The sequence below is a fragment of the Synechococcus sp. WH 8016 genome (assembly GCF_000230675.1).
In the GTDB taxonomy this organism is placed as follows: domain Bacteria; phylum Cyanobacteriota; class Cyanobacteriia; order PCC-6307; family Cyanobiaceae; genus Synechococcus_C.
Genome location: NZ_AGIK01000001.1, coordinates 219,049 through 444,186, shown reverse-complemented (window position 1 = coordinate 444,186; position 225,138 = coordinate 219,049). Strand labels below are relative to the sequence as shown.

The following is a 225,138-nucleotide window of genomic DNA, read 5'->3' as shown; positions in this document are numbered from 1 at the left end:
CGTGCAATCCCTAACTTCACCGTGATGGCACCCAAGGATGAAGCTGAGCTTCAGAGGATGTTGGTGACGTGTCTCAACCATGACGGCCCCACGGCTCTGAGAATTCCTCGCGGTCCCGGTGAAGGGGTACCCCTCATGGAAGAAGGCTGGGAAGCCCTTCCCATTGGTTGTGGTGAGGTCGTACGTGAAGGCCATGATGTTTTGGTGGTGGCCTATGGAGCCATGGTTCCGAAGGCAGTAGCCACCGCGAAATGCTTGTCCGCTGTAGGTGTTGAGGCTGCGGTCATCAACGCGCGTTATCTACGCCCGCTGGATGAAGCCCTCATTCATCCCATGGCCGAGAAGATTGGCAAAATCGTCACGATGGAAGAGGCTGCATTACCGGGCGGCTTTGGCTCAGCCGTTCTTGAATCTCTCCAGGAGAAGGGGTTAGCCATTCCCATGCTCCGCATTGGCATTCCTGACCAACTGGTGGATCATGCAACTCCCCAGCAGAGTTTCGAAGCCTTGGGTTTGACACCGGATCAAATGGCCGTCCGGATAAAACAGCATTTCCAGCTGCAAACAACGGGCTCGCTCAAGCTCGAAGAAAAAAAGCCAGCTGAAATGACGTCAGCTGGCTGAGGTGTGGTGAGCAAAGGCAGTAGAGCTGCCTTTGCTCACCACACCTCAGCCGAGACTTAAAGAACGCCTCGAGCGGCGAGTCCTTGGATGGCGCCGATGCCAATGATGTGCCCCAGGCTTGTGGTGGCCAGCATGCTGCCGTGACTCATACCCCCAAAGAAATTGGCGCCGGGCAGTTTGAGACCCACGTTTTGATGCTTAATCGTGGCTTTGCCAATCCCGATGGCGATGACATTGCAGACCACCATCACAAGGGCAACCTTGGGTGACCAGGAAACAGTGGCGGGAGCAATAGCCAGAAGAGGAGTGAACATGCAACGCAACAAGCGACACCTCATCTTCCGAGGTCATCGCCCCAAGATCTCCTCCTCGTAAGAGTTATTCACTGGCTGTTTCGATTTTGTGCGAAGCAAACCGGCAACAATGCAGGCATTACTCAACGTAAGGAAGGCTTCCGCACCACCATGAAGCCAATCCACAGCGACCAATTCAGAGTCGTAACGAACAAGCGCAAACACCGCCGCCGCAATCGTGACTGCAACGAACAACAGGGTGAGCTGAAAACCAAGAACGGTCAATTTTGGGAGTTGCTGGCTGCGCCCAAGGTGAAAAAGAAACACCAAATAAGGAAGCAGGGACAGGGCAAACAGGGGGGCTGGATCAAAGTTCGATGTCATCCCTTCACCTTCATATCAACCGGTGCGTCGCGTTGCAGATTCCAGGCAGCAATCGCCAGGGTGACGTTTCCAAGGAGGGTTGTACTGGCCTGCAACGTAACGAGCCAGCGAAGACTCTCAGCATTGTCATAGAGGTGCCAAGTGCATGCAGCCATGGCGCTGATCAGCGCCGGAATCATGGCTGCAGAGAGCCAGATCATGCTCATCTGAGAGCCGCGAGATCCACGCTGAGCGATCAACACCATCGCCAACAGCCACTCAAAGACAGAAGCCACATGAATCCACCATGTGCCAAACGAAAGGGCATGCATGCAGTACAACCGAGCGATTCACCAACGTAGGCGCCCTAAGCGCTGATAATGAGGGTAAGCATGGTGTTGTGCATGTCTGGGCTGGCTCCGTCTTTCTCGCCTAGGCGCATTCTCCTCTGTGGCTATTACGGAGAACACAACCTTGGAGATGACGCCCTGCTTGAGGTGTTGAACAAACAGTTGCCCGAGGGCTGGCAACCCTTGATTACAGCCCACGATGCATCGGCGGTTCAAACGCTTGTTCCGAATTCAGCTGTCGTAAACAGGAGGTCATTAAAAGACGTCTTGAAGAGCATTCAACACGTCCAGGTGGTGGTGCTGGGAGGTGGAAGCCTGCTCCAAGACAGCACAAGTTTTCGAAGCCTTCTTTATTACATCGTTTTGATTGTGGTGGCACGAGCAAAACGCAAGCCCGTCTTGCTATGGGGGCAAGGTCTCGGACCGCTCAAGCATCCATGCAGCCGCTTTCTCGTGGGCCTTGTTCTCAACGGTGCTGCCTCCATTACCTGGAGAGACACAGCATCCATACAACTGGCCAAGCAACTGGGAATCAAAACGACGATGTCAGTGGCTCCCGATCCGGTCTGGACCCATCAGATGACTGAACACAAAGGGGGAGGAAATATTGTGCTGTGTTGGCGACCAAGCCAATTGTTAACAGACGCTGGATGGTCAGTCCTACTGCAAGGAGTCGATTATTTGAGCAAAAGCAGCAATCGATCGGTCACATGGTTGGCCTTTCATGCCAATCAAGATGTCAACTTGTTGCAAACACTGACAGAGAAAGGGTTGGTACCCAATACCTTGGCGGCAAATTCAGAGACTGTTGTTGCAGAAAACATCGAGCATGCAAAACAGATATTTAGTGAGGCAAGTCTGGTGATAGCCATGCGATTGCATGCCTTAATTTTAGCGATTGTCAATCAATGTCCAACGGCAGGACTCAGCTATGACCCAAAAGTAGAAGCAGCAGCACGTACGGCTGATGTGCCTTGGTTTGATCTGTCACACCTACCAAGCCTAGAAATATTGCTGGAACAATGGCAAACATGCATGAAAAATCCTCCGTCCAAGAGCCATCTTCATAGCATCAGAACACAATCCTACGAACACGAAAAAGCACTCAGGTTATCCTTGAGCAGACTAGAAAATAATATCAATGTTTAGAAAGACGGCAGCCGCTCTCTTCATCAAAATGATGCTCATCTGAAGAGTTCCAAGAAACAAAAGGCGTCTCAGGAATTTCAACTGTCGTTGAGCAAGATAATCTCAACTGACCTTGAGGAGAGTCAAGGTAGAGAAGCTGAGAACTACCGAGCCATTCACGGGAAATTAATTTGCAGGGCAGACCCTCCTTGGCAAAGAAAAGAGCCTCAGGTCTCACAGCACACACAACCCCATTTTTTGGCAAAAGGCAATTGATTTGGGGACGACCAATAAATTTGGCAATGAACAAAGTTTCAGGACGATGATAAAGATCTGCAGGAGTGGCAACCTGTTGAATGCGCCCAGAGTGGAGAACAGCAATACGATCAGCAATCGCCATCGCTTCATGCTGATCATGCGTGACATGGATCACTGGTTTTTGACGGTTAAGAACGAGACGACGAAGTTCTGGCCGTAACTCTTCGCGCAGTTGAGCATCCAAATTGCTCATAGGCTCATCGAGCAGATACACATCTGGATCGCGTAACAAAGCCCTGGCTAACGCCACCCGTTGCCTTTGACCTCCAGACAACTGAGCAGGCAACACATCTGCATGCTGTTGCAGTTGAACAAGATCAAGCATGTCTTGAATCCGTTGCAACCGTTCAGCAGGACCGACCCCTCGTACGCGAAGACCTAGTTCTAGATTTGCCATCACACTCAAATGTGGAAGCAAGGCATAACTTTGAAAAACCATTCCCACAGCTCTCTGAGCAGCTGTGGCATGCGTAACGTTGGCTTGATCAAGAATGATCTCGCCTTCAGAAACAGGATCAAGGCCAGCAATGAGGCGCAGAGTTGTGCTTTTACCACACCCAGATGGACCAACTAAGGCAACACATTCACCGTTATCAACATGGAGATTGAGATGACGAACAATCCATTGTTGGCCAACACGACGTCCTAAATTTTGAATTTGAAGAGTCATCCTTTTACAGCTCCGCTAGTAAGACCAGAAACAATCGGTTTTTGAAAGATCAGAACGAGTAAGACCAAGGGGATGGAGCCGAGCACTGTTGCTGCTGCATAAGCACCATAAGGAACAGAATAAATGGAAGATCCTGCAATTCTGGCCATGGCAACGGGCAAAGTTAATTTATTAGAATCGCTAATCCAAGTTAAAGCAATAGGATACTCATTCCAAGAGAAAAGAAACACCAGAATGGCCGTACTCGCGGTCGCAGGGGAAATCAAAGGGATCAAGATCCAACGGAATCTTTGAAACAATGAAAGGCCTTCGAGCTTTGCCGCATCCTCTAATTCAGGTGGCAGATCACTGAACGCACTATTCAGTAGAAGAATGGCAAGAGGTTGAGAAAGTGCAGCGTAGGGGAGGCTTAACGCTAAGAGCTGGTTGCCCAGATTCAAAACACGCGCTAATTCAAGCAAGGCCAAGAACAACAGCACGTAAGGAAACAGAGCAGCACCGACAAGAGCCAATCGACTCAACATGGATACCTTTCTGGGAATCCGATTTAATGCATAGGCAGCAGGGAGAGCGAGCAGTAAACAAAGAAATGTACTAGATACGCCCACTATCAAACTGTTAACGAGATATCGCCAAAACGGTGGATTGGCCGTTAAAACATTCTGATAATGAACAAGAGTCCAGCGGTGGTCGATGGAAGCAAAGGGTTGTGTAAGAGCTTGATCACTACAAAGGGATGTGTAAACCTGCCAGAGCAAGGGACCTAACGACCAAAACAAAAGCAGTCCAACAAGAAAACGACGGTTCATGACTCAACGACCTCCTGTGACTTTGAATGCGTAGGAATAAGAATTTGCAAAACAATCCAAGCAAGAATACAAAGAAGGCTGATAAGTATAAAACTAGCCATTATAATCGTTGCGCTATAACCAAAGTCTAAAAATCTAAGGGCATTCCAATAAGCATATAAGGCAACACTTTCAGTACTACTCGCGGGTCCACCTCCTGTAAGAACTTGGATCAGATCAAACACACCAAAGGCTTGTGCAAGTCTAAAAAGTAAGGCAAGTAGGATGTACGGACGAAGCAAGGGAAGCGTGATACGTCGCAAGCAAATAAACGCATTGCCACCCTCGAGACGCACGGCTTCATAAAGGTCCACTGGAATCGTCTGCAATCCAGCCAACAAAATCAATGCAGCAAAGGGCGTTGTTTTCCAAACATCAGCCCATACGGTTGCCATCCATGTGAGTCTTGGGTCACCGAGAATATTCAGTGATCCCAATCCAACGATTCTGGTTAAGTGATCAACCGGTCCATAAGGGGTATTAAAAATCCAGCGCCACCCAAGTGCCATCACAGTGGTAGGGAGTGCCCAAGGAATCAGGGCAAGGGTTCTCACAACATCTCGTCCTCGCCAGCGCTGATCCAGTAGGAGAGCAACCATGAGGGCAAGAACGAGCTCAAGACCAACAGACACTCCGGAAAAACGCAGGGTTTGCCCAAGATCCTGCCAATAGCGTTGATCCTGAAGCAATCGCAGCCAATTCGCACCACCATTGGGGATCGCGATTAGCCCGGTAATAACAGAGTCGGCATGAAAACTAAGCCATGCATAACGCAGCAAGGGACCAACAAAGACAATAACAAGCAGCAGAAGTGCTGGAAGTAATAGAAAAGCGATCATGGTTGATCACCTGCTGAGATCAGGATTTGCCTGGTGTTATCTGTTGCCACATCCATCCCTGCCTTGGGTGTCTGTTCATGCGTAAGAATACTGCTGAGTTGGCGTTGCAAAACATCACTAATTTGAGCATACAGAGGAGTTTCTGGTCTTGGCTTAACAACTTTCAAGGCCTTCTGAAAATCTTCGAGTATTGGAGATTCGGTTAGCAATTGTGGGTCATCAAAAACAGCTTGTTGTGTTGGTGTATATCCATATTGGAGATACAGCTGCTTTTGAGCAGCATCAGTCGTTAAAAAACGGATCGCTTCAATCGAAGCATCCACATGTTTAGAACCTTTCAAAACCGTCAGTCCCCAGCTCCCAAGGGTTGAAGTGGCATGACCAGGCTTGGCCACCATCGTTGTGATGCCAACGTTCCCCTTCACAGCGCTATCGGATTTTTGCAGTTCAGCCCAGGCGTAGGGCCAATTCCGCATAAAAGCTGCATCACCAACTTTGAAACTCTGTAGAGCCTCAGGTTCCGCATAATTGGTAACGGCCTTTGGGCTAACGCCACGATCAATAAGCCCTTGCAACCAAGCTGCAGCTTCTACACCCGGTTTCAAATCTAAGCCAATTTGATTATCAGTAGGTTCCAACCAATCACCACCAAATCCATCAATCATTTCTAAATAGACACAACTAAGCCCCTCATATTGTCGGCCTTGCCAGACATAACCCCAATCAATTTTTTTATCTTTCTGAAGAGTTTGACTGATTAAGACCAATTCATCCGGTGTTTCTGGTGGTTTATCCATCAAATCCGTTCTGTAGTAAAGCAATCCCATATCTGAGGTCATAGGCCAGCGATAAAGATGACCGTCATAGGAGTTTCCCTCGCGAGCACCCATCGCTAATGAATCCAAATCATCTTGATTGAAAAACCCCTCAAGAGGTTCCATCCAGCCAGCTGCAGCATACTTAGGTAGCCAGGTCACATCCATGAGCAAGCCATCAAAAGGTGCTTTGCCTAAAAGCAAACTACTAATGGCTAAATCAGAAATAGCTTCTGTTTCTAACGGGCCACGAATAACCTTTAGATGAATGTCCCCTCGATGCTCCCTGTTGAATTGCATGACCAAATCCTGTGTCGCATCGGCGAAGGGAGCAGCCATCAAAAAAGAAACTGATTCAATCGATCTTGCTTGGACGAGCCCAATGCAGGCAGTACAAATCAATACAACAGAGAGAGAAACAAGAACCCTGCGCAGGAACATATTCAAATTCATCTTCAAATACCATTCTGACCTTCAAGAGCATTCATTTGCTCACTAACCCAGTCACTCACTGTAAAACTCTCGACAGCACTGCTCATTCTGCTCATACGTTTAATCTGTTCATCTTTTGGCATTTCTAGAGCGCGTTCAATCGTCTCGTCCATCTGTCGATGGGAATAGGGATTGGTTAAGATTGCTCCATCAAGAACAACAGAAGCACCCGTAAATTCTGACAGAACTAAGACACCGCCACGATCCTTACGTGCTGCCGCATATTCCTTTGCGACGAGATTTAAACCATCACGCAGAGGTGTAATCCAACAGATATCTGATCGCGTAAACCATGCAACCATTTCCTCATAGGGTATGCGCCTTGTGGAGAACCGGATAGGAACCCAATCAATCAAACTAAATCGACCATTGATGCGACCTGCCGTTTCTTCGATCGTACGTTGGGTATCTTCGTAGATTTTCATGCCGCTTGCAGCGGCAACACAGGCGAGCATGAGCACAACCTTCCCATGCCAATCAGGTCGCCGTTCCAGTAAACGTTCGAACGCAAGCAACAGCTCTTCATTGCCTTTGGTGTAGTCAACTCGGCTAGCAGAAAGAATGAGCTTTCTACCTTTTTTGGTGTCGTCATCAATTTTATCAGCCAATTCTTGAACATCATCACGACCTGCAAGCTCCTGAATAACATCCGGAGATGTTCCAACAGGAGAAGACAAGAGCTGAATCTTACGGCCCTTGTAATGTAAGCAAGGGGTCTCCGAGGGTTCGGTTAAAGCGGAGCCAGTTGAAACGAATCGAGGATTGACAGGTTGCTTCGCTCCCTTCTTGGCACCGAGTAAGCAGTTGGCCGCACGGGCAAAGTTTTCGGTATAACGGGGAATATGGAATCCCACCACATCACAACTTAGTAGGCTTTCAAGGATTTGCTCACGCCATGGCAAAATGGCAAAAACATCATTACCAGGGAACGGCGTATGATGGAAAAAAGCAATCTTTAAATCAGGCCTTAATTCTCTGATGTAGCCAGGAACAAGCCATAAATTGTAGTCATGAACCCATACAGTGGCTGATTCAGCTGCCTGCCGACAGGCAGCTTTAGCAAATCTCAGATTAACTTCTTCAAAAATACCCCAATCTGCATTGTTGACATTAAAATGAGTTGGGAATGTATGCAGAATTGGCCAAAAGGATTCTTTCGATGTGACGTGATAAAAGCTTGATATCTGATTCTCTTCTAGGGGAATTCTGCATAACGTAAAGGGGCTGGGATCCGACATCGAAATGCTTTCATCATTCGAATCTTCAACATTGTCAACCTTCCTCCAGGCGATCCAAGTGCCATTTTCTCTTGTGCGGAATAAATTCCTTAATGTAGGAATAATCCCATTGGGACTTTTCTGATCGCACCAAATTCTCTTGCCATTTTCATCTCTTCCTTCATCAAACGGCGTGCGATGGTACAGAAGAATGAAAGGACTTTGTCCCTTTGTGACCGCCATGCTTCACCTCTCGTTTTTGGCTCTATAGAGCCATGGTCAACCCTCCATCTCTAACACGCACAGATAACTCAACCAGTCTGTAACTCATTGAGACGCGTTAGCACCTCCTTGGCATGACCGACGGGACGGACTCCTGTCCATACAGCTCGAAGAACAGACTCAGGATCAATGAGAAACGTATGCCTCATCGAGTATGGGGCCATCCACGACCCATAGGCTTTGCTCACGAGGCCATCTGGATCGGAGAGCAACGGAAATTTCAACTCCTCAGAGCTACAAAACGACTCGTGATCGCTGACGGAGTCAGCACTGATCGCAACCACCTCTGCCCCTTTCTTTTGAAAGGCAGGCAACGCATCCTGAAAGCCATGAGCTTCGATGGTGCAACCAGAAGTGAAATCCCTTGGATAGAAGTAAACCACCAACCAACGTCCTTGGAGGTTGGTCAAACTCCAACGCGTTTGCTCTGGATGAACACTGCTGAAACCAGGAAGATCAAAATCGGGAGCTTTGATTCCGATCTCAGGAGCTTGACCGCCCAATGCACTGACTCGGCCGGGAGCCAATAAAAAAACCCCTGCCCCCAGAACTGCAGTCTGGAGGAGGGATCGTCTATTCATGAAACCGGTGTCAGTGACCGAATTCTAGAGAGATTCAGAGTTTTGCGAGGTTGATTCCCAGGGAGCGGGCGTAGGCACCCAAACCTTTTTTCTGGATGGTCTTAAGAGCTCTGGTGGTGATACGCAGGTTGATCCAACGTTTGCCCTCTGCCCACCAGAGACGACGCTGCTGCAGGTTTGCCTGTTGCAGCTTTTTGGTGCGTATATGCGAGTGGCTCACAGCCATGCCGTTGTTGGCGCGAGTACCTGTGAGCTGACACACCCGTGACATAACGGCGTCCTTGAGAAAGCGATGGCCAATGGCCGAATGGATACTTTAGCAAAGTGTCTGCTTAGAAACCTCGCTCCATCAGACGGGACATCAGCTGCAAATTTTTGGTTTGGAAATTTGCAAGCTCTTTCGGATCAAGTCCTCCTACAGACAGCTTGGCTGTTTCGTACAAGTGTTGGGCCAGATCACGGGCAAGCATTTCGCTAGGCGATTGACCGGCATCGCCAACAATGACACCGCCTGATTGAAGTTTAAGTAAGCCTTCAACAAGGGGATGTTTTTGATTGACGAGCAGAACGTGATAGTCGGGCAATCCCGGTAACCGCTGATCCATGAGCGCACCAATGTCGTTCATGCGGCGCATTTGCTCAGGAAGCAAAATCAAAGCGGCAGGCCCTTCAGACCCAGATTTAAGAGCTTGAACCTGGATCGTAACTTTATCGTTATCAAGGGCATCTTTGATTAATTTCCTCAAGCTTTCACTTTTCGTTTCTCCATCTCCATCACTCAGCTCTGGCGTATCCTCTTTAAGGGATGAATCCAACTCAGCATCAACGCGCTGGAATTTTAATTCTTCATGACGAGATTCAAGCCATGGAATAAACTGACTATCAATGATTGTATCTGCGAACAACACCTCACGATCCTGCGAAGTCCATAAGTTCAATGCTGCTGATTGTGAGACTTCGTCAGTACAATATAAAATGATTTTCTCATCGGCAGGCAACCTTCCGCGATAACCCTCAAGGGTGGTGAAGTTGCGTTCATTCCCTTTAATGGGGTCGCAATGTTCGCTTGAAGAAGCGGAGGTACTGGTAGCGAACATCACCAGTTCTTCTACCTGATCAGCAAACTTATCATCTTCCATCGCTCCAATTTTTACAAACGGTGCTAATGACTCCCAAGCTTCTGCATAGGCCTGCGGATCGTCTTTTTTAAGGCTGCGCAGTCGATCAGAAACCTTTTTGGCAACAAAATTACCAATGGAACGAACGCGACGATCGGTCTGCAGAGCACTTCTGCTCACATTTAAAGGAATGTCGGGAGAGTCAATAACACCCCTTAGCGGAAGAAGGTAACGAGGAACCACCTCTTTGATGGAATCGCTAACAAACACTTGGTTGCAGTAAAGCTTAATTTCTCCCTTCTCCCAGTCAGCTCTACCGGTTAGCTTGGGAAAAAATAGGATGCCCTGCAAATTGTATGGATAATCGGTATTTAGATGAACCCACAGCAAGGGGTCACCCTGGAATGGATAAAGGTAATTATAAAGGTCAATATAATCTTGATCAGAAAGCTCCCGAGCACTTTTACGCCAAGGTGCCACCATTTTATTAATCGTTTCTCCTTCAAGCTGTACTGGTACTGACATAAAGTCGCAGTACGTATTAATCAGCGTTTTTATTCTGGCTGGCTCTATATATTCCATTTCATCCTCCATGAGATGGAGGATGACATCAGTTCCAGCGTCGGATCGTTCAGCTGCGGTCAAATTAAAATTAGGAGAACCGTCGCAAGACCAACGCACGGCTTCTTGGTCAGGCTTTGCAGACTTCGTAAGCAGTTCAACCCGCTCTGCCACCATAAAGCTCGAGTAAAAACCCAAGCCAAAGTGACCAATGATCGCATCATCTTCCTGCTTGTATTTCTCTAGAAAATCTTCAGCGCTTGAAAAAGCAACTTGGTTGATATAGCGCTTCACCTCATCTGCCGTCATACCAATTCCGTTATCGGAAATGGTCAAGGTTTTGGCCTCACGGTCTACATGAATTTTTATCGCGCCATCATCCCCCTCGCTGCAATCCCCTGCCATTGCTGCCATTCGCCGTTTGCTGATCGCATCAACGCCGTTGCTGACAAGCTCGCGCAAAAACACCTCATGGCCGGAGTAAACCGCCTTTTTGATGATCGGGAAAATATTCTCGGTGTGGATCTGAATTTGACCCTGTTCGTCCATCACCGCCATACCAACAGCTTGTAAAACTGAAGTTTAGAGATGCACCCTGTCGAGGCACAACAGCTAGTAGAGGGGGGTTCTCCGAACCTCATAATCCAGGATGATCCTCAATGGGATAAAAAAGCCATCAACATTCTTCCAAAAAGGCTTTTTACAAAAACACTCCCACGCTCAACAAGACAATCAGGAATGGAGCATGTACGCCTCAGATTTGATCCAATGAGAGGATGAAATCAACCAGGTGTTTGTAGATCCGCTCGCTCCTCAGGAAGGATGGCATTGGCTACAGGGCAAACCTGCAGGCAAATGCCGCAATCAATACACGTATCAAAATCAATCCAGTAAAAATCTGTCCCTTTTTTATTTTTCCCAGCTCCTGGATTGATGCAGGCAACAGGACAAGCATCAACACAGTCAGCAACGCCCTCGCAGATATCGGTGACGATCGTGTGTGCCATAGCTGTTGGTTGTCTTGCCTGGGCAATCTAATCAGACAACCAGTCGATGGTGTTGCACCCCGAGGGTTGCAGACGCTGATCGGCTTCTTCACGATTTCGACAAGGTCTGAGATCACATTGGGCGACTTGTCCTTGGGCATGCCAGCTCGTCTGTTTCAACAGAGCCTTTTCAAGTGTTGAATCATCGCTCCAGCAAACTAAAATGCTGGATTGCCTCTTGACATGTTCGGGGCTAGAGCCAGGAAGATCACGAATATCGTCAAGGCAAAAACTGAAGCCCACTCCTCCAGCATTCAGCTCGCCTTCGCCACAACGTTGCACGAGGCCGTCATAGCGCCCGCCGCGGGCAATCACAACGGGAGCTGACACACCCTGGCAAACCAACTGAAACACCAAACCGTCATACAGCTCGTGATGCGGATGAAAGGTTGGGTCCAATTGAAGGGTCAACGATTGTTGTTCGGCGAGTGGACTGAGATGCAGAAACAATCGTTTCAAGTCATTGAGCACTGGCTGTGACCCGAAACTTTCTCCCAAAAGATCAAGAATGGTCTGGGGTGTACCACGACAGTCCAGTAAGTTCAGCAACCGTTTGAGATCCGACGCCTCCAGCCCCATGGCTTCGAGTCCGAGTCGGTCATATTGAATTAAGCAAGTGCGAATCTCTTCCCGTATCGGAGGTTCAAAAGGAGCCAACACCAATTCCATCAAGGACGTGTGACCAATCAAGAGTTGGGGTTGATGCTCACCAAGCAGCGAGAGAGCATTCATCGCTTCTAGAAGCAAGGTGAGAAGTTCGAGTTCTGCTGCCAGATCCTTAACGCCAAAGAGCTCCACACCACTGTGCAGTTTTTCCTCGATGCACAGTCCTCCCTCTTCAGCCGTCCGACTCTCGAAAATAGTTCCGCAAGCACAGAGACGTAGAGGTCTCGGTCGATCTTTGAGTCTTGTGCAGGCAGCTCTAGCAATGGAAGCTGTCATCTCTGGTCGAAGACCCAGGGGGTCATCGGCCACAAGTCGAACAACGTCATGACTGGCAATCGCACCCCCCGCCATCAGTGTGTCGAGCCGTTCCACCTGCGGGGGCGACACCTCGTCGTATCCCCAATGGCGATAGACCATCGCCAACTGTTCTCTCAAATGCTGATTCTGTTGGACCTGCTTCGGATTCAGATCTCGAGCGCCCGTGGCGGGTTGCAGGGCCATCCAGCTAGTCAACAAATCACGAACAGTGATCCTATGACTGCCGATCCTCAAGCTCCATAAAGCTTGGGTTCCAAGGCGGTCACCCGTGAGAGTTCTTGCTTGAGGGGGAGATGGAGCCCTGGTGATGTCGCAAGAATCCTGCCTTCCCGCACATCAAAGGCGGAATCTTTGTAATCACCAACACAACCACCAGCACAGGCCACCAATGCGGCACCTGCCGCAAGATCCCAGGGAGCCAAACCCCGCTCCCAATAGCCGTCCAGGCGTCCAGTTGCCACAAAAGCCAGGTCAACAGCAGCGGCACCACCCCGACGAACACCGCGACAACGATGGGTTAGCCAACAAAACTCGGCGTAATTGTTGTCGATTCGCTCATGCCTGTCGTAAGCGAATCCCGTGACAAGAAGACTGTCTTGCAAAGAGCTGCAGTCACTGACCTGAATCGGAGCATCGTTGACAAAGCTCCCTTGATTGGGAGAACACCAATAGGTTTCGTTGAGGAATGGAACGGCCACGGAACCCAGCAGGGGCTTCGCCTTCCAGATCAAGCCCACAGACGTGGCGAAGAATGGATAACCGTGGGCAAAGTTTGTCGTTCCATCGAGAGGATCCACGCACCAACACAACGATCCCGGCGTACCACTGGATCCCGATTCTTCCGCAAGGATCGAAATGGTGGGAGTGTGTTCTCTTAAGTAGTCGAGAACCACTTTTTCAGCAGCCACATCGGCGTTGGTGACCAAATCACCCACACGACCCTTGCTTTCGATGCTGCTGAGGCGTCCGTAATGCTGCATCAGCACCGCTGCTCCCAGGTTGGATGCAGAGCGGGCTACCTCAGCAAGCGTTTGCTGCGTGGAATCATCGAGTTCTGCATCGAGGGCAACCTGTCGGCAATCAAGCATGGGAGTCATCACTCATCCTCCAAAGGAAGGCCAGGGCGAACCTGACCACGTCCGAAATGACGTCCAAACTGAAGCTCATAGACCTCATCCTCATCTTGCGTGATCGCTTCAAGGGGACCCATGGCTCTTGCCACGCAAAGCAAGCCATATCCCTGTTGCCTGAGCTCTTTTGAGAGTCCCATGGCCTCTGTTTGATCCAGAGATCCCTTTTGCACCTTCACCGCGCAGGACGTACAGCAGCCATTCCGACACGAGAAAGGAAGCGGATCACCCTGCTGCTCGAAGCTTTGGAGGATGTACTCCCCCTCAGGAACCTGATGGGTAATCGTCCGTCCAGCCTGGGGCCAGTGAATTGTGACTGTGTGATTTGGTCTCATATCAGGCCCTCAGGAAACGCCCTGCTACATTCTCATCTCAGCCACTGGAGAGGTGGCCGAGTGGTCGAAGGCGCAGCACTGGAAATGCTGTATAGGGGCAACTCTATCGAGGGTTCGAATCCCTCCCTCTCCGTTCAAGCTCCTCACTCCCTTGCTTCGCAAGGGTTTTTTTATGGGAACTCCCTTCTGCAAAGGGGGACGTTCCACCAAGAAATGGTCATGAAGGACGTTTTATCAAGGAATGACCATGAAGGACGTGCCACCAAAACCGGCTTAAGACTGAGAAAACTAAAACAACAAAATCGAAGCATTCATTGTCGTCAACACATCCAAGGGCTAGGAATTACTTTCAGGCAAAAATAACAGCAACATACAGTCGGCAATCCATCATTTCAAGAACGAGAAAATATTTATTGAAAAATGTATAAAAAGTACTCACAACTTTACGCAAGACACGCAAATGCAAAAAACATAGAAATACAGGCATCAACTCACAAGATATTTATTTTTCCTAAGCAAATCAAGTACAACAATTAAACACCGTAAGATCACTTGCCCACGCACATCTACAGACTTGCAAAAGTCAAATTCTAGTTTTGAATTCTAGTTCAACGTGCACTGGGTAAGTACTCTTTTTCTCGCCTAAATCACTCATGCCAAATCACTCCTCTGGGCTACTTGTAAACGAAGCATCAAATAGGAAAACTCAAATTTCCTTTGCAAGCAATTCTGGCACCAAGAATGGGACGGCATTGACGAACGCAGAGTATAGAAAAAAACATTGCCTAAACATGAAGGTCAGCATCGGTCCTAGATCCCACGAAAATTGTCCATTTGGAGTGACATTTCAGGAATTCCATCCATCTAATCCTGAAGCACATGAAATAGCTATTGCAGCGACTTATAAGCAAATATTCGGGAATTTAGGACTTACACAATCACAAAGGATGCCAGAACTGGATGCGCAGCTATTGGATGGTCGCATCACTGTAAGAACGATGGTGAAGGCCTTAGCCAAAACAGAAGTCTACAAACAAGTTTATTTTTATCAAGTCTCACCATGGCGATCTATTGAACTGCTTTTTAAGCACCTCCTAGGGAGATCACCCATCTGCAGAGAAGAAGTTGCTACAAAAACAAAACATCTGCATGACTTCGGCTATGAGTCACTCGTGGACAGCTTTGTCGATTCCGCAGAATATATAGAAGTCTTTGGAGATTCGATTGTTCCTCACAAAAGGGCCTTCAAGTCAGAAGCTGGTATGAGAACGATTGTCTTTAAATCATCCTTAGAAATGCATAACCGAGAGGCATCAAGTGATAGCGCATTAGGAACAAGAGCCCTTACTCAGCCAATTTTGCTAAAAAGAAGCAATATCTCCCTATTCAAAGGATCGAATTTATCGATATCAAAGACCACAAGATTCTGGGAAGTGCCAACAACCAGCAAAAGAGTTTACTGGTAAGTAGTCGTTAATCAAAGGCCCTTCTCCGAAGGGCCACCAAATCATCATTAGACGCATCATCAACCAAAGCGTCCAGAAACATAATCTTGGGTGGCCTGCTGCGCTGGAGCATTAAAAATTTTGTCTGTATCATTGAATTCAACGAGATAGCCTACTTTCCCTGAGCCCCCTTCAAGAGCCTCAGCATTAAAGAACGCTGTCATATCACTCACACGAACAGCTTGCTGCATGTTGTGAGTCACAATCACAATCGTGAAACTCTTCTTGAGCTCATGGATGGTTTCCTCAATCTTCAAGGTTGAGATGGGATCAAGTGCAGAACAGGGCTCATCCATCAAAATAACTTCAGGCTCTATCGCGATGGTGCGTGCAATACAAAGACGCTGCTGTTGACCACCTGAAAGTGAATTTCCACTCTCTTTGAGCTTGTCCTTGCATTCATCCCATATGGCTGCTTGGCGTAATGATTTTTCTACTAATTCATCCATATTGCCGTTATATCCGTTAATACGTGCTCCAAAGGCTATGTTTTCATAAATGCTTTTCGGAAAAGGATTAGGTTGCTGAAAAACCATTCCGATTCGCCGCCGGACTTCCACAGGGTCAACATCTGGAGCGTACAAATCCGCTCCATCAAAAAGTATTCTTCCATGAAGAGAGCATCCCTCAATCAAGTCATTCATACGATTAAGGGCACGTAATAATGTCGACTTACCGCAACCTGAAGGTCCAATAAAGGCCGTTACTTGCCCTCTCGGGATATCACAAAATACATTCTTTAAGGCTTCAAAATCACCATAGCTAATGGTTGCATTCTGAATTGATATGCAAACATCAGAATTCGGATTGGGTAACTCTGGAGAAGATGAAGCGGTCATGAATGGAAAGAGCGTTGAGTCTGCAAGTGAGTTGCTAAAACGCCGTTGAGCGTGCGTTTCATTGATTGGCTATCCTCCCGAGCCAACGAGCCAGCAGGTTCAGTGCAAGTATGAACACCACAAGGATAAAGGAAGCAGCCCAAGCGAGTTGATTTTGAACATCGTAAGGCTGGGCTGAAAAATTATAAATTAAGACAGATAGAGTTGCAATTGGTTCGAAGATCCCATTCGGCCAAAAAGGTGAAAACAGCGCTGTAAAAATCAAAGGTGCTGTTTCACCAGCCGCTCTAGCAATCGACAACACCACTCCTGTTGCAATGGGGGTAAAAGCCTTGGGGAGAGTGATTTGGCTCACGGTCACGAAGTGGGATGCCCCGACGCCAAAAGCAGCACGCCTGAGGTCGTTAGAGACAAGTTTCAAGCCTTCATCCGTTGTTTTGACCACGGTGGGAAGCATCAGGACAGAAAGGGCTGCTCCTCCTGCAATTGCGCTGAAGGTATGGCCAAAAAGGATTCGTGTAGAAACAATCACTCCATAAATGAAAACACCGGCAATGATTGATGGCACCCCAGCGAGAACATTGGTGCCAAATCGAATAAATTGAGAAAATCCCTTGCCAGTGGAGTACTCAGCCAAGTAAATTCCACCTCCAACGCCAATGGGAATGGCGAGCATTGTGGCAATAGCTGTCACAACAATACTGCCAAGAATTGCATTGCCAACACCGCCACCTGATCCCCCTGGAGGCGGAGGAAGTTGGGTAAAAAGATCAATGTTTAAACTTGCCACTCCCTTGATCAGAATATAAATAAGAACGGCGATCAGGGGTAAGACAGCCAAACAAGCAAAAACTCCCGCCAAGAACGACAACAGTCGGCTACTGATATTGCGCTTTCTCCAGCTTTTGTAGCTCAGATCGGGAATGCCTTCAGCAGACCTTTCGATGGAGGAATATTTCATATTTTAATACTTAAGACTCAGACGTTTCACAAGCCATTGAGCCATAATGTTGACAATTAAAGTCATAACCATCAAGACGAAAGCTGCGTACATAAGGGAGGAGAGCTGTCCTACATCTGCTTCCCCAAACTGGTTCGCAAGCATGGCTGAAATGGTATTTCCGGGAGCCAACAATGACCAACTAAAAACATTGGAGTTTCCAATGATCATTGTGACGGCCATGGTTTCTCCCATGGCTCTGCCGAGAGCGAGCATCACTCCACCAACGATTCCTGATACAGCCGCAGGGAGTATCACGTTCAAAATCGCTCCCCATCGAGTCGCACCAACGCCATAGGCAGCTTGGCGCAGTCTCATCGGCACTTGATTTAATGAATCGCGAGCAATAGCTGTAATAATCGGTAAAATCATCACAACAAGAATCAAAATTGCTGGTGCAATACCTGGTCCCAATGGCTCCGTACTAAAGAAGGGAATCCAGCCGAAATCCTCATAGAGAAACATGAGAAATGGGTGAATAAATGGCTCTAAGATAAAGATCGCCCACAACCCCAAGACCACTGAAGGGATGGCCGCCAGGAGCTCAACCATTAAGCCAATAATATTTCTGATTTTAAGCGGAATAATATTTTCAGTAATAAATATTGCCGTGCCTACACCCAAAGGAACAGCAATCACTAGTGCCAAAAGAGAAGTAACGAGCGTTCCATAAATTGCCGTGAAAGCACCATATTCGTCATCAACAGGATTCCAGTTGGACGTGACCAAAAACGACAGTCCGTAGCGCCCCATCGACTCCAACGATCCCCAGAACACCACCACAAGGATGGAGATGAGGATCAGCGCAACCATGGAGGCCATGACGACGACGAGCTTCTTGAAACTGCCATCCACCAACTTTTCAGCCGGTGGTCTGCTTCGAAGCAGATATTGAGCCTTGAATTGGTTCACTCTGCTGGCAGACAGATTGCGGAACCGTACCCGCGCGCCGGCTGTTTTGCAGGTAAGCGAAAGAACACCACAGAATTCCTCCGCATAAGAGCTTGGTGATTGGAGTTTGGACCGTTAGCTTGGAGACACCAAATGCGCGGTTATGGGCCGGATCGTCGGAATCGACCTGGGAACCACGAATTCCGTCGTCGCCGTGCTTGAGGCGGGTCGACCGGTGGTGATTGCCAACGCGGAAGGCACGAGGACCACGCCATCGGTTGTTGGCTACACCAAAGAGGATGAGCTGCTGGTAGGGCAGCCCGCTAGGCGTCAACTCGTTCTCAATCCTCGCAACACTTTTTCCAATCTCAAGCGTTTTGTTGGACGCGCCTGGGATGAACTCGACGACAACACACTCACCGTTCCTTACACCGTTCGTGCCAACAACCAGGGCAACGTTCGTGTGGCCTGTCCTCAGACCGAACGGGAATATGCACCGGAAGAGCTTGTCTCGAGCATCTTGCGCAAGCTTGTTGACGATGCCAGCACGTACCTAGGCGAAACGGTTGACGCCGCCGTTCTCACCGTTCCGGCCTATTTCAATGATGCCCAGCGTCAGGCGACGCGGGATGCGGGACGCCTCGCCGGCTTATCGGTGGAACGGATTCTCAATGAGCCCACGGCTGCAGCCCTGGCCTATGGCTTTGATCGCAGTGCTGTTCGTCGTGTTCTTGTCTTCGACCTGGGTGGAGGGACCTTTGATGTGTCGCTGCTTCGGATCGCCAATGGTGTTTTCGATGTAAAGGCCACCAACGGCGACACCCAATTGGGTGGCAATGACTTTGATCAACTCATCGTTGATTGGCTTGCTGATGCCTTCCTCCAACAACATCAAATTGATCTGCGCAGGGATCGCCAAGCGCTTCAACGTCTCACTGAAGCGGCCGAAAAAGCCAAGCAGGAACTCTCAGGCGTTTCGACCACACCGATCTCCCTGCCCTTTATTGCCACCGGTCAGGAAGGCCCCCTTCATATCGAGACCACTCTCGATCGCAAAACGTTTGAAGGACTCTGTCCTGATCTGCTTGATCGACTGCTAACCCCCGTTCAGGCAGCGCTTCGAGACTCAGGCTGGCTCGCAGAAGACATTGATGACGTGGTGCTTGTGGGTGGCAGCACACGGATGCCCATGGTGATGCAGCTCGTGAGAACGTTGATCCCCCATGACCCCTGTCAGTCCGTCAACCCTGATGAGGTGGTTGCTGTGGGTGCCGCCGTTCAAGCCGGAATCATCACCGGTGAGCTGAGAGATCTGCTTCTCAACGACATCACACCTCTTTCCCTTGGATTGGAAACCGTGGGAGGACTCATGAAGGTCCTGATTCCTCGAAATACGCCAATTCCAGTGCGTCAATCCGACGTGTTCAGCACCTCTGGTGCCAATCAATCGTCTGTGGAAATTCATGTTTGGCAAGGTGAGCGTCAAATGGCGCAAGACAACAAGTCCTTAGGCCGTTTCCGCTTATCAGGGATTCCACCTGCCCCCCGTGGTGTCCCTCAGATCCAAGTTGCGTTTGACATCGATGCCAACGGAATTCTTCAAGTGAGTGCAACAGATCGCACCACGGGTCGAAAGCAATCCGTCACGATTCAAGGGGGCTCGAATCTCAATGAAGACGAATTGCAAGCACTCCTCGCCGAGGCGGAAGCTCGCTCCGATGAAGATCGCCGCAAGCGTGCTGCGATTGAGCGGCGCAATTCAGCCCTGACGTTGGTGGCGCAAGCAGAGCGACGTTTGCGTGATGCAGCCCTTGAGCTTGGTCCCTATGGCGCCGAACGGCAGCAGAGGAGCGTAGAAATGGCGATGCGTGATGTTCAGGATCTGCTCGAGCAGGATGATCCGCAACAGTTGGAAATGGGCGTGAGTGGCCTGCAAGAAGCCCTCTTCGGGTTAAACCGCCGTCTCTCTGCAGAACGAAGCAGCGAGGCGGGGCCTTTGCAGGGCATTCGCAGCACTCTCGGAACGCTCAAAGACGAACTCTTCGCAGACGATGATTGGGATGATGACCCTTGGTCCACGGGCAACACCCGTTCCGATGAACGCATGAGAAGTGGACGTCGCGGAATCGACCCCTGGGATGATGACTTCTATCGCTGAGCCCGATTATTGGGCCCTCCTTGGTCTTGATCCAGGCAGTGACGGAGACTCGCTGAAGAGAGCCTTCAGGCGCGAAGCAAGGCGTTGGCACCCGGATCTCAACGGGAACGATCGCCAGGCGGAAGAGCGCTTCAAACTCGTCAATGAGGCCTATGCCGTCCTCAGTGATCACGACAGGCGCGTCGCCTGGGAGCGTCAACGCAACGGTCGAAGTCCCAGCCAAGACCCATTTGCTTCAGGGTTTCCTGATTTCGAGGAGTATCTCGCCGTTGTTTTGGGCATCGGTGATCCTCCAGCGCCTGATCGTGTCGAATCCACACACAACGCTGATCAACAGCAAACGGAGCACAGACCAGCCCCATCTCCCCAACCTCCCCCACCTGTTCGCTCGCAGGACAATCTCGAAACAACGGTTGTGCTGACCCCTGACCAGGCCCTTCACGGCACTGCTGTGAACCTGGAGCTCTCCGACGGAACGGTGATCGAGGTGGATACACCTCCCTTTGCGGGGGATGGCTGGCGCCTCCGCTTAGAGGGAGTGGCACCGGGTGGACGGGATCATTTTTTGCAGTTGCAAGTGGTCACCGAGGAGGGCCTACGCATTGATGGATTGCGCGTGCTGTACCGCTTGGAACTGTTTCCACCGGATGCAGCCCTTGGATGCGCGGTGGATGTTCCAACGCTGTCCGGATCCGTGACCCTTCAAGTCCCTCCAGGTTCATCGAGCGGTCGCCTGCTGCGACTTCGCGAACGTGGCCTCGTCTGGAACGACCGCCAAGGAGATCAGCTGGTGGAGGTGGTCATCGTGATTCCTGCCCATCTGAACGATGACGAACAAGCCCTCTACCAGAGGCTTCAGGAACTGAGCTTGGATCAAGGGCGGATCTGATCCAGGACTTTCGATGAGAGACTGAAGGCGACCTCAATCAGCTCATGCTCGTTCACGTCCTTCTTTACGACGCCGGTCAGGACAGTGAGGGCATTCATTCCCTTGAGTTGTCTGGCCAGACCGTGGTTTTGATGTTTGAAAACTGCGACGATGCCGAACGCTATGCAGGCCTGCTAGAGGCCCAGGACTTCCCAACTCCCACGGTCGAAGCCCTCGATCAACACGAGGTGGAACTCTTCTGCACAGAGGCTGGGTATGAGGCGCGACTGGTCGAAACTGGCTTCGTACCCACATCGGACGATGAGCGCTTGATGCTGGCTCCTCCGAGCTCCAATCGAGACGTCAGTAATTGGCAATCTGAAGATCCATCTGTCGATTCATCTGTCGATCCATCCAGCGACAGCGTTCCGTCATCCAGCGCGAATGATGGACTGGATGATGTCCGCCGTCGTCTGGAGGGTTTGTTGTGAATCCTTCTGAAAATCGGGGTTATCTCACAACAGAGCAGTCGAACCCCCGCAGCACTGATTTGGACGTGTTGTCCACCAATGCGCTGGTCAAGCTGTTCATCGACGAAGATCGCAAACCTCAATTGGCGGTTGAAGGCGCGTCTGAAGCTCTCAGTGCTGCCGTCGATGCTGTGGCCATGCGCTTAAGCAAAGGCGGACGGCTGTTTTACCTCGGAGCAGGAACATCGGGCCGCCTTGGCGTGTTGGATGCCGCTGAATGTCCTCCCACCTTTTGCAGTCCACCCGAACTGGTACAGGGTGTTTTGGCGGGGGGTGCTCCGGCCCTTCTTCGTAGTTCAGAGGGCCTTGAGGATCTTGAAACAGCGGGGGTTGACGACCTCAAAAGCCATCAATTCGGATCGGATGACTGCCTGGTCGGCATTGCCGCTGGTGGCACCACGCCCTATGTCCGTGGTGCACTCCAATACGCCTTGGAGTTAGATGCGCTGGCCATTGCCATGGCCTGCGTTCCTGCAGAACAAGCACCCATGCCTTGCCACCTGGATATCCGCTTAATCACGGGACCAGAGCTGCTGACTGGATCAACGCGTTTGAAGGCGGGAACCGCCACAAAAATGGCACTCAACATCCTTTCCACCGGGGTGATGGTGAAGTTGGGAAAGGTGTATGGAAACCGCATGGTCGATGTCGCAGCGAGCAACAGCAAGCTGGTCGACCGCTCGCTCAGAATTTTGAGCGATCTCGGTGGTCTGTCGCGTGAGCAAGGGCTTCCCCTGCTGACGGAAGCCAAGGGATCGGTGAAACGAGCACTGGTCATGGCGGCTGGATCCATGGATCTTCAAGAGGCTGAAGCCCTGCTTGGTGATTACGACGGAAACCTGCGCAAGGCCCTTGGTTCAATCGGAATCACCCTGCAGTCCACGGCTCATTGAGCTTGAGCGCTTGCGGGCCCCCAATAGGCACTCGTAAACAAATCCAGACGGGTCCTGGTCGCGGCTGGAACGGCATCAGGAGGCGTCATCAAGGCATCTTTAAGGGCGTGATGGGCAGGGGAAGAAGGACGTTCACGGCCTAATTTCTCCATGAGAGCGAAGAGGATCGGCCCCGTCGCAGTGGCATTGGCCTTGAGGTTGTCAATGATCATTTCAACGGTCACTGCATCGTGCTCCGTATGCCAACAATCGAAATCGGTCACCATGCTGAGAGAGGCATAGGCAATTTCGGCTTCGCGTGCCAAACGGGCTTCGGTGTGGTTCGTCATGCCAATCACATCACAACCCCAATTGCGATAGAGCTCACTTTCTGCTTTGGTCGAGAAAGCCGGACCCTCCATGCACAGGTAGGTTCCACCGCGATGCAGCTTGTGTCCGGACGGCATCTCGTTCGTTGCTGCTGCTGCAAGCAGATCACTCAGGCGCTCACAAAAGGGTTGCGCCAGGCTGACGTGGGCCACACAGCCATCGCCAAAGAACGATTGCGGCCTCTGCCTCGTTCTGTCGATGAACTGATTGGGAACAACCATGTCGCGAGGGCGCAGATGCTCCTGAAGAGATCCCACGGCAGAGACCGAGATCAACCAACGCACCCCTAAGGAGCGCATCGCCCAGATATTGGCTCGGTAGGGAACTTCGCTGGGAAGCAGGTGATGCGAGCGCCCATGGCGGGCAAGAAAGACCACCTCAACGCCATTCAGTTGACCGACGCGCAAACAATCAGAAGGAACGCCGAATGGGGTGTCCAATGTGACCTCTTCAACCGATTCGAGCCCATCAATCGCATACAAACCACTGCCACCGATGACACCCACTCGAGCGTCTTGGAGGGAGGAATGGAGTGTGGACATGCTTTAGGGAAGGCGCACATTGTCACTCATCTTGCTCGCTTGCCTAAGATTCGTTTTTGCCTTTGGTGCCTTGACGACAGTCCTGATGAAAACGGATGCCGGCCAGATCAAGCTGGAAATGTTCGATCAAGATGCGCCGAACACCGTCGCCAATTTTGTGAAGCTCGCGCGCGAAGGTTTCTACGACGGTCTTGCCTTCCACCGCGTCATTGATGGTTTTATGGCCCAGGGTGGATGCCCCAATAGCCGTGAGGGAGCCAAAGGGATGCCTGGAACGGGTGGTCCTGGTTACACCATCAATTGCGAAATCAACAGCCGGAAGCATGCTCCAGGCATTCTTTCCATGGCCCACGCCGGTAAGAACACGGGCGGAAGTCAGTTCTTCATCGTCCATGAGGCACAGCCCCACCTCGACGGCGTTCACACCGTGTTTGGACAAACCGGAGACATGGATGTGGTTCTTGCCTTGAAAAACGGCAGTCGTATTGAAAGTGTGACGGTGACCGACTGATCCGTTAGGACCAATGAATCAGAATCGGCCGGTCAGAGGTCTCTGACCAGCCGATTTTTTTGTTGTTCCGCAACGAAGCCAAATCCATTTCTTCGCGATTGAGTTGCAAAGACGGATGGAGGCGCTGTTCGGCTTTGGCCGTTTTTAAGAGTCCGAGTCTCTTTGTTTCCGGCCAAGACGCCAAGGTATTCAGAAACTGCTCAATCGCCGATGTTTCGCCTGAAACAGCCCAAACGAATTGAGGGCGTTCCCAGAGCGCAAGCAACCTTGGTGTTTGTTCTGGGAGGAGGCTAAGGCTTAATTTTGAAGCTAATATCTCTGCCCTATGCAGAAGATCCGGCAACTCAGCGATCAGGTCTTCACCACAATCCCAGGCTAGAGTTACAACATTTGCCGCGTTTTTTTCATTAAATAGGTGCCCCAATTTGTCGCGCTTTGTGGCTAAATAATTCGCATTATGATCGCCCGGATTAATGATAAGAGGAATTCGACTGACCACTTCCAGCCCATAGCCACCAAGTCCTGCAATTTTTCGTGGATTGTTGGTCAGGAGCCTTAGGCGATGAATCCCCAGATCACCCAGAATTTGAGCACCCACTCCGTAATTGCGCAGATCTGCTCCAAATCCAAGCTTCTCGTTCGCTTCGACGGTGTCGAGACCTCCGTCTTGGAGGCTATAGGCCTTCAACTTATTGATCAGGCCAATCCCACGGCCTTCTTGCCTTAAATACACAACAACACCTTCACCTTCCTGCTCGATTTGCGATAACGCGGCCTCAAGTTGTGGTCTGCAGTCACAACGCAGAGAACCAAAGGCATCACCCGTGAGGCACTCCGAGTGCATGCGAACCAAAACAGGTTCTTGCAATTGCCCAGGCACTCCTTTCACCAGAGCAACATGCTCACTGTTGTCCAGTTCATTGCGAAATCCGATCGCCTGGAACTGTCCGAACTGACTGGGCATCACAGCCTGAGCATGTCGACGCACGAAACGTTCGTTCTGCAGCCTGTAGCTGATGAGGTCAGCAATGCTGATCAGCCGCAATCCAAATTGTTTGGCGTAGTCCTGAAGTTCTGGCAGACGGGCCATCGACCCATCGGAATTCTGAATTTCACAAATCACCCCCGATGGAATCAGTCCAGCGAGCTGGGCAAGATCAACAGCAGCTTCCGTATGTCCTGCCCGCTTAAGCACCCCTCCAGAACGGGCCCTCAGCGGAAACACATGACCTGGACGCCTGAGATCGGATGGTTTCGCATCAGCCCGAAGCACAACTTGAATCGTTCGAGAGCGGTCCTCCGCAGAAATTCCGGTCGAGACGCCATGCTCTGGCCCGGCATCGATACTCACCGTGAACGCCGTCTGATTTTCATCGGTGTTGCGATCGACCATTAAGGGGAGGTCGAGGGCATCAAGACGATCTCCTTCGATTGCGAGACAGATCAAGCCCCGAGCCTCTTTGGCCATGAAATTGATCTGCTCTGGCGTCGCAAACTGCGACGCACAAATCAAATCTCCTTCGTTTTCGCGGCGTTCGTCATCGACCACAACAACGCACTCGCCATTACGGATGGCGTTGAGGGCGTCAGGGATGGAGTCAAAGATCGGATCCATGCCCTCGGCAGCTTCGGCTGAATGGCTCAGCGTTCTAGGTATCCAACAAGCTCTCATCATGATCGACGCCAGTACGATCAGCCGATCAATCTGCTCCGTTCATGGCGATCAAACGAGTTGCGGTCATCGGAGCATCCGGTTATGGGGGCTTGCAAAGCCTGAGGCTGTTGCAGGGCCATCCTGATTTTGTCGTCGGCTTTCTTGGCGGAGAACGCAGTGCTGGCAAGCGTTGGAGCGAGCTTTGCCCGTTTTTGCCCTTGCCGGATGATCCCCTGGTGGAGACGCCTGAGCCCGCAAGAATTGCCGAACGTGCTGATGTGGCCTTGCTCAGCCTTCCCAATGGACTGGCAAGTGGCCTAGTCCCTGAGCTTCTGGAACGAGGCGTTCGGGTCGTGGATCTGTCCGCCGATTACCGCTACCGCTCGCTCGACCAGTGGTCGGAGGTCTACGCCCAGGAAGCTCGCTCTTGTAAGCGGACGGATAGCGACCTCTGTTCTGAGGCGGTGTACGGGTTGCCTGAGTGGAATGCCCCTGCCATTGCTTCAGCTCGATTGGTCGCAGCACCGGGCTGCTTTCCCACCACGAGCCTGCTTCCACTCCTGCCCTTCCTCAAACAAGGATTGATCGAACAGGACGGGGTGATCATTGATGCGAAAACAGGCACATCGGGTGGAGGACGCGCGGCAAAGGAACATCTGCTCCTGGCAGAAGCCTCTGAATCGATCTGTCCTTACGGCGTCGTCGGCCATCGCCACACCTCAGAAATTGAACAGATGGCCAGTGAGATTGCCGGATGTGCGATCCAGCTGCAGTTCACACCTCATCTCGTGCCGATGGTGCGAGGACTGCTCTCAACCGTCTATGCCCGATTACGCGATCCCGGACTGACGGCCGAAGACTGCACCACAGTTCTGGACAGTTTTTATCGCCATCACGCCTGTGTCACGGTGTTGCCAGTGGGAACGTACCCAGCAACGAAGTGGGCAAAACACACCAACTGTGCCTTTTTATCCGTGCAAGTAGACAACCGAACGGGACGACTTGTCCTGATGAGCGCTGTTGACAACTTGATGAAAGGACAAGCTGCGCAAGCGATTCAATGTCTCAACCTCATGGCAGGACTGCCTGAAGCGACAGGATTACCACTAACTCCCTTTTATCCCTGAGCTCTGGCGCCACTTCACTCCTGCAAGAGCGATCGCCCAGGGCAAAATGCGATGCTCCTGGGCTTGAATTCGCTTGGCCAAGGACTCCGGACTGTCGTCTGGAAGAACTGGAACGGCCGCCTGAGCGATCACGGGGCCCGTATCGACATCTGCCTGAACCAGATGGGCCGTGCAACCACTGATCCGCACCGACGCTTGAAGCGCCTGCCCAACCGCATCGAGGCCTTTAAAGCTGGGGAGAAGGGATGGGTGGATATTGAGCAATCTGTTGGGGAAGGCTTCAATCAGCACTGGCGTCACAATCCTCATCCATCCAGCCATCACAATCAATTCCACGTCTGCCTCAAGAAATGCCTTCACAAGGGCGTGATCAAGCCGTTCTCTTGTCTCAAACTGTCGGTGATCCCATAACTGGCATGGAATGTTGAGCCGTTGGGCTCTCTGTTCAGCGCCACAGCCTTGATTGTTGACCACTAAGAGGCGAATGTCGGCATGCAGAGCGTTGGCTGCGATCGACGCTTGAATCGCCTCAAAATTGCTGCCGTTACCCGATGCCATCACTCCGAGTCGGAGAGCTGGCTGAAACGTTGGCCATTCCTGAATCGAAGGGGAGTTCAACGCAAGACCTGAATCGAGTGAATCAGCCACACAGTGGCTAAGGTTCAAAGGCGCGGGCATCATGTGCTCATGTCCCATCTGACCATCCTGCCAACCGTCATCAAAGACCTCGAGCTTCTTGAGGAAACTCTGTTAGCGGAGCACTACCTCGTTCAGCGTCCCGGCTTGATCAAAGCGTTTGGACAAGACATCTATCCGGCTGAATTGGTCGCAACAGACAGCAGCGGCCTGCAAATGGGCTGGAGGTGGGAAGCCGATGGATCGTTGGCTTTGATGTTGGATCTTGGTCAAACCAAAGATTCCGTAGGACATAAAACCCATCTCAACACCATTTTGCGGGCCTACGCCCTGAGATCGGCCCTGCGCTCCGCAGAGGGAGTCGGCTTCGTTCCTTCCATAGAAACGACAGACCCAATCGGAGCAGAGCGAGCCATGGGCTGATGGGTGGTGTCAGGATTTCAATCGATCTCTGCGAGCCTGCCCGTCAGCAACTCAAGGTGAAACTCGAGTGGAAACCTCGGGGACGACATCAAACCTGGCTGATGCCGATATGGACTCCAGGGTCCTACACCGTTCGCGACCACGCACAGCATCTCCACAGTCTTCAGTTTCAACAATCAGGCCGTGCGGTTAGCACCAAGCGGGTGGCCCCTTCGCGCTGGACGGCAGAGCTCGAGACCCTTGACCCCGTTTGCTTGACCTACACGCTGGAAGCGCGTCAGCTCACGGTTCGCACCAATCACCTCGATCCAGATTTTGCATCCCTGTGCCTTCCTGCAGTGGTGATGCTGATTGATGGAGAGCGCTGGAATCCTCATCATCTCCAGCTGTCGTTGCCCAGCGGTTGGTTCGGCCATGTCCCCCTGGCAAAGGTTGACGATGGCTACGACGCAAACGATTTCGACCAGCTCGTCGATGCACCCGTGCACGCCGGCCCCTTTCATTCACGCCCATTCGAAGTCTGTGGGCATCCGCATGAATTGCTCACGATTGGAGAGCCACCGATGGGTTGGCCTTCGACCTTTAAAGCGGATATTGAGGCCGTCTGTGAAGCCGCCTGCACGTTGATGGGAACCCCACCACCGGCTGGGGATCGCTACCAATTAGTCATTCAGCTACTCGATCAAGGCTACGGAGGACTAGAGCACGATCATTCCTCAGTGTTGCAATTTTCCTGGGAAGCGTTAACCAAAAAGGATGGCTATCGACAACTCCTGCAACTCATTGGCCATGAATACTTTCACCAATGGAATGTTCGCAGACTTCGCCCAGGCGCCTATGTTCCCTATCGATACGACAAAGCTGAAATCAGCGATGGTCTTTGGTTTGCTGAAGGGATTACCAGTTATTTTGATCTCACACTGTCACTTTTAGCGGCTAAATCAGATCGACAGACCTTTCTCGATGATTTAGGAAAAGATATTTCTCATGTGCTCCTGAATCCGGGATGCAAGATTCAATCTTTGGCTGATAGTTCAAGAGAAGCATGGCTGAGGCTTTATAAGCAAACACCTGCAAACTCTCTGTCCCAAATTAGTTATTACCGCCTCGGAACTGTTCTCTCATTTTGCCTTGATGTTCAGCTAAGGCAATCGGGATCGGCTCTTGCCTACGTTCTTCGAGATCTGTGGCAGCGCTTCGGACGTCATGGCAAAGGCTATGAGCCAACAGACCTACTGGAGGCTGTAGAAGCCCATAACAAATCACTAGCCAAAGTTTTACCAACCTGGCTTGAAAAGACGATGGCCGTTCCAATTAACGACTGCCTGAACGCCCTGGGACTCCAGGCCGTTGCGATTCACTCGAAACATGCCGACGTCGGCATGCAACTTTCCAAACAAAAAGGTCGACTATTGATCAACAAAGTGAATCCCGATGGTCCTGCCGAACAAGCAGGGCTGGTGCCAGGCGACGAACTGATCGGAGCGCATGATTGGCGTTTAAGGGGGCTTGAGCATTGGCAAGCATTGCTTCAAGGTCCAGAACAGATCCCCGTTCTGTATGCACGTCGCGGACGTCTTAGCTCCACAATTCTGAAGAAAAAGGATCCAATCGTGGAGCGCTGGGAGATCAGCTGGGACTCTGGTGCTTCGTCATCACAAAAAGAATTGCGTGATCGATGGTTTGCAATCGTGTGACTGGAATCTGGAAGCGACTGCAGTCTCACCTCCAGCATCGTGGTGCGACTCTGATTGTTTGTAGCGGCACGCTGGTTCTTGGGATGGGTGCTCTGGCTTGGTTGAGCAATGATCAAAGTGGTGCCTTGAAAGCCAGCAGTCCGTCCCTTCTCGATCTTCTTGACGAAGTCGGCAGCGAGGCGAAACGAGAGCGAAAAAAATCTGAGCAAACAAGACAACCTCAACCTCCCAGGGCGATCTCCTGGTCTTCACCCTTAGCGAAACAATGTTCAGGTTTTGACTCCAAGGTCACAAACCGTCTACAAGCACAACAGCGCACACTCCAACAACGGCGGGTGTCCGTAGCAACAGATCCCACGAATTTCGGAGAACGTTTCAGGGTGAATCCGTGGGGAGTCGCTCTCAATCCAGATCCCCGCGTCGTTGTCCTCCATGAAACGGTGTACTCGCTGCAATCGGCTGTGAATACCTTTATGACCCCCCATCCCAGAGATGCAGATCAAGTGAGTTATCACACAGTGATTGGTCTTGATGGAAAAATTGTTGATCTCGTTGATCCACTCAAACGCGCCTATGGAGCGGGATATTCCGCATTTCTGGGCGAATGGGCCGTCACCAATGCAAAAATCAGAGGATCAGTGAATAACTTTGCGCTTCACCTAAGCTTAGAAACACCTCAAGATGGCAGAAATAGCCGGTCTAGCCATAGCGGATACTCCTCAGCTCAATATGACTCTCTAGCCCTTGTCCTGAAGGACTGGATCGATCGTTTTGGCTTTACTCCAGCAGCCATTACGACCCATCGCCATGTTGATCTTGGTGGTGAACGCGGCGATCCAAGGAGTTTTGATTGGCAGGAACTTCAAACTCGCCTAGCCGCATTGAAAGCTCTTTGCCCCTAGCACCGCAGAAAAAATGCAGAAGGAATGGAGCTTCATCGCCAAACGCAACACGCGATAAAAAGTAGCTGTAAATACAATTCCTAAATCAAAGGCTGAGTCGCCGGCCGCTGCTCCGAAAAGATCAGGCCGTGCAACTCAGGATCTTGCATGTAGCGCAACACACGCCTGGGATAATCAAGTTTTCCGTTATGGAGGTAGGCCAACGTGGCAATCGCCTTGGCATCAACATAGGAACGACTCGCAATTAAAACTTGATCAGGAGAAAGGCCTAGTTCTTTTTTCAGACGAGCTATTTTTGCTGCAAGCAATTCCACATTGGCTTCGGAATTCATTAATAAATTTCTAGCTTCAGCAATTTCTGCCTTGGATGGTTGCAAGGGAAGCCTACCTTGATGGATCAACTCACTGATTCCTAGTTGAGCAGGGCCGTGCGTTGACACAAAACCGGAATGCACAACGAAAGGCAGATCCTCTCCTGGCTTGGAATGCTGAATTTCATCAAACAAGATCGCCGTGACCAGCATCGGATTCACGCGATGGTGGCGGGATTCCCTCTTAATGACTGGCTTCAGTGCTTGAAGCCGGTTCACCGTTTGGGTGCGCAGAGGCTGGAATTGGTCCATGCCCCGCGTGAACAACTGAGCAAGCCGCGTCTGGGGGCCATGCACGCCAAAACGACGCTGCAACAGCAACAACTCTTCCGGGCTGAAGACAGTGGGATCTTCCTGCACGAACGGCGCCTGGATCTCAGCATCAACCAATGGCAGGCGCGCCGTGCTGCGAAGGTGAGCAATGGACAAACAGATGAAGCCCAGAACTCCCGCTATGGCAACAACCTGTCGTCCCAAAAGACTCACCAAACACCGTCAACAATTCTGACGAGAGAATAACCGCGATATTCCAATTCGTGGGCATCTCGGACAATCACGGATAGGTTCAGGGATGAAGGTTCTCCGCCAGAGATGAGCTTCCCGGATTTCAGCGCCATCGATAGCCAGACCCAATGGCAACGCTTTTGCGATTTGCTTTGGTATCACGACGATCTCGGCCTTTGGCTCGATGTCAGTCGGATGCATCTCAACAGTTCTGCTCTCGAGACGCTCACCCCCCGTCTGGAACAAGCCTTCAAGGCGATGGAGGAGTTGGAGGGAGGTGCGATTGCCAACGCCGATGAACAACGTCAGGTTGGCCACTATTGGTTACGTCAGCCGCAACTAGCGCCGGAACAACAGCTTGGCGAGAGCATCTCCGCTGAAATCGATGCCATCGATCAATTCGGCAAGTCGATCATTGCGGGATCCATTCAGGCCCCCAACGGCCAGCCTTTTACGGATGTCCTTTGGATCGGGATTGGCGGCAGTGCCCTCGGTCCTTTGCTCATGGTTCGTGCTCTTCAAGACCATGGCGTAGGCCTGCCGTTCCACTTTTTCGACAACGTGGATCCCAATGGCATGAGCAGGGTTCTGGCAGCGCTCGGTGAACGTCTCCGTACAACGCTGGTGATCACCGTCAGCAAGTCGGGGGGAACACCCGAACCCCACCTCGGTATGGAGCAGGCCAGACACCGTCTGGAAGCTCATGGTGGCAGTTGGCCAGGGCAAGCGGTTGTGGTCACCATGGCGGGCAGCAAGCTCGATCAGCAGGCGGAAAAAGAGAACTGGCTCAAGCGATTTGACATGTTCGACTGGATTGGTGGTCGCACAAGCATCACGAGTGCTGTTGGGTTACTTCCAGGCGCTCTGATCGGCTGCGACATCCGTGGTTTCTTGGCGGGTGCCGCCCAGATGGATGAAGCCACTCGCTGTCCAGACGTCCGCCGCAATCCAGCAGCTTTGATGGCAGCGGCCTGGTATGCCGCGGGCGAAGGCAAGGGCAAACGCGACATGGTCGTGCTCCCCTACCGAGATCGCTTAGAGGTTTTCAGCCGTTACCTGCAACAGCTGGTCATGGAATCGCTCGGCAAACGCCTTGATCGCGATGGCAAGGAAGTGCATCAGGGCATTGCCGTGTATGGAAATAAGGGTTCCACCGACCAGCATGCTTATGTGCAGCAACTACGGGATGGCATCGATAATTTTTTCGTGACCTTCATCGAAGTCCTGCGTGATGTGGATGACATCCCTTCGATCGAGGGGGAGCGTCCTGGAGATTTTCTCGATGGGTTCTTGCAAGGAACGCGTTCAGCACTCACGGAAGGAGGGCGGCAAAGCTTGAGCATCAGCATGCGGCGCTTTGACGCGCGCCGACTCGGAGCGCTGATCGCCTTGTTTGAGCGGGCCGTTGGTTTTTACGGAGAATTGGTGAATGTGAACGCATATCACCAGCCAGGAGTCGAAGCGGGCAAAAAAGCCGCAGCCGCCATTCTCAATTTGCAAAAGCAAGTGGAAGAGGTTCTCTCTGATGGAGTGTCGAGATCTGCCGTCGATATCCAAAAGGCGATTGGATCCGGCAGCGAAGAAGCCATTTTCTGGATCCTGCGTCATCTCACAGGAAACGATCGTGGATATGTGGCACAGGGAAGCTGGGACAGTCCTGCTTCCCTGCGCTTCAGCAAAGGCTGATCGCTGATCGGTTAAGCGCTTGGCACCAAATTAACCAGCTTTCCTGGCACCACAATCACGCGCCTTGGCGGCTTGCCTTCCAGCCAGCGTTGGGCAACATCGCTGGCAAGAGCCAGGCGCTCGAGTTCATCCTTGCTGCAATCAACGGCTACGGACATCGAGCCCCGTACCTTTCCTTTGACCTGGATCACCACTTCAATGGAATCCATGATCAAGGCCTCCGGGTCATGATCGGGCCAAGGCTGAAGGTGAACGCTGTCTTCACCGCCGAGTCGTTGCCAAAACTCCTCGGCCAGATGAGGTGCAAATGGCGCCAACAAACGAACGAGCGCTGACATTGCTTCTTGCCGCACTCCAGTAGAGGCTTGAGCCAAGCCAGAAGAGAGGGCATTGCTCAACTTCATCAGCTCCGAAATCGCTGTATTGAACTGAAAGTCCCCGCTGAGATCCTCGCCAACAGCCTTGATGGCCTGGTGCACAGCCCGACGCATGTCACTGTCTGATTCACCTGTTGCCGAGGAGGCTGCGTCGTGGTTGACCTCCGCATCCACAAGCCGCCAAAGACGCTGTAAGAAGCGAAATTGACCCTCGACATCAGCGTCATCCCATTCCAAATCCTTTTCAGGGGGCGCTTTGAAGAGAATGAACATCCGAGCCGTATCGGCGCCATAGCGATCGATCACAGCAGCAGGGTCCACCCCGTTGTGTTTCGACTTGGACATTTTTTCAAACAAGACCTCTAACGGTCCACCGTCATCCGGATCAAGGGGATTGGATTCGTCCTTCACAGCCGCCGGGGAGACATAGCGCCCTGTTCTTGGATTGCGGTAGGTGGTGCCCTGCACCATGCCTTGGGTTAGCAAGCGTTCGAAGGGTTCCTTTGTTTTTAATAAATCGCGATCATTGAGTGCCTTCGTAAAAAAGCGCGCATACAATAAATGAAGAATGGCATGCTCAATCCCCCCCACATACTGTTGAACGGGCAACCAGCGATTAACCGCGCTTGCATCAAATGGGAGGTCTTGATTATGCGGATCTGCAAAGCGCAAGTAATACCAGGACGAACACATGAATGTGTCCATAGTGTCGGTTTCACGCCGAGCTGGTTGTCCACATTTAGGACAGCTCACATTGACCCAATCGTCTACGCGAGCGAGAGGAGATCCTCCCGCGCCATTGAGATCAATTCCAGTTGGTAATTCCACAGGAAGCTGATCACGAGGGACCGGAACAGCACCACAATCATCACAGTGAATAATCGGAATGGGGCATCCCCAATACCTTTGGCGGGAAATCAACCAATCGCGAAGCCTGTATTGACGTTTCGCTCGCGCCCAACCGTTCTCAGATCCATGATTGGTGATCGCAGTTTTAGCCTCATCATTCGTTAAACCACTAAACCCAGCGCTATGAATCAGAGTGCCTGGACCTGTCCAAGCTTCACCGTCATTGACATGCTCATTCGTTCCTGAGACTTCAATCACCCGTTGAACGGGCAATTCATGTTGGCGAGCGAATGAAAAATCACGAACGTCATGGGCCGGTACACCCATCACAGCGCCCGTTCCGTAATCAGCCAGCACGTAATCGGCAATCCAAATAGGAATTGATTCACCATTAGCTGGATTAATGGCAACCGCACCGGTAGGAACACCGCGTTTTGGTTGATCATCAGACGTCCGCTCCTCCTGACTTAATTCGGCCATGAGATCCCGAAATGCCGTCACCGAGATGCGTTCATCGCTTGTGGTGAGTTGATCAACGAGAGCATGCTCAGGAGCCAAAACGAGATAGCTCACCCCAAACAGCGTGTCTGGTCGCGTTGTGAAAACGGTGATGGACGTCCCTGGATGGCCCTCCACTTGAAAATCGATCTCGGCCCCAATCGAACGGCCAATCCAATTGGCCTGCATGGTGCGGACGCGCTCAGGCCAACCCTGCAGTTGATCTAGATCATCAAGAAGGGCATCGGCGTACTCGGTGATGCGTAAAAACCATTGGCGCAAGTCACGCTTTTCCACCAGCGCACCGGACCGCCAGGAGCGACCATCCGCATCCACTTGCTCATTCGCGAGCACCGTTTGATCCACCGGATCCCAGTTGACAGTGGCATCCTTTTGATAGGCAAGTCCGCCCGCATGCAGTTCCAGGAACAGCCATTGCGTCCAGCGGTAGTAGTCGCTGTGGCAGGTTGCCAGCTCTCGATTCCAGTCAATCGACAAGCCCAGGCGTCCTAACTGGCCTCGCATCTGGGCGATGTTGCTGTCCGTCCAAACGCCGGGTTCGATCTGGCGTTCGATCGCTGCATTTTCAGCTGGTAAGCCAAAGGCATCCCACCCCATCGGATGAAGCACCGCATCCCCTCGCATGCGTTGCACCCGGGCAATCACATCCGTAATCACGTAATTACGGACATGTCCCATGTGAAGCGTTCCCGAGGGATAGGGAAACATCGACAACGCATAAAAAGCTCTCTGGCCAGGCTTCGGGTCCTGCGTTTCATAGAGACGCTTCTCCTTCCAAAGGGCTTGCCATCGCTCTTCGAGCGCAAGGGGTTGATACCGATCAGTAGCCGCAGAGGCTGTGCTGGCGGATGGGGACGAGGAAGCCGTCACGACAGGGGAACATTTGGACAGATCGTGACACAAATGCTGTTCCTTAAAGGCCCCGGGGCAGCGGACGGATCAGGAGCATCGCGGCACGACTGATCAAAACGGGATCATCAGAATCCGACGGCTGCAGGGCCAAACAATGTTGGTCTTGCCAGATCAGCACTCCAATCAGCCGACGTCCATCGCTGAGTTCAAGGCTGAGAATTTTTTGTTCACGAATCCATGTCTGCAGCAAGCGAATGCTGGGCAAGCTCGGATCGAAGGAACTTGGCTCCATAGGATCAGAGAGGGATCGGACATTTCATGCTGCAGTTCAGCAAGTATCAAGGTTTAGGCAATGACTTCGTGCTGTTGGAAGGCCGTGCTGGGCAACTTCCTCTCAACATCACCGAGCCAGATCCCCATTGGGTGCGCCAACTGTGTGATCGCCGATTTGGAATCGGAGGCGATGGCTTGATTTTGGCCCTGCCCCCACAGCATGGCGAAGAACTGCGGATGCGCATTTTCAATGCGGATGGAAGCGAGGCCGAGATGTGCGGCAACGGCATTCGCTGTCTAGCCCGTTTTCTTGCTGATAGCGATGGGGATCAGCCAGGACGGACGTGGAGAACCGAAACGATGGCCGGCGTCATCGTCCCCGAACTCTGTGAGGACGGACAGATCCGGGTCGATATGGGGCAACCATTTCTAGATCCCGGCGCCATTCCAACAACCCTCACAACAGGACCGTCTGGACTTCCGCAAGGGGAGATCGATCTCCAGGGCAGCAGCCTTCAACTCGCCGCTGTGGGAATGGGCAATCCCCACGTGGTCGTGCCCGTGCAAGACCTGCAAACCATCCCGTTCGACGCATGGGGATCGGCGCTGGAGGTCCATCCTTTGTTTCCAGCCAAAACCAATGTTCACTTCCTGGAAGTGATCGATCAGCACACCCTTGAGATCCGTGTGTGGGAGCGCGGAGCAGGTCCCACCCTTGCTTGTGGCACCGGAGCCTGCGCCACGCTCGTTGCCGCCACGCTGCTCGGCCTATCGAATTCAAAGGCCACGGTGAAACTTCCAGGGGGGCCACTTGAAATCAGCTGGCCTGATCCCCAAGGCTCCGTGTTTATGACTGGCCCCGCCGTCGCCGTGTTTGATGGTGTTCTGAATCCTGAATTGCTCCCACAGCCAGGCCAGGGTTCTCAACAGCAGCCAATCCCAGGGAAAGCCGTTGGACAACCAACACCATCGTCCAGGGATGCCTCCCCAGCATCAGCGCCCGTCTCGACCAGCTTGGACTGCGCGAATGATTGCAAAGACTCCTGCCAGCAACCGGACCACTGCCTCCGGGAGGAGGCGCAGGCGCGCGTTCAACAATTTTTGTCGTCCACCTCTCTCGACGCGATGATCAACCTCGCTGGAGATTCCCTCGAGGAACGAACCCTGTCCCGATTGAATCGCGATGACAGGCCCTGAAGGCCCCTACTTTTACCTGGATGGGTGTGCCACAGCTCCCCTGAGAGAGAGCGTGATCGCTTGCATGGGCAAGGTGCAACAGGAAAGCTGGGGCAATCCCTCGAGCCTGCATCGCATCGGCTGTGATGCGGCTGAGTCGCTGGAACGGGCGCGCCTTTCCATTGGAGAGAGCCTGGGGGCGGACCGGTCAGACATCCTGTTCAGCTCCGGGGCCACCGAGTCCGCCCATCTCGCCCTGCTTGGACTGGCCAAAACCGAATCACCAGGACGATTGGTGATCTCTGCTGTGGAACACCCGGCCGTTGCAGCTGCAGCGCAGCAATTGGCTGAGAGCGGATGGACGGTGGAGCGATGGCCGGTCGATGCCGATGGACAGATCGAGATGAAACATCTCGAGCGATTGCTCGAACCTCCAACCAAAATCGTGTCCTTGATCTGGGGTCAGAGTGAAGTGGGAACGCTTCAACCGATCCAGGCCGTGGGTGAAGCTTGTCGTTCGAAACACATTCCCTTTCATACCGATGCCACCCAAGTTCTGAGCCAGGGTTGCCCGAACTGGAACGAGCTTCCAGTTGATCTGTTAACGGCCTCAGCACACAAATGCGGAGGTCCGAGGGGGATCGGTTTATTGCTCTTAAGACCGGAGATCGCAGAACGGATCCAGCCCCTGTTGGCTGGAGGTCACCAAGAGAATGGGCTACGCGCTGGGACCGAATGCCCCGTCCTCGCTCAGGGCATGGCAGCAGCATTCCGTGAGATCGCTCCTTGTCAGGCCAATCAAGTCAAAACCTCGGGATCCGGGATCGCTCCAGTGCGCGATGCCTTGCTTGCCTTGCTTCGCCAGAACGATGCCATCCGTGTCAGTGGTCATCCCACGGATCGGCTGCCGCACCATCTCTCCGTGCTGGTCTCCGATCGCCACGGCCAGCCCATGTCGGGTCGTGCCTTGGTACGAGCCCTAGATCGCGAAGGAATCGCAGCGAGTAGTGGGAGTGCCTGTTCCTCCGGTCGCGAGAGTGACAGTCCCGTCCTGGAAGCGATGGGCGTGGATCCCCGATGGCGACGGTCGGGGCTTCGGCTCAGTCTTGGCTATTGGATTGACCCGGCAACATTGCCTGAAATCAACGATCGCATTCAAAACGCCATCGCGCGTATGAACCAACAAAGCGTCTGACGTCTAGGTACTCTCCGCCCACACCATCCATCGAGTTGAGTTTGTCCGTCACCCTTCCTGCCGATCTTGTCGAGGCCGAGGCGATGACCCTCGCTTCCCTCAAGCAAGCTCTGAGCGATCGTCAGCAACGTCGCTGGACCGTGACCTGGCGCTTCGAAGGACTCAGGCTCCTCAATCCAGCGTTGCGGCTAGCGCAGGCCTTGCAGGCTGAAGGACATGACGTGGTGTTGGGCTGGCCAGATGCGGGATCAGCAGCCCTAGCGCAACGGGATAGCCCAGAGCTCGCGTCGCACTGCCTTGCCCTCAAGGATCTGATGCTCTCCAGCGACCCCGAGCTCAAGGGCCGATTGCTCTTGGCCATTGGACCGCAGCCAAGTGATTACGACTTGGTTGAACAGATCTGCAACGGCTGGGAGGGAACAGTCGTTCTTCTCAACGGAAAACTTGAGGACGCCGGTGTGGGCATTGGCAGTGTTGCCAGGGGTAGACGCAAAGGGTTTCTCTCCATTTGGCGGTCTGCCTTCCACTTAGAGCCGCTCGCGGAAGGGGCACTCCTGCAAACCGAACAGGAGATGTGGCATCTGTTTAAAGCGGATCCTGATGGCTATCGGTTCCTAGCCACCATGCCCTCAAAACCAGACGCCGAGGCGATTGCCATGGCGCTAAACGGCGAGGATGTCAGTCTTGGACGTCAATTGGGAGCGGTCGACCGCTTCATCGAAGATCTGCGTAGTTGATGTTCCCAAAAATCGCTTTTACTGTGGCCAGGTGATCGGAATGGGAATGGCTTTAAAAGACCGATTGCGCGGAGTGCCAGCTCTGGATGCCACCGCTGGACTGATCGCACTCTTGGCGGTTGGCGGCGTGCTTTGGAGTCCAAAACTCTCCAACACGTTTGCCAAAGCCAACGGGTCGGTCAAACCCGTGCAAGTGATGGTCGACGTGCGTCGTGTGAGCGCAGCTGAACCCGAAGCGTTGGTGCAGGAAGCTCTTGCGGCTGGACGGACCAGCATCATCATTCGCAATCAACCCGCCGGAAGCGTCAAGCTCATTCGCGTTGAGGACATCAACCGCGTCCTGGTGGCGGTACAACCCGATGGATCCGTCGTGACAGCCCCCGATCCCAACCGGGCAAGCATTAACGATCTGAATGCTCGCTTTGTGTTGGAAGGCGATGCAACCGTCTCGAAATCTGGCGTGGTTCTTGCTGGTACCAAGTTGAAAGTCGGCACACCCGTAGAACTGGAAGGTGCGCTTTACCGCCTGAATGGGACCGTTAGCGGTGTCAAGGTGCAATGAAAGCAGCTCTCCTTTTCCTCACGCTGGCGGCGACCACAACAGCGTCGATGCCTGGTCGGGCCGAGCCTGCCCTGCTGACCCTTCCCGCACCACCCTCTGACCAGCCTCTTCCCGATCTTCAACAACAGGGGCGCTCCTGTGTTCCTCTGCAGCAAGCCTTGAATCGCTTGCTAGCCCCCGTTGCCAGGGCATGGAGCGTGTCAGTGGTCAACAGCAATGGAGATCTGCTGGGTGACGTGAATGGCGCGATGGCGCGCATTCCAGCCTCCAATCAAAAGCTGATCAGTACAGCCTTCGCTCTCGACCAGTTGGGTCCTGATTTCCGCCTGCGTACGCAACTCGTCCAACGTGCCGACGGCACCCTTGAACTCAAAGGTCAAGGGGATCCTGATCTTGGAATTGCAGGTCTACAGCGGTTTGCCATGGCAGCCATGGGCCAGGGAGGAGCGCGGGGAACCACCACCGGGCCCGTGAACTTGATGGTGCGAGAAGAACCCCGTCAGAACTGGTGGCCGAACGATTGGCACCCTGCAGATCGCGCCTATGCCTATGGAGCGCCGATTACGCGGTTGGCCCTTACCAGCAACGCCCTGGGAGGGGCCGTGAGCGATCCCTATCGACGCCTAGAAACCCTGTTCAAGAAAGAGGTGAAGCGTCGCGGTGGAAGCGTTCAGGTTCAACAAGCGCGACCGATCCGCAACACCGATCAACCACAACAAAGCGACGATCAGATCGTGCTGCATGAGGAAACCTCTGCTCCGATGCACGCTCTGCTCAGCCTTGCCAACACGGAAAGTCATAACTTCACAGCTGAAGTGCTGCTCCGACAAGCAGCCGACCAATGGGACGTGAGAGCGGCCTCAGCGGCCGCGCACCGCTGGATGCAACAACAAGGAATCCCTGTGCAGGGACTCAGGGTTGCCGATGGCAGTGGACTGTCGCGCAACAACCGCGTATCCAGTCAGACCATCGCTGCGTTATTAATGCGGATGGATCAACATCCCTACGCTTCCTACTACCAAGCGTCCATGGCGATTGCTGGACAGCGAGGGACGCTGCGCAATTACTTCATCGGCTCGCCCATTCAAGGCAAGTTTTGGGGAAAAACTGGCACCATCAGCGGTGTGCGCTCAATTTCTGGCATTCTCCAAACCGCGGACGGTCCGCGATACGTGAGCATGATTTCGAATGGTGCAAGCCGACCGAACGCAACGATCGGCCAAATTTTAAGAACCGTCTACAGCCTCAGCCCGTGCCCTTCATCGATCTGAGCCGGGAGGCGGCACGACGCGCCTTGTTCATCGAGACCGCTTTCCCCTGACGGGTTGGCGTGTCGGAACTTTCGGTCTCAGGCGCAGAGCTATCGGGACGGATCATCTGAATTTTCACGAGCTCTTGGCGACCAGCCAAAACCACCTGGGCCATCTCCTTGAGTCGTTGCTCGAGTTCTCCCAGCGTTTGCTCCGCGTAGCGGTTCGCTCCGTCCTGGACAGATGCAGCGTCATGACGTGTGCGCTGAATCAACGATTCACACTGTTGTTGGGTCTGCTGGCGGAACTGAAGAGCATCGTTGTGAATGCGCTCAGCTTCCGTTTGGGCCTCCTTCTGGAGCTTGACCCCTTCATTGCGAATCTGCTCTAGCTCCTGAGCGGACTGCTGGCGGCTGCGTTCGTGGTGCTCGGCCAATTGGCGTTTGAGCTCGAGCGCTTCCTGATCGAGTTGTTGACGACGTTGCAGAGCCTCCTGCTCCAACTGTTGCCGACGGGTGGCAAATTGCTGCTCCAACTGGACCTGCTTGGATTGCATCTCGTGCTCCATTTGAGCGGCCTGCTGGCGAGAGCTCTGGAGTAACTGTTCGCACTGCTGGCGAACCTGATCCCGCATCTCATTCACCTGGCGTTCCGCTTCCTGCCTAACCGCAGCCGCACTGACGAGCTGTTCACGTTGAAGCTGGGCTTTTTGAACAATTTCGTCGGCCTGATTGCGTGCCGAGGTAATGAATTCGTCCTTCTTTTGCAGCAACTGATCAGCCTGGGCAATCTGCCCAGGCAGCGACGCCCTAACGCCATCCATCAGCTCGACGGCGTCTTGCTCATTCACCAGCCTTCCACCACTAAAAGGAATGCGGCTACCTTCAAGAACAATTTCCTCGAGCTGGTCGAGCTGATCGAGCACGGAGAACTGGATCTCGCTCATCGAAACTGACTTATAAAGCCGAATTAAAGAACCTCTTGAGGTCCTCCGCCACCACCGCTGGAACCATGTGTTCAACACGACCTCCAAAACGGGCCACTTCCTTCACAACCGAACTACTCAAAAAGCTGTAGTGGGCTGCCGTACTGAGGAAAATGGTCTCAAATTCAGAATCCAAAGATCGGTTCGTATGAGCGATCTGAAGCTCATATTCGAAGTCGCTCATCGCGCGTAAGCCGCGCAAAATCAACTGGGCACCATGTTCGCGAGCGCAGGTCACCGTCAGGCCGTTAAAGCTGGTCACCGTGACCCCTTGCAGATGGGAGGTGGCCTGGGTGATTTGCTCCAGCCGTTGATCAAGGCTGAAAGCAGGGGATTTCCCTGGGTTCTGGAGAACAGCAACCACCACTTCCCCGAACAGAGAACAGCCACGCTCGATTAAATCGAGATGTCCAAGGGTGAGAGGATCAAAACTGCCCGGGTAGAGAGCGCGCATCAGCCATACAGGACTGATCGGATCCTATGCAGCGCAGGGTCTCTAGATTCGATGCATGCAGCGTCCTTTGCTTGAGCAACCGGAGCGCCTGGAACAGCGCCTGAAAGAGATCCCCCCTGAGCCGGGCTGCTATCTCATGCGCGATGCCGACGATCGCTTGCTGTACGTCGGAAAATCAAAAACCTTGCGTAGCAGGGTGCGTAGTTACTTTCGCAGCAGCCATGACCTGAGCCCACGCATCCGCTTGATGGTGCGGCAGATCTGCGAAATCGAGTTCATCGTCACGGACAGCGAGGCGGAAGCGCTCGCGCTGGAATCCAATCTCATCAAAAACCAGCAACCGCATTTCAATGTGCTGCTGAAGGACGATAAAAAATATCCCTATCTGTGCATTACGTGGAGCGAACCATACCCTCGCATTTTTATTACCCGACGTCGGAGATTTCGCAGCCCTCTTGATCGTTTTTACGGACCCTATGTGGATGTGGGCTTACTCAGAAGAACCCTCTTTCTCGTCAAACGAGTGTTTCCCCTACGCCAACGACCACGTCCTCTTTATCCAAATCGCACCTGCCTTAATTATTCGATTGGCCGTTGCCCAGGAGTGTGTCAAGAGAAGGTAAGTTCTGAAGATTATCACAAAATTTTACGCAAAGTTGCGATGGTCTTCCAAGGTCGAAGCGACGAACTTCGGCAACTCCTTAATCAGCAGATGGAACGCTATGCCGAGAGGCTTGATTTTGAATCTGCTGCCAGAATACGCGATCAACTTCAAGGAATTGATCAGTTAACTGCGGATCAAAAAATGAGCTTACCGGATGCATCCGTGAGCAGAGATGTGCTTGCCGTTGCCCAAGATGATCATTTTGCAGCGATTCAATTGTTTCAAATGCGTGCTGGAAAACTGGTTGGTCGTCTTGGTTTTGCAGCAGATGCAACAGACCTAGGGTCGGGATTAATCCTTCAGAGGGTCATTGAAGAGCACTACAGCCAGGTCGACGCCGTTGAAATACCTCCGGAAGTTTTAGTGCAGCATCAGCTTCCGCAACAGTCCTTGATTGCCGACTGGTTAAGCGAACAAAGAGAGCGCAAAGTTCAGGTGTTGCATCCTCAAAGACGCCAAAAGGCAGATCTGATTGATTTAGTGATGCGAAACGCTGAATTTGAATTAGGCCGGGCTCGCCAAAGCCAGGAACAGCAAGCCTTGGCAACGGAAGATCTGGCTCAACTTCTTGAATTAACCACACCTCCACGACGAATCGAGGGCTATGACATCAGTCATATTCAGGGCAGTGATGCCGTTGCCTCACAGGTGGTCTTCATCGACGGGCTTCCTGCCAAGCAGCATTACCGCCGCTACAAAATCCAAAGCAGCAGCATTCAGGCCGGTCACAGCGATGACTTCATGGCCATGGCAGAAATCATGCGCAGGCGCTTTCGCAAATGGGCCCGCGTGAAAGCTGAAGGAGCTGACCTGTCTGAAATCAGGCGCCAATCCAGCAGCAGCCTGAACATGGATGGACTCCATGACTGGCCAGATGTCGTGATGATTGACGGGGGCAAGGGTCAGCTATCCGCCGTGATGGAAGCCTTGCGCGAGTTGGATTTGCATGAGGATCTTGTGGTGTGTTCCCTGGCCAAACAACGGGAAGAGATTTTCCTCCCGGAAGCCAAGCAGCCCCTTGAAAGCGAGCCCGACCAACTTGGAGTGGCCTTGCTGCGACGCTTACGCGACGAGGCGCATCGCTTTGCCGTGACCTTCCATCGGCAGCAGAGAGGGCAGCGAATGAAACGCTCACGCCTGTCTGACATCCCCGGGCTGGGCCCCAAACGCGTGCGAGATCTTCTCGCCCACTTTCAATCGATTGACGCCATTCAACTCGCCAGCGTGGATCAGCTCCATCAAGCCCCCGGGGTAGGGCTCTCGCTGGCCAAGCAGATTCGCGCCTATTTTCATCCTCAGGAAGCTGAAGAGGACAACGTGGTGATGGCAGGCGAGGACACGGCATGAAGCGCTGCTTTCAAGCCACAAACCTGATCTTCATCGTTGTGATCGGGGTCGCTCTCACGCTGCTAACTCCCGTTCGAGCCTTCGCCGCACCCGGCCTGTGTACAGGAGTGGTGTGCGCCGATGAGATCACCCGCAGCGCCAAAAATCATTGGCAATTGCGCATGCGACTGGAAGATCAACAAGGGCATCGAGAGCGCGTGGTGATGGACTGCCGCAACCAACAGCTCAGCCCACGAGGCGGACTGGTGGATCGCATCCCCGCCACAGCTCTTGGACGGCGTGCCTGTCGCCTCGCGGGCGAGGCCGGTTAAGACGCTATGGAAATCACCCTTGTTTTTCCCCATCAGCTGTTCGCGCACCATCCGGGGATTCGTGCCAACAGAAGCATTGCCCTGATTGCTGACGGCTTAATTCTCGGTGGTGATCCTCAATGGCCACTCTCGATCCATCCCCGCAAGCGCCAGTTGCATCAACAATCGATGCTGGCCTACCAAAGGCGTCTGGAATCCCAAGGCCATCGCCTCATCACGCTGACGCCCAATGCCCAGCAACAGACGTCAGATCTTCTGAGCGAACTGATCGACTCTGGCTACCAAACGTTTTACCTCGCTGATCCAATCGATGATCTTTTAACCAAAAGAGTCAGAAACACGCTGCAACAACGTGGTTGTGTCTTAGAAATTCTGCCCACTCCGATGTTGCTTACGCCAACCGAAGTGATGGATGACCATTTCAATGGTCGACGCAAGCCAATGATGGCCAACTTCTATCAAATGCAGCGCAAGCGCTTAGGGGTCTTGATCGATGATCAAGGAGCTCCTGTGGGTGGACGTTGGAGTTATGACGCGGACAACCGTAAAAAACTTCCCAAGGGAATCACAGTTCCTGAGGCACCATCGATTGATTTGCCCGTTGATCACTTATCAGCAGAACATTGGTTAGACACCTTTCTGGAACAAAGATTGGCTGGTTTTGGCACCTATGAAGATGCCATCAGCTCCCATCACCGCGTGATGTGGCATAGCGTGCTGACGCCGATGCTCAACCTCGGACTGCTCACGCCCCAACAGGTTTTGAATAGAACCCTGGAGGCCGCAGACAGCGTTGAGATCCCCCTGAATTCTCTTGAAGGTTTTCTGAGACAGATCATTGGTTGGCGTGAATTCATGGCTGCCATGTACTTGCGCCATGGAGTCACGATGCGCAATAGCAATTTTTGGAATTTTGAAGATCGCCCTATTCCCGATGCTTTCTATCAAGGAACAACAGGAATCCCTCCGATTGATGATGCTATCAAACGCGCGATAGACACGGGCTATTGTCATCATATTGAGCGCTTAATGTTGCTTGGAAATATGATGCTTCTTTGCGGCTTTCACCCCACCCGTATCTACACCTGGTTCATGGAACTATTCGTGGATGCCTACGATTGGGTGATGGTCCCCAATGTCTATGGAATGAGTCAATTTGCTGACGGAGGAATCTTTACGAGTAAGCCTTATTTATCTGGATCAAATTATGTGCGCAAAATGTCTGACTACAAACCTGGAGATTGGTGCGGCATTTGGGACGGCTTGTTTTGGAGTTTCATTCACCGCCACGGAGAATTTTTCCGATCTCAACCCCGCCTGGCGATGATGGCTCGAAATCTTGATCGCATGGCGCCTGAGGTCATGGAAACGCATTACACCAAGGCACAACAATTTCTTGACTCGCTCAGCTAGCGGCTTTCTATTGTTCAGGTGAGATTGATGGGGTCATGACACTGACGCTTCCACCTGAGGCTTACCTGTGGTTCAAGACCCTTCACATTGTTGGAGTGGTGGTCTGGTTCGCCGGGCTGTTCTATCTCGTCAGGCTGTTCATCTATCACGTTGAAGCAGAGGAGGAAGAGTCGCCTGTACGCGAAGCCTTCAAGGCCCAGTACGCCGTGATGGAACGGCGCCTCGCCAACATCATCACCACACCTGGTTTGATCCTCACCGTGACGATGGCCGCGGGGCTCTTGATCGTGCAGCCGTCCTGGCTGCACCAAGGCTGGATGCACGCAAAGCTCGGTTTTGTGGGGCTGTTATTGGCCTATCACGTGTTCTGTTATCGACTGATGGGCCAACTTCAGGCTGGGGTCTGCCAATGGAGTGGTCGGCAACTCCGAGCTCTCAACGAACTGCCCACGCTGCTGTTGGTCTTGGTGGTGATGCTGGTGGTGTTTAAAACGCAATTCCCCACAGGGGCAGCAACCTGGTTAACCGTTGGTCTGGTGGTGTTCATGGCCGCAACGATTCAGTTTTATGCCCGCTGGCGTCGTCTTCGTGAAGCAGCGCTTGCGCAGGAGTCAGTTGGTGACGCCTGATCAGCACCCGTTGCGGGCTGTCCTCGAAACGATTGGACCAGAGAGCTGCCCTGGCTCGCTGAATTTTCATTGCCACACCGTTTGCAGTGACGGAAGCCTGGAACCCGTGGCTCTGATTGAACAAGCCACGGCTCGGAAGCTGAGTCACATCGCAGTCACGGATCACCATTCGATCGCTGCCTATGAACCGATGCTCGACTGGCTTGATCGCGCTCGCACTCGCGGCGTAAACACGCCGACGCTTTGGAGTGGGATGGAAATCAGCTGCATCCTGCAAGGTTGTTTGGTCCATGTCCTTGCCCTTGGCTTCACGCCAGGACATCCCGCACTTATGCCCTATTCCAGCGGCGATGCCGCTGTGGGCGCCCCTCTGAGGGCTGGTGAGGTTCGCAAAGCGATTCACAACGCTGGCGGCCTGGCAATCCTGGCCCATCCGGGGCGCTACAGATTGAGCTTCTCAGTGTTGATTGATGAAGCGGCTGAACTGGGTTTCGACGGGGGTGAAGCCTGGTACGACTACGACATGCAACAGCACTGGGCCTGCACGCCGTTGATCTGTGAATCGATCGACCAACAGTTGAAGAACCTTGGCCTTTTGCGTACCTGCGGCACCGATACCCACGGGTTGGACCTAAAAGGCCGCTAAATTCACTCAACGATCTGGAACACGGGAATGGGCCTCTTTGATCGGCTGCTGAATTCAAGCGCCAAGGATGACGGTCAACAGGACGTTCCCAAGGATCGTGCCAAGCCAAAAGCCGAAGCCTTCTATCTCGACTCCGACGCGTCATCGTCCTACGGAAACGTGGACTACATGCGCGAGGCCAAGACGATTCGTCGCACCTTCCCCGGAACCGCCGACAACCCTGGCAACAAGGAGTTGGTGACCAAGGTTGATGCGATGGACGTCACCGTTGGCACTCGATCCCAAGGCCTGGGCGAAGAAAAACCAAACGAAGAACCTTCAATTCCGTCCTTGCTCTCGGACGGAATTCCCAAGCCGGTGAAAAAGACCTTCGCCGAGACGATGACCCAGGAGCAGCTGGATCAAAAGCTCAAGGGGAATGCTTTGCGCACAGCTGGTGTCAACACACCAATGGCCCCTGATGCGGCTCCTGTGGGCCGCAAGGAAGAACTGAAATCCGAACCCGAGATTCAGCCAAGCAACCCATCGGCCAACCGCAGCCCATCGTCCAAGCCAGGATCTATCGATCCTTTCAAGGCCATGGTCCGCGACCTCAACAACTAAGACCTCCTTTCTCGACAGCCTCCTCCGCTTGGAGGACCAATCCCCTGATCTGCTCGAGCTGATCGGGGGACGGTTGAGCCCACAACCCTCGGTTGGCCGCTTCCAGCAATCGTTCGGCCATGTCTCTGAGGACCCAGGGATTGGATCGGCTCAAAAAGTCTTGTGTGTCCTTTTCCAGCAGCCACTGATCACAGATGGCCCCGTAGCACCAGTCAGGAACCGCTTCGGTTGAGGCGTCGTAGGCAAACAAGTAATCAAGGCTGGCTCCCATTTCGAACGCCCCCTTGTAGCCGTGCTGTTGCATTCCCTGAATCCAGCGAGGGTTTAACAACCGACTTCTCACCACCTTGTCGATTTCACGGCTGAGCGAATGAATGCGAAGCCGCTCTTGGCGAGAATGGTCCGCAAACCAGGGCTGCACAGAGGTTCCTCTTGAGCGCCGCACCGCTGCCGTCATGCCCCCATGGAACTGGTAATAGTCATCAGAGTCGAGTAAATCGTGCTCCCTGTTGTCCTGGTTATGCAGAACCACCTGCACATGCTGAAGAGCAGCTTCCAAACCAGAGCGATTGGCCTGGGCTTGAACGTCGCCGTCATAACTCCAGGAACTCCAGGCTAAGAAAGCCTCGCCAAGGTCGTCCTGGTTCTCCCATTGACCTGAATCGATCAAGGCCTGCAATCCAGCGCCATAGGCACCCGGTGCCGATCCAAAAATCCTGGCTTGAGGACCCTCCTGACGGGTGATCGCAGCAAGCGGATTTTCAGCGTCTGCTTCCTCGAGTGCCGAGACCAGGTGCACAGCACGATCCACCCAGCCCACAAGCTGAGGGAAGGCATCGCGAAACAGTCCAGACATCCGCAAGGTGACATCCACCCTGGGTCGAGCCAACAGGCTCAAAGGAATCACTTCCAAGTCCACCATGCGCCGTGTTGGCCCATCCCAGAGAGGACGAACGCCAAGCAGGGCAAACATTTGGGCGATGTCTTCACCGCCGTTGCGCATCGTGGCTGTACCCCAGACAGACAATGCGAGGTGCCGTAGATCCTCTCCTTCCTCAAGTCGGTAGAGGTCCAACAATTGCTCAGCGCTTCGCCGCCCTAAATCCCAAGCCGCTTCGGTAGGAAGACCACGCAGATCAACGGAATAGAAATTACGCCCCGTTGGCAACACATCTGGACGTCCTCGTGTTGGGGCGCCAGAGGGGCCGCTCGCGATCCTTCGCCCGTCTAAAGCAGCAAGGAAGGCCTTCTTTTCACTGGAAGCACAAGCCAATAAACGCGGTAACAGCTCGTCGCGCAAGCGCAGCAAAGCAGGCTCCTTGTTGTCGTAAAGCCACTGCTGCAGCAAAGGGCTCAATGGCTCTGAGGGCGCATCTGTGATCTGCTCCAACAAGCGGAGTGCTTGAGCATCGAGCCAACTCACAGCGGCCGAGACCCGTCTGGGCTGATCACAGCCCAACGTCTCAAGGGTTCTGCAGTCGTGGTCGCTCAGAGGCGCACCGTCTTCATCCGACCAGGGGTCGCATTCCAGTCCAACCACCTTGGCCATCGCCTGGGTGATGCCTTGGCAGCCACCCGACGGCGATCGCGCAATCGCCAGCAGGAGCTCCCGTTGAATCGAGGCTTCAGGCTGGCTGCCAAAACGATGCAGGCCCGTTCTGATTTGCGCCTCCTTCAACTCACAGAGATAGGTCTCCACCTGATCAAGACAGCGGGCCCAGGAGTCGTTGTTTGGATCAGCTGCGCTGGGTTGATCGTTCGCTGGATTCGAGAAGGAAGGCCAATCCAGGCTTTGAAGCAGCTGCTTGATTTGATGCTCGAGCACGTCACAACGCTCAGCAGCAACCTGACGCGCCTCCACGTACTCATCCAACAAGGCTTCGAGAGACAGCAAAGATCCGTGCAGCCCAGCCCGACCCAAGGGTGGGGTGAGGTGATCAAGAATCACGGCATGGCCCCGACGCTTGGCTTGGGATCCCTCGCCTGGATCATTCACGATGAACGGATACACATGCGGAATCGGAGCGAGCGCCAGGCCTGGCCCACAGGCTTCACTCAGTCCAACCGACTTACCCGGTAGCCATTCCGCGCTGCCATGTTTGCCCACATGGACCATCAGCTGGGTGCCATGCACCTCCTGAAGCCACAGATATTGGGCCAAATATCGATGCGGTGGAGGGAGATCAGGGGAGTGGAGATCGCTGATTTGATCGGGGTCATAGCCACGGCTGGGCTGAATCAACACGGCCACATGCCCAAACAGCACGCCATGCACCGCAAACCCCTTCTCCTCAAGATCCACGGCCTGTTCCGGTGAACCCCAACGACCCTCAATCAGGGATCGGGCTTGGGGTGTGAGCCGTCGCCACCAGCGCAAATAGTGATTGAGGGGCAGATAGGCAAGAGGCTGAAGGTGAAAACTCTCCGGATCGTTGCTGCGTCCCGACAACAATTGGGCCATGAGCGCTTGCGACTCATCAGGCCGCGGCTCACTCCCAAGCGCAACACCGGCTTCAGCGAGCCAGTTCAAGAGGTTCATGGTGCTGGCGGGTGTATCCAGACCAACCCCATTGGCCAAACGACCATTGCGAACGGGGTAATTCGCGAGCACCAATGCCACCCGCTTCTCTGCTGCCTCCGTCTGACGAAGATCCACCCAACAACGGGCATGATCGGCCAGCCAATTCAGCCCAGCAGCGTCGGGAACCAAACCTTTGACCGCCGTCGACAAACTGGATTCCGCATCCAGGACTTCGCGGAAGACTCCGATTCTTGTGGTGATGCGTCCATCCAACTCAGGAAGCACCACTTGAAGGGAGAGATCGATGGGATCGAGCCCCTGGGTGGTGGCTTCCCAGGCCTGCTTGGCTCGTCCGGAAGAAAGCAGCTGCAAGACCGGCAGATCAAGACCATCCCAAAGGGGAGTGCCCAGCCCTGCCTCCTGGAACTGGACCGATGCAAACGCTGTGGTGCTGACCACGAGCTGAACATCCTGTGCTTGAAACGCTCGTTGCACCCCCTGCTGAACCACGGGATCTCTCAAGCTGCTCACCCAGAGCGCACGCGGTGCGAGGCCACGGCTTCTCAGGGCCTTCAACAATTGATGACACCAGGCCGTGTCAGCCGCGCGGGCATGGGCCCGATACAGCAAAACACCAACCCTTGCCCCTGGTTCCTCACGCCAGTCAAACGGGGCTGGGTCCGCCATCCGTTCCGGCTCAAGATCCTTGGCGTCGTGAAGGGGATCTGGTTCGTTGCTGCTGGTGATGAAGGGATGAATCGCCTTCAAAACCTTAGTCATGTTGGGCATCCCCCCTTCGCGCAACAACAGAGCTAATTGTTGAGACAGCATCGAAGACACCGATCCAATCGGATGGAGTTCGTCGTTTTGATCGGCGGTCCCCGCCAAAACAAGCAAGGTTCGATGTTGCGCAGACGCCTGCCAACGGCGGCACTGTTCAAGCCCATAACTCCAGTGACCTCGACCACCCAGCAGGCGCACCACCAGCACCCGAGCCGAGCTCGCTGTTGCGGCCAGATAGTGATCAATTTGAGCGGGATGCCGAAGACAATCGAGGGGCAAAGCTCGCAATTGCTCCTTCCAGTGCTGCAGCTCTGGCTGCCGAAGGCAGGCTGAAAGGGTGCTGATATCGGTCGCTGCGCTCGTCAGGAAAAGAATCGGGGCAGGCGGTTGCTCAACAACGGTGAAAACCTCGTTGCTTTCGGCGCCCGGAAGACTGCTCAGTCGATGCATGTCTCCATTCTGGTCTGATCACATCCCACCAACCGCGCGAGGTGAGTGAGAAAATTTGAGCATCGATCAATGTGCGATGCATCAGTTCCTTCCCTACGCCTGGTTTGAAGGCCGCTGCATCCCGTTTGACCAGGCCAAAGTGTCGATCGCAACCCATGCCCTGCACTACGGCACCGGTGCGTTCGGAGGCATGCGCGCCATACCGGATCCGGAAAAACCGGGCGGCATGCTGTTGTTTCGACCGGATCGCCATGCGCGCCGCCTCTCACAAAGCGCCAAGCTCTTGCTCGCTGATCTGACGGAAGAGACGGTGATGGAGGCTCTGATCGCCGTGCTCAGGGCGAACAAACCCACGACGCCGATCTACCTCAGACCATTTGTTTACACCAGTGATTTAGGCATCGCACCACGGCTGCACAACATCGAGACTGATTTTCTGATTTACGGCTTAGAGCTCGGCGATTACCTCTCCCCCGATGGCGTGAGTTGCCGGATTAGTAGTTGGACCCGGCAGGAGGATCGCTCCCTACCCCTGCGCGGAAAAATCAGTGGTGCTTACATCACGAGTTCACTTGCCAAAACAGAAGCTGTCACCAGTGGCTTTGACGAAGCCCTGCTGATGAACACGCGGGGAAAGGTGAGCGAAGCCAGTGGGATGAATCTGTTTTTAGTACGCGATGGCGTCCTGATCACCCCTGGCGTTGATCAAGACATTCTTGAGGGAATCACCCGCTCCAGCGTGATTGAGCTGGCAAAGCACATGGGATTGCAGGTGATCGAACGACCCGTGGATAAAACTGAACTTTGCATCGCTGATGAAGTGTTCCTCACGGGAACGGCCGCGAAAATCACGCCGATTCGTCAACTCGAATCCACCGTCTTGCCGACCAACCGGCCGGTGATGGATGCCTTAAGAAAACGTCTGGTTGCGATTACGGAAGGAAAGGATCCGGAGTTCAGCCACTGGGTCACCAGGATCGAGCTCGAAGGCTAAGGATGGCTCTGGGAACAAGAGCAGTTCATAGGATGGGGTGAGAGAAGCGATTAAGCGATGCAGGCCGTGACTGAGACACCCACCCTCAACGCCTCTCGCTTTTTAAAACGTCTGCATGACCCGTCCAGGCCCGTGCTGGTCTTTGACGGAGCCACGGGCACCTCCCTGCAGCAAATGGACCTATCCGCCGATGATTTCGGCGGAGAAGCCCTGGAAGGTTGCAACGAAAACCTGGTGGTTACAAGGCCCGATGCCGTTCAAAGCGTGCATCGACAGTTTCTTGACGCCGGTTGCGATGTCATCGAAACCGATACGTTTGGCGCCGCGTCTGTGGTGCTGGCCGAGTACGGCCTAGAGGACAAAACCTTCGAGCTCAACAAGCGGGCTGCAGAGCTGGCCAAAGAAGTGGCCATGGAATACAGCACCGATGAGAAACCACGATTCGTGGCGGGATCGATGGGGCCCACCACGAAATTACCCACGCTCGGACATATCAGTTTCGATCTGCTTCGCGATTCCTATCAGGAGCAAGCGGAAGGACTGATTGCCGGGGATGTGGATTTACTGATCATCGAAACCTGTCAGGACGTTCTGCAGATCAAGGCAGCGCTCCAAGGCATTGAACAGGCCTTTGAAACCAGCGGTGAACGCCGCCCCTTGATGGTGTCCGTCACGATGGAAACCACAGGCACCATGCTGGTGGGTTCCGACATTGCAGCTGTTGTTGCCATTCTCGAACCCTTCCCCATTGATGTGCTCGGCCTGAACTGCGCAACAGGCCCTGAACAAATGAAAGAGCACATGCGCTACTTAACAGATAATGCTCCCTTCGTTGTGAGCTGCATCCCCAACGCAGGCTTGCCAGAAAATGTTGGAGGTGTGGCGCACTACCGCCTAACACCGGTGGAACTGAAGATGCAATTAATGCACTTCGTGGAGGATCTTGGCGTTCAAGTCATTGGTGGATGTTGCGGAACAACGCCGGCCCATATTGCGGCGCTCTCTGAAATTTCATCAGAACTGAGCGCCGCGCCCAGAAATGTGCGCTCTTACCACCATGAGAGAAAAGCTCTCAGCTATGAAGCCGCCGCATCATCCATTTATGGTGCAACACCCTATCTACAAGACAATTCCTTCTTAATCATTGGCGAGCGACTGAATGCCAGTGGCTCCAAGAAAGTGCGTGAGTTGCTGAATGAAGAAGACTGGGATGGGCTCGTCGCTGTTGCGCGAGGACAGGTGAAAGAGAATGCTCACATCTTGGATGTGAATGTCGACTATGTCGGCCGTGATGGCGAAAGAGATATGCGAGAGCTCGTGAATCGAGTGGTCACCAATGTGAACCTTCCCTTAATGCTCGACTCAACGGAGTGGCAGAAAATGGAGGCAGGCCTGAAGGTTGCCGGCGGCAAATGCATCCTCAATTCAACCAACTACGAAGATGGAGATGAACGCTTCTTCAAAGTCTTAGAAATCGCCAAGCGTTATGGCGCCGGGGTTGTGATTGGCACGATCGATGAAGACGGCATGGCCCGCACTGCAGACCAGAAAGTTGCTATAGCAAAAAGAGCCTATCGAGACGCTGTCGAGTATGGAATTCCAGCGCGAGAAATTTTTTACGACGCTCTGGCGCTGCCAATTTCCACTGGCATTGAAGAAGATCGACGCAACGGTGCGGAAACCATTGAGGCCATTCGCAGAATTCGCGAGGATCTCCCCCAGGTTCACGTGGTTCTTGGTGTGTCCAATGTGAGCTTTGGCTTGTCTCCTGCTGCCAGAATCACGCTGAATTCAGTCTTTTTGCATGATTGCTGCGAAGCTGGAATGGATGCAGCCATTGTGTCCCCAGCAAAAATTCTTCCGCTCATCAAAATCAGCGAAGAGCATCAGAAAGTTTGTCGCGACTTAATCAATGATCGTCGTGGATTCGAAGGAGATGTTTGCACGTATGACCCGCTCACAGTGCTTACAACCTTATTCGAAGGTGTTAGCGCCAAAGCCGCTCGCGAATCAGGACCATCCTTAAGCGACCTAGCCGTGGAAGAACGGCTCAAACAGCACATTATTGACGGCGAGAGAATTGGATTAGAAGATGCACTTAAAGAGGGTTTAGAAAACTATCCACCACTAGATATTGTTAACACTTTCCTGCTGGATGGAATGAAGGTTGTGGGAGAGCTGTTTGGCTCTGGGCAAATGCAGCTCCCATTCGTTCTTCAATCCGCGGAAACCATGAAGTCTGCCGTGGCCTTTTTGGAACCATTCATGGAGAAAGAAGAAGGGGAACGATCCGCTAAAGCCAAGTTTTTAATCGCAACAGTTAAAGGAGATGTTCACGATATTGGCAAGAATTTGGTGGACATTATTTTAACAAATAATGGCTACGAAGTGATCAACCTTGGCATCAAGCAAGACGTCAATGCAATCATTACGGCCCAGCAAGAACATCAGGCTGATTGCATCGCCATGAGTGGTCTGCTGGTGAAGTCCACAGCCTTTATGAAAGACAATTTGCAAGCTTTCAACGAAGCTGGAATCAACGTTCCTGTTGTTCTTGGAGGGGCAGCATTAACGCCCAGATTTGTGAACAAAGACTGCAGCGATGTGTATGACGGCAAGGTCATTTATGGACGGGATGCCTTTACGGACCTGCGATTCATGGATGCGCTTGTGGCGGCCAAGTCAAAAGATCGCTGGGATGATCGCGCTGGCTTTCTCGATGGCACCCCTGAAGGTCTTTCGATTGGAGGTGACGCGGAATCCACTGATCCCAGCGACGCATCGCCTGAGAGCCCGTCAAAAGAAGCTGAGACGGCGGATCTCAAGCTTCCCGTCAGCTTCGAGCGCTCGGATGCCGTTCCTGAAGAGACAGCCGTTATCACCCCCTTCCTGGGTGCGTCGGTTTTGCAGGGAGAGGCAGAGATTCCGGTCGACGAGGTGATTGCCTTTCTAGACCGACAAGCCCTCTTCGCTGGTCAATGGCAGATGCGAAAAGCCAAAAACCAAAGCCGGGAAGAGTACGAACAAGACCTCGCTGATAAGGCAGAGCCAATCCTTCAGAAATGGCTAGCGCGCGCCAAAGAAGACCAACTGCTGCATCCAGCAGTCGCCTACGGCTATTTCCCCTGCGGACGGGACGGCAACTCCGTGGTGGTGTTCAAGCCGGAGGGTGGTGCAGAGCTGGGACGATTTGATGTCCCCCGTCAACGCAGTGGCAATCGCTATTGCATCGCCGATTTCTTCCGAGATCTCAAAGAGGGCCAACCCTGCGATGTGCTGCCGATGCAAGCCGTCACCATGGGCGAAGAAGCCAGTCGCTTCAGCCAGGAGCTGTTTCGCAAGGATGCCTACAGCGACTATCTCTTTTTTCACGGCTTAGCCGTTCAGATGGCAGAGGCGCTGGCGGAGTGGACCCATGCCCGCATTCGGCGTGAATGCGGCTTCTCTGATCCCAAGGGGATGCCTCTCAGGGACATTCTTGCCCAGCGCTACAGGGGTAGCCGCTATTCCTTTGGATATCCAGCCTGTCCCAACGTGGCGGATTCGCGTCAGCAACTGGAATGGCTGCAGGCCGATCGCATCGGCCTGACCATGGATGAAAGCGACCAACTTCATCCTGAACAGAGCACAACAGCCCTGGTTGCTTTGCATAGCAACGCTCGCTACTTCAGCGCCTAAGGCCCATACAGCAGTGCGTTGCCTCAGACTTCTGAGGTCACGCATGCACTCCCATGGACTTCAGCGGCCCAGACGCCATCGACAATGCGATTAAGGCTGGATTGGACATCGATGGAAGCCCTCTTCCGGAAGCGATGCTCACCCTTTATCGCGAGGTGATGGATCAAGAGGCACAACGCAAGCGCAGTGGAGTGCGTAAATCAATGCGCAACCGCATCGTGCGCACCGGGGCCAAGCATTTCAGCCAAGACGTCCTAAACGCCCGATTAATCGAGGCTGGCTGGGAAGGGTTGAAGGACAAGGAAATCAGCTTTTACTTCAGCTGACAGCCCAATCGTCATGAGCTCTGCAGGATCACTCCTGGCAGAGCTTTTCCATCGTGTCGATCACTTCCTGCTGAAAATCATCCAGGGCACTGGATTCGCTCAAATCGAATCCCTCTCCCGCAGCGTTCTGCGCAAGATCCTGAAAGTGGAAGGCTCCCTCACCATTGGCAAGGAACTCAATAGCCGATGACTCGCCACTTTCGCGGAACGCATCGCAGAGGGCGATAAACGCCGCGTCTTCAGTGAACTCCCAATCCATCGAGGAGGCATAACTGAACGACCTTTAACGCCTAACCCCCGTGATCCGTCAACCATCTCGTCTCGGAATGTGCCAGTCGTTCGGCAGACTCCTGGCAGCCAATGCAAGCGAATGCCGTCACAACAACAAGAGCAAAAGCCAGTTGGGCAGGGTGATCTGAACGTTTTAGGCGGTGCGCTTGAAGGCTGTAGTTGTGAGCCGATGACGGGTTGGTTTCGAGATGGACACTGCCGCACCGATCCAAGCGACTTGGGGCAACACAGCGTCTGCTGTGTGATGTCAGAACGATTTCTGAATTACAGCAAGGCCCAGGGCAATGACCTGAGCACTCCCATGCCCGACTTCGGCTTCCCTGGCCTCAAACCGGGCGATCACTGGTGTGTCTGCGCCCCACGCTGGAAACAGGCCTACGACGACGGTATGGCGCCACCTGTACGCCTCGAAGCGACAGAACACACAGCGCTCAAGGTGATCCCGTTGGACGTCCTCAAAACACACGCTCACCAAGGAATGTCCTGACCATCCCAAGCCAGAAATCGGCCGCTGTCTTCCGCTGTCTGCTGGAGCAAAACATCGAGCAACAGGGCGGCCGCCTTCTGGGGGCTGAACAGACGATCCGGCGGGACAAAATTTTGGAATGGCTTGGACAGGGCCGTATCGGTGGTGCCTGGATGCAGCATCGTCACCGTGGCGAGTGGAAAGCGCCGCGCCCACTCCACACTCAACGAGCGCAAAAACATGTTCTGGGCGGCTTTGGCTCCGCGGTAGGCATACCAACCACCACTTCTGTTGTCAGCGATGCTTCCGACCCTGGCGCTGAGGCTCGCAAAGTGAAACGGCTGGTCACGCTTCAGGGCGGGCTCAATCGCTTTCGCCAAGAGCAGGGGCCCTGCAGCATTGATCGCAAAGGATTCCAGCAATTGACTGGCACTCACCTGCTGCAGGCGCTTCTCAGGGATCAGCGAACCTCCATGCAGTCGCCCAGTGGCGTTCAGCACCAAACGCAGCGGCTGTGGATCGTCCAGGAGCCTCTGAGACAACGCCTCGAGGCTCTGAGGGGACTCCAGGTCCACCAGCCAATCTCCACCATCGTCGAGCTCTGAAACCACGCTGCGACCGCATAGCAGGACCTCCAAAGCGGGCTGACGACGTTGCAGTTCCTGCGCCAGTGCCTTACCAAGACCACCACGGCCCACGATCAATGCACGGCCAATCCAAGCAACTCTGTTGATTTCAGGCATGATCAAAAGCGTTGTCCGAGGGACAGTGAGACAGCTCACACCACTGTTGCTGGGGATGACCGCCACTGCGGGGCTGATCGGCGCGGTCACCTGGAGTGTCCAGGCCATTGGTCAGCTGGAACAACAGCGAAACCAAAAACACACCCTCGAAACGCTGCTGGAAAGCTCCGGGACGGATCAGCCAGCGCGTCATTCCTCTAGTCAGCGATCAAGTGATGAGCCGGAGAACAAGACTCCGAGACCTCAATCGGTCGTGCAGCCAACGCCTGGTGCTAAGCCCCTCGGAGCCCCAGGCAATCCGATTGTGCGCGTTGCTTTGTTGAGTCAATCGCCACCCCGTCGCGTGGACCTATCAGGGCAGGTCGAGTGCAGATTCAGCAACGGTGAGATCGTGCAAAAAAGGGCCCTTGAACGCGTTCTAAGCGAGCGTCGTTCGAATTTGGTGACCTGTCAATCAGGCCAAAATGGGGCCATTGTTGTCAATGGAAGCTCCTATCCAGAGACCGTCTATTTCCTCAACAGAGGTCGCGGTTGGCTTGTGGTTAACCAGCTGTCTTTGGAGCGTTACGTTGCTTCTGTGGTTGGGGCAGAGATGCCGAGTCATTGGAATCCTGAAGCGCTAAAAGCACAAGCTGTGGCGGCTCGGTCCTACGCCCTCGTGCATCTTGTACGTCCTGCCGATTCCGATTTCAATCTTGGCGACACCACGCGTTGGCAAGCCTATGGAGGCCTGAAAAGTCAAAGCGCATCCACTGCCGCCGCCACCAAAGCCACCCAGGGTCTCGTGCTCAGTTTCCAGGGAGGACTTGTGGAATCGCTGTATGCATCGACCAGTGAAATCGCTACTGAAGCACACAGCCATTTAGGCGCAAGTATGAGTCAACATGGCGCTCAAGAACTGGCCATGAAAGGGCTCAAGTTCAATGAAATCCTCGGTCGTTATTACGTGGGGGCATCCTTAGCGAGGTTGAAAACAAATGAGAACTGAGACCTATTGGAATCGAGCGCTCGAGCAAAGCGAAAAGGCTCTTAAGTCGGGTGCGCTAGTTCCTCTTAGTACCTCATTAGAACGTCTTGAAGAGAGTGCAGAATCCAATTTTGAATTGAGAACTCTCGAGAGCCGCTTACCCAAACACTTCAAGAGAGAGGGGCCGAAACCCAATCCCTTTAAACCCTGGGATAGGGACCTGGAGGTGGCGCGTTTGGATCCAGGTCACGCCGTGATCCTGAACAAATATCCGGTGCAACGCGGACACATGCTGCTGATCACGGCCGACTGGGCCGCCCAGGATGGTTGGCTTGATTTGTCGGATTGGACAGCGTTGGTTCGCGTAGACCAAGACACCTCCGGACTGTGGTTTTTCAATAGCGGACCGATTGCAGGAGCGAGTCAGCCCCATCGGCATCTTCAACTTCTGCCCCGAAGCACAGGCGAGAGGAGCTGTCCCAGAGACCTCTGGTTTCAAAAACGCCTGGAATCAAAAGAAAAATCCAAAACAGCTAGCGATCCCTTATGGAACGGCTGCTCCGTTGTCTCGCGAATCAGCCAAAGCAATGACATCTCCGCACAAGCCCAAAGCCTCTACGCCAGCTACTTATCACTCTCTGAACACTTAGGCCTTGGTCATCCCTCTCAAGATCAACGCCCAAAGTCCTTTTACAACCTGTTATTAACCCCGCAATGGATGGCGATGGTGAGGCGTCGGCGAGAAGGAGCCGCAGGTTTCAGCGTGAATGCCCTTGGATTTGCTGGATATCTCTTGGCCACAACAGGCGCCGATCTGCACTGGCTAAGGGCGCAAGGTCCCGAGGCCTTGTTGCGTGAGGTGGTACTCGAAATCCGTGGAAACACGGTTGTGGGATCCCCCTCCAAAATGTCTGCCTGAAGAAGGACCACCGGCCGCTGCCGACCCTCTTCTTTAACAACAGCCATGAACAAACGCCAAACGATCCGAAACGAACGCATCGAGCGACATCTGAACCTGGTCGATCCCATTGCAGGCCATTACGCCAAACGCTCGGGTCTGGATCGTGATGATCTCAAGCAAGTGGGAAGGCTTGGCTTACTGCGTGCCGCCGAAGGGTATGAGCAAAGCCAAGACAAGCCGTTTGAGGTCTATGCAAGACCTCACATCAAAGGAGCGATCCTTCACTACCTCAGAGACAGTGTGGGGCTGATCAGACTCCCAAGACGCCTTCAAGAACAAGCTCAGAGCAGCATCAAAACCAGTTCCTCAGAATCGACCAGAAGTCAGGGGATGACAGCAGAGATCGAACTCAACGTTCAGGTTTATCGACGCCGTCAGTCGTGGGAACCCTTAGACGAAGGCAGGGTGGCAGCAAACCAACCTGGATGGCAGCCGCTGCTGATGCAGGAAAGGGCCCGGCGTGTCTGGGATGCCATCAACGGGTTGCCGCCTGCAGAGAAAAGGGCGCTGGTTGAGGTGGTGATCGAAGGTGCCAGCCTCCGTGGGGCCGGAAAAAAGCAGGGGGTCAGTGCCATGACCATGCAACGGAGGCTCAAACGGGCCTTAGCCCAGTTGCGACAGGAGCTTGCCGATCAGGACTCTTCGCTGTGATCCCGCTGGATTTGACCTTCAAGGGTGCTCATCGCTGCGGTGACGGCAGCCAGTTGACGCTCGAGTCCATCACGCCAGAAACGGAGCATCTCCAACTTGCGTTGCTGGTGATGACTCCGCCAGTGGCTGGACTCACACGATGGCTGACAGAAAAAGGGAGGCAGCATGAGTAAACACAAGCTTTCCCATAATCCTGGCGAATTGTTCCAGAAATCGGGACTGCCATCACACACTTGGCGCTTCTGAACCAGACGATTAGGTTTGGAACTTGCGGAAAGCTCAAGCCGCACTGCTCAAAAACCAGTCTCGCGTGTCGCACAGATTATCAAAACTGGTCCTAATCAGTGTCGCAATTGCGACATGCGATTTCGCTGTCATGGAGCAGGCGTACGCCTATGTGCCATTGATGGCTGGGCAAGGGGCGCGTGCTCTCAATGGCACCTTTAATAACGTTCCCGTCCTGCATTCCAACCAACCCGAAATTGTCAAAGGGCCTGGAATCCTCGTCAACACAACGCCTGGTTCTGCAACCGCCGCCGAAAACAACCAGCCCTTGAGGAATGCCGAATTCACATTTAATGGCGAATTCGGTATCCATATGCATCATAAATATTACCCCCAAGACAGCAGCAAATTAGGAGGACGCCGGGCCAGAGGCTTGCTAACCGTGGCAGCGATAGCCATCAACCCAGGCAATAATCCTGTCACCCTTAAGTTCAAAAGAGGCTCCGTTAAAAATAGCTTCGAGGCCCCTTACCACCCCAATCGCCTAATGGGAGTGAAGCCCCTCGGCCGACGCCCTTGGAACACAGGTCCAGGGGACGCTACAGCTGTACAAATGCTGAGAGGGGAACTCGATCGCAAATTGCCTCGAGAAATAACAATCCCAGCGCGAAGTCGCAAAGTAATTGTGAGCTCAGTTCTTCCCGCGAGAGGAATTATGAACGGGCTGCTGAGAGGTCGCAGCGACGGACCTTTCCAACTGGCTGTCGTTGCAGCGGAGGAGACCAACCAAGAGCAGGAGTTGATCGCCGTTCTAGACAGCAAAAGACTTGCTCCAGGGCGAATTTATTTAAATCGTCTCAATGAAATCCGCACCGGCAAAGTCTTTTCCAGAGTTGCTGGCGTTGCCCTTGGCGATGAGTACAAGGCTTCGATTAATCATGATCTCTCACAGGGTGCGTTGCATATTCCACTAACAAGTACCCGCAAACATCATTTTGGCACGAGAGATATACAGGTGAATCAATTATCAACACGAATGATTGACTCCGCCTTGAACAATGTTGGCACCTATGGCGTGCGCTTTGATGTTGAGATGAATCTCTCTGGTGGTGGTGCTCATGAGTTGGTCTTAAGCCATCCAGTGGCATCCGGTCGAAAACCTTTCACGGCATTTCGGGGATCGATCGGAATTAAAAGTGCCGAAGGCTATCGAGAAGTTCATGTTGGGATGAAATCAGGGCAGAGCCTGCCCCTCGGCCAAATCAACACTCAAGCCAACGTTGTGAATCCCGTCACGGTGAGTGTTGTTTATCCAGCGGATGCCACACCGGGTCATTTGCTCAGCGTGGTGCCCGTAACCCAGCTCGCCTTGCTTCGGCGCCGGGAAGAGATGCTGGAAGCGGCAAGAAAAGCTGAGGAAGCAGCCAAAAAACGCAAGGTGGTTCCACCAACGCCGCCACCAGCGATCAATGCAAAGCCGAAACCCCTGCAAGCGAACGAGAACAAACCAAGGCCACAAGCAACACCACAGCCTCGACCCACACCACGGACCTATCCGAAACGAGCCCCAAGGATTGCGCCTCCGGCTGTTGCCGCACCATCCAGTGGTACCAACCAATATCCGCCAGCAATGATCATGCCTCAGCGCGTCAATGACTCGCTGGAGCAACGGTATCGCGATGCCATTAAGGCGCAACAAGATTGGTTGCGCCGACTACAAGGTCGATAGGCTTCGCCCATCTCTTTTACTCAGATCATCGCGGCAAGCTGAATGGGGCGTCGGATCACACTTGAACTACCTGATCATCTCGTTGATCGCCTCGACGAGCTGAAAAAGGAGTGGTGCATCAGGTCCAGAGGCGATTGCTTAACGCGATTGTTGGAAGAGATCTGGACGGACGAGCCCGATCTTGAAACCGATCTCGAGACACCTGTTGATGGTTTTCTCGACACCGGCGGCATCGAAGATTCAGAGCTGTTGTCGGTCACGACCTCCACGGATGCAGTGGGATCCGAGCAAAGCCCGCGAGCAACGGAACCCTCGTACGACGAAGACCGGGCCATCGTCTTGGTTCGCCGTCGTCAAGAGCCTGAGACGCAAGACATCGCTGCGGTGCTATCCGCCGACACGAGTCAACCCAAGGACAACAGCACGAAAAGTCGAGGCATCGACTTACCGGGATTTGTGCGCAGCCGCACGCAGGCCATCCGAACCAGCCTGCAACATCCAAAAGCGCCAGAAGAACGACGCGACAGTCCCTTTGTCCCCGTGGTCAGCTTTGATCACCTCACCGCTTGCAGCGATAAGGCCATTGAACATTGGACCAATCTCTATGGATCGAAACCCGGAGCAACGGTGCTGGAGGCGGTGATGCTCTGGATGGCTCGAGATATTTGGCCCCAATTGGATGGAAGCGAGGGACGCACCTTCACCTGGAGCCAGGTAAACCAATCGATGCAGGATGCCTGCGCTGAATGGTCCGTTCAATCTCCAAAATTTGAACATGTGATTGTCGCTGCTGCCGTTCTCGAAGATCCGTTTGCCGCCGGCAGCGTGGCAGATCGGATCCCAACCTTGATTCGTCGGTTTGTGAACCGCTTCAAACGGAGTCGGCGTGTGACTTCTTTTGAAACCTTGGAATCCACCATGACCCTGCATGGAGCCTTGCGCTTGCTCGATCTGCCCACGCAAGCTGGAGCATCCCTCACACTGCGCTCCATCCGAGATGCGTACAAGAAAAAGGCGATTGAAGCCCATCCAGATGCAGGTGGCTCTACGGATGGAATGAGACGACTGAATGAGGCTTATCAGATGTTGCGGGAGCTCTACAGAGACAAAGAGTCGCAGTCGTCTTAGTCGAGTCAATTCATAGGACTCATTACAAGACCTAGCTGAGACGCATCAGACTTTATTGTCTCGGCCTAGTCCCAAATCAAGACCCATATTGAGTCCCAGGCAAGACCCACGATCAATTGTTGTTATCGCATCACTTTTCCATCGTTTTAAATGCGGGAGCCACCCAATCCCTTGTCGCCTGAACTAATAAAAACCACATCGTCATCCAGACCTAAAGCTCCATCGCTCTTCGAATCGCGATCGGATCGGCATGCGCAAGCTGTCCAAGCCTTCCAATCCCGTGTCCAAGCCAACCCTGGCCAAAGCCAAGAGCAACCAGGGTAACGGTTTTTAAGTTTGCGTACCTGCTGTAGACACAGTGACGCAAGCCGATTGGCCTACCGCGCCAGCTCACTGAGCCAAGCAAACGGGCGAACAATCAACAGCAGAGACCAAGCCCTGGCCCCAACAAAACGTGTCTTAACAGTCGCGAGCAAGACGCATCCTTAGTCCTATTTCAAGTCCAAATCAAGACTCGCGATGCGATCAAAGGACGCGTTCCGTACGCTTGGCCATGAGAAGTTCCGCCCAGCAACACCTGGCACCCACAACATCAAACCTTGCCAACCAAGGGATCGCTTTCACTCCTAGCAACACTTCCATGAGCAGCCCCCATGAACAGCGCCCCATTACTGGGTTGCAGTAGTAGCAGCTAGGACTAGAAATAAGACATATCTTGAGTCTCACTTAAGACACATAAAAGCGAGATTGGTGGTTGTTGGCATTAAAAAAGCCGCCTGTTTGGGCGGCCATTGGATCAAAGGAAGACGGTTTAGGTCGAGGTCTGCATCCCTTGGATGAGGTAATCAAAGTAAGGAGCCGCAAGTGATTGCTGGTCTTCTGAAAGAAGTGCCAGGGAAGCCTCTCTCATGCAGCGCATGGCTTCCACCATTCCAGGCATCGGAACACCAAGACTGTTGTACATCTCGCGGGCACCCACAAGACCAATCTGTTGGATGAGCTCGGTGCTGCCTGCCAAAACGCCGTAGGTCACGAGGCGAAGGTACCAGCTGTAGTCCCGCAAGCACTGGGCACGCTGCTTCTGACCGAAGGCGTTGCCTCCAGGCGCAACGTATTCAGGTTTTCGACTGAACAGCTGTTTCGCTGATTCGTCGACAATTTTCTTCTCGTTCTCAGTGAGACTTCGAACAACCGATAAACGAATCGAACCCTGGCTGAGGAAATCAACCATTGATCGCAGTTCACCGCTGCTGGGGTAACGCAGATCGTCATCTGCTTGGAGAATCAGATCCCGAACAACGCTCATGTCAGCTGGCAAGCTTGAATGAGTCTAGAGCTATCGATCGCTTCGCATGAATTTGCAGCGATTGGTGTTACGCCTTTGCAATGGCCCAGTCCTTGAGCGACCCACCAGTAGCTGGTCAAATCATCACCGTTCTGGGCACCGATCTCAATCACCAGGGCCTGGGATTGGCTCGCTGGCAAGGCTGGGTGGTGGTCGTTCCCCAGTTGCTTCCAGGGGAAGAGGCCCAGGTGCAATTGCTGCAACGCAAGAAGTCTCAATGGTTTGCGCGCCATCTCAAAACGTTGGTGGCAGCCCCAGGCTCGAGAAAAGCTCCGTGCATCCTGGCCAAAGACTGTGGGGGGTGTTCTCTCCAACACCTCGAAGAAAGCATTCAGGGGGAATGGAAGCGCAACCGTCTTGAACAAACCCTGAAACGGATCGGTGGGATTGACATCCAGTCCCCGGACCCGATCAACGGCGATCTTGAGCACTTGGGCTATCGCAATCGTGCTCTGATTCCCCTGCTTCGACAAGAGGATCAGCTGCGGTTGGGGTACTACCGCCGTGGCAGCCATCGAATCGTGAACCTCAATCGTTGTCCTGTCTTAGACCCACGCATCGATGCCTTAATCAAACCCCTGAAGCAAGACCTCGAAGCCAGTGGTTGGCCAGCCGATGCTGACTTGCGTGGAGAACCCGGTCTTCGCCACCTTGGTTTGCGCGTAGGTGTGCGAACAGGCGAAATCCTGATCACCTTGGTCAGTGCCACACCCGAACTCAAAGGGATCAAAGAACTGGCCTTGGAGTGGATGAACCGTTGGCCTGCCGTAGCAGGTGTGACCCTGAACCTGCAACCGCGCCGGAGCAATACCGTGCTCGGAGCGATCACCCACACGCTCGCTGGTCGCGATTGCATCAGCGAACGCTTCTGCGATCTTCAACTCCTGCTTGGAACCACCACCTTTTTCCAAATCAACACCGCTCGTGCCGAGCAGATCGTGATTGTTTTGCGGGAGTGGCTGCTTCAGCGTGAAGGATGCAAGCGCATCATTGATGCCTATTGCGGCATCGGGACGATCAGCTTGCCCATCGCTGCAGCTGGCATCGGCGTGGTGGGGCTTGAGATCAATCCGGCCTCAGTCCAACAGGCGCGCCAAAACGCGGCCTTAAATGGACTTACGGATGCCCGCTTTGAAGCCGGCGACGTGGCCTCTCTGCTGAGTGATTCCCTGCCAGATCACGATGCCCTTGTGGTGGACCCACCGCGAAAAGGATTGGCAGCAGATGTGCTCGAAGCCATTCTGAACTGTCCACCCAAGAGCCTGGCCTACCTGAGTTGTGACTCAGCAACCCTGGCGAGGGACCTCAAGCGCCTGGTCTCAGACGATGGTCCCTATGCCATTGATCGCATTCAACCCGTGGACTTTTTTCCCCAGACAACCCATCTGGAATGCCTGGTCCTTTTGAAGCGCATCAACTGCGAAGTTCAACCTTGAATTGTTTGACCAAAGCCTGTCGAACCTTCTCTTGCACGGGCTGAAGCTGCTCATCGGTGAGCGTGCTGTCCTTGCCGCGATACCGAAGCCGGAATGCTTGGCTGCACTGATCATCAGGGAGTTGACCACCTTCAAACCGATCAATCAACTCGACACTTTCGAGAAGGGGCTTCCCCGCTTTCCGAATGGCCTGCATCAGGTCAGCAGAGGGCAATGTCTTTGGCACAAGCATGGCGAGATCTCGTTCCATCGCTGGGAGCGTTGAGAAGGCCTTGAAGGAAGGCACCCAGCGATTGCGACGCGTTACCGCTTCCAGGAGACGGTGCAAATCCAGATCAAACAAATAGGTGGCATCAGGGAGCTCGTACTGAGCACACAACATGGGGTGAAGCTGACCAAAGCAACCAAGGGCTCGGCCTTCCACCATCACCGCTGCAGCCCGACCGGGATGGAGCCGCGGATCGTCCGATAAGGGGCGGTCGTTGGTTTCCAAGCCCAAGGAATGCAAAACGGAGGCGAGTGCTCCACGAGCCATGTAGTAATCGGGGGCGAGGGCCTTACCGCTTGTCGCCCAGCGTGAAAGACGCCGTTCTCCGCAAATCACCCCACCAAGGCGGGCTGTCTGCACAATCTCCTGGCCCTTCGGCTGGAACACATGGCCGATTTCAAACAGCCAACAACCGGGCTGGGAGGCCTGCAGGTTGCGTTGACAGACCTGGAGATGCTCCTGCCAGAGCGCGGTTCTGAGATGGCTGGTTTCGGCCAACAATGGGTTGCTAATCGGAATCCGATTGGGATCATCCGCATCTGCTCCAGTAAGCGATAAGCAGGTGATCTCTTGGAGGCCAGCACTACAAAGCCGACGGCGCAAACGGCGCTCCGCCTGCTGCATATCTGTGAGACCACCGGGCACCAAAGGATCAGGCAAGTGAGCACCAAAACAGTCGAAACCGACAAGACGAGCCACCTCTTCAATCAGATCCACCTCCCGAAGCAGGTCCATCCGACGGGAAGGAGGCACCACCACCGACCAACCATCCTCTGAAGTCTTGAGCTCACAACCAAGCGCAGACAGACACGCCTCCACCTGTTCATCACTCACATCGGTTCCTTGATCGTCGTCAGAAGCCAAGGGACCCAGCAGTTGATGAATAGCATGACGTCTCAGGTTCACCACGGGTTCTGGCCCTTCCTCAGCACAGCACTGCCAACTGCGGCCTGCCACACCTCCCAGAAGTTGTTCCATCAGTTCCAGCGCCCGTCCGGCTGCTGGCAAGGTGATCTGACGCGGCAAGCCCTTCTCGTAACGGGAACTAGCGTCCGTACGCAGACCTGTTGCCCGGCTGCTGCTACGGATCGAAGCGGGAGTGAATAGGGCTGATTCCAACCAGATTTTGTTGGTAGTGGCCGTCACACCGCTCTCCGCACTGCCGATCACCCCTGCAATCGCGACCGGTCGATCACGACAGGTCACCAGCTGAACACGATCGTCCACTTCGATGGTGCGACCGTCTAAGCCCGTGAACGGTTCCTTGGCCCGGCCTTGCCGAAGGCCGAAATCAGAAGGCTTTAGGTCGCTGCCACAGAGCCGCTCCAAGGCATCAAGATCGAAGGCATGCAGGGGTTGGCCTTGTTCCAACATCACCAAATTGGTGATGTCCACAATCGCGTTCACAGGGTTCACGCCCGCCCGCAGAAGTCTCTGTTGAACCCAAGCAGGAGCGTCTTTGCCACCATCAAGACCGCTCACTTCGGTTAAGGCGTACACGCCCCCCTCCTTCATGGCGGCAGCGTGTTCCTCGGAAGGGTTCAAGTCGGCTGTCAACTCTGGAGCCACAGGCTTGGGCAATTGCAACGCTGCTCCGGTCAGTGCCGCCACTTCCCTGGCGATTCCTGTCATCGACAGACCGTCTGGTCGATTCGCGGTGATCGCCAATTCCAGAACGGTGTCATCCAAGCCAAGGCATGACGCCACGGCTGTACCCGGTGCTGGAAGGCTGTCCAGCAGATCATCTAAGACCGCAATGCCGTCAACATCCGTGGGTTGCCCGAGCTCGGCGAGCGAACAAATCATTCCCTGACTGGCGACCCCACGCAGCTCACCAGCCTTAATCGTGAGATTGACCGCAGGAAGGACAGCGCCAATGGTGGCGACAGGCACATGGATGCCCGCCCGTACGTTGCTGGCTCCACAAACGATCTGAACGGTCTCCTCAGCCCCGATGTCCACAACACAGACACTGAGCTTGTCGGCATTGGGATGTTTGTCCCGCTCCAAAACGTGGCCCACCACAACGCCTTGAGCCAATCGACTCAAATCATCGATCTCCTCCACCTCAAATCCAGCCATGGATAGGCGCTCGCCTAGTTGATCAGCGGCTTCATTTACCTGGACGAGATCCTGCAACCAGGAAAGGGAGACCCGCACGTCAACGTTTCAATCAGAGGTGGATCCTACGAAGCACCGTGAATCGGCAAAAATTTGAATGGTGTCAGTCGAAGATGTAAAGTCGATCTTTGTTACTACGCTTCGCTACTGCGGCGCAACGTCCTTTATGGCTAAGAACAAGGGCGTCCGGATCGTGATCACTCTCGAGTGCACTGAATGCCGGTCCAATCCCGCCAAGCGTTCTCCCGGAGTGTCTCGCTACACCACCGAGAAGAATCGCCGGAACACCACCGAACGGCTGGAGATCAAGAAGTTCTGTCCCCACTGCAATAAGTCGACTCCCCACAAGGAGATCAAGTGACCTTGCAGGTCTTCATCCTTCAACAGCGTTCCTAAGTCATGTCTAGTTCCTTCTTTAAGAAGCGTCTTTCTCCGATCAAACCCGGAGATCCCATTGATTACAAAGATGTGGATCTTCTCAAGAAATTCATCACCGAGCGAGGAAAGATTCTTCCTCGTCGCCTGACCGGGCTCACGGCCAAACAACAGCGCGATCTCACGAACGCCGTGAAGCGTGCACGCATCGTTGCATTGCTGCCCTTCGTCAACCCTGAAGGCTGATCCACTGGCTTCGTCCTCTCTCCAACCAGGAGACCTTGTCGGCGTTCAAGAGTCGAAGGGGAACCAGTTGGCTGTTGTCGAATCCCTTCAAGGCAGCAAAGCGCGCCTGAAGCTCGGCTTTGATCGCAAATCGGTTGTCTTACCCCAGCGGCAACTCAATCTGCTCTGCCCCCTGCCTTCCGGAGCCGATCTCCCGGATGGACTGGGGGCATCTCCTTGGAATCTCAAAGCCGAGAACCTCCTCCCCTCTTGTCTCGACCGTCGCAGCTGGGGCGCAGCCTGGCTCTTACTGCAAGAGGAGGATGAGACCGTTGAGATTGAATTTTTTAGTGATCTGGTTTGCGGAGGAAGTAGTCCAAGCCAACTAGCGCTCTGTTGGCTTGCCTTGATGGGGCCCCAACTCTGGTTCCGTTACAAGCAAGATCAGATCAAAGCTCGCTCGGCCAAGGAACTGAAACAGCTGCGGCGTCAGCAACGACTCAAAACTCTTGAGCAGCAGAAAGAACAGCGTTGGAAACAGCTGTTGAGCAACCGACAACAGGTTGATCTTCCAAATCTCCCCCAGCTCCTCCGTGACAGATTCGAGCAGCTGAAAGACCTGATTTCAGGTTCCCTCGAATTTGGTCAACTTGACAAGACGGTTCAGCAAAGCCTGGTGGGTCTGCGTCTCGATCAAGACCGGGCTGAACTTCGACTGCTCTTGGTGGATCTTGGCCTTTGGGACCCTCATCAACTGGCATCGATGGCGGGCACAACCTGGTCATCGGGATTTAGCCCGGCACTACTTGAGGAAGCGGAACGCTTGGTGGAGCTCAACGCGTGCGAACGCCCAGGCGACTCCGAGCGCATCGATCTTTGCCATCAGCGCTGCGTCACCATCGACGATGAAGACACCCGTGATATTGATGACGGGATCGCGCTCGAGCGCTGTGATGATGGCAGTCAAAGAGTCTGGATTCATATCGCTGACCCGGGGCGACTGATCGAGGCAGGCTCAGCCCTCGATCTGGAAGCCAGACGCCGAGGTAGCAGTCTGTATTTGGCGAAAGGCAATCTGCCAATGTTCCCCGAATGCTTGTCGACGGGGCCTTTCAGTTTGCGTGCAAGGAAGCGCACCGCTGCCTGGAGCATCTGGGCTGAACTCAGCAGCGACGGTGAACTCGGAGATCACGGAATCCAACGCAGCTGGGTCCAACCCACCTATCGACTCAGCTACGAAGATGCCGATGAGTTGATCGAATTGGCACCTCCAGAAGACACCGATTTGGCGGAATTGGATGCGCTCCTCAGCCGGAGGCGTGACTGCCGAGTACGCCATGGAGCCTTGATCATGGATCTTCCAGAAGGCCGCATTCGTTGTCGAGATGGTCAGCCATCTCTCGAGGTGAGTGAACCTGGCAGATCGAGGCAGATGGTGGCTGAAGCCATGATCTTGGCGGGAGCGGTCGTGGCCCGATTTGCGGAAATCAACGACCTGGCCTTGCCGTTCCGCAGCCAACTGACTGCTGACCTCCCCCCCAGCTCCGAATTGGATGCTCTCCCAGAGGGAGCCGTTCGATTCGCCGCCATCAAGCGCTGTCTCAGTCGCGGAATCATGGGGACCCAACCCGCAGCCCACTTCAGCTTGGGACTTGCCTCCTATGCCCAAGCCACATCCCCCATTCGCCGCTATGGCGATCTCGTTGTGCAGAGGCAATTGCATGCCCTACTGAGCAGCAAGGAGAGTGGCGAAGAACCGCTTGACCGTGATGATCTACAAGTCCTCTTGAATGATTTCGATGCCGCAGTGCGAGAAGGCATTGGCATTTCTCGAGAAGATCAGCGCCATTGGCAGCAGGTTTGGTTTGAACACCATGGCAAAGAGCAGTGGGCTGCTCAGTTCTTGCGCTGGTTGCGTCCTCAGGATCAGCTTGGACTGGTGCGTATTGACGACCTCGCCATGGATGTGGCTGCTGAATGTCCACGCGATTCAGAACCCGGCGAGGGTCTGCTCATCACAGTGCAGCATGTGGACTCAGCGCGTGATCAGCTCAGACTTGTGGCCTCAGCTCACTAAAGATCTTCAGGTCAGGAAACATCCTTGGAGCCAAGCAGGCTGATCGCCCGCAACCAGGGCCCCCAGGGGTTCGCGACGGCGAGTAACTCAACAGCTTTTGGGCGGTCCTGATCCGCCAGCCAATCGCTCAGCTCGGGCTCAAGGGTGATCACGGGCCAACGGCAACCGTCCGACCGTTCCAGCGCATATCCAGCGTTGCCATCAGGCACGAGTGTTCCGGACCAAACGTCCTGTTGAGGCTGGGGAGGCAGAGCCATTGAAACCTGCTCCTCTGGACCGAGCCAACAACCATTCGATCCCAGTAGCTCAGGGTTTTCAAGACAGGCACGCTGTCTTTGTTGCCAATGCGGATGATGCCAGGGCGTATCCCAGAGCGGAACGATGCCAGAGGGGGCCATGGGCTCCTCGATTAAGAGGTCTTGAAGCAGGCGAACGGGCAGAGCAGCGAGTGAACAGCGGAGCCGAATCGACAGGGCCGCCGCTGCTCCAGCAGCCTGTCCCACATTGAAAATGAGCGGTTGGAGCCTTGTCGCCCCATTGGCCATATGGCTTGTACTGAAACCCTTATCAGCAGCCAGCAGGTTGTCCACGTCAGCACTCACGAGCGCTCGATAAGGAATGCAAAAGGGAGTTCCTGTCCAGCGGCCACCCCAGCGACAGCTCTTGGGGGCGAGCGGCCAATCCGATCCTGGATAGTGATGGTCATTGGCGTAATTACCAATCGCAATCGATTCCAGCTCTCCAGCGTCATTGAAGGGAAGGGCAGCGATCGATTGACCCGTTGCTTGAGGCAAGAGCTCCTGTTCAATCACGGTCTGAAGACCGATCATTCGCCGCCCCTCACGCCAGTAGGGCATCGCCGCCAGCCAACCAGCCGGGCTTCCAGCTCCGCGCGGAAAGGCCTCGCCGCGCCTTAACCAACCGGCTGTACACCGCTCAAGCTGATCGGCAAAACGCAGGCTATGGGCTTGCATCTCAGCCATCAGCTCCTGCTCGGCTTTGGAATCGACGGCGAAGGCACGCTCGAGACCCCGATGCCAATCATTGCCGTGCAGGGGCCAATTCAGCATCACCAATCCGCCAGGCAGGCGCCCATAACTGATGGTGCGCTCCAGGCCAAAGGCTGCGCAGGCCTGTTCAAAGGGCTCGGGCAATAACGGTGAGCCCTGTGGATCCACTCCTGAAGCAGGATCAGCCACGAGTCGATCGCTCTGCAACTGTCCCATCACCACCCAGGTGGGTGACTGCACGGACTGCTGCAAAAAAAAGTCTTCGCTCTTGAGGCGCTGCTCGCTGGGAGCACTTGGCTCCCCCCACAGCTCCTGAGGCTCCCAGCCCAAACGAAAGGGGGCCTCTGCCAAGGGCAGCAAATCTCCGCGATCACTGCCATCGATCAGCACATCGCAGCCAATGCGATGGACGTCAGCGGAGCGTTGAATCAGCACTGCCTGCACAGATGATCCAGAGCGCTGCACATCCAGCAGCCGACAATCCGCCCACCACTGAAGATTCGGAAGGGCGTGCACCCAGTTTTGAAGGATGGCCTCCGCTGTCGTTGGCCGGTAGCCAAAGCAGCTCACCCAGTTTTGATCGAGGCCCTCAGCCTCGGCTTGATACAAAGCCCTGAGGAAGGCACCCCACAGACCGGTCTGCCAGGGCGCCAGTTCATTGCCATCCGGACAACACACACCTGCCGTGCTGACCATGCCTCCTAGCCAGTGACCAGGCGTGAGCAGAAGGGTGTTGGCACCAGATCGAGCCGCCTGAACAGCAGCGGCAACCCCACCGGTGCCACCCCCCCAGACCACGACAGGGCTATGGCAGGTATGGGTGATCATGCCTGCGCTGAATCGCGACAGCTGATGCCATCAAGAGCAGGGGCGTGCTTGAGCTGATCAGCCAGATGATGCAACGCTGCAAGCCATGGAGACCTGGCTTCATCTTCAAAGGCAACGTTGAGAGTCGGCATGAAGGAGCAAGGGGGTGGCGAAGGGGGGTCGTTAGGATCCAAGGCCGGAAGGGGAACACCCCGAGAGGACCATGATTTATACCCTTACAACCCCTCTTTACTACGTCAACGACAAACCACATTTAGGAAGCACTTACACCACCATTGCCTGTGATGCACTGGCTCGCTTTCAGAGACTGGAAGGCAACGACGTGGTGTTTGTGACTGGCGTTGATGAACACGGTCAAAAAATCCAACGCACAGCCGCTGCTCAGGGAATCAGTCCCATCGATCACTGCAATCGGGTCACAGCCAGCTACGAAAAGGCCTGGAAAGAATGGGATATCAGCCACGATCGATTTGTTCGAACCACATCCGCTCGCCACTTGCCGCTGGTCCAACAATTTTTTCAACGCTGTGAAGCAGCTGGAGATATTCGCAGTGGACGGCAAACAGGTTGGTATTGCGTTGGCTGCGAGGAGTTCAAAGATGATCCTGCCGAAGCGACCAACCCGGCTTGTTCCATCCACCAGAAGCCATTGGAATGGAGAGATGAAGAAAACCTCTTCTTTTGTTTGTCCCATTTCCAAGAAAAGATTGAAGCCCTGCTCAGCCAGCCTGATTTCATTGCGCCAGCGAGTCGACGCAAAGAGATTCAAAATTTTGTAGCTGGAGGTTTACGCGACTTTTCCATTTCAAGGGTGAATGTGGACTGGGGATTGCCCGTACCGGGGCATCAAGGCCATACCTTTTATGTGTGGTTTGATGCCTTACTCGGCTACCTCACGGCTCTCTTAGATGACGGTGGAAGCATTGACCTAGAGCGCTTAAACGCTGTTGGCTGGCCAGCGGATCAGCATGTGATTGGCAAAGACATTTTGCGCTTCCATGCTGTGTACTGGCCGGCCATGTTGATGTCCGCAGGCTTACCTTTGCCCAAAAAGGTTTTTGGCCATGGTTTTTTAACCAGAGAAGGGCAAAAAATGGGCAAATCGATTGGAAATGTTCTTGACCCAGAAGTGCTCCTGAGTCGCTGTGGCACTGATGCCGTTCGCTGGTATCTCTTACGTGATATTCAATTTGGAGACGATGGAGATTTCCAGCAACAGCGGTTTGTTGACCTCGTTAATAATGACCTTGCCAACACCATTGGAAATTTGCTGAACCGAACATCTTCGATGTCTCGCAAATGGTTTAACGAGTGCACTCCCATCGTTGACGGAGAAGACAGCGATCATCATGCGTTACGCCAGGCTGCCGAAACAGCGATTGCTTCTGTCCGGGCAGCCATGCCCTCCATGGCATTTCAAAACGCGGCTGAGGCCATTCTTCAGCTCGCCATTCAAGCGAACGGATATCTCAATGATCAAGCACCTTGGAGCAAGATGAAAAAGGGTGGTCAAGACGCGCAAGTCGCCATCGACATATACGGGGTTTTAGAAAGCGCTCGACTCGTGGGATGGCTGTTGCAACCGCTGGTTCCCGATTTGAGTGAGCGGATTCTGACCCAGCTCAATCAGAGCTCATCAGCCACCTACTGGACGGGACAGCTGCAGTGGGGAGGCTTGGAATCGGGCCACCCGCTCCCCCAGCCACAACCGGTGATGCAACGATTGGAACTTGAAGAAGCACTGTGACCTTTGCCGAGCGATTCAACCACTTCAGATTGCTGAAAAGCAGCACCTGGATCACACCAGTGATTCTCAGCGTTCTCGTGCTGGGCTGCGCCTCCTCAACAGAGAACCGTTCAAAAACAGCTGCGCCGCTGCCATTTGTCTTTCGCAAACTAGAGCTCGAACAGAAAAAATCAAGCGGAGATATCGACTGGAAACTCTCAAGTCCTGAGGCGCGCTATGAACTCACTCGAAGATTGGTGAGGGCTAAGCGACCGGTTGGTGTTCTATACAGCAAAAACAAACCATCCTTCGAAATCAAGGCTGATTTTGCCGTAGTCATCAACGATGGCGAACAAATCATGCTTGAAGGCGATGTTCAACTTCAACAAATAAATGGGCAAAAGATTTTAATCAAAGGCGAAAGGTTGCGTTGGGAACCAGAACTTTCTCGCCTCATCATGGAACAACAGCCAAGGGCATTTGATGATCGTTCAAGAATCACCGCAACCCTTGCCATCCTTCTGCAAGATACCAATAGCCTCACACTCAGCGGCCCCGTCCAACTCGATCGCTGGCAAGACAAGCTTGCGCTCACTGTCAAACCAGATACAGCGGTACGCACAGGCAATGCCACCTGGAACCTCGAGAACGGTTCACTCAAGGCCAATGGACCAGTTCTGGGCCAACGCCGAGATCAGGAAGGAGTTGTTCTAGAGCAGCTGGAAGGGCGGGAATTAACAGGCAATACACAAAAAGGCCTGATCACAGTGAAATCTCCTGTGATTGTGACCATGCCAAAAAACAAAGGTCTCTTACGCGCCAAAGACACCAGCTGGAATTTCCGTAAACAAACCCTGAGTAGCAACGATCCATTTGAGGGTTTGATTAATCAAACCCAGATCAATGGCGAGAGTTTCCTTGCTGAACTCAATCAATCCACCGTGGTCATTCCCGAAGGCTGTCGCATCCAACAACCAGGAGAACAGTTGCAAGCGAGCCAATGCCGCTGGAATTGGGAAACCGACGAAGTGTTGGCAACGGGTGGAGTTCGCGTAGAGCGTGAAAGCAACAATCAAATCACCGAAGCAGAAACATTGAGCGGATCCGTGGGGGATGAGGGGTCACTTACGTTCACGGCACCGGGAAACAAAGTGCGTTCCCAGGTCACGATTGAGGAGGAGACAAACGATCGAGACCCAAACACACAACCATCTCAACCTCCAGTGCTGTTTTAAACGTTCTTGCTAAATGACTGGCTTCAACGCCCGGGGCACGAAAGGAGCTTGCATCGTTCGTCGCCGATCGTTGCCGATCGTTGCCGAAGCAGAACCTATCTCTCCAGCACTAGATCATTTTGGGCTGAGGCAAAGCAGGAACGCAACTGCTTAAAGCTCTCTGCTGCAATAAAAAACCCCGCTCGTGGCGGGGTGTGATGTAGTTCGTTGCTTGTCTTTGACTCAGAAGGTCGTACCACCAGGTCCTGAAGTACCGCCGAGTTGGAACTCAGGATGAACAACCATCTTGCCTCCACCAAGTACATGCAGCCTCTGCTTTCTCAAGTGAGGAATAAGACGTAGGTTTTGCGGAAGAATAGCGATGAACGACCTTGCCAATAATTGGAACAATCACGCTTAGAGACAGCAAGAAAATAACCGTCTTGCCTTTCCTGGACTTCCAATCCATCTTATTAGTGAATATGCCCATTACGCATGTTATCGGAAATGCTCAGATCCTTTATTGAACTAGGTCATCGTCACTAGCGTACCTCCAATGAGCCAGTTGTATCCACCACCAGCCACGCCTTCCAGTCTTTCTCTGAAATCTCATCTTGAGCCCTAGTGAAATGGTGTAATCGAAACATTTAAGCATAGATGTCTTCCAAGTCCTCCTGGAACGGAGATGTCATCAGCAGCTTGTTGATACCCAGTTCATTCTGCCAATCGATAATCGGTCGTTCCCAGCCATCTTCCCAACGAGGGGAGAAAAGTTCAGTAACCTCCTGGCCAACTGCAATGCCGAAACCGATTGCATCCCAGATCAGCCTGTGCTCATTTGGTTCGTAGGCACCGCGGAGCATCCATGATGAAAGAACTCCGATCTGATAGGGGCTTGATCCAGTGCTTGCATAAAACGCCGTCGCAGCAGCTTCACCTGCGACTGTGATCGGAAGACCGAGGATCGTGTGGTGAATCTCATGCAAACGTATAAATCTGGTTATCGCGAATTCTTCATCAGTTTGGGATTCTGATATCAGCGATTGATCAACTAAAAAAGAAAGCCCAAGTTTCTCCAGGCGGCGATGCACGCACCAACCAAGACTCCCTTTAGGCATAGCAGCCATTTGCTCAAGATCTGGCCATAGTGGTGAAGGCCGGTTGGCGAGTAGCTCCTGAACTTTTGGGATGGCTAGAACTCTTTCAATACAATCTTTCTCCAGTTTAGTTTGTCCTGGGATTGCAAAATATCTGCCGTGTTGAAAAATTTTTTCAGGCTGCTTTGCTGTTTGCAAAATGGAAACTGCTAACTTTGTAGCACTTTTAGAAAATGATGACCGCACGTAGTGTTGCTGTTCTGACATCGATTGATGAAACTCCTGCGCAAAGAGTAGATGTAACAACCTGAATCCAAATCCCTCTAACGGGGGGTATAAAACACGGCGCTTTCCCCCATTCAGGTGATTTTTAACTTCAGAGAAGTCAGTTAATGGAACAGGTTAGACAATGAGATGCCATCAGAAGAAATCACAAATTGACATTTTTAGAAACGGCAGCATCAGCATCAGCATCAGCAGCTGATTGAGCTTCCCCTAAAGATTGGTATCGCCTTTGGCCTTCTTCAAGAACTCATTGAGTGGCTCTTCTGACATCAACTCAAAGTGTATGTAGTAGTCATAGCAATGGTTTAGCCAAAACCCTGCTCAAGGCGGGATTGGTAAATCATGTCCTAAAAAGTATTCGCGATCAAGCAAGACCTAGTCGCAAGATGATGTTGAGCAAGATTAAGCTATGGAGCCTTTAATCACTGACCTATGAGCAAGAAAAGAGTTGTACTCCTCTACAGGGCATTAGGATCTGATTTGCGACCACAAAATCTCTGATTATCAAATGCTGCAATGATTAAAGAAACTGCAAATTTATTACTAGTTTCTCTAGTTATTCCTGTTGCAGTCGTTGCTCAAGGATTAAAGAGCTCCATAAAGCAATGCGGCCCGGAAGTCTATGATGCAATGGAAGGAGAGAGTCAATATACCTGTATTATTAAATCAGAAGTAATGCATTCAGACTCTACGAAGGGCTACCTCGAAGAGTGCGAAATTACATACTCAAGGAAATATGAGAGATGGTCTGGCAGGTTGGTAGATAGGGTAATCAATGAGGAATGTATATCTAAACTTAAAGAGCCAGAGATCATCATTGAGTATCCTGAAAATTGGCCTTAGCTATACCATTTTTAGCACAACCCCACTTGTATCGGTGGATTAGCAATAGCCGACATGCATATCATTAACAATAGATGTTTTCATGCATCCTTGTGGAAGTTGATTTGCTTCTGTAGTTTTAGACCTAAGCTCACTGCTTGGTCGTGAATGTGCAGCTGCAATCAATCCATATTCAATGGCAGTGGCGCCACCAACAATGGCAGTGAGTTGATCAAGGATGAACACACCATCTCCCAGTTCACAAGTGCTTGAAAGCAATGAAAAAAACCCACCGATTGGCGGGGCATTGCATTAAAACGGTTGACCTAATTAGGTCAACCATTGTTATTTAGACAATCGCAAAGCTGGGCATCAACTCTGCTCGCCTGAGCGATAGCCCTAAATCACAAATTTCACCCCAATTTGATCTTTCTCCAAAAACAGGGTTGAGGAATTCATCAACGCTTTCATCCCAGCAGCTGGTTTGAAAGTTTCCCTCATATAGATCGAACCATCAGTGAAGAGGAATCCACAAGACAGTAGCCAGTGCAATACGTTGATGCGCTTCCATTGGTCTAGATGTTCATGGAATGGCCATCTTCGGTCAAAGAATCCTCCTGAGTGGCCTGGATGTAGGTCCAGCAAACACGCAAACTGAAAACATAGACGAAACAATAGACACAAACGACACAACCCTCTTAGAACAGCATGGTGAGTTGAAGCAAACCGCTCACCGAGTCATCTTCAGCATCGCGGTCACCTACCAGAGGGAGCACGGTGATCGTAGGTTGGACATACAGCCAATCGGCTAGGGCGAGTTGCACATAACCCTGCAACATCAGCTCATTGGGATTGAACTCAACTTCCAAAAATGGTTGGCTACGGTTGATCTTCGCCCAGGAAATGCCGACACCCATGCTGTCGTTAGGACGGCTTTCCAAGAGCCCAATCGCCGTGAGTCCCGCCGTGGCAGAAGCACTCATCTGATTGCTGACGGACGGCGACCATCCAGTACTGAGGAAGCTCGTAATCCCACTGCTGTCTTGCTCAGGGCGAAAACTGGACAAACGCTGATTCATTAAGGCGTAGACCCCCCAGGCACCGAGCTCCGTGACGCAATTCGTGGGATTACCGGTTTGACAGACCACCGATTCACCCCCCTGAGACCAGCCACCCAGCCCAAAGGATCCTGGTTTGCGTGACTTGCCAACAACCCATCCACTTCCAACTTCAGCGATGCTGAACAGGGGGCCTCGTAGCGAAGGCGCATCGAGTCCGGTCTGGACAGATGCATCGCGAAGGCCACCACGTCCGTCGTAAATGCCGGCGCTGAAGTATGCACGATCCTCCAAAACATCTGGCTGAACGGTGATGGTCAGTCCAAGTGCGGAATTGGTATAGCCCGGTAAACGACCCAACAAGGTCGGCATGGAATAAATGGGAGTGAAAGCAAGGCTGGTGAGGTTGTTCACCTGATAGCGATCAACACTCGTTTTATCAGGTCTGTTGATGTTGGCGAAGGTGATACTGGCCGACTGCTTGCCAGCAATCACACGGACTCGTTCATCCCAGAAATCTTTACGAATGGCGAACTCAAACAGCTCCATACGGTTCAACGGCGGTGGCGTGGTCAGGCTGTTCGAGCCCTGCACACTGCCGCTCACCAGGCCAGCATCACTCGTGGTGTTCACCTGCAGACCCTGAATCCAAATCCAGGTGTGATCAAGACCGATGGCCTTACCGAGATCCAGACTCGCTTCCAGCAGCAGTTCTTGAACACCATTGGAGGCGTTCTGATCCGAAACACCCCCCGACCACTGGGATGTGCCATTGCCCACCCAAACACCACCAATGCGTAGAGCACCATCGGCAGGCAGGCCTAACAAACGCCCCAACCTGCCGGTACCCGGTGCTGTTTGTGATGCAGCCGGGTTGCTCGTTGGTGGGCTTGACTGAGCCATCACTGGCGCCACACCGAGCACAACGGTGGTGATCAAGGCGCGGATCACCGTTGCACCAAGAACCTGACCAACCTGCACCCAGAGCATGCCGACAAAGAACTGACATTGACAGCACAACATCTGCAGCTCAAAACGGCAAGGTTGTATGACTTCTCGCAGTCAAGAAGGGCTCGATCGATGACAATCAGCCCCATTGTTCATTCGACGGACAGACAGAAGTGATGATTCGATTGGTATTGGCCGCACTGGTTTTCGTCTCCGTCATCTTGACTCCGGTCCTTCCCGTTTGGGCAGTGTCAGCAAGCGAGCTGGAGTCTCAACTCAGCAGCAAGGAAGGAATCGCGCGATTGCTGCCATCGTTTCGCGATCAGAGAGGGCACTTCAAGGTGCCCGATCCCACCAAGGATCCACAGGCGTTTCTGACGTCCCAGCAAACTTTGACGATTCTGATTGATCAGGCTGAGAGCCTGGCCTTGAACCGGTTAAGCCCCAGCGCCCTGCAACGGCGACTGAGCGAAACGCCAACGCACTTACCACCGGAATGGAAACGCGCTGAGATTGCCGTCCGGACCGACGGAAGCACCCAAAGTTGCGCCGATGCAGGCATCGACTGCTCCGCCTATGGATCCGGTTCGTTTCTCAATACCCTGGAACCCGTGGAGGGTCTAAATAAGGCTTTCTACAGAAGTGTGAATGCGCAAGGTGATGCAGAAGCGCTTGTGTATCTGCAACCGACCGCGGTTGCCAGTGTGAGCAGGATTCTCCTGGCAGCTTCCAACTCCGCAGGTATCTGGATTCCAGCTGCATATGCCTTGGGTCCTGCAGGTGGGGATGCATTCCTGATCGTGAACAACTGCCTTGACCTTGCTGAAGCGGACAACGGAATCCTCAAACCAGCCGCAATGCTTGTTGCTGCGCTGCAGTGGGTTGAGTAGGCGTAGCCGCTATCTCCAACGCTTGCCATCCTGGCGTCATCGACTATTTGGTGCGTCCAGATCCTCAGAGGCAGGTCACGATGTGATGCTGTCTGAACCCGAGATGCTTGCGCAGGGCTTATTGGCTCATCTCAGTAGCCGTTGATGCATCAAGCGATGGCAGGATCTGATCCGGATCCCATTGTCGTTTCAGCTCCCGCAGATGCTCTAGGTCGTCCCCATAGGCCAGCTGAAGCTGACGCCCGTAGCGGTTTGTGTCGGGATGGCGTTCAGCCAGGTAGACATGGCAACTGATGGGAGCGAGGGCATCAAACAGATCGTCTGACCATTGCCTCACAGATTCCGCATTGGCGATCTGATCCGGGTGCCAGAGCCCTGAAATCACAATGGACCATGCGGCCTTTCTTCCCCTGTAAGAGGAACTGCGCATGGGCCGATCGCACACCGCACCACCGAGCTGTTGCAGGTCGATCCGGCAAAGGCGGTTGGGAGCGCGTTGGATCGCCGACCTCAGGATTGTCGCAAGAGCTTCTGACTGACCCGCTTCCACACTGATGGCATGGATCCAGGAACGCAATCGCCGCCGGCGATCGGGGTCGACCATCGGCTCCTCCGGCAGACTTCCGTCATGGCGGGGCATGTTGAAATCAGGCAGGTTCTCCAGACCCATCACCTGCTCGCACCAGACCTGGGCTGAATCCGCAGCAGACGAGGTCGCACCATTGCTCCCAACAACAGCGACGCTGTAACGCAACAAAGCAGGCTGATCACTGTCGGGCAAAACGCCCAACACGAATGAGCACGAGCACGATCGAGGCAGCGCTTCTGCGTCCCGAAGGTGGCCTTGCAACCAATCCAGTGCATGCAAGGAACGACTCACCTCCAGCGGTCGTCGTTCATGGGTGTGCAAGGTGGCTTCCGTCACCACCGCAAGAAACGGCGCCGCCCCACGCAGCCACATCCAGGCCTTGGCGTCCTGCCCGTGCTCTTCCAGGACGAACGGCGTGCCATCGGCACGCACACCCCGCAGAGCCACGATGTTGTCGAGGGTGAGACCAAGACTGCGGCTGAGGTGGCCGATGCCCCCCATCAAGAGCAGCCCGAAGCCTGGCGTGGCATGGGTTCCCACCGGAACCATGCGTCGATGGGGAGCCAGCGTGCGAAGCAGCGTTCCCATCCCCACACCGCCCTGGACGCGCACCCGATCTCCATCGAGCTCGATCGCGCTGAAATGCGCAGAGAGGTCGAGCACGAGTGCGCCATCTGCGGCACAGAAGCGACTGTGGCCACCGCTACGCACCATCAATGGAAGACCGTCCTGGCGGGCCTGCTGCACCGCAGCCACCACATCCTGCTCATGACGAGGCTGGACGATGATCAATGGATTGGTGGCGGCGGCGTCACCGTTGAAGAGACTCGCCAGCGCTTGGTCATAAAGGCGATGTCGTGGATGCAGTGCCATGAAGCTCAATCCCCTGAACTGAGACTTAGGGTGGAAAGATGGATCAGCAGGCTCAAGACCGTCGCCACCGCCACGGGCATGATGAATAAGCGCATGGACTGCTGGTAGGTCTGAAACGTCAACCGCGATACGCCGAAGAGATCATCACCAACCAGTGACATCAGAAGACCTCCAACTACAAACACAAAGGTGAGCAGCAGTGGTGATGCCACGACTGCCGCTTGTTGCGGAAGTTCCTGGCGAACAAATGACAAGACAAGTGGCGCCGCACCCAGCCCAAGTCCAAGCACGAACGAGGCCAGAAACGCTTGAGAGCTGCTTAGCGGGACACTGAACAACAAAACCATTGTGAGTCAGGCAAGCGCTGAAAAACTTCGAGACGGAGCCGCCAGACCGGATCGAGCAGCCCATAGGCGAATAATCAGTCCACCAAGCGTCAAACCAGACACAAGCATGGAGTTCATCGACGCAGCAAGTCCTGAGGTTGCGTTGAAAATGTCCACCTGAAAGCAGATATTCCAGAGATCCTCGAGAGCTAGAAAACAGGTGAAAAGGCCAACGAAATACAACGTCCCAACCCAGAACCGAGGCGAACTTATACAAAGCACTAGAGATCGCCCCATTGCAGCCCAAGAAGGAACCTCTTGCCAACTCAATGCCGCCTCACCAGGCCGGGAAGACAGCAACAAAAACATCAACAAAGAGATCACTATTAAAACAACTGTGCTCACACCAAACAACTGACTTAGCCTGCTAATCCATGGCATAAAAGCGAAGACTCCGATCAAGGCTCCCACTCCATTGGCACAGCTTTGGCTGAAATTCAGAATGAAAGGAAAGCAGCGCGAATAAACCATTGAAACAACCTCTATAACACCTACAAAAACTGTACAAAATCCAATACCAAAGAGAAATCTAGCCAGAACCAATTGAGGAAAGGAGTCAGCAATTGCCATCACCCAAGCACCAGAAGCAGCAGCCCAAGCCGATGCCACAATCAACAGTCGGATCGGAACGCGTGTCGACAGAATTCCCAGAAACAATTGAGAGTACGAATATGCAAAGAAATACACACCACCCGCCAAACCAATCTGGGCGTCATTCAACCTCAGCTCTAAAGCCAATCCACCAGCCGCGATTGTATAACCAACCACACAAACCAAATTCATGCAAAAGAAGGTTTGCACAACAATCCATTACAAGAAACCCGTTCGTCCCATACCAGTGCATGGACAAGGCTGGTTGAACACTAGCCATCAACAGCAGTCATGGCATGCTTCAACGCAAATTGGCACAACTTTGATCAATACAGCAATGATGATTATCGAAGCGAAGACCAGTTGCAGATGAAGCAAAGTTATCAACCCAAGAACAATCAGTAGACTCTATTTCAGAGCTAAAACTGATATCTTGATCATCAACGTATCGACTCAAAACAAACACTGCACCTCCTTTCCCCTGACCTCTGAGCACACCGAGACCACCGATCGCTCGATTCAGCTGAAACCTGCAGCCATCCAGACGCAGCCGGCCGGACTTCAGAAAAATTGCGCCACCCAGACCAGCCCCGCTGCCACCACAACGATCACTGCCATCAGCACCAGCAAATCCTCCCAAACCCGGCACACCTGCGGCACCAAGCAAGCCTCCTCGTCCACCAGCACCACCGCCGCCACCAAAACCACCCTGTCCCCCATTGCCGCCATTGGCGCCATTCGCAAATCCACCAAAGCCCCCGCCACCAGAAAACGCGATCGATCCGACCTCAAGCCCTTCCGATCGAGGCCCCTCCGAAGAGAACGTGCCAACGCCGCCGTTGCCGCCATGACCGCCATTGCCGCCGTGACCACCTTCAGGTGAGCCATTTCCGCCGTTGCCCCCATTGCCGCCATTGGCAAATCCGCCAAAGCCTCCACCACCAGCAAAGACAATGGCCCCGAAACCCGTGCCACATTCGCCGTGAATGCCACTGGCCGATCCGCGATTGACGCTGGCAGAACGGGGCCTGAAGCTCAAGACACGCCGCAATCGTCTTGCAAGCCCCGAAACGGAGGACACACTTCCACGGTCAACTTGACGAGAACTGGGGACTTGATTCGAGCGCGAGGCTGAGGTCTGAATCGGCTCTGACGAAGCGGGCAACCCCGCAGACAGCGCCCCACCCTCACCGCCAAGAGCGCTGTTGCCCACAAAGTCAATGTTGCGGAGACTGACCTCACCGGCCGCGATGAACAGCGCACCCCCCATTCCGGCGTCACCACCAGCACTATCAGTCCCGTCCTCCCCACGAGCCAGACCATCGATCAAGCTCAGATCCGACAACGCAACGTTTCCGGCATCAATGCGAAGAATGCGGCAGGAATGAGCGCCACTGATGATGACACCATTCCCCATCAACTTCAGATTTGACACGATCACTGGAAGAGGCTGATCTAGCTCGATGCGAGACACCGAGGAATCGATCTCCAGAACTGAGGACTCCCGCTTCGCAGCGATCTCAAGGGCCCAGCGCAACGAACCCTCTCCATAATCCGAGGAGGCGGTGATCCTCAGAGATTCCGTGAACTCATTCATCGAACAACACTCAGCACAAACTCATGCGGTCTGAGGTCTGAGACATCCCATGGCATTCCAGGCAAGAATGAAAAAAGAGCAAGAAGAACCAACTGCATCAAAAGTACCGAAATAATTCCATAGCAAGTGATCCGTAGGGATGAATTTTGCAGCCAATTTTCATAAAGTCGACTAAGCCACGGCACGAAGAAATGCCCCGTCAGAAGAACTGTAATTAGATTACTAATCAACATATTGAAGGGCAAGGGCAGCCGACCAAGGCTAGAGCTTCCCAAAAATGTCAATAGCATGACCGACGGATACAGTGCCAGCCAGACCAGAAAATTCACCTTCCAAATCGGCACCTTTTCAGGCTGCTTCATCCGGATCCACTGATCAAAGGAATTCGCCTCAAGCGTTCCTCGATAGCGATAATTCATTAAGGATTCAGCCCGATGCAGCAAATTCCGCCGCTCTGAACTATCTAGCCAATGCAAACATTGATCCAGAGCTTCGAACACAATGCGTGTTGTGGCCAGCAAATGCTGGCCATCGTCCTTTTCCTGAAATGAAATCGACTGCCCGCGGTATCCATCAAAATGCTGGGCCGCCTCATTCATTTGATGCTGGAAGTCCTCAAAGGATTGCTTTTTCTCAAGAGAAATCACACTGTGAATGGTGTACACAAAATGACCCGAATCAAGCAATTCCGAATCATTCGAAGAAGCCATAGCCTTCAGTAGCGCGCACCATCAGGAAGCAAACGAAATTCCTTCCAGACTTCACACGCCTCACCCTGGAGAATTTGCGTGAGCTTGATTTCACGTTTGTCTTTGGCATGTTGCATGTCCTCATTGATCTCCTGATCGGAGAACAAATCGCTGTAATCCGACCAAGCCGCGGCATAAAAAACAGTGCGGATCCCAGCCCAGTACGCCGTCGCGTAACACATCGGACAGCATTCACAGCTGGTGTACATCACACAACCGCTGAGGTCCCAGGTTCCCAGCTTTTTGCAAGCCGCGCGGATGGCGTTGACCTCAGCATGGGCACTGGGGTCAAGATCCTTCACCACGCTGTTTCCTGCCGCGGCAACCACCTGCCCGTCCTTGGCGATCACAGCACCGAAAGGCCCTCCTGTTTTGTTCACAACACCGGCGTCCCGCATTAGGCGGATCGCTTCACGCATCAACGTCTGATCCTGATCCGAGGCCATGGCTTCGCAAACGTCTTACAGCATTTTGGTCATAATCACCGAATGCGGCAAATGATAACGATGATTGCCCCCACAGCCCCCTGGGTTCGCTATTGGCTAAGGGGCTTTTCATCGGCTCTAGCCACGAATCACTCGTGCTAAATCAGGCCAGGGAGGCGTTGCCTGAGACAGAGAGAAGGGAGAGTCCAGCGGCGAGTGAAGCAGCAGCGATGGTTTTGATGGAAGTCATCGGTTTAAAAGGTATGGGTGGTTGGGGTGGTGTTTCCCCCGATGAACACACCATCTCCGGAATCAATGGCTGAGGTGATGACCACCGACAAGAGGCTCTGTGATCTTGCTCACAAGTGCTTAAAAGCAATAAAAAGCCCCACCGATTGGCGGGGCCATTGATGAATGAAAATGCTTGATGTAAATCATTGATCCCTGGCGGATTCGAAGCCAGGAGCCGTGCAGAGAAGGCAAATAAGAAGCCAACCCTGTGAGCACCCTTAGTAACCCTACAAAAACTTTTTCCTGCGACATCTGATGGGTTGACTCCGGACGATAAACCTGAGCTTTGCAGCAGACCTTTCGTCGTCAATCTTGGTTGAGTTTCAACCGAGAAACTCGTCCAACACCAACCTGACCCTGGGATGCCGCTTCCACCAACTTCGATAGCTCTTTGTCGTCCAAGGTTTGGCTTCCTTGCACCTTAAGAGTGGACCAGTCGAACCTCGGAGTTTGGGGAGCGACGTTTTTGGCATTTTCCAGTAGAGACTTCGCAATAGACCTCGTATCTTCACCCGCTTTGTCACTCAGGAAAACGACCTGAGCAAGCGTTGGTGTGTCTTTTTTGCCGTAAACAAGAGTGACTAGATAAGGGAAGAACTGTGCTTTGTCAGCACTACCGGTGGATTCGCTCAAAGGTTGTTGATCTGAAAAATCTCAGTTTAAGTGACGGCAATTGGTTCTAAGCCCCATCCAGCAAAGCGCGCTGGTTTTATCTAATTTCAACCTGTTTCAACAGCAGCGGCATCTCGCAAACGGAAAGCAAAAAAGTAGTACTAGATCAACGATTCTTCTTCTGCTTCTAAAACTGATTCTGGTTCTGATTCGGCAACGGTCAGCGTTGTTTTAAGCCTCTCTGCCCAACCAGTGAGCCAACGTTCATCGGAACGACTAAAACATCGTTCCGACCAACCACCAATCACAACCCACCCGTTTTGACCTAAGGGTTGCACCATCACGGAGGGCAAGCCTGGCAAGACCGGATCAAATTCGGCTTTACCCGGGTAGAGGGCTGTTTTTACCAGAGATACCAGTTCTTGTTTTTGCAGGGATCGTCGACAGATCTCACCAGGTGCAAAATCACCAGAACCTAAAAGGCCCCGACGAAGTAGAACCGAACCCTTCCAAAACACAAGAATGGTGGCTGCAGAGGTTGCGGTTAGAAACTGATGGCTGCCCCACGCCAGTTCAGACCGGACCGTATCCACTAAATCTGAGGAGAGCACAAAACCCTGTTCACCCTCCAGTTCAACAGCTTCCGGACTGCGTGGAGAAGCCCTTGTCCAGAGGATGGAAACGAGCATCAAGCCAACGCCTGCCATCCCGGCGAGAACATCGGCACGCTCCAAGCTGGGAGTGACCGTTTCTGCTGTGCTGGCGTTAAGGATGGAAAGCCCCAAAACAAGCACGCCTGCAAGCAAACACCATTGGGCGGATCTCAACATGTTTTGCAACTCATGAGCAGTCAGATCGATGCACTCTTGCTGAAATAGAAGTCAACGCTCCAACGCTGATGACGGAATCCGAAGCCTTTGCCGCGATTGCACTGGCCACAGTCGCTTGCGATGGAGTACTGGGCAAGGATGAAGCGCACGCATTGAGGCGTCAACTGGAATATCGAACCCCTTATAAGGATCGAAGCGAAAGTGAGATGGCAATGTTGTTTGACCAACTGCTCAAACGCCTTCGCGAGCAAGGATCAAGACAATTGATCAACGATGCTCTCCCCCAACTCAAAGCGTCCCAAAAGGAAACGGCTCTCGCTGTGGCCGTACAGCTGGTTCACGCTGATAGGACGGTAACGACTGAAGAGCAAACGTTTCTCAACGAGCTCGCTCAAAGCGTTGATCTCCCTCAAGGCAAAGCACAAGCCGTGATGGACGCGATCATGGCCTTGAATCACGACAGCCTTTCCAGCTGACGACAGACTCCACCAATCGAACGCCTCATGATGCCTAGCCTTTTTAAGTCTCTTCAGCTGTTCATCGCCGCAAGTCTCTGTTTTTTCTTGGCAGTACCAGCGGGTTTTGCCTTATCGCCTCAAGACCTACCAGCTCAGCCGCCGGAGAAAGCCGTCCTTGATTCAGCTGATGTGTTGAGTCGAGCTGGAAAAAATGAAATTGAAGCTCGGCTGAATCAACTGGAATCCTCAAAGGTGGACGCCAGAGTCATCACTTTGCGGAAACTGGACTACGGGCTGAGCCTCACGGGATTCGGAGAGGAATTGGTGGAACGTTGGTCCAATAACGACAACAGCAGTGAGCGTCCACTCATCCTTTTCCTTGAGGAGACCCAGAACAAACAAGCTGCAATTGTTGTCTCAGCAGAGCTGAGTGATCAACTGCCAGACGCCTTGCTCCGCAGTACCGCGCGGACCACCATGAGTCAGCCGATGCGAGATGGAGAGCGATTCCGCCAGGCGTCCATGGATGGAATTGAACGCATTGCGGTGGTTCTCAATGGCGGTGAAGATCCCGGCCCTCCGGTTCAAATTGAACGCACCACCCTTCCCACAAACATTCCCACGGTCGAGGAAACGAGCGAAAGCAACGCTTTCACCTGGGTGATTGTGCTTCTAGTCGTTGGAACCATTGTTCCAATGGCCACCTGGTGGGTCTTTTCCCGCTAAACAGCTATGGCATTTCGCAATTGGATCGGAGCCTTCGGCAAGGCCAACTCCCTTGATGTCAACTCTGATCTCGACCGCGGCTATGAAGCGGCCCTCTTGATCCAGAGCTTGGAGCTGGAGTACTACGGCGACCGTCCCATCAGGCCCGATCTAGAGCTCTCTGTTCCGAAATCTGTTCAGGCAACCGTTCTGCGCAAGTTTCGCGTTGCGATCAATGTTTGTCGTACGTCGCTCGATCAGCTGGAGTATCAGCGCTCCCAGCTGGATCCTCAGGAACTGCGACAACTTCAGCTGATTGAAAGTGTTGTGAATCGGTACAGCCCTAAACGGGCTTCGACCGCTCCGACCATGACACGGGATCCTGATCCGCTGCCGCGCTCCCTACTCGGGGTGTTCGACAAGGTACGGAGGCAGCTCAATCCAGCGGGTGAAGCGACCTTAGTTGCAGGCTTTCGGAGACGCAGGGATTCAACCCTGATCTCATTGAAGGTTCTTCTACTACTGATTCTGGTGCCACTGTTGGTCCAACAGGTCAGCCGCACATACATCATTAGTCCTGCTGTTGACCGCTTTGCTCCAGACCTGCCCTTCTTGAGTTATCCGAAGCCACAGCTTGAAGAACAGGCCGTAGAAAAGTTGCGCGTGTATAAGGCGGAAATTGAATTCGATGCCCTTCTTCGTGGGGACTCCATCCCAAGCCAAGAAGAGCTCCAACAAAAACTTGGGGAAAAAGCTTCTGAACTCAAAGAAGAAGCGGACGCCGAAAGCACCCATGCTGTAAAAAATGTTTTAGCTGACATTTCAGCCACGCTTGCTTTCGTGATGGTCTGCTTATTCAGTCGCGAAGAGCTGAGAGTTCTTCGCGGATTTTTTGATGAGGCTGTTTATGGATTAAGCGACTCTGCCAAGGCATTTGCGATTATTCTCTTCACCGATATCTTCGTTGGATTTCATAGTCCAGAAGGCTGGACTGTGCTGCTTGATGGCATTGCAAATCACTTTGGATTCCCTGCCCGAGAAAACTTTATTCTCCTATTCATCGCTACATTCCCGGTGATTTTGGCGACAATTTTCAAATATTGGATCTTCCGGTACCTCAATCGTGTCAGTCCATCCTCCGTTGCCACACTGCGAGGCATGAACGGAGGCGGATAAACCGTTGGCTAGCCCAAACAAGCAAAGACCCAAGCTTCCGAACGGGCTCGTTCTGGTAAGCGGGCCAAGCCGAGGAGGGAAAAGCCGCTGGGCTGAACATTTACTCAGCTCTCAACAGACAGTCACCTACGTCGCAACCTCAGCGCATCGTTCGAATGATCCAAGCTGGGACGAGCGGATGCGGCTGCATCGCGAAAGACGACCCTTGCACTGGCAGCTGCGCGAACCAGGACGCAAGCTTGCCGAATGCATTCGCAAAGAAGAGCCCCATCAACCGTTGTTGATCGATGCGCTTGGCGGATATACGGCAGCGCATCTCGACCTCAACGATCATGCCTGGACTCAGGAGGCAGAAGAACTCATCCAAAGTCTTCTCACACGAACATGCCCCACCGTGATCGTGATCGAAGAAACAGGCTGGGGCGTCGTCCCCGCCACAGTGATTGGCGGATTGTTTAGGGACCGCCAAGGTTGGCTGGCCCAACAACTAGAACAACACGCTGCCGATAGCTGGCTCGTTGTACAGGGAAGAGCATTGAATCTTTCTCAATTAGGCATTCTCGTTCCGTGAAACAAATCTCAAATGATCAAGCATGTAATGAACGGCCTGTGATTCAAAAGCCTTTGAGGGTGGCACTGTGGGAACCACAAATTCCCCCCAATACGGGAAACATTGCCCGTACTTGCGCAGCTTTTGGTTTACCCCTGGATTTGATTGAGCCCCTTGGGTTCAGTCTTGAAGATCGGTATTTAAAAAGAGCTGGTCTTGATTACTGGCCCCACGTTGATCTCACCATCCACAAGGACACCGATTCGTTTTTTAAGTCGCTTGGGAAAGACTCCAGGGTGATTGGCTGCAGCCGTCGAGGCGGCGTGGCTCTTCAAGAAATGCAGTTCGAACGCGGAGATGTCTTGTTATTCGGTCGAGAAGACACCGGCTTATCGGAAGCAACACGCAGTCGCTGCACCCAAATCACAACCATTTCGATGCCCTGCAGCGCCGGAGAAGATGGCCAAGGGGGCGTGCGGAGCCTCAATCTTTCCGTGGCTTGCGCCATCGTCAGCCACCACGCAGGCTTGCAGCTTCAACTGTGGTAATTGGCAAGCTGACACTTCAGCCCTTGCGCCGATGTCCTGCAGCCGCTACTTTCAGGCCGTTCCTGAGCTGTGGCGGCTTCTCCAGGATCGTTACCCATCGCTGATTCAGATGAAGCCCCTTCTCGTTCTCGTTACGGCAATCGCATCAGGAACGTCTTTATCTGTCTTGTCACAGCATCCTGGGTTTGCGGATGCTGGCCATGTGCAGGCACCATTTCTCCTGGCATCGGCACCAGCAACCCAAAGCAGGCTTTGGGTCAAGGTCTCGACAAGGAGCACTCTTCAAGATATAGCTGCTGATCTCGGACTTTCCAACTCAGATTTAACCGCTCTTAACGACCAGGCTTCCCAAGACACGATCAAGCCTGGTGCTTGGATCGTGATCCCTGCTGACGCTGAGGAAAGCCTCGCTAGCGCGACCCGTCTTGACGGAACAACGGTCCTCCGCAAAGCACCGCTTCAAACTCCTCCAGCTCCACAATCCGTTGTACGCATCAAAGCCAACGAGTCTCTGTCAACGTTTTCTAGAGATCAGGGAGTCAGCTTGAGTGAGTTGCGCTCATTGAATCCTGGTCTCGATCTAGCCCGTTTGGCGATCGGTAGCGAAGTGCGTGTTGCCAAGGCTTCTCCCAGAGCGCTTCTTGCGATTCGTCCAACGGTTTCAGGCGGTGCCAGCTTTCCAGCTCTACCTGCATTGCCTGGAGCTGAGGGTGAGTCTGTTGGAAATCAATCCTTCATATGGCCCACAAAAGGTGTTTTCACCTCTGGTTTCGGATGGCGTTGGGGCCGCATGCATAAGGGCATCGACATTGCCAACAACGTTGGCACTCCCATCGTTGCCGCCAAAGACGGCGTTGTGAAATTTTCTGGTTGGAGCAGTGGTTACGGTTATTTAGTGGAGTTAGCTCACCCCGATGGATCTTCCACCCGTTACGCCCACAACAGCCGCCTCTTAGTTCGCAAAGGACAAATGATTCCCCAGGGAGTAAAAATTTCCCTCATGGGCAGCACGGGAAGAAGCACTGGACCTCATCTACATTTTGAAATTCGCCAACGTGGTGGTTCAGCACTCGACCCAATGGCCAAGCTCCCAGCACGTCGCCGCGCATAAACCACCCGGGCGATCGTTTAAAATATTGGGGTAACGGCTCGGTAGCTCAGCTGGTTAGAGCGTGGGATTCATAACCCCAAGGTCGGGAGTTCAAGTCTCCCCCGAGCCATTTTTTGCTTTGATTAAATCGCTAACGCGACCAAATCTCAGCGCATTTCAATTGCATTAAGTCGTTCTCTGAATGATGTTGGGCTGTCTTTCGTGGTTTCTTCCATGATCAAGATCGGTTGATCCTCAGGAACTGGATTTGGACGCCGCTGTTGCCTCACCGATTGTCCATGGTGGGGCCTTGCCTGAAGTGTGAGCTTTCTGGTCTGGGAGTCACGGTTGAGTGGCTGGCTTTTAAGCTCACTACGCACTTGATTTAAAAGTCGGAAATGCCCTGTACTGCTGAATTTCCGCAATAAGGCCTGATCCCAAGACATGGGTTGATCAATCATCGAATGATTTTAGAACCCCATCATCAGCAGGGAAGCTTATTCACGATTCATCGCACGGCAACCGAGACGAGGGCGTGATAAATTAAGGGATGTAACTAGAAGTCGGACCGACTTTGGATTGAGTCTGGTCTGCTGCTTCCGTCACATCCCCATCGACCTTTCATCATGACCGACAACGGTTGCCTGCGCGTGGGCCAACAGGCCCCTGATTTCACCGCTACCGCTGTAGTTGATCAGGAGTTCAAAGAAATCAGCCTGTCTCAGTACCGCGGCAAGTACGTGGTGCTCTTTTTCTACCCACTGGACTTCACCTTCGTTTGCCCAACAGAAATCACGGCGTTTAGCGATCGCTACTCAGATTTCTCCAGCAAAAACACCGAAGTGCTGGGCATCTCCGTTGACAGCCAATTCAGTCACCTGGCTTGGATCCAAACGGCACGCAATCAGGGCGGCATCGGCGATATCAACTATCCGCTCGTTTCAGACCTGAAGAAGGAAATTTCCACTGCTTACAACGTTCTCGATGACGCTGAAGGCGTGGCCCTGCGTGGCCTGTTCATCATCGACCCTGAGGGTGTGATCATGCACGCCACGATCAACAACCTCCCCGTTGGCCGGAATGTCGATGAAACCCTGCGTGTCTTGCAGGCATTCCAGTATGTGCAGTCCAATCCAGATGAAGTCTGCCCAGCTAACTGGACACCAGGCGAGAAGACCATGAAGCCTGATCCCAAGGGCAGCAAAGAGTTTTTTGCTGCGATCGGTTAGGGACTCAAGGCCAAAGGGCCGCATGATGACACACGGGACAGGTCAACGATCTGTCCCGTTTTTTAATGGTGCGCCATTTCATCAAACTCCGATTGAGTCGTTTTGAGCGTAAGCAGCAACTCCCTAGAGAAGCCACTTGAAAAGACCGCAGAGGCTTGAGAACGGGCATACGTTGAATTTGCGATTTAGTCTCATCGGAGACAGGCATGGGGTGCCTGAAAGACAAATGATGAAACTATCTTCGACTCAATCCAATGGGATTCATTGTTGTTGCTAGCTGTCTCGTGGTAGCAGCCACCGTGTGTTTGAAGTTAATGAACGCATGACTCACAGAAGGTCATCAGCGGTGATTAGCCATCCCTGTGATCCAGAAATGCTCGTTGCCAATCAGTGCTTTTTCAGCCAGTCTGAAAGGATCGATCAAGGGCACTGATGAAAGGTCTACTTCAATTCTTCAGCTGGAAAGGAGAGCTTGGAAGGCTTGACTATTTAGGCGAGGTCATTAAGCGACTGCTCATCCTCTCACTCATCCTTGCTGTCAATATTGGCCTGTGCATGTTAGTAGGATTGGAAATTACTCCGGAAACCTGGGATAACAACCTCTCCCTAACCACAATTTCAGCATTGTTGATCATGGTTCCAGTTGATATTCGAAGACTCAACGACATAGGAATCAGTCCTTGGTGGTTAGTACCAGTCTGGATTCTCAGTCAAATTCCACAGCCACTTGATGGATCACCACAGGTTGGAGCCTATACCTTTCTCGTAGCAGTGCCATTGCTGCTATGGGGCCTATTTATTCTATTTAAACCAGGCAAAGCATTAAAAGAATATCGTCGCCAGAAAGGATGATTTGATCGTGAAGGTTGGCTTCACAATGCCTTATCAAGATCCTGCACGACAACATCTTTCGAACCAGTTCCCTGCAATAGGGCATCAAGGCCCCCGCGTAAATCCTTGGCCATTGCCACGCGACTGCCATCACTAACAACCACACGCACTAAGGTTGGCAACCCACCACGACGGGCTCTGAGATAAATCGGCTCAACATAGAGAAGGGCATTTCCGAGTGGCACGACCAAAAGATTGCCTTGAACAACTTGAGAGCCCGCACGGTCCCATAGGCCAAACTGCTGGCTGATGATGGGATTCTGATTGATCAGAGCCTGGATCTGCTCAGGACCAAAAATCGGAACATCACTAGGAAAGCGCAACAGGATCAGCTCTCCGTAATGCTCAGCATCGCTTCTTGCCGCCAACCAACCGGAGAGATTGGGACGGGCAAGTGGCGTAAGGGGTTGTAAAAGTAAAAATTCGGAATCAACACTCGGCTTCACTTGCGCCGTAATGTGATAAGGAGCCACAGGAATCTGTGTTTTTCCATACAGCTCTTTTGGAACCTGCCAAACATCATCTCCACTGTAAAAAATACGTGGATTCGTTACATGGTATCGGAGCAATTGTTGAACCTGTAATTCAAACAAGGCACTAGGAACCATCAGATGCTGACGCAAAGACGGTGGCATAGCAGCCAAGGGCTGGAACAATTCGGGAAACACCTTCTGCCAACCACGAATCATTGGATCGTCTGGTTCACTCACATAGAGATGCACTGTTCCGTTGTAGGCATCAACAATGGCTTTTACTGAGTTGCGTACATAGCGCATCTCTTGTCCGTCAGGAAGGATTGAGGCATAGGGATAGGTGTTAGAGCTGGTGTATCCATCAACAATCCAATACTGATGTTGATCTTCCTGATACTGATCAAGACCAGACTCCATGGGAACGGAAACTAAATAGGGATCACCTTTCAACTGCAAAAAAGGTGCTAAAGCCTTCACACGCTTTTTAACGTCACGTCGCAACAACAAACGTGAATCCGATTGCAAGACGCCCGTATTCAGCAACCTTGGGTCACGGATGTAAATCGATGCCGCAATCCGCTGCCCTAAAGACGCCAGTGGCACACCAGCTCTACCTGAATAATGGTTATATGTGTTTTCATCGCCTTCTGGATGATTGAACTCTTCGATTTGCGTTGGAGCAACGGCATAGGGAGATGGAAGCATTCCGAAATAGAGCGCAGCCCGACCAATTGGCACATTATTCTTGACATCTTCGCGACTAATATCAAGGAATTTATTACCACTAATACTCGCTGAACGACCGATGTCACTGATGAAATAATCAGGGAGCCCATCGGCTCCTCTGGAGTTCACTGGACTCAATGTGAATCCATAGCCATGCGTAAACACGAAGTGACGATTCTGCCAAGTGCGTGACCGCTTGGGGAGAGCTGCCTGGTCGAGTTCACGCGCAGCGAGCATCACTTGCTGGCGTTCAAGTAAATCAGGACGCAATTGATAGCGATCAACGGCTGCATTCGTAAAGCGGTAATAAACCCTGAGCTGCTGCAGCTGTCGGTTTGTTGCGAGTAGAGGTTGGCTATCCCACAAACGAATATTGCGCAAAGTACTGGCACCTTGCTCGCGATCCTTAGGGCTCAAGCGAGGAGAAGGATCAAACTGTTGGGTGGTAATACGGTCCAATTGATAGGCCTGTCGTGTGGCCTCAATCGCACGACTGATATAGGGGGTCTCCAGCTGTAATTCCCGCGGGCGCACGACAAGCCAGTGCATCAGCGGAAACAACACCATTTCCAAGCCAAAGGAGGCCACCGCGATACAGGACAAAATCAGCCGAAGCTGACGACGACGAAAACTGGAAAAGGGTGACGGCAAAACAACAATCGCCAACACAAGCAGCGCAACAGCTCCCGCCGATCGCAAAGGAAGCAGCAGATGAACATCGAGCCAACCTGCACCTGCAACGATTCCATCCTGAGTCCAAAGCAACTGGTGCCTTGAAAGCCACATCAAGCCAGAACAAGTCACCAACAAAAGTGCACAACCAGGCCTCAAACCATGTCGTTGACGCTTCGTTAATCCTGAGAACGCCCAATCACTGAGACATGTTGAACGTGTTAATTGACTCCATAAAGCAGTACTAAGGGTGAGTAAAAGCTGCAAAAGTACTAATTCAAGCCCCAGCGCGATCGCAGAAAAACGACCTAAACCAAAGCTCACATCAGACCCCAGCATCGGTTCCACGCGGCCGAGGTCAGGAATTGAAAGAGCAAGACTCCAAAGTCCCCAACTCCGCGCAACGATCAAACAGATACACACACTTCCATAAACCTGGGCAAGACCTAGACGACGGCTGCGGGTCAAGCCGAACATGATCAACGTCAGCACCAGAATGGACAAGCTGAGCAGCGGCCAACCTGTCGAAAAGGGAAGACTCCACCAATACGACAGTGAAAAGGGGTCACTCCAGGCCAGCCAAGCCAAACGGGTATCAATGGCTAAAACGGTGAGCATCACCAGAAGACATGCCAAGAGGCAGAGCCCGTAGCGATACCCCGTTAGGACAGGTCTTCTCTCGTCCTTTTCTGCTTGAGGTGGTCGCAACCAAGACTGACGCCAAAACGCACAACTGCCCACGAACACAAAGGCAATGAATGCGCCTGCTAATTGAAGGAATAAGCGTTTGCCGTAAACAGACCCAAGTTCAAATTGATCGAACCAGTACCACTCAACCTGCAGTCTTGAAAAAATTACAATCAATGGGATCAACAAGATCCCAAAACGCCCGATCATCCGGAAGATTTTTGCCACTGGATTGACCACTGAATTTGCCACTGCAGTGGAGCGAATCAAGTTGCAGCTGGCTTCTGAGCCAGAACAGGTTGATGAGAATTATTTTCTATCAATCGATTCTCTCCGTTTTGAGGATGATCCAGGCCAGCTAATTCATAGAAGCGAGAACTCGATAGTGTTTCTTCCGCAATCAACGCCTCAACAAGACGATCCATCACCTCGCGACGAGGTTCCAACAGGGTGATCGCCGCATCGAGAGCCTGGATTGCCAGCTGGCGGACGCAGGCATCAATCGCTTTCCCTGTGCTTTCCGCATAAGAGGGACGCGTATGAATGAGATCTCTGCCAAGGAACACCTCCTGATCTCCACCTTCAAGAGCAACGGGCCCCAAAGAAGAAAATCCAAAGCGAGTCACCATTTCTCTGGCGAGATGAGACACCATTTGCAGGTCTCCACTCGCTCCCTGGGTGATCTCACCTGGTCCAAACACCACCATCTCAGCAGCACGACCACCCAGAGCCATCACAAGACGGGCCCGCAAATAAGCCTTGCTGACCAAGCCGGAGTCAATCACCTCCTCATCAGGGAAAAATCGGGTGAATCCGCCCACACCGCCACTGCGGGGAAGCAACGTCACTTTGTCGACGGGATCGGCGTGAGGCGTATGGGCTGCCACCAGGGCATGGCCAATTTCGTGATAAGCAATCAGCCGTTTCTTGGCACTGTCTTGCAAAGGAGAGGCAGACAACCCCATCGTGATGCGTTCGAGCGCTGCTTCTAATTCAGAGCTCCCCACAAAAGAGCTTTCATTTCGCGCCGTCAGGATCGCAGCCTCATTGATGAGATTGGCGAGGTCAGCACCGGAAAAGCCTGGGGTTCTTAAGGCCCAATCCGCCAGAGACACGTCGTCTGAAAGCGGCCGACTGCGGGCATGAACGGCAAGAATCGCCTCACGCCCCTTGCGGTCGGGCAGATCAACGTAAATACGACGATCAAACCGGCCGGGACGCATCAATGCCGTATCGAGCACATCAGCCCTGTTGGTGGCAGCAAGCAGGATGACGCCTGAATTATCCGCAAAACCATCCATTTCAGTTAACAGCTGATTGAGGGTTTGCTCGCGCTCATCATTTCCTCCACCAATTCCTGCACCGCGTTGACGACCAACGGCATCAATTTCATCAATAAAAATGATGCAAGGCGATTTTTCCTTGGCTTTGCGAAACAGATCGCGCACACGACTGGCACCCACACCCACAAACAGCTCAACAAATTCAGAGGCCGCGATGGAGAAAAACGGCACCCCTGCCTCCCCAGCGATGGCCTTGGCAAGCAATGTTTTTCCCGTCCCTGGCGGTCCCACCAGCAACACCCCCCGAGGGATGCGCGCACCCAAACGAATAAAACTCTCCGGTTGCTTCAAGAAGGTCACAACCTCTTGGAGTTCTTCCTTGGCTTCGCTAATTCCGGCAACGTCCTCAAATCGAACGGTGATTTCATCTTGAGGGCGGATCCGCGCTTGGCTGCGCCCAAAGCCCATGGCCTTATTGGCGGCCTGCGCTGAGCGCCGGAGAAGAAAGGAAAGGCCCACCACAATCAGAACGATCAGGGCCAAATTTCCAGCCAACCCAGCCAAGGCCTGTTCCTGACGAACATCCTTCACCGTCAGGGGAACGCCAGCGGCTTCGGCTGTGCGCAAAATCATTTGATCGTTCGCCAGGGTGGGAACCGTGGCGTTGCGACCATCGTCGTATTCCACAATTACTTCCCGACGCGCAGGAACCAATTGCAGATCTTTGACTTTTCCCGCTGAAATTTGCGTCAATAACTCGCTGTAACTCGGCGGTGGATCCGATTTAAAGCGAGCAAAAGGATTGGTGGGCTTTTCCTTGGCATCGCTCCCAGATGCCTGGGAGACAATGATTTCACGATCTTCCGGACCTGAACTCACACCGTTCCTGCGATGTATTAAGAGTAGCGATTTGACGAGCGGACTCTCGAAAGGAGATTATGGGCGTTTGGAAGAGTTCCGGCTGCAATGGCTGTACCGAAGAAGAAAACCTCTAAGAGCAAGCGCAATCAACGGCATGCTGTTTGGAAGGCAAAAGCAGCCACTGCTGCACAACGTGCCATGTCAATCGGCAAATCAGTGTTGAGTGGTCGCGCACAGGGTTTTGTGTATCCGGTTGCTGATGCTGATGACAGCGAGGACTGAATTCATTTCAAGGTGATCTCACGAACAGCGCGTTGGTTCGTGAGATCGATCACAACATCAGATTGATGCAGATCCTGCAACCAAGCTGCTGGAAATGCCGTTTCAATCATCCGAACAAAATCTTGAACAGCGGATTCAGACACGTGAACTCCCGTTGTTTTGGCTTGGGTCTCGACCTGCTGGCGCTTCCAGAGCCGACTTGAAGTGCCGCTCTGCGCTTTGAGGTGCCAGAGCTTATCGATCCGATTCCAAATCGGTGCATAGTCAGGTACGAGACGAAAGAGCTGTTGGCGATACACAAGCTCTTCCGTCGTCAGCGCGAGTGAATGGATGTTTTCTGCCTCAGAAGCCTGATCGGAAACGAGAACGCCAACGAACCATCCCTCCAAAACCACTAAATCAGGGGTGGAGCGGACCCATTCACTGCGATCCCCGCGACCGTCGCGAAGGGATTTATCAAAGCGAGGGGCCAATAACTCCCCCGTCTCTCGCCATTGATCGAGCGCTGTGGCCATCAACTCCAGATCGTGACTCCCCGGTATGGCCCTGGGCACTCCCCAGGGATTTCCTGCCATCCGTCGATCAAGCTCTGGACCAGGCCAATAAAAATCATCGATCGAAAGGAACGCGATCGACCATCCCAACTCCGAGCTGGCGTGCACAAGCCAATCGCAAAGCGTGGTTTTTCCGCATCCAGGGAGCGCACTCAATCCGAGCAAAGGACGGCCACCCATCTGCAAGAGAGACTCGGCCTGTGAAAGCAATGGCAAGGCCACTCCCAGCAGCCATTGATCTTTTACGTCCGCGGGCCAGACGCGACGCGCAAGCTCGAAACCACCGCGTTGCTGCCAATGGCTCCACCAGAGTTCGGGATCTGACCAGCCCAAGGATTCAAGGAGCAAAGGCCAACCCTTGGGAGCCATTTGCAACGGGTCAAGAACCAAGCTTGAAGGCCTCAAACACAACTGAAAAGACAGCTCCAATCCGGATGTTGTCGATCGCGAGCCAACCAATCGGCCAGGGTTCCCGTTTCACATAGGTCCTTGCTCGCACCAACAGCTCAATGACGATCACCATGGTGAGCACCACAAACGGACGTTGACCGACGCGTTGAAACCAATACATGGTGAAGTTGCTGCCCAAAAGGAACCCCAGCAGCAGGGAGAGAACACCCAGGCTCCGGCGACGCCAAGATCCCGTTAGCGCTTGGGTGAGTTGAACACCAATCCGTCTCTGAAACTGTTCATAGCGGGTGAGATGGGTCGTCATCAATCCGGTAAGACGAGAAGCATCTGCAGGTACTCCAGCGTGACAAGGCCATCCACACAAGGGGGGCCGCTCGAAACAGTGCATGGACACTGGGCACTCCCTAGATGATCCAGCACCGCCTCGGCCTGATCTTGATACCGATGGAGCTCCTGATCCCAGGGAGAAGGCATGAGCAGACAACGCAGTCCAGCCGTTCTGGCCGAAAGAAGACCCGGGGTTGAATCCTCCAGTGCCAAAGCCGCATTCGGCTCGGTTTTGCTGCGTTCCAGCGCTTTTAAATAAGGATCAGGACTGGGTTTATGCCTCGATACATCATCGGCACTAATCACCCCAGCGAAGGGATGGTCGCCGCCGGGAAACAGGGTGTCCAACAATGCCGATACGGACGGACCGCCACTGCTGGTCACGATCCATTGATCAATCGCCCGAGCCTGAAGCTCACGAAGCAGTCTTGCGACCCCTGGGCGAAGAGACACCGCGCCGGAACGCACTGCATCGAGATAGTGACGCTGTTTTGAAACGCGCAGCTGAGCAAACTGCGCGTCAGTCAAGACCTCTCCCTGCTGCTGGGCATACGTTTTCATCCGAAGGCTTCCACCAGGAATGCTCAGCAAGGCTCTGTAGGTCTCTGGATCCCAGGTCCAATCCAAACCCTGTTCTGCAAAAGCTCGATTGAAGGCAGGTCGATGCCCATCCATTTCCGTGTCCGCAAGGGTGCCATCCACATCCCAGAACACGGTCTTCAAGACAGGCATGACGGTCATGCAATTCATGGCAACAGCTTGAAGGACGAAGCACAATGCAGGCTGCTTGAGCACCTGCCCGTTGCCGTCTGCCGTGTCCGTTCAGCAATGGCAACTACCGAGGGGCATTGACCCCGGGGCTTTGGATGCGGTTCCACTGCCTCTTCCCCTCAAGGCCTTGCTGTTCCGCCGTGGTCTGACAGAACCAGATCAGGTCCATGCACTTCTGAGTGATTCACCCCTCCCAAAACCTGATGGCCACTTCCCCGAATTGGACAAGGCCGTCCAACGCTTGCATCAGGCCTGTTTAACGGCAGAGAGCGTTGCGATCTGTGGCGACTACGACGCCGATGGCATGACAAGCACTGCGCTGTTGCTTCGCACCTTGCGCACCTTGGGCGCGGAACCCCAAGCCGCGATCCCAAGCCGCATGGCTGATGGCTACGGCTTGAACTGCTCGATGGTGAATGAGCTCCACGCCGATGGAGTCCGGCTCATTGTCACTGTCGATAACGGAGTGGCAGCCCATGAGGCCCTGAGCAGGGCAGAGGATCTGGGCATCGAGGTGGTGCTAACCGATCACCACACGCTCCCAAAGACACGCCCCAAAGCTCTCGCCTTGATTCATCCGGCTACCACCCCGGAACACTCTCCCTATCGCGGATTAGCCGGCGTTGGTCTCGCCTACGTCGTAGCGCGCGAACTCGCAGAACGCATGCGCCAGCCAGCGGCCATCGCCAGTGCTCGTGATTTGTTTTGCATTGGAACGGTGGCCGACATGGCACCGCTGACAGGCGCCAACAGAACCCTTCTCAGAGAAGGATTGCTTCATCTCCATCGAAGCAACTGCCCAGGAGTGCGCGCCCTACAGCAACTTGCAGGACTCGGCGATCGCCCCCTGCGCGCTGATGACATCGGTTTTCAACTGGCCCCCAGAATCAACGCGGTGGGACGGATTGGCGATCCCCAGTTGGTGGTGGATTTGCTCACCGCAGACGACCAAAACAGCGCCATTGAGCTGGGCCGCCAATGCGACAGTCTCAACCGACAGCGACGAGAGCTCTGCGATGCCATTGAGGCCGAGGCCCTGGCCTTATTGGAGTCTGACCGTGATCCCTTACCACCGTTTCTTCTGCTCGCCCAAGGCCACTGGCATCACGGCGTGATTGGCATCGTTGCGGCACGATTGATGGAACGATTTCAACGCCCAACCGCCTTGCTAGCTGCGGATGGCGACGGCCTGATGCGGGCCTCGGTTCGTGCACCCGAAGGGTTCGCTGTCGACAAAGCCCTCGACCACTGCACCGCTCTATTGGAACGCCATGGTGGCCACCCCGCCGCAGGTGGATTCACGGTGAAAGCCGAGCACGTGCATCGCCTCCATGAGGAGCTCAATGGCTTGGCTCAGTCCTGGATCCAAACGCGTGGGGAGGGAATTCTTGTGGCACCAGAAGCCCTCCTCTCGCTCTCAGCGATCAATCACGACCTGTGGTCGGCGTTGCTTTCTCTTGAACCCTTTGGAATCGGCCATCCAGCGCCATTGTTTTGGTCGAGAGGCTGCAAGGTGATCTCCCAACGGTTGCTGCGCGGCGGACACCTGAAACTCACCCTGGGGCAGGGAGATTGTGAAAGGGAAGCCATCGCTTGGCGCTGGCAGCAAACCCAACCCCTGCCAGCGATCGTGGATGTTGCCTATCGGATCAGCCTCAACCGTTGGCAAGGAGAAGCAAAACTGCAACTCGAAATCCAGGCTCTACGAGAACATCACGCCTGCTTGGATCTCCACCGCGGCCTGGGGGTTTATCGCTGCACGAGCCCCGACGACGCAACCGTAGAGATTGAGAACCCTTCTGGAGAGCGACTGTCTGGGCTAATCAACCGCAACGGTGTATTTGAAACTGAAGACAGCAGAGCAGGACACCCTTACGTTGCTGACCTCATCCGAGACGCTTGCATCGGCCTTGGCCTTCTTCCATGACCTCTGAACGCAAAACCACCAGCTCACGTTTCAGTGGCACAGCAGCGGTCTTCAACGAGATCCGTCGACTTGGGCGCCATTTCATTGGCTTGCTCGTTGTTGGTGTCTTAATCGGCCTGGCTTGCCTCCCCTTGAATCTCGTTGATCGAATTCAGGAGTGGCTCTTCCATTTCCTGCCAACAACCGGCCAAACCGGCTGGAGCTCGATTGGTCTCCTGATTGCCCTTGCCCCGTTAGTGGTGATGCCAATCCTGTTGATTCTTCAACGGGGACCGTGGCGGGGAGGCGCTGGATCGGGCATTCCTTCAACGATGAACGCTCTGGAGGATCCTTCGTTGATGCCAGCCGCGATGGAAGCAGGCAGCACACTGCACAGAGGAATCCTTTGGTCAGTGGCCACAGCAGCCATGTTTCCTCTGGGCCGGGAAGGGCCGGTGGTGCAATTTGGCTCTGCCGTGGCACGCGCCACTCAGAAACGCTGGCCCAATTGGTTGCCAGCTCTCACCGAACGGCAGATGGTTGCCATTGGTGGAGGTGCGGGCCTAGCCGGTGGTTTCAACACGCCTCTGCTTGGCGTTGTGTTCATGCTTGAAGAGCTCACCGCTGAATATTCCATCGTCACGATTTGGCCAGCTTTGCTGGTGTGCGTCGCTGCTGCTGGGTTTTCAAACCTTGGGGGAGAGCCGATCTTTGGATTGGGTCTGATCAATGTGTTCGCGCCAGAAACAGAGCAGTTGTTGCTGGCCATTCCCATCGGGATCTCCGCTGGTCTTGTGGGTGGATTCTTCAACCGTGGTCTGGTTTGGACCACAGCGCGTTTGGCTCCCATGGTCCGGCAGCGACCCCTGCGCACCGGTCTCTGCCTTGGCGGGGCGCTCAGTTTGCTTGCCCTGTTGAGCTGGGGAACGAGCACGGCGGATGGTGAGGCACTCGTGAGGCAACTGCTCAGTCAAGGAATGCCCGAACTTGGCTCCGAGCACAGTGATGTCCGCTCGGGTCTGATGAGCGTTTGGATCACGGTGGTCAGAGTGATCGGACCGATGCTGGCCCTCGCACCTGGAGTCCCAGGCGGATTGATCGATCCATCCCTGACGTTTGGTGCCGTTCTCGGCTACACGGTCTGTGCTGTGATCGGATTCAGCACCCAAGTTGGCGTTGGCCTTGGGTTAGCAGCCGGACTCGCTGGAGCCACCCAATTGCCACTGGTCTCCCTGATTTTTTCCTGGCGACTGGTGGGCGATCAACAATTATTTGCAGGAGCTTGTCTCACGGCTGTCATCGCCGCTTACACCGGCCGGCTGGTCTCCCGAACACCGGTGTATCACGCACTCGCCAAGCTTCAGAGAGCTCCGCGCCTGTAGAAGAGAATGAAGATCACTGCTGGGCCAGCAAGCGTGATGAGAGCAAGGGCCCCAAAATTTGCAATCAGGTGGATATCAAATCCCATGGAAGGAAAGCAGTTGATCAGCATGATGCCTCAAAAAGGGTACGGGGCTTTCCTCCGCATTGCCCTGATCGAGAGGTATCAATGTGATGCCTTGTCACAGCAGCCTTTGAATTGAGCCATGAGCCGCCCTTCTCTTCACTGGTCATGCCTGAGTCAATGCGGAGCATGTTGCAGGCTTGCGCCGGCCGAACGACCGGAAGCTCTTGAAGCGTTATCGGACGACCAGCAAACGATTTATTTGGAGATGGTGGGAGAAGACGGATGGTGCAAGCATTTCGACCAGGGAGGCCGGCGCTGCAGGATTTATGAGGACCGACCCGACTTTTGCCGGGTGAGCGGCTTAGCCGATTTATTTGCGGTACCAGCGGAGGAGGTCAATGGCTTTGCCATTGATTGCTGTCGACAGCAAATTCGATCGGTTCATGGCGGAAGAAGCCTGGAACTGCGTAAGTTCGAGCGGTTGATTCGCTCACGTCAGGATTCCGATGACTGAAGCAGGTAGCGACAGCAAGCTTGGTTTTAATGCCGTTCTGCTGAGCACCTTTACCACCGTCTTCCTCGCTGAATTGGGTGACAAAACCCAATTGGCAACCCTTCTTCTGTCAGCCCAATCCGGCGAGCCATGGTTGGTGTTTATCGGGGCCGCGCTGGCCTTGATCTGTTCAAGCCTGGTGGGGGTCTTGGTGGGACGTTGGCTCTCCACCATCCTTCCCCCAGAACGCCTGGAACAAATGGCAGGTTTGTTGATGGTGGGACTGGGCTTGTGGCTGGGAAGTCAGGCCTTGAAGTCATTGATAGAGACCCAATCACTCTGAAATTGTTATGGACTTCGCCCTCCTCATTTCCACTTTTGTGACCGTGTTTCTGGCAGAGCTCGGTGACAAAACCCAACTGGCAACAGTGGCCATCAGCGGCACATCCGATCGACCGTTGGCGGTGTTTCTGGGATCGTCCAGCGCTTTAGTGCTCGCCAGCTTGATTGGTGCTGTTGCTGGAGGGTCCTTGTCGGCTGTGATTCCCGCCGAGTGGCTGCAACTGGTGGCCTCCACAGGATTCCTGGTGATCGGAGGCCGCTTGCTCCTGCCCATGCTCCAAGCCGGGCTGGGATCCACCCAGACGGAGGAATAAGAAGGGGATTGCGCAAGTCGGGCGATTAGAGTCGGTTGGTCATTCAGCCGTTGCATTACCAACTCTTCGAGTGCAACGGTTTTGATTCAACTCCCGGTCCTGAAGGCCGGTTTCTTTCACGCTCCGATGAAATTCACGGTCGCCGACCTTCTCGACCAGGTCCCCCACGACGGTTCCCTTGAGGTCAGCAAGCTCGAGAAAATTCTCCGATTAACGAATCGAGCCGACAAACACTCACTCAGCATTGCGCTTAAGGGCCTTGATCGGCTTGGAGTGCTGAGCCTTGAAGAGGAGAGTTCCGTCTCCAGAGGCGATGAAATCGGGTTAATCGAAGCCCGTTTGCGCTGCAGCAGCAAAGGGTTCTGTTTTGCCATTCGTGATGACGGCGGTGAAGACATTTACATCCGTGACCATCAGCTGAATCACGCTTGGAATGGCGACCGTGTGTTGGTGCGCATCATCCGTGATGCAGGCCGACGCCGATCTCCAGAAGGAGGGGTGCAATGCATTTTGCAGAGAGCCACGACGAGCCTTCTGGCCCAGGTGGAACAACAGGATGAGCGCCTGCTCGCCGTCCCGCTCGATGATCGAGTGCTCGCCTCAATCGAATTACCCGAAGGCGATAGCAACTATCGCCTTGAGGGACCAGCCACATCGGTGGTTGAAGTGCAGCTCGATCGCTATCCGATCGCTCAACACCCAGCGCGCGGTCATGTGGCCCGATCGTTGCCACTCAACGGCGGAGTGGATGCTGATCGCGATCTCTTACTCACCAAGGCCCATCTGCATACCAGGGCAAGTGCGCCCAGAACCACGATTAAGGCACCAGCAGATAAACGTCGCAAGGACCTCACCGATCAGCCCTGTTTGCTCCTGAACAACTGGGTGATGGATGGTGCTCCCCACCTACCTGCAGTCCATGTCAGCCCCCATGAAGGTGGGACCCAGCTATGGATTCATGCTCCTGCAGTGGCTGAACGCGTTAACCCCGGAAACAGCCTTGATCAATGGCTGTGCGAACAAAGCGAAGCTCTTTGTCTCGGCAATAAGTGGATCCCGCTGCTGAGTCCCAACCTGGCCAAAGCGGCAGCCTTCAACGTTGGTGAGTCCCAAGCCGCGGTGAGTCTTCGCGTTGATTTCGACTCTGAAGGTGAGGCACGCGATTGGGAGTTTTGTTTAACGCAGATTCGCCCTGTCGCTGAGGTGACATCTGGGGCTTTGACAGCTTTGGCGGGGCGAAAACCCCGATCTCGTGCCATTCCAGCAGCCCTCAAATCCATCAAAGATCAGATCGGACAACTCGAGACCCTGATTTTTTGTGCCAAAGCTCTTCACGCCGCCGAGTTGAAGCAGGGTCAGATCGAATTGGATCTCCCAACACCCGATTTGGACTCTCTGGGAGACCTCCGAGCCAGCGAACCTGATGGGGGCAATCGTCAGTGGATGGAGCCCCTAAGGGAAGAGGATCCCTTCTCACTCTTGGCGGTTTTCCTGCGAGCAGCGCATGCAACCTGGACTCAGCATTGCCAGGATTTCAATCTTCCCGCTTTGGTGCTTCAAGCCAACGAGCCCGAAAGTGGAGCTCTGAATGATGTTGCCAAAGCAGCCATTGCCTTAGAGCTACCCCTCTCCCTGGATGAGGAGGGCACCACCTCGGCATCCGAACTTGCTCAAGCCTTGATCGCAAGCCCATCCAGACGGGTGCTCAACCTTCAGCTGAAACAGACCCTTCCCGATCCCCAGTTCCGTTTGATGCAGGCGAAAGCAAAGCACATCACGCACGGCAGCGAGGACATTGCAGGGGAAGACGATGCATCAGCGACCGAGACAGAAGACACGTCTCTGCCCGCTCAGGACGGATCGACTCCCCTCTTGGCTCCTTGGTGTTGTCCCACCCTGCATTACGCCGATTTGTTGAACCAGCAGGTGCTGTGTCAACTGCTCAACGACGGCAAAGATCGTCCCAGCGTTCGCCAAAAAGAAACGGTCAACCTGGGCAGCAAAGGGGCTGCTTCAACGCTGACCTGGCCCCTGTTTAGTGGGTCTCTGCAACAACGATTGGAGGAGCTGCTCCAAGAACGCCACCTACAACGGCTCAATTCTCGGCGTCGTCAGCAGGCAGAGCTTTGCCGAGATGTGATTGCGATGGCTCAGGCACGAAGTGCCGAACCCATGCTCGATCAGGAGCAACAAGGCGTCATCAGCGGCGTTCAAAGTTATGGATTCTTCGTGGAAATTGCCCCCTCGATGGTGGAGGGACTCGTGCATGTCAGCTCCTTGAACGACGATTGGTACGAATACCGATCACGCCAAAATCGCTTAGTCGGTCGACGCAACCGCCGCGTTTACAAACTTGGAGATCCCGTGACGGTGCGTGTGACCAAGGTGGATGTCCTGCGCAATCAAATCGACCTGGACATCGTGATGGCATCGGCAGAAGCTGAGGATGCGTCGCCACTGCCGGTGGCCGTGAGTGAGGGTTAAGGCCGTGTCCCTCTCGGAGCAACGAGATCGTCCTTACGTCCTAGGAGTGAGCGGTGCCTCAGCCCAACCGCTTGCCGAGCGGGCCCTGCAACTGCTGCTTCAGCGGGAACGCAGCGTTCACCTGATCATGAGTCGTGGTGCCCATGAGGTTTGGCTCGCGGAACAATCCATCCAAGTGCCCGTCGATCCTGAGCTTCAGGAACGCTTTTGGAGAACGCGGCTGAATGTTCAGACCGGATCTCTAATTTGCCATCGCTGGGGAGATCAAGCCGCCACCATTGCCAGTGGCAGTGTGGCCACTCGGGGCATGGTGATTGTTCCTTGCTCGATGGGCACCGTGGGACGCATTGCCGCCGGTGTCGCCAGTGATCTTCTCGAACGTTGTGCGGATGTTCATCTCAAGGAAGGCCGACCCCTGGTGCTTGCTCCAAGAGAAATGCCATGGAGCCTGATCCATCTCCGCAATCTCACAACGCTCGCGGAAGCGGGAGCAAGAATTGCCCCCCCCATTCCTGCCTGGTACAGCCAACCTCAAAATCTCAGCGAGATGGTTGATTTCCTCGTCGTACGCCTCTTCGACTCCCTCGGTGAGGAATTAAGTCCTTTGAACCGTTGGCAGGGGCGCCAGCCATGACGCCTTTTCAACGCTTGCTGCTGATTCCCTGTCTGAGTCCGGTGGTGGTGATGCTGTTGATCGCAACCCTCAATCTCGGACAAGCCTCATCGTTGCGGGTGCTCACCTGGAGATTGCCACCATTGCCGATTGGGGCCTGGATCGCCGTCGCAACCGTGTTGGGATCGAGCGTCAGCGCAGTGGGGGGATTAGCGATGGTGACCTCAAGACCTGTGCTGCGCCGAGAGGTTCGGCGTCCAGCCACAGGGCCCGATGTTCACGAGCCGATGCCTCGCGAGCAACCATCCCAGGCCAGACCGGCTCAACCCACGCCCTGGCCAGAACGGGACGTGCGCGATCCAGCCCCAACCGTCTCGGTGCCGTTCAGGGTGGTGCATCGAGGCAATCAAGCCACGACCTCAGCAACCCAGGCCGCCGACACCAACCCCATCAAGCCAAGGGAACAACAGGCCAATCCATCGGCGGCTGATGCCGGGAGAGGAGAAGGCGCTGAGGCCGACGATTGGAATCAACAGATTGGCGATGATTGGTAGAGAGCGCACTGGGCTGTCTACAGTTCGCCCAGCAACCAAAGTCCGGTGAGCGAAACTCCCGCAACACCCAAAGCTGAAGCTAAATCAGCGGCAAAGCCCGCAGCGAAGCCTGCAGCCAAGCCTGCTCCAAAGCCCAAGCTGGAGGACAAGCCCTTTCAGGCGTTCATGAAGGACGACCTGATCCCATCTCTCAGCAAAGCGCTGAGCACCAATCACCAAATCACCGCTTCGATCGATTTAGTTGAAGGCGATCGTCCCGTGGTGGGAGGCCAATGCTGGATGCTCACCGGTGCCCTCCCTGGCGATCGGCGCTTCTGGGTTTGCTTTGAATCGGATTCGATCACATCCGGTAAAACGATTGCGCTTGCAGAGTCCGGTACAGAGCCAAGCCTGCTGGAGTCTTTTTTAATCGACGAAAAGCGCATCAATCTGGCCCTGCTCCAGTCCCGTTTGCTGCAGCGTCTGAATGGCCAGAAATGGCTAGGTGGGAATTAACTGAGAGCTCGTAACAGTGGGCTGCGGGGTTACCAGAGGGCGACCTACGATGGGCTGTAGTGACTGATGCAACCGATGGTGCCTCCAACAGCCGTGACGGAAGCCACAGCAGCACCAGGATCCAACGTAACGGCGAAAGACCCGGAGAAGGACACGATCCTGACCCCTCGTTTTTACACGACAGATTTCGAGGCGATGGCCGCGATGGATCTGCGGCCGAATGAGGCGGAATTAGAGGCTATCTGCGAAGAATTTCGCAAGGATTACAACCGTCATCACTTCGTCCGCAATGGCGAATTTGAGGGAGCTGCCGATCAACTCGACCCCGAGACTCGCAAAGTATTCGTTGAATTTTTAGAGCAAAGTTGCACGTCTGAGTTTTCCGGATTTTTGCTTTACAAAGAGCTCAGCCGTCGGATTAAAACCAAGAACCCCCTCCTTGCCGAATGCTTCTCGCACATGGCCCGTGATGAGGCTCGGCATGCCGGCTTCCTCAATAAGTCGATGAGCGATTTTGGTCTACAGCTGGATCTTGGCTTCTTAACGGCCAGCAAAAGCTATACATTCTTCAAACCGAAATTTATCTTTTACGCCACATATCTGTCTGAAAAAATTGGTTACTGGCGTTACATCACCATTTTCCGCCATCTTGAGCAAAATCCAGATTGCAAGATTTTCCCGATCTTCAACTTCTTCGAAAATTGGTGCCAGGACGAAAATCGCCACGGTGATTTCTTCGACGCTTTAATGAAAGCTCAGCCGGACACGGTTAGGGGATTGCGCGCAAGGCTCTGGTGCCGTTTTTTCCTTCTTGCGGTCTTCGCCACCATGTATGTCCGTGATGTGGCACGCAAAGAGTTTTACGAATCCCTCGGTTTGGATGCGCGCGAATACGACCGCTTGGTCATCGACAAGACGAACGAAAACACGGCACGGGTGTTCCCCGTGGTCCTCGACGTGAAAAATCCCCGCTTTTTCGATGGTCTCGAGCGCCTGGTGAACAACAACGCAGCGCTCAGCGCTGTGGATGCAACGCACTCCCCTGCACCCATCAAAGTGCTGCGCAAACTTCCCCATTGGGTGGCCAACGGCGTTCAAATGGCGTCCCTGTTCTTCATGGCACCGATCCGCAGCGATCAGTACCACCCCCGCGTTCGTTGAGGGCTGCCAAAGCAACCAGAGCCCCTATCTCCGATTCCTTCCGCGATTCTCCATAATCAAGGTTGACGCAGACGAGGGGCTTGGTCGTCACCCATCCCGGTCTTAACCAGACATTCAATCTGGATCCGAGCCACACACCCTGGAAAGATCGCCTGGAAACGCTTCTCCATACAGGGATGCGTGCAGGCGCTGATCTTGTGGAAGTGTTCTTAGAACGCACAGATCACCTCGGCGTTCTCGCCGAACAGGAGCGCATCACCAGCGTGTCTCCATCCTTCGGGATGGGAGCGGGGATTCGGGTCTTCCTTGGACACCGAGATGGGTTCGTTAGCACCAACGACCTCAGTGAATCAGGCCTTGTCCAAGCACTGGACCAAGCGTTGGCCATGCTCGAACTGGAACACAACGGTCTCCAGCGCGAAGGAGGCTTTCAAGGTCTCCATCAGCTCAAAGATTTTGGTGCGAAGAAAGATGCCTGGCTCGCTCAGTCACCTGAGCTCGCTGAAATCACCCAACGTTTGCTGGAAGGAACAGCGCGACTGGATCAGCTCGGACAGCATCTTGACGTGCGTCGCGGCAGCTTTTCACGCGACTGGCAGGAGGTGCTTGTGGCTGCGAGTGATGGAACCTATGCCCGCGACATCCGCCTGCATCAGTCCAGCGGCCTCAGTGTCTTAGCCGCCGATGGTGAGCATCGTGCAAGCATCGCTCGCCGCTTTGGATCGAGCGACCGCCCGGATGATTTGCGGGAGTGGGATGTGGATGCAGCCGCCAACGAAGTGTGCAGCAGTGCCGCCACCATGCTTCATGCCGATTACGTGGATGGAGGACAAATGCCTGTGGTCCTCGCCAATCGTTTTGGAGGCGTGATTTTCCATGAGGCCTGCGGCCATCTGCTCGAAACCACCCAAGTGGAACGGGGGACAACCCCGTTTGCCGATCAAGTCGGAAAAACGATTGCCAATCCGGCTGTGACCGCGATTGATGAAGGGCTGAGTACCGGTGCCTTCGGTTCTTTATCGATGGACGATGAAGGAATGGAATCGCAGAAAACCGTCCTCATTGAAAATGGCGTCCTAAAAGGATTTTTGAGCGATCGCGCCGGTGAACTCCGCACCGGACATCCGCGAACGGGAAGTGGTCGACGGCAAAACCATGGATTTGCAGCTGCCAGCCGCATGCGCAACACCTACATCGCTGCAGGCCCCCACAGCACCGATGAACTGATCCAATCCGTTGATCGTGGCTTGTACTGCAAGTCCATGGGCGGCGGAAGTGTGGGACCCACCGGTCAATTCAATTTCTCTGTGGAAGAGGGCTACATCATTGAAAATGGCCAATTAGGCCGTCCGGTCAAAGGGGCCACCTTGATCGGTGAAGCCAAGGAAGTCATGCCAAGGATTTCCATGTGCGCCAATGATCTCGACTTAGCCGCTGGATACTGCGGCTCGGTAAGCGGCAGCATTTTTGTCACGGTGGGGCAACCCCACATCAAGGTTGATTCGATCACGGTGGGAGGCCGCTGAGCATGACCCATACACCTCTCAATGTGAAAGAGCTCCGCGATCAGCTCCACACCCTCGCCACCAGGGACGGAATCCGTCGATGGGACCTTGGAGCCAGCCGAGGAATGAATGCCTCGGTGCAAGTGGATCGGGGTGAAGCCAAGCAAATGAAAGCGGCTCAACGCAGCTCGATCACCGTTCGCGTTTGGAATGAGCAAGGACTGGTTGGTGTAACCAGCACGTCTGACCTTTCTCCAGGAGGCCTCGAAAAAGCCCTGCATGGCGCTTATCAGGCCAGTTCCTTTGGCAACACAGAAGACATCCCAGGCTTTTCACCCCTGGCAACGGCACCGATTCCGGAGCTTGATCGGCCGCTAAAACCCTCTCAGAGCATTCAAAAATTGCTCAGCACCCTGAAAGAGGTGGAAGGGGAGCTGCTTTCCAAACATCCTGCGATCGAAACCGTCCCCTACAACGGCTTAACCGAAGGCAATAGCGAGCGGATCTACCTCAATAGCGAGGGGGCACTTCGCCACATGCAACGCACTCAGGCAAGCCTCTACCTGTATGCCCGTGCCGAAGAAAGCGGCAGAAAACCACGCAGCGGTGGGGCCGTTCGCGTTGCGCTTGGCAGTGCCGATCTTGACCTTGCCGGCTGTATCAAGGAAGCAGCCGAGCGCACCATCAGTCATCTCAACTACAAACCGATTGATACCGGTCGTTATTTGGTCTGTTTCACACCGGAGGCATTCCTTGATCTGATTGGTGCCTTCAGCAGCATGCTCAATGCCAGATCGATTCTCGATGGCGTCAGCCTGAGCAGCAAAGAGTCGCTTGGCCAACAGCTCGCCGTGCCATTTTTTAATTTGCACGACAACGGGTTACATCCCGATCACGTGGGGGCAGCGGCCTTTGATGGAGAAGGCACACCTACCAAACGGCTCTGCCTCATCGGCAACGGCACATTGGAGAATCTTCTCCATTCCGAAGCCACAGCACGTCAATTTGGAGTGTCTCCCACCGGTCACGCCGGACTCGGAGCCAAGGTCTCCGTTGGACCGGATTGGTTTGAAGTGAGTTCCAGTCAAGGATTGATCAGTCCCTCTCCCCATCTCGACCATCGCAGCACCCAAGAGCCCTTCGTGTTGATTGAAAGCTTGAGCGCACTCCATGCAGGCGTAAAAGCCAGCCAAGGAGCCTTTTCGCTGCCGTTTGATGGCTGGCTCGTGAAGGATGGTGAGCGCATCTCTGTGGAAGCAGCCACGATCGCTGGCGACATCCGCGAGGTTTTGAAAGGAATCGTTCACCTAGAACCCCATGAGGTGGTGACCCATCAAGGCGTTTCACCCCATGTCTGGGTGGATGGTTTAGCGATCACGGGAGAGGCCTGAGCTTCGCTCGATGAACATTTTGTTCTGGGGAACGCCCGACTATGCCGTGCCAACACTGGTGGCTCTCCATCAAGCTGGCCATGCGCTTGTGGGAGTGGTCACCCAGCCGGATCGACGCCGGGGACGCGGCAAGACGTTGATTCCTTCAGCGGTGAAAGCCAAAGCTCTTGAGCTGGGGTTAACGGTTTTCACCCCCGAACGCATCAAACAGGACAAAACCTGTCAACAGCAACTCGCTGAGCTCCACGCCGATCTGTCCGTGGTGGTGGCTTTCGGGCAAATTTTGCCCAAAAGTGTGCTGGATCAACCGCCGCTGGGATGCTGGAACGGCCATGGATCTCTGCTTCCCCGCTGGCGAGGTGCAGGACCGATTCAGTGGTCCCTGCTGGAAGGTGACTCCGAAACAGGTGTGGGGGTGATGGCCATGGAAGAAGGCCTCGACACTGGACCCGTTCTGATCGAAAGGAACCTGTCGATTGGGCTACTCGATAACGGCCACACCCTGGCCGAGCGGATGAGTGCTCTGACAGCTGATCTGATGGTGGAAGCTTTGCCATTGATCGAATCGGCAGGACACGGGTCCGAACCCGAACGCAGAGCAAGGCTGAAGCTGGTCGACCAGGCCGATCGTCCTGGAGAAGCCAGTTACGCACGCATGCTCACCAAACAAGACCACCAAATCGACTGGTCCGCATCGGCACTCAACATTCATCGCAAGGTGATGGCGCTCTATCCGAATGCCGTCACGCTTTGGAACGACAAACGCCTCAAACTTCTGCATTGCGAACCGCTCATCGATCGCTTGAGAAAAGAGCTGCCGGCAGAGGTGCACCCCCTCATCGGCCGCTGGCCCACAGGAGGGCATCCACCAGGCACAGTGCTGGAATCTGTAAAGGGAATGGGCGTCGTGGTCAGCACGAATGGCTGCCCAATCCTGATTCGCGCTGCGCAGCTGGAAGGGAAAGGGCGGAGCCATGGCGACTCCCTGATCCAACAACTAAACGCGGCACCCAAACAACGGTTTGGCACGTTTACGTAACGAAATAGCGTTATCGGCGGTACGTTCTCGTGCTACGCGTGTCTTGCCGACGGCGCGATGAACCTCCTGAGCGCCGTCCCCGTCCTCCGCTCAGATCCAGGGGGGCGGCCTTGAGAACGGTGGGCTCAAATCCCGGCACGTTTTCTCGACGAAGGGACTCACCCGTTAAGCGTTCAATTGCCTTCAAGAGCAGTGCCTCTTCAGCAGCAACGAGAGAAATGGCGTGTCCAGTTTCTCCAGCCCGACCTGTACGGCCAATGCGATGCACATAGTCCTCAGCAACATTCGGGAGATCGAGATTCACCACATGAGGCAGCTGCTGAATATCAATTCCTCGGGCTGCGATATCGGTGGCGACAAGAACGCGCACCGAACCGTCCTTAAATCCCTGCAAAGCGCGAGTGCGCGCACCCTGGCTCTTGTTGCCATGGATGGCAGCCGCTAGGAGACCCTGCTGACTGAGACGTTCCACAACACGGTTGGCACCATGCTTCGTGCGGGAAAAGACCAACACCTGGAGCCATTCTCCACTGCGAATGAGATGGCTGAGCAGATCAATCTTGCGGACCATGTCGCAAGGATGAACAACCTGCTCCACAGAGCGCACGGTTTGGTTGGCAGGGGCCACCTGAATTTGAACAGGATGATCAAGCAGGCCTGTTGCTAGTTTCCGAATTGGCGCACTAAAAGTGGCCGAAAACATCAGGGTTTGACGACGATCAGGAAGGCGAGAAATCACACGCCGAATGTCATGAATAAACCCCATATCCAACATTCGGTCGGCTTCATCAAGCACCAAAAATTCCACGCGGTCGAAACGAACAGCCCCCTGCTGGAGCAGATCTAACAAGCGGCCTGGGGTCGCAACCAACACATCAACGCCCTTCTGCAACCGTTGAATTTGAGGGTTGATCTTGACACCACCAAACACCACGTCGCTGGTCAGCGGAAGATGCTTGCTGTAATCACGAACACTCGCCAACACCTGCGCAGCAAGCTCACGCGTAGGGGTCAGCACCAAGGCGCGTATTTGTGCGCGTCCAGGACGCGCTCCATGGTTCAGGCGCTCCAACATTGGCAGCGTGAAGCCTGCGGTTTTACCCGTTCCTGTTTGCGCTGCCGCCATCACATCCCGACCAGAGATCACAGCGGGAATGGCCTGCAATTGAATCGGCGACGGAGCGGTGTATCCCTTCTCCTGCAAAGCCTTCAGCAACGGCTGACTCAAACCAAGGGAATCAAAACCAGAGGCTGTGGACTCAGATGCAACAGGAGAAGCGGAAATGGCCAGCAGAGCGAAAGATTCAGCCTAGATCCACACCTTCAACCCTCCGTATAGAGCGAACGAGCCTGATTCCAGATCTGCTCCAGATCCTCATCTGAGAGGGCAAGCGCTTGCGGGTGCACCAAAGCCAACCACTGCCGCCGATGATCCGAGGCCGTGCCATCAAAAAACTGCTGGCCTGCGGCTAACACCCTGAATTTCAAAAATTCAAGCAGCACTGAGCGAGTTTTTATCCGTTCAGCATCCGTCATCAAGTTTTACCCGCAAGCTTGAGGATCTGCCAAATTTAAACAAAGGGGGAGATTCAACAAACGGGCAGCAAGCACAACTAACCGAAAGATAAAAGAAAAGGCGACCAACAACCAACCCTCAAAAAACAGACAACCAATCACGACAACGAAGAGTCCAATACTTTTATTGCGTCAGGATTTACACCAATCTCAAGGCGTTGACCCAAACAAACACCATCAAGATAAGGAGCAAGAATCTCAAGAACGGACGTGTTTTGCCAATGCCTTATCTTTGTTTCTGGATGAGGCCGGTAAACCAACCCTGGAACATCAAAATCTAAAAGTCCTACAGAACGCAGTCGAACCTTCCAAAAGGAAAAGGTTTCAGGCGGATGCAAATCGGTCCATTCCAGATCAGGAAACAAATAATCTGCATTGGTGAGCTGTAGCTCAGCAGGAGAAAACGAAAGGTTGAGTGTTCCAGGCCAATAAGGAGATAGATCAAGACCTAACGCCGCAAAAAACGGAGTTTGCATCGCAATCGTGCCTTTCGGGTAAGGAGACAGGCGTGGTTCAGCGCGATCCAAAGCTTGGCCTGAGGCCACTCCATGCCCAGCGAGCAGAACAGCTGAATGCCAACGGAGGGATGTCATCAGCGAACTTCCCGGTGAACACAACGATCACAAGGTCCATCGGGCAATACTGCACAGCGAAGCAAAGGGCTCAAAGCATTGAAGCGGCACTCAGCATCTCCAATCACCCAACCATGACCAACAAACCGTGCATCAGCGGGCTGCTTTTGACATTTAACAAGGAGAACAATCGAAGACAGTTCATAACGACCTGAATACAATTTATAGCGATGTCTGCGTTGAATCACGAGATAGCTGTGCTGATCATGAGTAAACCATTGCCCCGGCATTGGAGGATCAGTCAACTCCATGCGATCGAGCAAAACCTGCGTAGCAGCCTGACGTAATTCAACAAGCATTGGATCAAGCCTCTCCACCTAGGGGCTCTTTGCGCTCAGAAAAGCCCCAAATCATTAGCAAGGCAACAGTGAGTAGGGTCCACCATGCAGGTGGATGCAAGTCCGAAACGACCAGCGTTCCAATCAGTTTGACTCCCACTAAACCAACCGCAAGATAACCAGCCGTCTCTAGACGGGTATAGATATCGAGCCAGCGAATAAACAAACCCGAGGTAAATCTCAGTGCCACAACTCCGATAAAGGCCCCAGTAATCACAAGAATCAGTTGATCGCTAATCGCGACAGCGGCAGCAACACTATCAACAGAAAAGGCGAGATCCGTTAAAGCTAGGGCAACAATCGTTCGCGCAAAAGAGATCGAGGGTGCTTGCCCTGAGGATCCAGAAGAACTCTCGGTGTCTGATGGCTTGAACCAAAGATGGGATAGGAAAAGCCAGAGAAGATAAACACCCGCAAGGAGTTGCAATGGCTTGAATGCCAACACCCACTGAGCCAACAAAATCAGGCCAACCCTGAGGAAAAAAGCAATGGATATACCAAGGTCAAGGGCCTTCTTTTCCTTGATTGGGTCATGTTGCTTGCGAGCGACAGCAGCTAAAGCGATCGCATTGTCAGCGGAGAGCACCAGTTCCAAGGCCACAAGCACTGGAAGAAGAGGCAAGAGCTCAGCCCATCGATCTACACCGTCGAGAACAGGCGTGAGGGACGTTAAGGCAGCTGAATCCATCCCAACAGCTTAGAAATGGTTAACCCCCTCCAGAGGCATGAAAACAAAGGTGGAGATTTGCCACATCGATAGCAATCGATGTGTGGTGCGTGTCAGCGGCTTCGATGGAGAACGAGATCTCGGTAGCGCGCTAGGAGAGGGAGCCGATGCTGAGGAGGCAGAGGACAGAGCTCGACAGCGATTAGAGGAACGCAATCTGAAAGGGAGGGTGAGCTCTGAGCCGAAGCGAAACCCGCAGCCAGCCATCAAACAGCAGGGTGACCCCCAGGTTCAACCAGCAAAACCAGCCAAAGATCCAGGCAGTCGTGAGACCAATCCAGCCAACACAGCGTCTCCAATCCCCTTTCAAAACAATGAGGCTCAGGCCGTCTCCACTCCTGAACCAAGCGAAGCTCCCACGGACCCAGAGGATTGGAGCGAAGAACTAACAGCCATCGATCTACAACTAAAACGAATTGGCTGGACCCGGGATCAGGAAAAGATTTATTTGGAGCGAGCCTATGGCCATGGAAGCAGGCACAAATTAACGAGATATAGCGATCTCGTTTCCTTTCTCAATAAGCTTAAAAGCATTGAAACCGGTGCGGATGCCAGTTCATCACCAACTCCGTTACGCAGAAGCGACTTAATCGCGCAAGGCGACGAAATGCTCACGACATTGAAATGGGATCAAGAACGTGCAAAGACGTTCCTGCAGTCAAAACTAGGGGCCTCATCAAGGCAACAACTCAGTGACGAACAATTATTTGAGTTCAACATGTTGTTAGAAGAGCAACTGATAACCGCGATACCACAAGAAAACTAGACACGTTTCGAACCTGAATTCGAGAGAAACAAGGCACACACTTTCCCTTGGACATGCGAATCAAAGAGACAGAATAAAGAAGTCGTATAAACCGTACTTCAACCGAACCAAAAGGATGAATTTGGGGGGAAACCCACCTCATTGGTTGGGTTTACTCGCTCCTTGTTTGGAAGAGTTATCCACAAAAATAGATTCAATCAATAAAAACAAATGGCTAAAGTAATTGGCATTGACTTAGGCACAACCAACAGCTGTGTCGCCGTAATGGAAGGGGGAAACCCCACCGTGATCGCAAATGCAGAAGGGTTTCGGACCACCCCCTCTGTGGTTGCCTACACCAAGGGCAAGGACCAGCTCGTTGGACAGATCGCCAAACGCCAAGCGGTGATGAATGCAGACAACACATTTGGATCTGTCAAACGCTTCCTTGGCAGGCGCACGGATGAGGTGACAGATGAAACCAAAGACGTTCCATACACCGTTGAATCGGTAGGAAGCAAGATCAAAATCCGATCATCATGGATGGAGAAATCCTTCTCACCAGAGGAAATCAGCGCCAGTGTGCTTAGGAAGCTGGCCGATGATGCCTCGAAATATTTGGGTCAAACCGTGACTCAAGCGGTGGTGACTGTTCCCGCCTACTTCAATGACTCCCAGCGACAAGCCACTAAAGATGCTGGCAAAATTGCTGGCCTAGAAGTCCTGAGGATTATCAACGAACCCACAGCAGCAGCGCTGGCTTACGGTTTGGATAAGAAGGATGCAGAAAAGATCCTGGTCTTTGACTTGGGAGGTGGAACGTTTGATGTCTCCATCCTGGAGGTAGGAGATGGTGTTTTCGAAGTGATCAGCACCTGTGGTGATGCCCATCTTGGAGGTGACAACTTCGACAAAGTGCTTGTTGATTACATGGCTGAAACCTTCCAAAAGGAGGAAGGGATTGATTTAAGGAAGGATTCGCAAGCCCTGCAACGCCTCACGGAAGCGGCAGAAAAAACAAAGATTGAACTCTCCGCCTCCACACAGAGCGAAGTGAATCTCCCCTTCATCACGGCAACGGCTGATGGTCCCAAGCATCTGACGCTGACAGTGACCCGAGCCAAATTTGAGGAGTTATCTTCTGACTTGATTGATCGTTGTAAGAAACCAGTTCAACAGGCGATCAAGGACGCCAAACTCTCAGCTCATGACCTCAGTGAAGTGGTGATGGTGGGCGGCAGTTCACGCATTCCTGCCGTGTTGGAGCTGGTCAAAGCGGCAACGGGTCAAGATCCCAATCAAACCGTGAATCCTGATGAGGTGGTTGCCATCGGTGCTGCTGTGCAGGGGGGTGTTCTCTCAGGTGAAGTGAAAGACATCCTTTTATTGGATGTCACACCTCTTTCCTTGGGAGTGGAAACCATGGGCAGTGTGGTGAATGTGATGGTTCCGAGGAACACAACCATTCCAACAAACAAAACCGAGATCTATTCCACCGCCATGGATGGCCAAACCTCCGTGGAGATTCACATTCTCCAAGGAGAGCGACAGATGGTGTCTGATAACAAGAGCCTTGGAACCTTCCGATTAGATGGGATCCCTGCTGCGCCTCGTGGTGTTCCTCAAGTGGAGGTGGCTTTTGACATTGATGCCAATGGAATCTTGAGTGTCACAGCAAAAGACAAAGGCTCAGGGAAAGAACAATCGATCACCATCAGTGGTGCCTCAACCCTCAGCGAGGACGAAGTGGATCGGATGGTGAAGGATGCAGAAGCACACGCTGACTCGGATCAGCAAAAGCGAGAAGCGATCGACACCAAGAACGAAGCGGAATCCGTGATTTACAAGGCAGAAAAGCAACTGCTGGAATTAGAAGGCAAGATCTCAGCCGAGGCCAAAACCAAAGTGGAGTTGGTGCTCTCGGAACTCAAAGAAACCCTTAAAACAGAGAACACAGCGCTCATCAAGGAACGCCTTGATGGAGTGAAAACTGCGCTGATGGAAATGGGGGCCTCCCTGTACTCGCAGCAGGAAGAAGCGCCTGAAACCTCACAACCAAACAGTGAGAACGATGATGTGATCGATGCTGAATTTGTCGAGTCACCTCGGTAAAGATCGATCGTTTGATCGGGAACATCGTGCTGCAGGGAGGCCCAAAAGGCCTCCCTGCGTCGCATCGACGAGAAGAGCAAGAAGCAAAACACCACTCCCAAGAACGGCGCAGAGACCTGCCGGTCGCAGGCGTCGCAATCGAGACTTCTTAAGGTTTGCTCCATAGCAAAGGCTTTATGTGCGCATACCGTGACAGAACGAAAGAGGCAAACGCAATGGGCAACACTTCCAAAAAAGGCGTTTTCTGCATGAAGTGGGATTCAGACGGTGAGCTTTCTACCCATGACACCCATGCATTGATTCAACGCTTAGCTCATGCAGAGAAATCTCGTCGAGCCATGCTTGATCACCATGAACTACGCAGATGGCGATCACGGATGAACGGCGATGTCCAGTCTTGCCAAACACTGGCCAGTTAGCCAATGCCATCTTGGCGATTGGCGCGGCAATCAGTCGCCAAGTGAACTTGCAAAGACAACTTTTAATAGATACATGGCGTTGAATAGACTTCGATTTAAACCATTTTCAGCCTAAAATAATAAAGGACATTGAAAGCAAGCAGTACTGATTACTTGCTTTCAATGCAATTATGCAACACAATAAAATATCAAAAGCGAAAAAGCCTCTCCGCCAGAGACTATTGTCAAAAATCCTTCTGGTCACTATAGTTTAGACAAGAACTGGAGTCGCATCCATTTGGCAAAACAGAAGAAGATCAACCTTCCCTATTCAAGAAAAGAGATGGTCGATTCACTCTGCGCCAAATGGAATTCAATGCGGGAGAGTAGCCCTGATCACAATCAGCTGAGCTTAGAACAATTTCGAGACCTTGCCCGCACAGAAACTGATGACGAGCTTTTCAGAGATTGCTGTAATTCATCAAAGAAAGAAGGCATCACACTATCAGAATTCATGACTCGCTATGTGTAAATAGAGAGCACTCCTACTTTTAAAAAATATGGTTATAGATAAGGGGAACGTTGAACATCAAGCTTCGAAGCAGCAGGCTATTTAATCATTTGACAAACCATCTAGCCCATACAACACATGTGATATTTCATCCACATTGACCCAGCTGATTTTCTCGTCATCAACATCCACAACTTGAATCACACGCTCTCCACTGGGATCTCTAGCTTCAGCTTTACAAGAAACAACCTGTCCCATCCACCAGCTGTGATCCTTCTTGAGTTGTACTTGGTTTTCCCCTTTAACAATGATGTAGTCACCGGGCTTTACACCAAGAAAAGCTGGATAAGCAACCTGGCCATAGGGAAATGGCGTGCGCTCCTTAGCTTCATAACTCATGATTTCAGCCCTATCTTCTACAGCTCTAACCCAAACAAAAAATAAATGCCACCCTGGATAGCGAAATGTAAAGAAAACCTAAAGAGCCAAGGCTCATCAGGGCGCTGATCTCAACATCAAGAGCTCAAAGTCGAGAGAGCTCAAAGGCAAACGGCTGTAGGAGCCAGCGCCGGCATGCTTTCCTCGATGCCAGAAAAGGAAACCAGGATCAACCAAGACGGACCTATGACAACGCAGCAATCGTGCACGATCAACAAATCATCAAATCAGGTGAATAAAACAACGTTTTGGCCATAAAAAAGCTGCGAAGCTAAAGATCATCTCTTGCCTCGCAGCGCCTTGTTTAAACTCGATGAATCAGCTGAAGTTGATCAGCAATCGAACACTTTGCACATGGGTGAACCGGGGTGGGTATCACAGATATCATCCAACACTTTGTCTTTGTGACGATTAGCTGGATTGTCTAAGCCACCATTTTCCTTGGGATCAAACTCGTCAGCAGAATGCTTTTCGTTCGTGCTGTAGGGAACTTTGAACTTTTCGTACTTATCGGTGATGTCCGTCATGATGAGTCAACAAGAACAATTAGATATTAACTGTACATTCCATCGAACGGATTAAATGAATATGACGATTAATTGTCCTGGTATCAAAACTCACAGTTGATTTGCACCCGAGGCAACAAATGTGTGCATTTCATACTGTGACCTTGACATCCCTTGCCAGGGTCTCTGTAGACAGCTGCAAAAAGGGGAAAAGGAGCCTCTGCCACAACCATGGCAACGATGCACAATTAATCAATGAAACATATTGACCTCAACGGTGGCCTTGTGATGGTGACCGGTGGAGGGGGAGCGATCGGAAGTGCCATAGCCATGGAATCGGCACAAGCAGGTGCCGCGGTAGCTGTTTGTGACATCAATGAATGCGCTGCCAAAAAGGTTGCTGATGCCATCCAACGCAAGGGGGGAAAAGCCACGGCATTCAGAATCGATGTACGCGACCGAAACGATGTTGATGCCGTCACCGCCCAGGCTGTTGAACAGCTCGGACCGTTGCATGGGCTCGTCACAGCAGCAGGAGTCTTAAGAACGGGGGGTATCACGACCCAGGGTGAAGAAGACTGGAGTTCCGTGATGGCGGTGAATGTGGACGGCACCATGCATGCGGTACGCGCTGCTATTCCTTACCTAGAAAACAGCAAAGGTGCCATCGTCACCCTTGGGAGCGTTTCTGCGTTCATTGGCTCCAATGATGGAGGTGCGTACACCACCTCCAAAGGAGCTGTGTTGAGTTTCACCTACGCAGCAGCAGGGGAACTAGCCAGTCGTGGCATTCGGGTTAATAACGTCGCGCCTGGATGGGTGAATGGTGGTTTCACCCATCAAGCTCTGGCCATCAGTGATCATCCTGATCAACTACGTGATCAGGCCAAACAACTCCACGCCCTGGGGCGAATGGCCGAACCAACCGATGTCGCCAATGCCGTGGTCTGGTTACTGTCTGATCAGGCAAGCTTTGTGACTGGATCGATGTTGCTCGTTGATGGCGGTTTCATGATTCAACACAAAAGCTGAAACAGAACAACAACATAATAAAATGGGGGAAGTGATCGAAATATGCACAGCAGCTTCAATGGGATTATCGACAATCAGTCAACAAGCCGATCACCATCTCACGCATCATAGATGCAAAAGACAAACAGCAAGTAGCCTAAAAACTAGATTTCAACCAGAAAAAATAAAAACTATTAGGCAGTCAATCAAAAGATTCATTCAGGTCATACTCTCCGATTAGGTGATAAAGATTGAATCATTAATTCTTCTGAAAAGACTCAAGGCCACGAAAATTATGCAGTCAGGCTTAGAATATTGAAAGATTGAATCACTGAGCAGATAAACCTAGTCATACCAAGCCATTGTTAAAAGCAAGATCAGTAATTGCACTCATGCCATAATTGATTAACAAAACTAAAATTCAGGCATATGAAAGGGAATAATCATGACTTCGCAAACCAGTGACTCACTTGTGGCCCTTAAAGCATTGCTCAAGGAGGATGAGAGCTTTGCTGCTCAAATGCGTTTGACTCCTACCAGTTCCTCTGCAGCACAATTAGCCTCTCAACATGGTATTCAGGTATCACCTGAAGCTCTATGGCGTAATCGGGGAGTTCTTGTAAGTGATGGACATCCAACATGGCGTGGTTGATTTAAAAAATCTAAAAAGTCATAACGAATCAAAACTCACCCAGATCCTGGGGAACTCGGCTCGTGTACTAGATGATCTTGACTAGTGGATGCGCAATATAGAATTGTGGCTAGAAGCAGGGGACTATTGAAAACAACGATAATCGGCTTAGCTCTGTCGAGCTAATTTGTGGCTCCTGCACTATCTAAAGATGTACATTTTGCTGATACTGAAAAAACATGCTGGGAAGGGTGGTGCCTAATCGAATGCCATTGGTTTTGCAGCTGGATCAAACTAAATACGATCGATAATGGCATCATTCAGTACAGTGGAACATCTATACATCCAACATCAAGAGAAGAAGAATATTCTCCGGTTTACGACTATGAAGTTGATTGCAAAAGAAAGTTGCACAGACCAATAGGCAAAAAAGAATGGAAAGTTCCGGATGAGAGTTCAGGCTGGGAAGCACAGCTAGCCTTTCTTTGTAGCGATCAATACGAATACGATATCATCAATATCAAGCCTAAAAAATACTGAAATTATCAGCAAAAGGTTGATCAATACTGGCTAATGAAGTTGACAGCAGTGCAACTAATGCAAAGAAAGCTTTTCTGAGCATTGTTCAATCAATACTGTAACCATAAAGTGCTAAAAGCAAATGCAATTCATGTCTTATCGTCGGAACTATGGACGGAACAGGTCTTCTTCGAGCCCAGCTTGCTTCAGGCTGGTGGTCAAACCGTAATCAGACAGAAGCTCAGGCCCCTAGATATCGAAACCTGAATTAACCCGCAAAAGATCGGTGACAAACACTGCACGCCTCCATAAGAGAAAGAATGCACTATTAGGACCAAATTTTTTTTACAGCTCAAATATAATCCTTAAAACAATTGACTCAAATTAGGGGTTTTCATTTTCATGCGTGCTCTCCCGATTGCTTTGTCCTTGGGTCTGGTTTTTGGCGGATTGACTGAGCGGGGGCCAATCGCCCATGCTCAATCCGTTGATATCACAGACATCAAAGATGAACTCAGCCCCTCTGAATTCAGGGCCTATGGAGAGAGCTCACCCAAGACACTGAGATCTCGCCTTGGTGATCTCACATTCACAAAGGGCGGTTTTGCTGGCGGTTACCCCAGTCTTAAGACCATCGATGCGCTTAAGAACGAGCTCGATTTTCACAAAGCAACGCAGGCGTACATCTGGGCCGTTCCCATAGTCAGTTATGCCCGATGGCTTGAGTCCAATGAAGAGCTGTTCGGTGCCAAAGATGGCCAGATCGTGCGGCTGACCTCACCCAAGGCGAAGCAGGGAATTCTGACGGCAAATGCCACGACTCCCTATGCAGTTGCCTTTGCCGATCTTTCAAGAACAGGGCCATTAGTTTTTGACATTCCAAAAGGAATGTCAGCCGGGGTTGTCAATGACATCTGGCAGCGTGGCATTCATGATTTCGGGATGTCTGGTCCGGATAAGGGCAATGGCGCGAAGCTGCTCATCCTTGCGCCGAAGATGGCCATCCCCGATGGTTTGGATACCAATGAGTACACCGTCATTCGCAATGGCTCGAACATTGCGTTTCTAGGGATCAGGGCTCTGATGCCTGATCCTGCTGAGGCGGATCAGCTGTTATCAAGTTTTCGCATCTTCCCTTACGCAAAACGGGCCAATCCCACGCGGCTTCCAATCATTGATGTGGATGAAAGCACGGAGTGGGGGCAATGGCAGCCCCATGGGATGGCCTACTGGCAGGCATTGAAAAAAATCATGGATCGCGAAGTTTTTGAAGATCGCGATCGCTTCTTTCTAAGCATGCTCGCCTCGCTTGGTCTGAAGAAGGGCCAACCCTTTCAGCCCACGGCGGCTCAGGCTGAGGTCTTGAAAGAAGCGGCCGTCATTGGTGAGGCGATGCTCAAATCGATCACCTTTGACAAGCCCTTCTCGAACAATGATCTCTACAAGGGCACGCAATGGGATCAGCTGATGGTGGTCACGGTGGATGACCGAGATGGTGATATGGATCAGCTCTATCGCAGGGCTGCCTTTACCTGGGAGGCTGTTTCAAGGGGCAAGGCTTATTACATCGAGAAGGCAGGCATAGGACAGCAATACCGGACGGCTTACAAGGATGGCAATGGCAACTTTTTGGAAGGCGACAAGCACTACAAGCTGACGATGCCACCCAACGCGCCTGCGGAAGTGTTTTGGTCGATTGTGGTTTATGACGTCAATTCGCGCACGTTGATTCTCAACAATGAAGGCAGGCCTGCACTGAGCTCCAGAACGGGTCTGATTGAGAACGACGATGGTTCAGTGACGTTGCACTTCAGCCCTGAATTGCCGGTTGGCGTTGAAAAAGCCAATTGGATTCAGACCAATCCCAATGAGAGCTGGTTCTCCTATCTGCGCTTTTACGGACCGACTCAGGCCTATTTCGATCAGACCTATCCCCTGCAGGACATCATGCCTGTGAACTAACGATTGCAGGAGAAAGCCCCACTGAGGGGCTGCTACCAGAAGTTCTACTCGGGGCGCGAGATCAGTCCTTCCTGTCTCATCCATGTCTTCATGGCAATCCAACTCAACATTAAGGAGATTAGAAAATGAAAATCAAGTGCCTCATCATCACCGCTGCGGTTCTTGCAGGGTCAATTGCCGTTTCACCCCTTCAAGCGCAGGAGAATCCAACCTATAAAGCGAAGGTTCCCGAGGAATTGCTAACTCCCGACAAGATGGAGAGCAGCTACCTCGGTGAACTGACATTCCAAGACGGTTTTCCAACGAAGGAAACTGCCTCCAAAGTGAGCAACTTCGTAGACATCTCCCGTGCGGTCGAACTATTCATCAATGGAACGCCAGCCGCTTCGATGTATGGAATGCTTAACGGGCACGTCAAAATCGGTCTCAAGCCCAACCACTCGGTGGGGATCACTGAGGAGTTGATGAATGCCCGTTCCCTGTGGCTCACGCCACAGACGACCACGCCTTACGTGCATGCGGAAATCGATGTGAAAGACGGACCCGTGGTGCTCGAGATCGGCACACCGGTGCTCGGTTTTGTGAATGATGCCTTCTTCCGTTATGTGACGGACCTGGGGGTGGTCGGTGCCGACAAGGGCAGAGGAGGCAAATACCTCTTGGTGGGCCCTGACTATGAAGGAGAGATCCCCGAAGGATATTTCGTCTCCAAGACATCGGCCTACCGTCATTGGGCGTTGATGCGTATCGCCGCCAAGCCCGGTGAAACCAAGGAGGCCATTGAGGCCTTCAAGAAAACCTTCAAGATTTACCCACTTGCCGACGCCAACAATCCCAAACCGACTGGGTTTATCAATCTGTCAAACAACCAATACAACACCATTCATGCCAATGACGCGAGCTTCTATGACGAGCTCAATGAAGTGATTCAGTATGAGCCCGCGACCGCTTGGGATCCTGAGCTCGTAGGGCAAGCTGGAGCGATTGGCATCAAAAAAGGGCAGAAGTTCGAGCCAGACGATCGGATGAAGAAGATCCTCACCGAGGCTTCCACCATCGCCAATGCCTATGCCCGGACCGTCGTATTCAGTCCTCGCAATCAAGAGGTTTACTTCTATCCGGGGAAGCGTCAGTGGTATTCACCTCTCGCTGGAGGGAGCCATGAGTTTCTCAACAATGGCGAGCGAGTGTTAGATGATCGCCTGATCTTTTACTACTACGCCACGGGCAGCACCCCGATGATGGTCAAGCCGATGGTTGGTAAGGGATCGGTCTATGCGATGACAACCACTGACATCAATGGCGTGCCTCTGAATGGAGCGAAGACTTACAAGGTGACTTTGCCAGCGCCGATCCCGGCCAAAGACTTCTGGTCCTTCATGGTCTACGACAATCAGACTCGTTCGATCCTCGAGACCGATCAGGTCACCGGTGGTTTGGATAGCAACTCAAAAGGCGTGAAACTGAATGATGATGGGTCTGCGACCGTTTACTTCGGTCCCAAGCCACCGGAAGGAGAAGGAGGTAATTGGGTGCAGACCATGCCAAGCAAGGGATACAACGCGATTCTTCGTCTTTACGGCCCACTTGAACCATGGTTCGCAAAAGGCTGGATGCCAGGCGACTTCGAACCGGTGAACTAGCTGGTCATCAATCAGCTAACAAACGCATGCAGACGGACCGTTCCACTCGCTGCGTTGTAACCAACGAAGAGAAGAGCAGCATCGCCATAGCCCTGCCAAGAGCGGGGTTATTTCGTAGGGGTAATGCTTTAAGCAGTTGCTCTTAATCAATAATCTCTCTCACAAGCAACAAGTAATACTGCTTTCTACTGCTACAGTCTCCTTTTCGGCAATTAAAAAATGATCCTAAATTTGATATTAATCTTTCAGCTTCATCAAGCAAATTGATTGATATCAATATCTACTCCAACTAACTGAATAACTCGTCAAACCCTCTGAATTGTTACAACATAGAGGAATTCAGATCACAGGAGAAACAGAAAAAGAACAATAAATGAACTTCCAATCAGAAATACTTTGTCAGCACCTTTATCGATGTCAAAAGGATCGTATCTCTGTTGTTCCATTATGTCAATGAGAGGTTATTCATAATAGTCCATTCACTTCCAAACCGTGGTCAACTACCACAAAGATGCATTCACTGATTCATCTAGCACCTGCCATGCGTTCCCTTAAATGGGTAAACGAGGAAACTTGTGAATTGCCCGTGTAAGAGATTTACTCTCATTCCATTGGAGAGATGATTAAAAGGCAGAAAGCAAACTTGCCATGATCGCAGTGCGTGACGATTACCAAATAGTCTAAATAGACTTGTAAGGAATCACAACTCAATACCTAACAAAAAGCTGGTCATCCAAAGAACAAGCAACATTTGCTGTCACGTCTCACAAGAAGGTCACTTTCAGCTTTTACCACATCTTGCCAAGCCTCAACTTGCAACTTAGCCTGTAGCAAATTCAAGCGTAATAGTAGTTGTTGGACATAAAATACTTCGATCTGAATTGTGGTCAGGCCGAGGCATTTGTGTGGATAGTCACTGACAATGCATAGAAAAGCAAGTCAAAATAAGCCTCTTATCAATTTCACACGGATTCAGATAAGAGCACAGAGAAAAGCACGTCATCACTGGGTCACTTACCAGTGCCCCAACAGGAGGAGAGTGACTCGTGCATGGATCAAATGATCTTCTAGAAGCAAGTGAGCAAACCCCAGGGTAAACTCCATAGTCCAGATCTTCACAGTCGATGATGGTGTCTTCCTTATGGATGGTCTCTAAACCATCGCAAGAATCTGCCTAAATGGGACCAGATCTAGATGCCCCTTGTGAAACCTATTCCTAATTTGTAGGTAGTCAATCTTGATTGTGATGCGCTTCCTAAGCCTGGCACTCCTCACACCATTGAGTGCCCTTTGCATGAATGCATACGCTCAACCTCATCATTACCATACCGGAATTGAAGGAAATGGACTAGGAAGATCCAATGCTTATGAACAAGGAAAAACATTAGCAAGCATCGAGGGGATACAAATCGCTGAAGGATCATCTGGAATCATTGTTACGGAAGATAATTTTCCACAGGCATACAGTAATTTGAGGTTTGATGCAATCATTAAACAAGCTGGTGGGATCAACAAGTTTTTAGAAATGCCTATTGCCCCAAGCGATCCTTCTAAACAATTCGTTGTTCGCATGAACAGAGATACTCACTACGCTACATCTATTTTTGATATGACTGGTGGTATCTACCTCACCATACCTGAAACGGATAAATACGTTTCTATTCAAGTGGTAGATGAAAACCATGAAACTCAACCGATGATTTATGGACCAGGCAGGCATAAACTCACTGCCAAAACAACGCATGCTTTTGTAATCGTGAGAAGTTTAGACGATCAAGCGCGTCGAAATCTTGTTGCAGAAGCCAATAGCGCCAAGGCATTCAATGTAAAAGATTGGGATACCGATTCATTTAGCAAAATAGCAGAAGCAGGAAATAAAATTTTCTCCAATGGATATGATCAATCCAAGGCATATAGCAATAAGGAAAGTGGCCAAACGCCATATATGAATTTTGTAGGTGCCGCAGGAGGATGGGGAGGTGCAATGGTTCAGGACAATATCTATCAGACGAGCAAATACATGAGCTCTAATGGCTGCTACGAGATGACATTTGTAGATCCGCAAGCAAGGGACTTTTGGTCTGCTACGGTTTACAATGGTGATGGTTATCTCTTTAATGAGGTAGCAAATATTTCAAGCGAAATGGCACCAGAAAAAAATACTGATGGAACCTATACAGTTAGATATGGATGCGACGGTCAACCCAATAATATCCCAATCCGAGAAGGAAATAAAACAGGTAAATTCAATGTTGTCATGAGGCATTACGGCCCCAGCAGAATGGTGAAAAACAAAGAAGATGGATACAATCCAACAGAAAATATTAAAAAAGTAAATTAATAATGCGCCAGTTTCATTAGATCTTCACTCATTTGTTGAGTGTTTTAGCAAGCTCCGCTGATAGCGGGGTTTTTTATTCCCTATCTACCCTTGTGAGCAACCTCACAGCACTGCTTGATGCAGGTCATCACCACAGCCATTGAGTCGGGAGATGGTGTGTTCATCGGGGGAAGAAACCTTCGGTATATGCACAACACACTTAAAACAATGACGACTTCTTTCATCAACGAAATTACCGATCAAGAGCTGCAACTCGTTGATCTTCAAGACATGAATGGTGGTTTCCTAGGAATCTTACTGCTATCAGGTTGCGGAGATGATGATGAGGTGAGCTCATCTCAAACAACATCAACTACCTCAAGTTCAACTTCCGGAACTCAATCAACAAATACAAGATCATCAACCACTTGGCTAAATCTGATGGAAAAAGCAACTGTGGGGGATAAGTATCATCCAACGATTAATCCTAACGGGAAAAAGTGAAGAGTCCCTCTATTCACAAGTTTCTGGTTGGCCCGCCACGAGCGGGTTTTTTTATTGCCTCACTGCACCTGTGAGCAACCTCACAGCACTGCTTGAGGCAGATCATCAGCTGTTCCTTTGATTCCCAAGATGGTGTGTTCATCGAGAGGGGACAACCCTCCACCGCACCTAAATCAATGCCTCACATGGTTACCTTCGATGCCTACTCTCACGTCGGCAACGCCCAGATCAAGAATGCTCTCCACACCGACTACAACCCAGAAGGAGCTGATAAAGAAGTTGGCTGGTGGACAGTTGATGGCGCCGATTTTCGAGGCATTCAACAGGATGCTTTAACCAACAGCCGCGCTATCCCTGGCGATATGTACATCCCTGGGGACATGTACATTCCTGGGGACATGTATCGACCAGCCAATTACGATCGAGACTCCAACGCAAATGCCAATGTCTACGATGTTCTAACTAACGTTGGCCCAGAGGGTTCTCACACAGGCCCTTTCAAGCTGGCATCCGATGCTTGGTCGCCAACACCTGCCTGTTTCATTGGCGAGACTTGCACACCCACATGTGACACTGGATTTGCCGACGATGCTTTGGTGCAACAGGTCAACGGCAGCATCGGCTACGAGATGCAAGTCGGCATGGGTAGCGGTGTTCCTGGCGAAAACTTTTGCACTGGTTACTGCTTCGACCGAGGCTCCGAAAGAGGTGCAATCATTGGACTTCAACCAGCTAATGAGTTGTTCTGAGGCAGAACAATCAACGGCCCCTGCTACGGCGGGGGTTTTTTTATTGCAACTGGGAATATTTGAGGCGCTTGCCCCTAACCAATGACCCTCGACACCCAGATGACACTCGCTCTATATCAGGAGCTGATGATGGCAGTAAGGACTAAGGGATGCTGTTGGCTACAAGGCTTGGTTTGCCCGCGGAAGCCTCTAGTCCGTTTGAGGGATCGGTCAGCAGAGAAGATCCCACCTATGGGGTAATCGCTCTCAGTCGATTGGGGAGATGATTGAAAGAGGAGAGAAAATTTGCCTTTATCAGCGTGCCTGACATTTGCCAAATGGTCTTCTAAGCGATAACAACTCAATACCCAACGAACATCTGTCTATCCAAAAAACCAGCCATAGCTATGCAGACCAATACCCAGAAGATTCACGCCGATATAACAAACGCCAATCACAACCAAGCCTGCACTCGCCACCAATGCCGGACGCCTTCCCTGCCAGCCTCTGCTTAAGCGCGTATGCAAATAGGCGGCATACACAAGCCAGCAAATCAGTGCCCAGGTTTCCTTGGGATCCCAGCTCCAGTAGCTGCCCCAGGCCTCATTAGCCCACACAGCCCCGCTAATGATGCCAACGGTGAGCAATAAAAAGCCAACCGTAATCGTGCGGTAGCTGAGGCTGTCCAAGCGTTCGTTCCGAGTGAACTGAACCGAAGAGAGCTCAACGGAAGACATTGTTCCTTCAGGGTCACCCACACTGCCGAGGGGAGTCGCGAGCGCAGCACGCCGATAACCACCACTGCCGATCGAGCTGCTGCGCAGTTCTAAAGCATGACCACGGTCGGTCACCAAAACAGCCACTGACAACAGTGAGCCCACCAAAAGGGCTGCATAACTCACCATGATCACGCTCACGTGCATCACCAGCCAGCTGGATCGCAGCGCTGGAACGAGCGGGGACGCTTCTTGCAACTGGTCAGGAAGTGCAAAGCTCGCAAACGCAATACACCCCAAACCCATCGGAGTCGCGGCTGCAGCGACAATCGGCGTAGGCCAGGTTCTTTCCACCAGCAATTGAGTGAGCGTGCAGGCCCAAGCCAAGAAGCAAAGTGATTCGTAGAGGTTGCTGATCGGGAAATGTCCCGATTGCCACCAACGAAGAACCAGTTGAGCCGTTAAGGCCAGGTTGGCAGTGGCAATCAACAACGTGACGAGGCCAGACGTTTGTTCAGAGCTCACTTTCCAGAAGGCGAGCGGTAAGGCCAACAGCAACAAAGCGAACGCAAACAATCCGAGGCCAAGCACCGGATCTATCCCAGCCAACTCCATGAACCCCATCACCACGAAACCACCTGATTCTGACGTGTTTGCTTACCGGCTGGCCTGCCGCAACAACACACCACCACCTGCAAGAGAAATCAGAACAGGACCCCAAGCAGCCAAAAGCGGATCCAAGGTTCCTTTGACGCCAAGAGAACTAAAACTAAAACTCAACACGTAGTAAACAAAAATAAGCACCACGCTGATTCCAAAACCCTGACTACGACTTGTTCTGCTATTTGGCCTTGCACCAAGGCTCGAACCAATCAAGCCGAACACTAAACAGGCCATTGGAACGGTGAACTTTTCTTGAATACGAACCCTTAGCCTGCGAGCTTCTTTGCGGTCACCAGCATCAGATAAGAGTTGTTCAGCCTCAATGGCTTCAGAAACAGTCATATTGTTGGCATCTTTTGGCAATTTCGCGATCCGTAATGGCGCAGAGCTCAGTGGATAGAAATATCGATCGAAATCAGCTGTTGTTGTACTACCAGATGGAGTCAAAGTAAGAATTTTACCATCATTAAACTCCCACTTAGCCTGAGCTTCACTCCAGTTTGCATGGTCAGCAACAAGCATTTGAGTAAAGCCAAATCGTGAAAAATCCAAAACAGTGACGCCAATCATTTTTCCATCTCGAAATTTTGTTGCGTAAAACAATTGAGTCAAACCCTTCCCTGCATCCCCATCAGGGCCAGTGACTCGGCCGAAGCGGGAATAGATAATGTCATCTCCCTTTTCAGCCGCAATGGCTTTACCAAGGGAACGTTGCAACGTAAATTCTGCTGAACGATTCGTACGAGGCACGATGACATCGTTGAAAACAAATGTAAGTCCTGTCATCAATAGTGCCAAGGCAATTGCAGGTGCAATCATGCGATTCGCTGTGACGCCAATACTTCTTAGTGCGGTCAGCTCGCTGTTAGCAGAAAGTCGGCTGTAGGCAAGCAGTGATGCAATCAACGTGGCCATTGGGAAAGAAATCACCAAAAAACTGGGCAACTTCAGCAACAAGATCTGAACGGCGATCGTCCAAGGTAGATTCGATTCAACAATCTTGCGAACCAGATCAAACATTACCCCTACGGATAGGGATACGACCGTAAATAGTGTGAGCCCAAACAATAATGGGGCAATGAGTTCACCAAGAAGCCATCGATCAATCAATGGAATTCGATGAATGAGCTTGCGAATTTTATGTTGGACATCTATCAAAATATTATTTTTCAAAGCTGAAAATCCTCCCCAAGATAATGACGGCGTACGAGTGGGTCATGAGCCACTTCATCAGAACGTCCGGACGCGAGAATGCTTCCATCCGTCAAAATGTAGGCCCGATCGGTAATGGCAAGAGTTTCTCGAACGTTATGGTCGGTAATAAGGATGCCCATTCCGCGTTCGCGCAGCCCGTGGATCATTTGTTGCAGATCAGCTACAGCCAGTGGATCCACCCCCGCGAAGGGTTCATCAAGAAGTAGATAACGCGGACCTTCTAAACCAACAGCAAGGGCTCGGGCGACTTCACAACGCCTGCGTTCACCACCCGAAAGCTGGTACCCAGAGCGATTGATAAAAGACTCGAGATGAAAGTCCTCAATTAATTGATGGAGACGTTGACGACTATCGGCCTTAGAAAGTCCGCTTTGAACTAACACAAGTTCAAGGTTTTCTTGAACGGTCAATTGGCGAAACACACTGGGTTCCTGCGGCAGGTAGCCAATGCCAAGACGAGCCCTTTGGGGCATCGACAGGTCCGCGACGGGATGCCCATCCAGAAGAACTTGACCGCTATCAGGACGCAACAATCCAATCACTAAATTGAAGCTTGTGGTTTTGCCTGCACCATTGGGTCCAAGCAAGCCAATCACCTCACCGGGCTTCAAAGTCAATGAAAGGGAGCGAACTAACGTTCGGCCACCCAGGGTCAACGTGACCTGCTCAAGACTCAAACTCATGGCGTTAAAGGAGTCTGCGAGGAGGGACTCTGCTTTAACAAGAGGGTGGACTGCACTTGTTGACCTGGCATTGGTTTCGCCAGAGCACGTTCATCGTCAAGGTTGTAGGTAACCCGTTCAGCGCGAATACTATTTCCATCCTCCTGCACCACATCCACATCTCCGCTTAACACCAGCAACGCTTCCCGGCTGAAATATTGCGCCTGACGGGACGTTGCCACCATCCCTCGAGAGGGATAAACGATTCGAACATTGCCCAGGGCTGTCACGACACCTGTGATGTTGTCTGCGCTTTGCGTATCCGATTCAATCGTGATCAAACTGTCTTCTGCTTCTGCTGTCTGAGCACTCACAGGGAGCACAGGACAAGCAAACACCAACAGGGCAGCAACGGATACGAGATTGCCAATCCGATTGTTCATTGCAAGCGCGAGGGAACGGTAGAACATCAGAGCACCCTCATCATCTCAGCCAATGTACCTAGAAACTCAGGAGTGGTCACGCAACTCAGGAACTGGAAGTACGACAGGATCAGTCTCCTGTTGCAGCGCCTCCAGTCTCAAACGAGCCTGATCTCGAACCGAGGGTAAATCGAGACCAAGATCACCTGGTTGTGCGCAAGAAAGACGTCCTACTCCTTCACCCAACAAAATGGTTGCTCCCCTGAGGTTGCCCCGCTCTAAATGAACGTGAGCAACGGCGATTTGCAGAATTCCTTGGAGCAATCGACGTTCCGGTCCTGCCGTTTCATGCCAAATCTCCTCAAAAGCATCATGGGCCTCATACCAGGCACGTCGGTTAAAAAGATCGACGGCCGGCTGAAATCGGGGGTCTAGGCGAGCGCTCAACGCTTAGCCATTTTCTTGGCTGGTAATTTCCTTAACCGCATGGATTCAGGAGTAACTTCAAGCATTTCATCAGGACCGATGTATTCCAAAGCACGCTCGAGCGTCATCTGAATCGGTGACTGCAACGTGTCTAAAACATCTGCTCCAGCGGAACGAATGTTGGTAACTTGCTTTGCTTTGCAGATATTAATTTCCATATCTTGCTGACGGGTGTTCTCGCCAATGATCATTCCCTTATAAACCTTGGTGCCTGGAGTAATAAAGAATTGGCCACGATCTTCCGCTCCTTTGAGAGCGTAGAAAGTAGCTGTGCCTTCTTCAAATGCAATCAAAACACCGTTCCTTCGCGTATCGAACTCACCCTGCATCGGGCGATATTCGAAAAATGAATGGCTCATGATCCCTTCTCCGCGAGTAGCGCGAATGAATTCACCGCGGAAACCAATCAGTCCCCGCGACGGAACCACAAATTCGAGTTGCGTGCGGTTGTCAGCGCCTGTTTCCATGTTCTGCATCTCAGCTTTGCGCGTTCCGAGCTTCTCGATACAGGAACCAACGGCAGCTTCAGGAACATCCATCACCAGTGTTTCCACTGGTTCACAGGGAGTGCCGTCAATGGTGCGGAAGATCACTTGAGGCTGAGACACTTGAAACTCATAGCCCTCGCGTCGCATCGTCTCAATCAAGATGCCGAGGTGAAGTTCCCCCCGCCCACTCACAGCAAAACGATCTGGGGAATCCGTATCTTCGACCCGTAACGCCACATTGGTGAGCAGTTCGCGCTGCAAGCGATCGCGAAGCTGGCGACTGGTCACAAACTTCCCTTCTTTCCCTGCGAAAGGTGAATCATTGACCACAAAGGTCATTTGCAGGGTTGGTTCATCAACCTTGATGAGCGGTAAAGCTTTTGGCTCATCAGGGCAAGCGATCGTTTCGCCGATGTTGACGTCATCGAAACCAGCCACTGCCACAAGATCGCCGGCAGACGCCTCTTCAATATCAACTCTTTGAAGACCCTCGAAGCCTAGAAGTTTACTGATACGACCTTTTTTGACGCTGCCATCATCTTTAATGAGCGTGGCTCTTTGCCCCTGTCTAATAACACCATTGTGAACGCGACCAATGATGATCCGACCAAGGAAATCAGAATAATCAAGAGTCGTGATTTGAAGTTGTAGAGGCTTCTCAGGATCTCCTACTGGAGGCGGAACATGACGCAAAATTGCATCAAAGAGAGGACGCATATTGTCGCTCTCTGTTTTCATGTCGGGCTTCGCAAAGCCACCCAAACCACTCCCGAACAAATAAGGGAAATCACACTGATCGTCGTCAGCACCAAGCTCTAGAAAGAGATCAAGAACCTTATCGACAGCCGTTTCTGGGTCGACACGTGCACGGTCAATCTTGTTGACGAACACAATCGGTCTTAAACCCTGCTCGAGGGCTTTTTTAAGCACAAAACGGGTTTGGGGCATGGGCCCCTCGTTTGCATCAACGATCAGCAAACATCCATCCACCATGCCGAGCACACGCTCGACTTCGCCCCCGAAATCAGCGTGGCCAGGGGTATCAACAATATTGATTCTGGTTTCGTTATAGGTAACCGCAGTATTTTTCGAAAGGATCGTAATTCCGCGTTCCCGCTCCAAATCATTGGAATCAAGAACGCATGTTGGAACGGCCTCGTTGTCGCGAAAGATTCCGGACTGGCTGAGCAGGGCATCCACCAGAGTGGTTTTGCCGTGATCCACGTGGGCGATGATCGCTATATTGCGAATCGCCTTATTCGGGGCGCTCATGAGGTCCGTAAGGTTATAAGGGGGAAACTTTGGAACGCCAGCAGGCGCAGCCGCGACATGCTATCTCAACATGAGACTTGCAACGCTTGATTTTCTCGACCGATGCGCAAACTGCCACGCGTGACGCCGAGTTTGTGATCGATTTGTTCACGCCTCCAAACGTCAGCTGAGAGAGTGCGTCCTAAAAGAGCATCGCTATAAAGCTGGACCCGCCGCAACGTGGCCTCGGCCCCTTCATCGAGAAGATCCAATCGATAGCGATGAATGCCTGCATGACGCAAGGCCGACAGCGCCTCAACTCCCGTCTGCGGCTTGCCATTAAACAACGTGTTGCGACAGCCAAGATCCGCTTTCAGCGGATGCTCAACGCCACTCCGATCTCTCAGCATCACGGTGTGCTGCTCACAGGGCCTTCCACAATCGGTGTGATCGTGGCCTTCCGAGAGGAACGAACAGAACAAGCAGTGCTCCATATGAAAGAGCGGCATGTGTTGATGCAACACCACTTCAATCCGATCAGGTGGAGAAGCCTGCACCAAATCAAGCAATTGGCTGAGGTTCAAATCACAACTGGCTGTGACCCGATCCAGTCCCCAGGTCTCCAGGAACCAAAGCAAGCTGAGCGGGTTTGAGACATTCAACGTGAAGTCTCCAGCACAGCGAGCCTGGCCCGTGAGTAGCTCCAACTGATCCGCGTTGCGCACGAGATATCCATCCGCTTTCGCTTTTAGAAGCGGTTCCAACATCCAGCGTTCACCAGGCCTGGTGATGCGCGGTCCGGCCAACCAAATTCCATCAGGCCAGCAACCACGGCCTATCGCCACAGCTTCTTTGAGATCCTTCGGATGCTCTAGATCGGCAATAACCGAGGCGATCGGTCCATCGCCCATGTCTTGAAGAGCACGCAACTGCTCCAGGCTTCGAACGAGCACAACCAACGACGGCGACTTGGACTGCTGCTGTGCTGAGTCCCGCCAATCAGCCAAGCGCTCGAGTGTTGCCGCAACGATGGGCTGAGGGTCCACCCGCTCCGAAGACGCCTCCAGCCCCTCCTGTTGAAAGGCTGCCGTGAGGCCGCCATCAGCCATCTGCTGCAACAACGACCGGCGCATCCTGTTCAGCTCAGCAACGGGAAGAAATAACCCCGATCCCAGGTTCGTTTCCAGATGCTCAAGACACCAGCCCGTGCCGCCCAAACGCCCAAGCTGAGCGACCAAACGCTCACGATCTAAACCGTGATCACGGGCAGGCTCCAACACGGCCTGACTCGTCACGCTGCAGCGTTCTCCACCAGGCAAAACAGGTTCAATCAGCTCCAACTCCAGAGCTTCACCGATCTGCCCACTCACACGAACGTGAAGCCCCCGTTCAAGCGGAGACACCACGCGTTCCGATCGACGCTGCCAAGTGCTTTGCCATTGCGGATCACTGGTGAGCCAGACCGAGGATCCTGAACGCAGACCGGATAGATCGACACGGCCAGGTCCTATCCGCAAACGAACGAGCCCTCTCTCCATCGCCTTCACCTCCATCACCCGTCCACCAATTTCACGCGGAGGTGTCAGAGGGTCATCCTGACGATCCGACGCTTCCAAAACCAAACCCTGACCGTTGCGAGGGCTCTCCGTGCACTGCATCACCAACCATCCCTTTGCCTCGACGCGAATCAGTTCACCAATCACCGGACCACGCTTCTTGCTCCAACGGCCATGCACGAGGGCACGGTGATCAATGCCCCGCAACCAACCAGTGGATAAGCCCCTGGAAAAACCAAGCTCAAGCTGGCGTTGAATCTCCGCCAGATCGCAGTCCAAGCCATCGAGACTGCGGCGATAGGCATCCGTGACCGAGGCCACATAGGTGGGATCCTTGAGGCGACCTTCGATCTTGAAACTCCTGATTCCGAGCTTCACCAAATCCGCCAGGAGTGGCCAAGCGGCGAGATCCTGGGGAGACAGTAAATAGCGTTGATCTCCGAGATCGAGCGATTCACCATCCACCACCAATTCATAAGGCAAACGGCAAGCTTGTGCACATTCACCACGATTGGCACTGCGCTGGCCCAGAGATTCACTGGTGAGGCACTGACCGGAGTAGGCCACGCATAAGGCCCCGTGCACAAACACCTCGAGAGGCATGGCAAGGGATCTCTCCTTCAATTGGTTTTGCAGCCTCTCGAGATCGCGGAGGGCGAGTTCCCTCGCCAGCACAACCCGCTCACAGCCCGCTGCCGCTGCCTGAGCCACACCAGCAGCACTGGTGATCGACATCTGGGTGGATGCATGCAAAGACAACGTGGGAACAAGTGCTTTCGCAAGAAGGCAAAGCCCTAAGTCCTGAACAATCAGAGCATCAACGCCAGCCTGATCTGCGGCCAACAGCAGATGGGCCGCTTGCTCCAACTCATCGCCAAAGATGAGGACGTTCACCGTGAGAAATCCCTTCACCCCCCGGGCATGAAGCCAGGCCATGATCTCGGGCAGCTCAACAAGCTGAAAGTTCTCTGCCCGAAGACGAGCATTGAAAGCCTCAACCCCGAAATAAACGGCATCAGCACCGTTGGAGACCGCCGCCCTCAAGGCCTTCCAATCCCCAGCTGGGGAGAGCAACTCTGGGAAAGATGATGTGTTCAACGCCCAAGAGCCAGCTGACGTGCGGGTTCAAATTGGCGCAAAGCCTCCGCTGAACCCTCAAAGCGCCAGTGCCAAGGCTCATAGCTCACACCCTGAGGATTCACTTCAGGGAAGGACAGCGTGAAGTGATAACTAGCGGCGTAATCCTGCAACCAACGAAATGCCGGAGTCGTCTCAAAAGAGACAGAAAGATTGGTATCTGGACGGCTGCCATCGCCAAGGTCAATCGCATAACCAGTGCTGTGCTCGGAATAACCCGGCGGTGCCGAAACCTTGGCCCGCTCTTCGGCGGTTTGATTTCTTTCTGATTTCACATCAAAGAAAATCCCTTGCTGCAACGTATGGGAGCGATAACCACTGATCAGCCTTAGATCGATTCCATCGGAAGCTGCGGCACGGCGCATCGAATCCAGGGCCAAGGCTGCATCCTGGTGCAACTCAATTCCAGCCTCAACGGGCACGAGTTGGCTGGCAATCGCCTCGTCATAAGGAAAATGTCCAAGCAGGCGACCATCGGCATCTGGCGGCGCTTCAATCCCTTCCACCACCGGAACTGGAGCCGAAGGAAACCAAAAAGAACGACGCGCCAACAACCCTGGCCCTAACCAAACAGCCGCCAAACTTCCTCCCCCCACGAGGAGACAGGCCAAAAAAACTCCAAAACCGCTCCGTCGCTGACGAGGAGCAGGTTTCGAGCGACGGGCAACAGGAATGTCATCCCGGGTGCTGCGACGAGTGGCGACGGCTCTTCCCAGAGGATTCATGCAGTGTTGTTTCAATCGTAAGGGGCTCCGCCAGGGCCTAGTACCACTTTTCAGGATGCGTGATTAGTTTGAAATCAATGACCCGGCGGAGTTTGCTGAGATGCTGAGAGTTGCCGTTGTCGGTGGTGGACCGAGCGGATCCTGTGCCGCAGAAGTGCTTGCACGGGCCGGCATCAAGACCTGGTTGTTCGAGAGAAAACTCGATAACGCCAAGCCTTGCGGGGGAGCGATTCCGCTTTGCATGGTTGAGGAATTCGATCTTCCGGATTCGATCATCGACCGCAAAGTTCGAAACATGAAGATGATTTCACCCTCCAATCGGGAGGTTGATATCAAGTTGGATCCCCTCGGGTACGACGACAATGCCTATATCGGCATGTGTCGACGCGAGGTGTTCGACTCCTTCCTTCGCAACCGAGCTGCCGACCTAGGCACCACCCTTATTAATGGGTTGGTGCAAAAGATCGACACTGGAGACAATCGCCAAGGTCCTTACACCCTCCATTACGCCGATTACAGCTCAGGCGGTCCTACCGGCGACATGAAAAGCCTGGACGTGGATCTGATCATTGGCGCCGATGGAGCCAACTCCCGGGTCGCCAAAGCGATGGACGCTGGTGATTACAAGGTTGCGATCGCGTTTCAGGAACGCATCAAGCTGCCTGCAGAAGAGATGGCTTACTACGAGGATCTCGCCGAGATGTACGTAGGAACAGATGTCTCACCCGACTTCTATGCCTGGGTGTTCCCTAAGTACGACCACGTGGCCGTGGGGACAGGGACCATGCAACAAAATCAATCCCTGATTAAGGGGCTTCAAAAAGGCATTCGCGAACGGGCCCGAAAGCGTCTGTTCAAGGGCGAAGTGATCAAAGTTGAAGCGCACCCCATTCCCGAACATCCCCGCCCTCGCAGAGTGGTGGGCCGCATGGCCCTTGTGGGAGATGCCGCTGGTTACGTGACCAAGAGCTCAGGAGAAGGAATCTATTTCGCCGCAAAGAGCGGTCGCATGTGCGCGGAAGCGATTGTTGAAATCTCCAAAAACGGCACGCAAATGCCCACTGAAAAGGAGATCAAAAACACCTACCTCAAGCGATGGGATCGCAAATATGGAGCCACGTACATCGTGCTCGATATTCTTCAACGCATCTTCTATCGCACTGATGCCGCTCGAGAAGCATTCGTTGAAATGTGCGATGACCAAGACGTCCAGAAGCTGACCTTTGACAGCTATCTGTACAAAAAGGTCGTGATGATGAATCCCTGGCAACAGGTGAAACTCACCGCTCGCACCCTTGGCAGTCTTCTCCGCGGTCAAGCTTTAGCCCCCTCCACCTACGACTCCGTTCCTTCAGCCGTTGGCAGGTCCGATGGTGACTTCTTAGCCGACGAAGCTGCCCAAGCGATCAAGGCCCAGACCTCAGGTCATGCTCCCAAACAAGGGGAGGCGGGGATCGAGGAAGAGCGTTCCAAGGTCACCGCAGGCTGAGGCCTCGCCTCGAGACATCAGGACTGGATGCAATCAAATTGCGCCAGGACTGATGCCTGATTTTTCAAAACACCTAGAAGGTTGAGGCGATTACGGCGGACATCGGGATTGTCCGCCATCACCATCACGCTTTGTGGTCCATCAAAAAAGGCCTCAAGTGCCTTGGCGGCACCCTGCAAACCCTCTGCAAGCTGGATGTAATTGCGTGATTGTGCGAGAGGCGACAGGTCGTCCAGCGATTGCAGGAGGGAAGCTTCGCTCTCTGATTCGAACAAATCAGCTTTAACAACCCCCTTAGGACTGAGCTGATCGCTTCCGAGATCACCCTTCTCGGCGAGTTTGGCTGCACGTTGCACAACCGCTTGCACGGCCTGCAGGCGTTGATCGCCACGAAGCTGATGCAGCAGGACCAGACGTTCTCGAGCATCGACTGGATCACTGAGCAGACGCTCGTCGCCAACGGACTCCCCTGCCACGGCTTGAACCAAATCGGCAGGGAAGCCATCCTCCTCAAACTGAGACACCATTCGCTGTCGTAGCAACAGCGAAAGATCTGCCACGAAAGCCTCCGGTTGCACCGCAAAGGAGGGGAAGCGTTCCGCCCAATACTTGGCTGCATCCGACAGCAGGCTCTGCAACGAGAGGCGCCATCCCCTGTCCCAAAGAATCTGAACAATGCCATTCCCAGCCCGACGCAAGGCATAAGGATCCGATGAACCGCTGGGACGGTCGCCCTTGGCATAGATGCTCAAGAGCAATTCCAAGCGCTCAGATAGGGCCAAAAGCGCTCCAGCATCGCTGGAGGGAAGGGCATCTCCAGCCCCGCGGGGCTGGTAGTGCTCAGCGACAGCAAGAGCAACATGGCGATCTTCCCCCTCTTCCAACAAGTATTTGCCACCGATCAATCCCTGCAGCTCAGGGAACTCGCCCACCATCTGGCTCACCAAATCATGTTTGCAGAAATGGGCTGCTCTCTTGGCATGCGTGGCAATGTCTGGAGGAATGGAGAGCGATTCGATCAAACGCTCCGTCATCCAGGCGATCCGATCACATCGATCTCGCAAGCTGCCGAGCCCCTTGGCAAAGGTGACGCGATCCAGGCCATCGCGGCGCGTCTCACTCGGACTTTTCCGATCCACATTCAGGAAAAATTCAGCATCAGCCAAGCGGGCACCCAACACCCGCTCATTCCCCCGAACGATGGTTGCATCTGCACGATCAAGGCCATTGCTCACGAGCAAAAACTTGGACAGCAGAACGTCCCGAGCCTGAAGAGCTAGGGGATCTTCATGAGCGTTCTCCCGTTTCAAAGGGACATAGCGCTGATGGGATTGCATCACCGTGACAATCACTTCTGGTGGCAAATCGAGATAACAGTCGGCAATCTCCCCACTCAGCACCCTGGGGGCCTCAACAAGATCAACCAACTCCTCAAATAGATCCTCAGGACAATCAACAGAGGCAGAACACGCGCTTGCCTCCTGGTCCAACGCTGAGCGAATCAACTGCTCCCGTTGAGAGCGATCCACCATCACACCGGCCTTCGCTAGGGCATCGACGTAATCATCCGCATGGGCAATCTCCAAGGTGCTGTCGCGGAGACGATGGGATCGACTCAAACGCCCGCTTTGAACCGCGGGTTGTGCCGCCGACAGAGTGACCGGAATCAACTCAGACCCGACCAGCGACACCAACCAACGCACGGGACGGCTGAAGCGCTGATCACCATCACCCCAGCGCATGAATCGCCTGCCTTGCAAACCATTGATCCAGGCGGGAATGCGCTCCTTCAGCAGGGTTGTGGTGGCATCACCGGGGGTGCGAACACGGGCAAACAAACAAGGACCCTTGGGGGTGTCACGCGCTTGAAGCTCAGCCGGGTCCACCCCACAACGTTTGGCAAAACCCAAAGCCGCAGGGCCGGGTTGACCATCCACCAGGGCCTGTTTCACGGGGGGCCCCTTGCGTTCTTCCTCTAAATCGGGCTGACGATCCATCAACGCCTCCACCTGCACAGCAAGGCGTCTAGGCGTCCCAGAAACCCTGACTCGGCCATGACTTAAGCGAAGGTCCTTCAAATCGGACACCACCATCTGCTGAAGCTGCTTCAGTGCCGAGTGCACAAACTCTGCTGGCAGTTCCTCGGTACCGATTTCAAGGAGGAATGTTGAGGACACGCCGATTGGGTATGTAGCAATTGACTGTATTGGAAGCCGCTTCGCTAGTTTCAAAAGACCTATCCCTTGAATCCGTGAACGAAGGTTTGACGACAACCTCAGGGACGCAAGAAGCAGGGCACGATCGGATGCTTGATGGCCCTTCAAAACCTACGGAATCGATTGACACAGCGCTGTCTAAGGCTGAAAAGAGAAAGCTCTACAGCGGACATCTTCGAGAACCGTTATTGACAGAGCTGGGCAATGACGAAATTCGCTTTAGTGAGGATGCAGTTCAGTTACTCAAGTTTCATGGGAGCTACCAACAAAACCATAGAGAATTAAGAAAAACCGATAAAATCAAATGCTGGCAGATGATGCTTCGCCTTAGGAATCCAGGCGGAAGAGTTCCAGCACAACTATTTTCGGCTCTCGACGATCTTTCCAATCAGTACGGAAACGGAACCCTACGCATCACAACACGCCAAGCTTTTCAAATGCATGGCATACCGAAAGCTGATCTTAAAACAGTTATAGGCACGATCATTGAAAACCTTGGATCAACATTAGCTGCCTGTGGTGATATCAATCGAAACGTGATGGCACCAGCTGCACCATTTGAGAACAATGGATATCCGGCCGCCAGAAAACTGGCCGACGAGATTGCTGATCTACTGAGCCCTAAAGCAGCAGAAGGTTCTTACTTAGACATGTGGGTTGATGGGGACCTTAGTTATCGATTTAAGCCTGCAAAGCCTGTCAAGCAAGCCCGCGAACGTCAGTTCGCCGAAGGGGTGTTTTCCGGAAGCAAAGATGAACCCATTTATGGCGATACCTATCTCCCCAGAAAATTTAAAGTCGCCGTAACCGTTTCTGGAGACAACTCTGTTGACCTCCTCACCCAAGACATTGGGCTCGTTCTTTTCACCAACAAGAATGGAACCATGCGTGGATGCAACGTTTACGTTGGCGGAGGCCTTGGAAGAACACATAACCAAGACGACACATTCGCAAGAATTGCTGATCCCTTGGGCTATGTAGAAGCTGAAAACATCTTCGACCTCCTTCAATCCATCATGGCGCTGCAACGAGACCATGGGGATCGTGAGGTTAGAAAGCATGCGCGCATGAAATATCTTTTGCACAAGCGTGGGATTGAGTGGTTCCGCGAAACCTTAATCAAGGATTATTTCAAAAGAGATATCAAGAAATTGATTAACGAAGCACCTGCAAAGTTGATGGATTACTTGGGGTGGCACCGACAAAAACCCGGGTTGTGGTTTGTAGGCCTCCCCTTCATGTGTGGTCGCCTCGAAGGAGACATCAAGGCAGGGATTCGCTCGATTGTTGAAAGATATCAACTTGAAATCCGACTAACCCCTAATCAAGATCTACTCCTTTGCAATATTGGATCCAGTCAAAAATCTTCCATCAAAGCAGAATTGGCTGAATTGGGGTTTGAACTCCCAGCAGAAGTTGCTCCCTTGGTCCGCCATGCCCTCGCCTGTCCGGCCCTACCGACCTGCGGACTGGCCGTGACGGAATCAGAACGAATTCTGCCCGATGTTCTTGAAAGACTTGAATCCCAGCTCAACAATTTAGAGATCAAAAAATCCATTCTTGTTCGCATGACCGGATGTCCGAATGGTTGCGCTCGTCCTTACATGGCCGAGCTTGGCCTTGTTGGCAGCGGCGTGAATCAGTATCAGCTCTGGCTTGGTGGCAGCGCCAATTTGCAGCGACTGGCGCGCCCGTTTCTACAGAAGATGCCCCTGGAAGACCTTGAAGCAACCATCGAACCCTTGCTTCTCAGTTGGAAAGATGCTGGCGGGCGACGTGGCTTTGGCGAACACATCACCAAACTTGGTGACGCCACTGTTCAAGAGATGCTCAAGGTTCCAGGCTGAACAAGTCTGGATCCCGTCCGTAGATGGCACGATCCGCTTGAACGCTCCAAGCCCAAAGCTGATCACCAAAACTGAAGTGCCACCACTCATTCGGGTGACGAACAAATCCAGCTTGCGACATCACCCGATGCAGCAAACACCGCCGGCTATGGAATAAAGCTGCGCTCCCATCAGGATGTTCAGCTGCGGCATCGGCATGGTGAAGCGGCAGAGATTCAGGTCCGATCGCATCGATGTCTCCCCCCATATCCAAGGGGGTGCCCTTTGCATCAATCAGAGTGAGATCCACAGCAGCACCGGTGCTGTGAGGTGGCGGTATTAAAAAATCAGTGCTCGGTGGTGCCCAAAAACGCGCCACCTCGGAGCGAACGCTCTCCAGGCGCCCCAGCTGCTCAGAATCATCCGGATTGATGCCTTGGCGAGCACACTCCTGCTCAACAGCGTGGTTCACCATGAAGGCTTGGACGGACACGGGACGCCAAGCATCGAAAATCCCAAGACGAAGGGGTGGGAGTCCTGCACCCAGCGTTAATCCCAGAAGATGAACCTGGGCAGCCAGCAAACGGCTCCTCACCCCTTGGCGAAGACAAAAGGGGTCTGCTCCCTTGCCATAGGGCGCCCCTAACGACACGTAGGGGTGCGGTTCCATGCAGGTCACAACAGACCGCAGCGGTCGCAAGGATTCACCGCAATCGTCAATGGAAACGGCATGCCATGGACGCTGCATGGTGAGAAGTCACAGAAATCGATGTGAGCAGATTGCCAGTTTCTTGGGGAGAACGCTGCGTTCTTGATCCCATTGATGGCTAGTTGAGTTGCACAGCTGCAGCAGCGCGCTTGCGTTGTTGTTCCAACAACACACGAAGTTGATCGTGCGCCTTCAGTTCGGGATCCTCCTTCAAGATGCTCGCTGCCTCATCCCGAGCTTCCTCCAAAACAGAGCCATCGTCGGCGAGGCTGGCGAGCGCCAAATCGGGCAAACCCGATTGACGGGTGCCCAACACCTGACCAGGACCTCGAAAGCGAAGGTCCATGTCCGCAATCTCAAATCCATCATTGGAACGCACCAACACTTCAAGGCGCTGCCTGGCCAGAGGGTTGCGGCTGTCGTTCACGAGTAAGCAGTAAGAAGCGGCCGCTCCACGACCCACCCGTCCCCGCAACTGGTGCAACTGAGCCAAACCAAACCGATCAGCATGATCAATCACCATCACACTGGCTTCAGGAACATCCACCCCCACTTCCACCACGGTGGTGGATACCAAGATCTGAGTGGCGCCGCCGGCAAAATCAGCAATCACGGCCTGCTTCTCAGCGCTGGCTAAACGGCCGTGGAGCAGGCCAACGCTGAACTCTGGAAACACCTCCTCCGAGAGCTGACGATGCACATCAACCGCTGAACGCAGATCAACTTTTTCTGATTCCTCCACCAAAGGGAGCACCACATAAACGCGTTGCCCCTGAAGCACCTGTTCACGGATGAGCTCATAGGCCTCCTCACGCTCAGAGCTCTTCACAACCTTGGTGCGAATCGGCGTTCGCCCCGGAGGGAGTTCATCGATTTGACTCACATCGAGATCACCATGGAGCGACAGCGCCAACGTTCGCGGGATCGGTGTGGCGGTCATCGTGAGCAGATGGGGCTGCAGTCCCTTGTCGAGAAGACGGTTGCGTTGACGCACGCCAAAGCGATGTTGCTCATCCACCACCACCAGTCCCAACCGTTCGAACTCGACTGGATCCTCCAAGAGAGCATGGGTGCCCACAAGAATGCGCAACGTACCGCCGGCGAGATCGCTCAAAATTTGGCGTCGGCTGCGACGCGGGGTTGAGCCAGTGAGCAGCTCCACGCTGACGTGGAGTGGAGGCAACCAGCTACACAGACTGCGGTAGTGCTGCGCCGCCAAAACCTCTGTTGGCGCCATCAAGGCGCCTTGCCAGCCAGCTTCCACGGCCCGGAGCAACGCCGCAATCGCTACAACGGTTTTTCCACTTCCCACATCCCCCTGCACGAGCCGCGCCATCGGTTCGGGTCGCTCCAGATCCTGTTCGATGTCCGCGAACACCCGCTTTTGAGCACCCGTGAGTTCAAACGGGAGCAGAGATAGAAATCGACCCACCAATCCTTCACAATCCAAGCCCCCATGAAGCACGGGTGCTGAACGCTGACGCAGGGCAGCTCTGCGTTGCATCAAGCTGAGCTGCAGAAGCAGAAATTCGTCAAACACCAAGCGATGACGCGCTTGCTGTAATTGCTCGCTGCTTTCCGGCCGATGGATGGCCACCAGCGCTTGATCGCGAGCCAACAAACCACGTGCTTCGCGGCGCGGCGCAGGCAGGGGTTCAGGCCAAAGACGAACAGCGGGTAAAACCGCTTCCACCAAGCTTCGAAAACGATCAGCCGTGAGACCTTCGGTGAGGGGATACACAGGCAACAAGCGGCCAATTTGGCGAGAGCGCAACGGTGCGTTGGCGCTTTCCATCACCTCAATCAAGGGGTCCTGAAAGCTGACGCCATAGGGCCCACTTTTGACCAAACCACTCACAGCCACCGTGGCACCCACTGGGTACTGACGGGTCTGACCATGCAGGTAGGAGGGATTGCTAAATCGTTTCCCCGCCAAAAAGCGTGTCACCTTGATCCGACCGGTGGGGTCTTGAAGCTGCAACTCAATAATCGAGAGATTCGGATTGCGAGGACTGGTAAATCCATGGGATCGACGCACCGTGGCCACGATCGTTGCGGTTTCTCCAGCCTCCAAGGCCTCAATTCTGCGCAAGGCGGAGTAATCGACATAGTCCCTCGGGTAGTGCTGGATGAGATCACGAACGACCAGCAGACCGAGGCTGGCTAAACGCTCTGCCAACTTGGGACCAATGCCATGCACCCTGGCAAGCGGTGACTCCAAATCGAGCCTGAAAGCAGGGGAGGTGGCTCGCTCGGAAGACGGGGACGACGACGACACCTTGATGCGCGGGGGGGCCATCGGTGCCGATGGTTCAAGGCGCGCACGCAAACCATGGAGCCACTGCCGCGTGCCAGTGACGAGTCGGCGGCGGCCGGCATCCCCTAATTCGGGATAGGCAGCAAAGTCAGTTGATAAAGCCTGCAGACGAACCAAGCTGTCATGGGGCAAAGGCACCGGGGGGGGCATTGCCAATTGGCGGCTCAGAAAGGCATGAAAGCGTTCATGACGCCCTTGTAGATCGAGAAATCCCCTATCCGCTTCTAAGGAGAGGGACTGCTGCAGCGGGCGTAGCCAGGCAAGAAAACACTCCAAGCCCTGACGATCCAGCGCCGGGGTCAGTCCTGACCTGTCGTCGGCGGATTGGGCCACCACTGACTCTGAACCTCCTGACTGGTAAGACGGCTCTGCCAATGCCGCTGCTGCCGCACCATTGTGAGCAAATTGCTGCGATGTTGGCGCAATCGGTATCGGCTGTGCCTCAGAGAACCGTTGTCATATTCGAGATCTGCTGGCCTCAGCAAAATGCTGAGGATTTCCAACGGCTGGTCCTGCGAAGGAATGGGCAAAGGAAGCTTGAGCCGTAAAAGATTTGAGGGCGAAGGAAGCGCCTGCAACTGTCCAGCGATGGCGGCATCCAGGAGCGTGGTTGGAAGCAGGCTGCTCACCAAACCTGCTCTCAGCAACTCAACATTGAGGGCATGGGACAAATTGCGAATCCTGCGGTTTAACGCGGCCTCCTGTCCTTCCAGCCAATTGACCAAATCCACAGGCATCGAGGGGAGCCATTCCTCCTCCAGCTGATCTGCTGGGAAAACGGAGGCACCCAACCCAGACGAATCGGATTCAAAACTCATTGGCTCGCCAGCCGAATCGCCCTGCTGCATCGCTTCACCAGCCATCAAAAACAGGGAGCGCAACAGATCAAAGTCGGCTGACGTGCCGTCAGCAGCTGACTCTGAATCAATCGGATCCTGAACCGATGGAGGCTGCTCATCCAAGGGCTCCATGGATGGGTCATCAACCTCAATCTCCACATCAGGCTCCATGCGAGGAAGCAATCCCTCGAGCAGATCAGGATGCTCAATGGGAGGACTCAGGCTTAACTCAATCCCACCACGATTGATGTCTCTCGGTTCAGTTTGAGCATCAGCCTGAAGGGACTGGCTCACCTCGCGTTGGGCCTGCTGCCGATACTCTGAAACTTCTTTCTGAAGGCGCCTGGAAAGATCCATCAGCTGCTCAACAGTCAGCAGGCTGGAGCAGCGCTGAACAAGTCCATCAAAGGTTTGCTGCAGTTCCGCCTGTTGCTCGACGGACATCCGCGACAGTCGTTCACCCCGTTCGCACAAGAGATGGCCAACGGCATTACGCACGCTTGGCAACAAGAGCTCACGCAAAAGTTGTAGGTAAAGCGCTTGCTCTCGATACAACACTGGAGCAAGACGTCGGCTTTGTTGTTGAAGCCGACGCAGCTGCTCCTTGGGGTCGTAACCGCTCGTGGAGTGAGACTCAGCCGTCAAAATCAGCTGTTCGTCATCGATGCCACTTCCGTAGCAAAGTCGACCTGCTCGATTTCAATGCCTTCACCAAGGGTGTAACGGGTAAAGCGGCGAACCTTCACGTTTTCACCAATCTTTCCAGCCACCTCCTTAACCAAATCGGCTACGGACATTGAGCTGTCACGAATAAAGGGTTGATCCAGCAAGGACAACTCCTTCAAGCGCTTGCCAATGCGTCCTTCGACGATCTTGACCTTCATCTGTTCAGGCTTGCCATCCAGGTCGTCGCGCCCCATCTCGATCGATTTCTCACGATCGATGATGTCTTGAGGAATCTCGTCTGTGCTGACGTATTCAACGTTGGGGCAGGCTGCAACTTGCATCGACACGTCGCGGAGCAATCCCTGGAAGAGATCGCCACGGGCAACGAAATCAGTCTCACAGTTGAGCTCTAGCAACACACCCACACGAGCACCGGTGTGGATGTAACTGCCAATCGCACCTTCTGCAGCTGCACGACTGGATTTCTTTTCAGCACTTGCGATGCCTTTTTGACGAAGCCATTCGATGGCTTTCGTCGTGTCACCACTGGTTTCTGCCAGGGCTTTTTTGCAATCCATCATCCCTGCGCCAGTTTTGTCGCGCAGTTCTTTAACCAGCTTGGCTGAAACGGCCGCCATGAGGTGAATTTAAGTGGGGGGGTCTATGAGAATGCCGCTACGGCGATGAGCGCGCAGCGGCTAAAACGAAGCGTCTAAGAGCTGATGATCAGCCCTGGCCATCATCACCACGGCCATCTTGGCCGCCGTGACGTCCTTCGTTGATCGCATCAGCCAAACGGCTCAAAACCAACTGAATCGAACGAACCGCGTCGTCGTTGCAAGGGATAGGAACCTCACACAAGTCAGGGTCGCAATTGGTATCCAGCATCGAAACCAAAGAGATGTCGAGCTTGCGAGCTTCGAGCACAGCGTTGGTTTCACGGCGCTGATCCACAAGCACCACGACGTCGGGGATCCGACGCATGTTCTTCAGACCACCCAAGTACTTCTGGAGACGCTCGAGTTCACGGCGCAGAACCGCACCTTCTTTCTTGGGGCGCATCGCGATGGCACCACTGGATTCCATCCTTTCAAGATCTTTGAGACGATCAATCCGGGCCTTCATCGTGGTCCAGTTGGTGAGCATTCCGCCCAACCAACGCTGGTTGACGTAAGACGATCCGCAGCGAAGGGCCTCTTGAGCCACCACTTCGGACGCTTGCTTCTTGGTACCAACAAAAAGGAAACGCTTGCCGCTACGCGCAGCTGAACGCACCCATTTGTAGGCGTTATTCATGCAGACAGCTGTCTGCACCAAATCAATAATGTGAACTCCGTTGCGCGCGCAATAGATGTAGCGCGACATTTTGGGGTTCCAACGACGGGTCTGGTGGCCAAAGTGGGCACCAGCTTCCATCATCTCGGCGAGAGTGACGACAGCCATGTTTGTTGAGGGTTTCGGGTTCGCCTCCACCTGTCAGGTATGGCGCGTGATGAGCCAAAGCTCAGAGCACAACGTCCAGCACCCGAAACGGACAGGTGTGCGGGGTGAATAGGACGCCTTAATTTAACAAAGAGTCAGTTCATGTTTGGGAACACGCTGTCGGGGTGATCCTCAACAGGCCAATCCTCATTGACGCCACCGATCAGCAATTCATCGAGCTTCACAACATCAGAGTTGAGTTGCTTTAAGGCATTGATTAAAACGTCCAGGGCAATTCCATCACTGGTCCCCAAGTCCAACCAGCAACGCGCCCACTCCTCGTGGTATTCGAGCTGACCCATGTTGTGCATCAAGGCCGGCATCGCCGTGGAGGCATCGTCGTTGTCGTAACGCATGAAACTGAGATCCTCAGCTTCTTCATGCACCTGAAGGTTTTCGGCATTGAAACCTCCCAGACGACCGATCACATACCAACTGTCAAAGATGCCATCCACATAATTTCGCTCCCCTTGACTGGGTGCCTCACTGAAGCGGAGCCACACCCAGCAATTAAACGGATCAACCTCTCGGAAACGAACGTGCATGGCCTATGGGAGACCTCCGCATCATCGCTGTCTCAAAACAGATCGGCCACGATCATGATCATTCATGCTGATTACAGCACTGCTATCAAAGGAAGCCTCTGAACCACATGCTGGAGCTGAACGACATTCGATTCCGGCCGGCGACGTCAGAACGCGTGGTCCTGAGCGACATCAACCTCAAGGCATCGCCAGGCGAGCCAGTGCTGATCTCGGGCAATAGCGGCAGTGGTAAAACAAGCCTGCTGGAAGTGATCAGTGGCTTAGCGGCAGCGGAGAAAGGCTCAATCCGCTGGAATCAAGAAGAGCTCTCGCGGCGGCAAAGGCGCTGGCTATGTGGTGTGGTTTTTCAGTTTCCTGAACGTCATTTTCTGGGATTGAACGTGTCTCAGGAGTTAAAGCTTGGCCATAAACGGCTTACGAGTGAGGAGCGAAGCCATGTGCTGAGACGAGTGGGACTCGGTGATGTGGATTTGCGACAGGCCCCCGAACGTTTAAGCGGAGGGCAACAACGACGCCTTGCCTTAGCCGTGCAGCTGTTGCGCCGCCCACAAGTGCTGCTGTTGGATGAACCAACCGCTGGTCTTGATTGGTCCGTTCGCTCCGAAGTGCTCGAATTGCTTCAAGATCTCGCCCACGATCGCTTGCTCATCGTGGTCACCCATGAACCGGATCTGTTTGAAGGATGGATCGGTCACCATTGGAGCCTGATGGAGGGGCGTCTCCACGCTCTGTCACCATTGCCGGTGTGATGAACAAACGCCATGGGTGACTGCCTTGTCCGGGCCACGGCAGCTGGCGGAGGCATCAGGCTTGTGGCGGTGACCACCACAGAAGCCACACGCGAAGCGAGGCGGAGGCATCGCCTGTCCTATTTGACAACGGTGATGCTCGGTCGTGCCATGGGTGCTGGGCTGTTGTTAGCCAGCTCGATGAAGGTGCGTCACGGCCGTGTGAACTTGCGCATTGGCTCCGATGGACCCATCGGTGGGCTGTTTGTCGATGCCGGAAGAGATGGTCGCGTGCGCGGATATGTAGGACACCCCGAACTGGAATTAGACCCCATTGAAAATGAAGCTGGTCACTACAGCTTTGATTTCAATGCGGCTGCGGGAACGGGCTACCTTCACGTTGTAAGGGATGAAGGGAAAGGAGAACCATTCAGCAGCACTGTTGAGTTGGTTCGTGGAGGAATTGGAGAAGATGTTGCATCATATTTGCTGCACTCAGAGCAAACACCTTCTGCAGTATTTGTTGGCGAAACAATCAACAAGGAAGGGCTGGAATGCAGTGGTGCACTTTTAGTGCAGGTGTTACCCAAAGCAGCGAGAGAACCAGCGTTGGTGGCTTTACTCGAGGAACGTTGCCGCGAAATCAACAACTTCAGCGAACATCTACGTAGCAGCAAGGATCACCTAGAAAATCTCCTCAAAGATGTTTTCCCAGATTTAGATCCTCAGCCAATTCCCGCCGGGGAACCGATGCAACCGATTCAATTTTATTGCCCTTGCAGCCGAGAAAGAAGCATCAATGCATTGAGACTGTTCGGCAAAGAAGAGCTAAGCACCATGCTTAAAGAAGACAATGGAGCTGAACTCACATGCCATTTTTGCAGTGAAGTTTACAAACTCGACGAAAAGGAATTATCAACACTGATCGAGAGCCTGTAAGTGCCTTACTCAAATAAATAAGCTCAAAGCAATAAGCTCAAAGCAACAACAACGCTCCAGCGAGCAGAACCAAATATGCAGGGACTGCTTGGAGGAGAATCGGATTAAAGGGCAATCCTGCTTGCGTCGCAAACAAGGCTCCAACCACGGCTCCCAGCACCAAACCCAAGGCCACGAAAGCCAAACTCCACCCCAAAGCACCAAGGGGACGGCGACCACGCTTGACCTGAGAAATGAACAAGCCAATCGTGGAGAGGGCCAGCACTAAGTCGACAGCGGTAGGAGCGGCAAGAAGCAGCAACAGACCAATTCCGCCAGCGATGAGTCTCACCACCAACCCTTGCCCATCGACCAAGCGCAAGCTCGGAAGAAAACTGGCTGAGTTCAGCTTTGGATTCGGGAGGGAGAGATTCCGAATTCTGGTTAACAGCGCGGAGCTGTTGACAGGTGACGTTGGGGCAGTCGTTGTGTTTTGACTCTCAAGCCGAGACGCCGTGACAGCAGCGGAGCTAATCGTTCCCGACTGTCGTTGACGCAAGCGCCCCATCAGAACGGCGTCGTAGGCGGTTTCGATCCGTGCCCGAGCCATTGGATCATCACCAGCGGCTTTCAGAGAGGTTTCGCGGGCCTGTTGGACCTCCTCAAACCCTGCGTCAGCAGAAATTCCGAGCCTTTCGTAAGGATCCTGGGACTCTGAGCTCGAGCCGAGATCAACCCCTGATGCCATTAATCCACTTAAGTCTCTATTGAGCGTATCGAGCGGAGCGCGCAATCGGGAGAGCTGAGTTGAATCAAAACAGTGGCTGGCCATGCTTGAACCCCTGAACTTTTTCAAGTTGGCTCCTGCAATGGGGCACCTCAGCGCTATCCAGCCATTTTCTGCGTTTGATCAATGGCATCTGGGGGGGGAGGTGATAGCCCTCAACCACCTCAACACGGTCCTGCCCAGGACGAAAACACACATAGTCGGTGCCGCCGTCAGAGCATGGGCGTAGAAGCCAAACGTGGCTCAACACAAACAGATCCATTGGATCAGTCTGGCGAGTGTGAAGCAATGTTGTGAGTGGCCTTGGAGCAGCGACGGCCGATTAAAGGCTGATGGGCTCAACACCACTCACAACAGGCGCGACAGTGCTGAGATCCAACTCGGGATGCTCCTCAACAAGTTGATTCAAATTCCATTCGTTTTTGAACAACAAGACGGGGCGATTCCAGGCATCGCGCACGGTTTTGCAATTAAAGATGCGTCCCACATCATCCAACGATGACCAGCCACCAGTAACCCAACGTGCCACCTGAAAACCAAGGGGTTCGAGGCGGGTATCGACGCCATACTCATTTTCCAGGCGGTGCTGAACAACTTCCAACTGCAACTGACCCACGGCGGCAAGAATTGGATCACGCTTGCTTTCGTCGGTGTCATAGAGAATTTGAACGGCACCCTCTTCTCGGAGCTCATTAACGCCTTTGCGGAAGTTTTTGAAAGCAGATGGATTTGGATTGCGCAACCAACTAAAGATTTCCGGACTAAAACAGGGAATTCCTTCATATTCAACCTTTGCCCCCGTATAAAGTGTATCTCCAATAGAGAACATACCGGGATTATTTAAACCAATTACATCACCTGGATAAGCATCTTCAACAACAGCCCTATCTTGACCAAATAACTTCTGAGGACGCGAAAGACGAATGGTGCGTCCTGTACGGGCGTGGCGCACGGACATATCTTTTTCAAAACGCCCACTACAAACACGAACGAAAGCGACACGATCACGGTGACGTGGATCCATATTTGCCTGCAGCTTGAACACAAATCCGCTGAATTCTGGTCGCAAAGGATCAACAGGGCCGTCTGTACCTACTCGTGCAACTGGCTTTTGGGCCATATCCATAAATGCATCCAGGAATGGACGCACGCCAAAGTTAGTCATGGCTGATCCAAAAAAGACCGGAGTGAGTTCACCGGCATGGACCAATTCAAGATCAAGTTCTGCACCAGCGGCTTCAAGAAGATCAAGATCTTCGACAGCCTGAGCGAGCAACTCTGGCTCCACCAAGTCAGTTAATTCTGGATCATCCAAATCCAACAACTTTTCCTCAGACTGGCGACCACGCTCAGCACGACTAAACAGAACAACCTGACGCGTACGGCGATCAATCACACCACGAAACAGTTCACCGCTGCCAATCGGCCAATTCACAGCCCAAGGAGTCAGGCCTAATTCAGCCTCAATTTCGTCCAGCAGAGCTAAGGGCTCTCTTCCAGGACGATCCATCTTATTGATGAACGTAAAAATCGGGATCTCCCGCATCCGGCAAACCTCAAACAGCTTGCGTGTTTGAGGCTCAAGACCTTTTGCAGCATCTTCAAGCATTACCGCGTTATCGGCGGCAGCAAGGGTTCGGTAGGTATCTTCAGAAAAATCCTGGTGACCAGGCGTATCCAGCAAATTAATGGTGCTTCCGGAATAGTCGAATTGCAGAACGGTCGACGTAATCGAAATACCGCGCTGTTTTTCCAGCTCCATCCAATCAGAGGTGACCTTGCGTTGCTCACCACGAGCCTTCACAGCGCCAGCCTGCTGAATCGCACCTCCATACAGCAAGAGCTTCTCGGTGAGCGTGGTTTTTCCAGCATCAGGGTGGGAAATAATCGCAAAATTGCGACGTCTCGCCACAGCTTCAGCAAGACCATCCTCACCACGCAATGCATCCAACGACTCGCTGCTTTCAGCTCCCAAATGCGTGCTCATGATCTCGCTGTTGACACCACCAGCCTGACAGTCAATGGTCGAGACAGCATCAAGGACACCACTGACCGCATACCTCAAGGTAACGATCACCAATCGCCTCCACCCTGAATTGACTCAGTCCGGCCAGATCGAGCTGATCACGAACCTCTTCTGGAGTGAAAGCGGCGATCAATGATGCTCGAAAATCGCGTTGCAAAACGGAAGGAGCCTGCCTGGCGTACCGATCACAAAGAACATCAACCTCCCGCTCATGAGAGGGACGACGAAGATCGCGGTGCAACACAAAAGCGTTGGGAGCGGCAAGCTCCTTCACGCAATCCCATAGCTTTTGGGGATGATGGAGATGATGCAAAAGACTATTACTCACAATCACAGAAGCACCCTTTAATTGAATCATTTTATCAACAGAATAATGGCTTAAATCAACAAGCTTATAGTTCAAATTCTGAAAAGCAGGTCTCAAACTATTCAGTCGCTGAGTAGCAATATTGATCATGGAAGGAGCGCCATCCAGACCAATCACGTTAGACAGGGGCCAACGAGCAGCAAGCCGCTCAGATATATTTCCCGGACCGCAACCTAAGTCAAGGATCAAGCTACCTGGAGAAAGAGTAGTCGGAGATTCATCAATCAGTTCGTATAAACGCTCAATCACAGAATGGTCGCCGGAACTAAAATCTGCTTCGGCATAGGCGATCACCTGATCAGGCGCATTCATCAACTCTGGTTCAGGACAACGTTGCATCTGACTTAAGGACGTGAAGACTCCACAAAGAGAGTCTGAGTGGGGAAAGGAATTTCAATATTGTTTTCAGCAAGCACTTTAATGAAGCGTTGATGCAGCCTGTGAATGCTTTCTTCAAAATCATCCTGCAAGCGATGAGTAGACGATATCTCCAACTCGTGATCATAACTACAGGCGGAAATTTTCAGCAGACGACAATTAACACAATGGAGATAAGGATCGATATTGACAGCGGATCTCAGTAGATCTGGAACACGCAACAACTGCTCTGAGGTTGTGGAGTAAGCAACCCCAATCGTAATTTCATACAAATCAATCCTCTCAAGCAATTCCTCAAGCTGCACCAACAGGGTCTCTCTCATCTGCAGATAGGCAGGCCAGCCGTGTAACTCAACCAAGACAAACACGATCAATGTCTTGGAATCTCCAGAATCATTATCCAAACTCACGAGAGACGACTCTGCTTTTAAACCATGAAGGCGCTCAGGGTCATCGATCAATAAACGAGTTTGACGAAGCAACTCTTCCAACTGGAAGGGTGAAAAATCTGCAGGCAGCTGCAAACGCACTTCCATGCCCTGCCGAGGATGGGGTGAGGGGAAACGATCTCTCCTTGAAAAATTAACAATCGTGGCTTCATCAGCAACCGAATTTGGAATCTTGACGAGGCTTTCAAGCGTTTGCAGCTCTAATGAACGAAGACCAATTTTCGTCACAAAACCAAGATTCTCACCAATTTGACAAAATTCACCAACGCGAAGAGGGCGGTCCGTTTGAATGGATAAACCGGCAAATAAATTGCCCAGCAACTTAGAAGCACCAAGACCAATGGCGAGTCCAGGGACGGCTGAAAAAGCAAGCACTGTGCTCGCAGGCAAACCCAGCAGCAAAAGCAATCGATAGATGAGCACAACCGCCACAAGCAGTCCTACAGCCCTACTCAGAGGCATCACCAGGTTGCTGATCCGCTGCAATTGAAGGGTGGATTGCCCCCCGCGCAAACGCGTCAGAAGCTCAGCACCACTTCGGCCAATCGCCTCTAACAAATAAAAAGCAAAGATACTTGCGGCAGAGTAAAAAATAATATAGAAAAAATAGGTTGCAAATACTAAAGGGAATCCAGTAAAATTAATGACATCATCAATAAATTTATCAGTCAAGCTGGTTAGCAAGACAACAGGAAGAACAATCAGAACCCTTGTCCAAGCAATATTATCCTGGAGCCAATCAGACACTGGAATCTGAAGAGACCCAGAATCCCTATACGTTGTGATCAGCTGACCAACAAACCAAAGACTTGCAAGGATATACAAAGCAAAGACAACAATGGCACAGCCAATCTGAAAGAGAGTTTGCCCCTCAATAGGGATCTCGATCACACGTCTGACCCCAGCAGGAAGCATCAAATACCATTTGGGAGGAACCAAGTAGCCAGGGGTGAAAATAAAATCCTTATAAAAATGAGGGGTTGCGAAGGGTTGATCGATCGGCGCTTGATTTTCAATTTCTTCGTACATGTCATGAATGGACGCAACCGTATTGCTTGAGAAGTAAAAATTCTCATTACTGGTGTCATTATCAATCACAGTCGTGAGTTCAATGGCCGTTCCTGGGATCCTCCAAGATGATATGGAATCAGCACCTGCATCAGCCGAGGTTTTAAGATCATCAATATTGGGAATAACGATTTTCTGATGACTATGAGAAAACACATAATCAAGTACATGTTTCAACTGAATAGCAGCCTCATCAGCCATATCGCTACGAACACTCTCCGGAAAATGAGAGGAGTCAAGCGATTTCACCGCCAGAATAAATAATAAATCCGTATCTTCAATTTGTTCTCGTCGCTTCTGGGACGAAAACAATCCTTTGCTCAGGGTTGCTTGTTGACCAAGTGAATCAGCACGATGGCCAACCTTTGCCATCACGGCATAAAAATTCAGCAATGTAACTCTTGGACTCTCCCCTACCACTTGCCCCAGAACAATGTCAGTCCAAGACGTTGAAATGTCTTCTAAGGAAGGGTAAAAAGGTTGGTCTTGAAGTGGGATCGCACTCGAGGGTGCTGAAACGGAATAGACGGATCGTGCTTCCGCTGATCGAAGTCCGATGGTTGGGAGTACAGACAACACAACAGCAACCACGAAAGCCAGTGCACGCCATCTCCATGAATCACTGCGGCGGCGCTTAACCATGCCTCTTGGACGCTGAATAAAGATGTCCATCGTGCCAGCGAGGCAGATCTCAGCGGAACCATCAGGCCTCCATCCCAGAAAAACACCGTTGATGGTGCCTACAAACACATACACACCCCATTGGTGGCGTTAGGATTGGCCTAGGACAAGATGACACTCGCTAGTGACTCTCACACCAAGCCGCACAGAAAAGTCAGATACACAAACCAGCGGGCTCGCGCCCATTAATGGTGAATTCCCAGCAAGCGCCCCTGCAGCCAACCCTGTTTTTTATCGCACTTACAGCCGTCGTCTGACCAAAGGAAGAGAAAGCTGGAGCGAAGTAGGGGAAAGAAATCGATCGGGGCTCCTAAAGCTTGGTTCCCTCAATGCAGAGGAAATGGCTCTATTGGCCAGGATGCAGGCTGAGAAAAAAGCCCTTCCCTCAGGCCGGTGGCAATGGATTGGTGGTACTCCATGGATCGAAAAGCCTGAAAATTTCTCCGGGGCCTACAACTGCACCTCCACAAATCTTGTGGATTGGGAGGCTTTCGGGCTGATGATGGATCTGGCAATGATGGGGTGTGGAACAGGCGCCATCATTGAGCCCCACTTCATTGATCGACTTCCAGTCGTTACCAACCCAATTGAAGTTCTAAGCGTTTCCGATATTGGGATCACAGCTGCAGAACAACGCCAAGAAGCAACCACTTACAGAATCAGTGATCACAGCGTCTCGATCAAGGTGGGGGACACCAGACGTGGCTGGGTAGACAGCTATCAATTGCTCTTAGAACTGAGCAGCGATCCTCGATTCGAAGGCAGAAAAGTCGAAGTCGAGATCGATCTCTCTGATGTTCGACCCGTCGGTGAAACCCTCAAGGGTTTCGGAGGCATGGCGAACCCAGTGAAATTAAAAGATCTCTACGGTCGCGTCGCAAAATTACTTGGCAAAGCAATCGGTCGAAAGCTCACATCGATCGAATGCTGTCTGCTGATTGACGAAGCAGCCGTCACAATTGTCGCCGGCAACATCCGACGCAGCGCAGGGATGCGCCAATTCGCTTCCGATGACACCTCAGCAGCGGGAGCCAAGGAGAATTTGTGGCAACAGGATTCAGAAGGAAATTGGAGAATTGATCCTGAGCGCGATGCGCTACGGATGGCGAACCATACCCGCGTTTATCACACCCGCCCAAGCAGAGATGTTCTGCTTGAAGCGGTAACGCGTCAATTCCACAGCGGAGAAGGTGCTATTCAATTTGCACCTGAAGCTCTGGCTCGCTCCAACGCTGATTTGCTCACGACCCAAGAACTTAAAAGCGAATTTATCGAGATTTATTGCGACCAAGGTCGTGAAGAAGCTGGTCGCTGGCTTCAACAAAATCATGGTCCGATCTCAGAAGACGAACTTGAGCATCGACTGAGCCGCTATGGATTAAACCCTTGCGGTGAAATCCTCGGTGCAGATTTTCATTGCAACCTTGCAGAAGTTCATTTAAACCAAATCGACCCCAAGGATGAATCGTCACAACGCGATGCTTTCCGAGCCGCAGCCCTTTCTGTTGCCTGCCTGCTCAATCATAAATTTGAAGTAGAGCGTTACCGCCAGAGTCGTGCCTGGGACCCAATCGTAGGTGTGAGCTTTACTGGCTTGTTTGACTTTTTCGTGCATGCATTTGGCACACCTTGGTTGCAATGGTGGGAAGCTGGCCGACCTGAAACAGAGGAAGGATTGGAATACAAGAGGCAAGAGGCTGATTACTTAAAGCGCTGGAAATCAATTGTGAATGAAACCGTATGGGATTATTGCGATCGTCATGAACTGAGGAGGCCAAACCGCTGCACCACAGTTCAGCCCGCTGGAACAAAAAGTCTGCTTACAGGTGCTGCACCTGGTTGGCATCCTCCCAAAGCTCAGCGCTTTATCCGCAGGATTACATTCCGGAAAAACGATCCTGTAGCGATGGCCTGCATGGACTACGGCTACACAGTGGTTCCTTCTCAGTCTGATAAAGATGATCAAGGTCGTCTTTTGAACGACCCATTCGATACACGCTGCACGGAATGGTTAGTAGAAATTCCAACCGAGGTGAGTTGGGCCAATCTGCCTGGAGCAGACACTGTGGACATCAATGCGTTTTCAGCATTGGCACAGTTTGATTTTTACATGCAAGTCCAATCGCACTTCACCGCCCACAACACATCGGCAACAATCGAATTTCGTGAGCATGAGATTGAGCCCTTAACCGATGCTCTACATCGGACCATCCAAGAGGGTGGCGGTTATATTTCTGCGGCACTTCTCGCTCGATTCGACGCAAACGCAACCTTCCCTCGTTTGCCATTCGAACCAATCGATGCACAAACCTACGAGCGCATGCAGAAAGAAGTGCTTCAACGTCGGGTCAACAGTGACTTTTTCGACGCATTGCAAAGGTATGACAGCGGAGAGCTCACTGAAGCAGGTCCAGCCGGATGCGATTCAGATAAGTGCCTCTTACCTCTAGCCAAACCCAATAACTAAAGAACCCCAAAAGTCTCAGGCTTCAATCCTGAGACTTTTTTATGTAAAAAAATAAATGCAGAGAAGGTAAGTCAAAACCCCCTCAAATTCATCCAAAGGGCAAACGCAATATCTACACGTTAATCACGCGATCGATCATAAAAACTTAGTTAATAGCTAACGAAAGAAAGATACAACCACTCAATCATCTTGAGACAGATTTGGAGAACTCCAGCCATCATTAAGATGAGATGATAAAATATCGAAGCCTCCAGGAGAGGTGGTCGAGTGGTTTATGGCTCTGGTCTTGAAAACCAGCGTGTCTGCAAGGGCACCGTCGGTTCGAATCCGACCCTCTCCGCTCAATAGCCAAGCAAAACCCAGTCATTGACTGGGTTTTTTATTGCCTAGGGCCGGGCACAGAGCCTTCTAGCGTGAGGCCTCTCCGAGCTTGGTTCGGCTTGAAATTTGCCTAAACGGAACAGAATGTCTCGAAGATGTGTCGAAGAAATAGCGTGGATCTGGCCGCCACAAACGCCAGCATCAAAGCCAAAGGGCTTGGCGGAAGCTTATTAAAGGAGCGAGGTTCTCTCTATTGGCGTATTCGAATAACTGTCGCATTTGGTGAGAGCAAGACACGCAAGTTTCACCTGCGACTTAATGCACAGGAGGAAGTTCTTGGATTAGCGGAAACCAGAATTGAAGAGCTTGCTGGGTTGCTCGCCGCTCTTTACTTTGGGCGATGTTGTAAGCCCCAAGCAGCTCTGAATCCATTTCTTGAGCGTCGAATGGATGAACGCCATTGACCTGTGCATCGCTTCATGAATGGAATCCATGGCCTCCTTCACCCTGTAAGTGCCTTCTCTCTTGCGGTAACGCTTGATCAGTGAGTTGGCTTTGCAATAAAGCAAAAGCTTGTAGGTGTCTAGATCACTTTTTACCCATCTTGGTGAGTCGTATGCAGTTGCCATAACAAAATATTGAAGGTAAATCCCTGCCTGCAATCGCCAGATCGATGGATAGCAAAACCCTACGCCGCAACCCTAGAACAAAAAGGTCAACATTATTGAAGAGACCGAAGTCATAGATCAACTCAGCAAATTCAATCGCAAATGGCATCTTAAGTTGGGACGATTTAAGGGTTGAAAACTGACCATGCTGATTACAACAACGCCAACGGTGGAAGGCAGGAACATCATTCACTACCGCGGTCTGGTGACGGGCGAAGCGATCATCGGAGCCAATATTTTCCGGGACATGCTTGCAAGCATGACGGACATCATTGGAGGGCGCTCACGGGCGTACGAGCAAGCACTGGAGAAAGCCCGACAAGTCGCTACTGAAGAAATGGTGGCAAGAGCAACCGCTATGAAAGCCAATGCGGTGATTGGCGTGGATATCGATTACGAAGTCTTTGGTGAAGGCGGAATGATGATGGTGTCACTCAGTGGCACAGCTGTGCTTTTAAGCGGTGAAACACCGCAAGGGGAATTGCCGACGAGGTCGTCATCAACCATCTAAAGACAGAGTGAAATTCACAGGCAGCGATCAAAATCAGCTTGCAGGCTTGAAACCTGGCCCTGGCATCACCGGAGTGCCACCGTTGCAGAAATTAGAAGCAAACACTTCTTTGTCCTGAACTGTCCAATCGGGTTTATTGGCTTGATACCAGGCAATGCTGTCGCTGTAGCAGGTGTTCCAACGCGCCGCATGCTGAGCAATGGGTCGAAGTGAAATCGCAACTGATGCAGAACTCACTGTGGCAACAACAGCTAATACGGGAAACAGGTGGGCATTGATCATCTCGCGAGCTTGGGACATGGACGAACGATTCGATTTCCACCATTCTCACCTCACGTCAGGCCGAGAATCCGCTTTGTAGAAACACGCAGCACTCGGAGACCTGCTCGCATGGCCTCTGCCGCGGGTCTTAAAGATGCACACGATCAAGAGTGAACAGACAAAAGAAAACCCCGCCAAAGGCAGGGTTTCTCGGCTTCTCGTTGGGCGTGTTGCCTAGTTTCCACTCCGTGAAGAAGCCCTCCTCACGCATGTATTTTGCGTCCCAAACAACGCCCTGCAACAGATCGTCAACACTTAGATGACTGTCACAGGAGAACCTCAACTGGCATGGAAGACTCCATCAAAAGGGAGGCTGACGATCAAGGAGGGAACTTTTCTAGTGGTCAGTGCGGTGCGTTGCCCACGCGCATTGCCAAGCATGTTGCTGAGAAATCACAGCATGACCATTCTCTACCTGCTGCTGGCCAACGCTGGTGTTATCAATAAAAAGCTCCGCAACCGTGCGCCCGTAGCGATCAGTGGCGATGCGGCGGATACCCACCAATCGACCTAAAACCAATGTCCTCAAATGAAATGCCGACTGATCGGCCAAGCTGTTGTCATAAGCAGTGGGCTGCATTCTGGTTGCCCTGAAACGAGGCCTCTTCTTCCTTTCAGGAGCATCGATACACGCCAACCTGACTTTTTCAGCATTGGTGGTCGTACAAGTATCCCCGTCGTAACACGACTGAAATCGAACCAAAGGCATGCCTTGAGCACTCACACGTTCCGAAAAAGCATGAGCCAACAAAAGAAGAAAGACGATAGAAAGAATTTTGAGCATGGCACCATTCTCGCGAAAACCCTTGCCCAGCTCAAAAGCCTTAGCTCAACATCCCAAGAGCAAACAACCGACCGTGCACAGGCCATCTCAACAGATGGCCTGAAAATTGAATGGCCTACTTAGAGGTCGAAGCCCAATAACGACGGTAGATCGACTGTATTTTAGGAGGGGCGAATAGAACGGCCATAGCAAGATTTGGTAATGACTAAATCCCTGATAGCTGTCTCGGCAGATGGACACAAGTCGTGAATGACACAAATCAGCGAACATTGGAAAGATTTAAGATTCCGACCGCAGTTGTCTTCACTCACGCAATCGGAAAAGCCATCAACAATCTTTCCAAGAACAAGACATCATCAATATCAATTCATCGAGACGAGCAGAGAATGATCATTACAAGCAAATTAAATCACTTTAGATTAACCACATGATTAACAACTTGGAAAATCTGATTTAATCAGACGAACGAACACTCGAAATAAACTAGACTTATTTTCATATCCCTCAGGAATAAAGCCAAGAGCCTGTAAGGAATCACTTCACGCGAAAGACAAATACGAGAAATTGCTCCAGAATTCTGATGAAAATCATAGAAAGACCGCGCTCGTATGGACAAATTTGTCGATGTACGACTGAGTGCAGAAGAAGCTGAACTCATCGACTTTGCACTCGATCTGGTCGTTGATGCTTACGGTAAGAACCTTGAACAAGGGGGAATTGTTGATCAGCTGAAGGGAAAGTACAGGGGCACAGAGGCAAGGGCTTTTGTAGACCAGCTCCGCAGACGCTGCTATATCGCCACGGATCTGGACTGATCTTCAGAGGAATGAAATCGACACATCATTCCGACAGGCGCATCGTCGAAGCAGAAAATGAAAACCGCAAAAAAGGAGTAAAAAACTTTATGATTTTCTTCTAACACATTCAAGCCAAAACTTAAGTATCAATTCAAACCACAAAAAAACGCGTTATCCGTCAATTCTCACCACTCGGTATGGATGTGAACACTTTGCTTGCTAATGGGAACCACAATGCGAGAAACTATCAACAATAAGTAAATTTACTCATGGTTGATATTGAACGGCTTACTCCTGATGGGTGGAAACCCAGTGCCAGACAGGAAGATATCCATGCAGCGGTCACTTATGCGAAAACACTTTGCATGGAAGAACCCTCTACGTACAGAGTTCTCCGCAACGACGACTTAATCTGTCTCGTCCGGCAGCAGGGAATCATCTGGATCAATGCCAGCTCAGAAGTCATGGGACAAACTAAGACTGAAAAACCTATTTCCGTTTGATGACAAGGCCTGAACATCTTGATGTGTTGCAAACGCATCAATAATAAATTACATGACTTCTATGTCTTTTACTGGCAATTGCAGATACTGAAACAAGAAAAATAAAGCATCACTCTATTCGTAAAATATTTTATATAAAACATGACTTAAAAGGTCAAATTGAGATGGGCTAGTAAGATGAGAGCAGATTGAAAAGAATCAAACATGCAAGGACTCAAGTTTTTGACCTTAATTTTGTTTGCATACACGCTTGGATTTGATTTTGTCACACCAGCACTAGCTAAATCAACACGAAGCTTCAGTGGATCAAATCCAGCTGAAGTTGAAAAAAATGCAAGGAAGGCTGGTTTTGACTATCCCGATGGAGAGATGAAGTGCAGCAATCGTTGCAACCAGCGATGGGCTAAAGAGTAGAGGAGCCAGTAATATCAATTCTAACGTTTTATCAGGCAATTTTAACCTCTTTAGGCTATTCCTGCCAAATCTATCCACACCTAGCAACGATCTCAACAGAAAGATAGACGCATACAGACAAAAATAAGCTCAGATTGCTACTTAAGCCCTTAAAAATGCAGATTTTGAACAACATCTAGCAAATAACTCAATAAAATTAGCTGCATACTCCGCAGCCAAGCAGGAATGGCTCATCAGTACTATCAAATTGGTGCTTTTCCCGCCTTGCGCTCAGCAAAAAGCCCCGCTTAGCTGCGCTAGGCGGGGCCGGGTGATGGGGAACCACAAGCATGACACACTTTGGCTTGTTTTCCACAAAATCAGCTATTCAGCACCCTTTCGCCAGTTTTCTCCACAGCGTGTGGGAAACAGGCCTGTTGCGGGGCTGATCTGTGGAGGATTCGCTCGAATTCGTGGAGAACAGCGCATCTGCAATGCAGGAATCGACCTATTCTTTGATGGGCTGGGTGATGGGGATCATTCCAGTGGACTCTCCCTCCCACCGAGGGGTTTTTAATTGGGACGAAGACAAGAGGAGATCGATCAGTGTGGGCAGTGGCAATGGGGTTGCAGTCTCCTCGCCAAGGTCTTACAAATCAGTGCAGTATAGAAATAGACTTTTAGAGATAGATATAATCGCCTAACAAAAGCAACGTCAAGTACTACTATCTTCTAAATCGCATTAATTCGCAAATAGATAGGTGGAATACAATCAACCATTAAGGAACACTCAACAGCAACTGAATAAAGCTCCTAGCAGTTTTCCAGCGGTTGAAATTAATCTTTTGCGCAAATACTGATTCAAATTTTTAATCATCAAGGCAGGATTATTTCCCCCTAAAAGCGCAGGCAGAAGGTGTTTATGGGCCCATGCAAAGGAGATAAATTGGCCTCAGAGTTCACTGGAAATAACTAATATTTTAATTCAAAATGCAACAGGAAAGTGTAGACAGCGCATACCTAAAAGAATTTTGATATCAAAACACGATTCAATAAAGCGATAGGGTTGGATAGATTGGAATCAAGTGGCGCAATTAGCTTCTTTGGTTAGGCTAACAATAAGATTATTAGCGGGACATTCTTGAAAATGCATTCCTAAGAGGCCAACTTGACTACAAAGTTTCTCTACAGCTTCAAGATCTCGAACCCCCCAAGATGGATTCCGGTCACGAAGCGATTGATCAAAGACCTCATTACTCAAGCTCGTATGAGATCCGTTGCGTCGAAAAGGTCCATAAAGAATGAAGCGACCTCCAATCGGAAGGTTTTCAGATGCTTGATCGATTAATGATTTGCAGCAACTCCAAGGAGCAATATGAATAAGGTTGATCGCAATCACAACCTTTAATTCAAGCCTGATGGATTCAGGAAGCAGCCAAGGACGATCAAGTACATTGAGTTGTAATGCTTTCGGCATCTGATCACTCAAACTCTGATGGGCAATCCAAGCGTTAATGCTTTGGCAATGGCTTGGGTCAGAATCACTGGCTTGCCATCGAATACCAGGGAAACGGCGCTGGAAAGTCACAGCGTGTTCACCACTTCCACTTGCTATTTCAAGAACAGACCCATGCTCAGGCAGCATTTCAGCAAGAGCGTCACCAATGGGGACACGATTACGCTCCGTTGCCGGAAAATAAAGACGGTCTTGATCAGACGATGAAAACATCACAACAAATAATTAAAACTTTTTAGTTGTCAATTAAGCCCAATAGCCGAACCAATATCTAAAGAATAAAGAGTTATCATAAAACCACAGAATATTAAATTACCATATCCCATCTACATACAGCTCGTGATCCCACATCCATCTTGAGCCAATCATCAAAAGATTCATTCAAAGCGTTCCCAATCAAGGAGTAAAGCGATAAGTCACAAAACAAGAGATCCCGTATCTCTGCCGCCAAGGCTTAAAATCCAATTAAGTCTAGAAAGCTTCCTAACCAGCTAAGACTTTAGTTTCAATCTGAGCTGAATGGCAGCGGTCTGCTTAGCCGTGCTCTTTCCATGAGCTGTTGTCATGGAACAAAAGCAGCAATCAGTTGACGCCCCACCCAGGGCCTAGCTTGAATGACACTAAGACGCCCTGAGGGGTTCAAAAAGCGATGCCCCATCCTTCACGTTTGGCCGCCCTACAGGCCATTCAGCAACGCAAGCCCATGGCGTGTGACAAAACTCCTCCACTAGAGGAGATTTGGGCCAGTGATGTCTTCACACTGGCGCACATGAAAAATGCGCTCCCGAAGGAAGCATTCAAAGTGGTTCGTCGCGTGATCCGTGACGGAGGCAAGCTGAACCTGGAGGTCGCTGATGCGGTCGCTCAGGCCATGAGGGATTGGGCAGTCAACAACGGTGCCCATTACTACGCGCACGTTTTTTATCCCCTTACCAACTCAACTGCAGAGAAACACGACGGTTTCATCAGTCCTCAAAAGGATGGTCACGCCATCCATGAATTTTCGGGAAAACTGCTTATTCAGGGAGAGCCAGACGGCAGCTCATTCCCCAATGGCGGCATCCGCTCCACATTTGAAGCCCGGGGATACACAGCTTGGGACATCACCAGCCCGGCGTATTTGATGCGAACGCCCAATGGCGTCACCTTATGCATCCCCACAGTGTTTGTGAGTTGGACAGGAGAAGCTCTCGATAAAAAGACCCCACTCCTGCGCTCTAACGCAGCGATGAATCGCCAAGCACAACGGCTGCTGCGTTTGCTTGGTAACAAGGACGTGGCTGCCGTTAATAGCTCTTGTGGAGCTGAACAGGAATATTTTTTGATCGACAGTCAATTTGCCACGCTCCGGCCCGATCTACTTCTCGCAGGCAGAACCCTGTTCGGTGCTCCCTCCCCGAAGGGACAGCAATTTGATGATCATTACTTCGGTGCCATTCCTGAACGGGTTCAGGTCTACATGCAAGACGTGGAACACCAGCTGTACAGGCTCGGAATTCCTGCAAAAACACGACACAACGAAGTAGCTCCCGGGCAGTTCGAGATCGCACCTGTTCATGAAGCCGCCAACGTGGCGACCGATCATCAACAAATGATCATGACTGTGCTTCGCAGCACAGCAAAACGGCATGGATTTACATGCCTCATGCATGAAAAACCCTTTGCTGGAATCAATGGCTCCGGCAAGCATGTGAATTGGTCGGTGGGCAACAGCACGCAGGGCAATCTTCTGGACCCTGGCTCAACGCCCCACGACAACCTGCAATTTCTCCTGTTCTGCTCCGCTGTCATCCGTGGCGTGCATCGCTTCGGCCCATTGTTAAGAGCCGTCGTTGCAACAGCAGGAAATGACCATCGCCTCGGAGCCAATGAGGCACCACCCGCGATCATCTCGATGTATCTGGGCAAACAGCTTGAAGAGGTCTTTCAGCAGTTCCAGCGTGGTGAAGTTACCGGAAGCAGCACAGGAGATGTGATGCGTCTTGGTGTCGACAGCCTTCCTGAGTTCAAGAAGGATGCCGGGGATCGCAACCGAACATCTCCGTTTGCTTTTACAGGGAACAGATTCGAATTCAGAGCCGTGGGATCTGGGCAGTCCGTGGCGGGGCCACTGGTGGCAATGAACACCGTTCTCGCCGATTCGCTGGAGTGGGTTAGCGATCAAATCGAGGCACAGATGGCCGCAGGCCAATCCTTGGAAACGGGTGCTGCTGATGTTTTAAAGCGTGTGATGGATCAACACGGTGCGGCCGTTTTTGGTGGCGATGGCTATTCCGATGCATGGCATCAGGAAGCAACCGAGCAACGGGGATTGGAAAACCTACGCAACACCGCCAATGCCCTTCCAGTGCTGCGACGGGATGACGTGAAGGAGCTGTTTCAGCGTCAAGCTGTGATCTCACCGGTTGAATTAGAAAGCCGCTACGAGGTTTACAGCGAGCAGTACACGCTCGCAGTGGAGGTTGAAGCCAAGGTTGCACTGTCCATGGTTCGAACCCAAATCAGCCCCGCTGTTCAGAAGCATTTGGGCTCTTTGGCACGCAGCATCAGCCAACAACAAGCCGTCGGTCTGAATCCAGATCAACGGACGTTGCAACAGACAGCAGAGCTAGGGCAACGGATGCAGGATCAAATCAACGCCCTCGAGGAGGAATTGCACCAGCTGCATCACGGCGACACAACAGCCTCCATGAACCATGCAGCAAACGTCCTGCTACCACGACTTCTACAGCTGCGGGATGTTGTGGATGGACTTGAGCAAGCCGTGGATGACGATCGTTGGCCCCTTCCTTCCTATCGGGAGATGCTGTTCGTCAGTTGAGTAAACATCCGGTCATGGCATCAACCTTGAAGGCGGTAGGTCGCAACGTTCTGTTCGGCCTACTAATGGCTGCAGCCTTTCCAATCGCTCTGGCTGCTCAACCGTCTCATCCCAGCCAAAAAGTCACCGTCCTTAAGGTCAACAATGGCCAAGAGGTTCTGGTGGAAATCAATGGAGAAGGAAGGGCTGTGCGCTTGGCCTGCATTCAAGCTCCTTTGGAGCAGCAACAACCTTGGGCCAATCAAGCAAGAACAGCCCTGAGCAATGCGCTGCCGCAAGGCTCTGTCGTCGAGATGGAACTACGGGCCCGTGACGTCTATGGGCGGGTGGTCGCAAGGCTCCTGAAGGAGAAGATAGACATCGCTTCCCCACTCATCAGCAGAGGACACGTCTTTGCCTATGACGGTTATCTGGGCCGATGCGACGACCTGAACTATCCAAGGCTAGAGAGACAAGCGCAGCGCAGCAAAGCAGGCCTATGGGCAGTGGAAGGAGGAGTGTCACGACCATGGGACTTGATCGAGGCCAGTGGAAGACAAACCCAACCCTAGATATTTGTCACTTGGTAAAAATTGCCACAACGTTGCTTGTAGCAATAGAGCTGAATAGAGAAAATATGGAATTTTTTTATGGGCTACGAACCTGGGAGTACCGATTGCCGCCTGTTAATTGATGCAAAACACCATCTCGAAGAAGCGCTGTTGACCTTATACGCCATGCCGCACACAGATCACATCCAAAGACAATTGAAAGCCGTGTACCGGCAGCTTGAAGGAATGCATGATCTCAAACGAGCCGCTGGATCTCAGGTGTCGCTTCAGAGTGCTGATTGGTACTCAGGGACCGTGCGCTCCTGACTCAGGAACGAGCCTTCCAAAGAATTCAGGATTTGACCTCGCTGATCAGCCACAATTGAAGGGTTGCATCCCTCACTGCATGTTTGAAAATCGCGATCGACCGGCCTGGGTGAACTGGCTATTTCTTGCAATCTTTCTTTGGAGCTCCTGGCAACTCGCAGGTTTTTGGTTTCAACAGCTCCACGGCTGATGCAGCATTTGTTCCCATAAAAGGCAACGACGAGTCACCTTTAGAGAGTTACGCAGGCATCATTGAGTGTTTTTCTCCCTCACAATGGTTCCTCTCGCAATCTTCATATTTCCCATAATGTCAAGTGCCAATGGCTGTGTGTGATTGAACCATCGCTCGATGGCTTCAAGCTCTTCTTCCTGGTACTTGCCAAGCAATTCAAGCAAACGAAGATCCATGTATTGACGAATAATTGAACCCCAAAATCTTATTTGCCAGAAAGTAGTTACCCGCATCAATAGTCACAATGAACAGTGACATATGAAAAAAATCATTGTAGCCAAGGCAAAACAAATGGATTGACCATAAAAGCTAATGGCAGTTTGCATTCGATGCAGCGGCGAGAACTCTCTCGTTATACAAAAATTCCACCATCAAAGATCGACTCCATAGGATCAAACCGCAAAAAGCCAATCAATCACTTGGTGAATCATAGGGATAATGATTAGGAACAAAAAATTGTTCATTGATGGGTGGTCTCTTATAAGACCCCTGTTTTGGCCTTGGTGGTAATTCAATCGCTGGAGGAGTCATGTCTTCCCAGGGCACTTTGCTAAGAATGTGCCTCAAACAATTAAGACGGGCTCGCCTCTTATCGTCTGCTTCTACCGAGAACCATGGCGCTTCAGGGATGTTGGTGCTTGCGAACATCAGATCCTTTGCCTCAGAAAACTCAACCCAACGATTACGAGCCTCAAGATCCATCGGACTGAGCTTCCAACGCCGCGTGGGGTCATCGATGCGTGATTGAAAACGATTTTCTTGTTCCGTATCACTCACGGAAAACCAATACTTCAACAACAAAACGCCACTACGAACCAACATTCGTTCGAATTGAGGGCAATCCTCAAGAAAGGCCTCAACCTCCTTAGGAGTACAGAATCCCATCACCCGTTCCACACCAGCACGGTTATACCAACTGCGGTCAAACACCACTATTTCGCCCGCAGCTGGAAAATGTTCCACATAACGCTGGAAATACCACTGCGTTTTCTGAAGATCAGAAGGGGTACCCAAAGCAACCACTCTGGCTCCACGGGGATTTAAGGGTTCCGTTAAACGTTTAATCGTGCCTCCCTTACCAGCTGCATCCCGTCCCTCAAACAGGATGATCATGCGGAAACCCTTTTCCTTGATCCAGTACTGCATTTTGACGAGCTGTGTCTGGAGTTTTTCCAGTTCAGACTCATAGATCTTTTTCTTGAGTCGTTCACCGTTGTGACTTGGCCGCTCGAGTTCATCTCCGTGCCATTCAGGCGAGGAATCGCTGTTGCGCTGGCTTCGATCCACGGCATCAATCACCGCATCAGATATGGGCTGCGAGGGGCTGGATTGGGCTGTTTCCTTGCTTTTGCCGTTGTGTTTTGACTTTTTGTTCTCCTTATGGCCCATGACAACGGGATCAGCAACATCCCATTGGTGCCTCCGAAATCAACAAAAGGGGTGGGAATTCAGCTTTTCGCAACGTTCTCCACCAATAGATCCATCGGCAATGACAAACGAATCGCAAAGCGGCCTGGAACCTTCAAATCATCCGAACCATCGGCATAGAGGCAATCGAGATGGCCGCCATGGAGTCGCGCCACATGCACAACAATCGCCAACCCCAATCCACAGTGCCCCTGTCCTCCCCGGGAGGAGTCGAGGCGGTGAAACGGTTGAAGGGCCTGCTCCCATTGACGCTGAGGCATGCCCTCACCCTGATCCCAAACTTCGATTGAACATTGATCAGCAGAGCGCAGCAATCGCAACACCACGGGAGCTTGGCCATAGGTGAACGCGTTGTCGATCAAGTTGGCAACGGCTCGACTCAGAGCCACTGGTTTCACCATCACCTCAAAGGTGTCCAGCTGAAGCTGCAATTGATCGGCAGGATGACTGCTCGCCACCTCAGCCAGCAATTGGTCCAAAGGAACGGGCACAGAGAGTTCTTCATCGCCGCCACCTGCAAACAGCAGGAACTGACCTGTGATTCGTTCCAGAGACTGCAAATCACCGGCACAACGCTCACGTTCTGTGGCGCTGAGTTGAGGCAGCGACAAACGAAACTTCAGCCGAGTGATGGGTGCGCGTAAGTCATGGGCGATTCCAGCGAGCATGGTGGCTCTTTCGTTCCGATTGGCAGCCAAACGTCGCACCATTGCGTTGAAACGGCGGGTCAGGCGCTGAACCTCTGGCGCACCACGCGCAGGAACAGCATCAGGATCGATTCCATCCCCAACCCGGGACAGGGCCTTTTCCAATCCACGAAGCGGTGCCTCCACCTCCACGAGGAGAAATAGGCCACCACAAATCATGCCTGCCCCAACCAGCGATAAACCCAACAGGGTGGGCTCCGGCGGCCAGCTCATCGGAGCGCGCACATTGACGCGCAACCAAATCGGTTCCAGCGGGGAAATCAGCTCAATCCAGATTCCGCGATCGCCTTCGTGATCTCGATCCGCCACGACCATCGGACAATGGGAGAGACGCTCACAAAGCTGCGTCTGCAGAGCTTTGGCCTGGCGTTGAAAGCCTGCGGATGGAAGCTTTTGATCCGGCTTGGGGTGGATCGCAACAGTGAGGTCAAGACCGGTGAGTTCGGTCACCAGATGGGGTGGGTAGCGCTCGAGAGCCAACTCCGTGAGCCTTACATTGAGCGCCAAGTCACGGCCAAGCTGGACTGTTTGCAGCTGCTCAAGCTGCTGTCCAAACAACACCTGTAAAACCAATAAGCAAAACGCCCAACTGCCAAGAGCAAGGCCACTCCAACCGAATAGGGATCGAAGTCGAACTTGCCAAACCCGTGGGGTCATTCCAGCCCTCAACGCGAACGAGGTTGTCCATCAGGAACGAAGACATAGCCGTATCCCCATACCGTTTGGATGTAACGCGGACGCGCTGGATCCGGTTCGACCAGCTTGCGAACCCGCGAAACTTGTACATCCATGCTGCGACTATCCGTATCAGACCCTGGTCCGCGAGCCAGCTCAATGAGCCGCTCTCTCGACAGAGGGCGGTGGGGATGCTGCACAAACGCTGCCAGCAAGCTGAACTCACCGCTGGTAATCACAACAGGCGTACCGTCGCGAAACAGCGTTCTGGCGGAAAGATCAAATTGATTCTCTCCGAACGTCACATCACCGCCTTCTGCCAAAGGAGTGCCAGCGGGAATCGAACTTCGCCTTCTCAGCACTGCTTCGATGCGTGCTGACAACTCACGGGGAAGAAACGGCTTCGCAAGATAGTCGTCAGCCCCCTGCTCGAGGCCAATAATGCGGTCAACGCCATCTCCTCTCGCCGTCAACATGACCACAGGAAGATCGTCACCAGCGTCGCGCAAGCGTCGTAGTGCTGTCAGCCCATCATCGCCAGGCATCATCAAGTCGAGCACGATCAAATCTGGGCGCTGAAATTCAAGCCTCGCCTCAAGCTGCTTGACATCACTCAAGCAGCGCACGTCATACCCCTGATCGATCAAATAGGTGCCCACCATCTGACGAAGGTCCGGATCGTCATCCACGACCCAAATCATCGAAGCTTTTTTTGCAGGTGAGTTCGAAGCGGTGCTGGAGGGCTGGGTCATCGCCATACCATCCCAATCAACAATGATCTCTTCACCACTCGCCCCACATCAGTTGAACGCTCCGATCGTATGGAGCATCAAGCAAACTGTCGCGCCGAGGCGGACCATGTCACAGTTAATTGACGATCTGTCATCACTCAGACATCTCTTTACCAATCAGACTCCATAGTCTTCTGTCATGGAGAAAAGGGTCACTTTCACACTCGTTGCACTAGGGGCTGGTCTCCTGCTGGCAGATCTGGGTGTGCAAGCCAACCCTGTGCGTCATTACGGCACCCGAATGGAAGCGTTATTCGTTCGGATGGATTCCAATCGTGATGGACGTCTGGAAAGGAAAGAAGTGAGCGGCCAGCCTTATCTCGAGCGACGGTTACAACGCCATCCAACCCGCAACTATTTGTTGATTGAGGACATCAGACCCTCGGCTACGCATCCAAGCGGGCTGCGCTTGCAACGACGCTTTCAACAAGCCGATCGAAATTTCGATGGCCAACTGGATCGCAAGGAGGTGGCATCTCTGCCCTGGCTTCAGCGAAATTTTGAAAGCCTGGACCGCAATGGTGACGGGGGCCTGACTTTGAACGAACTATGGATGATGCAGCGTTCACTCGCTCCTCGATCGAGGTCCCGTTGAGATACACCCGGATTAGCGTGATCTGCGCAGCCGGCGACGACGAGCCGAACGAGAGCTTTGTCTCGGAGCGTTGGAAGATTGAAGCGCTTGTCGACGAGCTGATGATTTGAAAACCACTGAGAACGTACGCACGAATCGAATCAATCCTGAGATCAGCGCCAACAGACCCAAGACCAGAAGCGCAGCAATCAGAATCACTGCCGACAAACCCAATAACGCTTCCAGCAATTGACTGAGACCACGAATTAAATCCGCAATCGCTTCACTCACAACAACAATTGCATCGACCTTTGTCGGCAACCAGCTCAAACCAGCAAGCAAGCCAGTTCCAAGTAGGAGCAGCAAGACTGACTCCAAGAACATCCTCCAAATAGGCAAACGCTTGGAAGATCGTTTGCGTTGGCTAAACACACGACGCTCTTTCGGCGTACGCGGAAGGCGAGTGATGTTCTTGGACCTCATGGCACTAACGACTCCTTCGCGCGACGCATCCAGCGCTCAAATTCAATGAGAACCAACTCATTGGGGCAGTTAATTAAACTGAGTTCTCCAACAGTGCAATCTCCATAACCACTGTGATGAAGTGTGAGTTGATAATCAGCACCACTCAAGCCACAAACCTCCGGATCGCTGCGTACAACCACATCCAGAGAAGCTCCAATCCTTGCGACACGCCGTCTCAGATCAGACCAACTGGGGGACATTGATAGACGAGCAATCAACGCCAATATATGGGCGAAAACCGAAACAGGGTCAACGGGCTGGATCGGCTTGTGAAGGATCGCTAACCGAGTCTGAACTGGGAGCCTCTACGGAGTCGGTTGGAGCCTTGGTCTCCTGCATGGGCAATGGAATCACCATGGCCATGACCCCAACCACAACCAGGGCCACGCCTCCAAAAACAGGTGCAGCTAAACGACGAACCAAGGGGACCCGCTCCACCAATTCACGACGACTCAAGGGATGGTTGACAACCTCAGGCCAAGAGATCGCCACGCGATCGTCAGCACGGAGTGCATCTAAGCAGCGCAAAAGATCGGCGAGATCAGCATCATCCAACTTGATTTCCAACGGGGGAACATCCGGCTGACTGCTCGTCAGTTCCAGTTGGTGACCACCCTCCACAGGGCGGATGCTCACTGGATGCTGCGACCATCCTTCAGCCCTGGAAACTCCGGAAATTTGATGGCGTGCATAGGGAAGCACAACAGCCATCAGGGCTTCAAGGTGATCGCGTTTCCCCTCCAGTTCAGGAGCACCGACCAATTGAAGACGCCAGGCAGACAGGATCCCAATCACGCTGTCGCCATGTCCAGCGGAGAAGTCAGGAAGTCCATCCACCTCAAGCCTGGACGCCGTTTGGTCGTAGCGATAAGAGAGTTTGAGCATCGAGATCATCAGGGTGTTGGGTCAAGAAGACTGGCCCGCAGGCGATCCACTCCACCAGGTCCGGCAGCCAGTGCCAGGGTCAAAACAAGCTGTCGTTGAATCGTCTGAGAATGGTCGGGGCTCAGCAAGCGTTGAACCGCACCCCGACGGAGATTGAAACGCTCAGCAATCAAATCTCTTAAGCGTTGGTCCACTAAGGCCCAGCGCTGTTTGCTGAGATCGGCCGGTTCACGACTCGACAGAAGTTGGTGAAGCATCGGATAAAGCCGATCAGCCATCGCGCAGAGCAGCCTGATGAGGGCCTCTGTTTCAGGCGAACCAAGCCTTCCACGACGGGTGGAGCGTCGAAGCGGGTTATGGCATCGACGCTTCCACAGCTCAACCCGGTTAGGGAAAAGCGTTTCGAAGCCGAGTTGTTGGGTGGCCCAAAGCATGGCCTCGCCTCCGTTGAAGTCCAAGGACTCCACAGTGAGCAAAAGAAGATCGAGACGCTCCATCCCTCGACGGCCAAGAACCGCCGTTGGCAAAGACGCTTCTTGAGGAGAAGTGACTGGTGATTCAGTCATGGTTGGGTGGCGTACCAATTCGAGTCATACCGATTCGATTTCAATCAAATCAAGCTTGGATGCAGTGCTAACACACGATCAGAAAAGCCGTTATCAGCCCCCTCATCAGCAGCCAAAAACGTTTGGCCGTATGCAAGACAATCCAACTCTAAGGCTTGAAACAATCCTTTCAAGGGAATGGCGACAACAGCTGGAATTGACACAGGATCCAAGCCAAACAAGAAACGAGAGCGCTCAGCGAGCGGTCATTCTTAGCCGTAAACCCTATCAACCATGGCAAGACTAGCGGACCAAATTAAATACAAAGCGAAAACATAGGCATGAAAAACAACGTATCAGCAAGCGAAAGAAACACCCACGAAAAACACTTCAATGAATAGAGTCAAACACAAACACCAAAGGAAACGTTCATGAGAACGAAAATGCAAATAGGAGTTAAGTTCAGATCGTTGCAACGTCATGATGGATTCATGCAAAGTGGATCAGACCTAATGAGCTATTTGAGGGACAAGCGAGTTCATGCTCCTCCTAGGCAATATCTGCGATAATTCCTTGCAAGTTTCACCAGAAAGCGTCCTTGGATCTTCGCCACTACGTTCAAGATATTCCGGACTTTCCAAAACCTGGAATTCTCTTCCGAGACATATCCCCGATGTTGCGCGACCCCGTGGGCTGGGCCGAGGTCATGGATCGTCTAGGAGCGCTCTGCGATTCGTTGAAACCAGACCTGATTGTGGGAATTGAAGCCCGAGGTTTCATCGTAGGAATGGGTCTAGCAACGCAAAAGAAACTGGGATTTGTTCCAGTGCGCAAACCAGGCAAACTTCCCGGCAAGGTCTACGGGATTGACTACGCCCTGGAATATGGAACGGATCGTCTCGAGATTCATGCAGATGCCATGCGAGACCAGCCGAGAGTTTTGATTGTTGATGACCTCTTAGCAACAGGAGGGACTGCCTCGGCAACAAGCGATTTAGTCAAAAAGGCAGGCGGACAACTCGTTGGTTGCGCCTTCATCGTGGAACTCAGCGATTTAGAAGGACGCACACGTCTTCCCTCCGACATCCATGTTGAATCTCTGATTCACTACTCCTGAGCTTGCTGCCAGTCCAAAACGTCTTGGTATCCCTGCAAACTGAGCAGTCCAAAACTCCAGAGAACCACCGGCAGGGGTGCCTGTTCCAATTCAGCTTGGCGAAGGCCAAGATTGATGGCACTGGCACTCAGCCCAAGCTTGCCCTGCAAGTACGCGAGCAACGCAGCGGATGGCTTGGGTTGTGGGTCACTGCTAATGACCATCAATACCAATCAATTGCGCTCACTCTGGCAAGCTTTGCAAAAGCGTGCTTGGTCCATCCGACATCGCCTGCAGCGAAACACGACGAAACAAGGGAGAGTGCTTGAGCATGAACAGCCCAAAACGGCGGACAAACAAAAGTGCTGACTGGCGGTTAGAAAACAAACGCACAAGAAGATCCGTCGCCAGACCCACCGTTAACAGATCAAAATAACGACGCCTGCTGTAAACACCAGGCACAGTTTTTAAACCACGCCGTACACAGGAAGCAGACGTCATTAATTGCAGGAGAGTGTCCACATCTCGCCAACAAAGATTGAGTCCTTGCCCGCCCACAGGGTGACAGCGATGGCCAGATTCACCAACCAGAACAACATTTTTTCTATTCAGTTTTGGTGCAAAACTAATCTCTAGAGGAAAGGCAGCCGGTGAATCGAGCAAAGCATCAGGCTCGAGTCCCTGAGGAAGAATGGTAGAAAGCTGATCCAAAAAAGCAGACGTTCCAAGACCTGCTAGCTGACGGCATCGATGAAGAGGCGCACTCCATACAACTTGGAAATCGGAATTCCCTAGAGGAAGAATAGCCAAAGGTCCTTCCGGCCTAAAACATTCAAAAGCGTATTCAGAATTAAGGTCACAAAAACGAACTTTCGCGGTTAAGCAGCCCTGCGTATAGGTGTGGGACCACCACGGAAAGCCGAACTGTGATCGCGTAGGAGAACGGGGGCCATCAGCGGCAATCACCAAACCAAAAGAATCGAGAGATTTAGATGGTTGATGCGTCGTCTCACCAAGATGAAGCTTTATATGTGGTGAAATCTCAAGCCTGCTCATTAAGAGCTTCATCAAGGAACGATGATCCAAAATCCAACCAACAGATTGCGTTGATTGATTCGATGAATGAAGATCTAACTCTGTAAAATTTACAGATCGATTGATACCACGATCTTCAAGACGGAGCGTCTTAAATGGTGATAAAAACGGAACTAACTCATTCCAAAATCCCAATCGCGTTAGGAGACGTCTTGAGGAATGAGTTAGCGCGTAAGCCCTACTGCGAGAACAGATTTGGTCCGCAGTGAGGGGGTCGAACAGATGAACTGAGTATCCGAAATTCGCAAGACCAATGGCCAACAAACTTCCAGTGGGACCGGCTCCATTGATCCGAATCGGAGCCAAAGAACCGGTCATACCGTGATCAGCCGATTCCGAGCAGTCCACGGGTGAAGGATTCACCACCCATGGCCAGTTCAGTTGCAAGCAGAGCGATGAAGCCAAGCATGGCCATGCGACCGTTCAGCTTTTCGGCGCGCTCATGGAAGCCCCAACCACTCTCAACGTCCACAACTTCCATGCGTGGCTCTGTTGCGAAGGCATTGAGACGGCCACCGTCTTCGGTGGTCACTGTTGCGCCGCGGATGGTTGCAGCGTTTGTAGAGGCCTGAGTCATGGGGAACCTGCCGGTGTTTAAGAAGTGTAACCCATTTGTGAAGAAACTTTGCGCAAGCGCATGCGACAGAGGTCTTCAAACGCAGGGCGCAGCAGATATGGGTACTCACCGATCCACATCCGCAGGCCAGGAAGCCAAGCATCCGTTAGGGCCCCCAACCTCGAAAAGTCGTTGCGATCACTCAGGACCACGCAACGGATCACAACTCCGGAGCGGATCGAAGCATGTTGTTTGGTCATTGGAAAAGAGATCCGTCCGAGATAGCCGTCCTCATCAGCTAGCTCCAGCACCAGCCAAGTCCGTCGATTTTCAATCAATTCGAGCTGGCCGCGAGCATCAGCCTGCTCCCTTTGATTTTCAACTCGCTCCTGCCGATAGGTCTTAACGATCTCCCCTTCAAAAAGAGCGGCAGCTGGATAGCGACGTAAGACTGCATTTTTTCGACCAGCTTCGACAATCGGTCCCCACAAGATGTAGAGGAGAAACACAACACCAATCACCAGCAAGATCGAGCCCCAACGACTGGATAGCTGGCTCTGACTGATCAAGAGAGTGATCACTCCCCCAATCGTGGCAATCAGCAAACGCTGCAGAATTTTTCGAGGATTGCCAAGGGCAGATCTGAATTGCTGGCCCGTAGCAACAGCAGGAATCAACCGATACAACTCACCGGGACGAAGCGGAATCAACATCGTGCCAACCCCTTAAAGAAGACGCTCAAGGCCGTAAACCAGGGCTTGAAGATGCCGCACCTTGCGCACGCAAAGCAAAACGCCTGGCATGTAGGCAGCCCGATCAATCGTGTCGTGTCGCAGGGTATAGGTCTCACCTGGGGAGCCAAACATCACTTCCTGATGGGCCACCAGGCCAGGCAATCGCAAAGAGTGCAATCGCAGCCCACTCGGACGCTGCCCACCACGGCTACCAGCAAGGGATTCATGCTCATCCACTTCTGATTCGTTGAATTGTTTGCCTAACTCCTCCATAAGTTCGGCTGTTTTGATGCAGGTTCCACTAGGAGCATCGGCTTTGCGGTTGTGATGCAGCTCGGTCAGCTCGGCGTGGTCATAAAACCGCGCAGCAGCAGCAGCGGCCTGCTGAAGCAGCACCATCCCCACAGAGAAGTTGGGAATCACAGCGCCACCCACGGATGCTTTGTCGGAAAAGGATTGGAGGTCATCAAGTTGAGCCGGTGACAACCCCGTGGTCCCGATCACGGGATGCACTCCGTAGGCAATCGCAGCTCTGGTGTTGGAATACACCACCGAAGGATGGGTGAAATCCACCATGACGGCTCCTTGCCCAGGCCCTGCATCACGAACCGCCTGACTTGCAGAGCACAAACAGCCTTCTAGATCGGCAGTCACAGCCACCTCAAGGGCAGAAAGCCCCAGTAATTCGCCCACGTCTTGCCCTTCTTTGCCGGGCGTGTTGTCCACGGCACCCACCAGATGGCAATCCGGAGCCATCTGCACAGCTCGAATTACTTCTGCACCCATTCGACCCAGCGCACCGGTCACCACTACGGGTATCGAGCCGGTCTGGATGTCGCTCATGAACGTGTTGCAGATGGACTCAGCCTATGGGGCCAGGCGCGGATGTAACACGAAATGCCGATCTCAAGCAGAGCGACTCTCACACCCGTAAGCTTCGTTACATTGCTCAGAAGTGCTGATGTTTACGCAGGTCCGTTCCGCTGATCGTCGGATTGTTCCTGCTGAGAACAACAATCACCATTCGGTCATGAAGGCCGTCTACGTCGTTCTTGAACCGCAATATCAGAGTGCGTTAACGCAGGCAGCCATCAGCCTTAATGCCCAAGACGGTCCGATTGGCATCGAACTGTGCGGTTATCTCATCGAGGAACTTCGTGATGAGCTCAACTATGCAGATTTTCAAAAAGACATCGCTGAAACGGATGTCTTCATTGGATCCCTGATCTTCATTGAAGATCTTGCACAAAAAGTTGTTGATGCTGTCAGTCCACACCGCGATCGATTGAAGGCCGCAGTCGTCTTCCCTTCGATGCCAGAAGTGATGCGTCTCAACAAGCTTGGCAGCTTCTCGATGGCGCAGCTCGGCCAGAGCAAGAGCGCGATTGCCGGCTTCATGAAAAAGCGAAAGGAAGCTGGTGGCGCAGGGTTTCAAGACGCCATGCTCAAACTTTTGAACACCCTTCCAACGGTGCTCAAGTATTTGCCTGTCGAGAAAGCGCAAGACGCCCGCAGCTTCATGCTCAGTTTTCAATATTGGTTGGGTGGCACTCCAGATAATCTGCGCAATTTTCTGCTGATGCTGGCTGATAAATATGTTTTTCCGGCATCAGAAAATGATGATCGTCCTGATTTAGCCGTTGCAGATCCCGAAGTCTTTCCTGATCTAGGTATTTGGCATCCACTCGCACCTCAAATGTTTGAGGACTTGAAGGAATATTTGAATTGGACGGCCAGTCGCCCAGATCTCAACGAAAAAGCCCGTAAGGGGCCCGTGATTGGCCTTGTGCTTCAGCGCAGTCACATCGTGACGGGAGACGATGCCCATTACGTAGCCACCATCCAAGAACTTGAATTCCGTGGTGCACGCGTGATTCCGATCTTCTGCGGAGGTCTTGATTTCTCAAAGCCTGTCAATGCGTTCTTCTACGACCCGCTCAATTCAGATCAGGCTTTGGTCGACAGCATCGTTTCGCTGACAGGCTTTGCCTTGGTTGGCGGTCCAGCGCGTCAGGATCACCCGAAGGCTGTGGAGTCGCTCAAAAAACTCAACAGGCCCTACATGGTGGCCCTGCCATTGGTCTTTCAAACCACCCAGGAATGGGAGAAAAGTGACCTAGGCCTTCATCCAGTACAAGTTGCACTGCAAATCGCGATTCCCGAATTAGATGGAGCCATCGAACCGATTGTTTTATCTGGTCGTGATGACGCCACTGGCAAGGCCCACACCCTTCAAGATCGCGTCGATGCCATTGCGGAGAGGGCAATCCGATGGTCGTCCCTACGGCTCAAACCACGGGCAGAAAAAAAGTTAGCGATCACTGTGTTCAGCTTTCCCCCTGACAAGGGAAATGTGGGAACGGCCGCCTATCTAAACGTTTTCGATTCCATTCACAGGGTTCTTCAAGAGATGAAGGCCAAGGGATACGACGTGCAGGACATGCCGCGTGATGCCAAGGCACTCATGGAAACAGTCATCAACGATCCAGAAGCCCTTCAAGGCTCACCAGAACTCTCGATCGCCCATCGCATGAGCGTTGAAGAGTATGAACGACTCACTCCCTATTCCGAACGCTTAGAGGAAAACTGGGGAAAACCACCAGGTAATTTAAACAGTGACGGACAGAATTTATTGATTTATGGACGTCATTTTGGAAATATTTTTGTAGGGGTACAACCAACGTTTGGTTATGAAGGCGATCCCATGCGCCTTCTCTATTCCCGCAGCGCAAGTCCCCACCATGGATTTGCGGCCTATTACACCTATTTAGAGAAAGTTTGGGGAGCAGATGCCGTGCTCCATTTCGGAACCCATGGGTCCCTTGAATTTATGCCCGGCAAGCAAATGGGTATGAGTGAAACCTGTTATCCAGACTCCCTCATCGGAGCCTTGCCCAATCTCTATTACTACGCAGCAAATAATCCATCTGAAGCAACGATTGCTAAGCGGCGGGGATATGCGTCCACGATTAGTTACCTCACACCTCCAGCAGAAAATGCTGGCCTCTACAAAGGATTAAAGGAGCTGGGTGAGTTGGTGGGTTCCTATCAACAACTGAGGGAAAGCGGTCGAGGAGTTCAGATTGTGAATGCAATCGTGGAAACCGCTCGCCTTTGCAATCTTGATAAAGACGTCACCCTTCCAGACGATGATTCCTCTGATCTAACGCTTGAAGATCGCGACGCCATTGTTGGGGCCATCTACCGCCAATTGATGGAAATTGAGAGTCGCCTGCTTCCATGCGGCCTCCATACCATCGGCAAGCCGCCCACAGCAGAAGAAGCGATTGCAACGCTGGTGAGCATTGCCGCCTTGGAGCGTGAAGAAGAAGGCCTTCGTTCTCTTCCTGGGCTGCTCGCAGAATCGATCGGCCGCAAGATTGAAGACATCTATCGAGGCAACGACGATGGTGTGCTTGAAGATGTGGAGCTCAATCGCACGATCACTGAAGTCTCACGCGCTGCTGTGGGTTCCATGGTGCGATCGCTTACAGGGGGTGATGGTCGCGTCAACATGCGCGAAAACTTTGGTTGGTTGCTGGATCTGATCTCTCGCTTCGGATTCAAACTGCCATCGCCTTGGTTCCGAGCCTGTTCAGCTGGTGGCTTTACAAGCATCGACAACACGGCGCTGGACACCCTGTTTACCTATTTGCGTTTCTGCCTCCAACAAATCTGCGCAGACATGGAAATGGAGAGCCTCTTAAGGGCTCTTGATGGGGAATACGTTCTCCCAGGACCTGGTGGAGACCCAATCAGGAATCCAGGCGTACTGCCCAGTGGCAAAAACATTCACGCTCTGGATCCTCAAGCGATTCCAACCAGAGCAGCTGTTGCTGCAGCCAAAGTTGTTGTCGACAAATTGATCGAACGCCAGAGAGCAGAACAAGGCGATTGGCCTGAAACCATCGCTTGCGTGCTCTGGGGAACAGACAACATCAAAACCTACGGGGAATCTCTCGCACAGATCCTTTGGTTCATCGGAGTTCGCCCCGTTCCAGACTCCTTAGGCAGGGTTAACAAGCTAGAGCTCATTCCCCTGGAAGAACTGGGCCGACCAAGGATTGATGTTGTGGTGAATTGTTCGGGCGTGTTCCGAGATTTATTTATCAATCAGATGGCCCTGATCGATCAAGGCGTGAAGATGGCTGCGGAATCTGATGAAGCCATTGAACAAAACTTTGTTCGAAAACATGCTCTTGAACAAGCTGAAAAAGAAGGAACAACCCTTCGCGATGCTGCCTGCCGTGTGTTTTCTAATGCCAGCGGCAGTTACAGCTCAAATGTGAACCTCGCCGTTGAAAACAGCAGTTGGGAAGAGGAAGGAGAACTGCAGGAGATGTATCTCTCCCGCAAAACGTTTGCATTTAATGCCGACAACCCCGGCGAAATGGATCAAAAGCGCGATGTCTTCGAATCAGTCATGAAGACAGCAGACGTGACATTCCAAAATCTCGACTCCGCTGAGATCTCGCTCACCGATGTCAGCCATTACTTCGACAGCGACCCCACCAAGCTGATTCAGGGACTCCGCGATGATGGGAAAACACCCACGAGCTACATCGCAGACACGACCACGGCAAATGCTCAGGTTCGCTCCTTAAGCGAAACCATTCGCCTTGACTCGCGCACCAAATTACTGAATCCAAAGTGGTACGAAGGGATGCTTGATTCGGGTTATGAAGGTGTGCGTGAAGTAGCCAAACGACTCAACTTCACGCTCGGGTGGAGTGCGACTAGCGGGTCTGTTGACAACTTTGTGTACGAAGAAGCGAATGAAACATTCATCAACGATCCAGAAATGCGCAAACGCTTACTGGAACTCAACCCTCATAGCTTCAGGCGCATTGTGGGCACCCTGCTAGAAGTAAATGGCCGTGGATACTGGGAAACATCTGACGAAAACATCCAGCAACTTCAAGAGCTTTATCAAGAGGTTGAGGATCGAATCGAAGGAGTCACATCTGAGGGGTAATCTTTTCCGATTCTATCTCATAAATAAATCCCGTAAGCACAAAAACGCTTTAATGAAATAGCCGGCTAAAGCCATTAACAATGTATATTTGCAGCTTTTTATTGATTATGCTATTAAAACTTATCTCCGACTCAAGGGCTCGCGAATACAAGCCAACAGTAGAATCTCTTAAATAAGAGCTTGCAAACTCAAAGCATTCAAAAAATATGCTTGCTTTTTAGAGACTCTAAAACGAGATAGAGGAGGCAATTATCATGCAATTAGAAAACTTTTCTTCGCAAATTCCCCTGAATCAAGAAGCATTCTGCTTGCAATTGCATAGTTCATTCAGGCTTGCTCGTCCTGTCATACGCAAACGCTGCGAAGCCCAAAGTGCATAGATGCGATCGATCAAAGATCCAATCAGAGGCCATTGGGTCGGGGCATAGATCCAACCAAGTCCAACGCAGCGATAGGCCTCTCGGAACACAGCCACATCCTGAAGAATCTCTCCATCAGCACGGATGGCATGAATGCGTGCCATCGCTTCTCGGTAACTAATTCCCTTCCATTGGGCAGGGTCGTAGGCGTCTTGATCGATGTCGATAAAAGCGAGCCTTCCATGCAAATCGCGGCGTTTCAGAAACTTGACTTCTCGAAGACACAGCGGACAAGCACCGTCATACAAAAGAGTGAGACTCGGTTCACTCATCATCGCCACATGGAATTCGACCGCTGTTCTAGCGATCTGAACGAATGGCTGAGGCCATGGTCACCACTTGATGAATAGGTCCTACGTCGTGCACACGTAGGACGGCAACGCCAGCCTCCACCGCCCTGGCACAGACAGCAGCCGTCCCCCAAAGACGGGCACGAGCTCTTGGTTCATCGAGCACAGCCCCGATAAAACGTTTTCGAGAGGGACCCAGCAACAGGGGAATCCCTTCAGCCACAAGGGTCTCGAGCTGCTGCAACAGGGTGAGATTTTGTGCGGTTGTTTTCGCAAAACCAAGGCCTGGATCCCAAAGCAACTGGTCACGATTCACACCGGCCTCAAGAGCGCACGTTGTTGCTGCTCGTAATTCCTCCAAAACCGTTTGGACAACACCCTGTTCTCCATAATCCGTGCAGCGATCCATCGTTTGGCTCGTGCCGCGACTGTGCATCAGCACAAATGGGCAGCCCGCACGAGCTATCAGCGGAAACATCCCTGAATCACGGCGTCCACCGCTCACATCGTTAATCCAATCAGCGCCAGCCTCCAGCGCCTGGTTGGCGACCCCGGCAAGAAAGGTATCAACGGAGATCAACACCTTGGGGTAAGCGGCACGAATGGCCTTCAGCGTTGGCAACAGGCGCTTGAGCTCCTCATCCGCTCCCACTTCAGTCGCATTCGGCCTGGTGCTTTGCGCACCTAAATCCAAACAATCAGCCCCTGAGGCAACCTGACGCGCCGCCTCAGCCAAGGCCCGATCGAGCTGATTGAACTGACCACCATCGCTAAAGGAATCGGGAGTGAGGTTGATCACTCCCATCACGGCAGGGCGCGTGCCCCAATCCTTCGGCCAGCGCATCGACGTCAGCTTTTCACGTAGTTCGCGATCCGCCCAAAGCCTTCAGGGTCGAGAGAGGCACCGCCAACCAACACCCCATCGATATCACTCATTCCCATCAACTGGTCGATGTTGCCTGGTTTCACCGAGCCCCCGTATTGAATGATCAAATCTGGTGAGCCCACCCAACTACGAATCAATCCGCAGATGCGATTGGCTTCACTCGCTTCACAGGTTTTGCCCGTACCAATCGCCCAGATCGGCTCATAGGCCACCACCAGCTGGCTGGGGTCCAGTCCTTCTAAGCCCTGTTCAACCTGACGACGAATGACCCGCTCAGCCTCTCCTCGGCTGCGCTGCTCGTCGCTTTCACCAACGCAAACAATCGGAATCAAGCCATTGGTTTGAGCCGATCGAGCCCGGTGGTTGATCTGTTCGTCACTCTCGCTGAAGTACTTGCGAGGTTCGCTGTGACCAACGATTGCGTATTCAACGTTGTGCTCCTTGAGCATGCTCGGAGAGATCTCAGCGGTGTACGCGCCCTCTCCCTCCCAGTGCACGTTCTGGCTGGATAGTTCAAGGCGCGTTCCTTGGCTCAGCTCAGCGAGCGTGCTGATCGCCGTGAAGGGTGGAGCCACCACCAGATGTCGGTCATCGGGCAGCTCTGCAATGAGAGGGAGAAACGTGCCCATCCAGGCCCTGGCTTGCGCACAGGTCATGTGCATTTTCCAGTTGCCAGCAATCACCGGTTTGCGCACGCTTCCGTCCTCTGCAGCTCAGCAGCTGACAACTTACGGCCCTGCCTGAAGAGAATCCGAAACTTCGGCAGAGTCGACACCCATTTGGACGCGATCGCCGGCTTTCAGTTGACGGCCACGCCGCTGCTCAAGGTCGCCATTGACGAACACATCACCCCCCTGAATCCGCAGCTTGGCTTCTCCACCCGTCGCCACCCAGCCCATCCATTTAAGGAATTGATCAAGTCTCATTCCTGCACCAGTCAGTCCAATCGCCATTGATAGTCTGACTTGATGCTGAAGCCATCAGAAGCGGGATTCCGCAGGTTGATTCCACTGCTGCGACCTCACAGGCGGCTCCTGGCGATCGGCACTCTTTGCATGCTGGTTTTTGTCAGCAGCCAGTTGGTGTTGATGCGACTGATGGGCCGACTCTTGCCCGATGTGGGCTCGGGTGATTTGCAAAGAATCCTGCCGGTCATTGGCCTGGTTTTGTTGGTCTTCGCGATCCAAAAGCTCGCACAATTTGGCCAAGACTCCCTGCTTGCAGGTCCTGCTCTGCAAGTCAGCCAGTCGCTGAGACGAGATCTGTTTCAAAGGCTTCAGAAGGTGCAGCTGGGTGCCTTGGAAAAAATGTCGTCAGGTGATCTCACCTATCGGCTCACCGAAGATGCCGATCGTGTGAGCGAGGTGATTTACAAAACCCTCCACGACAGCATCCCAAGTGCACTGCAGTTAGTGGCCGTTCTTGGCTACATGCTTTGGCTTGACTGGAAATTAACCCTCGCAATCCTGCTACTCGCACCCTTCGTTGCCTGGCTGATCAGCCTGTTTGGAGCGAGGGTGATGGTCGCCACAGAACGAAGCCAAAAAAAGGTGAGTGAGCTGGCAGGTCTGCTGGGAGAAGCCATCGAAGGGCTACCACTGGTACGCGCGTTTGCCGCAGAACCCTGGCTAGAGCGCCGTTTTGAAGATGAAATCGATCAGCACCGCCAAGCTCGGTACAACACCTATCGCCTGGTGGCGCTTCAACATCCCGTGGTCGGGATCATTGAGGTCCTGGGTTTCGCCACCGTCCTGGTCTTAGCCGCGATCAGGATCAGTAGCGGCGACCTTGCCGTCCCTGAGTTGATCAGTTATCTCACCGGCCTGGTCCTGCTGATCGATCCGATCGCCCATGTCACGGCGAATTACAACGAATTTCAGCAGGGACAATCCTCACTGCGCCGTCTGCGTGAAATCGAGAAGGAGCCTTCGGAACCCGCCGATCCCGTCCCGTCGCTTCCGCTTGGTCGCTTGCGAGGAGATTTGAACTTCCATGAAGTCGAATTCGCTTACACCCCAGGGCAGCCAGTTCTTCAAAACTTCAATCTCTCCATCAAGGCCGGACAAGTTGTGGCCCTCGTGGGACCGTCGGGGGCTGGTAAGACAACACTTTTTTCTCTGCTCCTTCGCTTTAATCGCGTCAACAAAGGACAGCTCCTTTTTGATGACAAAGATCTGAGCCAGGTCAGCGCGCGCGACCTGAGACAACAAGTCGCTCTTGTGCCGCAACGCAGCAGCGTCTTTTCAGGAACGATCGCGGAAGCGATTCGATTTGGTCGACAGGCCACGCAGGAACAGCTCCATCAAGCCGCAAAGCTCGCGAACGCCCACGATTTCATCATCCGTCTCCCAGACGGCTACAACACCCGTCTGCAGGAGCGCGGCACCAACGTTTCCGGCGGACAGCTCCAGCGCATTGCCATTGCCAGGGCTGTGCTGGGAAATCCCGCCGTGATGTTGTTGGATGAAGCCACCAGTGCCCTCGATGCAGAGGCGGAGGCCGCCGTTCAACTTGGACTCAAGCAAGCCATGCTGGGCCGAACTGTGATTGTGATCGCCCATCGTCTGGCCACCGTTCAAGAAGCCGACCTGATTGTTGTCTTAGAGCATGGTCGCATTAGCCAACAGGGCAGCCACGACGCTCTGATGAGCCTGGGCGGCAGATATCGAGAACTCTGCGAAAGGCAATTCATCCGCGTTAACGAATGAATGGTTTCAAGTAACGCACCAGCCAATAAGATTCACCCGTTTGCTCTCCATTGATGACCAGCTCTTCCGTTTCCCAAGACCAGAACCCAATTCTGACCTTTGAAGGAAAACGCTACGACCTGAATAAGCTTCCAGATGAATTGAAAGAGCTCGTCCGAGGAATGCAGGTTGCTGACGCCCAATTACGCATGCATGAGGACACCCTCAAAGTGTTAGCGGTAGGGCGCCAGTCAATGGCGATGCAGCTCAACGAACGCCTAAAAGAGGTCAGCCCTCTTCCTGAGAGCGACTGAAGTTGTAGTCGCCAGTGAGCTTGATAATCACTGGCGAGAGCAGGATCAAAGAAACAAGGTTTGGAAGAGCCATCAGGCCATTCAGGGTGTCAGCGACACCCCAAACAACGCCTCGATCTCCTGCCACAGAGCCGATCACAACAACGGCAACCCAGACAAAGCGGAAGGGCTTGATCGCCCTTTCGCCAAACAAGAATTCGGTGCAGCGTTCTCCATAGAAACTCCAACCGAGAACGGTTGTGAACGCAAACACGATGAGTCCGGCAGTGACCACCCATCCGGCACCGCTCAGGCTTGTATTGAACGCCAAGATCGAGAGATTCGCACCGGACTCTCCACCGCCATAAACCCCACTGGTAATGATCACCAGTGCCGTCAACGTGCAGAGAATCAAGGTATCGATCACGGTTCCCAACATTGCAACAGTGCCTTGACGAACGGGGTCATTCGTTTTGGCGGCCGCATGGGCAATTGGTGCACTTCCTAAACCAGCTTCATTGGAAAAAATGCCGCGTTTAAAGCCCATAAGAACCACCTGCCCCACCGCTCCACCTACAGCAGCTTCTCCACTGAAAGCATTGGAGAAAATCGTTCCAAAAGCTGCAGGTACGTCAAGAATATTGATCCCTAAAACAACAACGCAGGCAAGGATATAGAGAATGGTCATCGCTGGAACCAAAGCTGAGGCTGCTTGAGAAATCCGGTCAATTCCGCCAATAATCACAGCAAAGACAAGCACTCCAAGCACCAATCCAGTCACCAACCTTGGAATACCAAAGGCCTCCAAAGCACTGGAGACTTCAAAACACTGAACACCGTTGCCAATTCCAAAACCAGCAAGCATTCCAAACGTGGCAAACAAAACAGCAAGCCATTGCCAGTTTTTACCAAGACCATTGCGGATGTAATACATCGGACCACCGACGTGGTTCCCAAGGCCATCAACTTCGCGATATTTCACAGCCAACACAGCCTCGCCGTATTTGGTAGCGATACCAAACACAGCAATCACCCACATCCAAAACACAGCCCCGGGTCCACCCACGGCGATGGCACCAGCAACACCAGCAATATTGCCGGTGCCGATCGTGGCAGACAGAGATGTCATCAAAGCTGCGAAAGGAGAAATATCTCCCTGTTCAGAGGCGCTTGACCTGGTAGCCAACACTCGAACGCCAAAGATCAAGCGTTGCAACGGCATCAAACGCAGGCCGAACATCAAAAGAATGCCCGTCGCTGCAATCAAAATGACCATCGGCCAGCCCCAAACGATCCCATTGATGGGATCGTTGATTGCCGAAATAAGTGTTTCCATCCATCAGCTGAAACTCAGCCAATGGTGCCACATTTCAGGCGCTTGTCAGGTCAACAAAGCGAAAAGTCTGCTCACTTGCAGGAGAATCAGCGCATGCATCCGTACGAATTGTGCGCTCGCTCAGCACCCAAGCACCACCTTCAGAAACGGGAACAAAGGTGTCGGTGAAACGATTCATTCCTCCGCGGGCCTCTCCACTCGCTGGATCAGAGTACTGACTGGTGTAACAACGACTGAGGTAACCATTCCCTGTATCAGTTGTGCTTTCGGTATGAATGGTTACCACCGTTCCATGAATATGACGATGGACCATCGTCACAACATCATTTTTAATTCGGTACTTATCACCTTCACCTTTACCGCCAATAATCACCTCAAGACCTTCATCGGTGCAATCACCGGCGGTAAAGGTATTTTCAGAATGGGTCTGTTCAAATGTGCGGCGCACACGATGAATGCAGACTTCCCAAAGTTGCGACGCGAAAGCTTTTTCAACTTCAGGATCGGAGACCCCTTCAACCTTGGCTTTTAGATCAGAGCCAACATGGAACGTCCCTTCAACAGAGCGCTCACCTTGGAGCCAAATGCAGCGACCTGAGTATCCGGAAAATCCTGGATCCCAGGTGTAACGGTTTTGATAAGCAGCACGAAAAGCATCCCGGCAATCGCTGCCTGTAGCGATAACTGTCGCGGAGGTCGTGGTCAAGAGATCAACGGCAAGCTTTTAAAACCCTACTGGCCAACAAGCGATGCGTGGACGTCCTGTAAGGCATGAATCACGATTGTTCGAGTTTGCAAGGCTTCAATCGCCTCAACAGCTGCACGCGCACCAGCCAGTGTGGTGAGGGTGGGAACGGAATAGTCGAGAGCGGCCCGGCGCAAATAGCGATCATCGTGAGCAGCTTGACGTCCAATCGGAGTATTGATCACCAACTGCACCCCGCCAGAACGAATCAGGTCTTCGATGTTGGGCCGTCCCTCATGCACCTTGAGGACAGACTGAACATCCAACCCTTGCTCACGCAAAGCCCTGGCAGTTCCAGACGTGGCTATCAACTCGAAGCCCAATCCAATCAGCTGGCGCGCCACAGGCACCAAGTCCGTCTTGTCGCGATCATGCGTCGAAAGGAAGACGGTTCCGGCGGTAGGCAGCGCTTCCCCTGCCGCGAGTTCTGCCTTGGCAAAAGCCATGCCGAAATCAGATGCAGAACCCATCACTTCACCAGTCGAGCGCATCTCCGGACCGAGAAGAGAATCGGCCCCTGGAAAACGCCGGAAGGGGAGCACCGCTTCTTTCACGGTTTGCAAAGGAGGAATGGGCTCCTTCAGCAGACCAACCTGACTCAAGGTTTCACCAGCCATCAGGCGTGTTGCCAGACGGGCCAAAGGCACACCGGTGGCTTTGGCCACAAAGGGAACCGTTCGAGACGCACGGGGATTGGCTTCGATGATGAACACCTTCTCTTCTCCATCGACATCACGTTGAACCGCGAATTGCAAATTAATCAATCCTTGAACTTTCAATGTGGTCGCTAACGCCTCACTCCAACGCCGAATAACAGCCAAAGCATCATCACTCAGAGAGATAGAAGGCAAACAACAGGCTGAATCTCCAGAGTGAATTCCTGCCGGTTCGATATGTTCCATCAAGCCACCAATCACAACAGTGCCCTCACGATCACAAAGGGCATCAACATCAACCTCAACAGCATTTTCTAGATACTGATCAATCAGCACAGGGTGATCTGGCTCTACTTGAACAGCTTCTTTCATATAGCGATTGAGCTCCGTCTCGTCGTAGACGACTTCCATAGCGCGCCCACCTAAAACATAGGAGGGACGAACCACGACGGGATAGCCAACCTTGCCAGCAATGGATCGCGCTTCAATTTCACTTCGAGCCAGACCATTACGAGGTTGTCGGATATCAAGTTTGCGCAAAATGGCCTCGAACTGTTCTCGATCTTCCGCGAGATCGATAGATTCTGGTGAGGTTCCCCAAATTTGAGTCCCGGTCGACACTCCCTTCGGTGTTGACAACCAGTTCAAAAGAGGCAATGCAAGCTTGAGAGGTGTCTGCCCACCAAATTGAACAATCACTCCACTGGGGCACTCTGCCTCAATCACATTCAGCACATCTTCGAGCGTTAGAGGCTCAAAATAAAGACGGTCACTGCTGTCGTAATCCGTAGAGACCGTCTCAGGATTGCTGTTCAACATCACCGTCGCAAAACCCTGATCCTGCGCAGAGAAAGAGGCGTGACAACAACAGTAATCAAATTCAATACCCTGGCCGATGCGATTAGGACCTCCACCCAAAATCATTAGCTTGGGTCTTGTTTCAACGGCAACTTCAGTGGAAGGAGCCATGGGTTGAAGTTGTCCATCTGGCTTCAAGCGAAATAGCGGACGTTCATAGGTTGAGTAGTGATAAGGAGTGGAGGAGGCAAATTCAGCGGCGCATGTATCCACTGTTTTAAAGACAGGAATCACACCCAATTGATCCCTGCGCTCTCGCACATCCAGCTCTTTACTATCAACAAACCAGGCAATTTGACGATCTGAATACCCCAACATTTTAAGTTTTAACAGCGCTGGCTCATCCAGATCTCCGAGCGTGCGGCCCTTTAAAAGCTCAGATTCAGCATCAATCAATCCCCTTAACTTTGCAAGAAACCAAGGATCAATATGGCTCAATTCATAAATATGATCATCCGTCATTCCTGCCAGCATGGCGCTACGGACAGCTAAAATCCGATCGGGAGAAGGTGTCCGTAGCGAGCGTTCAAGATCGGTTTTGGAGCACGAGGGCTCCGGACGATCACCCCCCCAGCCGGACAGACCAGTTTCCAAGGATCGCAAGGCTTTCTGGAACGACTCTTCGAAACAACGACCGATGGCCATCGCCTCACCAACCGACTTCATCGCGGTTGTCAAAACAGCGGGAGATCCCCGGAACTTTTCAAATGCAAAGCGAGGGACTTTCGTCACCACGTAGTCGATGGTCGGCTCAAAACAGGCTGGTGTCTTCCCAGTGATGTCGTTGAGGATCTCATCGAGGGTGTATCCAATCGCCAACCTCGCAGCGATCTTGGCAATCGGAAATCCAGTGGCCTTGCTGGCCAAGGCAGAGGAGCGACTCACCCTTGGATTCATTTCGATCACCACCACTTCGCCATCAGCCGGATTGATGGCGAACTGAATATTGCTGCCACCTGTGGCCACACCGATCTCACGAATGATCGCGATCGATTGATCTCGCAACCTTTGGTATTCCCGATCTGTCAGCGTTTGGGCTGGTGCCACGGTGATCGAGTCACCGGTGTGGACCCCCATGGGATCCAAATTCTCGATGCTGCAAACAATCACGACGTTGTCTGCCAAATCACGCATCACCTCAAGCTCAAATTCCTTCCAGCCGAGAAGAGATTTCTCAATCAGAATTTGAGAGACAGGACTGGCATCAAGGCCTGTCTTGCAAATGGCACTGAACTCCTCGGGGTTGTAGGCAATCCCCCCGCCACTTCCACCGAGCGTGAAGGCGGGTCGAATGATGCGTGGATAGCTGCCAATCGAGGCACCAACAGATTCAGCCTCGTCCAAATTGGACGCGATCCCTGACGGGCACACGTGAACGCCAATGCGCTCCATCGCCTGCTTGAACAGTTGACGGTCTTCCGCTTTTTGAATTGCTTTGAGATCAGCACCAATCAGCTCAACGCCAAACCGCTCCAACGTTCCATTTTCGGCGAGAGCAACCGCCAGATTTAGAGCGGTCTGCCCTCCCATGGTTGGAAGCAAGGCATCGGGCCGCTCCTGTTCAATCACGCGCGTAACAACGTCCGGCGTGAGCGGCTCGACGTACGTGCGATCCGCCATTTCCGGATCCGTCATGATCGAAGCCGGATTCGAGTTGATCAGGATGACCTCAAATCCCTCTGCCCTCAGGGCTTTACAAGCCTGAGTTCCCGAATAGTCGAACTCGCAGGCCTGTCCGATCACAATCGGTCCGGAACCCAACAGGAGGATGCGACGAAGATCGTTCCGCCGGGGCATGGGCCTTCAATACAGCCAAACCAGCCAATACTCCCATGTGGAGCCCTTGAAAGATTTCACCAGCAACCTTTCGGGTCGGTTGGTCGCTAGCGTTGGGGGAAAGGAGTGCTTGATTCACCATGAGTGAGCTCCAGCGACTGAAAGGGTTGCTGCCACCAGAGATGCAGAGCTGGGTGTTCGTGGAAGCTGCTGCTGCTGTGGAACCTGCTCTGATCACGCTTGAAGAGATCGGCAGAGATGAGGTCGAGATTCAGGTGGATCTCGACCTATGGGACAGCTTCGCTCTCGATCACAGAAACCTGCTGTTTTGGCACGAAGTTGGTCGCATCCAAAACGACACCATCCCCAGAGATGGATGGGAAATGGCTGCTCTGGCTATTGGCCTGGGCGGCGCGATTGGTGAGCTTTGGGTCCAGGACGGTCTGCTGTTGTTCATGGCCCTTGGCTTGTCCGGGTTTGCTGGCTATCGCCTATATCTCAAAAACAACGCCGAGAAGCGTCTTCGTGATGCGATCGCAGCAGATGAGCGGGCGATTGATCTGGCTTGCCGCTTTGGTTACAGCGTTCCGAACTCCTACAAAAGCTTGGGTGGCGCCCTCAAGGAGTTAGTGGAGCAGACACGCAAAAAGAAAAAGCGGAGTTTTTACGAAGATCGGCTGGAAGCCCTCCGCAAAAGTGCAGGCAAAGCAAGGGCTGAAATGGCTCAGCAACAAGGCTCCAATCAATCCGTTGCCAGCGAGAACGTTTATGGATAGTGAACAACTCGCTGAGCTTGCAGCCGAGGCTTGCGATGACCGCAAGGGTGTGGATATCCAGCTGATTCGGGTCGAAGAGGTCTCAAGCCTGGCCGATTGGTTAGTGATTGCAGGCGGTCAGAGTGACGTTCAGGTCAAGGCCATGGCTCGATCGGTTGAAGACCGCCTGGAAGAGGAAGCGCAACGACTCCCCTTGCGCAAGGAAGGGCTGAATGAAGGTCGCTGGGCCCTGCTGGATTACGGCGAGTTGATTGTTCACATCCTGCAATCGCAGGAACGCAGTTATTACGACCTAGAAGCGTTCTGGAGTCACGGTGAACGCCGTCCCCATCTAGCGTCCGAGACATCCACAGGCCTCTGACACCTGTTCATATGGCCGCGACAATCTCCTGCCCTGTTCCCCCGGACCAACGTCCCCAGGAAGAGTTTTCCCAGCTCAGCCAATCATGGTTTTTTGCCTGGCCGCGTCATCGACAAATCGATCTAGACAAAGCTTTGGTTTTGAGTTGGCTTCTGATCGTTCCTCTCACCGTGTTGATCGCGAGCGGTAGTTGGAGCTTGAGACACGATCCCGTTCGCCTCGTGCTGTCAGGTGCTGTTTCGGGGCTGGTTTTACCGATGTTGTTATTGGTGCGCCAATGGCTGGGTTGGAGCTATGTCCACAAGCGTCTTCTTTCTGAACGCGTGGAATACGAAGAATCCGGTTGGTATGACGGACAGGTTTGGGAAAAACCCTTGTCCTGGCGCGAACGTGATCTGCTGCTTGCCCAACATGAAGTTCGCCCCATCCTTGGACGGCTAGGCAGAGCCATGGCCACAACCACAGGTCTGATTCTTGGTGGAGCCAGCCTCTGTACGGCTCTCTAATTTCGCTGACATTTTCTTGCTGAGATCTCCTCTATGACCCTTTCTTCTGGCTACGGCAGATCGTCCAGAAACTCCAGCTGTCCTGCTTTTGAGGTCGTGCTGAAACGAGGTTCCTCGGTGGAATCCATCCATCGCGTCCATGCCGTGGTCTGTGATGCAAAAGGCAGAATCCTGATGAAGGCCGGACGGGCTGATCATGAAACCTTCGTGAGATCAGCACTCAAGCCCTTCCAGGCATTGCCTGCCCTCAGCAGTGGCGCCTCCGGAAGCTATGACTTTGGCGATCGCGGCTTGGCGATCAGTTGTGCCTCCCATGCCGGGACTGCTGAACATGCCAGGGAAGCGTTCCGACTGCTTTGGAACGCCCAACTAGAGCCGGACGACCTCCACTGTCCAATTCCAGCTTGGGGTCACAGTCCCCTGGAGCACAATTGCTCTGGAAAACATGCGGCATTCCTTGCCACATCACGAAAAATGGGGTGGCCCCTCGAGAGCTATCTCCAAGGTGACCATCCACTGCAGCAAGAAATCAATCGGCGCGTGGGGGAAATCCTTGGACTCCCAGCGCAGGAACTCGTGGCTGAGCGCGATGACTGCGGTGCGCCCACCCTGCTCCTGCAGCTGTCCCAGATCGCCTTGCTCTACGCCCATCTCGGCGCTTCAACCCATGCAGAGCTAGAGCAAATCAGCAGAGCGATGCTCGCCCACCCCAAGCTTGTGGCCGGAGAGGGTCGCTTCGACACAGAGCTCATGTCCCGCTCGCATCAGCAGGTCATTAGCAAGGGGGGGGCCGAAGGCGTTCAGTGCCTGAGCAGAACGGGAGATGGCCTGGGAGTTGCGATCAAGGTGGAAGATGGCTCTCGTCGTGCCAAACAGGCGGTCGCGCTGCATCTACTGCGTCAACTTGATTGGATCACTCAGGGGAGCCTGGACGAACTGGAGGACAAGATGTTGATCATCGGCCCAGGCCTGCGGCTCGAAGTGAAGGGAGAGCTCCGCGCGTGAATGCTCACAATCGCTAGGGCTGTGAACCCCAAGTTGTATAGTTTTGAAGTCAACGCGGGGTAGAGCAGTCTGGTAGCTCGTCGGGCTCATAACCCGAAGGTCGGGAGTTCAAATCTCCCCCCCGCCACCAAATCAAAAAGCCCCTCTTTACGAGGGGTTTTTTAATGTTTGACACGTCAATCCCATCCATGTTCGAAGAATCATTCATTCTTGGACTTCAGACCCAGCAACGTGTTCTCACACTTAAACCATTGATTGACAAGTAGAGGGTCACCCATGAATGGGCGCGCGCAATACAAAACCTCACTTCTCATAAAACAAATAAGTCAAAAACTTTATCCTAAAAACTAATTCCGCATTAATCCGATCAACAAAACATCAAGACTGTCCAAAGCAAGGCTTATTAGATCGATTCTTACTTCAAATAGCAATCACTATCAGGAATGAAGTCTGAGGGGAACTTCAATGATTGGATCAAGACATCCCCATCCCAACGACTGATCAAGGCACTCAGTCTCTGCCAGGTCACTCAGCTGATCGAACAGCTGATCGAATCCGCTGGCGAAGAGGGACACTAAGAACAGGTCATCGCTTGAGCTGTGCCGCTGAAACCCTTCGAAGCCATCGTGATCGGTTCAGGTGCAACCGGAGGCGTGGCCGCCCAAACGCTCGCTGAAGCAGGGGTCCGTGTCCTGGTGGTGGAAACAGGACCCGACCTCAGCGCTCAAGAGGCCCTGGGGAGCGAACCCAGCAACAGCATGAGACGGGTTCGCGGCCTTCTCAGCGGACAGCATCGGCTTCAGGCCCAGCACCCCGGCTATTGGAAACACAATCCACTGCTCTATGCCGATGAGCAGCGCTATCCGTATTCCACACCAAACGATCAACCTTTTCTCTGGACTCAAGGACGCCAGGTTGGAGGCAGAAGTTTGACCTGGGGTGGAATCACCCTTCGACTCTCAGACCTGGAATTTAAAGCTGCAGAACGGGATGGCCACGGGTACTCCTGGCCGATTTCCCATCAAGATCTCGATCCGCATTATTCCTCTCTGGAGCGGCAATTTGCTGTTCATGGCAACAGAGATGGACTAGCGCAGCTCCCAGATGGATGCACCACCGCACCCCTGAGCTTCACCCCAGAGGAAGAACAGCTGGCGAGGGACCTCCAGGACTCGGCTGACATCAAGATGATTCACTCCCGCGGGTTTTCAGCACATCAACCGTCCGCAGAGTGTCCATGGCCCCCATCAAGCAGTCCGGGAAGCAGTCTCAACGCAGCCCTCTCCACTGGACGCGTGGAAGTGCTGTCAGGGCACCTGGCAGAACGCCTACTGATGAACGGCGATCAAAGTCGTGCCCGCGGAGTCGTTGTGATCGATCAACGCAACGGTGAGCGCATGGCCTTGGAGGCAGCTTTGGTGGTTCTCTGCGCTTCCACCATTGCCTCGCTGCGATTTCTATTGCTCTCAGAGGGCTCAGCACCAGAAGGAGGCTTTCAGGATCCCTCAGCCAGCCTGGGACGTCACTTGATGGATCACGTCTCCACCTGCCGCTTCTTTGCCGTTCCAAGCAGGAGTGGGCGTCAACCTCTCCAAGACCAAGACCCCACCAGCCAATTGTCGGGGGCTGGAAGTTTTTTCCTTCCCTTTGGGAGTCTCCCACCACAACGCGACGGGCTTCTCCCATTTTCAAGAGGGTATGGACTTTGGGGCGCAATCAATCGCTTTGATCCGCCCTGGTGGTTAAAAAGGAATCCCGACTGTCGCTTGGGTTTTCTGATTGGTCACGGGGAAGTGCTTCCGTCCGCTCAAAACCGGGTCACCTTGTCGGAAACAGTCGATCGCTGGGGCGTTCCGATCCCGCATATCAGCTGCCGATGGGGAGCGAACGAAACAGCGATGGTGGCTCACATGCACACCATGATGGCTGAGGCCATTGCTCTTGGTGGAGGGGAGATTCAACCGCTCACGGATCTTGTCAAGGTGCCGCTGATCGAACCTGTTGTCAGCAACATGGAGGCCATGAAAGCAGGCGCGCCTCCGCCTGGGTACTACGTGCACGAGCTGGGTGGAGCTCCGATGGGCAGCGATGAGAACAACAGCGTTGTGGATGCCTGGAATCGCCTCTGGCGCTGTCCAAATGTGTTGGTCGTGGACGGCTCCTGTTGGCCCTCTTCAGCGTGGCAAAGTCCAACGTTGACGATGATGGCCCTAACGAGGAGAGCTTGTTTGCAAGCGCTCAGACCTGAGAGCGAGTAAAAAGATCATCGAGGTAGCGCTCAGTAACGGCTCGATCAGTACAACCATTTTGCACTAAAAATTGAGCAATTGCTGAACTAAGCAGACGATATTGATCCCAGCGAGGATTTAATCCAATGAAATCCTTCATTCCGCGATAAAGAACCTCGGGGATTTCCGCTTCCATGCTCACCAATGAAATTCCTAGGTCGTTGAGTGATTCAGCGACGGGAGTTTCGCAATGTTCAAGGTGATATCGATCCATGGAAGAAGGGCAATCGTCGGCGGGGCTCGTTACTAAGGAAGACACATGAAGGGGGCAACAGTCAAAACCGAAGACATTGAGGGAATGAGAGGGAAACCCAGGTGAGATTCATTGCGCCCCAGTGGATCTCGAAGACCGGGTCGTGATGCATTTGAACCGAGTGCTGGCATTGCTGAAGCTGTCAAGTTCAATTAAAGCCAAATTGGGAAAACCACAGACTCTCAGCAATGGGCCGGGATCCCGCATGAAGCCCGTGGAAAACGCGGCTGATTCTGTGGAAAAAGCAGGAACAATAAGCTTGACCCTGGATTGATCAGCCTCGCTTATATGGACAAGTCTCTTTGGACTTACGCGGGACACATTCATTGAGAAAACGAGTGACAACGCGCGTTCTTCATGATTCAGGGGCATCTGTCTTTGAATCCACACGGCGAGCACGAAGGGTGCTTGGGCCTAGAGGATGTTCCGCATGCGGATAGGGGTGATGTCCATGGTCATGGGCATGGTCGTGGTCGTGGTCGTGGTCGTGGTCGTGGTCTCCATGCGTGAGAGACGGATGCCCACCCCCCAGCGGAATAGGCACACCATCGGGCTGACAAGCACCGGTGCACTCGCGCTCGCATAGATCACAGCCATCGGTCAGGCCCTCCACATGATGATGGTGGCTGGCCTGGGCTAGGCCCACCTCTGTCTCGAAGCCGAGCACCTGTGCTCTGTATTTACAGAGCGAGCAATTCATCGCTGTCTCACCACCGAGCACCTCATCCACCCGCTCCACAAACGTGTCTTGGACCCTTGCATGGTCTCCGAGGTAGGAGGCATGCAGAAATTCCACCTCGGGATGATCGTTGGCGACGCGTTCACTGTGCTGGCGAATCCTGGTCACAAGAACACCAGAAAACAGGAAATAGGGGAACACGATGATGCGCTTAAACCCAAGGCGCACCACATGCCGCAGGCCTGGCTCCACCAGCGGGAACGTCACGCCTGAATAGACGGTTTCTCCCCAGCCGAAGCCAAAACCTTCCACAAGCATCCGCGCAACCTTGGCGACATTGGAATTGGCATCGGGATCCGATGACCCGCGTCCAACAACCACCAACATGGTCTCGGACAAAGGAACGCTTGGATTGGCGTCCAAGGCTTCTTGGATCCGAGCGCCTGCGGCTGCAATCATCAATCGATCAACACCCAGTTCTCTGCCGTAATCGATCTCCAAACCCGTTTCAGCGCTGTAGGTGTTCAGCACAGACGGGATGTCGTTTTTGGCGTGGCCTGCTGCAAACAACATGGCCGGAATGGCCAACACCCGCTCCACCCCTTGCTCTCTTAAGCGATCCAAACCATCCCTGAGGATTGGATTGGCAAATTCCAAAAACCCATGTTCAACAGGAATCGGGCTCATGCGCTGGCGAAGACCGAGCGCGAGACGTTCAAATTCCTCAACCGCTAAGCGATTCCTGCTGCCATGACCACAGATTAAAACGCCGTAAGGCGATGGTTGCGGCGCACTCGGATCTGAACTCACTCGGTTCGTTCCACTCCCACGACACTATCCTCGGCATTGTTGAATCGCGCTTGTTGGTCTTGCCTCGACCACCGGTTCGCATGGGAGCCAAAACGTGACCGAGCATGCTGCGCTTTGGAATCCATTGGCCAACGATTCACACCCGGCGGGGTGGATCTCGTCTGATGCCATCACGCTTTCCAATCTGATTCGCCAAGGGATCCAGCCAAGCCCGTTGATGGTTTGTTCAGGGGGCACAAGCAGTCGCTGTGCTGCCGATGGACTCTGGACTCTGGACTTAAGAGCGCGCCATCGCCAGCTGGTGATCAGCGAAGCAGGCGATGAGGTGGAGATTGGGGCAGGACTTTCCATGGCCGAGGTTTTAGAAGGTCTACAAACCAGGGGGCGCTCAATCCCCGTTGGCCTCTCCACCCTTCCAGGATGCGGCTTTGTTTTAACGGGTGGCATCAGTCCCCTAAGCCGATCCCAGGGCCTAGCCATGGATCACATCGTGGGGCTGCGAGGCGTTTGGGGAAACGGCGACTGCTTCGAGCTGTCAGCCCCGGTGAGTCCCCATGAAGAGCAGCAGAAATGGAGAGGCCTGCTCGGTGCCGCTCCATTCCTAGCCATTGTCACGGCGATCCGGTTGCGTACGCAGGAGCTCACACCGCTCGTCATTTGGCGGAGCGTAAGCAGCATTCAGCAACTTGCAATCGCCATTGAGGCGGCGGAACAGTGGACGCACAGCGCCAGCTTGCAGTGGGCCTGGAACGAAAAGATTGAGCTGTTCATTGTTTGTTTTGCTAACGACCATGCCGCGATGACAGCGGTGGAGGCGCTGAAAACGCTGCTCGGCCAATGCGCTGAATCCAGCAAGACAATGGTGCCCGGCCAACATGCTCAGCCCCCCTTTGGAGCTTTGGCAACATCCACAGCTGCACAAGGGCGCAACCACAGCGAAGTCATCAGCAGGCTCGGTCCAGCCTGGGGCCGACGATTGCCCTCACTGATTGCAGACTTAAATCAACTCATTAGCAAGCGTCCGCACCCCGGATGCCAAATCAGTGCCCAACAGCTTGGTGGAATGAGTTCTCAGGTTGCTGTGTCACACACCTCCTTCCTTCATCGCGATGCAATCTGGAAGCCTTGGATCAATGCCGTTTGGAACGCAAATGACGAACAAGGGAGAAAACGTTCCCTGGATTGGCTGCTTCATGCCAACACCGTTCTTACTGAGTACTGCCCTGGTGTTCACCTCGCGCAGATCCATCCACACCTGTCCTTCCATCAAGCAGAACTCGATGACGCCTTTCAAGACTGGCTTCCAACCCTCAATCGATTGAAGTCACATCATGATCCTTATGGTTTGCTGCCACCGCTCTGAGATACGGTCCCTGAACAGAAAGTGGCACTGACGCCCATGGCTTCCTCTCCCGCAATGGGACTTCAGAACTGGTTCAGCAATCCGAGACGGGATGTTCTCTCAGGCCTGGTCGTGGCCTTCGCCATGATTCCAGAAGCGATCGCCTTCTCTGGGATCGCAGGCGTGGATCCCAGAGTTGGATTGTTTGGAGCCTTTTGCCTCTCCATAACAATTGCCTTCGTCGGTGGACGAACGGCGATGATCACCTCCGCCACGGGATCGACAGCCCTGTTGATGACCGGATTGGTCGCGACAGGAAATGCGCGCGGGGAAGGCCTGGGGCTGGCCTATTTGATGGCGGCAGGAATTCTCACCGGAGTCTTCCAAATTCTCTGGGGATATTTACGCCTGGCTTATCAGATGCGATTCGTGCCTCTGGGTGTCTTAAGCGGATTTGTGAATGCTCTTGCTTTATTGATCTTTCAGGCTCAACTTCCTCAATTGGGAATCAACCTTCACTTTGGAGAAGCCGGCCATGACCATGCCATGCAGGCCCTCAGTGGAAGTCAAATTCCCGTTGTTTGGGCCCTCGTTTTGCTTGGTCTTGTCATTATTTATGGCCTACCGCGTATCACACGCGTCCTGCCTTCCCAACTAGTAGCGATCATTGTAATTACAGCCATCAGCATGGGACTGAATCTGGATATTCCCAAGGTTATGAACCTTGGAGAGCTTCCTAATGGCCTTCCTATGTTTAACCTTCCCTTTGGCGATGTAAGCAATCAACGGGTTCCTTTCAGTCTTGAAACGTTTGGGATTGTCTTGCCAACAGCACTTTCAATCTCGCTGGTTGGCCTTATGGAAACATTCCTCACCCAAGACATTCTTGACGAGAGAACTGACTCTAATTCTAATAAAAACACGGAAGCAAAAGGCCAGGGAATTGCAAACATCGTGTCCTCCTTGTTCGGCGGAATGGCTGGCTGCGCCTTGGTCGGCCAGTCCGTCATGAACATCGACAACGGTGGACGAACACGTCTCTCCACACTGTCGTCGGGGATCAGCCTCTTAGCGATGATTTTGCTTGCCAGCGCTTGGCTGAAGCAGATCCCCATGGCCGCGCTAGTCGCAGTCATGATTGGAATCGCCGTGAGCACAGCCGACGTGGCTGGGCTGCGCAATATTCGCAATATCCCCAAAAGTGACTCGGCCGTGATGCTGATGACGTTCGCGGTCACCATGCTCACCACACCCCACAACCTTGCTCTAGGTGTATTGGCAGGTGTGGCCCTTGCAGGCATTTTATTCAGCCGCAAAGTCGCAAAAGTGATTCGCGTTGAAGCGATCAAAATCAGTGAAGACGAAAGTCGCTATGTCGTCAGTGGACAATTGTTCTTTGTAAGCAAGATTTATTTCCTACAAGGATTTGACGTACACGATCATCCAGCCAGAATCACCATTGACATGAGCCAGGCACATATTTGGGATCAAAGCGGCGTTGGAGCACTCAACCAACTCATTCGCAAGCTCAGACTTGGCGGATCTGTCGTGAATGTGGAGGGGTTAAACAAAGAAAGTTTGAATCTGTTTGAAAAGATTGGAAGTCAACCTGAGGGCAGTCATGGTTGAGCGTGAATTAGCTTGAGCACTATTTCTTGTTGTAGAGGAGTGCCAAACAAGCCGTCATGTCATTGCGCATGCCTTCGAGACGATTCCTGATCTCAACATCATTCGGATTCAATTCGACATAGCGAACGGTCACATCGTTACCGATGCTCATGATCAGACAAAGGGTTTGCAAATCATTCGTTTCAACAGCCCTGATTCGAGCCCCCTCAAGCATTACTTTTAAAAGGGACATTTTATTGTAATAAGCCTGTTGATCAGTTTCCTTCCAGGCCATCACTGGAGGAACCATGCCAAAAAAAATCAGAGCCGAAAACAGGGCCGATCCCACAAAGGTTCGCATCATCGAGCTGTTCACGAACACGTGTGAAAACTAAACCAGTTCTTTGGATTGACAAGAACGTTCCCCCTGATGAACGAGCTCTGACACACTTGATCCTTATCAAAGACAATCAGATGAGAGTCCGTCTTCTTGCACTGCCGCTGGTTTCTCTCCTATTCATTTTGAATGGATGTGCCACCCTCGGAGAAGGCGGTGCTTCAAGACTTGATCTGATCAAACGGAGAACGGAACTTCGCTGTGGAGTCAGCGGCAAAATTCCCGGTTTTAGTTTTCTACAAAGGGATGGTTCCTTTGCCGGAATGGATGTAGACATCTGCCGAGCCTTTGCTGCGGCCTTTACTGGAAGCCCAGATCAGGTGCAGTACAGGTCTCTGACCGCTCCCGAACGATTCACTGCGCTCCGAACTGGAGAAATTGATCTCCTATCGCGCAACACCACGTTCAACCTCAGCAGAGATGCTGCGGGAGGAAACGGCGTCAGCTTCGCTCCCGTTGTGTTCCACGACGGGCAGGGGCTCTTGGTCAAGCGCAACAGTGGAATCGACAAGCTCAGCAACCTCAAGGGCAAAACCATCTGCGTGGGCTCAGGCACGACAACCGAGCAAAACCTCAACGATGCCTTTCAGGCCAGAGGGATCGACTACAAACCGGTCAAGTATCAAGATCTCAATCAAGTGATCGCTGGCTACCTCCAAGGTCGCTGCAGCGCCATGACCTCCGATCGCTCTCAGCTCGCTGCGGCCAGATCCGGCTTTAACAACCCCGAGCAACACGTCATTCTCCCTGAAGTCTTGAGCAAAGAGCCCCTCGCTCCACTTGCAGCAGGTGGTGATCAGCGACTCACCGACGCCATGCGCTGGGTGATCTATGCATTGATCGCCGCGGAAGAATTAGGCATTAACCAACAAAATATTGGAGACAAAGTTGAAGAAGCCAAACGCCGACCTGAACTCACTCAACTGAGGCGCTTTCTTGGCATAGAAGGTGATTTAGGTCAAAAGCTAGGTTTAAACAACGATTTCATTGTCAACGTGATCCAAGCAGTAGGAAATTACGGTGAAATCTATGATCGACATCTCGGCCCTAAAAGCGCCGTGCCGATCCCGAGAGGCCTCAATCATCTGCACAGCAATGGAGGTGTGCTGACCTCACCCCCGTTCCAATGAATCGTTCGAAGCGCTGGTGGTGGCAGGTCATCATCGTGATTGGGCTCCTCACGGTGATGGGGATTCTGATTAATAACCTCGCCGTCAATTTGATAAGAACGGGCCTAGGGCTCAGTTTTGATTGGTTGTGGCGACCAGCAGGTTTCGCGCTCAGTGAGCACCCGCTTGCTTATCAACCTTCAGACAGCACAGCCTGGGCCCTGTTGATGGGATGGCTGAACAGCTTGCGCGTGATCGTTGCAGGGATTGTGTTGGCCACCCTGCTTGGCGTCACCACCGGTGCTGCTCGGCGCAGTCTCAATCCATTGTTGAGACAGTTAACATCTCTCTATGTGGGATTGATTCGTCAGATCCCTCTGCTCTTGCAGCTTCTGTTCTGGTACTTCGTTGCCTTCCTGGGACTTCCTTCCGAGCCATGGGCCCCCCTTGGAGCAGTCATCCACCTGTCGAATCAGGGGATCAGCTTGCTCGGAGTCACGCTCAGTGTGGAGTTTGCAGCCGTCCTGCTTGGACTAAGCGTGTTTACGGGAGCGTCGATTGCGGAGGTGGTTCGCGGTGGTCTCGATTCCGTGCCACTTGGTCAGTGGGAGGCCTTCCGCAGTCTTGGCATGACGGAGGGCCTGGGCTTACGCCGCATCGTGCTTCCCCAGGCCCTTCCGGCAATCCTGCCTGCCCTGAGCAGTCAATATTTGAATCTGGCCAAAAACAGCACCTTGGCGATTGCCGTTGGCTACGCCGATCTCTATGCGGTGAGTGACACAACCATCACCCAAACAGGACGCGCAATCGAGGGATTTTTGCTGCTTTTGCTGAGTTTTCTGCTCCTGAACTTGCTGATCAATGGGGGCATGCAGCTGCTGAACCGAGCTGTTTTAAGGGGCCAGCACCATCATTAAACTGATCCTCAAGCAGTCCGCTTTTATGAATACTCGCCGTATCGCCGCAGTCCTTTTAATTGTGGCGTCTATTGCAGCCATTTTGCTGCCCTTTGCATCAGCAACCCTTCTCACTATTGGATTAGGGGGAATTGTGTTCGTGGCTGGGCTGAATCAACTGCTTCGGATTGGAGATATTCCAAACAATCAGGGGAAACTCTTTAAAGGTTTGTCAGGCCTGCTTTATATCGGCGGTGCTGTCTTCATTCTGATCGACCCGATCGACAGTGAAATCAGTCTCACGCTGTTTGCAGGTGTCCTCTTGCTTGTGGAAGGGGTGATGGAATTAGCAACAGGCGCCAGTACGAATGCACCCGCACGCGGTCTTGTGGTGGTGGATGGAATCGTGACGGCTGTCCTCGGATTGCTGCTGGTGATCGAATGGCCTTCTGACAGCCTCTGGGCTTTGGGGACCATCTTTGGAGTCTCTCTTTTCCTGTCCGCCTTGAACTTGCTCAAGCCCACAGATGCTCCACCAGCTGCCAGCTAATGGCGAGCCGATTCAAGCCTCGGCAGCGGCGTTATCAGCGTTGGCGCCAAAAACCGATTGAGGCCGCATTCAGCGTTTTCATCCTCGGGTTGATTGCTTGGGCTCTCTGGTCAACCGGATCCTGGCTGATCACTGGGGCTGATTGGCGGGTGGTGACACACAACATTCCGCTGTATGCCTTTGGCAGCTATCCCGCTGATCAACGCTGGCGGCCTTTGCTATGGATGGTCCTCATCCTGATCTTGACGATCACCACGCTGAGCAGTGATCTCTTACCTCAAGCTCTGAAACGCCTCCAGCCACTCTTGCCATGGGCATGGATCCTGATGGTGCCCACCGGAGTTGTCCTGCTTGCTGGATCCGCCAACCTTCAAGCCGTGCCATCTCGCGCCTGGGGCGGGCTCACGCTCACATTGCTGCTGACAGCTGCGAGTGGGGCCTTAGCCCTACCCATGGGTGTCGCGCTTGCGATCGGCAGAACATCCCATTTGGGTTTGGTGGCGATGCTCTGCCGCCTCTACATCGACCTCATGCGTGCCGTCCCTCTCATTGCGGTGTTGTTCTTTGGGCAATTGCTTCTACCGCTCTTCCTCCCGGTTGAAATCGAAATCAACCGAGTCTTGAGAGCGGTGATGGCGTTTGCACTGTTTGCCGCGGCCTATGTCGCTGAGGATGTGCGCGGAGGACTGCAGTCCATCCCGCCCACCCAAGGGGAAGCGGCCGCGGCCCTCGGTCTCAATACGTCCCTCACGATGAGACTGATCATTCTTCCCCAGGCCCTGAGAATTGCTGTTCCGGCCTTAACCAACCAAGCGATCGGGTTACTGCAAAACACCAGCTTGATGGCCATTCTTGGATTGATCGAGCTACTAGGAATTAGCAGAAGCTTGCTCGCAAACCCTGAATACATCGGCCGTCATCTTGAGGTTTATGTCTGGCTCGCCGGTGTCTATTGGCTGCTCTGTTCAGGGATGGCCCTTTTGGCAAAGCGAATTGAACGTCAAGGCCTCTTATCGACTGGCTCCTAAGACCGCTCGTACTTCCAAAACACCATGTCTATTGCCATCCAAGCGCAGTCCGTCAGCAAGTCCTATTCCGACGATCATCGAGCCCTTGATGAGGTCAATCTCAGCGTCAGCCTTGGCGAAGTTCTGGTGGTCATGGGGCCCTCTGGTTCAGGAAAAAGCACCTTGATCCGCACGTTCAATGGGTTGGAAAGCATTGATGAAGGTCAGCTGGAAATCGTTGGCATTCAGCTGGATTCCAACCATGACGAACGACAGATCAAACGAATCCGGCGCCGGGTTGGAATGGTGTTTCAACAGTTCAATTTGTTTCCCCATCTCTCCATCCTCGACAACATCACCTTGGCGCCAATCCGTATCAAAAAGACAAATAAAAAAGAGGCGGAACTCAGGGCCATGGCGCTGTTGAGCCAAATGGGGATTGCTGATCAGGCCATGAAACGCCCCGCCCAGCTCAGTGGCGGGCAGCAACAACGGGTCGCCATCGCCAGAGCTTTAGCGATGGATCCAGAGGTGATGCTGTTTGACGAACCCACGAGTGCTCTCGATCCAGAACGCGTGAAAGAAGTTCTCGATGCCATGCGCACGCTGGCCTCAGCAGGAATGACCATGGTGGTCGTCACCCATGAGCTGGGATTTGCCCGTGAGGTCGCTGACCGGGTGCTGTTTATGGACGCGGGAAAAGTGGTTGAACTTTCCGACGCCAAAACATTTTTTAGTCATGCCAAAGAAGAGCGCAGCAGGCGCTTTCTCAATCAAATGACCAACTGACAACGGCCATCCAACTGGTGCAGAGCCCGCTCAGCGGCCACAAGCTCCCTTTCGGTCTGCAGCCAACTTTCATTGCCAACGGGGAGGCTGTTGATTTGCTCAGCCAAACGCTCCTGCAAGCGCTCACGTTGAGCTTGCAAGGCCTCACTGAGCCGAACAACTCTCTGGGGGATGGAACAGAAAGGAGCCGAAACAGCCACTGAGCACCGGTCGTAGGACAGCTGAGACTTTGGCACATCATCGCGAATGTTCCTAGTCTTTACAGAGATCTGGCAGACACCGCGATTGATCGCCTCCTGGTTGAACTCATTCCAGGCCTTCTTAGTGGATATCTGCTTGGACGCTTCAAACCGGGGTGGATCAAACCGCTAGCGACGCCACTCGTGCGCTACGGCGTTCCCATCAGCCTGATGGGCTTGCTCTTGAAGGGTGGATTGAATAGCTCCCTGGTGAGCACGGCCGCCATCGCCGCGGCCGCCATCATGGTCATGCTGCTGATGCTGAACAGTTGGCGTGAAGGCGGCAATCAGCGACTATCACCCACGCTTCAACTAGGAAGTTGCGTCGGCAACACGGCTTATTTCGGGATTCCGGTCGCCCTGGCCTTACTCCCCCCGGAGGCCCTATCGATCAGCATCGGCTACGACTTGGGCGCAACCCTGCTTTGTTGGGGACTCGGACCCATCTGGCTCGCAGGAGCTAGGCCGGAGGCTCATCCTTACCGTTGGCGTGAGCTAGTCAACCACCTCAGTTCGAGTCCAGCATCACGAGGCCTCCTGGGAGCCTTGCTTGTGATGGCAACCCCATGGCAAGCAACGATTACGACCGCACTCTGGATGCCTTCAAGGGTGGTCATCGTGCTGGCCTTGATCGTTGTGGGCATGCGACTCGCAGGCCTTGCAGAGGAAAGGTCAGCAGCGACGCATCCTGAGCAGAGAGACCCTGAGCAGAGACACCCTGAGCAAACTCAGCGCCCTCCCGCCAACCTGTTGAATGCTGCGCTGGTCTGCAAGCTTTTGCTCTTTCCTGCCTTTCTGTTTGGACTCAGCTTGATCCTTCCCATCAGCTCTATCGCGCGTCAGGCCCTTGTCTTGCAGGCTGCAGCCCCCACGGCCATTTCCGTGCTTCTGATCGCAGAAACCGAACAGGCAGACAGCACGGCAGCAGCACAGCTCATTTGGCGCAGCACCCTGATCGCAATGATCACAATTCCGATTTGGGCTTGGCTGCTGAAGACGATGGCAGAAAGACTCGGAACGTGAGGTTCAACCGTGCCGTGCGGACCCTCCTGCGGACCGGAAGGCCATGCATCCACAAGCGTTGACACTCCGGCTCCATCACCAGCAGATCCCCATCTGCAAGCGCTAGTTCCTCTCGGCACTGGCTCTGGCGATGCCGAAACTGAAAAGCCCTGGTGGCACCAAACGAAAGGGAGGCGATTGGATAGTTGGCATCAATCTCCGGTTCATCATCAGCATGCCAACCCATGCGGTCGTCTCCATCCCGATAGAGATTGAACAGGCATCCATTGAATGGAGCCGAGCAACTCTCATTCACCCTCTCAAGCAACGGCGTAAACCAGTCGGGCCATCCCTGGCCTCGATGCGTCACACCGCTATAGCGATACGACACTGAAGCGTCCGCAAGGAAAGCCGCCAATCGCGGCACAGGGTGGACCTTGCCGTAAACCCGAACTTGGGGCTGCTCCCAGACGATCTGTTCCTGACACAGTCCAAACCAGTAAGCCGAAGCCTGCGGTTCAAGCCAGCCAACGCGATGGTTCCAGCTCATCGATCGAGGGTCGTGCCGAAGATAAACCAGTAACAAGCCATAACAGAGACGAAAACTTCGAGCGAATTACCCATACATTCATTCAATGGCAGCTCGTATCACGGAATCGGAATTTCTCAAACGGGCGCATGAGCGCTTCGGTGAACACTTCGATTATTCAGAGATCAAATACCGCAGCTACAAGAGTCCGGTCAAAATTCGTTGCAACGACCATCCAGTGCAATTGATCAGCATCACGCCTGAGAAACATCTACAAACTACAGGGGGCTGTCGGCACTGCCTCAGAGAAAGACGGATTGCCGCCTTGGAGCGGGAGCTAAATCGCGATGCTGCTCAGCGGCCGATCGAAACAACACTGAATGAAACAACATCACAAAAAGCGGCACTGTGCTCTTCAGAACTTAAGACTAACAGGCAAAAGTAAGTTAATGAGCACAGCAAGGGTTCTCCTTTAGTTAACACGCATTTAGGTTTTTCAGTTATCTAGATTGGCGATTTAATCGTAGTTTAGTGTGTTGCATAGTTACTTACAAAAGGCCCGGGTTCTCAAATTGAGAGCCGAAGCAGGAGTACAACACTTCCCACAAGTTTGGCTGCTTTTTCAGCTCTTGCTCAGCCTGGTGACGGATCGCTTCGATCTGCTCCAAGGAAAGTTCGAAGGTGGCGGCCAAGTTGTTGAGTAGCTGTTGTTCCTCCATGCAAACAAAGTCATCTTCACCATCGGCACGGGAAATACTGGCCACCATGATTGCTGTTTTATAGGCCAGTTGATGATATTCACTCGCAATTTTCGAAGCTAAGGAGAGGATGCTTGTAGGTTGATCGAGGTCATCCTGCCAGGCAATAATTTTGGCCTGCAGCTTGTACTGCGTTGTCAGTAATTCGAGTAGGTGTTCCTCTTCTGCTGATATGTGTCCGTCGGCCATGGCTACTAGGTTCAGGACTTTCAGTAGAGCTCCGGAGGATTGGATGTCCATGACAACTTGATTGGCTTGTTGATTTTTACCACAGCCCCTGATGTGGCTGTTGTAGCAGAGCTTTGATCAGATCAATGGCTGGGGATCAGAGAACCATCGACAAATGCCCGATAAGCATGCTCGCATTAGAGGTGTAAGTCCTATTGAGTTGATCAATGCACGTATCGAGCTTGAGGACATCTTCGAAATGTAATTCAGACCAGTCAAAGCACGAGAAGCCTCTTAATCTCTGATAATTAAACTACAGTAATCTTAAGGAGATGCTAATCACAATAGCAGCTATCAGTTATGGCAATCCAACCAATAACAGGGGCTCAGATCTGCTTTCCATGGACAAAACTAAACCTTCCTTGCTCTCAGTCCTGACAACGAAGCTGCGATGGACCGAGGAACAACTCGCTAAATACCGTGACAACCAAGATGACCTTATATCCTACTAAGCTTATGAGCGCAAACATTTTCGTATATTGCAGAAATGCAGTGACGAAGCATAGCTATAAGATGGCTGCTATTTAACCAAGCCAGCATTAGTTTAATGTAATCATCGACTTAGCAGCACAGGCTCAGGACAATCACGGAGATAAAATACACTAATATTAAATAAGTTTTAAACAATTAAGGAGACGGCCTTATTAAGGCATAGCTTATCACTTAAACAATAATCAAGACTGCAGACTCACACGGTGGTAGCAGAACCACAACCACTGCTGGAAGAGCAAATTGCGATGGGAACGCCAGAGCGTTCTGGGGTGATCCGCATCAAAGTTTTCAGGCGGTGGAACATCACCACGGGCGCGATCGCGCTCCATTTCCCCTTGCAGCCTCCCAACGTTGTATTCGGGATGGCCAAGATGCATGAGCTGACGCTGATCTGGCGTCTCAAAAATGGTGTAACCCACCTTCTCTCCATGGGCGAGAAGCCTCAGTCGCCCCTGGCGTTGCGCCGATTCCATCGCCGCATCCGGCAAACCCGCATGACGGCTTTGGGGACAGAGAAATTGATCATCCTGCGTTCCCATGAGCGGATGACCAGGCACAAGACTGCGCATCGGAAACACCCCAAACAATTTCCGATCGAACGTCACCTTGTTCACTCCAGCGAGATAGGCCAGAGCAAACCCAGCCCAACAGAGGCCCAGAGTGCTGGCACAAGAGTGGCGAGCTTCCTTAATCAGCTCAACCAATTCTGGCCAATAGGTGACGTCCTCAAATGCCAGGTGTTCCACTGGAGCACCGGTAATGATTAATCCATCCAATGGACGCTGGGACTGAGCCTCCTCCCAACTCACGTAGTGCTGGTTGAGATGGGCCTGGTCCCAACTTCGGTACGCATGCGATTGAAGACGAATCCAGATCGGTTCAATCTGAAGAACCGAAAGACCCAGAGGATGCAAGAGGTTGAATTCGTACTGCTTCCCAAGGGGCATGATGTTGAGAATGCCAATGCGCAGGGGCCGGATGTCCTGACGCTCGGCTTGTTCAGGTTCAATCCAAGAGATCCGGTTCCGTTCAACAGCGGTGATCTTGTGATAGTTCCTAGGAAGTATGAGCGCCATCAGCTCAGATCCCTTCCACTGACTGAGTTTGATCCATCATGTATTCAATGACGAGCGGCCTTTCTATGCATGGTGTGGTCTTTTCAAGGTAGCCACAGCCCATCTCCATGACTGCACGGAGAATCGATCACCTGGGCCTTGGGCTCCAAGTGACCGACCACCTCTGCCTTCTCAGCTCGCCAGCGCCTGCTCAAAATCAGCCTTGATGTCATCGATATGTTCCAAACCGACAGACACGCGCACCATGGTGGGAGTCACACCAGCTGAAGCTTGTTCATCAGCACTGAGCTGCTGATGGGTCGTGGAGGCTGGGTGAATCACCAGCGTCTTGGAGTCGCCCACATTGGCAAGATGGCTGGCCAACTTGAGACTGTCGATGAAACGCACCGCATCGTCGCAGCCACCCTTCAGGGAGAACATCAGCATGCAGCCCATCCCACGGTTGGTGAGATAGCGCTTGGCACTTGCGTGATAAGGGTCGCTGGGCAATCCGGGATAGCTCACATGAGCAACACTGGAATGCTCCTGCAACCAGGTCGCCAGCGCCATCGCATTTTGCGCATGTCTCTCCACGCGCAAGCTCAGGGTTTCAAGGCCTTGCAGCAACAAAAAGCTGTTGAAGGGACTGATGGCCGGTCCCCAATCGCGGAGACACTCCACCCTTGCTCTGAGCGCAAAGGCGATGTTGCGTTCATCGGGTAACCCCAGCATTTTGCAGATGTCACTCCCGAAACCAAAGGCATCCCAGTGCACAAGGCCGTGATACGCGGCACTCGGCTGACTCATCAACGGGAACTTGCCATTCCCCCAGTTGAAGGTGCCGGCATCCACAATCACTCCACCAAGGCTGGTGCCGTGACCACCAATCCATTTCGTCGCACTCTCCACCACCACATCGGCGCCATGCTCAATCGGTCGAATCAAGGCTCCCGCCGCTCCGAGGGTGTTGTCGACAATCAGAGGGATGCCCCGTTCCTTCGCGAGTGCAGAGAGGCCAGCGAAGTCGGGAATGTTGAAGCGGGGGTTGCCCATCGCTTCCACATAGATCGCCTTGGTGTTGTCATCAATCTGCGCCGCAAAGCTGGCGACATCGTCGCCATCAGCAAACTTGACCTGGATTCCTAGGCGCGGAAATTGCACCTTGAATTGGTTGTAGGTGCCGCCGTACAGAAAGGATGTGGAAACAAAGTTGTCTCCTGCCTGCATGCAGTTGGTGATCGCCAAAAACTGAGCTGACTGCCCCGAGGCGGTGGCGACAGCCGCCACCCCACCTTCCAAAGCAGCAACGCGCTTTTCAAAGACATCCGTCGTGGGGTTCATCAACCGGGTGTAGATGTTCCCGAATTCCTTCAACCCAAACAAGTTGGCGCCATGTTCAGCGTTGTTGAACACGTAGGAGCTGGTCTGGTAGATCGGGACCGCCCGAGAGTTTGTCGTGGGGTCAGGGACCTGACCAGCATGCAACTGAAGGGTCTCGAAACGTTGTGATGTCAAGGCCGAAATACGGATAACTCCGTTCTAGCTCGCAACTTCCATTGCAGGGTTCCAATTGTCGTCAGGTGCCGGTTTTTCAGTCTCAGCAAGGGATGGAAGCGTGTCACGCATCAGAGGGCCAAAGCGACTGCGCACTTCTGATCGGAAGGAGCTTGCTGCTTCAGCACTGAGCACTGGATAGGGCTGGTCACCCTCCTGCTCGCGCAAATGACGCCACTTGCTGTTCTCTTGCGCCTTGAGTTCTTTTAAGGCAGCCATGAAGTCGTAATTCTTGGTCTGACCATTTGCAGCGGCGAGAGGACCAGCCTGGGCCGCGAGTTCTTCCCGGACCGCATCAAATGCTTTGGCCTTAATCGTGTCGGGAAGCCCAAGAACTGGCTGGTAGTAATCGAGCAAACGTCTCTCCTCCTCCAGCAAGATCGGCCAAGCACCACGGGATCCTTCGGGCAAGGAATACCCGGCTTCAGCCGTATCCATCGCTTCTAGATGGAAACAGAGCCAGCGGTAATAGGACTTTTCGTTGATCGCCTTTTTCGCTGCAGCCTTGCCCGAAACAATCGCTGGGAGTGCGGCTTCAGCCTTACGCAGGAACAAACGATCCTCACGTTCGAGGTTCATTGCTCCCCAACGCTGGCGATAGTCCCATAGCTCGGCGTATCGGGCCACTTCGTCCGTGGACCAGCCAAGGGTCTTGAGCTCATCGGCTCGATGCGTCAGTTCCTTCGCCAAAGAGCTCAGCCTTCATCTGATCGGAATCGTAGAGGTCAAAGGCGATCACGCCAGTTTCTAAGCCTCAACCTGCAGGACGACTGTGCGGGTTTTGACGCAAATACTCCAAGACGTTTGTGGGCTGTTGCTGGTTGTACCCCTCATGAAGCCAGAGATCACCCGCCGACGAGGCGTAGTGAATTTGCCAGTGATACAAACCGCGATAGGCGAGAGGATCCCGTTTCAACAGGTCGGCGTAATGGACCACAGCCCTGCCGTAATGATCACTGTTGTTGTACCCCCAGAGCCCTTTTCGGATGTCCTGAAGGCCACCACGGCGCACCAAATAGCGTGCCGCCGCATGGATGGCATCCCATGGATCGCGAATGTCACCACCCCGGCCAATTCCAGGTTCCGTCCAGGTTGTCGGTAGAAATTGCATGGGACCTTGAGCATTGGCGACGGAAATGCCATCAATGCGACCCATCCCCGTTTCGACCAAATTCACAGCAGCCAGAATCTCCCAATCGATCCCCGTGGTCGCTGAAGCACTGCGGTAAGCCTTGAGCAATTGATCTGGAGGAGCCGGAGTTTGAATCCGCCAGGCCGGAAGCGTGGAGGAAGCAGGGCCACGATGCATGGCAAGAAACGAGCGCCGAGCTGCGATGTGCTGATCAAAGACCCAGCGCCAGCGCTCATCGAGCTTGGATCTCACCTGATTGGCGAGAGCAGGGCGATGCGACAACACCCGATAGAGCACCTGTTGCTGATGAGCCAGAGGGGGAATGGCCTCTGAGGAAACGTCGGGATTGCGTATGGCCAGCTCAATCTCTGACAACAATTGAGCGAGCTGATCAGGGTTCGCCGGAAACAGCGGGTAGTGCGCTCCAGAAGGAGCGCGGGGAAGATCTGGGCTGGTAGGGAGAGCTGGAAGAGCGAGCTCCGTTGGTTCAACCTGTTCCAAGACTCCCTGCTCTTGATTGTTGGGGTCCTGGAGGGCAGGGGAGCCACAGCCCCAGGCCAGGGGAATCGCCAAGAGGGACAGAGAGATCAGGAGGCGGCGGACTGAAGTCATCATCAAAAGCTTCGACGATCCATCAACAGGTCAAAAAGCTGCGACGGTCATGAAAGTCTGCAGCCTCCATTGGATGGGAGAGCGCCCAATAGCTGAGGCGGCCATTGATTTCCTCGAGGACCATCGTCAAGCCCAGTTCAGGCATGCCCTCAATCGGCCACCAAGGACGTAAATCCAAGACCACATCACAACGAAAGTCCCGTCGCGTTTGTCGGACGGTGACGGCTGGTGGCAAGGCCTCCACCAACCCAGAGCCACTCTGTCGATAGCGCTCAAAGCTGTACAGGTTCCAGTGACCCAACGGCGATACGTTTAATTCCCAATAATGCTGAGAGTCGGGCAAGCCGATGAACGCCTCAAAGCAACTGTGCTTCCAAAGCTCATCGCGGCGATCCCCCTGCAATGGACCTGTCGCTAGACCTGATGTTGGCTCTGAGCAAGGCAACGCAAGCGCGAGCAAATCGCCATCACGCTGGGAAGGACGAAGGTTGTAGCTGAGTTCAAGAACGCCTCCTTCACGCCAAACAAACTCAGCACTGAGCAAAAGATTGGGTGATTCTTGGGGTTCTTGCGGAAGGAGCGGGCAAACCTGCCGGACCATCACGGGATGGCGCGACATTTCAGCACGCTCCTGAAAGTTCGCGAATCATGAGCTGAAGGTCATCCCCCTGGACTTCGATCGATTGGGTCAGCGCGAATTGCACCAAGGCACGATCCAAATTGTGAGACGGTCGTTCTGTACGAAAGTAACGATCGCCATCCAGATAGTCGGTTAAAAAGCGCAACCCAAGCTCAAACGGAATCAAACGAATGCAGTCTGGTAGATAGCGAAAATCCTGTTCAGAAAGAAAAGAACGGCCCATCGTGAGATAGCCCTCAAGAATCGCCCGACAGAGATTGAGATCGAACCTCACCATCTCAACCTCCAAGGTCTCCTCGCCAAGAGGGTTACAGCAAGAACGCAAACAATCGCCGATGTCGTAGTGCACCAATCCGGGCTTGACCGTATCAAGATCGATTAATCCCACCGCGCGACCACTGCGCTCATCGAGCATCACATTGTTGATCTTGGGATCTCCATGAATCGGGCGTCGTTGCAGCTCACCGCGTGCACAAGCCGCTTCCAACACATCCACGCAGTCGCGACGACGTTCCACGAAATCAAGCGCACGTTTCAGGCGCGGATCGAGAGATAACTGCTTCTCAATCCACTGGGTTTGATCTCGGCAAACAGTATCGAAATGGTTGAGATAGCTGGGAGTGATATGGAAGCCCTCAAGGGTGTCTGCCAAGTCGCCAGTGGGTAAATCACTGATCAGGTGATGGAACATTCCCAATCCATACCCCACCTCTCGGGCATGGCCAGCATCGCGGATCACATCACTCGTGGTGGCCGCTCCGATGTAGGAAATCGAGCGCCAAAACTCACCGTTGTGCTCAACCCAATGGCCTTTGCGATGGCGTGTGGGGAGAACCTTGGGAATCTCCCAACGCCGTCCAGCCAATTCAGGGGGATCGGTCGCCAAACGTTGTTGCACATGCGTGCCCAAGGCAAGCAAATTGCGCATGACCAGCTCGGGCTTTTCGAACACGCTTGTGTTCAGACGCTGCATGACAAAGGCCCGACAATCCGCATCCGCTGCCAGGGACACCAAAAAGGTGTCGTTCACGTTTCCAGAGCCAAGCGTGTCAATCGAGGTGATTTGCTCGGGCGGGTGAAACAGTCCTGCAATCGCGTCAAGCGATGGGTAAAGCCTGGTGGTGGCATCGGCCATGACGAATCGCATGAGACTCAGGACGAAACAATGCCGTGTATCTGCTGATCCGCCAGCGCTGAGTGTGCGGAAAAAGAGCCGGGAAGCGGCAGCATGGGGTCAGAACACCCACTCAGCAACGGTGCCACGTTTTCTTCACACGGCTGACTGGCAAATCGGCAAGCCGTATCACTGGATTGAGGATCCTCAAAAACGAGCCCGACTTCAGCAAGAACGGATCAATGCCGTATCCCGTATCGCTTCAACAGCAAGCGAACACAACCTTGATGCCGTCCTGGTAGCCGGTGATCTATTCGACTCGAGCACGGTGGCGCCAGGCATTGTGATGGAGGTGATGGAAGCCATCGCTTCGATCAGCTGTCCTGTGCTGGTCATTCCTGGAAACCATGACCATGGAGGTGCTGGTGGCATCTGGCAGCGCCGAGATGTGCAACGTCAAATGCGGGAGCGTTGCCCGAACTTGCAGCTTCTCCTGCAAAAAGAGCCTCAGGTCATGGCAGGCATGGTGCTACTTCCTTGCCCGTTGCTGCGCCAAAGAGACAGTCGCAGCCCCGCAGATTGGCTGGAATCCCTGAATTGGAGTGCGTTGCCCCACGATCAGCCCAGGGTTGTACTCGCCCATGGCTCCGTTCAGGGCTTTGGTGCAGATGCACAGGTCAACCAATTGCATCTCGATCGATGGCCTGAAGAGGAGGTGGACTACATCGCTCTTGGGGATTGGCATGCCCTGACCCAACTGAACCCACGCGCTTGGTATTCCGGCACCCCTGAACCCGATCGTTTCCCCACAAGTTCTCACGACCAACGCTCGCAAGCCCTTCTGGTTGACGTGCACCGACAACGGACCCCAGAGGTCACTCCGATGGCAACAGGGGCCATGTCATGGCACAGGATCGACGCCAAGCTGAACAGTGGGGCTGATCTTCAGGGCCTCAAAAAAACAATCGCGTCCTCTGTGGGGCGCAAGGTTGGGAAAGATCTCGTGAGGATTGAGCTCAGCGGCCAACTTTCTTTTCAAGAGCACCAACAGTTGCAACAGCATTTGCAAGATTTAGATCAACAACTTCTCCACCTCAGAATTCGCGGGATGCCCAAGCGCAGGCCGGAACCAGGAGAATTTCAAAGATTTCTGCAACGCGACGATGCGCCCTTGATTAGGGGCATCACGACAGAGCTTGCAGCTGAATTGGATGACAACAGCGCTACCGCCCCCGGCGCTGAGCACAACGCAACAGATCGGGCCATGCTCGAACAAGCGCTGCTCGAATTGCAGAGGATTGTGCTGGAAGAAGCAGAGGATCAGGAGGCTTCATGCGGCTGATTCGCAGTGAGTTCACCAGCGTTCGCCGCCATCAAGAACTGGTTCTGGATTTTTCCCCAGGGTTAACGGTCATTGGCGGAGCCAATGAAAGCGGCAAAAGTTCCCTGGTGGAGGCACTGCATCGAACCCTGTTTGTGCGTGCGGCCGCCAGTGGGACGGCAGCGCAGGATCTGCGTTCCCAGCTCCATGCCGGCCACCCCCAAATCAAGCTGGAATTTGAAGCCAGCCAACAACACTGGACCCTGCTCAAACGCTTCAGCGGACCCAGTGGCACCACCCAATTGGCAGCCAAAGGGCAGGCGGCTCTGATTGGATCAGCCGCTGAGGATCAGCTAGCTCACTTGCTCGGCGTTGACGAGATCCTCAACAGCAGGCAGGTGAACAAAACATTGCCCAGCCGCTGGGCCCATCTTTGGGTCAAGCAGGGTGAATCGGGTCGCGACTTGCTGAGCCTCGGCCATGAGCACTACGACCTCAACAGCTTGATCGAATGCTTGGAACAACAAGCCGAGCAATCACTGCAATCACCCTTGGATCAACGCGTTCACACCCAACTCGAACGCCTGGTCTCCGAAAGCTTGAGCAGCCGAGGCGTTCGTCAGCAAAGCGAACTGTGGAAGCGGCAAGAAGCTCTTAAAGCCGCCAAGGAGCATCACGCTTCAAGCCTGGAACAACTGCAGGGGTTTGAGCTGTCCTGTGAAGAGCTCGATCGGGTTGAAACCAAGCTGCGCGCCCTGGAGCGCGAGCAATTGCCTGAACTCCGACGACAGCGCCAGCGATTGCTTCAGTGGCAGGAAGCGCTTCAACAATTGAAGCCACTCACCCTGCAGCAGCAGCAACTCGAAAAAAGCTGCGCCAGCTTGCGCCAGCTTGCGGCTGACAGCACTGCCTGTGAGCGCAGCCTGGCCAGCTTGGAGCGTGAACTCAAAGATTTAGAGACGACCTGCAACGCGGCCAGCAACCAAATCAAAGCGGCACAGAAGCGGACCGCAGAACTCGAACAAAAAAAACAAACCCTGGAAGAACAGGGGCTCTTGCTGAGACAACGAAAGGACCGCGATGACCTGCAACGGCGCCTTGAGAGTCTCCATCTCCAGGATCAGGAACGCCAACGCCTAACCGAACAGCAACAGCAACTCAACGCGGCGTTCAACAAGATCGACGCCGGGACCGCCCAAGACCTGCAGCAACTGAACAAAACCCAAGAGGAGCTTCGGGCCATCGCGATTCGCATCGAGAGCATGGCCTCCAAAGTTTTGGTGGAATCGG

At 52.9% G+C, this 225,138-nt stretch carries 223 protein-coding genes and 4 tRNA genes (2 of these 227 cut by a window edge); 112 read left to right on the top strand and 115 right to left on the bottom strand.

Annotated elements, in window-relative coordinates:
* Positions 1–624, top strand: the 3' portion of a protein-coding gene (gene dxs / locus SYN8016DRAFT_RS02330; RefSeq protein WP_038013156.1) for a 1-deoxy-D-xylulose-5-phosphate synthase. Its footprint begins 1,320 nt before the window's first position; only the last 624 of its 1,944 coding nucleotides appear in the window; its start codon lies beyond the left edge, outside the window; its stop codon occupies positions 622–624.
* Between the two features lie 56 nt (positions 625–680).
* Here the strand turns inward: dxs and psaK are convergent, their stop codons facing one another.
* The 3 genes from psaK to SYN8016DRAFT_RS02315 are packed head-to-tail and all read right to left on the bottom strand — an operon-like array spanning position 681 to position 1,612.
* Positions 681–938 carry a photosystem I reaction center subunit PsaK gene (gene psaK / locus SYN8016DRAFT_RS02325; protein WP_006852623.1) on the bottom strand — a complete coding sequence of 86 codons (258 nt, stop codon included), beginning with the start codon at positions 936–938 and terminating at the stop codon, positions 681–683.
* A gap of 33 nt (positions 939–971) precedes the next feature.
* Entirely contained in the window at positions 972–1,301 is a 330-nt protein-coding gene (locus SYN8016DRAFT_RS02320) for a DUF3593 domain-containing protein (RefSeq protein ID WP_006852622.1), read from the bottom strand.
* Positions 1,298–1,612, bottom strand: coding sequence for a DUF2499 domain-containing protein (locus SYN8016DRAFT_RS02315; RefSeq protein WP_006852621.1), 315 nt, complete (start codon positions 1,610–1,612; stop codon positions 1,298–1,300). The genes SYN8016DRAFT_RS02320 and SYN8016DRAFT_RS02315 overlap by 4 nt, the downstream gene beginning before the upstream one ends.
* A gap of 48 nt (positions 1,613–1,660) precedes the next feature.
* Here SYN8016DRAFT_RS02315 and csaB point away from each other — a divergent pair, with 48 nt between their 5' ends.
* Complete coding sequence (csaB, locus tag SYN8016DRAFT_RS02310) at positions 1,661–2,779, top strand: polysaccharide pyruvyl transferase CsaB (RefSeq protein ID WP_371212434.1); 1,119 nt, start codon at positions 1,661–1,663, stop codon at positions 2,777–2,779.
* On the opposite strand, the gene SYN8016DRAFT_RS02305 is transcribed toward csaB, so the two are convergent.
* The 12 genes from SYN8016DRAFT_RS02305 to SYN8016DRAFT_RS02250 form a co-directional block, all read right to left on the bottom strand.
* Complete coding sequence (locus SYN8016DRAFT_RS02305; RefSeq protein WP_006852619.1) at positions 2,769–3,746, bottom strand: ABC transporter ATP-binding protein; 978 nt, start codon at positions 3,744–3,746, stop codon at positions 2,769–2,771. The two genes, csaB and SYN8016DRAFT_RS02305, sit on opposite strands and share 11 nt — an antisense overlap.
* Entirely contained in the window at positions 3,743–4,555 is an 813-nt protein-coding gene (locus SYN8016DRAFT_RS02300; RefSeq protein WP_006852618.1) for a carbohydrate ABC transporter permease, read from the bottom strand. The genes SYN8016DRAFT_RS02305 and SYN8016DRAFT_RS02300 overlap by 4 nt, the downstream gene beginning before the upstream one ends.
* The gene (locus tag SYN8016DRAFT_RS02295) at positions 4,552–5,433 is read right to left on the bottom strand and encodes a carbohydrate ABC transporter permease (protein ID WP_006852617.1); all 882 of its coding nucleotides are present in this window, start codon (positions 5,431–5,433) and stop codon (positions 4,552–4,554) included. The genes SYN8016DRAFT_RS02300 and SYN8016DRAFT_RS02295 overlap by 4 nt, the downstream gene beginning before the upstream one ends.
* The gene (locus SYN8016DRAFT_RS02290; protein WP_006852616.1) at positions 5,430–6,701 is read right to left on the bottom strand and encodes an ABC transporter substrate-binding protein; all 1,272 of its coding nucleotides are present in this window, start codon (positions 6,699–6,701) and stop codon (positions 5,430–5,432) included. Before SYN8016DRAFT_RS02290 ends, SYN8016DRAFT_RS02295 begins: the two co-directional genes overlap by 4 nt.
* A 2-nt stretch (positions 6,702–6,703) precedes the next feature.
* Entirely contained in the window at positions 6,704–8,200 is a 1,497-nt protein-coding gene (gene ggpS, locus SYN8016DRAFT_RS02285; RefSeq protein ID WP_006852615.1) for a glucosylglycerol-phosphate synthase, read from the bottom strand.
* A 68-nt stretch (positions 8,201–8,268) separates the two neighbouring features.
* Positions 8,269–8,820: a peroxiredoxin gene (locus tag SYN8016DRAFT_RS02280; RefSeq protein WP_006852614.1), complete on the bottom strand. Its 552-nt coding sequence runs from the start codon at positions 8,818–8,820 to the stop codon at positions 8,269–8,271.
* A gap of 34 nt (positions 8,821–8,854) precedes the next feature.
* Positions 8,855–9,091: a 50S ribosomal protein L28 gene (gene rpmB / locus SYN8016DRAFT_RS02275; protein WP_006852613.1), complete on the bottom strand. Its 237-nt coding sequence runs from the start codon at positions 9,089–9,091 to the stop codon at positions 8,855–8,857.
* A 61-nt stretch (positions 9,092–9,152) separates the two neighbouring features.
* Complete coding sequence (gene htpG / locus SYN8016DRAFT_RS02270; protein ID WP_006852612.1) at positions 9,153–11,057, bottom strand: molecular chaperone HtpG; 1,905 nt, start codon at positions 11,055–11,057, stop codon at positions 9,153–9,155.
* 224 nt (positions 11,058–11,281) lie between these two features.
* A complete protein-coding gene (locus tag SYN8016DRAFT_RS02265; protein ID WP_006852611.1) occupies positions 11,282–11,506 on the bottom strand; it encodes a ferredoxin family protein in 225 nt (74 codons plus the stop codon).
* Between the two features lie 27 nt (positions 11,507–11,533).
* Complete coding sequence (locus tag SYN8016DRAFT_RS02260) at positions 11,534–12,712, bottom strand: ATP phosphoribosyltransferase regulatory subunit (protein WP_006852610.1); 1,179 nt, start codon at positions 12,710–12,712, stop codon at positions 11,534–11,536.
* A 47-nt stretch (positions 12,713–12,759) separates the two neighbouring features.
* Entirely contained in the window at positions 12,760–13,626 is an 867-nt protein-coding gene (locus tag SYN8016DRAFT_RS02255) for an inositol monophosphatase family protein (protein ID WP_038013153.1), read from the bottom strand.
* Entirely contained in the window at positions 13,626–13,994 is a 369-nt protein-coding gene (locus SYN8016DRAFT_RS02250; protein WP_006852608.1) for a 2Fe-2S iron-sulfur cluster-binding protein, read from the bottom strand. The genes SYN8016DRAFT_RS02255 and SYN8016DRAFT_RS02250 overlap by 1 nt, the downstream gene beginning before the upstream one ends.
* 46 nt (positions 13,995–14,040) lie before the next feature.
* On the opposite strand from SYN8016DRAFT_RS02250, the gene SYN8016DRAFT_RS02245 reads away from it, so the two are divergent.
* Positions 14,041–14,127, top strand: a tRNA-Ser gene (locus SYN8016DRAFT_RS02245).
* A gap of 520 nt (positions 14,128–14,647) precedes the next feature.
* Positions 14,648–15,460 carry a phycobilisome rod-core linker polypeptide gene (locus SYN8016DRAFT_RS02240; protein ID WP_006852606.1) on the top strand — a complete coding sequence of 271 codons (813 nt, stop codon included), beginning with the start codon at positions 14,648–14,650 and terminating at the stop codon, positions 15,458–15,460.
* A gap of 59 nt (positions 15,461–15,519) precedes the next feature.
* On the opposite strand, the gene pstB is transcribed toward SYN8016DRAFT_RS02240, so the two are convergent.
* From pstB to pstC, 3 genes are read right to left on the bottom strand one after another with little or no spacing between them, the layout of a single operon-like run.
* Positions 15,520–16,338 (bottom strand): phosphate ABC transporter ATP-binding protein PstB, encoded by an 819-nt coding sequence (gene pstB / locus SYN8016DRAFT_RS02235; RefSeq protein WP_006852605.1) that lies wholly within the window; start codon positions 16,336–16,338, stop codon positions 15,520–15,522.
* 58 nt (positions 16,339–16,396) lie between these two features.
* Positions 16,397–17,299, bottom strand: coding sequence for a phosphate ABC transporter permease PstA (gene pstA / locus SYN8016DRAFT_RS02230; protein ID WP_006852604.1), 903 nt, complete (start codon positions 17,297–17,299; stop codon positions 16,397–16,399).
* 3 nt (positions 17,300–17,302) lie between these two features.
* Positions 17,303–18,250, bottom strand: coding sequence for a phosphate ABC transporter permease subunit PstC (gene pstC, locus SYN8016DRAFT_RS02225; RefSeq protein WP_038013151.1), 948 nt, complete (start codon positions 18,248–18,250; stop codon positions 17,303–17,305).
* A 142-nt stretch (positions 18,251–18,392) separates the two neighbouring features.
* On the opposite strand from pstC, the gene dnaK (SYN8016DRAFT_RS02220) reads away from it, so the two are divergent.
* From dnaK (SYN8016DRAFT_RS02220) to murQ, 4 genes are read left to right on the top strand one after another with little or no spacing between them, the layout of a single operon-like run.
* Positions 18,393–20,387 carry a molecular chaperone DnaK gene (gene dnaK / locus SYN8016DRAFT_RS02220; RefSeq protein ID WP_006852602.1) on the top strand — a complete coding sequence of 665 codons (1,995 nt, stop codon included), beginning with the start codon at positions 18,393–18,395 and terminating at the stop codon, positions 20,385–20,387.
* Positions 20,371–21,276 (top strand): DnaJ C-terminal domain-containing protein, encoded by a 906-nt coding sequence (locus SYN8016DRAFT_RS02215; RefSeq protein WP_006852601.1) that lies wholly within the window; start codon positions 20,371–20,373, stop codon positions 21,274–21,276. The genes dnaK (SYN8016DRAFT_RS02220) and SYN8016DRAFT_RS02215 overlap by 17 nt, the downstream gene beginning before the upstream one ends.
* 44 nt (positions 21,277–21,320) lie before the next feature.
* Positions 21,321–21,746, top strand: coding sequence for a DUF3110 domain-containing protein (locus SYN8016DRAFT_RS02210; RefSeq protein ID WP_006852600.1), 426 nt, complete (start codon positions 21,321–21,323; stop codon positions 21,744–21,746).
* Positions 21,743–22,678 carry an N-acetylmuramic acid 6-phosphate etherase gene (gene murQ, locus SYN8016DRAFT_RS02205; RefSeq protein WP_006852599.1) on the top strand — a complete coding sequence of 312 codons (936 nt, stop codon included), beginning with the start codon at positions 21,743–21,745 and terminating at the stop codon, positions 22,676–22,678. The genes SYN8016DRAFT_RS02210 and murQ overlap by 4 nt, the downstream gene beginning before the upstream one ends.
* On the opposite strand, the gene mtnP is transcribed toward murQ, so the two are convergent.
* On the bottom strand, positions 22,672–23,589 hold the full coding sequence (gene mtnP, locus SYN8016DRAFT_RS02200) for an S-methyl-5'-thioadenosine phosphorylase (protein ID WP_006852598.1): 918 nt from the start codon (positions 23,587–23,589) through the stop codon (positions 22,672–22,674). The genes murQ and mtnP overlap by 7 nt on opposite strands.
* Before the next feature lie 85 nt (positions 23,590–23,674).
* On the opposite strand from mtnP, the gene SYN8016DRAFT_RS02195 reads away from it, so the two are divergent.
* Positions 23,675–24,100, top strand: a complete 426-nt coding sequence (locus SYN8016DRAFT_RS02195; protein WP_006852597.1) for a peptidylprolyl isomerase — start codon at positions 23,675–23,677, stop codon at positions 24,098–24,100.
* Positions 24,101–24,104: 4 nt separating this feature from the next.
* Here the strand turns inward: SYN8016DRAFT_RS02195 and ribBA are convergent, their stop codons facing one another.
* On the bottom strand, positions 24,105–25,715 hold the full coding sequence (gene ribBA / locus SYN8016DRAFT_RS02190) for a bifunctional 3,4-dihydroxy-2-butanone-4-phosphate synthase/GTP cyclohydrolase II (RefSeq protein ID WP_253909763.1): 1,611 nt from the start codon (positions 25,713–25,715) through the stop codon (positions 24,105–24,107).
* Positions 25,716–25,816: 101 nt separating this feature from the next.
* Here ribBA and argC point away from each other — a divergent pair, with 101 nt between their 5' ends.
* On the top strand, positions 25,817–26,881 hold the full coding sequence (gene argC / locus SYN8016DRAFT_RS02185; protein ID WP_006852595.1) for an N-acetyl-gamma-glutamyl-phosphate reductase: 1,065 nt from the start codon (positions 25,817–25,819) through the stop codon (positions 26,879–26,881).
* Here the strand turns inward: argC and purN are convergent.
* Entirely contained in the window at positions 26,861–27,559 is a 699-nt protein-coding gene (purN, locus tag SYN8016DRAFT_RS02180) for a phosphoribosylglycinamide formyltransferase (RefSeq protein WP_006852594.1), read from the bottom strand. The two genes, argC and purN, sit on opposite strands and share 21 nt — an antisense overlap.
* A gap of 9 nt (positions 27,560–27,568) precedes the next feature.
* Between purN and SYN8016DRAFT_RS02175 the strand changes: the two genes are divergently transcribed.
* The 3 genes from SYN8016DRAFT_RS02175 to SYN8016DRAFT_RS02165 are packed head-to-tail and all read left to right on the top strand — an operon-like array spanning position 27,569 to position 30,539.
* Positions 27,569–27,940: a DUF1257 domain-containing protein gene (locus tag SYN8016DRAFT_RS02175; RefSeq protein ID WP_006852593.1), complete on the top strand. Its 372-nt coding sequence runs from the start codon at positions 27,569–27,571 to the stop codon at positions 27,938–27,940.
* Positions 27,940–29,637: a M61 family metallopeptidase gene (locus SYN8016DRAFT_RS02170; RefSeq protein ID WP_006852592.1), complete on the top strand. Its 1,698-nt coding sequence runs from the start codon at positions 27,940–27,942 to the stop codon at positions 29,635–29,637. The genes SYN8016DRAFT_RS02175 and SYN8016DRAFT_RS02170 overlap by 1 nt, the downstream gene beginning before the upstream one ends.
* A complete protein-coding gene (locus tag SYN8016DRAFT_RS02165) occupies positions 29,619–30,539 on the top strand; it encodes an N-acetylmuramoyl-L-alanine amidase (protein WP_006852591.1) in 921 nt (306 codons plus the stop codon). The genes SYN8016DRAFT_RS02170 and SYN8016DRAFT_RS02165 overlap by 19 nt, the downstream gene beginning before the upstream one ends.
* 80 nt (positions 30,540–30,619) lie before the next feature.
* On the opposite strand, the gene SYN8016DRAFT_RS02160 is transcribed toward SYN8016DRAFT_RS02165, so the two are convergent.
* The gene (locus SYN8016DRAFT_RS02160) at positions 30,620–31,306 is read right to left on the bottom strand and encodes a helicase DnaB (RefSeq protein ID WP_253909807.1); all 687 of its coding nucleotides are present in this window, start codon (positions 31,304–31,306) and stop codon (positions 30,620–30,622) included.
* Positions 31,307–31,501: 195 nt separating this feature from the next.
* On the opposite strand from SYN8016DRAFT_RS02160, the gene SYN8016DRAFT_RS02155 reads away from it, so the two are divergent.
* Positions 31,502–33,100: a glucose-6-phosphate isomerase gene (locus tag SYN8016DRAFT_RS02155; RefSeq protein WP_006852589.1), complete on the top strand. Its 1,599-nt coding sequence runs from the start codon at positions 31,502–31,504 to the stop codon at positions 33,098–33,100.
* Between the two features lie 11 nt (positions 33,101–33,111).
* Here the strand turns inward: SYN8016DRAFT_RS02155 and leuS are convergent, their stop codons facing one another.
* Together leuS and SYN8016DRAFT_RS02145 are read right to left on the bottom strand one after the other, a co-directional pair.
* Positions 33,112–35,715 (bottom strand): leucine--tRNA ligase, encoded by a 2,604-nt coding sequence (gene leuS / locus SYN8016DRAFT_RS02150; protein WP_006852588.1) that lies wholly within the window; start codon positions 35,713–35,715, stop codon positions 33,112–33,114.
* 43 nt (positions 35,716–35,758) lie between these two features.
* Complete coding sequence (locus SYN8016DRAFT_RS02145) at positions 35,759–35,989, bottom strand: hypothetical protein (protein ID WP_006852587.1); 231 nt, start codon at positions 35,987–35,989, stop codon at positions 35,759–35,761.
* 26 nt (positions 35,990–36,015) lie between these two features.
* On the opposite strand from SYN8016DRAFT_RS02145, the gene dapF reads away from it, so the two are divergent.
* Genes dapF through dacB form a run of 5 tightly spaced genes read left to right on the top strand, consistent with a single transcriptional unit; the run spans position 36,016 to position 40,911 of the window.
* Positions 36,016–37,167 (top strand): diaminopimelate epimerase, encoded by a 1,152-nt coding sequence (dapF, locus tag SYN8016DRAFT_RS02140; protein WP_006852586.1) that lies wholly within the window; start codon positions 36,016–36,018, stop codon positions 37,165–37,167.
* On the top strand, positions 37,154–38,341 hold the full coding sequence (locus SYN8016DRAFT_RS02135) for a cysteine desulfurase family protein (protein WP_006852585.1): 1,188 nt from the start codon (positions 37,154–37,156) through the stop codon (positions 38,339–38,341). Before dapF ends, SYN8016DRAFT_RS02135 begins: the two co-directional genes overlap by 14 nt.
* Positions 38,342–38,376: 35 nt before the next feature.
* On the top strand, positions 38,377–39,078 hold the full coding sequence (locus tag SYN8016DRAFT_RS02130) for a DUF1995 family protein (RefSeq protein ID WP_173362164.1): 702 nt from the start codon (positions 38,377–38,379) through the stop codon (positions 39,076–39,078).
* Between the two features lie 46 nt (positions 39,079–39,124).
* A complete protein-coding gene (locus tag SYN8016DRAFT_RS02125) occupies positions 39,125–39,640 on the top strand; it encodes a DUF4330 domain-containing protein (RefSeq protein WP_038013634.1) in 516 nt (171 codons plus the stop codon).
* Positions 39,637–40,911, top strand: a complete 1,275-nt coding sequence (gene dacB / locus SYN8016DRAFT_RS02120) for a D-alanyl-D-alanine carboxypeptidase/D-alanyl-D-alanine-endopeptidase (protein ID WP_006852582.1) — start codon at positions 39,637–39,639, stop codon at positions 40,909–40,911. Before SYN8016DRAFT_RS02125 ends, dacB begins: the two co-directional genes overlap by 4 nt.
* Here the strand turns inward: dacB and SYN8016DRAFT_RS02115 are convergent.
* Together SYN8016DRAFT_RS02115 and coaD are read right to left on the bottom strand one after the other, a co-directional pair.
* Positions 40,886–41,836 carry a hypothetical protein gene (locus SYN8016DRAFT_RS02115; RefSeq protein WP_006852581.1) on the bottom strand — a complete coding sequence of 317 codons (951 nt, stop codon included), beginning with the start codon at positions 41,834–41,836 and terminating at the stop codon, positions 40,886–40,888. The genes dacB and SYN8016DRAFT_RS02115 overlap by 26 nt on opposite strands.
* 10 nt (positions 41,837–41,846) lie before the next feature.
* Positions 41,847–42,329, bottom strand: coding sequence for a pantetheine-phosphate adenylyltransferase (gene coaD, locus SYN8016DRAFT_RS02110; protein WP_006852580.1), 483 nt, complete (start codon positions 42,327–42,329; stop codon positions 41,847–41,849).
* 55 nt (positions 42,330–42,384) lie between these two features.
* On the opposite strand from coaD, the gene uvrC reads away from it, so the two are divergent.
* The 6 genes from uvrC to SYN8016DRAFT_RS02080 are packed head-to-tail and all read left to right on the top strand — an operon-like array spanning position 42,385 to position 47,942.
* Complete coding sequence (gene uvrC / locus SYN8016DRAFT_RS02105) at positions 42,385–44,340, top strand: excinuclease ABC subunit UvrC (RefSeq protein ID WP_006852579.1); 1,956 nt, start codon at positions 42,385–42,387, stop codon at positions 44,338–44,340.
* A complete protein-coding gene (locus SYN8016DRAFT_RS02100) occupies positions 44,337–44,651 on the top strand; it encodes a hypothetical protein (protein WP_006852578.1) in 315 nt (104 codons plus the stop codon). Before uvrC ends, SYN8016DRAFT_RS02100 begins: the two co-directional genes overlap by 4 nt.
* A gap of 6 nt (positions 44,652–44,657) precedes the next feature.
* Positions 44,658–46,064 carry a cryptochrome/photolyase family protein gene (locus tag SYN8016DRAFT_RS02095; RefSeq protein ID WP_006852577.1) on the top strand — a complete coding sequence of 469 codons (1,407 nt, stop codon included), beginning with the start codon at positions 44,658–44,660 and terminating at the stop codon, positions 46,062–46,064.
* Positions 46,065–46,099: 35 nt separating this feature from the next.
* On the top strand, positions 46,100–46,693 hold the full coding sequence (gene hemJ / locus SYN8016DRAFT_RS02090; protein ID WP_006852576.1) for a protoporphyrinogen oxidase HemJ: 594 nt from the start codon (positions 46,100–46,102) through the stop codon (positions 46,691–46,693).
* Entirely contained in the window at positions 46,632–47,339 is a 708-nt protein-coding gene (locus SYN8016DRAFT_RS02085; RefSeq protein WP_006852575.1) for a PHP domain-containing protein, read from the top strand. Before hemJ ends, SYN8016DRAFT_RS02085 begins: the two co-directional genes overlap by 62 nt.
* A gap of 27 nt (positions 47,340–47,366) precedes the next feature.
* Entirely contained in the window at positions 47,367–47,942 is a 576-nt protein-coding gene (locus SYN8016DRAFT_RS02080) for a hypothetical protein (protein WP_006852574.1), read from the top strand.
* Here the strand turns inward: SYN8016DRAFT_RS02080 and cobN are convergent.
* Positions 47,932–51,696, bottom strand: a complete 3,765-nt coding sequence (cobN, locus tag SYN8016DRAFT_RS02075; protein ID WP_006852573.1) for a cobaltochelatase subunit CobN — start codon at positions 51,694–51,696, stop codon at positions 47,932–47,934. The genes SYN8016DRAFT_RS02080 and cobN overlap by 11 nt on opposite strands.
* Before the next feature lie 76 nt (positions 51,697–51,772).
* Between cobN and SYN8016DRAFT_RS02070 the strand changes: the two genes are divergently transcribed.
* The 3 genes from SYN8016DRAFT_RS02070 to SYN8016DRAFT_RS02060 are packed head-to-tail and all read left to right on the top strand — an operon-like array spanning position 51,773 to position 56,694.
* Positions 51,773–52,690: a branched-chain amino acid transaminase gene (locus SYN8016DRAFT_RS02070; RefSeq protein WP_006852572.1), complete on the top strand. Its 918-nt coding sequence runs from the start codon at positions 51,773–51,775 to the stop codon at positions 52,688–52,690.
* 57 nt (positions 52,691–52,747) lie between these two features.
* Positions 52,748–56,368: a methionine synthase gene (metH, locus tag SYN8016DRAFT_RS02065; protein WP_006852571.1), complete on the top strand. Its 3,621-nt coding sequence runs from the start codon at positions 52,748–52,750 to the stop codon at positions 56,366–56,368.
* A 53-nt stretch (positions 56,369–56,421) separates the two neighbouring features.
* Positions 56,422–56,694, top strand: a complete 273-nt coding sequence (locus tag SYN8016DRAFT_RS02060; protein ID WP_006852570.1) for a DUF4090 family protein — start codon at positions 56,422–56,424, stop codon at positions 56,692–56,694.
* A 28-nt stretch (positions 56,695–56,722) separates the two neighbouring features.
* On the opposite strand, the gene SYN8016DRAFT_RS02055 is transcribed toward SYN8016DRAFT_RS02060, so the two are convergent.
* Positions 56,723–56,953 (bottom strand): hypothetical protein, encoded by a 231-nt coding sequence (locus tag SYN8016DRAFT_RS02055; RefSeq protein ID WP_006852568.1) that lies wholly within the window; start codon positions 56,951–56,953, stop codon positions 56,723–56,725.
* Positions 56,954–57,064: 111 nt separating this feature from the next.
* Between SYN8016DRAFT_RS02055 and SYN8016DRAFT_RS02050 the strand changes: the two genes are divergently transcribed.
* A complete protein-coding gene (locus tag SYN8016DRAFT_RS02050) occupies positions 57,065–57,472 on the top strand; it encodes a DUF2237 family protein (RefSeq protein WP_006852567.1) in 408 nt (135 codons plus the stop codon).
* Here the strand turns inward: SYN8016DRAFT_RS02050 and SYN8016DRAFT_RS02045 are convergent.
* Positions 57,454–58,194: an SDR family NAD(P)-dependent oxidoreductase gene (locus SYN8016DRAFT_RS02045; protein ID WP_006852566.1), complete on the bottom strand. Its 741-nt coding sequence runs from the start codon at positions 58,192–58,194 to the stop codon at positions 57,454–57,456. The genes SYN8016DRAFT_RS02050 and SYN8016DRAFT_RS02045 overlap by 19 nt on opposite strands.
* A gap of 55 nt (positions 58,195–58,249) precedes the next feature.
* Here SYN8016DRAFT_RS02045 and SYN8016DRAFT_RS02040 point away from each other — a divergent pair, with 55 nt between their 5' ends.
* The 3 genes from SYN8016DRAFT_RS02040 to SYN8016DRAFT_RS02030 are packed head-to-tail and all read left to right on the top strand — an operon-like array spanning position 58,250 to position 60,773.
* Positions 58,250–59,182, top strand: a complete 933-nt coding sequence (locus SYN8016DRAFT_RS02040; protein ID WP_006852565.1) for a SpoIID/LytB domain-containing protein — start codon at positions 58,250–58,252, stop codon at positions 59,180–59,182.
* Entirely contained in the window at positions 59,172–60,080 is a 909-nt protein-coding gene (locus SYN8016DRAFT_RS02035) for an ATP adenylyltransferase (RefSeq protein WP_006852564.1), read from the top strand. The genes SYN8016DRAFT_RS02040 and SYN8016DRAFT_RS02035 overlap by 11 nt, the downstream gene beginning before the upstream one ends.
* A gap of 45 nt (positions 60,081–60,125) precedes the next feature.
* A complete protein-coding gene (locus SYN8016DRAFT_RS02030; protein WP_006852563.1) occupies positions 60,126–60,773 on the top strand; it encodes a sigma-70 family RNA polymerase sigma factor in 648 nt (215 codons plus the stop codon).
* On the opposite strand, the gene SYN8016DRAFT_RS14825 is transcribed toward SYN8016DRAFT_RS02030, so the two are convergent.
* Entirely contained in the window at positions 60,755–60,940 is a 186-nt protein-coding gene (locus SYN8016DRAFT_RS14825; protein ID WP_038013623.1) for a hypothetical protein, read from the bottom strand. The two genes, SYN8016DRAFT_RS02030 and SYN8016DRAFT_RS14825, sit on opposite strands and share 19 nt — an antisense overlap.
* Before the next feature lie 209 nt (positions 60,941–61,149).
* Here SYN8016DRAFT_RS14825 and SYN8016DRAFT_RS02020 point away from each other — a divergent pair, with 209 nt between their 5' ends.
* Positions 61,150–62,727 carry a DUF3370 family protein gene (locus tag SYN8016DRAFT_RS02020; RefSeq protein WP_006852561.1) on the top strand — a complete coding sequence of 526 codons (1,578 nt, stop codon included), beginning with the start codon at positions 61,150–61,152 and terminating at the stop codon, positions 62,725–62,727.
* A 42-nt stretch (positions 62,728–62,769) separates the two neighbouring features.
* On the top strand, positions 62,770–63,855 hold the full coding sequence (locus SYN8016DRAFT_RS02015; protein ID WP_006852560.1) for a hypothetical protein: 1,086 nt from the start codon (positions 62,770–62,772) through the stop codon (positions 63,853–63,855).
* Positions 63,856–64,001: 146 nt separating this feature from the next.
* Here SYN8016DRAFT_RS02015 and SYN8016DRAFT_RS15215 read toward each other — a convergent pair whose 3' ends face one another.
* Together SYN8016DRAFT_RS15215 and SYN8016DRAFT_RS02005 are read right to left on the bottom strand one after the other, a co-directional pair.
* Positions 64,002–64,148: a hypothetical protein gene (locus SYN8016DRAFT_RS15215; RefSeq protein WP_159098286.1), complete on the bottom strand. Its 147-nt coding sequence runs from the start codon at positions 64,146–64,148 to the stop codon at positions 64,002–64,004.
* 518 nt (positions 64,149–64,666) lie between these two features.
* The gene (locus SYN8016DRAFT_RS02005) at positions 64,667–65,161 is read right to left on the bottom strand and encodes an allophycocyanin subunit alpha-B (RefSeq protein WP_006852558.1); all 495 of its coding nucleotides are present in this window, start codon (positions 65,159–65,161) and stop codon (positions 64,667–64,669) included.
* A gap of 80 nt (positions 65,162–65,241) precedes the next feature.
* Between SYN8016DRAFT_RS02005 and rlmD the strand changes: the two genes are divergently transcribed.
* Positions 65,242–66,636 (top strand): 23S rRNA (uracil(1939)-C(5))-methyltransferase RlmD, encoded by a 1,395-nt coding sequence (gene rlmD, locus SYN8016DRAFT_RS02000; protein WP_006852557.1) that lies wholly within the window; start codon positions 65,242–65,244, stop codon positions 66,634–66,636.
* Here rlmD and pheT read toward each other — a convergent pair.
* Positions 66,614–69,064, bottom strand: a complete 2,451-nt coding sequence (gene pheT, locus SYN8016DRAFT_RS01995) for a phenylalanine--tRNA ligase subunit beta (RefSeq protein WP_006852556.1) — start codon at positions 69,062–69,064, stop codon at positions 66,614–66,616. The two genes, rlmD and pheT, sit on opposite strands and share 23 nt — an antisense overlap.
* Before the next feature lie 127 nt (positions 69,065–69,191).
* Between pheT and rpmG the strand changes: the two genes are divergently transcribed.
* Genes rpmG through SYN8016DRAFT_RS01980 form a run of 3 tightly spaced genes read left to right on the top strand, consistent with a single transcriptional unit; the run spans position 69,192 to position 71,702 of the window.
* A complete protein-coding gene (rpmG, locus tag SYN8016DRAFT_RS14340; RefSeq protein ID WP_007102505.1) occupies positions 69,192–69,386 on the top strand; it encodes a 50S ribosomal protein L33 in 195 nt (64 codons plus the stop codon).
* A gap of 38 nt (positions 69,387–69,424) precedes the next feature.
* Positions 69,425–69,646: a 30S ribosomal protein S18 gene (gene rpsR / locus SYN8016DRAFT_RS01985; protein WP_006041316.1), complete on the top strand. Its 222-nt coding sequence runs from the start codon at positions 69,425–69,427 to the stop codon at positions 69,644–69,646.
* Positions 69,600–71,702 (top strand): ribonuclease catalytic domain-containing protein, encoded by a 2,103-nt coding sequence (locus tag SYN8016DRAFT_RS01980; RefSeq protein WP_006852554.1) that lies wholly within the window; start codon positions 69,600–69,602, stop codon positions 71,700–71,702. Before rpsR ends, SYN8016DRAFT_RS01980 begins: the two co-directional genes overlap by 47 nt.
* 11 nt (positions 71,703–71,713) lie before the next feature.
* On the opposite strand, the gene SYN8016DRAFT_RS01975 is transcribed toward SYN8016DRAFT_RS01980, so the two are convergent.
* The gene (locus SYN8016DRAFT_RS01975; protein ID WP_006852553.1) at positions 71,714–73,540 is read right to left on the bottom strand and encodes an FAD-dependent oxidoreductase; all 1,827 of its coding nucleotides are present in this window, start codon (positions 73,538–73,540) and stop codon (positions 71,714–71,716) included.
* Complete coding sequence (locus SYN8016DRAFT_RS15905) at positions 73,537–73,671, bottom strand: hypothetical protein (RefSeq protein ID WP_006852552.1); 135 nt, start codon at positions 73,669–73,671, stop codon at positions 73,537–73,539. The genes SYN8016DRAFT_RS01975 and SYN8016DRAFT_RS15905 overlap by 4 nt, the downstream gene beginning before the upstream one ends.
* A 71-nt stretch (positions 73,672–73,742) precedes the next feature.
* Between SYN8016DRAFT_RS15905 and metG the strand changes: the two genes are divergently transcribed.
* Both metG and lptC read left to right on the top strand, forming a co-directional pair.
* Complete coding sequence (metG, locus tag SYN8016DRAFT_RS01970) at positions 73,743–75,287, top strand: methionine--tRNA ligase (RefSeq protein ID WP_006852551.1); 1,545 nt, start codon at positions 73,743–73,745, stop codon at positions 75,285–75,287.
* Positions 75,284–76,501: an LPS export ABC transporter periplasmic protein LptC gene (gene lptC / locus SYN8016DRAFT_RS01965; RefSeq protein ID WP_006852550.1), complete on the top strand. Its 1,218-nt coding sequence runs from the start codon at positions 75,284–75,286 to the stop codon at positions 76,499–76,501. Before metG ends, lptC begins: the two co-directional genes overlap by 4 nt.
* Positions 76,502–77,127: 626 nt before the next feature.
* Here lptC and SYN8016DRAFT_RS01960 read toward each other — a convergent pair.
* Complete coding sequence (locus SYN8016DRAFT_RS01960; RefSeq protein ID WP_006852548.1) at positions 77,128–77,844, bottom strand: Coq4 family protein; 717 nt, start codon at positions 77,842–77,844, stop codon at positions 77,128–77,130.
* Between the two features lie 534 nt (positions 77,845–78,378).
* On the opposite strand from SYN8016DRAFT_RS01960, the gene SYN8016DRAFT_RS01955 reads away from it, so the two are divergent.
* Positions 78,379–78,705: a hypothetical protein gene (locus SYN8016DRAFT_RS01955; RefSeq protein WP_006852547.1), complete on the top strand. Its 327-nt coding sequence runs from the start codon at positions 78,379–78,381 to the stop codon at positions 78,703–78,705.
* Positions 78,706–79,382: 677 nt separating this feature from the next.
* On the opposite strand, the gene SYN8016DRAFT_RS01950 is transcribed toward SYN8016DRAFT_RS01955, so the two are convergent.
* Positions 79,383–80,732: a carbohydrate porin gene (locus tag SYN8016DRAFT_RS01950; RefSeq protein WP_006852545.1), complete on the bottom strand. Its 1,350-nt coding sequence runs from the start codon at positions 80,730–80,732 to the stop codon at positions 79,383–79,385.
* A 179-nt stretch (positions 80,733–80,911) separates the two neighbouring features.
* Here SYN8016DRAFT_RS01950 and SYN8016DRAFT_RS01945 point away from each other — a divergent pair, with 179 nt between their 5' ends.
* Entirely contained in the window at positions 80,912–81,580 is a 669-nt protein-coding gene (locus tag SYN8016DRAFT_RS01945; RefSeq protein ID WP_253909762.1) for a hypothetical protein, read from the top strand.
* 118 nt (positions 81,581–81,698) lie between these two features.
* On the opposite strand, the gene SYN8016DRAFT_RS01940 is transcribed toward SYN8016DRAFT_RS01945, so the two are convergent.
* From SYN8016DRAFT_RS01940 to SYN8016DRAFT_RS01915, 6 genes are all read right to left on the bottom strand, one after another.
* A complete protein-coding gene (locus SYN8016DRAFT_RS01940; protein WP_006852543.1) occupies positions 81,699–83,042 on the bottom strand; it encodes an FAD-binding protein in 1,344 nt (447 codons plus the stop codon).
* A gap of 5 nt (positions 83,043–83,047) precedes the next feature.
* Positions 83,048–83,389 carry a hypothetical protein gene (locus tag SYN8016DRAFT_RS01935; RefSeq protein ID WP_006852542.1) on the bottom strand — a complete coding sequence of 114 codons (342 nt, stop codon included), beginning with the start codon at positions 83,387–83,389 and terminating at the stop codon, positions 83,048–83,050.
* 6 nt (positions 83,390–83,395) lie between these two features.
* Positions 83,396–84,211 carry an MFS transporter gene (locus tag SYN8016DRAFT_RS01930; RefSeq protein WP_006852541.1) on the bottom strand — a complete coding sequence of 272 codons (816 nt, stop codon included), beginning with the start codon at positions 84,209–84,211 and terminating at the stop codon, positions 83,396–83,398.
* A gap of 109 nt (positions 84,212–84,320) precedes the next feature.
* Entirely contained in the window at positions 84,321–85,616 is a 1,296-nt protein-coding gene (locus SYN8016DRAFT_RS15210) for a hypothetical protein (RefSeq protein ID WP_006852540.1), read from the bottom strand.
* Positions 85,613–86,326, bottom strand: a complete 714-nt coding sequence (locus SYN8016DRAFT_RS01920) for a hypothetical protein (RefSeq protein ID WP_006852539.1) — start codon at positions 86,324–86,326, stop codon at positions 85,613–85,615. Before SYN8016DRAFT_RS01920 ends, SYN8016DRAFT_RS15210 begins: the two co-directional genes overlap by 4 nt.
* A gap of 5 nt (positions 86,327–86,331) precedes the next feature.
* The gene (locus tag SYN8016DRAFT_RS01915; protein ID WP_006852538.1) at positions 86,332–86,811 is read right to left on the bottom strand and encodes a nucleoside deaminase; all 480 of its coding nucleotides are present in this window, start codon (positions 86,809–86,811) and stop codon (positions 86,332–86,334) included.
* Between the two features lie 92 nt (positions 86,812–86,903).
* Between SYN8016DRAFT_RS01915 and SYN8016DRAFT_RS14815 the strand changes: the two genes are divergently transcribed.
* Positions 86,904–87,113 carry a hypothetical protein gene (locus SYN8016DRAFT_RS14815; protein WP_141561317.1) on the top strand — a complete coding sequence of 70 codons (210 nt, stop codon included), beginning with the start codon at positions 86,904–86,906 and terminating at the stop codon, positions 87,111–87,113.
* A gap of 274 nt (positions 87,114–87,387) precedes the next feature.
* On the opposite strand, the gene SYN8016DRAFT_RS01910 is transcribed toward SYN8016DRAFT_RS14815, so the two are convergent.
* Together SYN8016DRAFT_RS01910 and SYN8016DRAFT_RS01905 are read right to left on the bottom strand one after the other, a co-directional pair.
* On the bottom strand, positions 87,388–87,714 hold the full coding sequence (locus tag SYN8016DRAFT_RS01910) for a hypothetical protein (RefSeq protein ID WP_006852537.1): 327 nt from the start codon (positions 87,712–87,714) through the stop codon (positions 87,388–87,390).
* Positions 87,715–87,854: 140 nt separating this feature from the next.
* Positions 87,855–88,523 carry a cofactor assembly of complex C subunit B gene (locus tag SYN8016DRAFT_RS01905; RefSeq protein ID WP_006852536.1) on the bottom strand — a complete coding sequence of 223 codons (669 nt, stop codon included), beginning with the start codon at positions 88,521–88,523 and terminating at the stop codon, positions 87,855–87,857.
* A gap of 68 nt (positions 88,524–88,591) precedes the next feature.
* On the opposite strand from SYN8016DRAFT_RS01905, the gene SYN8016DRAFT_RS01900 reads away from it, so the two are divergent.
* From SYN8016DRAFT_RS01900 to SYN8016DRAFT_RS01870, 7 genes are all read left to right on the top strand, one after another.
* Positions 88,592–88,999, top strand: a complete 408-nt coding sequence (locus tag SYN8016DRAFT_RS01900) for a tellurite resistance TerB family protein (protein ID WP_006852535.1) — start codon at positions 88,592–88,594, stop codon at positions 88,997–88,999.
* A 30-nt stretch (positions 89,000–89,029) separates the two neighbouring features.
* Positions 89,030–89,707, top strand: coding sequence for a photosystem II repair protein Psb32 (gene psb32 / locus SYN8016DRAFT_RS01895; RefSeq protein WP_006852534.1), 678 nt, complete (start codon positions 89,030–89,032; stop codon positions 89,705–89,707).
* Between the two features lie 6 nt (positions 89,708–89,713).
* Positions 89,714–90,862, top strand: a complete 1,149-nt coding sequence (pxcA, locus tag SYN8016DRAFT_RS01890; RefSeq protein WP_006852533.1) for a proton extrusion protein PcxA — start codon at positions 89,714–89,716, stop codon at positions 90,860–90,862.
* A 4-nt stretch (positions 90,863–90,866) separates the two neighbouring features.
* A complete protein-coding gene (locus tag SYN8016DRAFT_RS01885) occupies positions 90,867–91,433 on the top strand; it encodes a bifunctional adenosylcobinamide kinase/adenosylcobinamide-phosphate guanylyltransferase (RefSeq protein ID WP_038013139.1) in 567 nt (188 codons plus the stop codon).
* A complete protein-coding gene (locus SYN8016DRAFT_RS01880; protein ID WP_006852531.1) occupies positions 91,430–91,960 on the top strand; it encodes a tRNA (cytidine(34)-2'-O)-methyltransferase in 531 nt (176 codons plus the stop codon). The genes SYN8016DRAFT_RS01885 and SYN8016DRAFT_RS01880 overlap by 4 nt, the downstream gene beginning before the upstream one ends.
* Positions 91,961–92,069: 109 nt before the next feature.
* Positions 92,070–93,071 carry a peptidoglycan DD-metalloendopeptidase family protein gene (locus tag SYN8016DRAFT_RS01875; RefSeq protein ID WP_038013612.1) on the top strand — a complete coding sequence of 334 codons (1,002 nt, stop codon included), beginning with the start codon at positions 92,070–92,072 and terminating at the stop codon, positions 93,069–93,071.
* A 35-nt stretch (positions 93,072–93,106) separates the two neighbouring features.
* Positions 93,107–93,180: transfer RNA gene (locus SYN8016DRAFT_RS01870), tRNA-Met, on the top strand.
* A gap of 37 nt (positions 93,181–93,217) precedes the next feature.
* Here SYN8016DRAFT_RS01870 and SYN8016DRAFT_RS01865 read toward each other — a convergent pair.
* Positions 93,218–93,511 carry a hypothetical protein gene (locus SYN8016DRAFT_RS01865; RefSeq protein ID WP_006852529.1) on the bottom strand — a complete coding sequence of 98 codons (294 nt, stop codon included), beginning with the start codon at positions 93,509–93,511 and terminating at the stop codon, positions 93,218–93,220.
* Between the two features lie 165 nt (positions 93,512–93,676).
* Here SYN8016DRAFT_RS01865 and SYN8016DRAFT_RS01860 point away from each other — a divergent pair, with 165 nt between their 5' ends.
* On the top strand, positions 93,677–94,279 hold the full coding sequence (locus SYN8016DRAFT_RS01860; protein ID WP_006852528.1) for a peroxiredoxin: 603 nt from the start codon (positions 93,677–93,679) through the stop codon (positions 94,277–94,279).
* A 432-nt stretch (positions 94,280–94,711) separates the two neighbouring features.
* Positions 94,712–95,131, top strand: a complete 420-nt coding sequence (locus SYN8016DRAFT_RS01855; RefSeq protein ID WP_006852527.1) for a DUF805 domain-containing protein — start codon at positions 94,712–94,714, stop codon at positions 95,129–95,131.
* 20 nt (positions 95,132–95,151) lie between these two features.
* Here the strand turns inward: SYN8016DRAFT_RS01855 and SYN8016DRAFT_RS01850 are convergent, their stop codons facing one another.
* Together SYN8016DRAFT_RS01850 and ftsH are read right to left on the bottom strand one after the other, a co-directional pair.
* The gene (locus SYN8016DRAFT_RS01850; RefSeq protein ID WP_006852526.1) at positions 95,152–97,938 is read right to left on the bottom strand and encodes a UPF0182 family protein; all 2,787 of its coding nucleotides are present in this window, start codon (positions 97,936–97,938) and stop codon (positions 95,152–95,154) included.
* A gap of 56 nt (positions 97,939–97,994) precedes the next feature.
* A complete protein-coding gene (ftsH, locus tag SYN8016DRAFT_RS01845) occupies positions 97,995–99,890 on the bottom strand; it encodes an ATP-dependent zinc metalloprotease FtsH (RefSeq protein WP_006852525.1) in 1,896 nt (631 codons plus the stop codon).
* 87 nt (positions 99,891–99,977) lie between these two features.
* On the opposite strand from ftsH, the gene rpmF reads away from it, so the two are divergent.
* Positions 99,978–100,154: a 50S ribosomal protein L32 gene (rpmF, locus tag SYN8016DRAFT_RS01840; RefSeq protein WP_006852524.1), complete on the top strand. Its 177-nt coding sequence runs from the start codon at positions 99,978–99,980 to the stop codon at positions 100,152–100,154.
* Positions 100,155–100,156: 2 nt separating this feature from the next.
* On the opposite strand, the gene SYN8016DRAFT_RS01835 is transcribed toward rpmF, so the two are convergent.
* From SYN8016DRAFT_RS01835 to SYN8016DRAFT_RS01825, 3 genes are read right to left on the bottom strand one after another with little or no spacing between them, the layout of a single operon-like run.
* Positions 100,157–101,098, bottom strand: coding sequence for a kinase (locus tag SYN8016DRAFT_RS01835; RefSeq protein WP_253909761.1), 942 nt, complete (start codon positions 101,096–101,098; stop codon positions 100,157–100,159).
* Positions 101,088–101,423: a DUF565 domain-containing protein gene (locus SYN8016DRAFT_RS01830; protein WP_006852522.1), complete on the bottom strand. Its 336-nt coding sequence runs from the start codon at positions 101,421–101,423 to the stop codon at positions 101,088–101,090. The genes SYN8016DRAFT_RS01835 and SYN8016DRAFT_RS01830 overlap by 11 nt, the downstream gene beginning before the upstream one ends.
* Positions 101,423–102,187: an HAD-IA family hydrolase gene (locus SYN8016DRAFT_RS01825; RefSeq protein WP_006852521.1), complete on the bottom strand. Its 765-nt coding sequence runs from the start codon at positions 102,185–102,187 to the stop codon at positions 101,423–101,425. Before SYN8016DRAFT_RS01825 ends, SYN8016DRAFT_RS01830 begins: the two co-directional genes overlap by 1 nt.
* A gap of 61 nt (positions 102,188–102,248) precedes the next feature.
* Here SYN8016DRAFT_RS01825 and recJ point away from each other — a divergent pair, with 61 nt between their 5' ends.
* A complete protein-coding gene (gene recJ, locus SYN8016DRAFT_RS01820; RefSeq protein WP_038013136.1) occupies positions 102,249–104,144 on the top strand; it encodes a single-stranded-DNA-specific exonuclease RecJ in 1,896 nt (631 codons plus the stop codon).
* Positions 104,141–105,505 carry a chloride channel protein gene (locus SYN8016DRAFT_RS01815; protein WP_006852518.1) on the top strand — a complete coding sequence of 455 codons (1,365 nt, stop codon included), beginning with the start codon at positions 104,141–104,143 and terminating at the stop codon, positions 105,503–105,505. Before recJ ends, SYN8016DRAFT_RS01815 begins: the two co-directional genes overlap by 4 nt.
* On the opposite strand, the gene psb30 is transcribed toward SYN8016DRAFT_RS01815, so the two are convergent.
* Positions 105,484–105,591 (bottom strand): photosystem II reaction center protein Ycf12/Psb30, encoded by a 108-nt coding sequence (gene psb30, locus SYN8016DRAFT_RS01810; protein WP_038013133.1) that lies wholly within the window; start codon positions 105,589–105,591, stop codon positions 105,484–105,486. The two genes, SYN8016DRAFT_RS01815 and psb30, sit on opposite strands and share 22 nt — an antisense overlap.
* Before the next feature lie 118 nt (positions 105,592–105,709).
* Between psb30 and SYN8016DRAFT_RS01805 the strand changes: the two genes are divergently transcribed.
* The 11 genes from SYN8016DRAFT_RS01805 to fmt all read left to right on the top strand — a co-directional run bounded on the left by SYN8016DRAFT_RS01805 (position 105,710) and on the right by fmt (position 115,961).
* Complete coding sequence (locus SYN8016DRAFT_RS01805; RefSeq protein WP_006852515.1) at positions 105,710–106,084, top strand: YkgJ family cysteine cluster protein; 375 nt, start codon at positions 105,710–105,712, stop codon at positions 106,082–106,084.
* Positions 106,077–106,406 carry a TMEM165/GDT1 family protein gene (locus SYN8016DRAFT_RS01800; RefSeq protein ID WP_006852514.1) on the top strand — a complete coding sequence of 110 codons (330 nt, stop codon included), beginning with the start codon at positions 106,077–106,079 and terminating at the stop codon, positions 106,404–106,406. Before SYN8016DRAFT_RS01805 ends, SYN8016DRAFT_RS01800 begins: the two co-directional genes overlap by 8 nt.
* 7 nt (positions 106,407–106,413) lie before the next feature.
* Positions 106,414–106,719, top strand: a complete 306-nt coding sequence (locus SYN8016DRAFT_RS01795; RefSeq protein ID WP_006852513.1) for a TMEM165/GDT1 family protein — start codon at positions 106,414–106,416, stop codon at positions 106,717–106,719.
* A 126-nt stretch (positions 106,720–106,845) separates the two neighbouring features.
* Positions 106,846–109,203: an RNB domain-containing ribonuclease gene (locus tag SYN8016DRAFT_RS01790; protein ID WP_006852512.1), complete on the top strand. Its 2,358-nt coding sequence runs from the start codon at positions 106,846–106,848 to the stop codon at positions 109,201–109,203.
* A gap of 4 nt (positions 109,204–109,207) precedes the next feature.
* Positions 109,208–109,837 (top strand): flavin prenyltransferase UbiX, encoded by a 630-nt coding sequence (locus SYN8016DRAFT_RS01785; protein ID WP_006852511.1) that lies wholly within the window; start codon positions 109,208–109,210, stop codon positions 109,835–109,837.
* Positions 109,834–110,370 (top strand): hypothetical protein, encoded by a 537-nt coding sequence (locus SYN8016DRAFT_RS01780; RefSeq protein ID WP_006852510.1) that lies wholly within the window; start codon positions 109,834–109,836, stop codon positions 110,368–110,370. Before SYN8016DRAFT_RS01785 ends, SYN8016DRAFT_RS01780 begins: the two co-directional genes overlap by 4 nt.
* A gap of 45 nt (positions 110,371–110,415) precedes the next feature.
* Positions 110,416–110,865 (top strand): DUF2996 domain-containing protein, encoded by a 450-nt coding sequence (locus SYN8016DRAFT_RS01775; RefSeq protein WP_038013129.1) that lies wholly within the window; start codon positions 110,416–110,418, stop codon positions 110,863–110,865.
* Between the two features lie 75 nt (positions 110,866–110,940).
* Positions 110,941–112,026 (top strand): magnesium-protoporphyrin IX monomethyl ester (oxidative) cyclase, encoded by a 1,086-nt coding sequence (acsF, locus tag SYN8016DRAFT_RS01770; protein WP_038013126.1) that lies wholly within the window; start codon positions 110,941–110,943, stop codon positions 112,024–112,026.
* A 176-nt stretch (positions 112,027–112,202) separates the two neighbouring features.
* Positions 112,203–113,552 (top strand): TldD/PmbA family protein, encoded by a 1,350-nt coding sequence (locus tag SYN8016DRAFT_RS01765; RefSeq protein WP_006852507.1) that lies wholly within the window; start codon positions 112,203–112,205, stop codon positions 113,550–113,552.
* Between the two features lie 2 nt (positions 113,553–113,554).
* Complete coding sequence (locus SYN8016DRAFT_RS01760; RefSeq protein WP_006852506.1) at positions 113,555–114,922, top strand: TldD/PmbA family protein; 1,368 nt, start codon at positions 113,555–113,557, stop codon at positions 114,920–114,922.
* Between the two features lie 10 nt (positions 114,923–114,932).
* A complete protein-coding gene (gene fmt / locus SYN8016DRAFT_RS01755; protein ID WP_006852505.1) occupies positions 114,933–115,961 on the top strand; it encodes a methionyl-tRNA formyltransferase in 1,029 nt (342 codons plus the stop codon).
* Between the two features lie 10 nt (positions 115,962–115,971).
* On the opposite strand, the gene SYN8016DRAFT_RS01750 is transcribed toward fmt, so the two are convergent.
* The 5 genes from SYN8016DRAFT_RS01750 to SYN8016DRAFT_RS01730 all read right to left on the bottom strand — a co-directional run bounded on the left by SYN8016DRAFT_RS01750 (position 115,972) and on the right by SYN8016DRAFT_RS01730 (position 119,194).
* A complete protein-coding gene (locus SYN8016DRAFT_RS01750; protein ID WP_244279125.1) occupies positions 115,972–117,189 on the bottom strand; it encodes a DEAD/DEAH box helicase in 1,218 nt (405 codons plus the stop codon).
* 95 nt (positions 117,190–117,284) lie between these two features.
* Positions 117,285–117,497 (bottom strand): hypothetical protein, encoded by a 213-nt coding sequence (locus SYN8016DRAFT_RS01745; protein ID WP_006852503.1) that lies wholly within the window; start codon positions 117,495–117,497, stop codon positions 117,285–117,287.
* 137 nt (positions 117,498–117,634) lie between these two features.
* Entirely contained in the window at positions 117,635–118,063 is a 429-nt protein-coding gene (locus SYN8016DRAFT_RS01740; protein ID WP_253909760.1) for a hypothetical protein, read from the bottom strand.
* A 65-nt stretch (positions 118,064–118,128) separates the two neighbouring features.
* Positions 118,129–118,467, bottom strand: a complete 339-nt coding sequence (locus tag SYN8016DRAFT_RS15680) for a DUF6464 family protein (RefSeq protein WP_006852501.1) — start codon at positions 118,465–118,467, stop codon at positions 118,129–118,131.
* Between the two features lie 4 nt (positions 118,468–118,471).
* Positions 118,472–119,194, bottom strand: coding sequence for a membrane protein (locus SYN8016DRAFT_RS01730; protein WP_006852500.1), 723 nt, complete (start codon positions 119,192–119,194; stop codon positions 118,472–118,474).
* 37 nt (positions 119,195–119,231) lie between these two features.
* On the opposite strand from SYN8016DRAFT_RS01730, the gene SYN8016DRAFT_RS01725 reads away from it, so the two are divergent.
* From SYN8016DRAFT_RS01725 to SYN8016DRAFT_RS15205, 3 genes are all read left to right on the top strand, one after another.
* The gene (locus SYN8016DRAFT_RS01725; RefSeq protein ID WP_006852499.1) at positions 119,232–119,999 is read left to right on the top strand and encodes a hypothetical protein; all 768 of its coding nucleotides are present in this window, start codon (positions 119,232–119,234) and stop codon (positions 119,997–119,999) included.
* A 210-nt stretch (positions 120,000–120,209) separates the two neighbouring features.
* Positions 120,210–122,090, top strand: coding sequence for a molecular chaperone DnaK (gene dnaK / locus SYN8016DRAFT_RS01720; protein WP_006852498.1), 1,881 nt, complete (start codon positions 120,210–120,212; stop codon positions 122,088–122,090).
* 696 nt (positions 122,091–122,786) lie between these two features.
* Positions 122,787–123,020, top strand: coding sequence for a hypothetical protein (locus SYN8016DRAFT_RS15205; RefSeq protein ID WP_159098285.1), 234 nt, complete (start codon positions 122,787–122,789; stop codon positions 123,018–123,020).
* A gap of 81 nt (positions 123,021–123,101) precedes the next feature.
* Here the strand turns inward: SYN8016DRAFT_RS15205 and SYN8016DRAFT_RS01715 are convergent, their stop codons facing one another.
* Both SYN8016DRAFT_RS01715 and SYN8016DRAFT_RS01710 read right to left on the bottom strand, forming a co-directional pair.
* Positions 123,102–123,398, bottom strand: coding sequence for a DUF3104 domain-containing protein (locus SYN8016DRAFT_RS01715; RefSeq protein ID WP_006852495.1), 297 nt, complete (start codon positions 123,396–123,398; stop codon positions 123,102–123,104).
* A gap of 371 nt (positions 123,399–123,769) precedes the next feature.
* Complete coding sequence (locus SYN8016DRAFT_RS01710; RefSeq protein WP_006852494.1) at positions 123,770–123,964, bottom strand: hypothetical protein; 195 nt, start codon at positions 123,962–123,964, stop codon at positions 123,770–123,772.
* Positions 123,965–124,198: 234 nt separating this feature from the next.
* Here SYN8016DRAFT_RS01710 and SYN8016DRAFT_RS01705 point away from each other — a divergent pair, with 234 nt between their 5' ends.
* The 7 genes from SYN8016DRAFT_RS01705 to SYN8016DRAFT_RS01685 all read left to right on the top strand — a co-directional run bounded on the left by SYN8016DRAFT_RS01705 (position 124,199) and on the right by SYN8016DRAFT_RS01685 (position 133,282).
* Positions 124,199–124,975, top strand: a complete 777-nt coding sequence (locus tag SYN8016DRAFT_RS01705; RefSeq protein ID WP_006852493.1) for an SDR family NAD(P)-dependent oxidoreductase — start codon at positions 124,199–124,201, stop codon at positions 124,973–124,975.
* Positions 124,976–125,774: 799 nt separating this feature from the next.
* On the top strand, positions 125,775–126,125 hold the full coding sequence (locus SYN8016DRAFT_RS14805) for a hypothetical protein (protein ID WP_141561312.1): 351 nt from the start codon (positions 125,775–125,777) through the stop codon (positions 126,123–126,125).
* A 381-nt stretch (positions 126,126–126,506) separates the two neighbouring features.
* Positions 126,507–128,066 (top strand): DUF1214 domain-containing protein, encoded by a 1,560-nt coding sequence (locus SYN8016DRAFT_RS01700; RefSeq protein WP_006852491.1) that lies wholly within the window; start codon positions 126,507–126,509, stop codon positions 128,064–128,066.
* A 125-nt stretch (positions 128,067–128,191) separates the two neighbouring features.
* Positions 128,192–129,709 carry a DUF1254 domain-containing protein gene (locus tag SYN8016DRAFT_RS01695; protein WP_006852490.1) on the top strand — a complete coding sequence of 506 codons (1,518 nt, stop codon included), beginning with the start codon at positions 128,192–128,194 and terminating at the stop codon, positions 129,707–129,709.
* A gap of 1,294 nt (positions 129,710–131,003) precedes the next feature.
* Entirely contained in the window at positions 131,004–132,050 is a 1,047-nt protein-coding gene (locus tag SYN8016DRAFT_RS01690; RefSeq protein ID WP_141561311.1) for a DUF1214 domain-containing protein, read from the top strand.
* Between the two features lie 117 nt (positions 132,051–132,167).
* Positions 132,168–132,533: a hypothetical protein gene (locus SYN8016DRAFT_RS14800; protein WP_006852487.1), complete on the top strand. Its 366-nt coding sequence runs from the start codon at positions 132,168–132,170 to the stop codon at positions 132,531–132,533.
* A gap of 176 nt (positions 132,534–132,709) precedes the next feature.
* Positions 132,710–133,282 carry a hypothetical protein gene (locus SYN8016DRAFT_RS01685; RefSeq protein ID WP_038013119.1) on the top strand — a complete coding sequence of 191 codons (573 nt, stop codon included), beginning with the start codon at positions 132,710–132,712 and terminating at the stop codon, positions 133,280–133,282.
* 362 nt (positions 133,283–133,644) lie between these two features.
* Here the strand turns inward: SYN8016DRAFT_RS01685 and ccsB are convergent, their stop codons facing one another.
* The 8 genes from ccsB to SYN8016DRAFT_RS01645 all read right to left on the bottom strand — a co-directional run bounded on the left by ccsB (position 133,645) and on the right by SYN8016DRAFT_RS01645 (position 142,582).
* Complete coding sequence (gene ccsB, locus SYN8016DRAFT_RS01680; RefSeq protein ID WP_006852485.1) at positions 133,645–134,592, bottom strand: c-type cytochrome biogenesis protein CcsB; 948 nt, start codon at positions 134,590–134,592, stop codon at positions 133,645–133,647.
* A 42-nt stretch (positions 134,593–134,634) separates the two neighbouring features.
* Positions 134,635–135,813, bottom strand: coding sequence for an LptF/LptG family permease (locus SYN8016DRAFT_RS01675; RefSeq protein ID WP_006852484.1), 1,179 nt, complete (start codon positions 135,811–135,813; stop codon positions 134,635–134,637).
* Positions 135,810–136,538 (bottom strand): LPS export ABC transporter ATP-binding protein, encoded by a 729-nt coding sequence (gene lptB / locus SYN8016DRAFT_RS01670; protein WP_006852483.1) that lies wholly within the window; start codon positions 136,536–136,538, stop codon positions 135,810–135,812. Before lptB ends, SYN8016DRAFT_RS01675 begins: the two co-directional genes overlap by 4 nt.
* Positions 136,535–136,987: an LptA/OstA family protein gene (locus tag SYN8016DRAFT_RS01665; RefSeq protein ID WP_006852482.1), complete on the bottom strand. Its 453-nt coding sequence runs from the start codon at positions 136,985–136,987 to the stop codon at positions 136,535–136,537. Before SYN8016DRAFT_RS01665 ends, lptB begins: the two co-directional genes overlap by 4 nt.
* A 39-nt stretch (positions 136,988–137,026) precedes the next feature.
* The gene (locus SYN8016DRAFT_RS01660) at positions 137,027–137,386 is read right to left on the bottom strand and encodes a DUF309 domain-containing protein (protein WP_006852481.1); all 360 of its coding nucleotides are present in this window, start codon (positions 137,384–137,386) and stop codon (positions 137,027–137,029) included.
* Positions 137,383–139,185 carry a translational GTPase TypA gene (typA, locus tag SYN8016DRAFT_RS01655; protein ID WP_006852480.1) on the bottom strand — a complete coding sequence of 601 codons (1,803 nt, stop codon included), beginning with the start codon at positions 139,183–139,185 and terminating at the stop codon, positions 137,383–137,385. The genes SYN8016DRAFT_RS01660 and typA overlap by 4 nt, the downstream gene beginning before the upstream one ends.
* A gap of 65 nt (positions 139,186–139,250) precedes the next feature.
* Complete coding sequence (locus tag SYN8016DRAFT_RS01650) at positions 139,251–141,818, bottom strand: U32 family peptidase (protein WP_006852479.1); 2,568 nt, start codon at positions 141,816–141,818, stop codon at positions 139,251–139,253.
* Positions 141,815–142,582: a M15 family metallopeptidase gene (locus SYN8016DRAFT_RS01645; protein WP_006852478.1), complete on the bottom strand. Its 768-nt coding sequence runs from the start codon at positions 142,580–142,582 to the stop codon at positions 141,815–141,817. The genes SYN8016DRAFT_RS01650 and SYN8016DRAFT_RS01645 overlap by 4 nt, the downstream gene beginning before the upstream one ends.
* A gap of 100 nt (positions 142,583–142,682) precedes the next feature.
* Here SYN8016DRAFT_RS01645 and chlP point away from each other — a divergent pair, with 100 nt between their 5' ends.
* Positions 142,683–144,071 (top strand): geranylgeranyl reductase, encoded by a 1,389-nt coding sequence (gene chlP / locus SYN8016DRAFT_RS01640; RefSeq protein WP_006852477.1) that lies wholly within the window; start codon positions 142,683–142,685, stop codon positions 144,069–144,071.
* A gap of 17 nt (positions 144,072–144,088) precedes the next feature.
* On the opposite strand, the gene glyS is transcribed toward chlP, so the two are convergent.
* On the bottom strand, positions 144,089–146,248 hold the full coding sequence (glyS, locus tag SYN8016DRAFT_RS01635) for a glycine--tRNA ligase subunit beta (protein WP_006852476.1): 2,160 nt from the start codon (positions 146,246–146,248) through the stop codon (positions 144,089–144,091).
* A gap of 128 nt (positions 146,249–146,376) precedes the next feature.
* Between glyS and SYN8016DRAFT_RS01630 the strand changes: the two genes are divergently transcribed.
* Positions 146,377–148,134 carry an NADPH-dependent assimilatory sulfite reductase hemoprotein subunit gene (locus tag SYN8016DRAFT_RS01630; protein ID WP_006852475.1) on the top strand — a complete coding sequence of 586 codons (1,758 nt, stop codon included), beginning with the start codon at positions 146,377–146,379 and terminating at the stop codon, positions 148,132–148,134.
* Here SYN8016DRAFT_RS01630 and SYN8016DRAFT_RS01625 read toward each other — a convergent pair.
* From SYN8016DRAFT_RS01625 to SYN8016DRAFT_RS01600, 6 genes are all read right to left on the bottom strand, one after another.
* Entirely contained in the window at positions 148,118–148,861 is a 744-nt protein-coding gene (locus tag SYN8016DRAFT_RS01625; protein ID WP_006852474.1) for a M15 family metallopeptidase, read from the bottom strand. The genes SYN8016DRAFT_RS01630 and SYN8016DRAFT_RS01625 overlap by 17 nt on opposite strands.
* Before the next feature lie 79 nt (positions 148,862–148,940).
* Positions 148,941–151,475 (bottom strand): ATP-dependent DNA helicase RecG, encoded by a 2,535-nt coding sequence (gene recG, locus SYN8016DRAFT_RS01620; protein ID WP_006852473.1) that lies wholly within the window; start codon positions 151,473–151,475, stop codon positions 148,941–148,943.
* Entirely contained in the window at positions 151,439–152,623 is a 1,185-nt protein-coding gene (locus SYN8016DRAFT_RS01615) for a hypothetical protein (protein WP_006852472.1), read from the bottom strand. The genes recG and SYN8016DRAFT_RS01615 overlap by 37 nt, the downstream gene beginning before the upstream one ends.
* A gap of 2 nt (positions 152,624–152,625) precedes the next feature.
* Positions 152,626–153,282: a translation elongation factor Ts gene (gene tsf, locus SYN8016DRAFT_RS01610; protein ID WP_006852471.1), complete on the bottom strand. Its 657-nt coding sequence runs from the start codon at positions 153,280–153,282 to the stop codon at positions 152,626–152,628.
* An 88-nt stretch (positions 153,283–153,370) separates the two neighbouring features.
* Positions 153,371–154,087: a 30S ribosomal protein S2 gene (gene rpsB, locus SYN8016DRAFT_RS01605; protein ID WP_006852470.1), complete on the bottom strand. Its 717-nt coding sequence runs from the start codon at positions 154,085–154,087 to the stop codon at positions 153,371–153,373.
* 134 nt (positions 154,088–154,221) lie between these two features.
* A complete protein-coding gene (locus tag SYN8016DRAFT_RS01600) occupies positions 154,222–154,671 on the bottom strand; it encodes a DUF3531 family protein (RefSeq protein ID WP_006852469.1) in 450 nt (149 codons plus the stop codon).
* Positions 154,672–154,778: 107 nt separating this feature from the next.
* Here SYN8016DRAFT_RS01600 and SYN8016DRAFT_RS01595 point away from each other — a divergent pair, with 107 nt between their 5' ends.
* A complete protein-coding gene (locus SYN8016DRAFT_RS01595; RefSeq protein WP_006852468.1) occupies positions 154,779–155,420 on the top strand; it encodes an ABC transporter ATP-binding protein in 642 nt (213 codons plus the stop codon).
* A gap of 12 nt (positions 155,421–155,432) precedes the next feature.
* On the top strand, positions 155,433–156,338 hold the full coding sequence (hslO, locus tag SYN8016DRAFT_RS01590; RefSeq protein WP_006852467.1) for an Hsp33 family molecular chaperone HslO: 906 nt from the start codon (positions 155,433–155,435) through the stop codon (positions 156,336–156,338).
* 37 nt (positions 156,339–156,375) lie between these two features.
* Here the strand turns inward: hslO and SYN8016DRAFT_RS01585 are convergent, their stop codons facing one another.
* The 5 genes from SYN8016DRAFT_RS01585 to SYN8016DRAFT_RS01565 are packed head-to-tail and all read right to left on the bottom strand — an operon-like array spanning position 156,376 to position 162,064.
* Positions 156,376–157,149 (bottom strand): CPP1-like family protein, encoded by a 774-nt coding sequence (locus SYN8016DRAFT_RS01585; RefSeq protein ID WP_006852466.1) that lies wholly within the window; start codon positions 157,147–157,149, stop codon positions 156,376–156,378.
* Positions 157,130–157,366, bottom strand: a complete 237-nt coding sequence (locus tag SYN8016DRAFT_RS01580; RefSeq protein WP_006852465.1) for a hypothetical protein — start codon at positions 157,364–157,366, stop codon at positions 157,130–157,132. The genes SYN8016DRAFT_RS01585 and SYN8016DRAFT_RS01580 overlap by 20 nt, the downstream gene beginning before the upstream one ends.
* A gap of 60 nt (positions 157,367–157,426) precedes the next feature.
* A complete protein-coding gene (locus SYN8016DRAFT_RS01575) occupies positions 157,427–159,091 on the bottom strand; it encodes a peptide chain release factor 3 (RefSeq protein WP_371212439.1) in 1,665 nt (554 codons plus the stop codon).
* Positions 159,092–159,140: 49 nt separating this feature from the next.
* Entirely contained in the window at positions 159,141–159,836 is a 696-nt protein-coding gene (locus SYN8016DRAFT_RS01570; RefSeq protein ID WP_006852463.1) for a trans-aconitate 2-methyltransferase, read from the bottom strand.
* 5 nt (positions 159,837–159,841) lie between these two features.
* Positions 159,842–162,064, bottom strand: a complete 2,223-nt coding sequence (locus tag SYN8016DRAFT_RS01565; protein ID WP_253909758.1) for a mechanosensitive ion channel family protein — start codon at positions 162,062–162,064, stop codon at positions 159,842–159,844.
* A 133-nt stretch (positions 162,065–162,197) separates the two neighbouring features.
* Between SYN8016DRAFT_RS01565 and nrdJ the strand changes: the two genes are divergently transcribed.
* The 4 genes from nrdJ (at position 162,198) to SYN8016DRAFT_RS01540 (ending at position 166,040) form a co-directional block, all read left to right on the top strand.
* Positions 162,198–164,540 carry a ribonucleoside-triphosphate reductase, adenosylcobalamin-dependent gene (gene nrdJ, locus SYN8016DRAFT_RS01560; RefSeq protein ID WP_006852461.1) on the top strand — a complete coding sequence of 781 codons (2,343 nt, stop codon included), beginning with the start codon at positions 162,198–162,200 and terminating at the stop codon, positions 164,538–164,540.
* Positions 164,541–164,793: 253 nt separating this feature from the next.
* A tRNA-Ser gene (locus tag SYN8016DRAFT_RS01555) sits at positions 164,794–164,880 on the top strand.
* A 154-nt stretch (positions 164,881–165,034) separates the two neighbouring features.
* Complete coding sequence (locus SYN8016DRAFT_RS01550; RefSeq protein WP_141561307.1) at positions 165,035–165,325, top strand: hypothetical protein; 291 nt, start codon at positions 165,035–165,037, stop codon at positions 165,323–165,325.
* Between the two features lie 349 nt (positions 165,326–165,674).
* The gene (locus SYN8016DRAFT_RS01540; protein ID WP_006852458.1) at positions 165,675–166,040 is read left to right on the top strand and encodes a heavy metal-binding domain-containing protein; all 366 of its coding nucleotides are present in this window, start codon (positions 165,675–165,677) and stop codon (positions 166,038–166,040) included.
* A 33-nt stretch (positions 166,041–166,073) separates the two neighbouring features.
* On the opposite strand, the gene SYN8016DRAFT_RS01535 is transcribed toward SYN8016DRAFT_RS01540, so the two are convergent.
* Both SYN8016DRAFT_RS01535 and SYN8016DRAFT_RS01525 read right to left on the bottom strand, forming a co-directional pair.
* Complete coding sequence (locus tag SYN8016DRAFT_RS01535) at positions 166,074–166,340, bottom strand: hypothetical protein (protein ID WP_006852457.1); 267 nt, start codon at positions 166,338–166,340, stop codon at positions 166,074–166,076.
* A gap of 358 nt (positions 166,341–166,698) precedes the next feature.
* Positions 166,699–167,145, bottom strand: a complete 447-nt coding sequence (locus tag SYN8016DRAFT_RS01525) for a thermonuclease family protein (protein WP_006852456.1) — start codon at positions 167,143–167,145, stop codon at positions 166,699–166,701.
* Positions 167,146–167,753: 608 nt separating this feature from the next.
* Between SYN8016DRAFT_RS01525 and SYN8016DRAFT_RS01520 the strand changes: the two genes are divergently transcribed.
* On the top strand, positions 167,754–167,960 hold the full coding sequence (locus tag SYN8016DRAFT_RS01520; protein WP_006852455.1) for a hypothetical protein: 207 nt from the start codon (positions 167,754–167,756) through the stop codon (positions 167,958–167,960).
* 689 nt (positions 167,961–168,649) lie between these two features.
* A complete protein-coding gene (locus SYN8016DRAFT_RS01510) occupies positions 168,650–168,859 on the top strand; it encodes a hypothetical protein (protein ID WP_006852453.1) in 210 nt (69 codons plus the stop codon).
* 1,060 nt (positions 168,860–169,919) lie between these two features.
* On the opposite strand, the gene SYN8016DRAFT_RS01500 is transcribed toward SYN8016DRAFT_RS01510, so the two are convergent.
* The gene (locus tag SYN8016DRAFT_RS01500; protein ID WP_006852451.1) at positions 169,920–170,567 is read right to left on the bottom strand and encodes a DUF938 domain-containing protein; all 648 of its coding nucleotides are present in this window, start codon (positions 170,565–170,567) and stop codon (positions 169,920–169,922) included.
* A gap of 436 nt (positions 170,568–171,003) precedes the next feature.
* Here SYN8016DRAFT_RS01500 and SYN8016DRAFT_RS01495 point away from each other — a divergent pair, with 436 nt between their 5' ends.
* The 3 genes from SYN8016DRAFT_RS01495 (at position 171,004) to SYN8016DRAFT_RS01485 (ending at position 174,032) form a co-directional block, all read left to right on the top strand.
* Positions 171,004–173,175 (top strand): glutamine synthetase III, encoded by a 2,172-nt coding sequence (locus SYN8016DRAFT_RS01495; RefSeq protein WP_006852450.1) that lies wholly within the window; start codon positions 171,004–171,006, stop codon positions 173,173–173,175.
* A gap of 14 nt (positions 173,176–173,189) precedes the next feature.
* A complete protein-coding gene (locus SYN8016DRAFT_RS01490; protein ID WP_006852449.1) occupies positions 173,190–173,726 on the top strand; it encodes a thermonuclease family protein in 537 nt (178 codons plus the stop codon).
* A gap of 78 nt (positions 173,727–173,804) precedes the next feature.
* On the top strand, positions 173,805–174,032 hold the full coding sequence (locus SYN8016DRAFT_RS01485) for a hypothetical protein (protein WP_006852447.1): 228 nt from the start codon (positions 173,805–173,807) through the stop codon (positions 174,030–174,032).
* Between the two features lie 249 nt (positions 174,033–174,281).
* On the opposite strand, the gene SYN8016DRAFT_RS14795 is transcribed toward SYN8016DRAFT_RS01485, so the two are convergent.
* From SYN8016DRAFT_RS14795 to SYN8016DRAFT_RS01465, 4 genes are all read right to left on the bottom strand, one after another.
* On the bottom strand, positions 174,282–174,497 hold the full coding sequence (locus SYN8016DRAFT_RS14795) for a hypothetical protein (protein ID WP_006852446.1): 216 nt from the start codon (positions 174,495–174,497) through the stop codon (positions 174,282–174,284).
* 178 nt (positions 174,498–174,675) lie between these two features.
* Positions 174,676–175,653: a polyphosphate kinase 2 gene (gene ppk2, locus SYN8016DRAFT_RS01475; RefSeq protein ID WP_006852445.1), complete on the bottom strand. Its 978-nt coding sequence runs from the start codon at positions 175,651–175,653 to the stop codon at positions 174,676–174,678.
* A 59-nt stretch (positions 175,654–175,712) separates the two neighbouring features.
* Positions 175,713–177,056: an ATP-binding protein gene (locus SYN8016DRAFT_RS01470; RefSeq protein WP_006852444.1), complete on the bottom strand. Its 1,344-nt coding sequence runs from the start codon at positions 177,054–177,056 to the stop codon at positions 175,713–175,715.
* Positions 177,057–177,064: 8 nt separating this feature from the next.
* Positions 177,065–177,775, bottom strand: a complete 711-nt coding sequence (locus SYN8016DRAFT_RS01465) for a response regulator (RefSeq protein ID WP_006852443.1) — start codon at positions 177,773–177,775, stop codon at positions 177,065–177,067.
* 229 nt (positions 177,776–178,004) lie between these two features.
* On the opposite strand from SYN8016DRAFT_RS01465, the gene SYN8016DRAFT_RS01460 reads away from it, so the two are divergent.
* Positions 178,005–178,460 carry a hypothetical protein gene (locus tag SYN8016DRAFT_RS01460; protein WP_006852442.1) on the top strand — a complete coding sequence of 152 codons (456 nt, stop codon included), beginning with the start codon at positions 178,005–178,007 and terminating at the stop codon, positions 178,458–178,460.
* Positions 178,461–178,472: 12 nt separating this feature from the next.
* Here the strand turns inward: SYN8016DRAFT_RS01460 and SYN8016DRAFT_RS01455 are convergent, their stop codons facing one another.
* From SYN8016DRAFT_RS01455 to SYN8016DRAFT_RS15200, 5 genes are read right to left on the bottom strand one after another with little or no spacing between them, the layout of a single operon-like run.
* Positions 178,473–178,922, bottom strand: a complete 450-nt coding sequence (locus SYN8016DRAFT_RS01455) for a hypothetical protein (RefSeq protein ID WP_006852441.1) — start codon at positions 178,920–178,922, stop codon at positions 178,473–178,475.
* Positions 178,919–179,164, bottom strand: coding sequence for a hypothetical protein (locus tag SYN8016DRAFT_RS01450; protein WP_006852440.1), 246 nt, complete (start codon positions 179,162–179,164; stop codon positions 178,919–178,921). Before SYN8016DRAFT_RS01450 ends, SYN8016DRAFT_RS01455 begins: the two co-directional genes overlap by 4 nt.
* Positions 179,165–179,213: 49 nt before the next feature.
* Positions 179,214–179,849, bottom strand: a complete 636-nt coding sequence (locus SYN8016DRAFT_RS01445) for a DUF4335 domain-containing protein (RefSeq protein WP_006852439.1) — start codon at positions 179,847–179,849, stop codon at positions 179,214–179,216.
* Positions 179,850–179,857: 8 nt separating this feature from the next.
* The gene (locus SYN8016DRAFT_RS01440; protein ID WP_006852438.1) at positions 179,858–180,415 is read right to left on the bottom strand and encodes a DUF3038 domain-containing protein; all 558 of its coding nucleotides are present in this window, start codon (positions 180,413–180,415) and stop codon (positions 179,858–179,860) included.
* Between the two features lie 44 nt (positions 180,416–180,459).
* A complete protein-coding gene (locus SYN8016DRAFT_RS15200; RefSeq protein ID WP_216725565.1) occupies positions 180,460–180,627 on the bottom strand; it encodes a hypothetical protein in 168 nt (55 codons plus the stop codon).
* 365 nt (positions 180,628–180,992) lie between these two features.
* Between SYN8016DRAFT_RS15200 and SYN8016DRAFT_RS01435 the strand changes: the two genes are divergently transcribed.
* Entirely contained in the window at positions 180,993–181,511 is a 519-nt protein-coding gene (locus tag SYN8016DRAFT_RS01435; protein ID WP_038013105.1) for an adenine phosphoribosyltransferase, read from the top strand.
* Here the strand turns inward: SYN8016DRAFT_RS01435 and SYN8016DRAFT_RS01430 are convergent.
* The 5 genes from SYN8016DRAFT_RS01430 to dapB are packed head-to-tail and all read right to left on the bottom strand — an operon-like array spanning position 181,502 to position 184,718.
* Positions 181,502–181,714 carry a DUF2949 domain-containing protein gene (locus SYN8016DRAFT_RS01430; protein WP_006852436.1) on the bottom strand — a complete coding sequence of 71 codons (213 nt, stop codon included), beginning with the start codon at positions 181,712–181,714 and terminating at the stop codon, positions 181,502–181,504. The two genes, SYN8016DRAFT_RS01435 and SYN8016DRAFT_RS01430, sit on opposite strands and share 10 nt — an antisense overlap.
* A 19-nt stretch (positions 181,715–181,733) precedes the next feature.
* The gene (locus SYN8016DRAFT_RS01425; protein ID WP_006852435.1) at positions 181,734–182,903 is read right to left on the bottom strand and encodes an FAD-dependent monooxygenase; all 1,170 of its coding nucleotides are present in this window, start codon (positions 182,901–182,903) and stop codon (positions 181,734–181,736) included.
* 7 nt (positions 182,904–182,910) lie between these two features.
* Entirely contained in the window at positions 182,911–183,162 is a 252-nt protein-coding gene (locus SYN8016DRAFT_RS01420) for a hypothetical protein (RefSeq protein WP_006852434.1), read from the bottom strand.
* 17 nt (positions 183,163–183,179) lie between these two features.
* A complete protein-coding gene (locus tag SYN8016DRAFT_RS01415; protein WP_006852433.1) occupies positions 183,180–183,854 on the bottom strand; it encodes a hypothetical protein in 675 nt (224 codons plus the stop codon).
* A 12-nt stretch (positions 183,855–183,866) separates the two neighbouring features.
* On the bottom strand, positions 183,867–184,718 hold the full coding sequence (gene dapB / locus SYN8016DRAFT_RS01410) for a 4-hydroxy-tetrahydrodipicolinate reductase (protein ID WP_006852432.1): 852 nt from the start codon (positions 184,716–184,718) through the stop codon (positions 183,867–183,869).
* A 118-nt stretch (positions 184,719–184,836) separates the two neighbouring features.
* Between dapB and SYN8016DRAFT_RS01405 the strand changes: the two genes are divergently transcribed.
* The gene (locus SYN8016DRAFT_RS01405) at positions 184,837–188,850 is read left to right on the top strand and encodes a magnesium chelatase subunit H (protein ID WP_006852431.1); all 4,014 of its coding nucleotides are present in this window, start codon (positions 184,837–184,839) and stop codon (positions 188,848–188,850) included.
* A gap of 292 nt (positions 188,851–189,142) precedes the next feature.
* Here the strand turns inward: SYN8016DRAFT_RS01405 and SYN8016DRAFT_RS01400 are convergent, their stop codons facing one another.
* Genes SYN8016DRAFT_RS01400 through SYN8016DRAFT_RS01385 form a run of 4 tightly spaced genes read right to left on the bottom strand, consistent with a single transcriptional unit; the run spans position 189,143 to position 191,398 of the window.
* Entirely contained in the window at positions 189,143–189,544 is a 402-nt protein-coding gene (locus SYN8016DRAFT_RS01400; RefSeq protein ID WP_006852430.1) for a thiol-disulfide oxidoreductase DCC family protein, read from the bottom strand.
* 25 nt (positions 189,545–189,569) lie between these two features.
* On the bottom strand, positions 189,570–190,403 hold the full coding sequence (folP, locus tag SYN8016DRAFT_RS01395) for a dihydropteroate synthase (protein ID WP_006852429.1): 834 nt from the start codon (positions 190,401–190,403) through the stop codon (positions 189,570–189,572).
* A 5-nt stretch (positions 190,404–190,408) separates the two neighbouring features.
* A complete protein-coding gene (gene tpiA / locus SYN8016DRAFT_RS01390; RefSeq protein ID WP_038013100.1) occupies positions 190,409–191,140 on the bottom strand; it encodes a triose-phosphate isomerase in 732 nt (243 codons plus the stop codon).
* Between the two features lie 33 nt (positions 191,141–191,173).
* A complete protein-coding gene (locus tag SYN8016DRAFT_RS01385) occupies positions 191,174–191,398 on the bottom strand; it encodes an RNA-binding S4 domain-containing protein (RefSeq protein WP_006852427.1) in 225 nt (74 codons plus the stop codon).
* 15 nt (positions 191,399–191,413) lie between these two features.
* Here SYN8016DRAFT_RS01385 and SYN8016DRAFT_RS01380 point away from each other — a divergent pair, with 15 nt between their 5' ends.
* Positions 191,414–193,153, top strand: coding sequence for an ABC transporter ATP-binding protein (locus SYN8016DRAFT_RS01380; RefSeq protein WP_006852426.1), 1,740 nt, complete (start codon positions 191,414–191,416; stop codon positions 193,151–193,153).
* 53 nt (positions 193,154–193,206) lie between these two features.
* Positions 193,207–193,446, top strand: coding sequence for a DUF6447 family protein (locus tag SYN8016DRAFT_RS01375; RefSeq protein ID WP_006852425.1), 240 nt, complete (start codon positions 193,207–193,209; stop codon positions 193,444–193,446).
* Here the strand turns inward: SYN8016DRAFT_RS01375 and SYN8016DRAFT_RS01370 are convergent.
* The 3 genes from SYN8016DRAFT_RS01370 to carB are packed head-to-tail and all read right to left on the bottom strand — an operon-like array spanning position 193,421 to position 198,817.
* Positions 193,421–194,761 (bottom strand): sodium:alanine symporter family protein, encoded by a 1,341-nt coding sequence (locus SYN8016DRAFT_RS01370; RefSeq protein ID WP_006852424.1) that lies wholly within the window; start codon positions 194,759–194,761, stop codon positions 193,421–193,423. The genes SYN8016DRAFT_RS01375 and SYN8016DRAFT_RS01370 overlap by 26 nt on opposite strands.
* Before the next feature lie 34 nt (positions 194,762–194,795).
* Positions 194,796–195,467: a DUF3386 domain-containing protein gene (locus SYN8016DRAFT_RS01365; protein ID WP_006852423.1), complete on the bottom strand. Its 672-nt coding sequence runs from the start codon at positions 195,465–195,467 to the stop codon at positions 194,796–194,798.
* A 26-nt stretch (positions 195,468–195,493) separates the two neighbouring features.
* Entirely contained in the window at positions 195,494–198,817 is a 3,324-nt protein-coding gene (gene carB, locus SYN8016DRAFT_RS01360; RefSeq protein ID WP_006852422.1) for a carbamoyl-phosphate synthase large subunit, read from the bottom strand.
* Between the two features lie 119 nt (positions 198,818–198,936).
* Here carB and SYN8016DRAFT_RS01355 point away from each other — a divergent pair, with 119 nt between their 5' ends.
* The 7 genes from SYN8016DRAFT_RS01355 (at position 198,937) to SYN8016DRAFT_RS01330 (ending at position 203,702) form a co-directional block, all read left to right on the top strand.
* On the top strand, positions 198,937–199,572 hold the full coding sequence (locus SYN8016DRAFT_RS01355) for a DUF3318 domain-containing protein (protein ID WP_006852421.1): 636 nt from the start codon (positions 198,937–198,939) through the stop codon (positions 199,570–199,572).
* The gene (gene rsfS, locus SYN8016DRAFT_RS01350) at positions 199,565–199,933 is read left to right on the top strand and encodes a ribosome silencing factor (protein WP_006852420.1); all 369 of its coding nucleotides are present in this window, start codon (positions 199,565–199,567) and stop codon (positions 199,931–199,933) included. Before SYN8016DRAFT_RS01355 ends, rsfS begins: the two co-directional genes overlap by 8 nt.
* A gap of 11 nt (positions 199,934–199,944) precedes the next feature.
* Entirely contained in the window at positions 199,945–200,439 is a 495-nt protein-coding gene (locus tag SYN8016DRAFT_RS01345; protein WP_006852419.1) for a CGLD27 family protein, read from the top strand.
* Between the two features lie 33 nt (positions 200,440–200,472).
* Positions 200,473–201,444 carry an asparaginase gene (locus SYN8016DRAFT_RS01340; protein WP_006852418.1) on the top strand — a complete coding sequence of 324 codons (972 nt, stop codon included), beginning with the start codon at positions 200,473–200,475 and terminating at the stop codon, positions 201,442–201,444.
* 53 nt (positions 201,445–201,497) lie between these two features.
* Positions 201,498–201,574: transfer RNA gene (locus tag SYN8016DRAFT_RS01335), tRNA-Met, on the top strand.
* Positions 201,575–201,887: 313 nt separating this feature from the next.
* Positions 201,888–202,022 carry a hypothetical protein gene (locus tag SYN8016DRAFT_RS15900; RefSeq protein ID WP_006852417.1) on the top strand — a complete coding sequence of 45 codons (135 nt, stop codon included), beginning with the start codon at positions 201,888–201,890 and terminating at the stop codon, positions 202,020–202,022.
* A gap of 21 nt (positions 202,023–202,043) precedes the next feature.
* Entirely contained in the window at positions 202,044–203,702 is a 1,659-nt protein-coding gene (locus SYN8016DRAFT_RS01330) for a GMC oxidoreductase (protein WP_006852416.1), read from the top strand.
* Here the strand turns inward: SYN8016DRAFT_RS01330 and SYN8016DRAFT_RS01325 are convergent.
* Together SYN8016DRAFT_RS01325 and SYN8016DRAFT_RS01315 are read right to left on the bottom strand one after the other, a co-directional pair.
* The gene (locus SYN8016DRAFT_RS01325; protein WP_006852415.1) at positions 203,683–203,946 is read right to left on the bottom strand and encodes a DUF2811 domain-containing protein; all 264 of its coding nucleotides are present in this window, start codon (positions 203,944–203,946) and stop codon (positions 203,683–203,685) included. The two genes, SYN8016DRAFT_RS01330 and SYN8016DRAFT_RS01325, sit on opposite strands and share 20 nt — an antisense overlap.
* Before the next feature lie 394 nt (positions 203,947–204,340).
* Positions 204,341–205,474 carry a sirohydrochlorin chelatase gene (locus SYN8016DRAFT_RS01315; RefSeq protein ID WP_006852414.1) on the bottom strand — a complete coding sequence of 378 codons (1,134 nt, stop codon included), beginning with the start codon at positions 205,472–205,474 and terminating at the stop codon, positions 204,341–204,343.
* Between the two features lie 94 nt (positions 205,475–205,568).
* On the opposite strand from SYN8016DRAFT_RS01315, the gene SYN8016DRAFT_RS01310 reads away from it, so the two are divergent.
* Both SYN8016DRAFT_RS01310 and SYN8016DRAFT_RS01305 read left to right on the top strand, forming a co-directional pair.
* Positions 205,569–206,837 carry an FAD-binding protein gene (locus tag SYN8016DRAFT_RS01310; RefSeq protein WP_038013091.1) on the top strand — a complete coding sequence of 423 codons (1,269 nt, stop codon included), beginning with the start codon at positions 205,569–205,571 and terminating at the stop codon, positions 206,835–206,837.
* A 36-nt stretch (positions 206,838–206,873) separates the two neighbouring features.
* A complete protein-coding gene (locus tag SYN8016DRAFT_RS01305) occupies positions 206,874–208,445 on the top strand; it encodes a SulP family inorganic anion transporter (protein ID WP_006852412.1) in 1,572 nt (523 codons plus the stop codon).
* 19 nt (positions 208,446–208,464) lie between these two features.
* On the opposite strand, the gene SYN8016DRAFT_RS01300 is transcribed toward SYN8016DRAFT_RS01305, so the two are convergent.
* Positions 208,465–208,719 (bottom strand): hypothetical protein, encoded by a 255-nt coding sequence (locus SYN8016DRAFT_RS01300; RefSeq protein WP_244279119.1) that lies wholly within the window; start codon positions 208,717–208,719, stop codon positions 208,465–208,467.
* A 179-nt stretch (positions 208,720–208,898) separates the two neighbouring features.
* Here SYN8016DRAFT_RS01300 and SYN8016DRAFT_RS01295 point away from each other — a divergent pair, with 179 nt between their 5' ends.
* The 5 genes from SYN8016DRAFT_RS01295 to SYN8016DRAFT_RS01275 are packed head-to-tail and all read left to right on the top strand — an operon-like array spanning position 208,899 to position 213,172.
* Positions 208,899–209,951, top strand: coding sequence for an amino acid ABC transporter substrate-binding protein (locus SYN8016DRAFT_RS01295; RefSeq protein ID WP_038013598.1), 1,053 nt, complete (start codon positions 208,899–208,901; stop codon positions 209,949–209,951).
* On the top strand, positions 209,948–210,847 hold the full coding sequence (locus tag SYN8016DRAFT_RS01290; RefSeq protein ID WP_006852409.1) for an ABC transporter permease subunit: 900 nt from the start codon (positions 209,948–209,950) through the stop codon (positions 210,845–210,847). The genes SYN8016DRAFT_RS01295 and SYN8016DRAFT_RS01290 overlap by 4 nt, the downstream gene beginning before the upstream one ends.
* A gap of 25 nt (positions 210,848–210,872) precedes the next feature.
* Positions 210,873–211,376: an HdeD family acid-resistance protein gene (locus tag SYN8016DRAFT_RS01285; protein ID WP_006852408.1), complete on the top strand. Its 504-nt coding sequence runs from the start codon at positions 210,873–210,875 to the stop codon at positions 211,374–211,376.
* Positions 211,376–212,404 carry an amino acid ABC transporter permease gene (locus tag SYN8016DRAFT_RS01280; protein WP_006852407.1) on the top strand — a complete coding sequence of 343 codons (1,029 nt, stop codon included), beginning with the start codon at positions 211,376–211,378 and terminating at the stop codon, positions 212,402–212,404. The genes SYN8016DRAFT_RS01285 and SYN8016DRAFT_RS01280 overlap by 1 nt, the downstream gene beginning before the upstream one ends.
* A 24-nt stretch (positions 212,405–212,428) precedes the next feature.
* The gene (locus SYN8016DRAFT_RS01275) at positions 212,429–213,172 is read left to right on the top strand and encodes an amino acid ABC transporter ATP-binding protein (protein ID WP_006852406.1); all 744 of its coding nucleotides are present in this window, start codon (positions 212,429–212,431) and stop codon (positions 213,170–213,172) included.
* Here the strand turns inward: SYN8016DRAFT_RS01275 and SYN8016DRAFT_RS01270 are convergent.
* Positions 213,157–213,372, bottom strand: a complete 216-nt coding sequence (locus tag SYN8016DRAFT_RS01270; RefSeq protein ID WP_006852405.1) for a hypothetical protein — start codon at positions 213,370–213,372, stop codon at positions 213,157–213,159. The genes SYN8016DRAFT_RS01275 and SYN8016DRAFT_RS01270 overlap by 16 nt on opposite strands.
* Positions 213,373–213,582: 210 nt before the next feature.
* On the opposite strand from SYN8016DRAFT_RS01270, the gene SYN8016DRAFT_RS01265 reads away from it, so the two are divergent.
* The gene (locus tag SYN8016DRAFT_RS01265; protein ID WP_006852404.1) at positions 213,583–214,434 is read left to right on the top strand and encodes an AEC family transporter; all 852 of its coding nucleotides are present in this window, start codon (positions 213,583–213,585) and stop codon (positions 214,432–214,434) included.
* Here the strand turns inward: SYN8016DRAFT_RS01265 and SYN8016DRAFT_RS01260 are convergent.
* Positions 214,376–214,963: an alpha-ketoglutarate-dependent dioxygenase AlkB gene (locus tag SYN8016DRAFT_RS01260; protein WP_006852403.1), complete on the bottom strand. Its 588-nt coding sequence runs from the start codon at positions 214,961–214,963 to the stop codon at positions 214,376–214,378. The two genes, SYN8016DRAFT_RS01265 and SYN8016DRAFT_RS01260, sit on opposite strands and share 59 nt — an antisense overlap.
* An 85-nt stretch (positions 214,964–215,048) precedes the next feature.
* On the opposite strand from SYN8016DRAFT_RS01260, the gene SYN8016DRAFT_RS01255 reads away from it, so the two are divergent.
* A complete protein-coding gene (locus SYN8016DRAFT_RS01255) occupies positions 215,049–215,387 on the top strand; it encodes a hypothetical protein (RefSeq protein WP_006852402.1) in 339 nt (112 codons plus the stop codon).
* Between the two features lie 103 nt (positions 215,388–215,490).
* Here the strand turns inward: SYN8016DRAFT_RS01255 and SYN8016DRAFT_RS01250 are convergent, their stop codons facing one another.
* The 7 genes from SYN8016DRAFT_RS01250 to SYN8016DRAFT_RS01215 form a co-directional block, all read right to left on the bottom strand.
* Entirely contained in the window at positions 215,491–215,889 is a 399-nt protein-coding gene (locus SYN8016DRAFT_RS01250) for a hypothetical protein (protein WP_038013086.1), read from the bottom strand.
* 713 nt (positions 215,890–216,602) lie between these two features.
* The gene (locus SYN8016DRAFT_RS01240; RefSeq protein ID WP_006852399.1) at positions 216,603–217,496 is read right to left on the bottom strand and encodes a homoserine O-succinyltransferase; all 894 of its coding nucleotides are present in this window, start codon (positions 217,494–217,496) and stop codon (positions 216,603–216,605) included.
* Positions 217,497–217,667: 171 nt separating this feature from the next.
* Entirely contained in the window at positions 217,668–218,990 is a 1,323-nt protein-coding gene (locus SYN8016DRAFT_RS01235) for an O-acetylhomoserine aminocarboxypropyltransferase/cysteine synthase family protein (RefSeq protein ID WP_006852398.1), read from the bottom strand.
* A 24-nt stretch (positions 218,991–219,014) separates the two neighbouring features.
* Entirely contained in the window at positions 219,015–219,719 is a 705-nt protein-coding gene (locus tag SYN8016DRAFT_RS01230; protein ID WP_006852397.1) for a hypothetical protein, read from the bottom strand.
* Between the two features lie 64 nt (positions 219,720–219,783).
* The gene (locus tag SYN8016DRAFT_RS01225) at positions 219,784–220,776 is read right to left on the bottom strand and encodes a lytic transglycosylase domain-containing protein (protein WP_006852396.1); all 993 of its coding nucleotides are present in this window, start codon (positions 220,774–220,776) and stop codon (positions 219,784–219,786) included.
* A 19-nt stretch (positions 220,777–220,795) separates the two neighbouring features.
* Positions 220,796–221,392, bottom strand: a complete 597-nt coding sequence (locus SYN8016DRAFT_RS01220; RefSeq protein ID WP_006852395.1) for a DOMON-like domain-containing protein — start codon at positions 221,390–221,392, stop codon at positions 220,796–220,798.
* 1 nt (position 221,393) lies between these two features.
* Positions 221,394–222,548, bottom strand: coding sequence for a phosphotransferase enzyme family protein (locus SYN8016DRAFT_RS01215; protein ID WP_006852394.1), 1,155 nt, complete (start codon positions 222,546–222,548; stop codon positions 221,394–221,396).
* 121 nt (positions 222,549–222,669) lie between these two features.
* Between SYN8016DRAFT_RS01215 and SYN8016DRAFT_RS01210 the strand changes: the two genes are divergently transcribed.
* Together SYN8016DRAFT_RS01210 and SYN8016DRAFT_RS01205 are read left to right on the top strand one after the other, a co-directional pair.
* Positions 222,670–223,869: a DNA repair exonuclease gene (locus SYN8016DRAFT_RS01210; protein ID WP_038013592.1), complete on the top strand. Its 1,200-nt coding sequence runs from the start codon at positions 222,670–222,672 to the stop codon at positions 223,867–223,869.
* On the top strand, positions 223,860–225,138 hold the 5' portion of the coding sequence (locus tag SYN8016DRAFT_RS01205; protein WP_006852392.1) for an AAA family ATPase. It continues 1,373 nt past the right edge of the window; only the first 1,279 of its 2,652 coding nucleotides appear in the window; it begins with the start codon at positions 223,860–223,862; its stop codon lies off the right edge, out of view. The genes SYN8016DRAFT_RS01210 and SYN8016DRAFT_RS01205 overlap by 10 nt, the downstream gene beginning before the upstream one ends.

What these genes read in the sequence shown, in the direction of transcription:
- SYN8016DRAFT_RS01510 (WP_006852453.1), top strand. Translation starts at nt 168,650, where the DNA reads ATGCAAGGACTCAAGTTTTTGACCTTAATTTTGTTTGCATACACGCTT.
- SYN8016DRAFT_RS01500 (WP_006852451.1), bottom strand. Translation starts at nt 170,567, where the DNA reads ATGTTTTCATCGTCTGATCAAGACCGTCTTTATTTTCCGGCAACGGAG.
- csaB (WP_371212434.1), top strand. Translation starts at nt 1,661, where the DNA reads ATGAGGGTAAGCATGGTGTTGTGCATGTCTGGGCTGGCTCCGTCTTTC.
- SYN8016DRAFT_RS01280 (WP_006852407.1), top strand. Translation starts at nt 211,376, where the DNA reads ATGGCGAGCCGATTCAAGCCTCGGCAGCGGCGTTATCAGCGTTGGCGC.
- SYN8016DRAFT_RS01780 (WP_006852510.1), top strand. Translation starts at nt 109,834, where the DNA reads ATGACGCCTTTTCAACGCTTGCTGCTGATTCCCTGTCTGAGTCCGGTG.
- dapF (WP_006852586.1), top strand. Translation starts at nt 36,016, where the DNA reads ATGCTGCAGTTCAGCAAGTATCAAGGTTTAGGCAATGACTTCGTGCTG.
- SYN8016DRAFT_RS01385 (WP_006852427.1), bottom strand. Translation starts at nt 191,398, where the DNA reads ATGGCGATTGGACTGACTGGTGCAGGAATGAGACTTGATCAATTCCTT.
- SYN8016DRAFT_RS01645 (WP_006852478.1), bottom strand. Translation starts at nt 142,582, where the DNA reads ATGAATCCTCTGGGAAGAGCCGTCGCCACTCGTCGCAGCACCCGGGAT.
- SYN8016DRAFT_RS01575 (WP_371212439.1), bottom strand. Translation starts at nt 159,091, where the DNA reads ATGAGCACGCATTTGGGAGCTGAAAGCAGCGAGTCGTTGGATGCATTG.
- dnaK (WP_006852498.1), top strand. Translation starts at nt 120,210, where the DNA reads ATGGCTAAAGTAATTGGCATTGACTTAGGCACAACCAACAGCTGTGTC.
- SYN8016DRAFT_RS01930 (WP_006852541.1), bottom strand. Translation starts at nt 84,211, where the DNA reads ATGAATTTGGTTTGTGTGGTTGGTTATACAATCGCGGCTGGTGGATTG.
- SYN8016DRAFT_RS01460 (WP_006852442.1), top strand. Translation starts at nt 178,005, where the DNA reads ATGGAGAAAAGGGTCACTTTCACACTCGTTGCACTAGGGGCTGGTCTC.
- SYN8016DRAFT_RS02290 (WP_006852616.1), bottom strand. Translation starts at nt 6,701, where the DNA reads ATGAATTTGAATATGTTCCTGCGCAGGGTTCTTGTTTCTCTCTCTGTT.
- SYN8016DRAFT_RS01580 (WP_006852465.1), bottom strand. Translation starts at nt 157,366, where the DNA reads ATGGATCTGTTTGTGTTGAGCCACGTTTGGCTTCTACGCCCATGCTCT.
- ccsB (WP_006852485.1), bottom strand. Translation starts at nt 134,592, where the DNA reads ATGGAGTTGGCTGGGATAGATCCGGTGCTTGGCCTCGGATTGTTTGCG.
- SYN8016DRAFT_RS14795 (WP_006852446.1), bottom strand. Translation starts at nt 174,497, where the DNA reads ATGCGGGTAACTACTTTCTGGCAAATAAGATTTTGGGGTTCAATTATT.
- SYN8016DRAFT_RS02135 (WP_006852585.1), top strand. Translation starts at nt 37,154, where the DNA reads ATGACAGGCCCTGAAGGCCCCTACTTTTACCTGGATGGGTGTGCCACA.
- SYN8016DRAFT_RS02095 (WP_006852577.1), top strand. Translation starts at nt 44,658, where the DNA reads ATGGAAATCACCCTTGTTTTTCCCCATCAGCTGTTCGCGCACCATCCG.
- SYN8016DRAFT_RS02155 (WP_006852589.1), top strand. Translation starts at nt 31,502, where the DNA reads ATGAGCTTCCCGGATTTCAGCGCCATCGATAGCCAGACCCAATGGCAA.
- dacB (WP_006852582.1), top strand. Translation starts at nt 39,637, where the DNA reads ATGAAAGCAGCTCTCCTTTTCCTCACGCTGGCGGCGACCACAACAGCG.
- SYN8016DRAFT_RS01220 (WP_006852395.1), bottom strand. Translation starts at nt 221,392, where the DNA reads ATGTCGCGCCATCCCGTGATGGTCCGGCAGGTTTGCCCGCTCCTTCCG.
- SYN8016DRAFT_RS15210 (WP_006852540.1), bottom strand. Translation starts at nt 85,616, where the DNA reads ATGAATGAGTTCACGGAATCTCTGAGGATCACCGCCTCCTCGGATTAT.
- pxcA (WP_006852533.1), top strand. Translation starts at nt 89,714, where the DNA reads ATGGCATTTCGCAATTGGATCGGAGCCTTCGGCAAGGCCAACTCCCTT.
- SYN8016DRAFT_RS01695 (WP_006852490.1), top strand. Translation starts at nt 128,192, where the DNA reads ATGAAAATCAAGTGCCTCATCATCACCGCTGCGGTTCTTGCAGGGTCA.
- psaK (WP_006852623.1), bottom strand. Translation starts at nt 938, where the DNA reads ATGTTCACTCCTCTTCTGGCTATTGCTCCCGCCACTGTTTCCTGGTCA.
- SYN8016DRAFT_RS02085 (WP_006852575.1), top strand. Translation starts at nt 46,632, where the DNA reads ATGCCCGCTGGCGTCGTCTTCGTGAAGCAGCGCTTGCGCAGGAGTCAG.
- ppk2 (WP_006852445.1), bottom strand. Translation starts at nt 175,653, where the DNA reads ATGGGCCATAAGGAGAACAAAAAGTCAAAACACAACGGCAAAAGCAAG.
- SYN8016DRAFT_RS01630 (WP_006852475.1), top strand. Translation starts at nt 146,377, where the DNA reads ATGCTTGATGGCCCTTCAAAACCTACGGAATCGATTGACACAGCGCTG.
- SYN8016DRAFT_RS02005 (WP_006852558.1), bottom strand. Translation starts at nt 65,161, where the DNA reads ATGAGCGTTGTTCGGGATCTGATTCTCCAAGCAGATGACGATCTGCGT.
- SYN8016DRAFT_RS01415 (WP_006852433.1), bottom strand. Translation starts at nt 183,854, where the DNA reads ATGTTGATTCCGCTTCGTCCCGGTGAGTTGTATCGGTTGATTCCTGCT.
- SYN8016DRAFT_RS15680 (WP_006852501.1), bottom strand. Translation starts at nt 118,467, where the DNA reads ATGCTTGTTGAATTACGTCAGGCTGCTACGCAGGTTTTGCTCGATCGC.
- rpmG (WP_007102505.1), top strand. Translation starts at nt 69,192, where the DNA reads ATGGCTAAGAACAAGGGCGTCCGGATCGTGATCACTCTCGAGTGCACT.
- SYN8016DRAFT_RS01955 (WP_006852547.1), top strand. Translation starts at nt 78,379, where the DNA reads ATGATTAAAGAAACTGCAAATTTATTACTAGTTTCTCTAGTTATTCCT.
- SYN8016DRAFT_RS01370 (WP_006852424.1), bottom strand. Translation starts at nt 194,761, where the DNA reads ATGGAAACACTTATTTCGGCAATCAACGATCCCATCAATGGGATCGTT.
- SYN8016DRAFT_RS02295 (WP_006852617.1), bottom strand. Translation starts at nt 5,433, where the DNA reads ATGATCGCTTTTCTATTACTTCCAGCACTTCTGCTGCTTGTTATTGTC.
- SYN8016DRAFT_RS02215 (WP_006852601.1), top strand. Translation starts at nt 20,371, where the DNA reads ATGACTTCTATCGCTGAGCCCGATTATTGGGCCCTCCTTGGTCTTGAT.
- SYN8016DRAFT_RS01825 (WP_006852521.1), bottom strand. Translation starts at nt 102,187, where the DNA reads ATGACCGTCATGCCTGTCTTGAAGACCGTGTTCTGGGATGTGGATGGC.
- SYN8016DRAFT_RS01860 (WP_006852528.1), top strand. Translation starts at nt 93,677, where the DNA reads ATGACCGACAACGGTTGCCTGCGCGTGGGCCAACAGGCCCCTGATTTC.
- SYN8016DRAFT_RS01455 (WP_006852441.1), bottom strand. Translation starts at nt 178,922, where the DNA reads ATGAGGTCCAAGAACATCACTCGCCTTCCGCGTACGCCGAAAGAGCGT.
- SYN8016DRAFT_RS01960 (WP_006852548.1), bottom strand. Translation starts at nt 77,844, where the DNA reads ATGTCAGAACAGCAACACTACGTGCGGTCATCATTTTCTAAAAGTGCT.
- SYN8016DRAFT_RS01950 (WP_006852545.1), bottom strand. Translation starts at nt 80,732, where the DNA reads ATGCTCTGGGTGCAGGTTGGTCAGGTTCTTGGTGCAACGGTGATCCGC.
- SYN8016DRAFT_RS01570 (WP_006852463.1), bottom strand. Translation starts at nt 159,836, where the DNA reads ATGCAACGTTGTCCTGAACCAGAGTTGATGAATGCGCCTGATCAGGTG.
- SYN8016DRAFT_RS02240 (WP_006852606.1), top strand. Translation starts at nt 14,648, where the DNA reads ATGCCAAATCACTCCTCTGGGCTACTTGTAAACGAAGCATCAAATAGG.
- SYN8016DRAFT_RS01540 (WP_006852458.1), top strand. Translation starts at nt 165,675, where the DNA reads ATGCTGATTACAACAACGCCAACGGTGGAAGGCAGGAACATCATTCAC.
- SYN8016DRAFT_RS02070 (WP_006852572.1), top strand. Translation starts at nt 51,773, where the DNA reads ATGCATCAGTTCCTTCCCTACGCCTGGTTTGAAGGCCGCTGCATCCCG.
- SYN8016DRAFT_RS01355 (WP_006852421.1), top strand. Translation starts at nt 198,937, where the DNA reads ATGAGTGAGCTCCAGCGACTGAAAGGGTTGCTGCCACCAGAGATGCAG.
- SYN8016DRAFT_RS01420 (WP_006852434.1), bottom strand. Translation starts at nt 183,162, where the DNA reads ATGACTCAGGCCTCTACAAACGCTGCAACCATCCGCGGCGCAACAGTG.
- SYN8016DRAFT_RS02250 (WP_006852608.1), bottom strand. Translation starts at nt 13,994, where the DNA reads ATGAGACCAAATCACACAGTCACAATTCACTGGCCCCAGGCTGGACGG.
- argC (WP_006852595.1), top strand. Translation starts at nt 25,817, where the DNA reads ATGGCGATCAAACGAGTTGCGGTCATCGGAGCATCCGGTTATGGGGGC.
- rlmD (WP_006852557.1), top strand. Translation starts at nt 65,242, where the DNA reads ATGGCCCAGTCCTTGAGCGACCCACCAGTAGCTGGTCAAATCATCACC.
- SYN8016DRAFT_RS01830 (WP_006852522.1), bottom strand. Translation starts at nt 101,423, where the DNA reads ATGACGACCCATCTCACCCGCTATGAACAGTTTCAGAGACGGATTGGT.
- SYN8016DRAFT_RS02115 (WP_006852581.1), bottom strand. Translation starts at nt 41,836, where the DNA reads ATGAGCGAGATCCAGTTCTCCGTGCTCGATCAGCTCGACCAGCTCGAG.
- SYN8016DRAFT_RS01585 (WP_006852466.1), bottom strand. Translation starts at nt 157,149, where the DNA reads ATGGCCAGCCACTGTTTTGATTCAACTCAGCTCTCCCGATTGCGCGCT.
- psb32 (WP_006852534.1), top strand. Translation starts at nt 89,030, where the DNA reads ATGCCTAGCCTTTTTAAGTCTCTTCAGCTGTTCATCGCCGCAAGTCTC.
- SYN8016DRAFT_RS02320 (WP_006852622.1), bottom strand. Translation starts at nt 1,301, where the DNA reads ATGACATCGAACTTTGATCCAGCCCCCCTGTTTGCCCTGTCCCTGCTT.
- SYN8016DRAFT_RS01465 (WP_006852443.1), bottom strand. Translation starts at nt 177,775, where the DNA reads ATGATTTGGGTCGTGGATGACGATCCGGACCTTCGTCAGATGGTGGGC.
- SYN8016DRAFT_RS02260 (WP_006852610.1), bottom strand. Translation starts at nt 12,712, where the DNA reads ATGGCCCTGCAACCCGCCACGGGCGCTCGAGATCTGAATCCGAAGCAG.
- SYN8016DRAFT_RS01935 (WP_006852542.1), bottom strand. Translation starts at nt 83,389, where the DNA reads ATGGTTTTGTTGTTCAGTGTCCCGCTAAGCAGCTCTCAAGCGTTTCTG.
- SYN8016DRAFT_RS01725 (WP_006852499.1), top strand. Translation starts at nt 119,232, where the DNA reads ATGAAAACAAAGGTGGAGATTTGCCACATCGATAGCAATCGATGTGTG.
- SYN8016DRAFT_RS01375 (WP_006852425.1), top strand. Translation starts at nt 193,207, where the DNA reads ATGACCAGCTCTTCCGTTTCCCAAGACCAGAACCCAATTCTGACCTTT.
- SYN8016DRAFT_RS01400 (WP_006852430.1), bottom strand. Translation starts at nt 189,544, where the DNA reads ATGATGAGTGAACCGAGTCTCACTCTTTTGTATGACGGTGCTTGTCCG.
- SYN8016DRAFT_RS01625 (WP_006852474.1), bottom strand. Translation starts at nt 148,861, where the DNA reads ATGCAGCGTCCATGGCATGCCGTTTCCATTGACGATTGCGGTGAATCC.
- uvrC (WP_006852579.1), top strand. Translation starts at nt 42,385, where the DNA reads ATGCAGCGTCCTTTGCTTGAGCAACCGGAGCGCCTGGAACAGCGCCTG.
- folP (WP_006852429.1), bottom strand. Translation starts at nt 190,403, where the DNA reads ATGCGCTGGCCGAAGGATTGGGGCACGCGCCCTGCCGTGATGGGAGTG.
- SYN8016DRAFT_RS01875 (WP_038013612.1), top strand. Translation starts at nt 92,070, where the DNA reads ATGAAGCCCCTTCTCGTTCTCGTTACGGCAATCGCATCAGGAACGTCT.
- SYN8016DRAFT_RS02060 (WP_006852570.1), top strand. Translation starts at nt 56,422, where the DNA reads ATGGACTTCAGCGGCCCAGACGCCATCGACAATGCGATTAAGGCTGGA.
- SYN8016DRAFT_RS01765 (WP_006852507.1), top strand. Translation starts at nt 112,203, where the DNA reads ATGCGTGCAGGCGCTGATCTTGTGGAAGTGTTCTTAGAACGCACAGAT.
- SYN8016DRAFT_RS01815 (WP_006852518.1), top strand. Translation starts at nt 104,141, where the DNA reads ATGACCTCTGAACGCAAAACCACCAGCTCACGTTTCAGTGGCACAGCA.
- metH (WP_006852571.1), top strand. Translation starts at nt 52,748, where the DNA reads ATGCAGGCCGTGACTGAGACACCCACCCTCAACGCCTCTCGCTTTTTA.
- SYN8016DRAFT_RS01345 (WP_006852419.1), top strand. Translation starts at nt 199,945, where the DNA reads ATGGCCGCGACAATCTCCTGCCCTGTTCCCCCGGACCAACGTCCCCAG.
- tsf (WP_006852471.1), bottom strand. Translation starts at nt 153,282, where the DNA reads ATGGCGGCCGTTTCAGCCAAGCTGGTTAAAGAACTGCGCGACAAAACT.
- SYN8016DRAFT_RS01900 (WP_006852535.1), top strand. Translation starts at nt 88,592, where the DNA reads ATGACGGAATCCGAAGCCTTTGCCGCGATTGCACTGGCCACAGTCGCT.
- SYN8016DRAFT_RS01535 (WP_006852457.1), bottom strand. Translation starts at nt 166,340, where the DNA reads ATGTCCCAAGCTCGCGAGATGATCAATGCCCACCTGTTTCCCGTATTA.
- SYN8016DRAFT_RS02100 (WP_006852578.1), top strand. Translation starts at nt 44,337, where the DNA reads ATGAAGCGCTGCTTTCAAGCCACAAACCTGATCTTCATCGTTGTGATC.
- chlP (WP_006852477.1), top strand. Translation starts at nt 142,683, where the DNA reads ATGCTGAGAGTTGCCGTTGTCGGTGGTGGACCGAGCGGATCCTGTGCC.
- SYN8016DRAFT_RS02210 (WP_006852600.1), top strand. Translation starts at nt 21,321, where the DNA reads ATGCTCGTTCACGTCCTTCTTTACGACGCCGGTCAGGACAGTGAGGGC.
- SYN8016DRAFT_RS01710 (WP_006852494.1), bottom strand. Translation starts at nt 123,964, where the DNA reads ATGACGGACATCACCGATAAGTACGAAAAGTTCAAAGTTCCCTACAGC.
- SYN8016DRAFT_RS02305 (WP_006852619.1), bottom strand. Translation starts at nt 3,746, where the DNA reads ATGACTCTTCAAATTCAAAATTTAGGACGTCGTGTTGGCCAACAATGG.
- dnaK (WP_006852602.1), top strand. Translation starts at nt 18,393, where the DNA reads ATGGGCCGGATCGTCGGAATCGACCTGGGAACCACGAATTCCGTCGTC.
- SYN8016DRAFT_RS02165 (WP_006852591.1), top strand. Translation starts at nt 29,619, where the DNA reads ATGGTTTGCAATCGTGTGACTGGAATCTGGAAGCGACTGCAGTCTCAC.
- SYN8016DRAFT_RS01285 (WP_006852408.1), top strand. Translation starts at nt 210,873, where the DNA reads ATGAATACTCGCCGTATCGCCGCAGTCCTTTTAATTGTGGCGTCTATT.
- coaD (WP_006852580.1), bottom strand. Translation starts at nt 42,329, where the DNA reads ATGCGCGCTCTCTACCCGGGCAGTTTTGATCCTCTCACCCTTGGACAT.
- SYN8016DRAFT_RS02035 (WP_006852564.1), top strand. Translation starts at nt 59,172, where the DNA reads ATGAGAACTGAGACCTATTGGAATCGAGCGCTCGAGCAAAGCGAAAAG.
- SYN8016DRAFT_RS14825 (WP_038013623.1), bottom strand. Translation starts at nt 60,940, where the DNA reads ATGCTGCCTCCCTTTTTCTGTCAGCCATCGTGTGAGTCCAGCCACTGG.
- rsfS (WP_006852420.1), top strand. Translation starts at nt 199,565, where the DNA reads ATGGATAGTGAACAACTCGCTGAGCTTGCAGCCGAGGCTTGCGATGAC.
- SYN8016DRAFT_RS02020 (WP_006852561.1), top strand. Translation starts at nt 61,150, where the DNA reads ATGGAGCAGGCGTACGCCTATGTGCCATTGATGGCTGGGCAAGGGGCG.
- SYN8016DRAFT_RS02125 (WP_038013634.1), top strand. Translation starts at nt 39,125, where the DNA reads ATGGCTTTAAAAGACCGATTGCGCGGAGTGCCAGCTCTGGATGCCACC.
- rpmB (WP_006852613.1), bottom strand. Translation starts at nt 9,091, where the DNA reads ATGTCACGGGTGTGTCAGCTCACAGGTACTCGCGCCAACAACGGCATG.
- pstB (WP_006852605.1), bottom strand. Translation starts at nt 16,338, where the DNA reads ATGACCGCTTCATCTTCTCCAGAGTTACCCAATCCGAATTCTGATGTT.
- SYN8016DRAFT_RS02195 (WP_006852597.1), top strand. Translation starts at nt 23,675, where the DNA reads ATGAAAACGGATGCCGGCCAGATCAAGCTGGAAATGTTCGATCAAGAT.
- SYN8016DRAFT_RS01250 (WP_038013086.1), bottom strand. Translation starts at nt 215,889, where the DNA reads ATGGCCGACGGACACATATCAGCAGAAGAGGAACACCTACTCGAATTA.
- SYN8016DRAFT_RS01760 (WP_006852506.1), top strand. Translation starts at nt 113,555, where the DNA reads ATGACCCATACACCTCTCAATGTGAAAGAGCTCCGCGATCAGCTCCAC.
- SYN8016DRAFT_RS02045 (WP_006852566.1), bottom strand. Translation starts at nt 58,194, where the DNA reads ATGCCTGAAATCAACAGAGTTGCTTGGATTGGCCGTGCATTGATCGTG.
- SYN8016DRAFT_RS01850 (WP_006852526.1), bottom strand. Translation starts at nt 97,938, where the DNA reads ATGATCGGGCGTTTTGGGATCTTGTTGATCCCATTGATTGTAATTTTT.
- SYN8016DRAFT_RS01705 (WP_006852493.1), top strand. Translation starts at nt 124,199, where the DNA reads ATGAAACATATTGACCTCAACGGTGGCCTTGTGATGGTGACCGGTGGA.
- hslO (WP_006852467.1), top strand. Translation starts at nt 155,433, where the DNA reads ATGGGTGACTGCCTTGTCCGGGCCACGGCAGCTGGCGGAGGCATCAGG.
- SYN8016DRAFT_RS01305 (WP_006852412.1), top strand. Translation starts at nt 206,874, where the DNA reads ATGGCTTCCTCTCCCGCAATGGGACTTCAGAACTGGTTCAGCAATCCG.
- SYN8016DRAFT_RS01260 (WP_006852403.1), bottom strand. Translation starts at nt 214,963, where the DNA reads ATGAGCTGGAACCATCGCGTTGGCTGGCTTGAACCGCAGGCTTCGGCT.
- SYN8016DRAFT_RS02175 (WP_006852593.1), top strand. Translation starts at nt 27,569, where the DNA reads ATGTCCCATCTGACCATCCTGCCAACCGTCATCAAAGACCTCGAGCTT.
- SYN8016DRAFT_RS01920 (WP_006852539.1), bottom strand. Translation starts at nt 86,326, where the DNA reads ATGGCTTCTTCGAATGATTCGGAATTGCTTGATTCGGGTCATTTTGTG.
- rpsB (WP_006852470.1), bottom strand. Translation starts at nt 154,087, where the DNA reads ATGGCTGTCGTCACTCTCGCCGAGATGATGGAAGCTGGTGCCCACTTT.
- SYN8016DRAFT_RS01715 (WP_006852495.1), bottom strand. Translation starts at nt 123,398, where the DNA reads ATGAGTTATGAAGCTAAGGAGCGCACGCCATTTCCCTATGGCCAGGTT.
- metG (WP_006852551.1), top strand. Translation starts at nt 73,743, where the DNA reads ATGATTTATACCCTTACAACCCCTCTTTACTACGTCAACGACAAACCA.
- hemJ (WP_006852576.1), top strand. Translation starts at nt 46,100, where the DNA reads ATGACACTGACGCTTCCACCTGAGGCTTACCTGTGGTTCAAGACCCTT.
- SYN8016DRAFT_RS01340 (WP_006852418.1), top strand. Translation starts at nt 200,473, where the DNA reads ATGACCCTTTCTTCTGGCTACGGCAGATCGTCCAGAAACTCCAGCTGT.
- SYN8016DRAFT_RS02300 (WP_006852618.1), bottom strand. Translation starts at nt 4,555, where the DNA reads ATGAACCGTCGTTTTCTTGTTGGACTGCTTTTGTTTTGGTCGTTAGGT.
- SYN8016DRAFT_RS01425 (WP_006852435.1), bottom strand. Translation starts at nt 182,903, where the DNA reads ATGACCGGTTCTTTGGCTCCGATTCGGATCAATGGAGCCGGTCCCACT.
- SYN8016DRAFT_RS15900 (WP_006852417.1), top strand. Translation starts at nt 201,888, where the DNA reads ATGAAGTCTGAGGGGAACTTCAATGATTGGATCAAGACATCCCCATCC.
- SYN8016DRAFT_RS01255 (WP_006852402.1), top strand. Translation starts at nt 215,049, where the DNA reads ATGGCAGCTCGTATCACGGAATCGGAATTTCTCAAACGGGCGCATGAG.
- SYN8016DRAFT_RS02255 (WP_038013153.1), bottom strand. Translation starts at nt 13,626, where the DNA reads ATGACTCCCATGCTTGATTGCCGACAGGTTGCCCTCGATGCAGAACTC.
- SYN8016DRAFT_RS02145 (WP_006852587.1), bottom strand. Translation starts at nt 35,989, where the DNA reads ATGGAGCCAAGTTCCTTCGATCCGAGCTTGCCCAGCATTCGCTTGCTG.
- acsF (WP_038013126.1), top strand. Translation starts at nt 110,941, where the DNA reads ATGGTGCCTCCAACAGCCGTGACGGAAGCCACAGCAGCACCAGGATCC.
- typA (WP_006852480.1), bottom strand. Translation starts at nt 139,185, where the DNA reads ATGAGCGCCCCGAATAAGGCGATTCGCAATATAGCGATCATCGCCCAC.
- SYN8016DRAFT_RS01940 (WP_006852543.1), bottom strand. Translation starts at nt 83,042, where the DNA reads ATGGCACTGCATCCACGACATCGCCTTTATGACCAAGCGCTGGCGAGT.
- SYN8016DRAFT_RS01485 (WP_006852447.1), top strand. Translation starts at nt 173,805, where the DNA reads ATGGGCTACGAACCTGGGAGTACCGATTGCCGCCTGTTAATTGATGCA.
- pstA (WP_006852604.1), bottom strand. Translation starts at nt 17,299, where the DNA reads ATGAAATATTCCTCCATCGAAAGGTCTGCTGAAGGCATTCCCGATCTG.
- SYN8016DRAFT_RS02080 (WP_006852574.1), top strand. Translation starts at nt 47,367, where the DNA reads ATGGGCCTCTTTGATCGGCTGCTGAATTCAAGCGCCAAGGATGACGGT.
- lptB (WP_006852483.1), bottom strand. Translation starts at nt 136,538, where the DNA reads ATGAGTTTGAGTCTTGAGCAGGTCACGTTGACCCTGGGTGGCCGAACG.
- SYN8016DRAFT_RS02050 (WP_006852567.1), top strand. Translation starts at nt 57,065, where the DNA reads ATGCCGTCACAACAACAAGAGCAAAAGCCAGTTGGGCAGGGTGATCTG.
- SYN8016DRAFT_RS01300 (WP_244279119.1), bottom strand. Translation starts at nt 208,719, where the DNA reads ATGGCCTGGAAGGAAACTGATCAACAGGCTTATTACAATAAAATGTCC.
- SYN8016DRAFT_RS01790 (WP_006852512.1), top strand. Translation starts at nt 106,846, where the DNA reads ATGAAATTCACGGTCGCCGACCTTCTCGACCAGGTCCCCCACGACGGT.
- SYN8016DRAFT_RS01700 (WP_006852491.1), top strand. Translation starts at nt 126,507, where the DNA reads ATGCGTGCTCTCCCGATTGCTTTGTCCTTGGGTCTGGTTTTTGGCGGA.
- SYN8016DRAFT_RS01265 (WP_006852404.1), top strand. Translation starts at nt 213,583, where the DNA reads ATGGGCTTGCTCTTGAAGGGTGGATTGAATAGCTCCCTGGTGAGCACG.
- SYN8016DRAFT_RS01665 (WP_006852482.1), bottom strand. Translation starts at nt 136,987, where the DNA reads ATGTTCTACCGTTCCCTCGCGCTTGCAATGAACAATCGGATTGGCAAT.
- SYN8016DRAFT_RS01295 (WP_038013598.1), top strand. Translation starts at nt 208,899, where the DNA reads ATGAGAGTCCGTCTTCTTGCACTGCCGCTGGTTTCTCTCCTATTCATT.
- SYN8016DRAFT_RS01290 (WP_006852409.1), top strand. Translation starts at nt 209,948, where the DNA reads ATGAATCGTTCGAAGCGCTGGTGGTGGCAGGTCATCATCGTGATTGGG.
- SYN8016DRAFT_RS01215 (WP_006852394.1), bottom strand. Translation starts at nt 222,548, where the DNA reads ATGGCCGATGCCACCACCAGGCTTTACCCATCGCTTGACGCGATTGCA.
- SYN8016DRAFT_RS02315 (WP_006852621.1), bottom strand. Translation starts at nt 1,612, where the DNA reads ATGCATGCCCTTTCGTTTGGCACATGGTGGATTCATGTGGCTTCTGTC.
- fmt (WP_006852505.1), top strand. Translation starts at nt 114,933, where the DNA reads ATGAACATTTTGTTCTGGGGAACGCCCGACTATGCCGTGCCAACACTG.
- SYN8016DRAFT_RS01275 (WP_006852406.1), top strand. Translation starts at nt 212,429, where the DNA reads ATGTCTATTGCCATCCAAGCGCAGTCCGTCAGCAAGTCCTATTCCGAC.
- SYN8016DRAFT_RS02170 (WP_006852592.1), top strand. Translation starts at nt 27,940, where the DNA reads ATGGGTGGTGTCAGGATTTCAATCGATCTCTGCGAGCCTGCCCGTCAG.
- SYN8016DRAFT_RS01495 (WP_006852450.1), top strand. Translation starts at nt 171,004, where the DNA reads ATGCCCCATCCTTCACGTTTGGCCGCCCTACAGGCCATTCAGCAACGC.
- SYN8016DRAFT_RS01225 (WP_006852396.1), bottom strand. Translation starts at nt 220,776, where the DNA reads ATGATGACTTCAGTCCGCCGCCTCCTGATCTCTCTGTCCCTCTTGGCG.
- SYN8016DRAFT_RS01690 (WP_141561311.1), top strand. Translation starts at nt 131,004, where the DNA reads ATGAATGCATACGCTCAACCTCATCATTACCATACCGGAATTGAAGGA.
- SYN8016DRAFT_RS01430 (WP_006852436.1), bottom strand. Translation starts at nt 181,714, where the DNA reads ATGGTCATTAGCAGTGACCCACAACCCAAGCCATCCGCTGCGTTGCTC.
- SYN8016DRAFT_RS01520 (WP_006852455.1), top strand. Translation starts at nt 167,754, where the DNA reads ATGGACAAATTTGTCGATGTACGACTGAGTGCAGAAGAAGCTGAACTC.
- ribBA (WP_253909763.1), bottom strand. Translation starts at nt 25,715, where the DNA reads ATGGATCCGATCTTTGACTCCATCCCTGACGCCCTCAACGCCATCCGT.
- dapB (WP_006852432.1), bottom strand. Translation starts at nt 184,718, where the DNA reads ATGAGCGACATCCAGACCGGCTCGATACCCGTAGTGGTGACCGGTGCG.
- carB (WP_006852422.1), bottom strand. Translation starts at nt 198,817, where the DNA reads ATGCCCCGGCGGAACGATCTTCGTCGCATCCTCCTGTTGGGTTCCGGA.
- SYN8016DRAFT_RS02030 (WP_006852563.1), top strand. Translation starts at nt 60,126, where the DNA reads ATGAACAAACGCCAAACGATCCGAAACGAACGCATCGAGCGACATCTG.
- SYN8016DRAFT_RS01490 (WP_006852449.1), top strand. Translation starts at nt 173,190, where the DNA reads ATGGCATCAACCTTGAAGGCGGTAGGTCGCAACGTTCTGTTCGGCCTA.
- SYN8016DRAFT_RS02280 (WP_006852614.1), bottom strand. Translation starts at nt 8,820, where the DNA reads ATGAATAGACGATCCCTCCTCCAGACTGCAGTTCTGGGGGCAGGGGTT.
- htpG (WP_006852612.1), bottom strand. Translation starts at nt 11,057, where the DNA reads ATGGCGGTGATGGACGAACAGGGTCAAATTCAGATCCACACCGAGAAT.
- SYN8016DRAFT_RS01525 (WP_006852456.1), bottom strand. Translation starts at nt 167,145, where the DNA reads ATGCTCAAAATTCTTTCTATCGTCTTTCTTCTTTTGTTGGCTCATGCT.
- SYN8016DRAFT_RS01685 (WP_038013119.1), top strand. Translation starts at nt 132,710, where the DNA reads ATGCCTCACATGGTTACCTTCGATGCCTACTCTCACGTCGGCAACGCC.
- SYN8016DRAFT_RS01450 (WP_006852440.1), bottom strand. Translation starts at nt 179,164, where the DNA reads ATGTCCCCCAGTTGGTCTGATCTGAGACGGCGTGTCGCAAGGATTGGA.
- rpmF (WP_006852524.1), top strand. Translation starts at nt 99,978, where the DNA reads ATGGCTGTACCGAAGAAGAAAACCTCTAAGAGCAAGCGCAATCAACGG.
- SYN8016DRAFT_RS01325 (WP_006852415.1), bottom strand. Translation starts at nt 203,946, where the DNA reads ATGGATCGATATCACCTTGAACATTGCGAAACTCCCGTCGCTGAATCA.
- psb30 (WP_038013133.1), bottom strand. Translation starts at nt 105,591, where the DNA reads ATGGGATTTGATATCCACCTGATTGCAAATTTTGGGGCCCTTGCTCTC.
- SYN8016DRAFT_RS01805 (WP_006852515.1), top strand. Translation starts at nt 105,710, where the DNA reads ATGAGCCGCCCTTCTCTTCACTGGTCATGCCTGAGTCAATGCGGAGCA.
- SYN8016DRAFT_RS01470 (WP_006852444.1), bottom strand. Translation starts at nt 177,056, where the DNA reads ATGACCCCACGGGTTTGGCAAGTTCGACTTCGATCCCTATTCGGTTGG.
- SYN8016DRAFT_RS01865 (WP_006852529.1), bottom strand. Translation starts at nt 93,511, where the DNA reads ATGATTGATCAACCCATGTCTTGGGATCAGGCCTTATTGCGGAAATTC.
- SYN8016DRAFT_RS01565 (WP_253909758.1), bottom strand. Translation starts at nt 162,064, where the DNA reads ATGGACATCTTTATTCAGCGTCCAAGAGGCATGGTTAAGCGCCGCCGC.
- SYN8016DRAFT_RS01380 (WP_006852426.1), top strand. Translation starts at nt 191,414, where the DNA reads ATGCTGAAGCCATCAGAAGCGGGATTCCGCAGGTTGATTCCACTGCTG.
- SYN8016DRAFT_RS01595 (WP_006852468.1), top strand. Translation starts at nt 154,779, where the DNA reads ATGCTGGAGCTGAACGACATTCGATTCCGGCCGGCGACGTCAGAACGC.
- mtnP (WP_006852598.1), bottom strand. Translation starts at nt 23,589, where the DNA reads ATGTCCACACTCCATTCCTCCCTCCAAGACGCTCGAGTGGGTGTCATC.
- SYN8016DRAFT_RS01405 (WP_006852431.1), top strand. Translation starts at nt 184,837, where the DNA reads ATGTTTACGCAGGTCCGTTCCGCTGATCGTCGGATTGTTCCTGCTGAG.
- SYN8016DRAFT_RS01240 (WP_006852399.1), bottom strand. Translation starts at nt 217,496, where the DNA reads ATGGCGCTCATACTTCCTAGGAACTATCACAAGATCACCGCTGTTGAA.
- cobN (WP_006852573.1), bottom strand. Translation starts at nt 51,696, where the DNA reads ATGCATCGACTGAGCAGTCTTCCGGGCGCCGAAAGCAACGAGGTTTTC.
- SYN8016DRAFT_RS01600 (WP_006852469.1), bottom strand. Translation starts at nt 154,671, where the DNA reads ATGCACGTTCGTTTCCGAGAGGTTGATCCGTTTAATTGCTGGGTGTGG.
- rpsR (WP_006041316.1), top strand. Translation starts at nt 69,425, where the DNA reads ATGTCTAGTTCCTTCTTTAAGAAGCGTCTTTCTCCGATCAAACCCGGA.
- SYN8016DRAFT_RS01975 (WP_006852553.1), bottom strand. Translation starts at nt 73,540, where the DNA reads ATGATCACCCATACCTGCCATAGCCCTGTCGTGGTCTGGGGGGGTGGC.
- SYN8016DRAFT_RS01905 (WP_006852536.1), bottom strand. Translation starts at nt 88,523, where the DNA reads ATGTTGAGATCCGCCCAATGGTGTTTGCTTGCAGGCGTGCTTGTTTTG.
- SYN8016DRAFT_RS01855 (WP_006852527.1), top strand. Translation starts at nt 94,712, where the DNA reads ATGAAAGGTCTACTTCAATTCTTCAGCTGGAAAGGAGAGCTTGGAAGG.
- purN (WP_006852594.1), bottom strand. Translation starts at nt 27,559, where the DNA reads ATGCCCGCGCCTTTGAACCTTAGCCACTGTGTGGCTGATTCACTCGAT.
- SYN8016DRAFT_RS02055 (WP_006852568.1), bottom strand. Translation starts at nt 56,953, where the DNA reads ATGGATTGGGAGTTCACTGAAGACGCGGCGTTTATCGCCCTCTGCGAT.
- SYN8016DRAFT_RS01795 (WP_006852513.1), top strand. Translation starts at nt 106,414, where the DNA reads ATGGACTTCGCCCTCCTCATTTCCACTTTTGTGACCGTGTTTCTGGCA.
- SYN8016DRAFT_RS02265 (WP_006852611.1), bottom strand. Translation starts at nt 11,506, where the DNA reads ATGGCACACACGATCGTCACCGATATCTGCGAGGGCGTTGCTGACTGT.
- ggpS (WP_006852615.1), bottom strand. Translation starts at nt 8,200, where the DNA reads ATGGCGGTCACAAAGGGACAAAGTCCTTTCATTCTTCTGTACCATCGC.
- SYN8016DRAFT_RS02015 (WP_006852560.1), top strand. Translation starts at nt 62,770, where the DNA reads ATGGGGCGTCGGATCACACTTGAACTACCTGATCATCTCGTTGATCGC.
- SYN8016DRAFT_RS01445 (WP_006852439.1), bottom strand. Translation starts at nt 179,849, where the DNA reads ATGCTCAAACTCTCTTATCGCTACGACCAAACGGCGTCCAGGCTTGAG.
- SYN8016DRAFT_RS01440 (WP_006852438.1), bottom strand. Translation starts at nt 180,415, where the DNA reads ATGACTGAATCACCAGTCACTTCTCCTCAAGAAGCGTCTTTGCCAACG.
- SYN8016DRAFT_RS14800 (WP_006852487.1), top strand. Translation starts at nt 132,168, where the DNA reads ATGCAGGTCATCACCACAGCCATTGAGTCGGGAGATGGTGTGTTCATC.
- SYN8016DRAFT_RS15905 (WP_006852552.1), bottom strand. Translation starts at nt 73,671, where the DNA reads ATGCCGACTCTCAACGTTGCCTTTGAAGATGAAGCCAGGTCTCCATGG.
- SYN8016DRAFT_RS01730 (WP_006852500.1), bottom strand. Translation starts at nt 119,194, where the DNA reads ATGGATTCAGCTGCCTTAACGTCCCTCACGCCTGTTCTCGACGGTGTA.
- SYN8016DRAFT_RS02040 (WP_006852565.1), top strand. Translation starts at nt 58,250, where the DNA reads ATGACCGCCACTGCGGGGCTGATCGGCGCGGTCACCTGGAGTGTCCAG.
- SYN8016DRAFT_RS01800 (WP_006852514.1), top strand. Translation starts at nt 106,077, where the DNA reads ATGACTGAAGCAGGTAGCGACAGCAAGCTTGGTTTTAATGCCGTTCTG.
- SYN8016DRAFT_RS01915 (WP_006852538.1), bottom strand. Translation starts at nt 86,811, where the DNA reads ATGGCCTCGGATCAGGATCAGACGTTGATGCGTGAAGCGATCCGCCTA.
- SYN8016DRAFT_RS01745 (WP_006852503.1), bottom strand. Translation starts at nt 117,497, where the DNA reads ATGACGGATGCTGAACGGATAAAAACTCGCTCAGTGCTGCTTGAATTT.